Genomic DNA, 230,686 nt, shown 5'->3' on the forward strand with positions numbered 1-230,686 from the left:
CGCCATCGGGCCACCCATGTTGCCTAAACCAATAAATCCTATTGTTAATTTAGCCATTTGTTTACCCCTTGGACTTAAGATGAAGTTAACGAATTGAGTGGGTGAGTTTGCTCATCCCAGCGTGGTGTAAAGAAACTATCTACAACTGCTGCGTCAATATCGCTAAGCGATTTAAACTGCCAGTTAGGTGCACCGTCTTTGTCGATTAATAGCGCACGAACCCCTTCTTGGAACTCGCCTACTTCGCCACAGCGTACCGACATGCCTAGCTCCATTTTGAAGCACTGTGCTAACGTCATCTCTTTTGAATTAGCTAATTGACGTTCAACCAGCGCACAACTAAGCGGACAACCATGCGCTAATGACTTTTGCGCACGAGTAAGCCATTTGTCTTCGGTATCTAAACCTTGGATGTAGTCGATTTTGCCCTGCAATGAGTCAAATTCAGCCAACTTTTGAATAACCTCAAGATTATCCTTTACGTTTCCTTTAGGTACACGGCCTGAAATATTATCGATTGAGATTAAAATTTTAGTCAGCTTTTCGTGATTTAATGAAGCCGTTTTGCCCCACTTTTCAGCTGTGATAGCCGTTAACATAGCATCATATTTATCGGCAGTTGCATAGTGATCAGCAAGATTAACAAACAATGCATCTTCAGCATTGATAGACGCTGCAGTTAATCCTAAAAAGAGACCCACTTGCTCAGGCATTTTATGTAAGAAATAACTGCCACCAACATCAGGGTATAAACCAATGGTAAGCTCAGGCATTGCAATACGAGAGGTTTCTGTTACCACACGATGACTTGCCCCTGCCATTAAACCTAAGCCGCCCCCCATAACAATGCCATTACCCCAAAGTAATATTGGCTTTTCATAGCAATGAATTAGATAGTCTAATTTATACTCAAGTGAGAAAAAGTCTTCGATGTAATTAGCTGGCTCACCCGTGCTCATTGCCTTGTGAAGGCTTACTACATCGCCACCGGCGCAAAAGGCTTTTTCGCCAGCCCCTTTTAAAATAACCATGGCAACAGTGTCATCTTCAGCCCATTTTCTAAGCTGAGGCTCAAGCAGTTGGATCATGTCGTAATTTAAGGCGTTTAACGATTTTGGCGCATTGAGTGTCGCAATTGCAATAAGGCCGCTCTCGGCCTCTGCAGTTTCAAACACCACAGGCGCATCTTGGTGATTTAGTAGTGTTACGTTAGTCATTAGCCATTTACCCAATTAGCTTTACGCTTTTCTAAGAACGCATTCACACCTTCTTTTTGGTCTTGCGTATCGAATAATTGTACAAATAACTCACGCTCTAATGGCAATGCATGAAGCATCGGTTGTGTACGACCTTTTTGAATAAGTTCTTTACATGCAGTCACAGCAACTGGGCTTTGCTCGCCAACTTGGTTAGCAAGTTTCATTGCCGCCGCTAAACTTTCTCCAACGCCAACCACTTCTTCAACAAGGCCTATCTCGCGTGCTTTGTCTGCTTTAAGGCGCTCGCCACATAAGATCATACGTTTTGCCCAGCCTTCACCTACAAGCCATGCAAGATTTTGCGTACCACCAGCACATGGCAGTAAGCCAACTTTTGCTTCTGGTAATGCCATTTGTGCTTGCTCTTCGGCAATACGAATGTCACAAGCAAGTGCAACTTCAAGGCCGCCGCCCATGGCATAACCATTAATTGCTGCGATTGATACGCCACGGAAATTGGTTAGTGCTTCAAATGCATCACCAAACACTTTTGACATAGTGGCAGCTACGCCTTTGTCACCACTGGCAAACACGTTTAAATCGGCACCAGCGCTAAAGAACTTTTCACCTTGACCTGTGATCACTAATGCATACACATTTTTGTTGGCATTTAGCTCAGTCACAGTCTCTTTAAGTGCTGTTAATGTATCTTGTGTCCAGGTATTCGCTGGCGGGTTGTTCATGGTTAAAACCGCTACGTTACCTTCAATATTTAAATCAATCGATGGATTAGACATAGTATGCTCCTTATAGAATGTCGCCAGCTGACTCGGCTAAGATACGACGTGCGATAATCACACGCATGATTTCGTTTGTGCCTTCAAGAATTTGATGCACACGGACGTCTCTGAAATGACGCTCTAATGGGTATTCTTTGATGTAACCGTAACCACCGTGAATTTGCAGTGCATCATCACATACTTTAAAACCAACATCTGTTGCAAAACGTTTTGCCATTGCACAGTACGTGGTTTTTTCGCTGTCCCCGGTATCTAGTTTAAATGCCGCTAAGCGAACCATTTGACGAGCCGCGACAAGTTCTGTGTTCATATCGGCAATTTTGAACTGCAATGCTTGAAAAGCAGCTAATGGCTTGCCAAATTGCTCACGTTCTTTTAAGTATTCGCGTGCGGTGTTAAGGGCTGCTTGCGCTGTACCTAACGAACAAGTAGCAATATTAATACGACCCCCGTCTAAGCCTTGCATTGCAAACTTAAAGCCTTCGCCTTCTTGGCCTAATAAGTTAGCCGCAGGAACTCTTACACCTTCAAAACTAATTAAGCGTGTTGGCTGGGCATTCCAGCCCATTTTTTCTTCAGCTTTACCGTATTCAATACCCGCTGCGTCAGCAGGTACTACGAATGCCGAAATACCGGCTGCGCCTTCGCCACCAGTGCGCGCCATAACAACGAGTAAGTCAGTTTCACCCGCACCCGAAATAAACATCTTAGAGCCTGAAATCACATACTCATCGCCCTCTTTTACTGCTTTGGTTTTTAGCGATGCCGCATCAGAGCCAGAGCCAGGCTCTGTTAAACAGTAAGAAGCAAGTAACTCACCCATTACTAATTGCTCACAGTACTGGGCTTTAACATCATCAGTACCAAAGCTTGCAATCATCCACGTTGCCATATTATGAATGGTCAACATAGCGGTCGTTGCTGTACAACCCATGGCAAGCTGTTCAAAAATAATGCTTGAATCTAGGCGAGATAAACCTAAGCCGCCCGCTTCTTCAGGGGTATATAAACCACAAAAGCCAAGCTCACCGGCTGCTTTTATCGTGTCTTTAGGGAAAATGTGTTCTTGGTCCCACTTAGCTGCATGTGGAGCAAGTTCAGACTCTGCAAACTGACGGGCTGTTTGTGCAAATGCTTGCTGATCTTCGGTTAAATTAAAGTCCATAGTAGACCTCTATTTTGTTGTCATATTCTTGTGTGAATAACGATTGTTGTCGTTTAAATGTGTGTTCTTCGAGCGAGCGTGTGCTCGCTCAGCAGTAAATTAATTACGGCTTATTTAAGGTTGATACTCATGTTCGGGCCTGAGGCGATATCATCCTCGAACCAACGTGAAGTAATCGTTTTCGTTTCTGTGTAAAAACGAATACCTTGCTTACCATAGGTGTGTTGATCACCGTAGAATGAGCCTTTCCAACCTGTGAAAGAGAAAAACGGGAGTGGCACAGGAATTGGCACGTTGATACCAACTTGACCTACTTCGATTTCATGTTGGAATTTACGTGCAGCAGCGCCGCTTGATGTGAATAACGAAGTACCGTTACCGTAAGGCGAGTTATTGATAAGCGCAATAGCCTCTTCTAGAGTATCTACAAACATACAAGCCAATACAGGACCAAAGATCTCTTCTTTGTATAAATCCATCTCGGTTGTTACATCAGTAAATAGCGTTGGACCCACCCAGTTACCTTGCTCGTAACCTTCAACAGTAAAGTCAGAGCCATCAATTAAGCACGTTGCACCTTGTTCTTTACCACTTGCGATAAGTGATAAAATACGGTCTTTAGCTGCTTTAGATGTTTGTGGACCATAAGCCGCGTTTGCATCATCCCATACACCTGGGCGTACGTTTTCAAAGCCTGCTTTAATTTCATCAACCCAGTCTTTTGCTTGACCAACAAATACAGCAACCGAAATACCCATACAGCGCTGACCCGCAGCACCTACAGACGCACCTACTAGGTTGTTTACAACATGCGATTTACTTGCATCAGGCATAATAACCATGTGGTTTTTTGCACCTACACACGCTTGCACGCGTTTAAGGTTTGCTGTGCCTTTTGAGTAGATATACTCACCTACACCACACGAGCCAACAAATGAAATAGCGCGTACTGCTGGATCTTCTAATAAACGGTCAACTTGTGGTTTTGTACCGTGAACAACTTGTAACACCCCTTTTGGCGCGCCCGCTTCAACAAATAGTTCAGCTAAACGCATCGGTGTTAGTGGATCTTGCTCTGAGGGCTTAAGAATAAAGGTGTTACCACACACAATAGCCAGTGGGAACATCCATAATGGGATCATTGCAGGGAAGTTAAATGGCGTAATACCTGCACATACACCCAGTGGCTGCATGTAAGAGTAAGTATCGATTTTACGCGCTACGTTTTCCATTGTTTCGCCCATCATCAGTGATGGTGCATTGGCTGCTTGCTCAACCACTTCAATACCACGCCAAACATCACCTTTGGCATCTTCAAATGTTTTACCCAGCTCATGACAAATAATCGTCGCAAGCTCGTCATGGTTTTCTTTTAACAGTGCTGCGTATTTCATCATAATGCGCGCACGCTCAGAAATTGGCACTTCTTTCCATGTTTTAAACGTTTCTTTTGCAGAGGCAATAGCTGCATCCATTTCTGCATCCGTTGCACACGGCACTTGCGCTAACACTTCTTGGTTTGCAGGGTTGATAACATCAATCAACTGCGTTGAACTTGATTGGGTAAATTCGCCGTTGATAAATAAAGGTACTTGGTGCATGAGGCACTCCTCCCCAGTGGGTATAAAGAGGCCGCAACATGATAGTTTTTAAAATACGTTGCGGCTGTGAGAGATTAAGTTCAAAAACGTAATTAAATTACTTCGACTGCCATAGCAACAGCTTCACCACCACCGATACACAGTGAGGCAACACCTTTGCTAAGACCACGATTCTTTAATGCATGAATTAACGTTACTAAGATACGCGCGCCGCTGGCACCAATTGGGTGACCAAGTGCACAGGCACCGCCGTTAACATTTACTTTGCTTTCATCAAGTTTTAACTCGTTAATTGCGAGCATAGTCACCATTGCAAACGCTTCGTTGATTTCCCATAAATCAACATCATTAACAGACCAACCGGCTTTTTCTAAAAGCGATTGCATCGCGCCAACCGGTGCTAAAGTAAATTCGCTTGGTGCTTGTGAATGTGTGCTGTGAGCAACGATACGGCAAAGTGGTGTTAAGCCTTGTGCTTTAGCATCTGACTCACGCATCAACACAAGCGCTGCTGCACCATCAGAAATTGATGACGAGTTTGCAGCTGTAATCGTACCGTCTTTTTTAAATGCAGGACGTAAACCTGGGATTTTATCAGGGCGAGCATTGCCTGGTTGCTCATCAATCGCAACGGTCACATCACCTTTGCGTGTAGAAATAGTGTGCGCGGCAATCTCGTTTGCAAATGCGCCTGTTTCAATCGCGCTGTTTGCTTTAGTCAGTGAGCTAAGTGCAAAATTATCCATTTGTTCACGACCAATTGAATACTGTTCGGCAGTGTCTTGAGCAAAACAACCCATTGCTTTGTTGTTGTAAGCATCTTCAAGGCCATCACACATCATGTGATCTTTTACTTCGCCATGACCCATACGCATTCCTGAACGTGCATTCGGTAACATATAAGGCGCATTACTCATGCTTTCCATGCCACCAGCAACTGCGGTATTGATAGAGCCTGATTTAATTAAGTCATGGGCAAACATTGCAGCTTTTAAGCCAGAGCCACATACCTTGTTGATTGTTGTTGCGCCAGTACCTTGATTAAGGCCCGCTTTTAACATTGCTTGGCGCGCAGGTGCTTGACCAAGACCAGCTGGTAATACACAGCCCATGATCACTTCATCAATCTTATCGGCTGATAAACCGGCTTGCTCTAAGCTACTTTTAATAGCAGTAGCACCTAGATCAGTTGCGTGTGCACCACTTAGTGCGCCCATAAACCCCCCCATTGGGGTACGTTTTGCGGCAACAATAACAACGGCTTCAGTAGTCATAATTGGCTCCATGTAAGTGGTTATCATCATGTGTTCAAATCATGTGTAACCAAACAGTTAATTTGTTATAGTTTAATTTCGATTTAATTCAGCATACATAATATTTACGTTTACGCCAACGTAAATCTAAAATCAACTTTTTTGCGGTCGTTAAAACTGTAAACTTATCTGTATTTTGTTGTATTAAAAATCGAACATCTGCTTACAAGGCTAGATAAATAAAGCTTTTCAACAAATCCAACCAGTTATCTTTATAAGTCTAAAGTATAACACCCAAATCACCCTTTACCTTTACGTAAACTTCACTTATATTGGTGTTATTCGAATGAGGTAAATAAATCATGAAACAAGACAATCAAACAAACTTCGAAAGCGCAGCAGTTGAACCTGCTAGCAATGAGCAAACGTTTAGTATCAGTGAACTAGCAAAAGAATTTGATATTACAACTCGCTCTATCCGCTTTTATGAAGACCAAGGGCTGATCTCACCTGATCGCAATGGTCAAACCCGTATTTATTCAAAACGCGACAAAGTAAGACTAAAGCTTATTCTACGTGGTAAACGCTTAGGTTTTACCTTGGCTGAAACGGGTCGTTTGTTTGAACTTTACGATGCAGATAAATCAAGCGCTAAACAGCTAGTGACTATGCTTGACCTTATCGCAGAGAAAAAAGCAGACCTAAGCCAACAGATGGACGACATTAAAGTTGTACTGATGGAATTGGTTACAGCAGAACGCCGCTGTCGTGAAACCCTTAATAATTTAGACGAATAACCTGACAACAACCTCGTCAACAGACTCTCACAGGAACACACATTATGAGCACTATTTCACTATACAAAGAAATGAACTTCGGACTTGGCGAAACAGCAGACATGATCCGCGATCATGTAAATAGCTTTGCTAGCCAAGAAATTGCCCCACTTGCAGAACAAACTGATGTCGACAACGCCTTCCCTAATCAACTTTGGCCACAGCTTGGCGAAATGGGTTTATTGGGTATGACAGTGCCGGAAGAATTTGGCGGTGCGGGCCTTGGTTACCTTGAGCATGTAATCGCAATGGAAGAAATTAGCCGTGCAAGTGCATCGATTGGTTTAAGTTTTGGTGCTCATTCAAACTTATGTGTTAACCAAATTAACCGTAATGGGTCTCAGGCACAAAAAGAAAAATACCTGCCTAAGCTAATCAGTGGTGAGCACATTGGTGCCCTTGCGATGAGTGAGCCAAATGCGGGTTCTGATGTTGTATCGATGAAATTAAAAGCTGAGAAGAAAGGCGATGTGTTTGTGCTTAACGGTAACAAGATGTGGATCACTAATGGTCCAGATGCCGATACCTTTGTTATTTATGCAAAAACAGATTTAAATGCTGGTCCTAAAGGGATCACCGCTTTCATCGTTGAACGTAACACGCCAGGATTCTCTACTGCACAAAAGCTCGACAAACTAGGTATGCGTGGCTCTAACACCTGTGAATTAGTGTTCGAGAACTGCGAAGTGCCCGCAGAAAACATTCTAGGTAACTTAAACGAAGGCGTAAAAGTACTTATGAGTGGTCTTGATTATGAGCGTGTTGTACTAGCAGCTGGCCCGCTTGGCATTATGCAAGCATGTATGGACATTGTTGTTCCTTATATTCATGAGCGTAAGCAATTTGATAGCCCAATTGGTCAATTCCAACTTATTCAAGGCAAAATCGCTGACATGTACACGCAAATGAATGCAGCTCGTTCATACGTTTACACGGTAGCGCGTGCCTGTGACCGCGGAGAAACAACGCGTAAAGATGCCGCTGGTGCGATTTTATATGCCGCAGAGCTTGCTACTAAGATGGCCCTTGATGCTATCCAAATCTTAGGGGGTAATGGTTATATTAACGAATACGCGACAGGTCGTTTATTACGTGATGCAAAACTGTATGAAATTGGCGCTGGTACGTCTGAAATCCGCCGCATGCTAATTGGCCGCGAATTATTCACTGAAAGCCGATAGGACCTTGTTATGACGATTTTAAAATCGAGTGTAAACCCACACGATCCGCAATTTTTGCAAAATCACGACAACATGGCAGCACTCGTAAGTGACTTACGTGAAAAGGTAGCTGATATCCGTTTAGGTGGTGGCCCAGCCCTGATTGAGCGTCATCAAGGCCGTGGTAAATTGTTTGTTCGAGACCGTATTGAAACGCTACTTGACGAAGGCTCACCATTTTTAGAGATTTCTCAATTTGCTGCCTTTGGCGTCTATGAACAAGCCATTCCTTGTGCTGGAGTGGTGGCTGGTATTGGTCGTGTTAAAGGCGTTGAATGTATGATCATCGCCAATGATGCCACCGTAAAAGGCGGGACTTACTTTCCGCTTACAGTAAAAAAACACCTACGTGCCCAAGATATCGCAGAGCGTTGTCATTTGCCGTGTATTTATTTAGTTGATTCAGGCGGTGCAAACCTGCCCGAACAAGATGATGTGTTTCCAGATAAATTACACTTTGGCCGTATTTTCTACAACCAAGCACGTATGTCTGGTAAAGGCATTCCACAAATTGCGGTCGTAATGGGTTTATGTACCGCAGGTGGTGCATATGTACCTGCTATGGCTGATGAAAGTATTATAGTAAAAGAACAAGGCACAATTTTCTTAGCAGGCCCACCGCTGGTTAAGGCGGCTACGGGTGAAGAAGTGAGCGCTGAAGAGCTCGGTGGTGCCGATGTTCACTGTAAAACATCAGGAGTTGCCGACCACTACGCTGAAAACGATGCTCATGCACTTTCAATTGCACGCCAATGTATCGAACGAATTAATTATCAGCGCCCTACTGCACCCTTACTTGATGATGTTAAACCGCCGCGTTACGACATTAACGAAATATACGGCATTGTTGGTACCGACCTAAAAAAACCATTTGATGTACGCGAAGTGATTGCCCGTGTTGTTGATGATTCATCATTTGATGAATTTAAACGCTACTTTGGTGAAACCTTAGTAACAGGCTTTGCAAAAATCTTTGGTCACCCTGTGGGTATTGTTGCCAACAACGGCATTTTATTTAGTGAGTCAGCGCAAAAAGGCGCGCACTTTATACAGTTATGTGCACAACGTAAAATCCCTTTGGTGTTTTTACAAAACATTACTGGCTTTATGGTTGGTAAGAAATACGAAGCAGAAGGCATCGCCAAACATGGTGCGAAAATGGTAACCGCTGTGTCATGTGCTGATGTACCAAAATTCACAGTGTTAATCGGTGGCTCGTATGGAGCTGGTAACTACGGTATGTGTGGCCGCGCGTTTGAACCAACCATGATGTGGATGTGGCCAAATGCCCGTATCTCTGTGATGGGTGGAGAACAAGCAGCAGGCGTTCTTGCACAAGTTAAACAAGACGGTTTAGCCCGTAAAGGCGAAAGCATGACTGATGAGCAAGTCAGTCAGTTTAAAAAGCCAATTATCGAGCAATACGAAAAACAAGGTCATCCATATTACGCCAGTGCCCGCCTTTGGGATGATGGCATTATCGATCCTGCTGATACCCGCAATGTATTAGGGCTGGCCTTAAGTGCAGCTAAAAATGCACCTGAGCGCGATTCTCAGTTCGGCGTATTTAGAATGTAATGGAGGCCTTATGTCAGTAACACTCGAAATAACAAAATCAAATGTGGCTGTACTGGTACTAAGTCGCCCTGAAAAACACAATGCATTTAACGAAGAAGTCATTAGTGAGCTGATCCGTTTAATTGAACACGCAAATAGCTGTGATGTGCGCGCACTGGTTTTAAAAACCGAAGGTAAACACTTTTCTGCTGGCGCTGATTTAAATTGGATGAAGTCGATGGCTGGCAATGACTTTGCAGAAAACTTAGCGGATTCAATGCAGCTAGCAAAGCTTATGAAAGTCCTTGCTAGAAGCCCACACCCAACAATTTGTGCCGTACAAGGTGCAGCCTTTGGCGGTGCATTAGGCTTGATTGCGTGTTGTGATATCGCGATTTGCCAAGACGATGCACAATTTTGCTTAAGTGAAGTAAAGCTGGGTCTTATTCCTGCGGTTATCAGCCCTTATGTCATTAAAGCTATTGGTGAACGCGCTGCACGTCGTTATTTTTTAACGGCAGAGATTTTTGACGCGCATACAGCCAAGCAACTGGGTTTAATTCACCAAATCACTGGCGATTTGCAAACAGCGCTCGACAAACATTTACAAAACCTTGTCAACAACGGCCCTATTGCCGTTAAAGCAGCAAAGCAGCTTATAAATGATGTGGCTGGTAATGTAATTGATGATGCACTTATTGAGTTAACCGCAGAGCGCATTGCACGCATTCGTGTATCTGAAGAAGGCCAAGAAGGTCTGACTGCATTTTTTGAAAAACGCGCCCCTAACTGGCAGAAATAGGAACCATTATGACAACAAAATCATTGAAAAAAATTCTCGTTGCCAACCGTGGTGAAATTGCCTGCCGAGTTATGCGTACAGCAAAACAAATGGGCTTAACAACGGTTGCAGTGTATTCAGATGCTGATAAACATGCTCAGCATGTAAAGCTAGCTGATGAGGCGTACCATATTGGTCCTGCACCGAGTAAAGACTCGTACTTAGTGGCAGATAAAATCATCGATGTTGCAAAACAAGCAGGTGTTGATTGTATTCACCCGGGTTATGGCTTTTTATCTGAGAACTCTGACTTTGCTCTCGCGTGTGAGAAAAATGATATCGCCTTTATTGGCCCACCAGCATCAAGCATTGAAGCCATGGGTTCAAAAACCCGCGCTAAAGAAATAATGCACCAAGCGAATGTACCTTTAGTACCTGGGTATTATGGTGATAATCAAGATACTGAGTTCTTACAAGCCGAAGCTGAAAAAATTGGTTATCCCGTTCTTATTAAAGCGGCCTTTGGTGGCGGTGGTAAAGGTATGCGAGTAGTTGAACACGCAAAAGACTTTATCAGTGCTCTTGAAGGCGCAAAACGTGAAGCAAAAGCAGGCTTTGGCAACGATTTAGTACTGTTAGAGCGCTATGTCACTAAACCTCGCCATGTTGAAGTGCAAGTTTTTGCCGATAGCCATGGTAACTGTGTGTACTTAGGCGATCGTGACTGTTCTTTACAACGACGTCACCAAAAAGTAATTGAAGAGGCCCCAGCACCTGGTTTATCTGATGCACTTCGCAAAGAAATGGGTGAAGCAGCGGTACGTTGTGCCCAAGCGATTAACTATCGCGGTGCAGGTACGGTTGAGTTTTTATTATGCGGTGATGAATTCTTCTTCATGGAAATGAACACCCGTTTACAGGTTGAGCACCCAGTAACAGAAATGGTAACCGGTGTTGATTTGGTGAATTGGCAAATCAACATTGCGGCAGGTGAAGCATTACCTCTTAACCAAGCTGATATTCAGCTACAAGGCCACAGTTTTGAAGCGCGTATTTATGCGGAAGATCCTAGCAATGACTTTATTCCGTGTTCGGGTCATATTGATGCCCTATTTACACCGGATGAATCTGAGTTTGTTCGTATCGATACAGGCATTGCAGCAGGTGATGAAATTAGCCCGTTCTACGACCCTATGATCGCTAAGTTAATTGTTCATGACGATAACCGTGAGGCAGCGCTTGGGCGTTTATCAAAAGCACTTGAGCAATTTCACTTAGCGGGTTTTAGCTGTAACGTTAATTTCTTAGATAATCTTGCTAACCACCCTACTTTTCAAGCAGGTGCACCCGATACGCACTTTATTGAAGACCAAGGTGAGCACCTTGTTGCTAAAAGCGAGCAACAGTCTGTTATTGCGACCGTTGTCGCAGCTTATGCGTATGCTCATCAACTAAAAGGTGAAAGCAGCAGCCCATGGCAACAATTAACAGGCTTTATGCTTAACAGTGACGCTAAAACAACCATCCCGTTTGTTGATTTATCTATTCATGCCATTAAGACTTCAGATGGTTTTAGAATAAGCCTTGACGGGGTTGACTATACAACTTCGGGCAACGTTGAAGATGGCCTTGCAAACCTAGTCGTTAATGGCGAAAAAGTTGTTGCTCATATTAATCAAACAGACTCTCACATCACAGTGATGTACAAAGCACAACAAAAGGTGCTTGAGCTGATTGATAAACACTATATTAGTGAGCACGAAAGTGATGCACTACCACTTGCCGCGCCACTCAACGGTACTGTTGTTAAGCATTTAGTTGAGGTAGGTAGTACTGTTTCTAAGGGGGACGCGGTCGTTATCATTGAAGCTATGAAAATGGAATACACCCTTAATGCCCCGCATGATGGTGTATTAACGAGCTATTGCTTTGCTGAAGGCGAACTGGTGAGTCACGGTGATATGCTCGCGATTGTTGAAGAGCCGGAGGCGTAATGGCACAGTTTCCTGATTTTGTTCGCATTGTAGAAGTTGGCGCCAGAGACGGTTTGCAAAATGAAGCCGCCGTTAGCACGCAAGATAAAGTCGATCTTATCAACGCCCTAGCTGAAGCTGGTCTTAAAGATATTGAAGCAGGCGCATTTGTGTCACCTAAATGGGTGCCACAAATGGCTGACTCTAGCGATGTAATTAGTGCGTTAAATTTACAAGACGTTAATTTAAGTGCCCTCACCCCGAATTTACGGGGTGCAGAGGCAGCAAAACTAGTCGGCATACAAGAATTTGCTATCTTTACAGCAGCAAGTGAAGCGTTCTGTCAAAAGAACATCAACTGCTCTATTGATGAAAGTATTGATCGCTTTAAAGATGTCATGGATTTTGCCAAAGCGAATAACATTCGTGTTAGAGGTTACGTTAGCTGCGTTATGGGTTGCCCATATCAAGGTGATGTCGACTACAATGATGTATTAAACGTATCAGAGCGATTACTCGAGCTTGGTTGTTACGAAATTAGCCTAGGTGACACCATTGGTGTGGGTACGGCGAAAAAAGTCGATGAGTTATTAGATTTACTCTTGCAACATATTGATAAATCAAAACTCGCTGTACATTTTCACGACACCTACGGACAAGCGCTCACAAATATTTACACCGCCCTAAACCACGGTATAGCAACGGTTGACAGTGCAGTTGCAGGCCTTGGTGGCTGCCCTTACGCAAAAGGTGCGTCAGGAAATGTTGCCACTGAAGATGTAGTTTACTTACTACAAGGGCTTGGCATAGAGCATGGAATTGATTTAGAAAGACTGGCGAAAGCTGGTTGGGCTATTTGCAGTGCATTAAATAAACAACCTGTCAGCAAGGTATCACTTGCTCTAAAGAACACTCAGAATAATTAAGGAGTAGGCTCATGGCCGGTTTCGATAAAGTAGTTTCAAGTTATGAAGCTGCAATGGAAGGTTTAAAAGATGGCGATACTATTATCGCTGGTGGCTTTGGCTTGTGTGGTATTCCTGAGGGGCTTATCAGTGAAATTAAGCGTAAACAAACTAAAAATCTAACCGTTGTTTCAAACAACTGCGGTGTAGATGATTTTGGTTTAGGGGTTTTACTTCACGATAAGCAAATTAAAAAAATCATCGCTTCTTATGTGGGTGAAAATGCGCTTTTCGAAAAACAACTACTTGATGGTGAAATTGATGTTGTTTTAACACCACAAGGTACACTCGCTGAGAAGATGCGTGCCGGTGGCGCTGGTATTCCTGCGTTTTATACTGCTACAGGTTACGGCACTCCGGTTGCTGAGGGCAAAGAAGTCAAAGAATTTGATGGCCGTCCGTATATCTTAGAAGAATCAATTACTGGTGAGTTTGCCATTGTTAAAGCATGGAAAGCCGACCGCTACGGTAATCTTGTATTTCGCCATACTGCAATGAACTTCAACCCGATGGCCGCGACAGCAGGTAAAATTACTGTTGCTGAAGTAGAAGAGATTGTAGAACCAGGTGAACTTGAGCCTAGCCAAATTCATACCCCAGGTATTTATGTTAATCGCGTGATCAAAGGCGACTTTGAAAAACGCATCGAACGTGTAACAACTCGCGATTAAGGAGCAATAAAATGGCATTATCACGTGAACAAGTTGCAATGCGTGTTGCACAAGAGCTACAAGATGGCTATTACGTAAACCTAGGTATTGGTATCCCTACCCTAGTTGCTAACTATGTCCCAGATGGCATCGAAGTCATGCTGCAGTCTGAAAATGGCTTACTGGGTATGGGTGCGTACCCAACTAAAGACCAAGTTGATGCAGATATGATCAATGCGGGTAAAGAAACCGTGACAGCAGCCACAGGTGCAGCAATATTTAATAGTGCAGATAGTTTTGCCATGATACGGGGTGGTCATGTAGACTTAACAGTATTAGGTGCATTTGAAGTTGACCAGAACGGTAACATCGCATCGTGGATGATCCCAAAGAAGCTAATTAAAGGCATGGGTGGCGCGATGGACCTCGTTGCTGGCGCGAAGAATATTATTGTTACGATGACTCATGCAAGCAAGCATGGTGACTCTAAGTTATTAGAAAGTTGCACTTTACCGCTAACTGGGGTTAACTGTGTAAAGAAAATCGTAACTGATTTAGCCGTACTAGAAGTTAAAGACGGCGCATTTCATCTAATCGAACGCGCTCCGGGCGTGTCGGTAGACGAAATCATTAGCAAAACGGCAGGCAAATTGCTTGTTGAAGGTGATGTTCCAGAGATGGTTTTTTAATCCACTCACATCCCATGTACCGACCTCATTCCCAGTGCCAATGGCGCTGAGTTACCCAAAATCCCTCGCAAGAGGGATTTTTTTTATCTATTGATTTACTGTGAGCTGCACCAATTTGTCACATAAATAGTATAAAATGCCCTAACTTTGTGAAGTGAAAGTCTTTAAAGTATAGGGTGTTACCTGTTTCAGAAAACTGCTAAAATCTTTTAAATGCAATAAAAGTAGATTAAACAATCAATTAAAGAGTCTTTTTTATGCATTTGTGCAAATATTAACTATATTCAACCTTTACTCTCTTACTTTTTACATTTTGGGATAATAATTGCTTAGCAGTTAGTTAACTAACACGCGCTATTGAGACTTACTGAAATTAACTATGCAAACACCTATTCGTGGCTTACGCTCATTTTGTTTTGCTGCACGCACCCTTAGCTTTAAAGATGCGGCAAACCAACTCTACCTTACGCCTTCAGCCGTAAGCCATCAGATCAAACAATTAGAAGAACAATTGGGTATTGAACTGTTTGAACGTCAAACCCGCTCTATCCGCTTAACAGCTGCGGGGAAAAATTTTTATGACTCTGTATCGCCGCTTATTAAAGCGCTAGAAAAAACCATTAACGAGTTTAGTCAGTTACAAGAGAACGTGACTATAAGTATTACGCTACCTGAGTTTTTCGCCAGTGAGCTGTTAATGCCAAAACTGAGCGAATGGACTAGCGATCATCCAAATACAAATTTACAGCTTAATACCTTAAAAACGCGTAAAGAGCTGACTAAGCAAAGCGATTTATCGATTGTATTGTCTTCGTCTAAACCGCACGAAGGGGTTGTACATGAGCTGTTTTCGCTTTCTTATACGCCAGCTTGCAATAAAGAAAACTGGCAAGCATGGCAAGAAAACCCATTTCAGGCATTAAATGAAGTTCCTCTAATACTTCATAAAGCGCGTCCATGGGCTTGGCACCAATGGGCTGAGCATGCTGGTATTGATGACTTTGCACCAAAGCAAATTATTCAGGTTGATAGTATGTTTGGTGTGGCACGTGCCGCGCAACAGGGTATGGGTATTGCCCTAATCCCCTTACCTATCAGTCAGACTTGGTTTGATGAGCAATGGTTATTTAATTTCACTAATATGCCATTAAAAACCAAGGATAAATATTACTTAGTGCAACACGAACCAAGTGAAACCAATGCACAACTAGAACTATTCATAAAATGGATGCTTGATACTTTTAAGCACCTTAAGTAGTCATTATTGCCCTCAGAGAAATCTGAGGGTTATCTAAATTTATAATATCTTAAATAACAATCAACTCAGCTTTAACTCGTTTTATCAAACACTTAACTTGAGTCTTTATCATCGTCTCGCTTTTGTTTTTTACGTTGCTCATGCTTTGCTTTGGTGACATTTTCATATATCGGAGGTGGGATTGGAAATAGCGAAATAAGTGGGAACAATGCCATAAATAAATATGCTCCCTTTGGCGCCTTTTTAGCCCACCGCACCATCAAGGTTAGGGCTCTTAGTAATATATAAAAGCCGATTAAACCTATAGTAATTATCAGTACAAGCGTAAGTAAGTCCATTTTCAATCCATCAGTAAGCCCTTAACTTAAAGTGAGGACAGTTAGACTTTTTAAATCATCGGATTATCGTTCAGCTATTTAAAAACTCTATACTTTTAATTTACGACAATTAACTTACAACCCTTATAAACTAATACACACAGCGCTTAGTCTTAAATTATTATATTAGACTAAAGTCTATAAGTTAATTTTCTTCATCTATTGAGTGTTTTTTTATCGTTTGTTGAATTTTTTCTACTCAACTAAAGTTCAACTGTCGGCACTGGATACCGATATAACAGAGGAAAAGATTATGTTTAGTACACTTATGAAACGCGTTGTAGTTAGCTCTTTATTAACTTGTTCAGCTATGGCAATGGCTGATCAAAGTGACTATAAATTAATGGTAATTGACCAATCGACACAGGCAAGTGCTGAGGTTAACCGTCAATACGAATTAGCATTTAACCAATGTGCGTTAAGTGTTCAAGCAAAGAATTTTACCGAAGCTGAAGCACTCTGTTCAAAAGCAATCAGTTTACTAAATACAAGCAAAGTACCTGCTTATAAACGCCGTGAATTAACGTCATTTGCTTTAAGCAACCGCGGTGTTGCTCGCATCATGTCTGAAAACGACACAGCGGCACTCTCTGACTTCTACGAAGCAGTACAAATTTCAGGTAACGAGTTAGTAGAACACAACTTAATTCGAGCGAAAAAGAACTTAGCGTTATAAGTTCTCTCAGAATTGTGTTGTCTCAAAACCCACCTTTGGCTGGGTTTTATCGTTTATATACCCATCTTTTTACTTACGGCAAAAATACAATAGCGATTTAAAAGTTAAGCTGACGAAGCTTACCTAAATCCTCCGATAATGCCTGTTTGTAACTTAAATCAAAGTTTTTGAGAAACTGATTAAGGAAATTGATGTTTATCTGATTAGGTTTAAAACTTTGCCCCTTTTCTATATTCGCTATGTGTTTTCTTAGCTTTGCGTCGTCTTTACTCCAAAAAGCGATGTTCCCTAAAACAAAGTCATTCCAATACATTTTTGAATTACTTGAATCTTCATTCGGATCCAATACTTTATTTGCATAAAAGATCGCGTGTTGATAATTACCCGCGAGCCCTTCCATTTGCGCTAAATGCCAAGTTAATGAGCTTTCTTTTGAATTATTATGGGTAATAAAACGTTTAATCAGAATAGCGGCTTCAGTATGACAGCCTGATTTTTCTAACAATCTAAACCCAGCATCATCAGTCTGATCAAATTGCTGGTATGTGAGGTTTAAATCGTCTTTTAATCTTTCTTCAAGGGCAGCTTTACAATCAGCAAACGCAACATTCGATATAAATAAAAATCCAATTGATAAAAGCCCTGTTTTCATAATTCTTTCCTTGTGATTCTCAATATTGGCTTGTTTATGATTCTTTGACAAAAATTTTAATTGTTTTGCTAAACACCGCGGTTCTCATATACAAGCACATTCACTCAGGTTCAGAAGCATTTTCAACTTGTAAATATACAGGTAACGTTGAAATTTAAATGTCACCTTGAAATGCTTTGTCCATAATTTTTAAAAAGCTATTTTTAACAAAGTTATTGACCAATGGCTACTGTTAAAAAGTTATCTCGTTTATCAAAACCTATCTCCATATAAAAATCACAATCTACAGATGCAAATAACGTTTCTATAAATAAGCTTAGGCATAAAAATTTATAAGCACTCAGTCAATGCTTCAGTTGTTAAAAAATACTAGAGTCGACATTACATACTCTCACCCCCACAAAACTCCGAGTTCTGAGCAATTACTCTATAGATTAAATTTCTTCATCTATCAGGTTTAATTTAATCGTTTGTTTAGCTTATAGGAATATTTTAAAGTTCACTCGTTGGCAAGAAACACCAACTTATTCAAAGGAAAACTATCATGTTAAAAACACTTGTAACCACTATTGCACTTAGCTCTTTATTAACTTGCTCAGCGATGGCAGTAGCCGCACAAGCTGATTATAAACTGATGGTAATTGAGCAACCTCAAACCAACGATAATGCAACCAGCCAATACGAAACTGCCTTCAACCGCTGTGCATTAAGCGTTAAAGAAAAGAATTTTTCAGAAGCAGAAAGCCTGTGTACACAAGCAATTTCTCTTCTAAGTACAAGTAAAGTACCAGGTTATAAACGCCGCGAGTTAACATCGTTTGCACTTAGTAACCGAGGTGTTGCACGCATCATGTCCGAAAACGATACAGCCGCGCTTTCTGACTTTTATGAAGCAGTGCAAATTTCTAAAAATGAACTTGTAAACCACAATTTAAGCCGTGCAAAACAAAACTTAGCACTGTAGTTGTAAAGGTTCCCCCAACCAAATTGTTGTCGAAAGCCCGGTTCTTGTGTGTTCTGACCGGGCTTTTTTTCGAGCTGATTAAAGGCCAATATCAAACTGCTGCTTTAAAGCTCTAACTTGGTCACTGTGGGTAGATAGATATAAGTTAAATTGCTCAATAACATCAGGGTATTTAACTGTTGATAGATGGAAACTTTGCACATCTACCGCAAGTTTATCGTGAAAGTACACGGGCACTCTATTTTCAAACTCTTCTCGCATTTTATAGTTCAAAACATCTTTAGATATGTAAATACAATTTACTCGCTTTAAAAGTAATAAAGAAATTAATTCAGTCGTATCAGCCGTCTCCACAACGTCGATCTGCTTTTTCATAAAATGTGATTTATAACTTTGTGATGTAAAGCCTCGAACTTTACCTATCCTGCTACAATCAGAAAGCGTGGTATTTTGTTGCAAACTCGCAATGCCTGTCACTGTATTCAAAATTGATTCTGAGTAAATAATCGGGTTAGGTTTCGAAAATGTATCTTTAAAGGATTTTTGCCACTGCGGATTGTCAGGATATTTAAAATCAATATAGTTTTCGGTAACCAGATCCCTATAAAGACGATTTAAAGGGGCGGGATAAAACTTAACGCTATAACCAAATTCTCGGCTGAATTGTTTAAGCAATTTTTCACTAAATCCAGTGAAGTTAGGCTTCTTACTGTCACTGCCATCGTAATAAGGTAGATACTCTATATTCTCTACACCTATCACGATGGCTTTTAATTCCTTACACACTAATCCATTAGAAAATAAGCACAATTTTAAAATTAACGTATAAATTAGTTTGGTTTTCAACACGAAAAAGTATCTTGTTTCTCCAGTCATAGTTTTAGGATAGGCTATAACTATGGTTTCAACTAATTTTTACTAATAACATTTAACTACGCGGAACAAATTCAAGTACTGTAGCATTAATACAATATCTATCTTGCCCTCTTGGACCTTCCCCCGGAAATAAGTGCCCTAAGTGAATTCCTGAACTTTTCGATTTTAGCTCGATACGCTGCATACCATAGCTATTATCTTCATGCATCGTTACACTATTTTTGACTGGGTGAGTAAAAGACAACCACCCTGTTCCCGAATTAAATCTATCTCGGGTATCAAATAATGGTGCACCACTTAATTTGTCAATAAAAATGCCATCTGGGGTATTTTTAAAAATGTCGTATTCCTTACAAAACGGGCTGTCTGTTCTGGAATGAAATGCCACTCTAAAGGCCTCACTGTCACCCAATTTAAATGCGCCCAATGCTTTGTAAAACTCTTCCTTATTCACATACCCTTGACGACCATAAACTTCTTTACCATCTTCGATAAATAAAAGTGTAGGTGTTGCCCAAGTAGGTGTGTTAATAACCAAGCCAGCAAGTTGATCCGCATGGCGAAAAGTCATAGGGATTGTGCCCTTGTATGCATTAGCAACTTCTTTTTTAAATTTTTCGCAATACGGGCAATAGCCTTTAGCATCAATTACTACAATATGTTTGTTAGCGAGTAAGGCAGTGTTATCTATTTTAGGCTTTTCAGATGGGCTAAATACAACCCCTGTAGAATGATCAGGACAGTAGCCATTCGGGTTTTTCTTTATATAGTCTTGATGATACTCCTCTGCTTTAAAAAACCTATCAAGCGGTTTTATTACCGTTTTAATTTCGCCAAATCCCGCTGATGATAATTTTTTTTGATACGCTTCTTTAAGGCGATTTGCACTAACAAGCTGATTGGAGTTGCTGGTTAGAATAGTCGACCGATATTGTGTGCCAATATCATTGCCCTGCCGATTAAGCTGTGTCGGATCATGACTTTCAAAGTAATGTTTTAAAAGATCTTCTGTGCTTAATTTGTTGCTGTTATAAGTAACTTTGACTACCTCAGCGTAATTGTTTTCATCAAAACGACGAGAGCTACGTGTAATGTTTTTATATGTCGCCTTAAAGCCCTGCCCATCAGCATAACCCGATACCGCATCGAGCACACCGTTGAGGGCTTCATAGCGTTTTTCTGCGCCCCAAAAACAACCCGAACCTAATACTATAGTTTCAATATGTTTAGTTGCATTAGGCAGGTCTTCTTTAGCCAAAACGGGACTGATACTAGCAACTGCACTGACGGTGAACCATGCCACCAATAAAGACTTAATTGTCATACTAATTTACCTCGTCATAGCGTGTGTATTTAATAGACCTAAGAGAAATATAAAATATTTCAACTTAAACGCATCCCATGGGCTATTCACCGCTTAAAATTTAACTCTTTAGTGTTAATAGGGTAAAAAAGCTTTTTTTAACATTGGGATATATAAATGAGAATTGCACATAGCTTATCTGCTCTTGCATTGGGTATAACGCTTGCTACGCAAGTGAATGCAGCAGAGTTCACTTTTAAGCAATCTATTCAAGCTACAGATAACACTTTGGTATTGTTTTTAGACACTGAAACACAAATCGCCAAATTTAACCATTTAGCCTCAGAGACACAAACTCATATTAACAAAGTGATTGATTTTTCAGACTTTGAAGCTAAATATGGTAAAACATTAGAGATCATTGCTCCAAATGGTAGCCAGCATCAACGTATTCTTTTAGTTGGCTTAGGTGAGCAAGCAAAGCTAGATGCAGCTAAAATGGCAAAGCTGGGTGGCAATGTACATGCACAGCTACATAAAGCAAAACAAGAAAACGTCAGCCTTGATTTCTCTACAATCACTGATCAAGAAACTAACGCTAAATACGCTGCAGAGTTTGCCCATGGCGCAAATCTACGTGATCACCGCTTTGAAGTTTACAAAAAAGAAAAAGATAGTCACTTAGTGAGCTACACAGTCGATGTTGAAAATATAGACCAAGCGGTCAAAAACCATACTTTACTGCAACACATAGAAGAAGGCGTATTTTTAGCACGCGACTTAACAAGTGAAGTTGCAACTGAAATGACGCCGGCTGATTTTGCAAAAGCTGCAAAAGAACTTAAAAAGTTAGGTGTCAAAATTTCTATTTTAGAGCCTAAGCAAATCAAAAAGCTTGGTATGGGTGCACTAGAAGCAGTTGGTCGTGGGAGCGAACAAGGTTCACGTTTAGTTGTTGCGCATTATCAAGGTAATAAAAATACACCGATCGCTTTAGTGGGTAAAGGTATTACTTTTGATTCTGGTGGTTATAGTCTAAAAACAGGTGCATCAATAGCCCGCATGAAATCAGATATGGCCGGTGCAGCAGCGGTACTTGGAACGGTTAAAGCAATGGCACTTGCAAAAGCTGATACTAATGTCGTTGCAGTAATGGGCATGGCAGCCAATATGGTGTCACAATTTGCCGTTGCACCTGGCGATGTAGTACGCACAGCCGAAGGTCTAAGCGTAGAAATTGTAAACACCGATGCTGAAGGTCGTTTAGTGCTTAGCGATGCAATGTGGTACGCTCGTGATAAATTTAAACCAAGTATTATGGTTGACGTTGCAACATTAACCGGCTCTAAAATTGGTGCTGTAGGTAATGACTATGCCGCCATTTTCTCTGAGGATGACCAACTAGTAGAACAACTAACTATCGCTGGTAAGCAAGTAAACGAAAATGTATGGCGTTTACCACTAGGCTACGAAGATGCACTAAAGTCTGATATCGCAGACTTAAAAAATATTGGTTCACATGGCCCAGGTGCAACAACAGCAGCAAGCTTCCTGAAAAACTTTGCGGGTGAAACTCGCTGGGTTCACATTGATATTGCCGGAAATGCGCTTAACAGCAAAGCAAAAGATGAGCTTGCTGAAGGCGGCACTGGTTACGGTGTGCGTTTGTTATCTAACTGGCTTCTAAACAACCAGTAACAAAAAGATTGCCTACAACAGCAGGTTGTAGGCAATTAACACTCGATTAAAATACAAAAACTGTATTTACATCAACAAATTCGTGCTTTTATGCTATGTTGCTATGACTAATCACTTTTAAATTGGGATGCAATGACTACATACAGCTCGCCATCGATTACTGTACTTACCACTCACTGCATTTATTTTGATGTAAGTCATTCAGAACAGACAATTCTAGAAACACAAAAAAAGGTCTGGGCTTTAGCACAACTCTGCCAACAATCTGGTGATTTTATTGATGTGGTGCCAGCGAACAATAATCTGACTTTATATTTAAACGATCCTTTAAGACTGCAGTATTGGTTATCAGCTTTGAATGAGCACTGGCTAGAAGTCTCATTATTAAAATTTAACTCTACCCACCATAAGTTACCGACACGGTACGGTGGAGTTCATGGCCCTGATATTAAACATGTTGCACACTATCACAACCTAAGCGTCGATGATGTAGTACAATTACATAGTAGTGGCACCTACCATGTATTATTTTTAGGGTTCCAGCCTGGCTTTGCCTATCTAAGTGGTTTAGATAAAAAGTTATACACACCAAGACGTAGCGATCCTCGTACATCTGTTCCTAAAGGTTCAGTTGCTATTGGCGGTGAACAAACTGGTATCTACCCAGAAACTTCACCAGGTGGCTGGCAAATTATAGGTCACACCGACTTTAAATTATTTGATATTAATGCCCCCTCTCCTTGCGCTTTTGCGCCAGGTGATACCATCGAGTTTACAATCAAGGAGGTGCTATCGTGATCACCGTTGTTAAACCGGGTATGCAAATGTCTATACAAGATCAAGGACGCACAGGTTCGAGACATTTAGGTATTGGTCAATCAGGTTGCATTGACCCATATGCACAAATTATTTGTAACCGATTAGTCGGTAACCCTGATAATTGCCCTGTAATTGAAATCACGCTGGGTCTTGCTGAAATTAAATTCGATAATGATTACTACATTGCCCTACACGGCACGGATATGAAAGCCACAGTCAATGGTAACCCTATTCAACCAGGCTGGAGCTATTACATAAAAAAAGGCGATGTATTAAAGCTTAATGCTGCACGACACGGATTTCGAAGCTACCTTGCTATAGGGGGTATTTGGCAATTACCAACGCCTATATTAGGCTCTTACTCTACCGATTTAACCGCTAAGTTTGGTGGTTTACATGGTAACGCTTTAAATCCTGGCGACAGCATAGACATTACACCACAGTACAAAACCAAAATTGGTTTAGGTGCGATGCTTCCACCAAAAAGTACACACATACGTGTTTATGAAGGCCCTCACAATAAATTACTGTCAGAGCAAAGCATCGACAAGTTTATTAATCATTCATGGCATATTTCGCCGAGTAGTAACCGAATGGGAGCGAGGTTAAGTAGTGATGAATGCAAATTAGAACATGCTTTATCATTACCTTCTATGGCAGTCATGCCTGGTAGTATCCAGTTGCCACCGAGTGGCGAGCCTATTGTTCTTTTAAATGATGCTCAAACAACGGGTGGTTATCCATTACTTGGTACAGTGATTGAGGCTGATTTGAGACACTTTGCCCAATTAAAACCGGGGGATTTTTTACACTTTGAATTCGTCAGTCTAAATGAGGCAACCAAAGCACAACAAAAACTAACTTCTCACCTAAATCAATTAAAAATTGCTCTAGAATATAAAAATAAACAGTAAAATAGTGAGCAGCACACCTCGGTGCTGCTCTATTTATAGATACTTGTATACACAAGATCGTCAGTACAAATTATTTAAGCAGTCTATTGCACAAAACTAGTGCAAAGACTAACTGCAAAATAGCTACTCGCTTTTAAATATAGAGCGATTTCCGATTTATCCATTGTCTATGAGCTTATTGCAAAACAGTTATTGATCATTTTGGTGCAACACCCACCTATTGTGGTGCATATTTTATTCTTAAATATTTAGAAAACCTGTGTGACTTAGGTAATTATTTCTGTTAAAACAAAGGTTCGCAGTTTTAAATTTATGTTAACTGCACACATAATAGGAATGAGGAGTCACTATGTGTTCAATTTTTGGTGTATTAGATATTAAATCTGATCCCACACAATTGCGTGGTCAAGCAATTGAGATGTCAAAACTTTTAAGACACCGCGGGCCTGATTGGTCTGGCGTATATTCGTCTGATAAAGCGATTTTAGTTCATGAACGCCTTGCTATTGTCGGTGTATCAAGTGGTGCCCAACCACTGTATAACCCTGAACGTACTAATATACTTGCTGTTAATGGTGAAATTTATAACCACAAAGAATTAGCTGCAAATCTAGAAACCGATTTTACTTTTCAAACGCAATCAGACTGTGAAGTCATATTGGCTTTATACAAGCAGAAAGGTCCTGAATTTTTAGACGACTTAAATGGTATTTTTGCGTTTTGTTTATACGACGAAGAGCAAGATGCCTACTTAATAGGCCGTGACCATATCGGTATTATTCCACTTTATACGGGTCATGATGAGCATGGTAACTTTTATGTAGCCTCAGAATTAAAAGCACTTTCGCCAATTTGTAAACACATTGAAGAGTTCCCTCCTGGGCACTTCTTATGGAGCAAAGATGGTCAATTACGAAAATACTACGCCCGCGATTGGCAAAGCTATGATGCAGTAAAAGACAACGATGCTAAAGTTAGTGATGTAAAACAAGGGTTAGAAGCGGCTGTTAAACGCCAATTAATGTGTGATGTACCTTATGGTGTATTACTATCTGGTGGTTTAGATTCATCGGTTATTTCTGCTATAACGCAACGTTTTGCTGCAAAACGGATTGAAGATAACGACGAATCTGATGCATGGTGGCCAAAGCTTCATTCATTTTCGGTTGGGCTTGAAGGTTCACCTGACTTAGCTGCGGCACAAAAAGTAGCTGATATGATTGGCACGGTTCACCACCCTATTCACTTTACGATACAAGAAGGTATTGATGCACTACGTGAAGTGATTTATCACATCGAAACGTATGACGTAACCACCATCCGCGCCTCAACGCCAATGTATTTAATGGCACGCCAAATCAAAGCCATGGGTATTAAAATGGTATTATCGGGTGAAGGTGCTGACGAATTATTTGGTGGTTATTTATACTTCCATAAAGCACCAAATGCGCAAGAGTTCCATGAAGAGCTTAACCGTAAAGTGTCTAAGCTTCATATGTTTGACTGCTTACGTGCTAATAAATCAATGGCTGCATGGGGTGTTGAAGCACGTGTACCGTTCTTAGACAAAGAGTTTGTTGATGTCGCAATGCGTATCAACCCTGAAGCAAAAATGTGTAAAGACGGCAAAATCGAAAAACACATTATTCGTGAAGCATTCGACGGCTACCTACCAGATGAAGTACTGTGGCGTCAAAAAGAGCAATTTTCTGATGGCGTGGGTTATAACTGGATTGATACTTTAAAAGAGTATGTGAACGAGCAAGTAAGCGACCAAGATCTGGCTAATGCAAAATACAAATACCCAATTAATACGCCTGATTCTAAAGAAGCCTATTTCTATCGTAGTATTTTTGAAGAACACTTCCCAGGTGATGCCGCCGCTAAATGTGTTCCTCATGGAAAGTCTGTTGCATGTTCAACACCTGAAGCTCTAGCTTGGGATGAATCATTCCAAAACAATGCAGATCCTTCTGGTCGTGCTGCTGGCGTTCACAACGACGCGTATAAAAAATAAGCTTTTAATATTATGCTGCAAGTTCCGCTTGCAGCTATTTAATCAATGTAACAATCTAGCATCTCAAAAATTTCACTGTCATCAAATAATTACCTATCTACACCACAACTGTTTAAATTACATTCAAATGAGCTAAAAAACTGTATTTATTCGGATATTTAGGGACAAAAGCATTTACATTTGTGTACGACCTCCTACACTAAAGATTAATCATGGGCACTATTATGATTAGTATTCAAACTATTTTTAAATTTCGAACGTAAAAATACTGATATAGCTAATTTGTGTGCCTACCGGCCGTTTAGCTATCTGCTAAATAAAATTACAACAAGAGGTATTCATGAGCGAACATCATGACAAGTACAGTATCGACAATACAGATTACACTGTCGGTCAGGACAATGTACAAAAATGGGGCTTTGATGTGCATAACCCCGTGTTTGGTATTAGTGCAGGCTTAATTGCGCTATTTTTAGTGGCTACACTCATTTCTGACGCAGAAACCGCTAAATTAACCCTTAACGGCATTAAGAATGACATTATTAATAATTTTGATGGCTTTTTTATGTGGTCAGCAAACTTATTCGTATTGTTTTGCTTGGCGTTAATTGTGTCTCCTTACGGTAATATCCGCCTTGGTGGCAAAGAAGCGCGACCAACCCACTCTCGTATTTCATGGCTGGCAATGCTATTTGCAGCAGGTATGGGTATTGGCTTAATGTTTTGGGGTGTAGCTGAGCCCGTTGCCTATTTTACAGGCTGGTATGAAACACCACTCGGCGTTGAAGCTAACACGCCAGAAGCTGCCAAACTAGCAATGGGTGCAACTATGTTCCATTGGGGTTTACACCCTTGGGCAATTTACGCGGTGGTTTCACTTTCACTCGCATTCTTTTGTTATAACAAAGGCCTGCCGTTATCTATTCGCTCGATTTTTTACCCTATTTTAGGTGACAAAGCGTGGGGCTGGCCTGGTCACCTTATTGACATTCTGGCTGTGCTTGCAACCTTATTTGGTCTAGCGACCTCACTTGGTTTAGGTGCACAACAAGCTGCTGCTGGTATTAATCATGTATTTGGAACCGATGGCGGCATTGGCTTACAAATTGGCGTTATTGTTGGTGTGACTTTACTTGCTGTGATTTCTGTCGTTCGCGGTATCGACGGTGGTGTAAAACTACTTAGTAATGTAAACATGATTATCGCTTTTGTATTACTCGTGTTTGTTGCACTTGTTGGTTTTTCTGCAGCATTTGGCAACCTTTCTAATACAGTAATGGGTTATGTCGAAAACATTATTCCACTGAGTAACCCGCATGGCCGTGAAGATGAAACCTGGATGCACGGTTGGACTGTATTCTACTGGGCTTGGTGGATTTCATGGTCACCGTTTGTAGGTATGTTCATTGCGCGCGTATCTGAAGGACGTACAATTCGTGAGTTCTTAATTGCTGTATTACTCGTGCCTACCGTTGTTACTATCTTCTGGATGTCAATTTATGGCGGTATCGCAATTGAGCAAGTGGTGGATAAAGTGGGTGTACTAGGAGAAAAAGGCTTAACCGATGTACCACTGGCTATGTTCCAAATGTTTGAAGCTTTACCTATGTCACAAGTGCTTTCATTCATTGCAATTGTGCTGGTACTCGTGTTCTTTATCACTTCGTCTGATTCAGGTTCACTCGTTATCGATTCGATTACCGCAGGCGGTAAGGTCGATGCGCCTGTGCCACAGCGCATTTTCTGGGCGACCATTGAAGGTGCAATTGCTGCTGCTCTAGTTTGGATTGGCGGCACGCAAGCTATCGAGGCATTACAAGCTGGCGCTGTATCGACTGGCTTACCTTTCACATTTGTATTGCTGCTTATGTGTGTGAGCTTGCTGCTTGGTTTAAAAACTGAGCCAAGAAACTAATCGATTAAACATTTAAAAAACGCCGCATCTGCGGCGTTTTTTAAATAAACTGTTCTATTAATACGTTTTCAGAATTGCTGCTTAATGTTTGTATACTTCCCCACCACCATCTCAGTCTCGTTAGTTTAAACAATCAATTCGCTTAATGGGGTATCGGGGCGATAATGATATGCGATTTGAGCTTGCAATAACTCTGCTGTCGCGATCGCATCATTGAGTGCATTATGATTTTGATAAACGGGTAGAGAGTAGCGAGATCGTGAATCAGCTAAACGCACAGAACCGAGCTTTGTATTTAATAATCGTCCTAATAGGCCTTGCTTTGCTTTGAGTGCTCTTCTCTCCAACTCAAGCGTGTCTATCACTGCAAATTCGAGACCTTCGCCTAATCGTGCTTTAAGCGCTTGAAATAGAAAGTGCCGTTCAATAGGCGCAAAATGCACAACAATCAGCTTGCCTTGCAAAGCATCAAGCAGCGGTTCCATAATCGATGTAAAGTCAGGAGCTTCGCTTACCTCTGAATGAGTTATGCCATGAATAACAATAGACTCTTCAGCGAGTTTTTGTCTTGGTTGCACGACCCAATGCTGACTATGTTTACAAAAAATACGCCTTACATTAAATGGCACTAACCCGACACTGACAATATCATCTTTATCAAAATTTAGACCGGTCGTCTCAAAGTCTAACGCAACCAATGGTACTTCACTAATCGGTAAGCTGCCATTTGATATAGTCGACTGGTAAAAATGTTTAATTAATGGATGCGTACTTTTTTCAGCTAACTGCTCATAGCGCTTAGGCCAATCAAATTTTGAAGGGTGAACGGCCATTATTTCATTCCTGAATTGGCAGAGTAGCGAAATTTTAAGAAGTTTTGCGCTTTATCTAAAATAGCGAACGCCTCTTTTAAGTTTCGCTGCTCAAAAGGGGATAGCAAATGTGGCTCTAAATCGTTATCAGGTTCTTCATCGAGCATTTCAATTTGCCAAGCTTGATGTCGAATGCGGATCATAGCGATATATTCAAGGGCATCTCGTAAGTCTTGCGCTTTGCCTTCGGGAAGAAGCTTTGCATCGATAATGTCTTCAAGACGCTCAAATGAATTTTGCTTTCGACTACCAATTGCCAGTGCGTGTACACGTATAACATCAGACAAAGGTGCTGTCCCACGGCGTTTCAAATTCATAGAACGCTTGTGCTGACCATTGTGCTCTAAAACGAAATCTTTAAAAAAGCCTAGCGGTGGGGTTCGGTTACGCGCATTCGCTGCCATATTGGCTAAGAATCGTTTATTGCTACGCCCTTCTTTTGCAATAAAACGTTTTAATTCATCAGCCCATTTGGTTTTGCCGTAAACGCCGTCCAAATCAAAAAAGATTGAACTGTGTAATAAAGCTTGAGGCTTAGGCTCTGCTATCCAGCCTGCAAATTGTTCTTGCCATTGTTCTCGTGTTAAACGCCACTTTTTAAATGACGCCATAATTTCACCGTCGCAGTACTTATAACCACACTCAGCCAAGCCATCACAGACAAAATCAGCGAGCTTTTGGAAATAATCATCGTGCATAGACTCATCAAAACTATTATCAAGAATAATGGCATTGTCTTGGTCGGTCACAATTAACTGCTCATCTCGGGCCATAGACCCTAATGCGATAAAACAATACGGAACAGGCGGTGGGCCAAATTGCTCTTCAGCTAAATCAAGCAAGCGCTGTTTAAATGTGCGCCCTATTACGGCCATTGCCGTGCCAATCATGTGTGAATTAGCATCTTCATTCACCATACGCACAAACACATTAGGAAGTTGCCTTGCATAATGTGCTAAATCTTCCACCGATTGCTGCGCTAAGATACCGCGCACTAATAACAAGCTACTTTGCGACTCGTAACGTAAAATATCGGATAATGAAATAACACCTATAGGCTTTTTCTTCACCACTATGGGGAGATGATGAATATTGTCTCTAAGCATGGCGAGAACAGCTTCAAATACATACGCATTGCTATCAAGGAGTAGTAAATCTGTTTGCATTATTTGCTGAGCATGTGACTCATAACTCAGCCCTTTAGCAATTACACTTGAGCGTAAGTCTCTGTCGGTAATGATCCCCACTACTTGACCGTCATCATCATCGGGGTCATCACTAATAGGTTTGTCTGCGTCAGTAACTAGAACAGAGGAAACCGACTCTTGTGTCATTACCTGCGCCACCATTTGAACTGTCGCATCTTTGGCAACCGTGACAACATCACGATGCAATAAAGATTTTACCTTAGCTGTGGTTAAATCGTTACTATCAGCTTGCTCAACGATTGCTTGATGTAAACGCACATTACCGTCGGCTTCAAAAAAATCCGCAAAGGCATCAAACTGGTCACAATACTGATTAAATAACTCTACATTGATACAATAAACAAGTGTGTCTTCAAGTGCTTTTGCTGGAAACCGAACTTTACGATTCATTAGCAAACCCATTTGCCCAAAAATACCGCCAATAGTTAAACGGTTATACAAGTCTCCGTCACGACGATACATTTCAACCGCACCGGTACGAATAACGTATAAATCAGCGATATCTTCGCCATAATTTAATATTTGTGTACCTGCGCGAAAATAAGCAATTTCAACTTGTGATGCGAGTTTATTAATGGCCTCATCAGGGAGATCATCAAAAGGAGCATGATCTTTCAAAAATTGGGCAATATCGATGTGTTCGGCTTGCATATGCGTACCTAGTTAGAAACTTTTTCTTGATTGTGAGCGTAATCGGCTATTTTTTCAAAGAAAAATAGCCGATTTTAATGAATTAAGCTTTTTCAAGCTCATCGGCAAGTAGTTTAGACTCATCCCCTCTTGGTTTAGTAAAGCGCGCTAAACCGAGGTAAATAACAGGGGTTAAATAAAGCGTAAATAACACAGCAAGGGCTAAACCTCCAAATACAACCCAGCCTATTGCATTTCGTGCTTCGGCTCCGGCCCCGGTTGAAAGAATGAGCGGTAAAGCACCCAGTAAAGTTGAAACCAATGTCATGGCAATAGGTCGTAAACGCACCAAAGCGGCTTCTTCAACTGCAACTCTAACAGAGCGGCCTTGATCCCGTAACTGGTCAGCAAACTCCACCAATAATATCGCATTTTTAGCAATCAAACCAATTAACATCACAAGGCCTATTTGTGAGTAAATGTTCAATGAGGTACCCGTTAAATACAGGGCTAATATTGCCGATGTAATACCGAACGGTACGGTTATCATTACCACTATGGCACTATTAACGCTCTCAAACTGGGCTGCCAACACCAGTAACACAATTAAGAATGCTAAAACGTAGGTTACAAGTACTTCATTGGCGGTTTCTTCAAAGGTAAGGGCTTCACCTTTAAACGCGAGACTAATACCACTTGGTAAACTTTGCTGAGAAATTTCACGAATTTTAGTTACCAGCTCAGCGATTGTCACATCCTCAGGTAACTCCATGCTTAGCTCAATAGCTCTTCGCTGTGCATGACGCTCAAGCTCTGCAGCAACCCCTTCTTCCGTAATAGTTGCGACGCTGCTAAGTGGCACCAGCTCCCCATCGCGCGTGCCAACATAGAGATTAGCTAAATCGCCAGGGTTCGTTATTGTTTGGTTTTGAGCTTGCAGCATGATTGGGATTGATTGATCACCAATGTTTAAATCGGCGATATCATCACCATTGATTGCCGCTCGAAGCGTCACTGATATATCACTGAGCGATACCCCTAGCTCTTCAGCGCGGCGCCTATCAATATTAACCCGCAATTGTGGCTGCGATGGCTGATACGAAATACGCACAGGGGCAACAGCTGGCATCGCTTTTTCAATTTCAGCAGAGAAGTCTTGTGCGGCTTTAAATATCTCTAAATAGTCTTGGCCAAGTAGTGCAAGCTCGATTCCCCCACCTTGACCACGTAAGTTCAAGCTATTTGAGCCACCAGGATAACCCGCAGCTCCTGGAATATTACCTAATGGTTCGCGAATTTTATCAATAATCTCTTGCTGACTAAAATGACGTTCATCCCAATGCTTTAACGGTACTGTAATGAATACGATGTTAGGATCCCACTGCCCAACCACAGTGTAAATTGACTCAATTTCTCCGCTTTCAACATACGGTAATAAAATATCTTCCATCTGCACGGCTTGCCTATCCATAAAATTAAGGCCAACACCATCTGGGCCACGGGCAAAAATCCGAATTTTGCCGCGATCCTCTGTTGGTAATAACTCATTATCTAAATTGAAATAAAGTGCACCAGAGCCTACTGCAACCAATAAACACGCAAAAAATGTTAACCATGCATGTTCAAGCACACCATGAATAGAGCGTTTATAAATCGCTGCTAAACCATGTCCCAATTTAGCGAAAGGATGAAAACCACCTTGCTTTAATTTCAGCTTAGAGGTCAATGCTGGTACTAATGAAAGGGCTACAAAGCTGGAAATAATCACTGCACCGGCTAGTACCCCACCAAATTCTCTAAACAGTCGCCCTGCTGTTGAAGGTAAAAAGGCGATAGGCACAAATACTGCTGCAAGTACTGCGGTCGTTGCCACTACTGCAAAAAAAACTTCACGGGTGCCAATAACCGCTGCTGCACGTCTGCCCAACCCTAAACCACGCTGACGCTGTATGTTTTCACTCACCACAATCGCATCATCAACAATTAGGCCTGTTGCTAACACTAACGCCAGTAAAGTTAAAATATTAATCGAAAAACCAAGTGCCCAAATAAGCGCGAGCGATCCAATTAATGCCACAGGTATTGCAAAGGCAGGAACAAGGGTTGCTCGCCATGAGCCAATAAACACCCACAGCGTAATCACCACCAGCAACACTGTCAGTAATAAAGAGTTGATAACCTCATCAACGGAGCTTCTAATAAACTGTGCGTCATCAGAGGTAAGCGTAAATTCCATTTCAGGAAAACGTTCGCGCATTCCTTCAATTAAGCTAAGAACTTCATCAGATATTTCGATAGTATTTGACTGTGCTTGGCGAATAATTTCCATACCAATCACAGGCGTGCCATTGAGTCTTACGAATGAACGTGGATCTGCAGGGCCAAAATACACCGCAGCGACATCACCAATTCGAGTATCATCACGAACAATAATATCGGCTACTTGCTCAGCAGAAATAGATGTTGCATCGGCACGCACAATCACTTGTTGATCGCTCGACTTTAAACTTCCCGCTGGTACGTCAAAAGGCGCTTGGCGAAGCACGTTAGCAATATCAGGCACAGTTAGATTAAAGCTACTCAGTTTAAGTGGGTCTATTCGAACACGTAATACACGTTCGCGGTCGCCGTTTAAGCGTACATCAGCAACCCCTGGAATAGTTAAAAACTGCGGTGCTAAATCGACATCAACGCGCTCTGTTAACGCCTCAAGTGACAAGCTTTCGCTTGATACCGTTAACGATACAACCGCTTCGGCATCGTTATCGGCTTTTATTATAGATACACGTTCAACCTCATCAGGTAGTTCACGCTGAACACGCGCGACTGATTCTCGAGTTTCATTTGCTGCATCGTCTAAATTTATGCCAGGTCGAAACTCAACCACAATGCGAGCGTTATTCTCTTCACTTTGCGCGCGAATCGACTTTACGCCACTTACCCTTGCTACAGCTCCTTCAAGCTTACTGGTTACTTCGGTATCTACAGTTTCGGGTGAGCCACCAGGAAATGAGGCTGAAACAGTAATTCGAGGTCTATCCACGTCAGGTAATTCACGAACTTCAACACCTGCTATCGCTGCAATACCAGCAATGATGATCAACAAATTCAGCACCACAATTAATACTGGCCGACGTATTGCCATTGATGGTAAATCTTCCATCATAGGTTGCTGTTTCATTATTGCTCCTTGGCCAGTTTAATATCATTAATATGAACTAACTCTTGGCCAGGACGTAAACGCTGAACACCTTCAGTTACGAGTAAATCACCTTGTTTTAATCCACCGGACACGAGTAAACGCCCTGCTAATCGCTGTTCAATTTTGACATCAACACGGGTTGCTTTATTATCAGCGCTTTTCCACACATAAGGACCAGCAGCGCCCCACATCATGGCAGCTTCAGGTACTACAGCGAAATCTTCACCAAGTATATTTATATGGACTCGAAAGCTCATCCCCGGCATAAACTGCTTGGCTGAGTTATCAAGTTTTGCTTTCGTTCTTAAAGTGCGCGTTTGTCCATTTATACGCGAATCTAATTGTGCAATTTTTGCCTCGTAAGCTTTCTCGCTAAGCCAAGGAGTCACTTCCACACTGCCTTTGTTACGCAATACATTAACAGCGGCCTCTGGCGCATTAAAGTTAATATAAAGCTCAGTAGTGTCATCAATTGTTGCAATAGCTGTTTGGGTGGTGATCCTATCGCCTACTTCAACATCGGTAAGGCCCATCACGCCACTAAATGGGGCACGCACTTGACGGTCTTCTAATTCAGTTTCAGCCTGAGTTAACTTAACTTTAGCCAGTTCAAATAAGGTTTTAGCATCATCTAGATCACTTTGTGGAACGGCACCTCTGGCATGACTTTCAACCAATCGCTTCATAGTGCGCTCAGTATCTTGTAATGTAATTCGAGCTTCGGTAAGGGCTGCTTTTTGACGGCGAGAATCTAACTCGAGCAACAATTCACCTTTTTCGACATTATCTCCTGGTTTGAAATGTACATGGGTGACTCTATCCCCTACAGCAGGATAAAGTGTTACTGAATGAATTGCCTCAGCGTTACCAACCGCTTTTATTTGCTGTTTTGTTTGTTCTAATGTAACAGGTTGTACGACAACATTTGCTGCATGCGCTACTGTTATAAAGCTAATACAGGCTAAAAATGTCCATGATTGAAATCTGCCAAGCTTCAAAATTTCACCTAAATAAGAATCGTTTTAATTGTTACGAAGTGTAACAGCTTTGTGATCAATAAGAAGATATGTTCGATTAATAGCAGTTCAGTGCGGCTAATGTCATTATAAAGACTGGTTAGGCTTATTAATCAAGGGCTGCAAGCAAAATATTATTAGCTAATTGATATAGCGCTGGTACTGAGTAAAGAGTAATAATGAGAAGTGAGTAGTATGGCAATGGCTACTCACTTTTTAAATAAATCGAGCGACTAGATGTTTACCTTGGTAACTGTTAAAACCTAAACATAAGCGATGCCACGATTGTTTGTGTTGAGATATCGGCTATGTCTGTTTTTTCATAGTCGATTGTAACCGCTACGTTATCACTAAAACCATAGCCAACACCAAAGCCCGTTAACAAGGATACTCCGGTATCACTTTTTTCAACCACGCTATAAGATTCTGCTGATTCTTGTAAGTAGCTAAAATCATTGTCCCAGACGTACGCACCAGCGTGTGCTCTTAGGAAAAAACTCCCCGTAATTGGGTAAGTGGCAATAATTCGTGTATCAAAGGAAAGTGTTTTAAAATCTCCTTCGTACACAGTTTCCTTGGTCGGTTCATTTTTATTATTGACCGTATCACGATAAATATTAAAGTTTGCCTCCCCAGGTAAACCGAGCCCCACTTCAACGGCAAAAAATTGGTTAAACTGATAACCATAAAAACCCCTAAAGCCTTTACCTGACTGCTCATCACTGTAATTTAGTGGTGCGAAGGAATCTTGCTCTATCGAAGGGATAAAATTAATATCGTAATTATTATTTTGTAGCGCCAAACCAAAGTAGCTGAATTCATTATTAGAATTGGCATGCGACAGTAACGGCATTAGGCATAGTGCCGCTGTTGTAAGCTTAAGTTTCATAGATATCCTTCTCTTTTTGTTCCAACATTTTTAAATAACTAGCCAAGCTAATAAGCTATATTCAGCGAATTAAAACTCTGTATAAAATATTTGAAAATTAGTTGGTTGTATAAAATTTTTCAAAAGCGGCGCTAATGTACACCACTAAGGAACAACATTAAAGTTTTCACTATTATTAAACGCAAAAAACCCCAGACAATGCTGGGGTTTCTATCAATTCATAAAGCTAAAAATTACTGTTGGCGCTGTGCTTCTTTTTGCGCTTTTTTCGCTTCTTTACGCTTACGAAGTACTTCTTGCGCTTCGTTACCAATGTGACCTTCGCCACGCGCTTGTGCTAATTCAATTTGCTTTTGGCGCTCAGCAAAACGAGCACGTTGCTCTTCTGTTAGGCTGTCGTGACAGTGATGGCACGAAACACCTTCCATGTATTCAGGCTTTTGCTTTTCTTCTTCAGTGATTGGCATACGACACGCGTGACATTGGTCGTAAGAACCTTTTTGTAAATCGTGATTTACCGCAACACGGTTATCGAAAACAAAACACTCACCTTCCCACATGGTTTCTTCTTTTGGTACTTCTTCTAAGTACTTAAGAATACCGCCTTCTAGGTGGAACACTTCGTCAAAACCTTGCTCTTTCATATACGCAGTTGATTTTTCACAGCGGATACCACCGGTACAGAACATAGCCACTTTTTTGTGCTTTTCAGGGTCTAGGTTTTCTTTCGCCCACGCAGGGAATTCACGGAATGTTTTGGTGTTTGGATCAACCGCATTTTGAAAAGTACCGATCTCGATTTCGTAATCATTTCGCGTATCGATAAGAATCACTTCAGGGTCTGAAATTAACGCATTCCAATCCGCTGGTTTTACGTATGTACCCACAACTTCACGCGGGTCGATACCTTCAACACCCATAGTGACGATTTCTTTTTTCAGCTTTACCTTAGTACGGTAGAACGGGCATTCGTCATCGTATGACTCTTTAGTGACAATGTTGTCTAGGTTTGGTTGTGAATCTAACCATGCAAGTAGGTTATCGATACCTTCACGTTTAGCAGAAACAGTACCGTTAATACCTTCGGCCGCAAGTAACAAAGTACCGCGTACTTCATTGTCTTCCATTACTTTAAGTAGTGGTTGGCGAATCGCTTCAAAATTAGGAAGGGCTACAAATTTGTAAAGTGCGCAAACAACAAAGTGCTCGCTAGTTACATTGTCTTTATGAACAGCAGTCATGGTGTTACCTTTTGCCTTAAATGCCCATGTGGGGCGTTAACCGAATCGCAAATCCGGCGCATTGAGGGCGAGTATTTTACGCGAATTAGCGATAATTGCAAAAACTGATGCGAAATAGCTGTGTTTTTACTGTCTCCAAGTGAGGCAAGTGCGTTATAATGAACAGGATTTACAAATTTTGCTCATCGGAGATTACGCATTGCATTTTACTGAACTTGGGATTGATACACGCCTCGAAAAACAACTTGCGCATCAAGGCATCACCCAGCCCACTGACATTCAAGCTCACGCGGTACCAACAGCTATCGCAGGCCATGATATTTTTGCACAGTCAAAAACAGGATCGGGCAAAACGCTGGCGTTTTTATTACCTGCTGTACAACGTGTAATGAAACAAAAAGCTCTCAGTAAACGCGACCCTCGCGTTTTAATCGTTGCGCCTACCCGCGAATTAGCAACCCAAGTATACAGCCAATTAAGGTTATTAATTGCTGGCACAAACATTAGTGCTGTAAAAGTACTCGGTGGTGAAAACTTTAATGACCAAATTAAAGCACTTCGTAAAGACCCACATTTTGTGGTGGCAACTCCGGGGCGTTTAGCTGACCATTTAAGTCAACGCTCATTACAGCTTTCAGGCTTAGAGCTTTTAATTTTTGATGAAGCTGACCGTATTTTAGATTTAGGCTTTACCGAGCAAGTTAAAATGATCAACGAGCTTGCTGATCACCGTTTACGCCAAACGTTATTGTTTTCAGCAACCCTTGACCATGCACAAGTTGATGCCCTGTCACGTAACTTATTACGTTCACCAAAACAAATTTTATTAAGTGCTTCTAACGAGCAACATAGTGACATTACTCAGCAGCTTTATTTAGCTGATCACTTAGATCATAAAGAAGCCCTACTTGAGCACTTTGTAAAACAAGACAATGTTGGTCAGTGTATTATTTTCACCGCAACACGAGCTGACACCCAACGCTTGAGTCAGTTGTTAAATGATAAAGGCTTTAAAGCACAAGCACTCGCGGGTGACTTAACTCAGGCTAAACGCCTTGAAATCATGGATGCCTTTAGCCGTGAAAACTTCAAAATTTTGATCACTACCGATGTTGCATCACGTGGTCTTGATTTATTAAGCGTGACCCACGTAATTAACTTTGACCTACCAAAACATGCTGAAGAGTATGTGCACCGTATTGGTCGTACTGGTCGCGCAGGCTTTAAAGGCACTGCTATTTCGTTAGTGGGCCCGAAAGATTGGCCAAGCTACAAAGCAATTAAAGCATTTTTAAATGATGAATTAAGCTTTTTCACCGTTGACGGCCTTGTTGGTAAATTTAAAGGTCTACGTGAGAAAAAACCAAACACAGTTTGGAAAAAAGCAGAGAAAAAAGTGGCTGCTAAACCTGCAAAACCAAAACGCAAAGCAGCCCCTAAGAAGCCTAAAGCCCCTATTCAAGCACCAATTGATGTAGATGGTTTTGCTCCAATGCGCCGTAAGAAAAAGCCAGAACAGGAATAATAATGAGTATTTTAGGAACCACACAAACCCTTTTCGTTAACGAAATATCTAACGAAGGTGCTTATTTAGATGGCCGTGATTTAGGCGAAGTATTCTTACCAAGCAAAGAAATTGATTACGAACTAGAAGCTGGCGACAGCGTGCAAGTATTCATTTACTTAGATCACGCAGGTCACCCAACAGGCACCACAAAAAAACCATTGGCTGAGGTAGGCGAATTTGCCCTACTACGTGTTAAAGCGATTAATAGCACCGGTGCGTTTATGGATTGGGGCCTCGAAAAAGACGTACTAGCACCATACAACGAACAAAAGCCAAAAATGAAAGACGGCTTTTCGTATCTTGTACGTTTGTACCTAGATAACGCCAGCCAACGTATTTGTGCATCAAGCAACTTTAATAAGTTTTTATCGAAAGAAGAACCAACTTACGCAACGATGGAAGAAGTTGATTTAATCGTTGCCGGTAAAACAGACCTTGGCTACAAAGTACTTGTAAACGAAGCCCACATTGGTGTGGTTTATTACAACACCGTATTTAAAAAGCTATTTGTTGGTCAGCGCTTAAAAGGCTTTATTCAAAAAGTACGTGAAGATGGCAAAATCGACGTACTACTTGAAAAGCCAGGCATGGGCAAAGTAAACGACTTAGGCGAAAAAATCCTAGACAAATTAAAAGCCGAAGGCGGTGTACTTCACCTAGGTGACAAATCTGACCCAGAAGCAATTAGAAAGACGTTTTCGACCAGTAAAGCAAACTACAAAAAAGCCATAGGTGGTTTGTTTAAGCAAGGTTTGATTGACATTGAAGCGACGTCGATAAGATTGAAGTAAGTTGCGAGATAACAAGATAGTGAATTATTTAAAGAGTAAGGTGAAAGCTTTACTCTTTTTTTATTCTTAGTAGTTTTATAGTTTTAACGTACGGGTGCCGTAAATTTTCTAACGCTATTTTGAGAATTTTTCATTTAGAAGTGAAAGTCGGTATTGTTCCATAAGCAGCCTTTCCGGATTAACTCATTTCTGCCCCAAAATGAGTTAACGTAATAACTCTATAGGTTGGCTTTGAGCTATCAGTTTTCTAATGCTATTGGCTCTATTCCATTAATCTGATATTCCACTAACTTTTATGTCATCACCAATACAAATGACTGTGTGAAGATACAGCTCAGTTCTTATGCTCCCTTATTCAAGAAAATGAGCGACGAGCGCACTTTCTTTTTTCTGAATCTCTTCAGCGTCAATAAACAATTATAGTTGGCAATACATTACGTTATTTGTTAAAAATATATTTACTAATACTTGAGCGTGACATCGGCAGAAAGGTACACGACGCGCGCACTGTAAAATTGTTATAGCGCAGGGAGCGCCTATCCAGAATGGCATTACAAGATAGCAATGCAGAAAGAAGAAATTTAACGGTACTTTCCGTTAGTATTATTATTTATTTTTTGGCGGATGGGGCGTTAATTAATGATATCGTTAGACTTCAGATTATAAATGTTGAATTTCAACAGCCAGAAATATTAGCATATTTTGTTTGGGGACTTTTAATTTGGTTCTGCTTTAGATATTGGCTTCAAAATAAAAGCTCATGGAGAGAGCCACTAATATCTGATTTAACTAGCAGCGATAGTTGTTCACCCATTTATTACAATCACCTTGTTAAAAGGTTTGGTCTAGGGGACGATTACTCCTTGTCTACTTTTGATGACCGACACTGGGTAAAATTGTCAAAAAAGCAAAGTGGTTTCGTATCCTTTCAACATGTATATAAAGAGGACTCAGGAAAACAGAAAATTGACACTTTGCCCGTTGAAACTTTTTCAGATCGTATAATTATCATTCGTTGCATAGTCGATTTATTCTTTAAACAACCTACACTTTCAGGTTATTTTGTTCCTTACTTTTTATTTATGTGGGCTATATGCTTGGGTGTTAAATCTGCGCTATAACAAGTTACTCAAAAGGACGCAAAACGCTTGGCTTGCACTCCTTCGTCGCTAATTTTAGCCAAGCATTTAGCGCCCATAGGCGTTAGGCATCAGTGTTCCCCTATACTGTAGCGTTTTAGAAATAATAAAGAAAAAGAAGAGTAGATGAATCAACATAGTGAAAATATATTCTGTGAGTACACCGTAGACTCTTGGAGCGACTGTATAGAATTATTTAAAATTATTGAAGGGTGGGTCTTTAGAGGACAGGCTGATAGTGACTGGTCTTTACAAACTACCCTTGAAAGAGGGGCTAAAATCAATACTACCGATATTAGACGTATTCCTCAAGTAGAGCAAAATATCATAGATAAGTTTCAACGAAGAGCCGTCCATTATTTGGATAAACTTCCAGAAAAAGAAAATATCTTGGAGTGGTTATCTTTAATTCAACATCATGGTGGCCCTACTAGGTTATTAGATTTTTCATACTCTTATTATGTTTCACTATTTTTTTCAATAGACCAATCATTTAAAGAGTCTTCCGTCTACTGTCTTAATAAAGATTTGGTTAAACAGAAAGGACTAGAAACAGAAGAATTGAGAGGGCTGGATGATGAGAATAAATTCGGAACTAGGGAGTATTGCAATGATGCACTTAAAGAACAAACCTTAAGCCCTTTAGTAATGCTAGTTGAGCCTTTCAATATCCATGAAAGATTATCCAGACAACAAGGATTGTTTGCCGTACCTTTTGAAGGGAGACAATCATTTGAATACAACTTGTCACTAACAGTAAATCGTTTTCAAAAAGAGTTACCAAAAAGCAGGGTAATAGATAGTTATGTTGATGTACTTGATGTACTGCAAGATGAATGTGCATTATTGAAAGTTAGGATTCCTAAGAGTTTACATAATGAAATACGTAAAGAATTAAAGCTAATGAACATTACAAGTGAAACACTTTATCCTGGAATTGATGGATTCTCTAAGTCATTATATGGCGAATTTGACTTAAATATATCTTAATTTGTGTGATTCATAGACATCTTTTCACTTTTCTCAGTTGCAGGTCACGTTGATAATTTGATAGTTAATGCGCTCATTCTCAGTTACATAATCCTCGTGAACCTCTTCCCAAAAAGGAGTCTGTTCAAGTCGTTCACAGACAATATCCATTGGCGTTTTTCCCTTGAATGAACCATGTGCCCGTTGCCAGTTGTAGTAATGCTGCCATTCGGGCACCGCCCATTAACAGGGCGTTACTGAATAAATACTCTAACGCGCTTTTGTCCATCGACGAGTTACAAATATAACTCGCCTTTGCCCCAAAGTGAGTTGCAACCGATTGAGAACTAGCTTAGCCAAATCGTCACTTGACTTACTTTTTCGTAATGTCAGTAACGATTCAGCATGATTGGAATAGCATATACTGCGGAATTCTTAAGCTACTGACATAGTGATGCATCACAGTTTTAGCTAGTTTAAACCATTAGCATATGTGGCTTATGGATATAAAGTGAATACAAATTCTCAATGCGTTAGTATGTTGTAAAATTAATTTAACGGCGCGCGCTATGTCAGAAAATCCGATGAATTCAAGGACTCTTGATGAGCTGTCAATGAAGGCTGATGAGTTTTTGATAGCTAATGATCATGAAAAGATTAAAACGTTCTTAGAATCGTTGTTAGGCGTTGATTATAAATTTGAAAGTCTCATTGATGAAGCTCGTTTTTATTATATATTGGGTAATTGTTCAGCAGCAATTTTTAGCTACCATAAACTAGATTGGTTTTCTGATGAACTAAGTAAATCCGTTATATTTTTCAGAAAAGCTCTATTCGTCATACGACAAATTAACTTTCCAACTGATGAAGAACTTTTTCTCCAAAGCTGCATTGAAACCAATTTAGGTAATTATCTAAGTTCTCAAGGTCGTGCCTTCTGCTGTATTCCATTATGGGATAATGCCTTTAATTGCATACAAAATCCTGTGTCGATAATATCTAAAGCAAACAATGAGCTTTTTCTTGCGAGTAATGTTTACGATCCTAGTCATAGGGACTACCACTACTTTACTGCATACCTACTCATAAATTTAGGCCTTGAAAGTCTTGAACAGCTCCATCCAGAGCAAAGAATTGCTTATTCAGAAAACAGCAACTTTATGAATTTTAAAGCATGGTTTGAAGATACTTTTAAACCAGAAGATTTTGACTATTTTGAATCATTTGAAGAGGAAGTTGAGACAAGAAAGCAGGGGGAATACTTAAAATGGTGTGGAGATAACAAGCTTTTTATCAATGATTTAAATGACGTTTGCGTATCTGAAATTGTCTATCAAGACATTATGACTCTCCCCTCCTTTTCTCAACAAATAAACTTCGCTTTATCGATGCATGAAGAGCTTATGTATCATGGGAACTTTGATGAATTAAAGAACGATTATTGCTATGCGCGTTATTTGTATTTTTCGGCTAGAAACATACCTAGTGACCATACACATTTATTCAACAAAACATATCCTCACGTTGATGATATGTCACACTCCATAACCAATCTAAAAGCTAGTCATTATAAAAGTGCGTTCAGAACGCTTTACTCGCTATTTGATAAAATTGCTTACTTTATCAATCGCTTTTTTGATCTGAATGATATCAAGTATGATCATAAAATCAGCTTTGATAGTATCTTTAGTGAGCTGAAAGGCAGTAAGGGCTGGAAACCACACAGTAAGCTTAAAGATAGTCAGAACTGCTTTATCCATGCCTTATTCTATATCCTGAAAGACATTCGAGATGTGAAAGACTCGACTTCTGTCAGTCGCTGGCTTGATCCTGATGCAAAGGCGTTTTCTGAAATTAGAAATGCTATAGAGCATCGTTCCTTAAAGATTGTTGATGATTTTGGATATACCCTAACTCAATCAGATAAAGCTTTTAAGCAATCACAGCTTGAAAAGCTTTATGGTGATATAGATGACTTTGAAGAACAACTTCAAGAGCTGTATGGTGAAATTGCTTCGGCGAAAAAGGCTCATAATATAATTCTTAAAGCCGAACTAGAAACCAAAAAACAATTACTTGATGAAGGTTTGCGTCAAGCACAGTCAAAAATTTATGAGCAACAAAAACTTTCAGGCCATTCTGTGCTGATAAAAGAGAGTGAATTTAAATCAAGGCTCATGACGTTGATGAAGCTCGCTCGAAATTCGATTATGTACCTTTCACTTGCAATTCATGTAGAAGAGAAAAATAAGCCAGACAATGGTGCAGTGATGATGCCTATCGAAGTACCTTTGAAGTAGGTGATTGTATCCTATAAATATTCTATTTAGGAAAGTATGGCTGAATCATTTCTTGAATCACATCGACTCAGTAGACACATGTGAACCTTTTTTCACAAACACAACTTATCCTAACTGCATGGCTTAAGAATGCCAACTCTAAGCCGCTTTTGTCCATAAACGAGTTTATTCGCCTGTCTAATTCTCGTTTGTAGATGACCTAGATAATTTTTTCGGAAATTGCAACAAACAAAAAGAGCATTGTATATAGCGCGATATAAATCACGCCTACAATGCTCTTTAAAAACTATTTTAAAATAACAAAAGTTATTTTAGTGAGTCGTTAATTTCTTTTAGTGTTGCAACTGGGTCTGCCGATTGAGTGATTGGGCGGCCTACAACTAAATAGTCACTGCCATCTTCTACGGCTTGTTTTGGTGTCATGATGCGCTTTTGGTCACCTGCATCGCTGCCTGCAGGACGAATACCAGGGGTAACCAGTTTAAAGTCTGCGCCTAGTTCTGCTTTTAGCTTTTTCGCTTCTTGTGCTGAGCACACTACCCCATCAAGGCCTGATTCTTTGGCAAGCTTTGCGAGGTAAATTACTTGCTCTTCTGGGGTTTTATCTACACCTAAACGAGTAAGCTCTGCGGCATCCATACTGGTTAGTACAGTTACTGCAATCAGTAATGGCGCATCATCACCAAACTGTTCTAAAGCGTGTTTTGCTTTAGTCATCATTTCAACGCCACCAGAGGCATGCACGTTAACCATCCATACACCCATTTTTGCAGCCGCTGTCACAGCTTTAGCCACTGTGTTTGGAATATCGTGAAATTTTAGGTCTAAGAATACATCAAACCCTAAGTCGATTAGTTCCTTAACAAAGCTAGGACCAAAATACGTGAACATTTCTTTACCTACTTTAAGGCGACACGCATCAGGTGATAATTGCTTTACAAACGCAAGAGCTGTTTGTTGATCATCATAATCAAGGGCAATTAATACTTTTTTTGAATCTTCGACAGACATAACTTTCCTAAAAACTAATGGACTAATATGAATTAAAAACCGTCTATGCCACGGCTTGGAACAATTGTTTCCCAGTGCTTACAAGATGGACATACCCAATAAATGGTATGACTGGTAAAGCCACAGTGCTGGCACTGAAAATCAGGTTTGGTTGCGATATAAGACGTTACTAGCTTATCAATTTGATCGAGTACATCTTTAATATCGTTGTTTTGTTTGGCAAGTAGCTGTAATAAAAAGCTAAAGCCACGGATAGTTGGATGACGTTTTAAACTATCCGTTAAAAATTTGATTGCTTGATCAATATGACCTTGTTCTAGTAAAGCTTGGCAGTGTTTTATTTTTATAAGTACCCCACCCTTATCGAGCAACTCGTTGAGTAGCTCATGAAATTGATGAGTTAAATTAAGCTTTTCGTAACTTATAGCTAGCTGTTCAACAAATACAGGGGCAAAAAAGGTAAATTGGCAAATTAGCTCACGCCAATAGTAGATTGCTTTTACGTAGTCTTCTTTAATAAATGCACTGTGGCCAAGCTCATACAATGGGCGAATAGCTTTGTGGTTTAAGCTAATGGCTTTACGCATAATTTGCGTATCATTATCTTGTAAGGCCGCTTCACAGTAAAAGTTGGCAATGGCTTTTATATGCTGAGGCTTAGTGAACAAATCACTGTGCGCCTCGTACATATTGATGCCTTTTTCCCATTCACGGGTTTGTGAATAAAGATTAATAATTGGCTCTAACGCGTCTTTGTTTCCTGCCTTTACAAGCCAAACTAAGTGTTCTTCTGCACCATCTAATAAGCCTGCCATAATATAATCTTCTGCAAGCTCAAGTCGGCTAGTAGCAGCTTGTTGCTCATCAAGGCTTGGGTGTTTTAATAATAGCTCATGAATTTTAATTGCGCGGTCAAGCTCGCCACGGCGGCGGAACATGGTTGCAAGTGTTGAGTAGTGTTCAACTGAATCAGCAGCAACTTCAAGTAGATTAATAAGGTGTTCTAAGCCTTGATCTTCTTCTCTGTCTAAGAGAAATTTAAGGCCTTTAGAATATTCAGAGGTGATTTGTCTATTAAGCTGATGAGCTTGGTTTTTAGCACTGTTTTTACCCATTATCCAACCGTAACCGGCTGCAACGGGTAAAAGTAAAAACAGAAGCTCAATCATGATTAGGTGTCTTTATTAGCAACAAGCTTTTTATTGTTTTTTTCAGGCGCTAACTTTTTCTTTAAGCGATAATTTTGCCACTTTAACTGCGAAAACAGTGTAAAGCTTATAAAACAACCAATGGCGACACCTAAAACAAAGCAGATACTTATTACAACAGCTAAGGGCAACGTATTACTGGCAATTAAATAGTTGATTTGCACCAATTGTGGATTTTGTGAACCAAGTACAAACGCAATAAATAAACACAGCGCTATTAATACAATTTTTAATACCCTAAACAAGTAACTACTCCTGTATAAAACTAGGCAATACTCTCATTTACGCGATCACGTAATTCTTTACCTGGTTTAAAATGTGGTACGTGCTTACCGTCTAACTCAACTGTTTCGCCAGTCTTTGGATTACGACCTGTGCGTGGAGAACGATAATGCAATGAGAAACTTCCAAAGCCACGGATCTCAATACGATCTGAGCTAGATAATGAACCGGCCATTTGTTCAAGAATTTCTTTAACGGCATTTTCAACATCTTTCACTGGGATATGTGCATGTTGTTCAGCTAGTTGTTCTATCAATTCTGACTTAGTCATAACGTTTCCTTAAAAAGAGATAAAGGAAGGGCAAAACTGCCCTTCCAATTAAAGACTATAGATTAGTCTTTTTGAGCATTTTTGAATGCTGCAGCCATTGCGTTTTCGAACGCAGGCTCTTCTTTCTTAAGCTTCTCTAGTACTTCTTTCTCTTCTGCTTCGAAAAGAGCTTTAACTGATAAGCTTAAAGTGCGGTTCTTACGATCAACACCAACGTATTTCGCTTCGATTTCGTCGCCTTCAGAAACTACAGTTGTAGCATCTTCAACACGCTCTTGAGCGATATCAGCTACACGGATGTAACCTTCAACGCCTTCGATTAGCTCAACAGTTGCGCCTTTAGCATCAACTTCAGTCACTTTACCTTTAACAATAGCACCTTTTTTGTTTGCGTCCAGGTAGTTATTGAAAGGGTCAGCTTCGATTTGCTTAACGCCTAGAGAGATACGCTCACGCTCTGGGTCAACTTGCAATACGATAGCAGTGATTTCGTCGCCTTTCTTGAATTCACGTACAGCTTCTTCGCCTGGCGTGTTCCAAGAAATGTCTGAAAGGTGAACAAGACCGTCAATACCGCCTTCAAGACCGATGAAGATACCGAAGTCAGTGATTGATTTGATCTTACCAGTAACTTGGTCGCCTTTGTTTTGTAGACGAGCAAATTCTTGCCATGGGTTAGCAATACATTGCTTAAGACCAAGAGAAATACGACGACGCTCTTCGTCGATTTCAAGAACCATAACTTCAACAGTGTCACCTAGTGAAACAACTTTTGAAGGGTGGATGTTCTTGTTAGTCCAATCCATTTCAGAAACGTGTACTAGACCTTCTACGCCTTCTTCGATTTCAACGAAACAACCGTAGTCAGTAAGGTTAGTTACACGACCAGAAAGCTTAGAACCTTCTGGGTAACGACCAGCGATAGCTGCCCATGGATCTTCGCCAAGCTGTTTAAGGCCTAGAGATACACGAGTCTTCTCTTTGTCGAATTTAAGAACTTTAACTGCGATTTCGTCGCCAACATTAACGATTTCTGAAGGGTGCTTAACACGCTTCCACGCCATGTCTGTGATGTGTAGTAGACCGTCAACACCACCAAGGTCAACGAACGCACCGTAGTCAGTAAGGTTCTTAACGATACCTTTAACTTCTTGACCTTCAACAAGGTTAGCAAGAAGTTCTTCACGCTCTTGTGAGTTTTCTGATTCGATAACTGCACGGCGAGAAACAACAACGTTGTTACGTTTTTGGTCAAGCTTGATTACTTTGAACTCAAGCTCTTTACCTTCAAGGTGAGTTGTGTCACGTACTGGACGAACATCAACAAGTGAACCAGGTAGGAAAGCACGGATTGAATCAACTTCAACAGTGAAACCGCCTTTAACTTTACCGTTGATAACACCAGTAACAGTTTCTTGCTCTTCACACGCTTTCTCAAGACGGATCCATGCTTCGTGACGCTTCGCTTTCTCACGAGAAAGGATAGTTTCACCGAAACCGTCTTCGATTGCATCTAGTGCAACATCTACTTCGTCGCCAACAGCAACTTCTAGTTCACCAGCAGCATTTTTGAATTGCTCAGCAGGGATTGCACTCTCAGATTTAAGACCAGCATCAACAAGTACGATGTTGTTCTCGATTGAGATAACTGTACCTTTAACGATAGAGCCTTGCTCTGCTTCAAAACCCTTTAGGCTTTCTTCAAATAACTGCGCAAAATTTTCTGACATTATACGTCTCTAAATAATTAAATAACCAATTAGCAACCATGCTGCATGGGGTTGTTAAAATAGCACTGGCCTCCTGCCGGCACCTTAAAAATTTACTTTTTAGCTTTAGGAAGCTTACCTGCAAGCACGGCTTCATCTAACAAAGTTACAACTTTATCAAACACTTGCATTGCATTAAAATCACTTGTGTCGATTTCAATGGCGTCATCTGCAGGTACAAGCGGCGCAACTTCACGATTCATATCGCGATGATCACGCGCCTTTATATCCTCAAGTAGACCACTTAGTGTAACATCTAGACCACGTTCGTTCAACTCTGTAAAACGTCGACGCGCGCGCTCCTCAGCAGAGGCAGTCAAATATATCTTCAGTGGTGCATCAGGGAACACAACCGTTCCCATATCACGACCATCAGCAATTAAACCATTTTCAGTTCTAAATGCTCGCTGGCGGCGTAACAATGCTTCTCTAACTCGCGGCAGTGCTGCTACTTTTGAGGCAGCAGCGCCTACTTCTTCGTTTCTAATTGTGGTTGTGACATCCTCGCCTTCCAAAATAATTTTCGATGTGTGTGCTTGGCTATCAACCAAAAATTGCACATCTAAATTTGCAGCAAGAGGAACAAGACCTTCTTCATTGTCTAATTCAATTTGATGATGGAGTGCCGCAAGTGACAACACACGATAAATCGCACCGCTGTCTAATACATCCCAACCTAATTTCTCGGCTAACAAGCGGCAAACAGTTCCTTTACCTGAACCACTTGGGCCATCTATGGTGATAACGGGCATTGATAACGCCTGCATTTATAACCTCCTGCAATGCACACCAAAATAAAACCGCGATATTATACGTCAGTTCTGATAATAGATCCGCATTTAGAGTGTAACTTTTTATATTTTCTTCTGTTTTATTGACTTGAGACAGACTCTAGTACTTTGAAAAACGTTGGAAAAGTTTTGTATGTACACTTAGGATCGTTAATGGTAATTGGCTTACCGCCAACTGCCACCATCGCAAAGCACATGGCAATACGATGATCGTTATAGGTATCAATCGCTACATCGTTAAATGTTTTAGGTGGTGTAATTTCGATGAAATCTTCCCCTTCAACAACTTTAGCACCTACTTTTCGAAGCTCTGTGGCCATGGCATATAAGCGATCTGTTTCTTTCACGCGCCAGTTATAAATGTTGCGAATGGCCGTTTTACCTTTTGCAAAAAGCGCAACAGTTGCCAGCGTCATTGCGGCATCTGGGATTGCATTGGCATCGATATCTACGGCGTTAAGCTCTCCCTTACGAACCACCAGCTTTTCATCGTACCAATCGATTTTAGCGCCAACTTGTTCCATGACTTTAGCAAAGCCAATGTCGCCTTGAACAGATGCAGCACCTACCCCATTGATCTCAATTTCGCCGCCCGCTATTGCAGCTGCCGCAACGAAGTAAGAAGCACTAGATGCATCCCCTTCAACCATAATACGCTCAAGTGCTTGATACTGTTGACAGCCTTTAACGTAAAACGTTTCGTAATTGTCATGGCTCACAGTAACGCCAAAACGCTTCATCACATCAAGGGTGATATCGATATAAGGTTTTGATACCAAGGTGCCTTTAATAGTGATTTCTGTGTCGCCATTAAATAGCGGGGCCGCCATTAATAATGCAGTTAAAAATTGACTTGAAATGCTGCCATCAATGTCAACTTTACCACCGTTGATTTTGCCGCCTTTAATGGCCAGTGGTGGATAATCTTTGCTTTTTAGGTATTCAACATCACCGCCAAGTGCTTGTAGCGCATCAACCAAATGGCCGATTGGGCGCTCTTCCATACGAGGCTCACCCACCAGTTGGTATTCGCCTTCAACAGCAGCTAAAACAGCTGTAAGTGGACGATAAGCAGTACCGGCATTGCCTAAAAATAGCGGCTCGCTAGGTGTTTTAAATTTACCGGCAACACCTTCGACAGTTGCCACTGTTTTGTCTTCGTTAAGCGATACATTAACGCCTAAAAGTTTTAGTGCACCTAGCATATGACGAATGTCATCACTATCAAGTAGGTTTTCTACAACTGTGGTGCCCTCTGCCAGCGCTGCTAACAGTAAAATACGGTTTGATAAACTTTTTGAGCCAGGCAGTGTCACACTGCCATTTACCTTTGTAATCGGTTCAAGACGAAGCTGTTCCATAATTAGCTGTTCTCCTTGGCAAATTTATCCATAAAATTAACCAAAGCTTGAACACCTTCTAACGGCATCGCGTTATAGATACTTGCACGCATACCACCGACAATACGGTGGCCTTCAAGAGCTAATAAGCCTGCTTCTTTTGACTCAATGATAAACTTGTCATTAAGCGATTCATCGTTTAACCAAAACGGTACGTTCATACGTGAACGGCAATGCTTAGCAACTTTATTATTATAAAAATCAGAGTTATCAATAAAATTGTAAAGTAGCTCTGCTTTTGCGATATTTTGCTCTTCCATGGCTTTAACGCCGCCATTTGCTTCAAGCCATTCAAAGACTTCAGCTGCTAAGTACCACGCAAATGTAGGTGGCGTGTTATACATACTGCCTTGTTTTGCTTCTAATGCGTAATCAAGAATACCTGGCTTTGCAAGGCCCTCGCGCTCAAGTAGCGTTTTGCGGATAATAACAATCGATAAGCCAGACGGACCGATATTCTTTTGTGCACCAGCGTAAATAAGATCAAACTGATTCACATCAATTTCACGCGATAAAATAGTCGAAGACATGTCAGCCACAATGGGGGCTGATGGATGTGAAGGCACATCAAAAATTTCAATACCATCTACGGTTTCATTTGGGCAATAGTGAATGTACGATGCATCCGCAGGTAATTTCCAGCTGCTCGCTGGTTTGATAGAAAACTGGCCATTTTGCTGCTCATCATCACGAACATTGATGCTTTCAACAGCAGTAAATTTTGCGGCTTCTTGTGTCGCACCTTTCGACCATACACCGTTTTCACAATAAACAGCGGTTTTATCATTAAGGTGAAGATTCAATGGCACAGCGCTAAATTGACCACGGCCACCACCATGCATAAATAACACTTCAAATTCATCGCTAATATTCATTAAACGACGCAGGCTAGCTTCACATTTAGCTGTGAGCTCTATGAAATCACTACTGCGATGGCTGATTTCCATCACAGATACACCTAAACCTTGCCAATCTATAAATTCTTTTTGTGCTTTTTGCATTACTGCCGGCGGCAGCATTGCCGGTCCTGCACAAAAATTATATTTAGTCATTACTTTGCCTCATTCCAGTAATTATAGTGCTAATAAAAAAAGCGGCCGAAGCCGCTTTTTAAATCAATGTTATTCTGAAGGTGGGTTATCACCCGTTTCTTCAGGATTTGTATCGACTACTTCAACGGCCTCGCCTTCGATGGCTTCAAGCTCATCAACTTCGATTTCTTCGATACGTTGTAAACCAACTACTTGCTCTTCGTCAATAGTTCGTATCAAAATAACGCCCTGTGTATTACGACCAACTGTAGAAACCTCATTAACCCTAGTACGTACGAGTGTACCGCGATTAGAGATAATCATGATTTCGTCGTTGTCATCAACTTGTACTGCACCAACCACAGCGCCATTACGCTCGCTTACTTTGATTGATACAACACCTTGCGTTGCACGGCTCTTCGATGGGTAATCTTCAAGTGCCGTACGCTTACCGTAACCATTTTCAGTCACAGTGAGGATTGCACCATCTGACTTAGGTACGATTAATGACACCACGCGTTGATCGTCCGCCATCTTAATACCACGAACCCCCGTCGCTGTACGGCCCATTGGACGTACACCTTTAAAGCGGATTTCTGGGTTACCATTTTCGTCTAGAACTGCATTGCCGTTTTCATCAACGACAGCTGATTCTTCCGCTTCTTTAAAGCGAACAACTTTACCCGCATCAGTGAATAGCATGATTTCATTCGTGCCATCAGTGATATCAACACCAATTAGGCTATCGCCTTCATTTAGGTTCACAGCGATGATACCGCTGGCACGTTGACGGCTATACGCAGTCAGTGGTGTTTTCTTAACTGTACCAAACGCAGTCGCCATGAAGATGTATTTATCTTCTTCGTACTCACGTACCGGTAAGATAGCAGTAATACGTTCATCAGCTTCAAGTGGTAATAAGTTAACAATTGGCTTACCGCGCGCCGCACGGCTTGCAAGTGGTAACTGATATACTTTAAGCCAATACAAGCGACCTGCCGTTGAGAAACACAGGATTGTATCGTGTGTATTGGCAACTAATAGACGTTCGATGAAATCTTCATCTTTCATCTTCGTTGCTGACTTACCTTTACCACCACGACGCTGTGCTTCGTAGTCAGATAATGGCTGATACTTAACGTAACCTTCGTGAGAAAGCGTTACAACAACGTCTTCTTCATTAATTAGGTCTTCAAGGCTGATATCGTGAGCCGCTGCACTGATTTCAGTACGACGTTCGTCACCATATTGCTCTTTAATTTCTACTAGCTCGTCGCGGATAACTTCCATTAGGCGATCTGGGCTTGAAAGTATAAATAAAAGCTCAGCAATAAGATCAAGGAGTGTTTGGTACTCGTCTAAGATCTTTTCATGCTCAAGACCCGTTAGCTTGTGTAAACGTAGGTCTAGAATTGCTTGTGCTTGTTGCTCAGATAAATAGTATTGACCGTCACGGATACCTAAATCATCAGCTAACCAATCAGGACGTGCAACGTTATCTTCACCTGCTTTTTCAAGCATTGCTTTAACAGTACCCAGCTCCCATGAGCGTGCTGTTAATGCTGCTTTTGCTTCTGCTGGTGTTGGTGACTTACGAATAAGTTCAATAATCGGATCGATATTCGCAAGAGCAATCGCTAAGCCTTCAAGCGTGTGAGCACGGTCACGGGCTTTACGTAAATCAAATACCGTACGACGTGTAACCACTTCACGGCGGTGTACGATAAACGCTTCAAGCATTTCTTTAAGGTTAAAGCACTTAGGTTGGTTGTTATCTAGTGCAACCATGTTCATACCAAACACAGTTTGTAACTGAGTTTGTGCATAAAGGTTGTTTAAGATTACTTCACCAACATCACCACGTTTGATTTCGATAACGATGCGCATACCGTCTTTATCTGATTCATCACGTAGTGCGCTAATACCTTCAATCTTCTTATCTTTAACAAGCTCAGCGATCTTTTCGATAAGACGCGCTTTGTTAACTTGATAAGGGATTTCGTGGACGATGATCGTCTCACGGCCAGTTTTTTCGTCTACTTCGATTTCAGCGCGAGCACGAATATAAACTTTACCACGGCCCGTTAGGTACGCTTGCTCAATACCTTTTTTACCATTGATAATCGCCGCAGTCGGGAAATCTGGACCTGGGATATATTCAATAAGGTCAGCAATTGTCATATCAGGGTTTTGAATAAGCGCTAAACAACCATTGATAACTTCTGTTAAGTTATGAGGTGGAATGTTTGTCGCCATACCAACCGCGATACCCGAAGAACCGTTTACTAATAAGTTAGGTACTTTAGTAGGTAATACGTCAGGAATTTGCTCAGTACCGTCGTAGTTAGGTACGTAATCAACCGTTTCTTTTTCTAAGTCAGCTAATAATTCATGTGACATTTTCGCCATACGGACTTCCGTATAACGCATTGCTGCCGCAGAGTCACCATCAACAGAACCAAAGTTACCTTGGCCGTCAACTAGCATATAGCGTAATGAGAAAGGCTGCGCCATACGAACGATGGTGTCATATACCGCGCTGTCGCCATGTGGGTGGTACTTACCGATTACATCACCAACAACACGTGCTGATTTCTTGTAAGGTTTATTCCAATCATTATTGAGTTCGTTCATTGCGAATAAAACACGGCGGTGAACAGGCTTTAAGCCGTCACGTACGTCTGGCAATGCACGCCCTACGATTACACTCATCGCGTAATCAAGGTAGGAGTTTTTTAATTCATCTTCAATATTGACTGGCAGAATTTCATTGGCGAGATCAGTCATTTGATTTCACATTCCTTCAGTATTGACTCATAAAGAGGCAAAGCGCCGTCTTCAGAGCTTTAGTTATTATTTCCAGACCATGCTATCACAATTTATTTAGATTTACAGGCGCTAAATCTTTGCGATTTATTAATTTACCCCTATATAATGGCCTCAGATTGACGAGGAAGTTTTTTATGACCGAACATCAAAATGTAGATAATGCAGAAATTGCAAAGTTTGAAGCCATCGCAGAACGTTGGTGGGATCGCGACGGAGAGTTCAAACCTCTTCATGAAATAAATCCTCTTCGCTTGGATTTTGTTGCCTATAAAGTGGGCGGCTTATTTGATAAGGAAACCTTAGATGTTGGCTGTGGCGGCGGCATTTTAAGTGAAAGCATGGCACGTATGGGCGCAAAAGTGACTGGTATCGATATGGGTCAAGAGCCATTAACCGTTGCCAAACTACACAGTTTGGAAACCGGCGTGCCCGTTGATTATATTAAAGTACCCGCAGAAGAGTTTGCTGAAGAGCACCCTGCTCGCTTTGATGTGATCACTTGTATGGAAATGCTGGAGCATGTTCCAGATCCTGCTTCTATTATTCGTGCTGTAGCAGAACTTGCCAAACCGGGCGCCGATGTATTCTTTTCAACATTAAATAAAACCCCGAAAGCATACTTATTTGCCATTGTTGGCGCTGAAAAGCTTTTAAAAATGGTGCCCGAAGGTACTCATGACCACAAGAAGTTTATAAAACCTGCACAGCTTATTGCATGGGCAGAAGAGGCAGGCTTAAAAGTAAGAGCCAGTACAGGCCTTACCTATAATCCGTTCTCTAAGCAGTACAGCTTAAATGATGATGTCAGTGTTAATTACATTCTTCACTTTGAGAAACTGGTCTGATGAGTGGTGTACAAACACCCTCTATCGATTTTGATGCGTTTATCTTTGATTTAGATGGCACACTACTCGATACCGCAGATGACTTAGGTGGCGCATTAAACCGTGTCTTAGCTGATGCCAATGTGGCGCCTGTTGCTGAGCATGTTTATCGCCCCGCAGCTTCTAATGGTGCAAATGCATTATTAGAAGTAGGCTTTGGTGATAAATGGCCCGAACTTGAACAACTCGCCTTGCGCCAGCAGCTTCTTGACTACTACGCTGCAGATATTGCTGTGCACAGTAAATGCTTTAAGGGTATAGAGCAGCTCTTAGTTGCACTTGAACAAAAAGACATTAAATGGGGCATTATGACTAATAAACCAGGTTTTTTAACAGAACCGTTAGTCAAAGCAATCCCTTCTTTAAGTAATGCTATGGCTGTGGTGAGTGGAGATACACTAGACGTGGCGAAACCATCTCCAGATCCACTACTGCATACTGCTGAGATCCTCAATGTTGATCCCAGTCGTTGTTTATATATAGGGGATGCGGAGCGCGACATCCAAGCGGCAAAAGCAGCCAATATGTATAGTGCTACTGCTTTATGGGGCTATATACCTAGTGTTGATGCTGCTCTGGATTGGCAAGCTGATTTCAATTGGCATTCGCCTAGTGATGGATTTAACCATATATAGTGCTATATTTAAATTTAGATACTATATATTGTGATCGGTTTGAGTTTTGAGCATTCTTTGACGATAAAAAAAACAGTCAAAATTTATTTTCAAAAACGGTAAATTTTCTAGATCTTGAGTTGATTTTTACAAATTTCATCATCAATGAATGGTCAAAGGTTAATGCTCACTAACACAATGCGCTTATCCAGTAGTTATCCACAAATAGGGGCATTTCTGTCCCTTGCAAATGATCGCAGACCACACTATCTTGTGATCTGCAATTTAAAGAACACCAGATATTGTGGCTAAATGTTATTCAATTCACACAATCTAGTGTTTAATAATAAAAATTATACTGAAGAATAAGTTTTCACTAAAAATATAATTTCCCAAGGAATACAGGCAAGACTATGAACCAACAGCTATCTGTAAGCAAACGTGACGGCCGTAAAGAGTCACTTGATCTAGATAAGATCCACCGCGTGATCGCTTGGGCCGCCGAAGGTCTAAATAACGTGTCTGTCTCGCAAGTTGAATTAAAATCACATATTCAATTTTACGATGGAATTCGTACCGATGACATCCATGAAACTATCATCAAAGCGGCAGCTGATCAGATCTCTAAAGATACGCCTGACTACCAATATCTTGCTGCTCGATTAGCTGTATTCCATTTACGTAAAAAAGCGTACGGCCAATTTGAGCCACCACGCTTATACGATCACATCACGAAATTAGTTGAAGACAAACGTTATGATCAACACTTACTTGTTGATTATACCGAGCAAGAAATCGATGAGTTAGATTCTTATATTGATCACAACCGCGACTTAAACTTCAGCTATGCTGCTGTAAAACAGCTAGAAGGGAAATATTTGGTTCAAAACCGTGTTACTGGTGAAATTTACGAAAGTGCACAGTTTTTATACATCTTAGTTGCTGCAAGCTTATTCTCTGATTATCCAAAAGAAACGCGTCTTGACTACATCAAGCGCTTTTATGATGCAGTATCTACATTCAAGATTTCATTACCAACACCAATCATGGCCGGTGTGCGTACGCCTACGCGCCAGTTCAGCTCATGTGTACTTATCGAGTGTGGTGATAGCCTAGATTCTATTAATGCGACATCGTCTGCGATCGTTAAGTATGTTTCGCAACGTGCAGGGATTGGTATTAATGCGGGTCGCATTCGTGCGCTTGGCAGCCCTATTCGCAACGGTGAAGCGTACCACACAGGTTGTATCCCGTTTTATAAGCATTTTCAAACAGCAGTTAAAAGCTGTTCACAAGGTGGTGTACGCGGCGGCGCAGCAACCCTATTCTACCCATTATGGCACTTAGAAGTTGAAAACTTATTAGTTCTTAAGAACAACCGTGGTGTTGACGATAACCGTGTTCGTCACCTTGACTACGGTGTACAGTTCAACAAATTAATGTACAGCCGTTTAATTAAAGATGATTACATCACTTTATTTAGCCCATCAGATGTACCTGGTCTATATGACGCCTTCTTCGAAGATCAAGCGAAGTTTGATGAGCTATATGTTAAGTACGAGCAAGACGAGTCAATTCGCAAAAAACGTATTAAAGCGATTGAGTTATTCTCAATGTTTGCACAAGAGCGTGCAAGCACAGGTCGTATCTACTTACAAAATGTTGACCACTGTAATACACACAGCCCGTTCATTTCGACTGTGGCACCAATTCGTCAATCTAACCTATGTTTAGAAATTGCATTACCAACTAAGCCACTTAGCAATGTAATGGATGAAGAAGGTGAAATTGCACTGTGTACTTTGTCTGCGTTTAACTTAGGTGCAATTGAATCACTTGATGAATTAGAAGAGCTTGCTGAACTTGCAGTTCGTGCGCTTGATAACTTACTTGATTTCCAAGACTACCCTGTTCCAGCAGCTAAAAACGCGACTATGGGTCGTCGTACGTTAGGTATTGGTGTAATTAACTTTGCTTACTACTTAGCGAAAAATGGCAAGCGTTACTCAGACGGCAGTGCAAATGCGCTGACTCACAAAACATTTGAAGCAATTCAATATTACCTAATGAAAGCGTCAAATGAGTTAGCGAAAGAACGTGGTGCATGTCCAAAATTTAACGAGACTACGTATTCTCAAGGCATTATGCCAACAGATACTTACAAGCGTGACCTTGATCAGTTCTGTGAAGAGCCACTTCACTTAGACTGGGATTCATTACGTGCCAGCATTAAAGAGCACGGTATGCGTAACTCGACGCTGTCTGCACTAATGCCTTCAGAGACATCATCGCAAATCTCTAATGCAACAAATGGTATTGAACCACCACGTGGTCATATCAGTGTTAAAGCAAGTAAAGATGGTATCTTAAAGCAAGTAGTACCAGAGTATGAAAATCTGAAAGATAACTACGAGCTACTGTGGGATATTCCTTCAAACGATGGTTACTTACAACTTGTTGGTATTATGCAAAAATTCGTTGACCAAACGATCTCTGCAAACACGAACTATGATCCATCTAAGTACGAAGGCGGTAAAGTACCTATGAAGGTGCTATTAAAAGATTTACTAACTGCGTATAAACTCGGTGTTAAAACCCTGTACTATCACAACACCCGTGACGGTGCATCTGACTCTCAAGATGAGTTAACACCTGAGGTTGAAGATGACAGTTGTGCAGGCGGCGCTTGTAAAATCTAATTAAATTAATAACATAACAAAGGCGGGCTCATTAGCCCGCTTTGTCCTGACTGTTTTTTGAGAAATCACTATGTCATATACAACTTTTAGTCGAAACCATAATAACCAATTACAAGAACCGATGTTTTTCGGCCAAACAGTAAACGTGTCACGTTACGATCAACAAAAGTACCCTATTTTCGAAAAGCTAATCGAAAAACAATTATCGTTTTTCTGGCGCCCTGAAGAGGTTGACGTAAGTAAAGATCGCTTAGATTTCCAAGCGCTTCCTGATCATGAAAAACACATTTTTTTGAGTAACCTAAAATATCAAACACTACTTGATAGTGTGCAAGGTCGCTCTCCAAATGTTGCCTTACTGCCGATTGTATCAATCCCTGAGCTTGAAACATGGATCGAAACATGGGCATTCAGCGAGACTATTCACAGCCGTTCTTATACGCATATTATTCGTAACGTAACGCAATCTCCTGAGCTTATCTTCGATGATATTGTAAGCAATGAAAAAATCAGTGAGCGCGCTGATGCGGTAACTAAATATTATGATGATTTAATCAACATGGTATCGCTATATAACTTATATGGTGAAGGTAAACATGTTATTAATGGTAAAGAAATCAAAGTAAGCTTATTTGATCTTAAAAAGCAGCTTTACCTTGCTATGATGTCGGTTAACATCCTAGAAGCCATTCGTTTTTACGTAAGTTTTGCGTGTTCATTTGCTTTCGCTGAGCGTGAATTAATGGAAGGTAATGCGAAAATCATCAAGTTAATTGCGCGTGATGAAGCACTGCACTTGTCTGGCACACAGCACATTCTAAACATTATGCAAGATGGTAAGGACGACCCAGAAATGGCGATCGTTGCTGCACAATGCCGCGAAGAAGCGATCCAAATGTTTGTCGAAGCTGCCGAGCAAGAAAAAGATTGGGCAGAATACTTATTCAAAGATGGTTCTATGATTGGTCTAAATAAAGATATCTTATGCCAATACGTTGAATACATCACTAATGCACGTATGACTGCGGTAGGCTTACCTGCTCAGTTTGAAAGTAAGAGCAATCCTATTCCTTGGATCAACTCTTGGTTGGTATCAGACAATGTACAAGTTGCCCCTCAAGAAGCTGAAATTAGCTCTTATCTAGTTGGTCAAATCGACTCTCAAGTTGATGCATCTGACTTTGGTGACTTCGACCTGTAATGAGCACTAACATCACTGCACAGGTTATCCTTGCAGGAACAGACAGCCAGAATGTAGAGTTTGATTCTGGCTGTTCATCTCTCCTTGAATGCCTAGAACAACAAAAAATAGATGTCCCCTACCAATGCCGAGAAGGTTACTGCGGTGCATGCCGTGCAAAATTAGTTGAAGGGAGCGTCAAGTATAATCAAGAGCCGCTTGCTTTTGTGCGAGAAGGCGAAGTTTTACTATGTTGCAGTAAGCCCAATGGTAAGATAACCATTGAGCTTTAGTGCCAAACTAATTGCTTACTCTGATAAAAACCAAGCTTATCTGCAACACTGATTGCATGCTCATCAATAGTGACATCCCACTGTAGGTTTTTGGTTAGGTGTGACGCTAAATCATCGATAAATTGATGATCAAAGGCAATCAAATGTCCATTGCTGATCAGTTCAAGTGAATGCTGATATTCATTCAGCCAATCACCATCCAATGTTGTCACTACCCATAATTCATCCACCCTTTTCGCCATTTTACTGAGAGTGGGAAAATCGGGTTCATCAACGACTAACCAAGTTATATAGTGCTCATCTAATGCTTTGATAGCAACATCAGGCTCCGAACGATCTGATTTTGCATTAAGCACAGCATCCTCATTATATGCAAATACACAATAACTTAATAATTTAAGAACAAAGTGCTGGTAGCTTTCTGAGCGCTCGCACGCAGTAGTAAATACCTTAGAATGATTACGGTGCTGGCGTAAATTAGCGATACTAAATTGTGCCTTGAATACCCTATTTTTATCAGACATAGCTGTTAACCTTTACACGAGTAAGGTGTCTTGAGTATAGCCGATGTATAGTAAATAGCGACAAAACAAAAGTTATACTATAACGTCATTGTTTTGCCATAAATGAGGTGTTATATTATATCAAGATTATTAATAATAAACTCAGAAGTAGGAACGATGAATAAACTTACAGTACTTTCAAGTGCCGTTGCAGCAGCTTTATTTTCACATTCGAGCTTTGCAGCTGTTATCTCAGGTCAAGTTCTAGACGATAAGCAACAACCCATTGCAAATGCCGAAATTCATGTTCACGGTAAATCACAAACAGTGGTGACGGACAAATCAGGTCAATTTAAAATTGATGTAGATAACAAAGGCCAACTCCACATAAGTAAAGACAACTACATTGATAAACGTATAGAAATTTCTGGTGACAGCCAATCTGTTGTCGTCAATCTAACACCGACGTCAGTTGAAACTGTTGTTGTTTATGCATCAGCCCTACATAAAAATAGTTTAGAAATGATCTCACCGGTTAATGTACTTGCTGGTGATAATTTAAAAAACAAAGCCAAGCCAACTTTAGGTGAAACACTAAAAGGCTTACCTGGTGTGAATGCCAGTTATTTTGGCCCAGTTTCATCAAGTCCAATTATTCGTGGCTTAGATGGTCCACGTGTAAAAATCACCCAAAATGGTCTTGATAGCAGCGATGCCTCACGTATAGGCCCAGATCACGCCACATCTAACGACAGCTTAGCTGCTGAACAAATCGAAGTACTTCGCGGCCCTGCTACCCTACTTTATGGCTCAGGTGCGATTGGTGGTGTAGTAAACGTCGTTGATAATCGCATCCCTACCGATAGCATCGATACGCTAACCGGCGCTGCACAATACACTCACGATACAGTGTCGAATACCAATACCTACGCCGCTAAGTTAGAAACGGGTAATAACGGATTTAATTTCCATTTTGACGGAACTAAGCGTAAAGGCCACGATTATGAAACCCCTACCTTCGAGCTTCCTGAAGAACACGAAGAACATGAAGGTGAAGAGCATGAAACAGCTAACAGCGTAGAAAACACATTTATCGACAGCGAAACGCTGAATTTTGGTACTAGCTATGTAGGTGAACATTTAACGGTAGGCATGTCCTATGGTCGTATTGAAACTGACTATGGTATTCCTGCTCATGAACACCATCATCATGAACATGACGAGCATGAAGAAGGTGAGCATCATGAAGGTGAAGAAGAGCATGAAGAATCAGTATTTGCACGCTTAGAACAAGACCGTTGGCAAGGTTACATGAGCTATGCATTGCACGATAACTGGATCGAAAATATTACGCTTCGTGTCGGTTACACTGATTATCAACATGCCGAAATTGAAGGTGGAGAAATCGGCACTGTTTTTCATAACGAAACAACAGAAGCACGTGCCACTGTTGAGCATAAATTAGGACAGTGGCATGGCATAGCAGGCTATCACTTTTATGAGTCTGATTATGATGCAGACGGTGAAGAAGCCTTTACCCCTGCCAGCACCACAACTTCAAACGCATTATTTTTACTCGAAGAAAGACAATTTGGTGACGTTACGGTTGAGCTAGGTGCACGAATCGAAGATTACAAAATTGACTCAGATATCACCATGAGTGAACACCATCACGATCATGAAGATGACCACGAGGAAGAAGCACACGAAGAAGCTGAAATTATCAGCTACAGCGAAGATTTCACAAACCTTAGCTTATCTGCAGGTGCGATTTGGCAATATCAAGAAGGTCAAAGTGTTGCTCTAAGTGTGTCACGTTCAGAGCGTGCACCACTGAGTGCTGAGCTACTATCAAATGGTGTGCACATTGCTACTAGTACCTATGAATTGGGCCTTGGTTATCACATTGAGGATGGTGAAATTCATTTTGAACCGGAAAATATTGATCAAGAAACTGCCACCAATTTTGATTTAAGCTTCCGCCGTTTTATTGGCGATTTTGGTTACACAGTTAATTTCTTCTATAACGATATTGAAAACTACTACTACCAACAAAATACAGGCTTAGTATTTGATGAAGAGCACGGTTTAGAGTCAGCAGCGGATGCTGATGAAGATGCAATGGCGGTTTATCAATTCGCGAGTAAAGATGCAAAACTTTACGGTGTTGAGTTTGATGTTCATTACCAAGTTACACCGAGTGCATTAGTAAAAGTATTTGGTGATTCAACAACTGCGAAATTAAAGGATGGTGAAGGCTATTTACCACGTGTGCCAGCCAATAAACTTGGCTCTGAATTACAATACACATTTGCAGATTGGCAGTTTAGCTTAACAGGTACACATTATTTTGAGCAGTCAGATATCACAGCCTATGAAACAAAAACTGATGGCTATACTTTGTTTGATGCATCTGCTAACTACCAACTCGATTTAGGCCCTGTAGATACACAGCTTTATATTAATATTGATAACTTAACCGATGAGCTAGGTTTCGTACACAGCTCATTTATTAAAGAGAAAGCACCACTACCAGGTCGTAATTTCAGCTTAGGTATTCGCGGTTATTTCTAATTTGACTTAAGTTTTAATCGTTATAAAAAAACCCTTTTACTTTAAAAGTGAAAGGGTTTTTTATTAAGCTTAGAAACTTAAAAATTTAGTTAAAAGGTTTAGCCTTTTTGTTCAATCTTCGCCCATGAATCACGAAGACCTACAGTTTGATTGAATACTAATGTTTCAGCTTTGCTATCACGACAGAAGTAACCCATACGCTCGAACTGGAAGCCCTGCTCTGCTTGTGCGTTGGCAAGTGACGGTTCAACTTTAGCGTTAGCAAGCACCACGAGTGACTCTGGGTTCAAAGTTGCGTTAAAGTCTTCGGCAGCAGCTGGGTTTGGTACGTTAAATAAACGGTCGTATAAACGTACTTCAGCTGTGATAGATTCACTTGCTGATACCCAGTGAATTACACCTTTAACTTTGCGACCATCACTTGGGTTTTTACCCAGAGTTTCTGGATCGTAAGAACAGAAGATAGTAGTAATTTCACCATTTTCATCTTTTTCAACACGCTCAGCTTTAATTACATAAGCACCACGTAAACGTACTTCTTTATTAAGGACCAAACGCTTGAACTTGTTATTTGCTTCTTCACGGAAGTCTTCACGCTCGATATAAAGTTCACGCGTGAAAGGCACATCACGACGGCCCATCTCTTCTTTATTCGGGTGATTTGCAACAGATAACGTTTCTACTTTATCTGCGTCATAGTTTTCGATAACAATCTTCACCGGATCAAGAACTGCCATTGCACGTGGTGCATGTTCATTTAGGTCTTCACGGATACATGCTTCTAGCATACCCATTTCAACCATGTTCTCTTGTTTAGTGATACCGATACGAGAACAGAACTCACGTACTGATGCAGGTGTATAACCACGACGACGTAAACCAGCAATCGTTGGCATACGCGGGTCGTCCCACCCTTCAACATGACCATTAACCACTAAGTCGTTTAATTTACGCTTAGACATAATGGTGTACTCAAGATTTAATCGTGAAAACTCGATTTGTTGCGGATGACACTCAAGGCTAATGTTATCCAATACCCAATCGTATAAACGACGGTTATCTTGGAACTCAAGCGTACATAATGAGTGTGTAATGCCCTCTAACGCATCAGAAATACAATGCGTAAAGTCGTACATTGGGTAAATGCACCACTTGTCACCTGTTTGGTGGTGATGAGCAAAACGGACACGATATATAATCGGATCACGTAATACCATGAATGAGCTTGCCATATCGATTTTTGCACGAAGTACACACTCGCCTTCTTTGAATTCGCCATTACGCATTTTTTCAAATAGCGCTAGGTTTTCTTCAACTGGTGTGTCACGGTATGGGCTGTTTTTACCTGGCTCTTTTAATGTACCACGGTATTCACGCGCTTGATCTGGCGATAAGAAACACACATACGCAAGGCCTTTTTCGATAAGCTCAACCGCATAGCCGTATAACGCATCGAAATAGTTAGATGAATACTTGATTTCACCATCCCACTTAAAACCTAACCACTGCACATCTTCTTTAATCGAATTTACGTAATTGATGTCTTCTTTTTCTGGATTCGTATCATCGAAACGTAAATTACAAAGACCTTGATAATCTTTGGCAATACCAAAGTTTAAGCAAATCGACTTTGCATGACCAATGTGTAAAAAACCGTTTGGTTCTGGTGGAAAACGCGTGTGCGTAGTCGCATGCTTACCGCTTGCGAGATCTTCATCAATACGCGTTCTAATAAAGTTACTTGGGCGATTCTCAATTTCCGCCATAGGAGCATAATCCTCTGAATATTGCATGGTGACAAAACTAATGCATTATTACAAAAACAAACCTTAACATACAGTAGTTGAATCATGTTTATTGAAGATATTAAGTCGATTGTTGAATACATAGTTCACAGACTCGACAAAATCGGTAAAAAAATTGTTCTAACGCAATAAAATGATCATCCAGTAGCGATATAGTCCCGACAGTTTTACTTTTAATAAGGAAAAAAGATGGCTTCGCTCAATCAACATCGAGTCTATATTCCAAGCTCAGCACGTGCAAACCAATATGTGCTAGTTGAATTTAAACCAAACGATGAGTTTTTCGCGCAGTTTAGCTCAGTTAACTGCAGTTATAAGCGTCTTGCAAGGGAATTATTTGCACTATGCGACGAATATGAACTTCACAATGTTCATCTAATCGCAAATGATAAACTACCCGTGGTTCGTTATCACGATGAAGCATATAGCTTAGAAACCGCCAAACAAATTCTGTTTTTTTATAATCCTCAATACCATGAAGCCCACACTATATTTGCTTCTGATGATGAAAAATGTAAAAAGATTCGCTTCTTATTCTTGGCAACCGGTGAAGAAATTAGGGCTAATGCAGCCCAGTTTCATCATAAAGTACAGCGTGTCATTAGCAGCTTACAAGATAAGCTGTTAAGCAACCAATCTTCGCTAAAAATTCGCGATCACCAACACCTTACTTATGACATGTTTGCAAAAGCAAAAGGCCATAAAGAAAGCTACGGTTATAAATTAAGAAGCCTCTACCCTCGTTATCAGTCTCGTCAATGTCACTTACCAAGTGAGCACAGTGAAATGACCTATGCGGGATTCTCAATTCCAGTGACGCGTGCGATAAAAACGCAATTCCAGCATATGCTTAACGAAGCAAACTACACACAATTTTATCAGTATATTTTTGATGCGTTTAAACGCGCATGTGAAAAACGCCAATTAACACTGGGGGCTTTTATCGCTAATGGTACCCGACCTATAGTGCGCAATAGCCATATCGATAATGCGCAAAGCAACAGTGAACTACAAAAATTGACCTTTGATTGCAGCACGAAAGAACCCCAATTACAGCATTACTGGGATGCCAAGAGCTTAGTTGACGTGCTGCATTTCGTGATTGCAGCCGCAGATAAAGATAAGCATGATATTGGTTATGGTCGATTTATGAACCAAGTTCAAAGCGCAATTAATGAAGTGACCGATGAGCTGGCATTCAACCCAACTCGGCAAGATTTACGTGTGCGTTTTTATCAGCACATTAACTATCAATATTAGATAAGTACAGTATTGAAAATTGAAGGTGACGCCCATGCGTCACCTTTTGGTTACCTGTTTTTACTCAGCTTAGTGAGGTCCAAACGCAATACCTTAGAACGGCGTTCATGGTTATAAAGCGCTTTTTTCTTTGTCGGCAACTCATCAACTGTCACTATTTCAAAGCTTTGCTCTAAAAACCAGTGAATACTCCGTGTAGTCAGTGCAAATAAATGCGAGTAACCCGCACGCTTGGCTTTATTAATAATAAACCTCAGTAGATAACTGCCGCGATCGGCATCTCGGTACTGAGGGTGAACAGCCAAACTCGCAAACTCCCCTACCTGTTCATCAGCAAACGGATACAAAGCTGCACAGGCAATGATAAGTCCATCACGTTCAATAACTGTAAATTGTTCAATTTCAATTTCTAGCTGTTCACGTGAACGACGCACTAAATAGCCTTGCTGCTCAAGCGGTCTAATAAGGTTAATGATACCGGTTATATCAGAGATAGTTGCGCTACGAAGTTGCTCTGAGCTTTGTGGTGCGATTTGTGTACCAATACCATCTAAAGAGAACAATTCTTGTAATAACGCGCCATCTTCTTTGTAACTAACTAGGTGGCAGCGATGTACACCACCTCGGCAAGCATCAATTGCAGCTTGTAAGAAAACAGTCGCACTTAAACACGAATCAGCTTGGTTGCGGTAATTAGCTAAAACACGTTCCGCTTCGTTTGGCATCAACTCAGCGATTGCTTCGCCATTTTCATCTAAAATACCGGCTTCTTGACAGAAACCGAGCATTTTATCGGCACGCAGTTTTAACGCTACTTGAGTAGCAATTTCTTCTGCGGTTAAATTAAAACTTTCACCGGTAACTGATGCCGCAATCGGCCCTAATAATACAATACCGTTATTATTTAACTGATGGCGAATACCCTCTACGTCAATGCGCCTTACTCTTCCTGAGTGATGATAATCAACCCCTTCATCCACACCTAGTGGCTGTGCGATGACAAAGTTACCGCTTACCACATTCAGAAAAGAGCCTGACATAGGTGTACTACTAAGAGACGTTGATAACCGTGCTGTAATATCAAATTGCATTGCACCCGCAACTTTTTTAATTACATCAAAGGTGGCGTTATCCGTTACGCGTATCTCATTGTGGAACTGACTAGTTATGCCAACTTGCTCAAGTGCTGCATTAAACTGTGGTCGTGCGCCAAACACTAAAACAATTTTAATACCTAGGCTGGTAAGTAATGCAACATCGTTGATAATGCTGCGACAACCAGGCTGATCTATTGCCTCTCCACCAAGCATTACGACAAAAGTTTTGCCTCTGTGGGCATTAACATAGGGTGTTGACTGACGAAATCCATCGACCAATTCAGTGGTACGCACGTAATATTTACCTTGTAAAATCGGATGTTTTTAATAAAAACGAATAAACAAGACATCAGTCTAAAGAATTTATATTCACAAATAAAGCATTATTATTCTTTTTTTGTGAATAAATTTTGACATCGATTGGCCGCAATATATCAGATACAAAAAAGGCTCGCATAAGCGAGCCTTTTTAAGAGATTGAAACTGATTACCAGCCTGTTTTCTCTTTAAGTGCATTACCGATATCAGCTAATGAACGTACAGTTTTTACGCCCGCAGCTTCTAATGCAGCAAACTTCTCATCAGCAGTACCTTTACCGCCTGCAATGATTGCACCAGCGTGACCCATACGCTTACCTGGAGGTGCAGTAACACCCGCAATGTAAGAAACAACAGGTTTAGTCACGTTGTGCTTGATGTACTCAGCAGCTTCTTCTTCTGCAGTACCACCGATTTCACCGATCATAACGATTGCTTCAGTTTGCTCGTCTTTTTCGAACATTTCTAAAACGTCGATGAAGTTAGTGCCTGGGATTGGGTCACCACCGATACCAACACATGTTGATTGGCCGAAACCAGCGTCAGTAGTTTGTTTAACCGCTTCGTAAGTAAGTGTACCAGAACGTGATACGATACCTACTTTACCAGGCTTGTGGATATGACCAGGCATGATACCGATCTTCGTTTCACCAGGAGTGATAACACCTGGGCAGTTAGGACCGATCATACGAACACCAGTTTGGTCAAGCTTAACTTTAACGTCAACCATGTCTAGTGTTGGGATACCTTCAGTGATACAAACGATAAGCTCGATGCCTGCATCGATAGCTTCTAAGATAGCATCTTTACAGAAAGGAGCTGGTACGTAAATAACAGATGCAGTTGCACCTGTTGCTTCTACAGCGTCACGTACTGTGTTGAATACTGGAAGACCTAGGTGCGTTTGACCGCCTTTACCAGGGCTTACACCACCAACCATTTGTGTACCATACTCAAGCGCTTGCTCTGAGTGGAAAGTACCTTGGCCACCTGTGAAACCTTGACAGATAACTTTTGTATCTTTATTGATTAATACAGACATTATTTGCCCTCCGCAGCAGCAACAACTTTTTCAGCTGCGTCTGTTAGTGACTCAGCAGCGATGATGTTAAGGTCAGAACTTGCAAGAACTTCACGACCTAGTTCAGCGTTAGTACCTTCTAAACGTACTACTACAGGAACATTTACACCTACTTCTTTAACTGCGCCAATGATACCTTCTGCGATCATGTCACAACGTACGATGCCACCAAAGATGTTAACTAAAACAGCTTTAACGTTGTCGTCAGATAGGATGATCTTGAATGCTTCAGATACACGCTCTTTAGTCGCACCGCCACCAACATCTAGGAAGTTAGCTGGCTTACCACCGTGTAGGTTTACGATGTCCATAGTACCCATTGCTAGGCCTGCACCATTAACCATACAACCAACGTTACCATCTAGTGCAACGTAGTTAAGCTCGAAGCTTGCAGCGTGAGCTTCACGTGCATCTTCTTGTGAAGGATCGTGCATTTCGCGGATTTTAGGTTGACGGTAAAGCGCGTTACCATCTACACCGATTTTACCGTCTAGACAGTGAAGGTTACCTTCGTCTGTGATTACTAGCGGGTTGATTTCTAAAAGAGCGAAATCGAAATCGTTGAACATGTTAGCAAGACCCATGAAGATCTTAACGAACTGTTTCATTTGAGTTGGGTTTAAACCAAGTTTGAAACCTAATTCACGAGCTTGATAAGCTTGAGGACCAACTAGTGGATCGATCTCAGCTTTGTGAATTAATTCTGGCGTTTCTTCTGCAACTTGCTCGATTTCCACACCACCTTCAGTAGATGCCATGAAAACAACTTTACGAGAAGCACGATCTACTACAGCGCCAAGGTATAATTCGTTAGCGATGTCAGTGCAGCTTTCTACAAGGATTTTAGCTACTGGCTGACCATTTTCGTCTGTTTGGTAAGTAACTAAGTTTTTACCTAACCAGTTCGCAGCGAACTCTTTCACTTCGTCGATTGTTTTAACTAGCTTAACACCGCCAGCTTTACCACGGCCACCTGCGTGAACCTGTGTTTTAACAACCCACATATCACCGCCAATTTTCTCAGCAGCTGCTGCAGCTTCTTCAGGTGTATCGCAAGCGTAACCGTGAGAAACTGGTAAACCATATTCGGCAAAAAGTTGTTTTGCCTGATACTCATGCAAATTCATGATGCTTTATCCAATTTTTTATACTAAAAGAGCTGAATATTTATGCAAATAAACAGCTATCCCAAATTGCGCACCTAGTATAAATCCCAAGGCTCGACATGAAAACCCCAGTTAGACCAAAGGCGCAAAAAAAAAGCTGCGAACATGGTTCACAGCTTAGTTTTTATACAACTAGATTAAACATCTAGTAATAATCGAGTTGGATCTTCTAGTAACTCTTTAATTGTCACTAAGAAGCCTACAGATTCTTTACCATCAATTTGGCGGTGATCATAAGATAACGCTAAATACATCATTGGTAAGATTTCAACTTTACCGTTAACAGCCATAGGACGATCTTGGATTTTGTGCATACCTAAGATTGAAGACTGTGGTAAGTTGATGATTGGTGTAGATAGCAATGAACCGAATACACCACCGTTAGTGATAGTGAAGTTACCACCAGTCATATCATCTAAAGATAATTTACCATCACGACCTTTAAGTGCTAACTCGCGAATACCCTTCTCGATTTCAGCAACTGATAGCTTGTCACAGTCTTTAAGAACTGGCGTAACAAGACCACGTGGTGTAGAAACTGCGATGCTGATATCGAAGTAGTTGTGATAAACGATATCATCACCGTCGATAGATGCATTAACTTCAGGGAAACGCTTAAGTGCTTCAGTCACTGCTTTCACGTAGAAAGACATGAAACCTAAACGGATACCGTGGCGCTTTTCGAATACTTCTTGGTACTGCTTACGAAGGTCCATGATTGGCTTCATGTTCACTTCGTTAAATGTAGTTAACATCGCAGTTGAGTTTTTAGCTTCAAGTAGACGATTAGCAATTGTTTTGCGTAAACGTGTCATAGGCACACGTTTTTGTGTACGGTCACCGATAGGCGCAGCTGGTGCAGAAGCTTCAGCTTTTGGTGCAGCAGCAGGTGCTTTTAAGAATTTATCAACATCTTCTTTAGTTACACGGCCATTTTTGCCAGTGCCTTTGATTTTAGATGCATCAAGACCTTTCTCAGCGATTAAACGACGTACTGACGGTGTTAATACGTCAGAGCTGTCATTTGAGTCGCTAGAAGCGGCTGGCGCTTCTTCTTTAGCAGCAGATTTAGCTGGCGCAGCACCGGCTTTAACAGTACCGATTACTTGCTCACCTAGCACGGTTTCACCTTCTGCGTGAATGTGCTCACCCATGATACCGTCATCTTGGGCAACAACTTCAAGAACAACTTTATCAGTTTCGATGTCAACTAAGTTTTGGTCGCGAGTTACCGCTTCGCCTGGTTGTACATGCCATGTAGCAATTGTCGCGTCTGCGACTGATTCTGGAAGTACAGGTACTTTAATGTCCACTTCTTTACCTTCTGATGCTGGTGCTGATTGCGCCGCAGCCGGCGCGTCTTCTTCTGATTTAGCTGGTGCTGATTCTTTAGCAGTGTCATCACTTGCTGGTGCTTCATCAGCATCACCAAGTAAAGCAATTACTTGCTCGCCAAGAACAGTTGCACCTTCTTCTTGTGAAATTTCAGTAATTACACCATCATTTGGTGCAACAACTTCTAAAACAACTTTGTCTGTTTCAATATCTACCAAATTCTGGTCACGGCTTACTTTATCGCCAACACTTACGTGCCAGGTCGCTACGGTAGCATCAGCAACCGACTCAGGAAGTACAGGAACTTTAATTTCTGTGCTCATTGCTTATCCTTTCTTTTCAATAGTAAGCGCATCTGCAACGAGCGCTTGTTGTTCTTTTGTATGCACTGACATGTAACCACATGCAGGCGATGCCGAAGCTTTACGACCAGCGTAAGTCAATTTAGCGCCTTGTGGGATTGCATCAACAAAATGGTGTTGTGAACAATACCACGCACCTTGGTTTTGCGGCTCTTCTTGGCACCACACAAAGTCTTTAACATGCTGGTAACGCTGCATAATTGTATCCATCTCATCATGAGGGAATGGATATAGCTGCTCAACGCGAACAATAGCAATGTTATCTAATTCTTGCTTACGACGCTCTTGTAGTAGCTCGTAATAAACTTTACCACTACAAAATACAACGCGTTCCACTTTATCAGCTGCAATATCATCGATCTCATCGATCATATTGTGGAACACACCTTCAGATAACTCTTCCAGTGTTGATGTTGCCAGCGGGTGACGAAGTAACGACTTAGGTGTCATAACAATCAATGGACGACGAAGTGGACGTACCGATTGACGACGCAGCATTGCATATACTTGCGCAGGTGTTGAAGGTACACACACTTGCATATTGTGATCAGCACACAATTGCAAGAAACGTTCAAGACGTGCTGAACTATGCTCAGGACCTTGCCCTTCATAACCATGAGGAAGTAAACATGTAAGGCCACATAAACGGCCCCATTTTTGCTCACCTGAGCTTAAGAATTGGTCAAATACAACTTGTGCGCCGTTAGCAAAGTCACCAAACTGTGCTTCCCACATAACAAGTGATGTAGGCTCAGCGGTTGCATAACCGTATTCAAATGCAAGAACTGCTTCTTCAGATAATACAGAATCGTATACTTCAAATGCACCTTGATTCTCACTGATGTTTTGCAGTGGTAAGTAGGTAGATGCATCTTGTTGATTATGAACAACAGCATGACGATGGAAGAACGTACCACGACCAGAGTCTTGGCCAGTTAAACGAATGTCAGTGCCCGCATCAACAAGGGTTGCGTAAGCAAGTGTTTCTGCCATACCCCAATCAAGTGGTTTTTCACCGGCTGCCATTTGCTTACGATCGTCGTAGATTTTCTTAACACGTGATTGCGCTTTGTGGCCTTCAGGGTAGCTAGCAACGATATTACCAAGCTCTTTAAGCTTTTCTACTGAGACTTTTGCGTCATACTCTACATTCCAATCGTGACCAACAAATTTAGCCCAATCAGAAGAGTGTGACGTTTCTGGTTGAATTTCTTCAACTACACAGTTACCACCGTCAAGGCCATTACGGTATTCATCAGCAAGTGCTTTTATTTCTTCTTCTGAGAATGAACCTTCAGACACAAGTTGGTCTGCATAGATAAGACGCGGTACTGGGTGCTTTTTGATTTTTTGGTACATAAGAGGCTGAGTCGCATTTGGCTCATCCGCTTCGTTATGGCCATGGCGGCGATAACATACTAAATCAATCACTACATCACGTTTAAATTGATTTCTGAAATCAAGTGCGATTTGTGTAACAAATGCAACTGCTTCAGGATCGTCAGAGTTAACGTGGAAAATTGGTGCCTGAACCATTTTCGCAATATCAGTACAGTATGGCGTAGAACGTACATCCGACTGTTTTGATGTTGTAAAACCAACTTGGTTATTAACAACAATGCGGATACTACCACCACAACTAAATGCATTAGTTTGCGATAAGTTAAATGTTTCTTGTACAACACCTTGACCTGCAATCGCAGAGTCACCGTGAATAGTGATTGGTAATGCTTTAATCCCTGACTTGTCACCTAGGCGGTCTAAACGCGCACGAACCGAGCCCATAACTACTGGGTTTACGATTTCAAGGTGAGATGGGTTAAACGCAAGTGCCATATGCACATTGCCACCCTTAGTTGCAAAGTCAGATGAGTAACCCATGTGATACTTAACATCACCTGAGCTTAATGTGTCTTTGTGTTTTCCAGCAAACTCATCAAATAGATCAGAAGGGTTTTTACCTAATACGTTTACTAGTACGTTCAAACGACCGCGGTGAGCCATACCAATAACGGCTTCTTTTTGCCCGCTTTCGCCTGCACGATGAATTAGCTCTTTAAGCATAGGTACTAATGCATCACCACCTTCAAGTGAGAAACGTTTAGCACCAGGGAATTTTGCGCCTAAATACTTTTCAAGACCATCAGCAGCTGTTAAACCTTTAAGGATACGCAGCTTTTCATCTTTTGAAAAAGTAGGACGTGATTGCACTGATTCCAAACGCTGTTGTAACCAACGTTTTTCTTCAGTTGAAGTGATGTGCATGTACTCAGCACCAACTGACCCACAATAGGTCGTTTTTAGTGCTTGGTATAACTCACCAAGAGGCATGGTTTCGCGACCTACGGCAAACGAACCCACATTGAATTCACGGTCAAAATCAGCTTCTGATAAATCGTGATATTCCAATTCAAGATCACGAACACGTTCGCGTTGCCAAATACCTAATGGATCTAGGTTGGCATTTTGGTGACCACGGAAACGGAAAGCATTAATAAGTTGTAGCACTTTGACCTGTTTAGGATCGCCAGAGCCACCCTCTGCTACCACTACCTCTCTATGCTTGTTTTTAGCAAGCTGTGCAAATTGTGCACGAACTTCTGAATGTTTAACGTCAACATCCACACCATCAACTTTTGGTAATTGTTCGAACACTTCTCGCCATTCTTCTGGCACAGAAGTCGCATCATCTAAGTACGCTTCATAAAGCTCTTCTACGTAAGCAACGTTACCGCCGTTTAAGTGAGAAGATTCTAGCCATGCCTTCATCACACCTTCGTGCATTTATAAGCCCTTTTCTTTAGCGCAGAAATTAATTGTTATAAAAACAAGGTGGTTAATAAATTAACCACCTTACATATTCAATATCCTTAAACCGAGCGGTTTAAAAGCATTGATTTGATTTGTCCAATCGCTTTGGTCGGATTAAGACCTTTTGGACACACGCTAACACAGTTCATGATACTGTGACAACGGAACACGCTGAACGCATCGTCAAGGTCTGCTAAACGCTCTTCAGTTGCTGTATCGCGGCTATCTGCCAAGAAACGATACGCATGAAGAAGGCCAGCAGGACCAATGAACTTGTCTGGATTCCACCAGAACGAAGGACACGATGTTGAACAACATGCACATAAAATACACTCATACAAGCCATCTAACTTATCACGTTCTTCAATTGATTGAAGACGTTCACCCGCCGCAGGCGTGTCATTAATTAGATAAGGTTTTACCTTTTCGTATTGAGTGTAGAACTGACTCATGTCAATAACAAGGTCACGTACCACTGGTAAACCTGGTAAAGGACGAATTACGATTTTACCTTTGCCACCTTTTAGCAGCGTTGATAAAGGTGTAATACACGCTAAACCGTTTTTACCATTCATGTTGATACCGTCTGAACCACACACACCTTCACGGCATGAACGACGGAATGATAATGTTGGATCTTGCTCTTTTAATTGCATAAGCGCATCCAATACCATCATATCTTGGCCTTCTTGCGTTTCTAGCGAGAAGTCTTGCATACGTGGTGCATTATCAACATCTGGATTGTAACGATAAACCGAAAATTGTACTTGTGCCATCGTCTCGCTCCTAGTATGTACGTGCTTTAGGTGGGAAAGCTTCACGCAGTTTCGGCGCGTAGTTAACTTCACGTTTCGTCATTTCATCTGTAACTGGGTTAAAGATTGAGTGACATAACCAGTTTTCATCATCACGATCTGGGTAGTCAAAACGAGAGTGTGCACCACGGCTTTCTGTACGGAAGTTTGCAGCTACTGCAGTTGAGTAAGCTGTTTCCATCAAGTTATCTAGCTCTAAACATTCGATACGTGCAGTATTGAACTCTGTTGACTTGTCGTCAAGACGCGCATACTGAAGACGTTCACGAATTTCTTTAAGCTCTTTAAGACCTGTTGCCATTGCCTCACCTTCACGGAATACCGAGAAGTTAAGTTGCATACACATTTGTAGATCTTTCTTGATTTGTACTGGGTCTTCACCTTGGCCAGCTTTAGAGTTTTCCCAACGGTTAAAGCGTGCAAGTGATGCTTCAAGGTCTGATTCAGACGCATCTTTACCTGCTTCAACACCGTTAAGGTATGTGCCTAAGAAGTTACCAGCTGCGCGGCCGAATACAACTAAGTCAAGTAGCGAGTTACCACCTAGGCGGTTAGCACCGTGTACAGATACACATGCAATCTCACCTACAGCGAATAAACCTTCAACTACTTTCTCTTGGCCGTTTGCATCAATTTGTAATGCTTGACCATTTACGTTAGTTGGAACACCACCCATCATGTAGTGACATGTTGGGATAACTGGAATTGGTTCTTTGGCTGGATCAACGTGTGCGAACGTTTTCGCAAGGTCACATACGCCCGGAAGACGTAAGTTAAGTGTTTCTTCACCTAAGTGGTCAAGCTTAAGCTTGATGTGTGGACCGTAAGGACCATCACAACCACGACCTTCACGGATCTCAGTCATCATTGAACGAGCAACAACGTCACGAGACGCTAAGTCTTTCGCATTTGGCGCGTAACGTTCCATGAAGCGTTCGCCGTCTTTATTTAGAAGGTAACCACCTTCACCACGACAACCTTCAGTTACAAGTACACCAGCGCCGGCGATACCTGTTGGGTGGAACTGCCACATTTCCATATCTTGCATTGCAACACCAGCGCGTGTAGCCATACCAACACCGTCACCAGTGTTGATGTGAGCATTCGTTGTCGATGCGTAGATACGGCCTGCACCACCTGTTGCTAATACAACAGCTTTAGATTTAAAGTAAACAACTTCGCCAGACTCGATGTCGATTGCAGTACAACCAACAACGTGACCGTCACTGTTCTTAACTAAATCTAGTGCATACCACTCAGAAAATACGTTAGTTTTGTTTTTAACGTTTTGTTGGTAAAGACAGTGTAATAACGCGTGACCAGTACGGTCAGCTGCTGCTGCAGTACGTGCAGCCTGTTCACCACCAAAGTTTTTCGACTGACCGCCGAAAGGACGTTGGTAAACACGGCCATTTTCAAAACGAGAAAATGGTAAACCCATGTTTTCTAATTCAGTAATAGCTTCTGGGCCTGTTTTACACATATATTCGATAGCGTCTTGGTCACCGATAAAATCGGAACCTTTAACCGTATCGTACATGTGCCATTCCCAGTTATCTTCATGCGAGTTACCCAAAGCTACCGTAATACCACCCTGTGCAGACACAGTGTGAGAACGTGTAGGGAAAACTTTTGAGATAAGTGCACAGGTTTTGCCTGATTCAGTGATAGCTAGTGCTGCGCGCATACCCGCACCACCTGCACCAATCACTACAGCGTCAAATTCACGAACAGAATAATTCACTTAAACACCCCATAAAACGATTAGACCTATTGCTACGTAAGCAACAGCCATAAGGTTTAATACAAAGCCTAAAACAGCACGTAATTTAGCGCATTTAACATAGTCAGTAAGAACTTGCCAAAGGCCGATACGGGTGTGAACCATAATGCAAACTAGGGTAATTAATGTGAACCCTTTCATTGCTAGGTTTGAAAAAAGGCCTTGCCAGGCTTCGAAAGTGACTTCAGGCGTGCATAAGAAGTAACCAATAATAAAAATAGCGTAAGCGCTAATTATTAAGGCTGTCGCACGAAGCGATACGTAATCTTGTACACCATCACGTTTAAGAGTTGCTTGATTTAAAACCATATCCACACTCCTGCTAGAATTGCAGCTACAACGCCTAAAGCTAATGCAACTTTAGCGCTGAAGTTTCCTGACTCAAGTTCTTCCCAGTGACCCATATCCATAATGATATGACGGATACCACCGATTAAGTGATACGCCAATACAGAAATAGTGCCCCATGCTATGAATTTGGCAATGAATCCGCTGAACAGACCCTTGACGAATTCAAAACCTTCTGCAGAAGAAAGAGACTCAGACCACGCCCAAATGACAAACGTTAAAGCAAAAAATAATGCAACACCGGTGACGCGGTGAAAAATTGATGCTTTAGCCGTTGCCGGCATAGATATAGTTGTTAGATCTAGATTTACAGGTCTTTGCTTTTTCACAGTTACTTGCCCATCTTGCCCACTAGGAGCTCATCTACTTGTTTTTCTAAAACCCATCAAAATGAATTTCGATGGAACTATCTAAGTAAACCGTGTTGATACACAAAAAGTTCACACTTATGCAAAACTCAAATGTAAAAATAAAGTTTACCTACAGACAATACGGTATAAAACCTTGGATAGTATATATAGCCAGAGGTCTTTTTACAATTCTTGTTTAGTAAGAGTCGTTTGCGAATTAGCCAATGGTATAATATTTAATCCTGACAGAATATTTATTATCCATTTGTGCATAATGTTTATAAAAATTGACTTTAACCCCCTCTTTCACGTTAAAATGAAAAGAATGTGCTTAAACAGATTCAGAACATAACAATCAGAGTTGTTATCTTAATAGGAGATAAATAGATGGCGGATAAGAAAGCCACGGTCCATATTGATGGTCTTGATCCAATCGAACTTCCAATTTACCAAGGCACTGCTGGCCAAGACGTAATTGACGTACGTACGTTAGGTTCTCACGGTCACTTTACTTACGATCCAGGTTTCATGTCGACCGGTTCTTGTGAATCTTCAATCACTTACATCGATGGCGGTAAAGGTGTTTTACTACATCGCGGCTACCCAATCGAACAACTTGCTGACGAGTCTAACTACGTTGAGCTATGCTACTTACTATTAAATGGTGAGTTACCAACGAAAGAACAGTACGAAGCATTTGCGCAAGAAATCACGCACAACACAATGCTAGATACTAAGATTGCTAACTTCTTCCAAGGCTTCCGCTTTGATGCTCACCCAATGGCGATGCTATGTGGTGTTGTAGGTGCGCTTTCATCGTTCTACCATGAAGACTTAGACATCACTGATGCAACACAACGTAAAACAAGTGCTATCAAGCTAGTTGCTAAGCTGCCAACAATCGCAGCAATGGCTTACAAATACAATGTAGGTCAGCCATTTGTTTACCCACGTAACGATTTAAGCTTTGCTGAAAACTTCTTACACATGATGTTTTCAGTACCTGCTGAAGAGTACAAAGTTAATCCAGTGCTTGCTAAAGCAATGGATAAAATCTTCATGCTTCACGCTGACCACGAGCAAAACGCGTCGACGTCAACTGTACGTTTAGCGGGTTCTTCAGGTGCTAACCCTTACGCGTGTATCGCTGCCGGTATCGCATCTTTATGGGGCCCTGCGCACGGTGGTGCTAACGAAGCATGTCTTAACATGTTAGAAGAAATTGGCTCTGTTGACCGTATCGACGAATATGTTGCTAAAGCAAAAGATAAGTCAGATCCTTTCCGTCTTATGGGCTTTGGTCACCGCGTATACAAAAACTTCGACCCACGTGCCACAGTAATGCGTCAAACATGTCACGAAGTACTTGCTGAGCTTAACATTCAAGATCCACTTCTTGATATCGCAATGAAGCTTGAGCAAATTGCGCTAGAAGACCCATACTTTGTTGAGAAGAAACTTTACCCTAACGTAGATTTCTACTCAGGTATCATCTTAAAAGCAATCGGTATTCCAACAAGCATGTTCACTGTCATCTTTGCAATGTCACGTACTGTTGGTTGGATCTCTCACTGGGATGAGATGCTTTCTCAACCTGGTCACAAGATCAGCCGCCCTCGCCAGCTTTATACTGGTGAAACAAAGCGCGACTACGTATCAACGGACAAGCGTTAATTTTTGCTTAAATGCTTAAAAAAGGCCGCACAGCGGCCTTTTTTATTGCCCTAGACTTGTCTATTTATACAAAATAATTAAAATCGTCGCATTCTCGCTGTAAAAGGGCTTCCATGTTTGATATTGCAAAAATACGTGCTGATTTTCCTCTGCTTAAACAACAAATTAATGGGCAGCCATTAGTCTACTTAGATTCAGCAGCCACATCACACAAGCCGCAAGCTGTCATTGACGCTCTCACGCACTTTTACAGTGCTGAAAACGCCAACGTACATCGTGGTCGTCATACTCTTAGTGACAACGCAACTCGTAAGTATGAACAAGCCCGTAAAAGCCTTGCCAACTATTTTCAGGTAGAAAGTAATGAGCTAGTCTGGACGAAAGGGGCGACTGAGTCGATTAATTTAATTGCGAACGGCTTAACATCTAAACTTAAAGCGGGTGATAAAGTCGCTATTTCAGCTATTGAACATCATGCGAACATTGTGCCTTGGCAACAACTTGTGAAGCGCATTGGCGCTGAATTAATTGTTTTACCAATTACGAGTGATTTGGTCATTGACGCTCAACAGTGCACAGAGTTTATCGAACAACATAAGCCCAAAGTCGTTGCTATCACACATGCATCAAACACGCTGGGGAATATCACAGACTTAGCTCCTATCATCCAAGCGTGTAAAGATATTAATGCTATTTCAGTCATCGATGGTGCACAGGCTGCAATGCACTTACGCCCCAACTTACGAGAAATTGATTGTGATTTTTATGTGTTTTCCGCACATAAAATGCTTGGCCCAACAGGCTTAGGTGGCTTATACGGCCGCTTTGAATTGTTAAATTCACTTGATGCTTACCAAACAGGTGGCGAAATGATTGAAACAGTGAGCTTAACACAAAGCACTTTTCGAGAGGCACCAGGAAAATTTGAAGCAGGAACCCCAAATATTGCGGGTGTCATAGCCTTTAATGAGGCGATTGAATATTTAACTTCGTTAAATTTTCAGCAGATGCGTCAACATGAGCATACAGTTTTCAGTTATGCGATAAAACAATTATCAGCAATTGATGGTATTACCATTTACTCTCAACATCACAATAACATTGGTAACATCAGCTTTAATTACAAAAACGAGCACCCTTTCGATTTAGCGACTTTGTTAGATGGTTTTGGTGTTGCTGTACGAAGTGGTCATCACTGTACCCAACCGATTATGAGCCAATTATCAATTTCGGGGACTGTTAGAGCCAGCTTCGCTTTATACAATACTAAAGAGGATGTTGATGCACTTATCACCGCCCTTAAAAATAGTATTGAATTATTAGATTAAACTTGGATTAAACATGAATTCACCTTTTCAAGCCGTAACAAAAGACATTGAAAATGCAGCAGGCTGGCAACAAAAGTACCGCCAAATAATGCTATTAGGTAAACAGCTACCCGTTATGCCTGAAGCGCTTAAGGTAGATGATGCATTAGTTAAAGGCTGTGAAAGTAAAGTTTGGTTATATATTGAGTTTGATCACACGGAAAATAGCCTCGTATTGGCTGGAGATTCCGATACTCGGATTGTTAAAGGGTTACTGGCATTAATTTTAGTCTTATACAATGGTCTAACGCCGCAGCAAGCAACTCAAATAAATGCGTATGATGAATTTGAACGACTTGGTCTAATTAGCCATTTAAGTCCTTCTCGTGGTAATGGCATCAAAGCCATGGTCGATAAAATTCAAGCCATGGCTGAGCAAAAGCGCTAAAAAACGTTATTTTAAACTACGCTGTTTCTTATCTAGGTATTTTCTAATCGCTTTGGCTGCAACAAAAAAGCCAAAGCTGCCTGTAACCATGGTTGCTGAGCCAAAACCGTTGTTACAATCCATGTTCATCGAGCCATCTGCGCCTTGTTTTGCTTGGCAAACGTCACCTTCTGAGGTTGGATAGACAAGCTGCTCGGTCGAATAAACGCAATCGACATTAAACTTACGCTTGGGATTGCTACTAAAGTTGTACTGCTTTCGCAAGATATAACGAACTTTTGCAAGAAGTGGATCATGCGTTGTCTTAGCAACATCACCAAAATTGATTTGACTAGGGTCAGTTTGCCCGCCCGCTCCACCGGTTGTGATAACGGGTAATTTTATACGTTTACAATGGGCAATTAGCGCCGCTTTTTCTTTCACTGCATCAATACAATCAATCACATAATCAAAGCCTTGAATATGCTCACGAATATTATCTAGCGTTATAAAGTCATCAATCACATTAATTTTAATATCTGGGTTTATCAGCTCACAACGTGTTTTCATTGCTTCGACTTTTGCTTCACCTACGGTGCCAGTCAAAGCATGAATTTGACGATTAACATTGGTTGCGCATATATCATCTAGGTCTATCAATGTCAGTTGACCAACCCCTGTACGTGCTAACGCCTCAGCAGCCCAACTACCTACGCCACCAATACCGATGACACAAAAATGTGCTTGTTGCAGCCAATCAAATTGTTGATGACCATATAAACGCTTAATACCACCAAAGCGAATGTCTTGTGTTGTTTCTTTCATTTACCAATCCAACGTCCAAGGAGTCTGCCACTCTTTGAATTCGTCTGCGTTAAAAACTTCATTGAGATGTGCGCCTGTTGTATGCGCATATCGATATTCTTTTAGCTGCCCTTTATAACTAAATTGCAATGCATAGGCATGCAAATTAGTTCGCTCGTCCAAGCTTCCAGCGTAAGTTGCATCACCGAGTATAGGGGCACCAATACTTTTCATTGCCACTCTTAATTGATGTGTCTTACCAGAAAATGGTTTTAATAAATATGCACGCAAACCTGGACGAATACTTTTAGAGTAAAAGCGAGTAACCGCTGGGTTTTCTTGGCTTTTTAGTAACTTAAATGCACCTCGACGACTTTTTTGCATATCGCCTTTAATCCAGCCTTGCTTTTTTTTAGGCTTAGTATCGCTAACGGCTATATAAAACTTATTAACCAGATGCGCTGTGAAAAGCGTTGTAAACTCCGCTGCGGTCTGCTTGTTTCTAGCTAAAATAATTAACCCTGAAGTCACTTTATCTAGGCGATGAACAGGAAATAACTTTTCGTTCACTAGTTGCTCTGCAAGCACGACAAAGCCGGCACATTCTTCACTGTGAAAGCTAACACCTGCGGGTTTGTAAAAAACAAAAAAGTCATCTTCACGTGCATGAAGATGAACCCTATTCATTTCAGTCATTGTTACTAGTTGCTCAAAGCGGCTATGACACGCGTAAGATCTTCAGGTGTATCCACACCGGCTTGAGGCTCACACACAGCTCCTGCAATTTTAATTTTATAACCATGATATAAAACACGTAATTGCTCAAGTGACTCAAGTTGTTCTAAACGCGATTCAGGTAGCGCAATATATTGTTGAATAAAGCCTGCGCGATAAGCGTAAATACCAATATGACGCGCATAGTCAGCAAGATTTAGTTTGCTATTATCATCGTTCATCATTGCGTCACGATGGTAAGGAATGGGCGAACGCGAAAAATACAGGGCATTTTGTTCTGTATCACTGACAACTTTGACACAATTGGGATTGAAAATGTCATCTGTATCAGTCATGTTTGCACTTAACGTTGCCATGGGTGCATCTGACTCTGCCAGTAATTTTGCCACTTGAGTTACGTTTTCACTGGCAAGTAATGGCTCATCACCTTGTACATTAACAACAATAGTGTCGCTTGTAAGATTGAGCTTTTCAACTACTTCGGCAAGACGTTCTGTACCCGACTGATGATCTTCTCGTGTCATCAACACATTATCAGTGAAGTCTTTTACAACATCAAACACGGCTTGATGATCGGTAGCAATATACACTGCACTGGCACCCGATGCAGCCGCTTTTTCATAAACATGCTGAATCATAGGTTTACCACATATATCCGCTAAAGGTTTACCGGGTAAACGGCTAGACGCGTAACGTGCAGGGATGACTACTACGAATTCCACTTATCAACCTCTTCTTGGCTTAGTTCACGCGCTTCGTTTTCAAGAAGTACTGGAATATCATCTTTAATCGGATAAGCTAATTTCGCAGCTGTACTAATAAGCTCTTGATTTTCTTTATCAAGGCGCAACTTACCCTTACACACTGGGCAAGCAATAATTTCAAGTAATTTTGTATCAAAGGCCATGGAGGATCCCTTTTTGTTTTAATAATGAATTTAATTTTTCAATAACAGCGGCTGTTGGCCTAGCGTCTACGGGTAAATAATACCAATTTGACTTAGCAAAACTAAAGCATTTTACGGCGTCTTTTTCAGTCATAAACACGGGCTCATTCTCAAATGCTAAAAAGTCAGTTGCTTGATAATTATAATGATCCCGAAAATGATGTGTCGATAATAAATTTATACCTTGTTTTTCAAGGCTCAACTCAAAGCGTACCGGGTTGCCAATGGCGCTGATCGCGTGTCCGTTTGTTGGCGTTTCTGCGACTTGTTCAGACGACGATACTAATCTAAATTGACTTGCATTCAAATCATAACTGTAGGCTGTTTCGCCACCATTCTCGACAACTAAATCAACTGACTTTAAGCGTGCTTTCGTTTCTCGAAGTGGGCCTGCCGGCATTAAAAGTCCATTACCAAATTGACGTTCACTATCTACAATACAGCACTCTATATCACGCGCCATTTTATAATGTTGCATACCGTCATCTGAAATAATGATATCGATGTCGTGGTTTTGTAACTGCTCGATACTTGCTTGGCGATCGGGGCCAACCATCACAACACAGCCTAAACGACGTTTAATAAGAACCGGCTCATCACCCGCTTCACTTGTGGCTGTATCATCAGTGACTAAAAGCGGATAACTTGCTGACTTACCACCATAACCGCGACTGATCACTGCGACCTTCAGTCCCTGTTGTTGCAAATACTGCGCTAACCAAATAACAAACGGCGTTTTACCATTACCACCCACACTAATGTTACCAACAACAATTACTGGCACATGGGCTTTAAACGCTTTGAGTATATTAATTTTATACAGGTATTTTCGCAGCGTTGAAATCAACCAAAAAATAACACTTAGCGGCAAGAGTAAAACAGTTAATAGGCTTGGTTTTTTATACCAGCTTTTTTCAATGACACTCACTACTGCTCACCAAATTGCATTTTACATAAGGCCGAATAAGTACCGCCTTTACTTAAAAGCTCAGAATGCGTGCCTTTTTCGATAACCTGACCATGATCAATTACATAAATACAATCACTGTTTTCTATAGTCGATAAGCGGTGTGCAATCACTATCGATGTTTTCTGTTTCATCAAAGTATCAAGTGCTTGTTGAATTAGTTTTTCGGATTCAGTATCCAGTGCAGATGTAGCCTCATCAAGAATGAGAATAGGCGCATCTTTTAAGATAGCACGGGCGATGGCAATACGTTGACGCTGCCCCCCTGATAACATCACACCGTTTTCACCAACCATGGTGTTCAAACCTTCTGGTAAATCCTTAACGAACTCCCAAACATGTGCTTGTTTAGCAACGGCCATTAGTTCATCATCTGATAAAACACGATCTAAACCATAACAAATATTATTAGCAATTGTGTCATTGAACAGAACAACCTGTTGCGATACTAAAGCAAACTGTTTACGCAAATCAGTTAGCTTATAATCAGATAAGGGCACCCCATCTAATAATATTTTACTCTCTCCTTCGAGCTCATAATAACGGGGTAAGAGGTTCGAAATTGTTGACTTTCCTGAGCCTGAGCGCCCTACTAATGCAATACTTTCCCCTGCTTTAATTTCGAGTGATAAGTTTTTTAAAACAGGTTCATCTTTTGTAGGATAACGAAAAGTTACGTTTTGAACATCAATGTGCCCAGTTACTTGATCGGCTTTATGCGTTCCTGTGTCTTTTTCTACTTCTTCATCAAGTACTAGAAAAATACTTTGCGCCGCAGAGATACCACGTTGCAGGTCACTGTTGACATTAGACAACTGTTTTAATGGACGCAGTAGCATCATCATGGATGAAATTAATAATACGAAATCACCTGAACTAATAGTGTCAATCATCGAAGGCATAGACACGACCCATAAAATCACTGCCATCGCGCTCGCAGCGAGGATCTGAATAACAGAAACACTGAGTGCTTTAGTGGCATCCATTTTAATTCGTTGCTGACGGTTATGGTTATTGATTGCCGAGAATTGTGAAATCTCTTGCTTTTGACCACCAAAACCATGGATCACTTTGTGACCTGAAAGCATTTGTTCTGAGCTTCGTGTAACTTGCCCCATGGCTGATTGAATTTTTTTTGAAATTTTACGAAAACGTTTTGATACGAACGCAACAATCACTGCAACCAAGGGGATAATAACTAAGAATATTAGCGATAATTTCCAGCTGGTATAAAACATGTTGAATAGTAAAAAGACCACAAATGCCCCTTCTCTAACAACAATAAGTAATGCTTTCGTAATTGCTTGTTGAACTTGCTCAGTATCAAAGGTGATTTTTGAGATTAGATCACCGTTTGAATTTTTATCATGAAAAGAAACAGGCAAATGTAAGATATGCTCAAACAATTGCTGACGTAAGCTTCTAACAACTTGTGAGCCTACATAGCTTAAGCAATACGATGACATATAATTAAACATGCCACGACCTAGCACCAATGCAATAACCACAAAGGGGGCATAAGTTAAAACTTGTGTGTTACGGGCATTCAAACCTTCATCAATAAATGGTTTCATTAAATTGATAAACAATGCATCCATTGCTGAGTAACCAATCATGCCGACAATAGCAAAAAATGCAATAAGCTTATAATCACTCACATAACTAATTAAGCGCTTATAAATTTGGGATGTAGTTTGATCCATAACACTCTCTTATTCATAGACTTCGACTATTGTAGCCTTATGGGGGTAAAAACAAAACGTCAATCTTCTTCGAACCAATAACTTTGTGACTTACGCGCAAATTCTAGCTGGTAATCATTTTGATAAAAGGTGATTCGTATATGACCTAGGTTGGCCGTTGTAAATTGAGGTATATGGTGCTGCTGATAACGCTTTACAACCTCAGGATGAGGAAAATTCCACTGCCCTTGATAAGCAGCAGAGTGAATCACAATATCAGGTGCGACTCGCTCTATAAACTCAGAACTTGAAGACGTATTACTACCATGATGTGGACTTACCAACACAGTGCTTTGTATACGCGTGTTACTTTCAACTAATGCTTGCTCTACCAATTTAGAAATATCGCCAGTTAATAATACTTGATGGTTTTTATTCTCCACCATGACTACACAGGACTGATCATTCTTGTTGGTCGACAATGTGGAATGATTGATAGTTCTAACGCTTAGATTTTCAATCTGAAAAAACACCTTTTCACAGGCCTGATCAAGGCCATTTGGATGGAATGTACTAAGCGTTTTACCAAAACCAGCTGCCTGCCAACTATCTAACCCTCCTGCATGATCATTATCTCGGTGGCTAACAACCGTTGCTATAACCTCAATATTATGACGTAAAATATAAGGGCGCAGTACTGAGTTTATATAATCAAACCGTCCAAAGTAGCGCGGCCCTAGATCGTAGATTAGTGCTTTTTGATTTGCACTAACCATAACCATGAGTCCATGACCAACATCAAACACATCTAACTTAAATTCACCTTTTGCTGTTAAATGCCAATCAATCAGTGCTAACGCTAATGGAACGAAAACCAGTCGCTTATAAGGTGAGAAAAGTAGGATTACTAAAATGATATAGCACAATAAGAGTAAATTAAAGCTGGGTAAATAAAAGTTTAGCCATCGCCAATCTGAAGGTATTGACGTTAGATATTGGTAGCCTTGATATAAAAATGCATCAAAGAATTGCCATAACAAGCTCAAATCGAACAACATTGATAAAAAGCTGTACGCGACTAATAATGGCATTAATATGATGCCGAGTAACGGCACAGCAATAAGGTTTATGACCAATCCAATGACGCTAATCCCTGCAAAATAATAAAGCGTGATCGGTAACAACCCTAAGAATAAAGCACATTGAATTATGACTAACTGAACCATTCCCCTTGCTAGCTTGAATTTTGGGTAAGAACGGTAGTTCAGTGTTAAAAAAATAATTATGACCGCAATAAAACTAAAGTAGAGTCCAGGATTTAATAAAGAAAAAGGATCAAAAAATAATAAAATGGTTAACGCATATAGAATGGCTCGCCAACGTAGAGGCTGCTTTGCAAAGCTATAAACTATTAAATAACAGGCCAGCATCAACAGTGCTCGTGTTGCAGAGACAATGAAACCACTGAGGTAGACATAAAAAAATGCAAGCAATAGCCCAATAACTACAAATAGCTTATTAAGGTTATTCTGTTGACTATACTTTACAGAAAAAGTACCGAACAAAAACTTACTGGTATAAAAACCAATCGCGAATATTAGACCAATATGTAAACCTGAAATAGCCAGTAAGTGACTTAAACCAAGTTCTTTTAAATGCACTTTATCAGTGTCTTTGATTTTACTTCTGTCGCCGGTTAATAATGCATAATACAGCCACTGCATCCTCATCTTGTCTGTGATAGAAAATATAAAACCACGGTATGACTCACGCGTAGTGGATTTTTGCTGTGATGAGACTAACACGCTTTGACCTACAGAGCGGCCCTCATATAATACACGCTCAGACAATGCGAAGCGCTCTGCATCAAATACATCAAAGTTCTTTACACTCCTAAATGGCTTTAGCTTTAATTTGCTGGTTAATACATCCCCTACGTTAACTTCATTATCACTAATGATACTTAGCATAGCAAAAGGGGTCGCTTTGAAGTTTTTATCCAGGTTTGATAAATCAATAATCTTGGCTTTTACGTAAAACGGAGATTGGCTTGAGTGAATGGATACGATTTCAATTTTAGCATCAACGGTCTCATTTCTTTTCAAGTCCTTGTAAGGAAGACTATAAAAATAGTGGTCGTTAAGAAGTACAACCAAAATAGCGCAAATAAATCCTAACAAAACTGACGAAAAAGGCTTAAAATAAGCACCAGCTAAAACAATAGCAAAACTGAGTATATAAAACGCCGCAGTGTGCAAAGTATAAACGGTTATAAAACAACCGAATATAAATCCACTGCATAACCAAATAGATGTAAATGGTTGCTTTAAATGGCTAAAAAAACGATCCAACGGTTTTTACCCGATCATAACAAGGTAAGAGATCATAAATATTTAAGAATTTTTGGTCGTTTGTTGCATGATGCAAATTTATGGCATCTTAATCGACGCTCAGCCCGTGGGGCATTTGCAGTCGGTTTGTTTTTTGCCTTCATCCCCGTTCCTTTTCAAATGGTTTTAGCTGCCGCACTTGCTATCCCTTTACGCGTTAATTTACCCATCTCGGTTGCGACGGTTTGGATAACCAACCCGCTGACTATGCCACCTATTTTTTATTGCTCCTATATCGTTGGCACGATTGCACTTGCCCAACCACCACAACATTTTCAGTTTGAACCTAGCTGGCAATGGTTTTTAGACAGCCTGACAACAATTGGACCAGCATTCCTTGTTGGCTCACTCATCTGCGCCACAGCTGCAGCTATTATTGGTTATTTTGGAATCGATATGCTGTGGAAACGCTCTGTGCGTAAAGCTTGGCTACATCGACATAAATAAAGTACCCAAATAAACAACAGATGTATAGACAAAAAACCCAGCAAAAGCTGGGTTTTTAATGGTCATTCATTTTATACCAACATGCTTAAGTATTATCGCATGTTGGTATCGGATTATTATTTTCTGAACACGCGGCGCATTGCAGCAAGTGGCAGTAATAGTAAAGTGTACCAAGGGAAGCTTGATGATTGACGCTCATATTCTTCAATCTCTTGCGCAGGGCATTCTTCAACACTACCGCTGGTAGGTGTTAATTTAACGGCTACAGCAACACTTTCATATTCAATATTACCGTCCACGTCTAGCACAACATTACCAAATGTGTCTGTCTTCTCAACCGTTTTGGTTGCAACACCAAAAATCTCATTGTTGTTGTTAATTGCTTTCGCCTCAGCAACAGTATACTTAAAACGGGTCTCGCCATCAGCTTCGTAACAAGGTAGTAAGCTATTTATGTTAACAATTTTGTCTTCACCAATTGTATACATAAAGCCTTCTCGACGGCGACTTGATGAATTGAAAATATCAGTTTCACCTTCACCAACAATCACACCGTTGTCGTTAATGTCGTTTGCTAAAGAACTAGAGCTTGTGAAAAAGTCTGTCGGAAAAACAACGCTATTACTGTTTTTATCGAAATAGAAGAACTTAGTACGGGTAGTGCCTTCAATACGCTTATTGGCATAGCCAACAATGATATTATCATCATTAATTGCGAGCGCCTTACCGCCAACCCAGTCATCATCTTGATTAATAAATTGTTTTACTTCGCCATTTTCAAAGTAAACAGGCATCGAATAACGTCTATCGTCATAACGTACATCAGATGTACCGGCAATCAGGCCATTTTCGTTTACAGCAAATGCATTACTTCTAAAGGCAAAGTCTTCGTCATCTTCTGGTGTGATTGCTAAACCAAAAACCTCAGTGTTGGTAATATTTAGGCTATTATCAAGTGTCCATTTAACTGCGCGTTTATCAAATAAGCCAGTTGAAATGTTTCTATCTAAACTTTCAATACAGTCCGATACTGGTTCGTCTTCACCGTCACAGTTATCGTCAATGTCTTCTTGGCGATCAACAGGAATGCCTGTTGATACACTGCCAACTACAACGTAACCATCACTGGTTTGCACGATATCAGTCGCAATACTTGTACCACCATACTCATTAAACTCGGGTACTAATGGCACTTTTACACCGTCAGGACTGATTACAATACCACGGCTGATAAACTCACGTAAAAAGTGCGTTTCTTCTTCGTCTTCATCCGTTTGCGTAAAGGCTGTTTTTTCGTAAGGCGCACTGCCCCAACCTACCATTACACCATCATCGGTGACTGCGTTTAATAAATTAGTCGTTGAGCGAGTCAAACCGTCATAATCAAGTGACTGTTCATCAAAAAGAACTTGCTCAGAAGCGCCTTCAGGTGTGTATACCGTAGTAAGCGCACTTGATATCTTTTGATACTCGGAATTAGTTAAACGACCAGATCGAGCATCTGTTACAAAAGAGATCATAAACGCATGTGCATCTGCATTGGTATTTACAGCATCGTTATTTTCAATATCATCGAGTGTAAATGTGATCTCTTTGTCGATAAGTTCATAGCTAGCTTTAGTTGCATCGTATGCATTTCTAATCGCGCTATCTTCAAAATCGATATAAGAGATATCAATAGGCAGTCGATAAACACCATTTGCTAAACCAATAATATGACCGTTTTCACTGACATCGGTAACATAGCTGTGTTTTGCACCATCTAATCGACCTAGCTCAGTCAATTGATATGTTGCGCTCATTGCTGAGGTGCTAAGAGTCGCTAATATACTGGCAGCGAGTAATTTATATTTCATTTTAATCCTTACTACTGATTCTTTAAATCTTCGAGTTCTTCCCAGCGCTCAAATGCGGCTTCAAGCTCAGACTCTAACTGGGCTAATTGGTTCAATGCGTCTGTTGTAATTGCAGCGTCTTGCTTAAAAAAGTCAGGGTCATTAACGACAATTTGCTGAGCATCGAGTGCTTTTTCTAGTTGCTCCACTTTACTGGGTAATTCTTCTAATTCAAGTTTTAATTTGTAAGAGAGTTTATTACTTTTCTTTTGTGCTTTTTCTTGCTGACTACTCGCCTCAGGCTTTTCCTGCTTTATCTGCTGTAGCTGCTTTTCTTGTTCTGCTAAATAAGCAGCGTAGGCCTCGTAATCACTATAGCCGCCTACGATATCTGTAATTTTGCCTTGACCTTCAAATGCCCACACAGAACTACAAGTATTATCGATAAACTCACGGTCATGGCTAACAATTAATACCGTACCCTGATATTGATTAATAATATCTTCAAGTAATTCTAGGGTTTCAATATCTAAATCATTGGTCGGTTCATCAAGGACTAAAATATTAGACGGTTTTAGAAATAACTTCGCTAACAACAAACGATTTTTCTCACCACCTGAAAGGGCTTTAACAGGCGTACGCGCTCTTGCCGGTGGAAATAGAAAGTCTTGAAGGTAACCTAATACATGACGAGAGCGACCGCCCATCATCACCTCTTGTTTTCCTTCTGCAACATTATCTTGCACGGTTGCTTCTTCATCTAGTTTTTGACGGTATTGATCAAAATACGCAAACTCGAGATTTACGCCTTGCTTCACACTTCCGCTATCAGCTGCTAAATCACCAAATAAGATTTTTAATAAAGTGGTTTTTCCAATACCATTTGGACCGACAAGGCCAATACGGTCTCCACGCATAACAAGTGTTGAGAAATCCTTCGCAATCACCTTATCCTTAAACGCATGAGCAATGTTTTTCGCTTCGAATACCAGTTTGCCTGAACGATCGGCCGTTTCTATGTTGAAATCGGTTTTACCTACTTGATCAACACGTTGTTTGCGCTCTTTACGTAGGGCTTTAAGTGCACGAACACGGCCCTCGTTGCGGGTTCTACGTGCTTTAATACCTTGGCGGATCCAAGCCTCTTCTTCCGCTAAGCGTTTATCAAATAATGCGTTTTGCGTTTCTTCAACTTTTAAATCATGCGCTTTTTGTTCAAGATAAGCGGCATAGTCACCAGGGTATGAAACCAGCTTGCCGCGGTCTAAATCAAGAATACGGGTCGCCACGGCACGAATAAATGCACGGTCGTGTGATATAAAAACGATGCCGCCTTTAAACTCTTTTAAAAACTGCTCAAGCCAAATAACACTGCTCATATCCAAGTGGTTAGTTGGCTCATCAAGAAGCAGTAAATCAGGTTCACTGACCAAGGCTCTGGCTAGAGCAACTTTACGTAGCCAACCACCCGATAATGATTCAAGCTTGGCTTCTGGGTCTAGCTCTAAACGTGTTAAAACAAGTTGAATACGGGTATCGAAACGCCAACCATCAACCGTTTCTAGCTGATTTGATAAACGCTCTAATTTATTCAGCAGTTTATCGTTATAATCTGTCTGCATTTGATTGCTAACTTGGTGATATTCAATCAGTAAGTTCGCTATATCAGGCATACCTTGAGCAACATAATCAAAAACCGTCCCTTCGGCTCCTTTAGGTGGATCTTGCTCTAGACGCGAAATACGGATACCACCTAATTGGTTTATTTCACCATCATCCAGTGTTACTTGGCCATCGAGCACTTTCAGTAAGGTTGACTTGCCCGCGCCATTTCTACCAACAATACAAACACGTTCACCCGACTCAATGACTGCATCAGCATCATCAAGCAGTGGGTGTGTACCATAAGCAAGTTGTGCCTTGGCTATTCTGATTAAATCCATCGTGATTACTACTCTTATTCTTTGTTATCAGCAATAAACTGCGCCAATGCGACAGTATCAAAAGGCCAAAATAATTTATTGCCTTGGCTGCTTTCAACAACCGGAATACTTGTTTGATAAAGCTCAATTAACTGCTCATTATCCATAATATCTTTTGCTGCAAACGGTATATTTGCAGCACTTAATAGCTCATCTGCCATTTCACACAAATGACAACCATCGGTGTGATACAAGGTAAAATTAGCCATGGGTAATAAGCCAACTATTATGAATTTGCTTATTACGCTTAAAGTCTGGCGACAGTGTTTTCGCTGAAATATTTTCAGCTTTTAAACCTAAGCCCATCAGCCCGACCTCGTCTAAGTTAAAGCCCCGTTTATTGTTAGAAAAAATCAACGTGCCATTCGGACTTAAAATTTTCTTAACCCATGTGAGTAACTTGATATGATCGCGCTGTACATCAAAGGCATCTTTCATACGTTTTGAATTCGAAAACGTCGGAGGGTCTAAAAAGATGAGATCGTATTGGCCCTGTGCATGCTCTAACCATTTTAAACAGTCGGCTTGTTCAAAACGGTAACGCGTATTGCTAATACCATTGAGGTCAAAGTTTTCTTGCGCCCACTTTAAGTAGGTTTTAGACATATCTACCGTAGTAATCGCTTTTGCACCGCCAAGAGCTGCGTGAACCGATGCACTGCCAGTATACGCAAACAAGTTTAAAAAACGTTTACCGTGTGCATTTTGTTGAATGTAACGTCGTGCCAAACGGTGATCTAGAAACAACCCTGTATCTAGATAATCAAATAGGTTAACTTTGAACTTAGCACCAAACTCTTCAACCACTTGCGTACGGTTTTGTTTTGATACCTTGGTATATTGCTCTTCGCCTTTTTGTTTTTTACGCACTTTAACAGCGATATTTTCAGGTGCAATGTCTAGCTGCTCAGCCGTTAGACTGATTACATCTTGCAGACGTTTTTGTGCTGTATTGTCATCAATCTCTTTTGGAGCAGCATATTCAAAAATAACTGCTGAATCATCGTAAACATCAACAGCTACGTTATATTCTGGAATGTCTGCATCGTAAACACGATAACAACTCACTTCATTTTGCTTTAGCCAGTTTTTTAGATTTTGTTTATTTTTCTTTAAGCGGTTTGCAAATGCTGTTGAGCCTTCATAATTGAGCGCTGGCTTGTCTTCTTTACTTAACTCGACTTGTTTGTCGTCAAGTTGATAGAGATTTAGAACAACATCTAACGGACCATTTTTAAATTTATAACGTTTAAGTTTTACCAACTTTAACAATTTAAATAGGCTTTCGTCAGTACCTAGCAAGGCTAGCTTCCAATGATTAAAGTGCTTTTTGAAACCAACACCTAAACCTCGGTGTAAGTTAACTAGCTCTGCCATTGAGCCTAAACGTTCACCATAAGGTAAGTTAGAAATCACCACGCCTGGTAGTTTAGCCACGGATGTTAGCTTACTCGCATCACTTTGCTTAAACTTAATAGTAGTGCCAAGGTCTGCACGCTCAGCATTTTCTTGCGCCTTTGCGATTACACTGCCATCAATGTCATGACCAATAAGCCATAATTTAGGATCAGTAATTTGAGCCGTTAACTCCGCTTTTAATTCTTTGTATTTTTGTAAGCGGAAACTCGGTAAGCGCTCAAATGCAAACCCCTCACGGAATAGCCCTGGCGCTTCATTGCGTGCCATGCTGGCCGCTTCAATCAAAATAGTGCCTGAACCACAACATGGGTCAAATAATGGTTGTTGTACGTTCTCAAGCCAACCACTTCGTTTTACTAGAGCAGCAGCCAAATGTTCTTTGATTGGTGCTTTACCTTGATCTTGACGATAGCCACGCTCCGATAAACGTGGGCCTGAATAATCAATATAAAGGGCAACACCGTGACGATTTAGCCGTGCGACTACTCTAACGTTTGCATTAAATTTATCGACGTTTGGACGTTGCTCGTAAAGATCTGCAAAATAATCAACGATAGCATCTTTAACAACCAGCCCAGAAAACTGCGTGTTTTTCAGATCATGATTCGTACCTGTAAAATCCACTGCGAATGTTTGCTTTGGACCAAACCATTCTTGCCAAGGTTGTAAGCGCGCAAAATTGTAAAGGCTTTCTTTGTCCTTAACACCTTCTTTTTCTTCTATCAGCATCATGATACGCGTCGCAAAACGACTCGATAAACAGATCTTTTGTGCTAATAAACTATCTGCTTCGAAACGTACAGAGCCCACGGTTTGTTTAGAGACTTCGGCACCGAGTTCGGTAAGTTCATCAACAAGTAAATTTTCAATTCCGATAGAAGTAAGTGCGATAAATTGCAAAGTAAAAACCCTTAAATGCTAATTGCGCAGGATTATAGCATAGCTTAGCGAACAAAAACGCCATCAATTAAAGGGATATTATGCTGTTTTGAAGTGTTTTTGCTGGATATAAACAGGATGGATACGATTGTTAAGAACTTTAATAGCTTCAAACTGTTGCAATGACAAGTTTTCATCTAACTGAAAGTGCTCACTTAAGTTGATACATACAGACGCATCTGCTGAATGATCAACAATAAGAAACTCGCCTTCTTGTGCTTGCGAGCACAATTTTACTACAGCCTCAACACTTGGCTCGCTCCCGATATATTCATGGAAAAACCAACTTTTAGCTAGCACAGGCTTTAAATGAAACTTAACAGCTGTCGCATTGAGTGAAATTTGACAAAGCTCTGCTGGATTCCATAACGAGAAGGTTTCAAGATACTGATAGACTTGCTGATAAAATGCAGCATCTTCAAGGCTGAAATTAGGCTCTTCAAGAACAGCATCAGTAAGCTGACGAAGTTTATAGGGCGTGCAGAGTTGCATATTTTGGTCAAGGTCGACCAAAAGGCGATTATTTTTAGAACAAGCAAGCCACTTCCATTGCTTTGATGCTTGTAACATGACTCCTCCTTAAACTAAAAATTCCTCTCTACTTAGCACACTATTATAACGAAAGTAGACCATTAATAAAATGATTTTTTAGAACATTTTATTAATGATCAATTGCTTAGATAACCGATCCTTATAAGCCGTTAAGGATCGTTTTTACCAATTCTGGGCCTTTATAAATAAAGCCAGTATAAACTTGAACAAGGTCTGCTCCTGCTGCAAACTTTTCTTTTGCAGAGTCAGCATCATCGATACCACCCACACCGATAATAGGTAGCTTGCCTTCGGTCAAGCGCTTAAGCTCACTAACCACGTGGGTTGAGCGCTCTCGTACTGGCTGACCAGAGAGGCCGCCCGCTTCATTTGCGTATTGTTGACCTTGTACCAGAGCGCGCTCAAGTGTTGTGTTTGTCGCAATAACACCATCGATCTTATTATTGATCAAAGACTCACTTACTTGCGCAATTTGAACTTCATCCAGATCTGGAGCGATCTTAACAAGCATTGGCACTTGCTTGTTATGCTTAGCAACTAAATCAAGCTGCTCATTTTTTAAACTTTGCAATAAATCATCAAGTGCTTCACCATATTGTAAGTCACGAAGACCTGGGGTATTCGGTGATGAAATATTTACTGTGATGTACGATGCATGCTCAAATACTTTACGCATACAGTGAATATAATCATCTTTACCCTGCTCGTTTGGTGTGTCTTTATTTTTACCAATATTGATACCTAGAATGCCGTCATATTTCGCCGCTTTAACGTTGTTAACGAGATTATCAACGCCCTTATTGTTAAAACCCATACGATTAATAATCGCATTTGAGTCAGGTAAACGGAAAATACGTGGCTTGTCATTACCTGCTTGCGGGCGTGGTGTAACAGTACCAACTTCGACAAAACCAAAGCCCATTTGCGCAAAGGCATCAATACACTCTGCATTTTTATCTAAGCCCGCGGCTAAACCTACTGGATTTTTAAACTCCAGCCCTAAGAAGTTAACGGGTTTATTAGGGACAGTTTGTGACCACATAGCACTCAATGGCGTATCAGCAAATCGGCGTAAGTTATTAAGTGCAAATTCATGAGCCCACTCCGCATCACGGGTAAACATAAAACGGCGAGCTAAATCATAAAACATGGCTTGTTGTTCCTTAGGTAAAAATAAACAAGGTAGCCGCTTAACACGGACCATTGCAAATTAAGGGCAAAAAAATACCCCAGCGAGCTGGGGTATGTATTTTAACGACTTTTCATTTATTTGGAAGTGTCACAGTTGTGGCTTAACAACATTAGTTCACGAAGTGCTACTGAGAACTTCGCAAAATCGTGACTTTGTGATGTTTTAAACTCAGATAACATTTGTTTCCAACGTTGTAATAGTAGATCTTGGTTGTCCATCCACTCATCGATTTGTGCATCAATATCTTTGCTGTCTGCTGCAAAGCTATTAAGTACTACAGCTGATAATGTACGTTGTTGCCAATCAAGCTCTTCACGGTATGACGCACGGGCAAGTGCTTGCCAATGGTTCGCAACCGGTTGATTAGTAATTTGATCCAAGAACCAATGTAAGCCCATACGCGCACCAAGCTTGAAGTAGGTATTAGATACCATATCAATATCGCGATTTGAGTTATTGGCAATTTCTGCTAAATCCATTACGGAGAATAAGCTAGAAAGTGACACTACACGAGTTGCAAGCGCTTTTGGAACACCGCTTTCAATTAATTTATCAGCAGCTTTAACTAGACGCTCACTCTCTTTGTCAACCATGTAGTTGTTTAAGTTATCACTTAAATCAGCAAATGTTGGTGCAAAGAATTCAATTGCTTGCTCAATTGTTTGTGCTTTATTGCGATGACGTAAGAACCAACGTGTTGCACGACGAACCGTACGGCGAAGCTGATAAAGCATTTCTGTTTGTACAGCTGCTGGAATCTTATTATCTAACGCGACAATTGATGACCACGTTTCTGGCATTTGGAACACTTCTTTCGCAATTGAGTAACAAAGTGCGATTTCAGCTTCGTTTGCCCCTGTCTCTTCGTGCATACGAACCATGAAGTTAAGGCCCATATCATTAACGATATTATTAGCAAGTTTCGTTGCGATAATTTCTTTACGAAGTGGGTGGTTATCCATCGCATCGTTGAACTTCTCACGAAGTGGTACTGGGAACGAGTTAACCAACAGCTGACGGTAATATGAGTTCTCAGTAATTTCATCAACAACAAGCGACTCTTTAAGAACCATCTTCGCATAAGAAACAAGTACCGATAGCTCTGGACGAGTTAAATCTTTACCCGCCGCTGCGCGCTCTGCAAGCTCTTCATCTGTTGGGATAAACTCGATTGCACGGTTTAGTTTACCTTCTTTTTCAAGAGCGTGAATAAAGCGTACTTTCTCTTTAAGCGTTGATGCACCTTTAGATTGTGTAATCGACAAAGTATGTGTTTGACGGTAACAATCTTTCAATACCAATTGCGATACTTCATCTGTCATTGAATAAAGCAGTTCATCACGTTGTTTACGTGTTAAGTCACCTTCAGCCACTAAGCCGTTTAGTAAGATCTTAATATTTACTTCGTTATCTGAACACGCAACACCGCCTACGTTATCGATGAAGTCAGTGTTAACACGACCGCCTTTAGCCGCAAATTCGATACGACCTAATTGAGTTGCACCTAAGTTACCGCCCTCACCTAAGATCTTCGCACCAAGCTCTGCGCCATTGATACGAAGTGCATCATTTGCGCGGTCACCCACGTCTGCATCCGTTTCTTTAGAGTTCTTGATGTAAGTACCGATACCACCGTTCCACAGTAAATCGAACTCCATCATTAGCGCAGCTTTGATTAACTCGTTAGGTGTCATGCTCGCTTTCTTAGTGCCAAGCATTTTCTTCATTTCTGGGCTTAAGCTAATTGATTTAGCCGCACGAGAGAATACGCCACCACCTTGCGAAATTAGGTCTTTATTGTAATCTTCCCATGAAGAACGCGGTAAGTTAAATAAACGCTCACGCTCTGGGTAAGATGTTGCCGCATCTGGATTCGGATCAACGAAGATGTGCATGTGGTTGAATGCCACTTGTAAGCGAATATGCTTAGAAAGCAACATACCATTACCAAATACGTCACCCGCCATGTCACCGATAGCAACAACAGTGAAATCAGTTGTTTGACAGTCAATATCCATCTCACGGAAGTGACGTTTAACAGATTCCCAGGCACCTTTAGCCGTGATACCCATTTTCTTATGGTCATAACCTACTGAACCACCTGATGCGAATGCATCACCTAGCCAGAAGTTATATTCATTTGCGATACCATTTGCGATATCAGAGAAGGTTGCAGTCCCTTTATCGGCAGCAACAACTAAATATGGGTCATCTTCATCGTGACGAACAACATCAACTGGTGGAACAATCTCACCGCGTTCAATGTTATCTGTGATATCTAATAAACCACGGATGAAAATTTTGTAACACTCTTGGCCTTCTTTGAAGAACGCTTCACGCTCAGTCGGTAGTTGTTTACATACGAAACCACCTTTTGAACCCACTGGTACAATCACGGTATTTTTAACTTGTTGTGCTTTAACAAGACCCAGTACCTCAGTACGGAAGTCTTCACGACGGTCAGACCAACGTAAGCCACCACGTGCTACTTTACCACCACGTAAATGCACACCTTCAACGCGCGGCGAGTATACGAAAATCTCGAACGCTGGCAGTGGTAATGGCATTTCTGGGATCATTGAAGGCTGAACTTTAAACGATACATATGATTTAAATTGGCCATCAGCTTCTTTTTGGAAGAAGTTCGTTCTTAAGGTTGCATTAATCATATCAACGTATAAACGGATGATACGGTCATCATCAAGGTTCGCTACGTTTTCAAGCTCTAGGTAAACTTGGCTTACAAGCTTCTCAAGCGCCTTTTCACTACCTGGGTTCTTAACTGAGAACTTTTTAGTGAATAAGTTAACGATTTGCGATGCGATATGTGGATAATTTGCAAATGTGCTTTCAATATAAGTTTGCGAGAAAGTCACACCAATTTGACGCATGTATTTAGCATAAGCACGCAGTATAGACGCTTCACGACCTGTTAAACCACCCATTAATACTAAACGGTTAAAACCATCGTTCTCTAAGCGGTTATTCCACACATTTGTTAGTGCAGCACGGAAACGCGCAGACACTTTATCAAAGTCAGCAATACCTTTGTTGTCAATTAGCATGGTGAAATCCATGATCCAATTAACCTTGCCATCTGTCGTTTTAACTGAGTAAGGTGTTTCACCCACTACACGTAAACCAAAATTTTCAAGCATTGGCATAACGTCAGATAAGTGGATTGGCTCATCTTTGTGGAATAAGCTTAAACGAACAACATTTGTATTCGCTTCTTCTTGTGGACGGTAGAACAACATTTCTAATTTGTTTTCGTCGTTAAGAAGTTCAAGCTTTTCAATATCAACAACCGCAGCGCTTGGCAGAACTTGATCTTTATACGAGCTGGCAAAAGCTTGTGCATATTTACGGTTAAGCTCTTTACCGCGTGCTTCACCTGCACTTTCAAGTAACGCAGATTGTAGTCTATCTTCCCAAGTACGGGCAGCTTCAATTAGGTTGTTTTCGATGTCTTTCACGTTATATTCAATATTATTGTCAGTCACACGCACCGTGTAATGTGTACGGGCTAATGTTGACTCAGAGAAGAAAGTGGTAAATTCGACTTTATCGTCAGAATTAAATGCGTTTGCTAAAATACGTTGTGTTTCACGACGTAGTGCGGTGTTATAACGCTCACGTGGCACATACACCATACATGAGAAGAAACGACCATAGGCGTCCTTACGCACAAAAATACGACACATATCGCGCTCTTGTACTTGTAAAACACCCATAGCTACTTCGAGTAGCTCTGTTTCACGTGCTTGAACAAGTTCATCACGTGGGTAGGTCTCTAAAATATTTAATACCGCTTTGTAGGCATGGGTGCCTTTTGCAAAGTCACACATTTCCATAATGCGATTGATTTTGCTTTTAAGAACAGGCACATCAGTCGCGCTGTTGTTATAAAAGCTAGATGAGAATAAACCAAGGAAACGGTCTTCACCAATCACATTACCTTCATCATCAAAACGTTTTATACCTACATAATCAATGTATGCTGGACGATGAACACGAGAAACAGAGTTTGTTTTAGTCAAAATAAGTAAATTACTGCTGCGTGCTTCTTGGCGAGCAACTTCAGGTAATTCAGATAAAAGGCGACTGTGCTCTTCATCGGTGTTTTTCATTAGGCCAAGGCTTGTGCCTTTTTTACCTTTTAACTGATAGTCACCTTGAACAGGAGAAAGCTCATATTCACGGTAGCCCATTAATGTAAAGTTATCTTTTGCTAACCAGTCTAGAAACTCAACCGTTTCAGCAACTTCGTCTTTGTTATTATTATGGTGACGGTTTGGTAAGTCCTTAGTTACAGCAACTAGCTTTTCGCGAATTGGCTGCCAGTCTTCAACAGCAATAGATACATCAACAAGGACAGACTCAAGCTCTTTTTTGAAAGACTCGATTACTTTAGCATCAGTTTGGCGGTCTATTTCAATGAAGAAAACCGTTTTCGTCGAGGTTGATTCCTGCTCAGCTTTTAAACTAGAAATACCCGTGATTTTATCATTCTTATCACGTTGAATTTTAAGCGGAGAGTGAAGTAGCAGGTGAGAAGCGATATTTTCGCGAGTCATCGCCATACGCACAGAATCAACTAAGAAAGGCATATCTTTAGCGATAATTTCGACAATTGTGTGCGATGACTGCCAGCCATCTTTTGCAACTTCAGGATTGAAGACACGGACAACCGCGTCATCAGAATTATTTTTTTCTAGCGAGTTCCATAGGCTTAGTGCAGCGCCATATAAGTCACTATCGTTGCGATGTGCCAAATCCTCTTTAGACATATTGCTGTACAAGGCTTTGGCGAATTTCTCAACGAGTAACACATTATCAGCGTGAACTTTTTTCTGGATCAGCTTACAGACATTATCTAAGATAACCGAGGCTTGCCCTTCATTTCGTGTCATTGTATGTTCCTTAATCTATACTACTTATTGATTAGTAGAATATTTGTACAGCCATTTATTAGCGTGGAGTCAGGTAAATTCTAACTCTTTTAGAGCTAATAAACAGCCTTTTCGATGAAATCATTTTAAGCTTTTCAGCTATTTGGTCATCTATTCACAAAATATAGATATAAATGGCCATTACTGGCCATATTGGAGCACAATTATTCACATTATTTTTTCTGGTCAGTCCAGAGGAAACTACCTATCGCAGGTAAAAGTAATACGGCACCCAACATATTCACTAAGAACATAAAGGTAAGTAGGATCCCCATATCAACTTGGAACTTCAGATCAGAAAAAATCCATGTACTCACACCAATGGCTAAGGTGATACCTGTGAATAACACCGCACTGCCTCGCTCTACCAACGCATTACGATAAGCAACCTCAAGTGCAACGCCTTGTTTAAGCTGCCCCATCATTGATGAAAGAATATAAATGCCGTAGTCAACACCAATACCTACACCTAAAGCAATAACTGGCAATGTTGACACTGTTAAACCAATTTCAAGCTGCACCATCAACGCCTGTGCTAGGGTCGATACGATATACAAAGGTAGTACCACAGCAACAGTGGCTTTCACACTCCTAAAGCTAATTAAGCATAGCAAGATGACGGCACCGTAAACGTAAAGCATCATGGGAAGTTGTGCCGCTGAAACTGATTCATTAGTTGCTGCCATCACACCCACTGGACCTGAGGCGAGCTTAAACTTCAATTTATCGGTTTCCTCTTTAGCCGCAAACTCTTTTACTTTAGCAACCACATGGTCAATCGTTTCGGCTTTGTGATCTTCTAAGAAGAAAATCACAGGCATAACAGAGCAGTTACCATCAAGTAAGCCTGAGCTTGTTTCAACTCTTGCAGTTGATTGTACTAAGCTTGCTGTATTACGCGGTAAGCTTTGCCACTTTAAATTACCTTCATTAAAACCTGCGTTCACTGACTGCGCGACAGAACTTAAACTCACTGCCGATTGCACACCAGGCACATTTTCCATTTGCCATTGGAAACGGCTGATACGTTCCATCACATCATGTTCTGTACACGCAGCAGGATATGCTTCAACAATGACTTTTAAAATATCGGATGAAATGGTGTATTTATCTGAAATCAAGAAAGTATCTTGGTTGTATCGCGCATCTTGATGAAGCGATGGCGCACCAGCGTGTAAATCACCAATACGCATTTTATCTGCTTGCCAGTAACCAAAAGCAAAAAGTATCACTGTAAGTACGATAATTAACCGTGCCGTTTTAGGGTCTGTTGCTTTAACCAGTATCTCACGTAAATTATCTAAAATATTTGGCTTATCTGAGTGTGTACCAGATTGGATACGCACTGAACCCTCAAACTTCATGTATGATGCCCAGACAGGAAGCAAAATTAAGTTCGTGAAAATAATTACCGCCACACCTAAGCTCGCTGTGATCGCAAGTTCACGAATAATACCGATATCAATAGTGAGTAACGTTAAGAAACCAACTGTATCTGATAACAGTGCAATACCACCAGGAATTAATAGAGCCCTAAAACTTGCTTGGCAACAAACTCGCGTGCTGCTGCCACCGCATACTTTCTTGCCAATATCGTTAATCATTTGCACACCATGGCTCACACCAATTGCAAACACTAAAAACGGCACCAGAATAGACATAGGATCTAAACCAAAACCAAGCGATGACAATAAGCCAAGCTGCCAAATCACCGCAATAATAGAGCAAGCAATCGGTAAAATAGTGAGTTTTAGGCTATGGCAGAATAGCCAAACCATTACGAACGTAAAGACTATTGCAATAGCGAAGAATAACAGTACGCCTTTGGCACCCTCTGCGACATCTCCCGCCATTTTCGCAAAACCAATAATATGAATACTGACTTTATCCGTGCTCAGTGGTTCACGTACTTGCGTTTCTAACTTTTTAGCAAACGCTAAGGTGTCGAGCTTTTCTTGTGTTTGTGGATCAGTTTCCAACAATTGAGCTGTTACCATCGCGCATGAATAGTCGCTGGCAATCATACGACCAACGACTTTGGCTTTTTCAATATTCTCTTTTACAACGGCAAGTCCACGTTTATCCGCAGTAAAATTAGCCGGAATAATTGGCCCCCCGGCAAAACCATCTTCAACGACTTCAACAAAACGGGCACTGGGGGCAAAAATTGAATTGACTAATGGGCGGTTTACGCCAGGAATAAAATAAAGTTGATCATGAACAGCTTTTAACTGAGTAAAAAATTCCTCATTAAAAATATCACCATCCGCATCACAAACAGAAATTAAAATACTGTTTGCCCCACCAAATTGTTTTTCATGCTTGGTGTAGACTTTCATGTAGTCATGATTAAGAGGAATATTTTTATTAAATGACGCATCTAATTGAATCTGCGTTGCTTTAAAAAGTAAAAAACATGTGATTAATGCAAAAGAGATAATCGCAAATAAACGATGACGGAATACCGCCTTTTCTAAAAAATCTAAAAAACCACGCATTACGGATTCAACTCCTTCACTTTAATACCATCTTCTGAAGCCATAATGAGCTTATTTTGAAATACAACACCATCAAGTAAAGACTTGCCATCATCCATTTGTTCTTCAGTTAGTTCATCATTTTTAACATGAAAAATGACACCGCTATTGGCAAACAGCAGCCATTCGTTATTGTAGTTAATTGCGCTGTTTACTGTTGCGAAATTGTCTGTGTGGATTTGTTGCCACTGCTCAGAGCCTGTTTGACGCGTAAAAATATTCCCTCTCAAACCTGCAACTAAGTCTTCTCCTTGAGATTGATCTGCAGTTGACGCAAACGTAAAGAAAGACCCCATATATATTTCTTCTAGGCGTTGCCAGGTGCCACCGTTATCAAAACTTTCAGCCATTAACCCCATTTCACCAACCAATATTAAACGGTTATTGGTTTTCACAATACGGTTAAAATGTGGAAGAATCGAAGCTGTCTCATACTCGTAGCCTTCTGGGTCACTCTTTTTTAGTTCATTGAGATATGCACGGTCTTCTTCAAAAAGTAAGCTATCTAAAAATCGTTTTTGCCATTTCTGGCCACCATCATGAGTCTCAAAAAACATGCCGTATGCACCCACCGCATAGCCATGCTTTTCAGAGGTAAAAAGTATATCTAAGCAAGGTTTATCCATATCCGGAAGTGCTTGCTGGAGTTGCCATGTTTTGCCCGCATCCGTGGTGTTAATAATAGTGGCATCATGACCACATGCCCATCCTAGGTTGTTATTATAGAAGTCGACAGCGGTGAGTAAAACTTGCGTTGGAACACTGGCTTGCTGCCATGATTGTGCATCGGTACTGGTGATTACCACACCGTGCTTTCCAACAGCCACTAATTGATCATCAATTAGTTCAATATCTGTGAGGAGTGTTTTGTCTGCATTAACAGCACTAATAGCATGTTCTAGTTGGGGCATGTCCTGAGAAAAACATGAAGCACTATAAGCAAGACAAGCATAAAGCAAATACTTCATAAAGGTAAATCGCCTTCGAAAAGATAAATGAGTAAGCCATAAGTCACGTGATAAACCAATTGTGCCTAGTTGACTAATATGAATTGCAAAAGGCACCTGACAAAACAGGTGCCTATTTGGATTAACGGCCTTCGCGGCGAAGTGCGCTTGACGTAAATTCGTTATCGTTAAATGATTGTGAGAAGTCATACATCTTCTCTTGGTTATCTAAACCAATTGCCAAATAACGACGTGAATTAAGATCATGGTAAACTTCTAAGGTACTCCAGTGAGTTGGTACTTCATAGTAGTTTAGGCCATGGGCCATTGCCACACGATACATTTGGTCACGATTATCATATATATCTGCTACGTGAACTTGCCAGCTGTCTTCATCAATATAGAACACACGTTTTTTATAAATGTGACGTGTACCCTCTTTTAAGTTAGCTTCGACAACCCAAACACGGTGCTTCTCATAGCGAACATATTCAGGGTTAATATGACCTGCTTGCAAGATATCATCGTATTCAAGCTTATCGCTGTGCAGTTTGTAGCTGTTATATGGAATATAAAGCTCCTGCTTACCTTTTAACGTCCAGTTATAACGGTTTGGTGAACCATTAAACATATCAAAATCATCGGTAGTACGTAAACTATCTGCTGCAGTACCTGGTGCATCATATGCCACGTTTGGCGCACGACGAACACGACGCTGACCAGAGTTATAAGTCCACGCTTGACGAGGTGTTAAAATTTGGTCCATGGTTTCATGAACAAGTAATGCAGTACCAGCAAGACGCGCAGGTTCTGTTACTTTTTGCTTAAACTTGAATAGGATGTTTGATTCTTGAAGTTTTTCAGGTGTCGCTTTTGGATCTGAATACTCAACTAATAGTTGCTCATCAAAGCCAACATAATTATATGAACCTGATGCTGTTGGTGCAGCTTGTCCACCAAAACGTTCAATTGATAAACCTCTAAAACGTAATAGATGATTCCAGATAGCCTCTAAGCCGTCCTTAGGAATAGGAAACGGAACACCAACCGCCGTGTTTTTAATACCATTACCACCTTCAACCAACTCAGCTGTCGTTGCATATTTTTTAGTTGCATCATAAACAAACTGAGGATAAGAAGCGCTACGGCGAGTTTGATAAATATTCATTTTGAACGTATCAGGGTATGTTTTGAATAGTTCAATTTGACCAGGGCTTAGGTATTCTTTGTATTTATCTACATTTGACTTATCAATGGTAAATAAAACTTTATCTTCAGCGTATGGGTCTGGGTGGTGCATTCCCGCTTTATAACTAGCAGGAGGAGTTGTAATTCCGCCAGTCCAAGCTGGAATAGAACCATCTTTATTTGCCGCTTTCTCTGCACCGATTGGTGTTAAATCATTACCTAAACGTGCTGCTTCATCAGCGGTAATTTTTGCAAGTACACTTGAGCTTGCGAAAACACTGCAAAAAGCTGCAGCAATGAGGGTAGGTTTTCTAATAATCATAATTTACCCTTAAATTGAATATTTGATATTGAAAGAAACATAATCGCGGTCAGAGAATGTATTCGTCGCGCCACCACCCCAGAATGAGTTGTAGCTAAAGTCGAACGACCACGCATTTTGATAGTTGAAGTTCATAGTTACACCGAGTGATTTACGGTCTTCAACAAATAAGAACATTGGGTCTGGTGTAATACCATTCACGTCATGTGAAAATACAAAACGAGGGGAAAAGTTCACACCGTTAAAGATATTGAAATAATCACCCTTTGCGATTAAACGGTAGCCCCATGCTGATGCAGTTGGGAAAGGGTTTGTCTCTGGGCCATTAGAAAGACCTAAGTGCAATGTAGAATAATCGTCAGCCAATGGACCTTGGATAACGCCACTACGCCCTGTACCTGCCACGTTTAAACGAAGCTCATCATATTCCGGCATATTATTAATTCGTACACCACCAATTTCACCGACCACAGCCCAGCTATCAGCACCTAAAGATGGACCAAATAAATGAGTCGCCGTGAATTGCAATTGCGCAGTATTACGTAAAATAAAGCCTTGTGCTAATTCGCCAGGGCCTACAACGCTTGTCGCATCACCTGGGCTCATTTGTGAGATACCAGCAAAATCAGGGCGGATACCTGCAACAGCTAATTGCTCAGGCATACCGGCATAAAGTAATTCTACGTCATCAATTTGCAAAGGCTCATCTTGACGGAAGGCAAACTCACCCGCAAATGCGGTTTCGCCTAACGAAGTATTAAAGCTTAAACCGTAAAGCTTAATATCTTCAGGGTATTCTAATTGACCCTTAGTAAATGCTTGTAAGCCTGTTACATTATCTTCAGTAATTTCAGTGCTAAGTAACATGCCAATATCAGACGCGATTGCTGCGCTTGTAAAATTAGAAACTTGACCTGATATTACCGGACGACGGCTATGATAGTTGATGTGATATAACGCAACTTCAGTATCATTTAGCTCAGGTAAAAACATACCTAAACGTAAACCATATTGACCACCATCATCAGGCTCACTCTTACCTGCGTTGCCCTTACCTTTTAACGCCACTTTAGTTGGGTAAGCTAAGTACAGCTGTGCCATCATCGCTTGGCCTTGCGCTGATGTAGGATCGATTCCTTGCGAGCGCACAATGTCATCCAAACTATTTAAGCTTTCTGTTAAGAATGCTAAATCAATGTCAGGGTTTGAGGTGAAACCAAGTTGGATATTTTGTTGGTAACCATTCTCTGATGCAAAATCATTGGTTGAGAAGTAAGTACCCGCAGCAGGAAGACGTGTCTCGTGCCACTGGTACTGATAAAACCCTTCTAAAGTAAGATTATCGGTAATACCGAGTGATGCCCAAAGCATACCCACAGGGATGAACGCTTCTTTAAGCTCAGCACCTGGTGCTTTAAGGCGGTCAATATCAACCGGGTTGACATTAATACCATGAGAGATCAGTGTACTTTCACCCCAGTTTACGACTTGTTGACCTAAACGGATAGATAGCGGGTTACGCCCTTCATTTAAATCGAAGTTAGCCCAAACGTAGGCATCTAAAAGTCGTAGGTCAGCACACACTTGTTCTTTAGTATCGTCATCATCACATGGATCAACTTTTTGCCCAGAAGTTGGATTGTTGTAGGCGAAGTCGCCATCCATCAAAGCAAAATCATAGAAATACATGAAGCGTGTGAAGAAGCCATAGTTATCTTTGCTAATTGATAACTCATGGTTGCCTTTTAATAGCTTTGAAAACGAATCGCCACTATCGAAGTTTAAGTTACCAGCATCACCATTATTTGAATATGCACCTGGCTGGTTCCAAACATCTGCAGACGAGTAGATAGGATTTAAAGCTGAGTGATAACCGGTCCAATCAAATGACGGGTTATTACTTTTACCTATATGTTGAAAGTCGCGATCTTCAACACGAATGCTCTGTCCATAAGAAAAACTAGAGTCAAAACGGACGTCAAAATCCCCTAACTCAAAAGTTGCCGCGTGCAAAGCAGTGCTTGAAAGCCCAAGGGTTGCTGCCGCAAGCCCCAAAGCTATTTTGTTTTTAACAAAAAGCGAGCGTTTTATCATTGTGTTCATCCCCCTGTAACGGGTTGTTTTGTGATCAAATTGTTGTTTTTAGTATCTTTCTAACGATAGAAGCGAAATAGTAAAAATACAATATAGAACGCGTTCAATCGGTTAATATTTATTTAATTATGTGACGTTTACGTATTGGTAAGACGTCATACCAGATAATTTATACACGTAAATTAACAATAGAACAAACCGAATTAACAAAAATATAATAAATTTAGTTAATTGGGGACAGCAAAGTACGGTTAATTTTAGAACAAAACACCGTACTTTAAAGAAGAGTTATAAATTAGATTTCATGCTTTCAGCTGACTTTCTCAAGTTTAAGGAATCTGTTTTGCTCAGTGAGTATCAGCCTAAAGCGCCCTCTTATTCCTATCGAAGAAATAAAAGGACGCAAATGTTCAGCATCAAAACGAACTGTTTTACCACCATCTTCCGTCACTTGGACTGATTTATATTTACCATGATAATAATCTAAACATTTAGAGTAACTCAGGTAGAGCGAAAAATAGTATTCGTTCATTAACTAGCAAGTGCCTTCTCTACTTTTTCATATAAGTCGTCACTTAAACCATCCAATGACGCTAGCCGAGTAAGTTGTGCCTTCATCGCCGTTGAACGATTGTCGTCATAGCGACGCCATGACATGAAAGGAGTCAACATTCTTGACGCATTCTGCGGATTAATTTCATTAAGCTTAACCAATAGATCACCCAATAACTGATAGCCCTTGCCATCTGCACGATGAAATTGCGTAATATTAAAATGACTAAAACTACCCACTAATGCTCGAACACGGTTAGGGTTGCCAAAATCAAAACTTGGGTGCTCATATAAGCCTTTAATTTTATCGATACAGGCATCAGTATCATTCATCGCCTGTAAGGCAAACCACTTATCCATTACCAGTACATCATGACGCCACTTGGCATCAAATTCACTCAATAAACGCTCGCCAAGAGAATGATTTGCTTTCACCACAGCACCGAGTGACGCAAGCACATTTGTCATATTCGCGCTATTTGCAGCTTCAATGATTAGCTCATTGATAGCTGGATCAGGTGTTTTAGCTAAGTAATGCAAACAAACTTGTTTCAATGCTCGCACCGCAACAGCGTCTGCAGAGGTTGACCCATCATCTTCAAGTGATTGATAACAAATCTTAAAAGACTCTGAAAGACTCGATGCAATTTGTTTTTCAAAGGCATTTAATACATTAATAATGTTATCAACCGGAATAACTTTGTATTCAGCAGCCAAGGTATCGTAGCTTGGTAATTTAAGTAATTCAGCGATCAAGGCTAAATCACCTTCACGCTTACTAATAAGCGTATCGAATGTATTAATAACCGACGGCGATAACTCGTTATTACCCGACGAGATCGCTGTTTTAATTTCATTGGTCAAAAGACGTTGTTGCGCATCCCAGCGAGAGAAGTCACTACGAGCAAACCGCATTATATGCAGTAAATCCTCAGCCGTATTTGATTGATTGACAATACAAGGGGCCGAGAAGTCTTCCAATAGAACAGCTACAGGTTGTTCAGCTACTCCTTCAAAAACAAATTGTTGCTTCTGTTTAGTGACATTCAATACTGAATCGTGGGCTTGATCATTAACTACCAGCGGTAATGACTCCCCCGCAGGATTCAATAATTCAATAGCAAATGGAATATGCAACAGCTCATTCTCAGGTTGATTGTCTGGTGCGAATTGCTCAATGGTTAGAGTAAACGTTTGTTTTTCGCTATGGTACTGTTGCTCAACATTCAGTTTTGGAGTGCCAGCTTGGCTATACCAACGTTTAAATTGGCTTAAATCAATGTCTGACGCATCACTCATCGCAGCGACAAAGTCATCACAGGTCACAGCTTGTCCGTCATGACGCTCGAAATAAAGTGACATGCCTTGCTGGAACTTTTCTTCACCCAATAGGGTGTGCATCATGCGAATAACTTCAGCGCCTTTGTCATAAACGGTGACAGTGTAGAAATTATTCATTTCAATCACTTTTTCAGGACGAATTGGGTGCGCCATAGGCCCTGCATCTTCGCTGAACTGGTGAGTACGCATAACCTTAACCGCGTCAATTCGGTTAAGTGCTCGTGAGCCTAAATCACTACTAAATTCTTGGTCACGAAAGACCGTTAAGCCTTCTTTTAATGATAGCTGGAACCAATCTCGACACGTTACACGATTACCGGTCCAGTTATGAAAATACTCATGGCCAACGATAGACTCAATGGTATGGTAATCTTTATCTGTTGCCGTCTCTTGGTTGGCTAGTACGCATTTGCTATTAAAGATATTTAAACCTTTATTTTCCATCGCACCCATATTAAAAAAGTCGACAGCAACAATCATGTAAATATCTAGGTCATACTCAAGATTAAAACGCTCTTCATCCCACTGCATTGACTTTTTAAGTGAAGACATTGCATGCGGGGTTTTAGCTAAATTTCCTTTATCAACAAATAATGCCAGCTCTACGTTACGACCAGACTTAGTTGTGTAGTGGTCACGTAATACATCAAAGTCCCCTGCTACTAACGCGAACAAGTAACTTGGTTTTTTGAATGGGTCTTGCCATTTTACAAAATGACGGCCGTCATCCAATGTGCCAGCGTCAATCTGATTGCCATTTGATAATAAATGAGTGTATTTCTGGTCAGCGATAATTGTGACATCGAAGCTTGCTAAAATATCAGGGCGATCCATGTAATACGTGATTTTTCTGAATCCTTGTGCTTCACATTGCGTGCAATACGCACCGCCGGATAAATACAAGCCTTCAAGTGATGTATTTGTTTGTGGATCAATATGATTTTCTATTTCAAGTGTAAAGTTGTCAGGTAAATGATGGATAATCAGCTTTTCATCTTCAAGTGTATAATCATCGTATTTTTCGTTATTTACAGATAATGAAATAAGCACCAAATCCACACCATCTAATATTAGATCGGCCTCGGTATTATCCGTACGACTCATCGTCATTGTCGATTGCACTGTGGTTTTTAATGGTGCTAATTCGAAGCGTAAATCGATATGGTGAATTGAAAATTGTGGGGCTTGGTAATCTTTTAGATATTGAGCTTGAGGTTTATTCGTTACAGACATAAAAGGCTCCAAATGGCCCTACTAATGTAGGGCCTTACGTTATTATTCAACAGTGCTAGGTTTCGCATGTTTTGGGGTAATGCGTAAAATCTTAATTCCCAAATAAGCATAAATGACCGCTAGTAACGGATTAATTAAATTAAAGAAAGCATACAGAGCATAATCAAATGGATTGATTAATAAAACACTTTGCATATACGCACCACAAGTATTCCAAGGGATCAATGGACTAGTTATCGTTCCGCCATCTTCTAATGTGCGTGATAAGTTAACCGGCTTTAAGCCACGTTTTTCATACTCTTCTTTAAACATACGGCCAGGCACAACAATGGCAATGTATTGATCAGCCGCTACCGCATTTGTACCAATACACGTAGCAATCGTTGCGGTAATAAGCGAACCAGTACTCTTCGCAATTTTTAAAATGCTCTTTACGAACATATCTAGTAAGCCCGTTTTTTCCATAATGGCACCAAACATAAGCGCAGTCATAATTAACCACGTAGTCGTTAACATGCCAGCCATACCACCACCACTGAGCAATGAATCCATTTTTTCATCACCAGTATCGATACTAAAGCCATCGAAAAAAGTGGTCCATACTAATTTAAAGTAGCCAATAATTTGCCCTTGTGATGCATCAATTTGGCTGCTAATTAAATCTGACTGAAATAGCATGGCCCAAACAGCACCAAGCACAGCACCGATTGATATAGCAGGGAAAGCTGGCATTTTTCGAATAGCTAAAAATAATAGCACCACCAAGGGCACTAACATTTCAAAACCTATGTTGAAGTTTTGTTCCAGCAAGTTGACTATTTCTTCAATACGCCCCGCCTCAGCTGAGCCACCGGCATTGAAGCCCATAAAGATAAAAATAATTAAAGCGATAATAAAGCTTGGCACCGTTGTCCAAAGCATATGGTGAATATGGTCGAATAAATCGGCACCGGCTACTGCAGGTGCTAAGTTTGTGGTTTCTGAAAGCGGGCTTAACTTATCACCAAAATAGGCACCTGAGATAACCGCACCCGCCGTGACAACTTGTTCAAGACCAAGACCAGTTGCAACACCTAATAACGCCACACCAATGGTCGCAGCAGTGGTCCATGAACTACCAATACTCATCGCGACAATGCCACAAATTAAACAACTGGCAGCATAAAACCAACTTGGATTAATGATCTGAAGACCATAATAAATAAGGGTGGGTACAGTACCAGATAATAACCAAGTACCAATTAAGGCACCAACCATAAGCAAGATAATGATTGCACCAAGGGACAAAGTGATCCCTTCGATCATGGCTTGTTCAAGTTTTTTCCATGTATAGCCATTTTTTAAACCAATTAACGCCGCTGTAAAAGTAGCAAACAATAACGCAATTTGGTTAGGACCTGATGACGAATTATCACCAAACAAATAAACAGCAGCACCTAAAAGGCACACAAGCACAGTAATTGGGATCAAAGCATCTAAAAAACTAGCCTGCTTGATCGGCTTTTCTTCAATAGAATTCAAAAGATAGTCTCCTACACGTCTTATGTGGCGTGTTTAATTATTATTGTAAGCTTGACGCAAAACTTCAGTGGCTTTTTTGACAGCCAGATTGGCCAATTATAACAAGCTGACCTGTTTTAGGTAGCAAAAAAGGCGCCTAAGCGCCTTTTTATTAATCATAAGTAAGTATTTATTTTTTCGCGATACGGCCGTACTTGATGTAATCTTGCGTGATTAATGCCGCTTCTTCCAAAAATGGGTCAAGATCATCTAAGATGTCAGGTAAATCGTCTAAGTTTTCTACCGGCTTTTCACCTAGACGAACTAAACGTTCATTAGCACGCTCAAGTGCTCGCTCTTCACCTTCATCTTTCTCTTTAATACGCGCGGCTTCAACAAGTGAAATTGTTTTACGATCTTTCTCTTGTTGGTAACGCTTAATGTCATCAAATACGTAACCAAACTCTGGCTCGCTTGCAATACGTGTATCATGTAACTTATTCACATACGCAATTGCAGGCTCTAGGTTATCAACAGAGTTGTATTTAGCACGAATGATACTATCCCACGGTAACGCGTTGTCTTGCTGGCTTTCGCCCCAATCAGCTGGGTCGATTGCCGATGGGAATGATACATCGGGTATCACACCTTTATGCTGAGTACTACCACCATTAATACGATAGAATTTAGCAATTGTGTACTGTACGCTACCTAATGGGTGATCATATAAGTCATAAGCACGACCAAGTGGTTTGTGCTGTTGTACTGTACCTTTACCAAAGGTTTGCTCACCAATGACAATTGCACGACCGTAGTCTTGCATTGCAGCTGCGAATATTTCAGATGCTGAAGCGCTGTAACGGTCAACTAAAACGGTTAATGGACCATCATAGAAAGTGACACCATCGCGGTCTTTTTGCTCTTCAATTCGATTATTTAAAGTGTGGATTTGTACCACAGGTCCTTGATCAATAAATAAACCTGACAACTGAGTTGCTTCGTATAAAGAACCACCACCGTTTTGACGCAAATCGATGATAATACCATCAACCTTAGCTTCTTTTAACTTAGCTATTTCAACTTTTACGTCTTGCGATAAGTTATTGTAGAAACCTGGTATTTCAATCACACCAATTTTACTGGTTAAGTCTGAATATTTAGCTTCAAATACTTCTGATTTAGCTGCGCGGTCTTCAAGGCGAATTTTATCACGCGTAATCTCAACAACTTTAGGTGTACCGTGGGCGTCTGCACCTTTTAAATATTGCAAACGAACTTTAGTCCCTTTAGGGCCTTTGATTAAGTCAACCACGTCATCAAGACGCCAACCAATCACATCAACAAACTCTTCGCCATCTTGAGCTACACCAATAATTCGGTCATCGGCTTTGATTTGTTCTGATTTATCCGCAGGGCCTCCTGGCACTAAACTACGAATAACCGTGTAATCTTCATCATAGCTAAGAACGGCACCTATACCTTCCAGTTCAAGGTCCATATCCATCTTAAACTGTTCAGCACGACGTGGAGATAAGTAAGAAGTATGTGCTTCGATGCTACGTGCAAATGAATTCATCACGATTTGGAAAGCATCTTCACTATTTGTTTGCACTAAGCGTTTTTGCGCATTGTGGTAACGCTTGGTAAGAACGTCTTTAATTCCTTGCCAATCTTTACCCGTCATTTTTAAACGTAACGCATCATATTTAACGCGTTGACGCCAAAGTTCATCAAGTTCAGCTTGGCTTGTAGCCCAATTAGCATCTTCACGGTCAAACACGTACTCATCTTCTTTATCAAACTTCATTTCCTTTTCTAGAAGCGATAAAGAATAGTCGTAACGTTCAAAACGACGTTTGAGGCTCAGGTTAAAAATATCAAATGCAAAACCAAGTTTGCCTGTCGACAATGCATTATCAAACTGATCTTTGTATTGCTCAAAAGAAGCAATATCTGAGGCTAAAAAGACACTCTTATTATAGTCAAGAGACTCAATATAACGTTCGAAAACTTTTTCAGATAAGCTATCGTTAAAACGTATTGGTTTATAGTGTGCACGAGTAAATAAGTTTGTCACCCGTTTGCTTGCTGTACTATGCTGACTTTCTTGCTTGAGTACTGGCAAATCATCTTCAGTTAAATTATCTGCAGCGGCCAATAATGAGCCTGAAAACAGGGCAGCGACTAACGGAATGAGCGTAAACTTTTTACTCATACACAACTCCTTTCTTTTTACAGCTATTAAATGATATACAGGCTGTCTGCTTTGGTCTTAACTTGCATCCCTGTTACTAACTCAACATGAACTTCATCTTTGTTCACTTCTGTTATAACAGCATTTACAAGGGCTTGGCCAAGTTTAACTTTCACTTTGCTATTAACCTTGACCTCAGAGGCAGGTAAAGGTTCAACTTTTCCTGAACGTTTAGCAGGTGCAGCTTTTGCAGGCTTATTACCTACTCTAGCGCCTTTATCAGCAGATTTGGCATTTTGAGCAGCGTTCTTTTTGTAAGATTTTGTGTCTGAATCTTTACGAGGGCGTTGCTGCTTTTTACGCTTAGCCATTTTGGCGCGGCTTTCTTCAAGTGCTTTTTGGGCGTGCTCAATGTGTTCTTGTTCCACTTTTTCATCTTGATTACCATCAAGATCGATACGAAACTCAGACTTAGTCACTGCCTCTAAATAGCGCCAATTTGAGGTATACTTTCTAAGTGCTTGACGAACCTGAGTTTTACTTACTTTCTCAGAACCTTCAATGCGCTCAGCGATATCTTTAAAGATACCGACTTTAAGCGGCTGAATGCCGTCTTTTTGTTTAAAACATTGCGGAAATTCTTGGTATAAGAAATCCAGTACTTCATTAATATCTTTTAGCTTGTTTGTGGTTTCCATGTTAGAACCTTTTATTACATCTTTTCATCAAGTGATGAATCGACATAGTGTGTTACCCAGTCGGTCAACTCTTCGAATTCGGCCTCTAAAAGTGCAAGCTCCCCTCGAAGGTGTTCCCAAATACCATTTATAATTTCATCAATCGATTCGCAGTCGAGGTCGTCAGGGAGACGATCCCAAGCAATATGAATCAACTCATTGAGCCTTTCGGCTACAACTTCTTCTTCTCCTTCCCAATCACCAACATCTTGAATGGAAAAAAGGTAATCTTGCACGTTTAGCAGATCTTTCATTACAGGTTTGCCTCAAAGCATTTTACAAGTGCTTCTAGGCCTGTGCGGTCTTCTATATCGAAACGCCCAACACTTGGACTATCAATATCAAGTACAGCAAAAACTTTACCATCTTTGAAAATGGGCACCACAATTTCAGAGTTAGATGCAGCATCACAAGCTATATGACCGGCAAATGCATGAACATCTTCCACTAATTGTGTTTCTTGTGTCTTAGCAGCCGTACCACATACCCCTTTGCCTACAGGAATACGAATACAGGCTGGATTGCCTTGAAACGGACCAAGTACTAACTCATCTGGCGAATCCATTAAATAGAAACCCGCCCAGTTTATATCCTCTAACGAGGTAAATAAAAGCGCACTAATATTTGCCATATTCGCTATAACATTTGACTCACCATTAATTAGCGATTCAGTTTGTTTAACTAACGACTGGTAAAATTTTTGCTTCGACATACCAAACTACTTCTTATTAAACATACAGTAGCTAAAGGTACTCTTTGTGGGCAATAAATGAAACCTTTTAAAGGCAAAAAAAAACATTTTGCCCTCAATTTCAGTCAGCTTGATTAAATATTCTGCTATTGATGGGGAGTTTGAACTGCTAAGCCCTGTCTTAATCCAAATAAGAATAAACCTGCAGCTAATGCAGACATAAGAGCATTCACAATAAATGCCGTGCCAGCGGTGGCACTAAGCAAGTAACTAAAAATAGCACCTCCCAATAAACCCAGAGTTAAAACACCTGAATAGTTCACTTTCGCGTACTTATACATAAGTAAGTAACCGGGTACGACAAAGGCCGCCATTGTTAAGCCAACAATGTGGGCATTGGAGATGGCGCTCACTAAAAGGTTCAGGAAAATACTCAAGCCATTTCCTTCTAAGGTAAACGCATAATACAGGCCTAAGATACAACCAATGATCACAGGCGATAATAAAGATAGTCCTACACTCTTTGCTATACGATGTTTCATTAAATTTCCTACTTTAACAAAGATAATACGAGAAGTAATAAGCATGGACTAACTAGAGAAAATCCGAAATATCGACAATAGTCGTACTAAAGATGAGAAAGGATTAGACACAAAAAAGCCGCTGAAATATTCAGCGGCTTTAATGATGGTGGAGAGATAGGGATTTGAACCCTAGAGGGGCTACAAACCCCTGCCGGTTTTCAAGACCGGTGCATTCGACCACTCTGCCATCTCTCCGAATGCGAAATAGCTACTCGCTAATGCAAGTAACTTAGTAATAATGGTGGAGAGATAGGGATTTGAACCCTAGAGGGGCTACAAACCCCTGCCGGTTTTCAAGACCGGTGCATTCGACCACTCTGCCATCTCTCCGACGGCGTGCATAATAGATAAGCCAATGCGCTTTGTGAAGCTTTTTTTCAAAAGAAATGCTTAAGTGATTAAAAAACAATTAATTTGCTCAGCATTAGTACAGCAACGTTTAGATTATGCACAACATTGAACTTTTCAATTATTTATCGTGTCTATTGAACTACAAAGGTTTGCCCAAATATATAACTCTTGGTAGTCTTAGTTTTAGTTTAATAATTGGAACTAACGAACTAAATAGTTCATTTAAAGGAGCTCTACAATGGCGTTTAATCACTCGTACAATACCGCTAAACCGGTTATGTCGACCATTGAAACTAACAAAGTACTTAAAAATACTTATTTCTTACTGGCCATGACATTAGCATTCAGTGCAGTGACAGCCGGTATTTCAATGGCGATGAATTTACCTTACTTCATGGGTCTGGTATTCAGCCTTATTGCATTTGGTGTACTTTTTGTAGTCAACAAAAAAGCTGACTCAGCCTCTGGTGTCGCTTGGGTATTCGTATTTACAGGGCTTATGGGCGCAGGCCTTGGTCCTATTTTAAATTACTATGCTGCAATGCCAAACGGCCCATTACTTATTATGCAGGCTCTTGGTTCAACCGCGTTGATTTTCTTTGGTCTATCAGCCTATGCACTGACGACTAAAAAAGACTTCTCATTCATGGGTGGCTTTTTAACAGTTGGTCTAATCGTTGTTATCATTGCCAGTTTAGTGAACCTATTCATCGGTAGCTCTGTTACCTTTATGGTTATCAATGCTGCTGTGGTATTAATTATGTCTGGCTTAATCCTCTTTGACACAAGCCGCATTATTAACGGTGGCGAGACTAACTACATTCGCGCAACTGTTGCCCTTTACTTAAATGTATATAACTTATTTACATCACTTCTACACCTACTTGGCGCAAGTGATGACTAAATAGATATTTATCTGATAAAATAGCCCCTTTCTAGGGGCTTTTTTATTGGATGCGTTTTGGCACAATTTGTACTATCTCTTCATACCGCACCGACTGATCATGATACAACACAGCGCTTAATTAAGTTTGCTGAAGCTTGTATTGCAGGCGGCCACACCATTTCAGCTATTTTCTTATATCAAGCAGGGATTTTCCATGCGAGCAATCATTTAGAGCTTGCCAGCGATGAACTACCTGTAAAGCAACTTTGGCAAGAGTTATCGGCAAAAGAAATTCCTCTATTGTTATGCGTTACAGCAGCCGAAAAACGCGGTTTAGACACACAAGACACGGGTGTTTTTACCGTTGCGGGGCTTGCTGAGTTTGCAATGCTAGCCAGTGAAGCAGATAAATGGGTGCAATTTAAATGAAAAATGTTTTAGTTATAAGTCAACATGCTCCATTTGACGACCAACACATTCGGGAATCGCTCGACATGGCACTTATCTTCGCCGCTATTGATCAGAATATCAGTTGGCTATTGAGTGCGGATGCTGTGCTGGCACTTAAAAAAAACCAACAACCTGAACTGTTAGGTATTAAAAATTATTTTAAAATGATAAAAACGCTTGAATTATATGATGTTGAAAACATATATGTGTGCGAGAAGTCGCTTATGGATTTTAATTTAACTAAGGAAAATCTCATTATTGACGTTAAAGTTGCTAACTTTGAACAGCAGCGTGCTCTAATAGCTCAACAGCATCAAGTGGTGACTCTATGAGTACCTTACATATTTTTTCAAAACCTTTATCGCATTACTGCATTAATACACTTGAGAATTTGATTGATAGCAACCACGCTGTACTTTTGGTTGGTGATGCTTGTTATAACATCAACCAATTTAAACAATTTTCTGCTACCCTGCACTTATTGGAAGAAGATGCCATTGCACGCGCCATCTCACTAAACGAAAGTGATATTCACATTAGCTATGCTGAATTTGTAGGACTCACATTATCAGCTCAAAACACGATTACTTGGTAAATCATGCTTGAATTTAATAACAAACAAATAGAAACGGATAAACAAGGTTATTTGCTTGATACAAATGATTGGAGCGAAGAACTTGCGCCTATTATTGCCGAGCAAGAAAACATTACTTTAAGTGAACAGCACTGGGAAGTGGTGCATTTTGTGCGTGATTTTTATCTGGAATACAACACCAGCCCCGCTATTCGTATGCTGGTAAAAGCAATGGCTCAAAAGCTAGGTGAAGAAAAAGGTAACAGTATGTATTTATACAAACTGTTTCCAAAAGGCCCTGCAAAGCAAGCAACTAAAATTGCAGGTTTACCTAAACCGGCTAGGTGCATTTAATGGTAAATAAACCAAAAAATAAACCGCGTCGCAGCAGTGGCCGAACATACTCGAGACCTACACAAAAACGAGAAGTAAAAAAAGCAATTAGCCCAGAGCAACGCAAAGTGGTGCTGTTTAACAAACCATTTGATGTACTTTGCCAATTTACTGATGACCAAAACCGCAAAACACTTGCCGACTTTATTAATATTAAAGACGTGTATGCAGCAGGACGCCTAGACAGAGACAGCGAAGGACTCTTACTTCTTACTAACTGCGGTAAGTTACAACACACACTTACTGAACCCAATAAAAAAACAGCTAAAACATATTGGGTGCAAGTAGAAGGTGATGTGAGTGATGAGGCACTCTTTGCCCTTAACAAAGGCGTAGAACTGAAAGATGGCATGACCAAGCCCGCCAAGGTCAAACGTATTGACGAGCCGTCAATTTGGCCGCGTACACCACCCGTTCGCGAGCGCAAAAATATTCCAACCAGTTGGTTAGAAATCTCTATCACTGAAGGACGTAATCGCCAAGTTCGCCGGATGACTGCGCATGTTGGCTTCCCCACTTTGCGATTAATTCGTTACAGCATAGGTAAATATACCCTTGATAATTTAGATACGGGCCAGTTTAAAGTAGTGAACAACCCTGATGCATAAACCAAATGTCACTGTTGCGGCTATCGTGACTTACCAAGACAAATTTTTACTTGTTAAAGAACGTGATAAATACACCGGCCAAATTTGTTATAACCAACCTGCTGGTCATTTAGAGGCTAATGAAACCCTAGCTGAAGCTGCTCGTCGTGAACTTATTGAAGAAACGGGCATTAAGGTTAATGCCAGCCACCTTGTTGGCATTTATAATTTACATGCCGCTAATGGCGTTCACTATATGCGTTTTAGCTTTGCTTTTATTTGCCCAGAGCTATTTGTACCCTCCCCCCAAGATGATGACATCATCAGCGCAGATTGGTTTAGCATTGAACAAATTAAAAGCCTACCGCTTAGAAGCCCGCTTGTTTTAAAATGCATAGAAGATCATTTAGCTGGCAACGCCTACCCACTGAGTTTGATTTACCAATAACGGCTGTGATTTTGGCTGGTTTGGGCGTCTAAAAGCATGCTATAATGCCGGCCTTTCCATAGCAGTTAAAAAATGACAGCGAATATTATGAGCGAAAATAGTCACATTAAAGTCATCGTGGGTATGTCCGGCGGTGTGGATTCTTCTGTATCAGCATATTTATTAAAGCAACAAGGCTATCAAGTTGAAGGCCTGTTCATGAAAAACTGGGAAGAAGACGATAATGATGAATATTGCGCTGCGGCTGAAGACCTTAAAGACGCACAAGCTGTGTGCGACAAGCTTGATATTGAGCTTCACACTGTAAATTTTGCAGCCGAATACTGGGATAATGTATTTGAGTACTTTTTAGCAGAGTATAAAGCAGGCCGTACGCCAAACCCAGACATCATGTGTAATAAAGAAATCAAATTCAAAGCTTTCTTAGAATTTGCAGCAGAGGCTTTGGGTGCTGATTACATTGCCACAGGTCACTATGTACGCCGCGAAAAACGTGACGATAAATATGTCATGTGTCGTGGTCTTGATGACAACAAAGATCAAAGTTATTTCTTATACACGTTAAGCCATGAACATATTGCGCAAACACTGTTCCCTGTTGGCGATATTGCCAAACCTGAAGTTCGCCGCATAGCTGAAGAACAAGATTTAATTACGCACGATAAAAAAGACAGTACCGGTATTTGTTTTATCGGTGAGCGTAAGTTTAAAGACTTCTTACAAAAATTCTTACCAGCACAGCCAGGTAAAATTGAAGATACCGATGGCAATGAAGTGGGTGATCACGAAGGCTTGATGTACCACACCCTTGGTCAACGTAAAGGTCTATTAATTGGCGGCATGAAAGAAGGTTCGGGTGAACCTTGGTACGTGGTTGATAAAGACGTTGATCGTAACGTATTAGTGGTTGGTCAAGGTAAAGACCACCCTCGCCTATACAGCAATGGCTTAAATGCAAATCAACTTCACTGGGTCGACCGCGAAGGCCCTAAAGGCACCACACGCTGTACTGTTAAAACCCGTTATCGCCAAGAAGACATCAACTGTACTTTACTCGTTGGTGAAGATGGTATGGCACGCGTATTATTTGATGAGCCACAAAAAGCAGTTACACCAGGTCAATCAGCCGTATTTTACGCTGACGAGGTCTGTTTAGGTGGTGGTATCATTGATTCGGTGATCAAATAATGACAGAACACCAAGTCATGGCTTTAGCCGCCATGTGCCAAGTTGCCAAACAAGTACAAAAAGTTGCGCAATATGGCCAAGGCAGTGATCACGAATTAGAAAAATTACTAAACTGTATTGTTGAGACATCACCTAATAGCCCTGAAGATGTATATCAGGGTAAACATAATTTACGTGACGGTTACCGTGTTTTAATCGCCCAGCTTTCAGCTGGCTCTGACAAAGACGTTGAAATCGTAAAATATGTGGGTGGCTTAATGCAGTTAGAGCGCGCATTAAGTTCAAAACAAAACAGTTTAAATGAATTAGGTCGTCGCATTGATGATGTTAAGCGTCGCCTCGACCATTTTGCTATCACAGATGATACTGTGGTCGCAGCGCTTGCCGATATTTACTCATCGGTGCTAAGCCCCCTTGGGCATCGTATTCAAGTGTACGGCAAGCCAGAGTTATTAAAGCAGCAACTCACGCAAAACAAAATCCGCGCTTTACTTTTAGCCGGAATTCGTAGTGCCGTGTTATGGCGACAAATGGGCGGTAAACGCCGTCACTTTTTCTTTTCGAAGAGAAAAATTCTCGCTATTGCTAAACAGTATATTTAATTATCGTTCTAACTAAACAATTTAGGAGTCATTATGGAGCTTTCAGCGTTAACCGCTATCTCTCCGGTAGATGGTCGCTACGGCAGCAAGACCACGGAACTACGCAGCATTTTCAGCGAATTTGGTTTAATCAAATACCGTGTAACTGTTGAAGTTCGTTGGTTACAAGCTTTATCTGCAGCTAGCGCAATCAAAGAAGTACCGGCATTTAGCGACGAGGCTAATGCTTTACTTAATGCCATTGTTGATAACTTTAGTGAAGCTGATGCAGCACGCGTTAAAGAGATCGAGCGCACAACGAACCATGACGTAAAAGCGGTTGAATACCTACTTAAAGAAAAAGTAGCAGACAACGCAGAGCTTAACGCAGTAAACGAATTCATTCACTTTGCATGTACTTCAGAAGACATCAATAACCTGTCTCACGGTTTAATGCTGACAGAAGCGCGTGACAAAGTATTACTTCCATACTGTGACCAACTTCTAAATGCACTAAAAGAAAAAGCGGTTGAATACAAGTCAGTTGCAATGATGACTCGCACACATGGTCAGCCAGCTACTCCTTCTACAATGGGTAAAGAGTTTGCAAACGTCTACATGCGCTTAAAGCGTCAACGTGACCAAATTGCTAATGTAGAAATGTTAGGTAAAATCAACGGTGCTGTAGGTAACTACAACGCTCACCTTAGCGCGTACCCAGATTACGATTGGCACAGCCACGCTGAGCAATTCGTAACAAGGCTAGGTTTAACATTTAACCCGTTCACAACACAAATCGAGCCACACGATTACATTGCAGAGTTATTCGATGCAGTTGCACGTTTTAATACTGTATTACTTGATTTTGACCGTGACGTTTGGGGCTATATTGCACTTAACCACTTCAAACAAAAAACAATCGCAGGTGAGATTGGTTCATCAACCATGCCTCACAAAGTAAACCCGATTGATTTTGAAAACTCTGAAGGTAACTTAGGTATTGCTAACGCTATCTTTACTCATCTTGCGCAAAAACTACCGGTATCTCGCTGGCAGCGTGACTTAACTGACTCAACAGTGTTACGTAACCTAGGTGTGGGTATGGGCTACACACTCATCGCTTACCAAGCGACATTAAAAGGTGTTAGCAAGCTTGAAGTAAACGAAGCGCGTTTACTAGAAGAGCTAGATCAAAACTGGGAATTACTCGCAGAGCCTATCCAAACGGTAATGCGTAAATATGGTATCGAAAAGCCATATGAAAAACTTAAAGACCTTACTCGTGGTAAACGCGTAAACCAAGAAATCATGGCTGATTTCATCGATGGTCTTGAGTTACCTGAAGAAGCAAAAGTAGAAATGAAAAAATTAACACCGGCTAATTACATTGGTCGTGCTGTTGAGTTCATCGACAACTTAGCTTAAATTCAAATTAAGAGTTAAAAAAGCGAAAGGCCTTCCTTTCGCTTTTTTTATATTAATTCGCTTAGGTCATGTTATGTATCAATTAACCATCAATTCATTAACCCAAGAGCAATTTTTAGCTGAGTATTGGCAAAAAAAACCATTACTTATTAAGCAAGGCTTCAAAGATTTTGCTGATCCTATAGAGCCCGAAGAATTGGCCGGTCTAGCCATGGAAGAAAGCATTGAATCACGTATTGTGACCAATCACTCAGATGATTGGCAAGCATATCATGGCCCATTCGAAGACTTTAGCTTGCTAACTGAAAAGCACTCAACATTACTCGTGCAAGCAGTTGACCATTGGCATAACGATGCTGCGCAGCTACTGGAACCATTTCGCTTTATTCCAAATTGGCGTATCGATGACTTGATGATCAGCTACTCAACCCCAGGTGGTGGTGTAGGCCCGCATTTAGATCAATACGATGTGTTTATTATACAGGGTGAAGGTAAACGCCACTGGCGAGTTGGTATGCCTGATGCGAATTTAAAACAATTTGCGCAAAATAAAAGTCTGTTGCAAGTTGAGCAATTTCCTGCGGTTATCGATTGCGTGTTAGAGCCGGGAGATATTCTGTATATCCCGCCGGGTTGCCCACATGAAGGCTATGCAGTTGAGAATGCACTTAATTACTCTGTTGGTTTTAGAGCACCTAATCAGCGTGATTTATTATCACAATTTGCTGATCACTTGATTGACACTGAACTTGGCAATCAACGATACAGTGATGCAGAGCTTAAATTACGCTCATCAAAAGGTGAACTTGACCAAACTGAAGCTGAAAAAGTAAAGCAATTAATGATTGCTGCGATTAATGATGACGCAGTATTTAAGACCTGGCTTGGCAACAGTATGAGCCAGCCAAAGCATGAAATGGATTTAGCACCATTAGAGGAGCCTTATACATTAGATGATGTACTTACGCTTCTAAGTGATGACGACGTTATTTTTGAGCGTTTAGGCGGCACTCGGGCAATTTACCAAATAATTGATGAACAAGTTCTATTAAGCATCAATGGTGTTAACTATATGCATGATATAGAAGAACTTGAACTTATCAAAAAGCTTACCGATCACACATGCCTGACAGCTACTGACATAAATAGTTCAAAAAATAATCACATTTTCTTGAAAACCTTTACTACACTTTTAAATGAGGGTATTTGGTTTTGTTAGGAGCGTGTGTTTATGGGCTATCATATCGATGAAGTTGAATGGAGTATCGACAAGGAACTCTTACAACAAATCAGGGAACGTGTGTTTGTATATGAATTACACATTCCGAAACACATAGAGTTTGATCATCTTGATCAAACAGCACACCACGTATTGGTTACAAAAGATGGTAAATGCCCTGTTGCTACAGGGCGTTTATGTAACGATGGTCTCATAGGCCGTATTGCTGTCTTGCCTGAGCATCGTAATCGTTCTGTCTATAAATCACTATTAACTTATTTAGTTAAAATGGCTGAAAAACAAGGGTGCGACTGTGTCAGTATCAATTGCATTTTGAACGAAGTAGACAGGTTTAAACAAAATGGTTTTGCTGCAGATGGCTTAGTGTTCATGGAAGCTGGTATTCCAAGACAGCGAATGCTTTGCCCTATCAAACAATTTGATACGCGGCCATTCACCTTGGTGCATTAACGATACAAAATAAAAAGCTGAATAATTATATTCAGCTTTTTACAGTAAACTCAGTTTATGCTGGCTCATTTTGCCACATATCATCTTTTTCAAATAATTCATACAAACCGTGTGCACGATTTATCAACAGGTTTGCAAAATCAACTTTTGTTTTATCAACTGCGCCTGATTGCATAAGTTGGTCTGCTTTAAGCTGCCATTGCATCGAAAAAAAGCGTAAAGCTTCACGTGCATCTTTCGCTGCGCTCGCTTCGGCGTGATCCGTTGGTAAACGACCCGTCACCACCCAGTAGCTTTTACCATTTTGAGCTTTGAATTTCCAAACAGCAACTAGTGGCGCAATAAAGCGGCTTTCTTTTTCAATGACTGTTTGCGGGATCACACCTTTTTCAGCTAAATGCTTTTGCGCGTTCTGGAAACATTCTCGTTGCCACATAATACTTTGCTTGTGTGCTTGTGCTTGCTCTTCTTCTGTCAGTGGCTTAGCTTGTTTTTGTTCCATATTGGTTACTCTTTTACTGCATTTAGGACACTTTAAGGCTTAATATACTGGGGTGCAAGTGTTTGCGAGCATTTAAGCTTGATTCACACTTTTAGTTACCTAACACCTTTGCAGGGTCAATTCTCGTTGCCTGCCATGCTGGATAAAGTGTTGCTAGTATAGCCAAAATAAAAGTAACAAAAACTGTAACAACAATATCTTGCCAAACTAACTTACTCGGTAGAAACTCAACAAAATAAACACCTTGTAACGGGTTATCATCTGCTAGGTTGCTTAACCAAGTAAACAGCTCACTTATATTAAGGGCCACCATAACACCAATAACAGTACCTAACAGCACTCCAATTAAGGCTTGAGTAAAGCCTTGCATAACAAAAGTGGCCAAAATTGTACTATCTTGTGCCCCCATGGTTTTCAAGATAGCAATGTTTGCCTGTTTCTCGCGCACTTCCATCACCAAAGATGAAACAATATTAAAGCTGGCAACAGCAATAATTAAAAACACCACGATATAAACAATCGTGCGAACCATTTGAATATCCTGATACAAACTGCCTTGTGTTCTAAACCAACTAGACACATACACATAGTCGGGGATAACTTGCCCGACCCGCATCGCCGTTTGATGTGCTGCAAAAACATCATCCACTTTTAACCTAAGCCCCGTTACTTGGTTTTTAGTAAAACCCAGCACAGCTTGTGCTTTATCTAATCTTATATAAGCAGCTGTTTCATCAATAGGCCCGCCCATGTTAACAATACCCACAAGCTTTAAACTCACCCGCTTTGGTGATAGTAACTTACTCGTTTGTTGATTTATTTGTGGGATCAATAACGTAACGGGGTCGCCAATTTCTAAACCAAGCTTATTGACGATTTGTTGACCTAAGATGACATCTTCTTGCTGTAGTTGGCTTACTAAACGGCCATGAGTAAACTGATTAAGCGCAGAAACTTGGTTCTCTAAATCGGCTTCAACGCCGCGTACCTCAACCGCTTTCAGTTCATTTTTAAACTGTGCCATACCACTTACACTAATAAAAGGCGCTGCGCCAGCAACGCCATTTTGCTCATGCAGTAATTTGACTTTATTTTGCCAATCATTGATCGGTTTATTAGGAGCGACATATTCAACTTGTGGCACTACAGACAACAATCTATGCACCAATTGCTGCTCAAAGCCATTAATAACCGATAGCGCAACAATAAGCACAGCAACCCCTAATAGAATACCTATAGTCGAAGCCTTTGCTATAAAACTTACAAAACCATTTTGGCCATCCTTTCGACCACTGTGTGCGCGAAAACGTTTTGAAATAAAGGCACTAAGCAACATAATGAGACTCTTTAATTGCAAGCTTACCATCATCTAAATAAGCAATTTTTCCGAGTTTATCTGCAAGCTCTAAATCATGAGTTACCACGACAAAGCTTGTTTTGAGACTGCTATTTAACTCTTTAATTAAGTCGTAAATCTTAATTGCATTTTGTTTGTCTAAGTTACCCGTTGGTTCATCAGCAAGTACCAAAGCAGGCTCAGTAACTAAGGCTCTTGCAATGGCAACACGTTGACGCTCACCGCCTGATAACGCTGAAGGTTTATGTTCACTGCGGTGAGAAAGGCCTACTTTATCAAGCATAATTAATGCTTTTTTGTTCGCTTCAACTGCACTTAAGCCTTTTATAAGCAATGGCATAGCAACATTTTCAATCGCAGTGAATTCCATTAGCAAATGATGGAATTGGTAAATAAAGCCAAGATTTTCGTTGCGAAAGTTAGCTTGTTGTTTACGGTTTAGCTTTCCAACTTGCTTTCCTTTGATTTCGACTGTGCCGTTTGTTGCATTATCGAGGGTTCCTAAAATGTGCAATAAAGTACTTTTACCAGAGCCAGAGCTGCCAACAATGGCCAACATTTCACCCTGTTTAAGCGCCAGCTCAACCCCTTTTAATACCTCGACTTGGTTATCGCCATCTTGATAAACTTTGTTCAGCTGCTGACAATTGATGACTAAATCACTCATAACGTAATACCTCTGCTGGATTCACTTTTGCAGCTTTTCGGGCAGGATACAAAGTGGCTAAAAAGCTCATCGCAATACTCCCTGCGGCAATTAGGCTCAAACTCATAACATCAAATTTAACGGGTAAGCTTACACCGGCTAATAAATTGATGCCTAACATATTCAATAACTCATTGATATTGCTACTTAACAACACCCCAAGTAAAGCACCGATACTGGTACCGATAAAACCGTTATACAAGCCTTGTATCATAAATACATGTTGTACTTGCTTGGGCGTTAAACCGAGTGTTTGTAAAATTGCGACTTCACTTTGCTTTTCGCTCACCATCATGGTCAACGCTGAGACAATATTAAATACGGCAACTAAAACAATCAGTCCCAATAGCATTGACATGATTCTTTTTTCCATTGCAACAGCGGCAAAAAGGGTTCCTTGTGTGTCTCGCCAATCTGAATACTTAAACCCAGCTAACATCTGACCGTGTGATTGTAAAACATCCTCAACAGCAAAAGGCTCATACAAGGATACACTTAAATTAGGTGCTGCTGATGATGCTATTTTTAAAACTCGTTGTAATGAGTAACCACTGGTGAAGGCTAAAGAGGTATCTATTTCAGATTGCGTTTCGTATAAAGCTGCGACCGTAAATAAGCGTTGACTTGGCACCCTGCCCAAGGGGGTATACGCGCTTGCATTTGGCATAATAACTCGTACTTTATCACCAATGGAGATACCCAGCTTGCGACTTAAATAACGACTTATAGCAATATGGTACTGTTTATCCATAACCAATGACCAATCACCCACGACAATTTTATCTTTAATCTGATAAAGTGAGTTTCCATCATCATAAAGCCCTTGTAACAACACACCATGTAAGTCTTTATTTGTTTGTAAAATGGCTTCACCATGACGGTATAGGTTGACTTGTTTTACATCTTGAGAGTTTGTTAGCTGAGTTTTAAGGGTCGCCATTGCCTCTTTTGAATGCGAATCCCCTTCGACTTCAATATGAGGAATTAGCCCTAGCATATTGGTTTTTAGATTATTCTCGAAACCATTCATTACCGAGCTAACGGTAAAAAGAGCCATCAGGCCAATAGCGATGCCTGCAATAGAAAAAAATGAAATAAATGAGATAAAGGCATTACCCTTTGAAGAGCGACTATATCTCAGCCCTATAAAAAGGCTAACAGGTTGAAACATAATAATTTATGGGTAATCCAAGGGCTAAATATGCGCTCATGTTAGCATATATTTAGCCATGATGGGATGCGAGAAATTGTAAAAAATAATTATAAATCCGATACTTGAACACTCTCAACAAGATGATCAAGCAATGCTTTTACATTCGTTGCAATAAACTGTCTTGGTGGATACACCCCCCATACACCTTCAGGTGCAGGCGCAACATTCGATAACACAGCAACGAGGTTCCCCGTATTTAAGTGCTCATTTACATAATAGTCTGGCAGTTGCACAATACCTAACCCTTTAATTGCAGCATCGACCAATGCCCAACCACTGTTACATTGTAAGCGCCCTGCTACTTTTATGTGTTTATCTTGGTTTTGTTCTTTTACCCGCCAATAGCTGTTATTACCAATTAAACAATGATGATGATGTAACTCACTCACACTGTGTGGTTGCCCATAGTTGTTTATATATTCAGGGCTACAGCAAATAACTAGCCTGCGCTGATTAATGCGCCTTGCTTTTAGTGATGAATCTTTTAAATGACCAAGCCGAATAGCGAGATCATACCCCTCTTCGAGTAGATTCACTTGCTCATTACTTAAATGGCTGATCACTTCAATATCAGGGTGCTTTTGCATAAACGAATGCACCGCAGGCATAATATAGCTTTCTCCATACATTACAGGAGCAGTGAGCTTTATAGTGCCTTTAGGTGTCAATTGCTGCTCAGCAAGCAGTGCCGTTGCATCATCCATTGCATGCTGAAGCTGTTTTGTTTGGTGAGCAAATATTTCACCTTCTTTGGTTAACACAACTTTGCGGGTCGTTCTCGTCAACAGCTGTGTATTTAAACGCTCCTCTAATTGACTTACATACCGACTCACGTGTGCTACCGACATACCGAGCATTTTACTTGCCCTAGTAAAACTACCCGTTTCTGCTACCGCTAAAAACTCATCGATTCCATGCCAACGATTCATTATTACCATATTGTAAAAGTGTTTTAATAAAACTGAGATTATCATTCATTGTGAAATAAATAAAATAGACTAGGTTTATTACTTACTTCCAACAACTATAAGGGAACGTTATGACTGATTTTATTAAATCAAAAGCGGCTATCGCTTGGGGTCCAAATCAACCACTATCAATCGAAGAAGTGGATGTAATGATGCCAAAAAAAGGCGAAGTGCTTGTAAAGATTGTTGCTACTGGTGTTTGCCACACAGATGCATTTACTTTATCTGGTGAAGACCCTGAAGGTATTTTCCCAGCAATCCTTGGCCATGAAGGTGGCGGTATTGTTGAAGCTGTGGGTGAAGGTGTGACACATGTAGAAGTAGGCGATCACGTAATTCCTCTTTACACTGCCGAGTGTGGTGAATGTAAGATGTGTAAATCAGGTAAAACCAACCTATGCTCTGCAGTGCGTGAAACACAAGGTAAAGGTTTAATGCCAGACGGCACCACTCGTTTCTATAAAGATGGTCAACCGATTTATCATTATATGGGTTGCTCTACCTTCTCTGAGTACACAGTATTACCTGAGATTTCACTTGCTAAAGTAAGCAAAGAAGCGCCACTTGAAGAGATTTGTTTACTTGGCTGTGGTGTTACCACAGGCATGGGTGCTGTCACGAAAACAGCTAAAGTACAAAAAGGCGACACTGTGGCTATTTTTGGCCTAGGTGGTATTGGTTTATCAGCGATTATTGGTGCGAAAATGGCTGGCGCAAGCCGTATTATTGGTATCGATATCAATACTAGCAAATTTGATTTGGCAACAAAACTGGGGGCAACAGACCTAGTAAACCCGAAAGATTTCGACAAACCAATTCAAGAAGTCATTGTTGAAATGACTGACGGTGGTGTTGATTTCTCATTTGAGTGTATTGGTAACGTTGATGTTATGCGTTCTGCACTTGAATGTTGTCACAAAGGCTGGGGCGAATCAGTCATCATTGGTGTAGCTGGTGCTGGCCAAGAAATCTCAACGCGTCCATTCCAACTTGTAACAGGCCGTGTATGGCGTGGTAGCGCATTTGGGGGCGTTAAAGGCCGTTCTGAGTTACCTGAAATTGTTGAGCGTTATATGAATGGTGAGTTTGCGTTAAACGACTTCATCACTCACACCATGAAACTTGAAGATATCAATGAAGCCTTTGACTTAATGCACGAGGGTAAGAGCATCCGCTCAGTCATTCATTATTAATCTATAAACCTGACGCTTGGTTAACCTCAAGCGTCTTCGTTTCAAGGATGTGGTTATGCTAGAAAACATAAGCTCAACAAAAGTCAGCGGTGGCTGGCATAAACAATACACACACCAAGCAAGCAGTACCCATTGTGCTATGCGTTTTGCAATATTTTTACCGCCTGGTGCCAGTGAAACTAACAAAGTACCCGTCATGTATTGGTTATCAGGTTTAACCTGTACTGATGAAAACTTTATGCAAAAAGCAGGTGCCTTCAAAAAAGCGGCTGAGCTAGGTATTGCAATCGTTGCACCAGATACGAGCCCTCGTGGTGATAATGTGCCTGATGATGAAAACTACGACTTTGGCCAAGGCGCAGGTTTTTATGTGAACGCTACAGAGGCCCCTTATAACGTGCATTACAATATGTACGATTATGTTGTTTCTGAGTTACCAGCACTTATTGAGGCGCACTTCCCCGTCAGTGATAAAAAAGCCATTGCAGGTCACTCAATGGGTGGTCACGGCGCATTGATGATTGCCCTTAGAAACCCTGAGCAATATGTGAGTGCCAGTGCCTTTAGCCCTATTGTAAACCCTATTAACTGCCTATGGGGTGAAAAGGCGTTTACTAACTATTTAGGTAGTAACAAAAGCAGTTGGCTTAAATACGATACCTGTGAACTAATGAAGCAGGCAGAAGCTGATAATTACCTGCCAATACGCGTTGATCAAGGCGAAGCTGATAACTTTTTAACAGAGCAGCTTAAAACAGAAAACTTATTTGCAGTAGTAAATGAAAAAGATTACCCCGCTGAGATAAATATGCACGCAGGCTATGATCACAGTTACTTTTTTATTAGTAGCTTTATCGATGAGCACTTAGTGTTCCATAAGCAATATCTTTAATTGCTCTTTGGTGAGTGTGGGGATTCAATTTCCCCACACTCATAATGATGCTTTAAGTATATTGCTCTGCTTATATTTTACTGTAAAAAATGTTCGTATTATGCACACAAGTCACGAACAAACTCTTTTAAAAACCCTGCTAATTGCAAAATAAATACAGCTAAAAATGGCAAAGCCCCTAAAATCGCTATACTTCGATTTAAAGGCTCATCTTGTTGTAAAAGCAATGCAAAACTGCACATAAATAACGCCAAACACCATGCATATAGTGTGCTCTCATTTTTAAACTGATTTTGAACAAGCTGCCTAATCACTAAAATAGCGGAGTCCGCCGAGGTCGCAACAAACACCAAAAGCAATAACAAGCTACTCCATATCAAAACGCCTCCTTGCCAGCCTAACTGATTAAAAAATACAAACAGCCCTTGAGTGTAGTCATACTTAATCGCTGATAAAATGCCGGCTTGGTTTAGTTTGTCCCACTCAATTGCAGCACCAGAGAATACAGAAAACCATATAATCGTGACACATGTAGGAATACCGACAACCGCCAAAATAAATTGCCATACCTTTCTACCTTGACTAATGTTGGCAAGAAATACGCCTACAAATGGCCCCCAAGCTAACCACCAAAAATAATAGTTATATGTCCAGTGCGTTGCCCAAGTGGATGTGTTTAATTGACTATCAAACTGCCATGTTCCTGTAGCTAGTAATTGTAAATAATAACCAGTTCCATCTAGTGCAATCTTCACAATAGGTGCGACAGGCACGATAAATAACAGCCAAATCAATAATGAAAATGCTAAAAGGACATTAAAGATACTTAACGATTGCACCCCTCTTCTGAGGCCTAGCCTCGCTGATAAAGTATAAATAACAAATAATACACTTACGATTACTGTGCCTATCAATAAAGGTGATGTAATACCCAGTTCAACCTCAACGCCCTTACTAATAAGTAACGTTGAGTTTGCTATTGTTCCAACAACGCCGAAGAACACAGCAAAAACAGCAATTAGTTTAATCGCAAAGGCCATTGCTCGTTTTTTATGCAGGCTAAGTTTATTTCCGAACGCACTCATAACAGGTGCACATATATCTCCAGAGTTACCACTGTATTGCGTCAACCCACCTAGCACTAAGCCAAAAACGGCATACAAGGCCCAAGCATGAGCTCCCCAATTAACAAGGGTTAATGCAAGGCTACTTGCTAACCTGTCAGGGTATAGACTTTGCTTTAAAGGAGGGTTCATAAAATGCATTGCAGGCTCTGCAACTCCCCAAAAGATCAGCCCTGACCCCATTCCGGCTGCGAATAACATGGCAAACCAGCCAAAGTTGGAATATTCAATTTTTGCATGCTCACCGCCTATTTTTCGGCCCCCCAAGGGGCTAAATGAAAGAATGATAACGGCAAATAATAAGAAGTTCACGAACAGGAAAAAGCCACTTCCTAGAACGCAGAGGACGTGTTGAACCATAGGCTGTATATGTAACGTCATCAGCTCAGGCTGTGCCGCAGCAATGAGTGCGATAAAAATACAAATAGTCAGTGCTGTTTTTTCTAGCATGGTGATTGAATGTTTCAAATTATAGCCTACATATTAAACACTTTTAAAAAGTGCATGACGGTGTGCAAATAAACTCAGTCTGAAAATTTGACACGTTACTGGGTAAAATTCGCAAAATTATAGCAATTAAGATCCGCTAAAACTCGGCTAGATGTCCTAATTACCTTATTTTTCTATAAATATTGACTAGGTATTAAACTTGCTATGTAAACAGAGTGTATATTTAAGGAATTGATAAATGGACTTTAATTTAGACTGGCAAGAAGTCATTGATAATTTAATTCACCTAGGTATTGCCTATTTACTTGCCTTACCTATGGCCTTTGATCGAGAAAAGACCAGTAACGGAGCTGGCTTAAGAACTTTTCCACTGGTTGCAGTGGCATCCTGTGGCTATGCATTAGTTGGCATGTCAGTTTTAACAAGCTCAGAGGCTGAATCAAAAGTACTTGAAGGAATTATCACCGGTATAGGCTTTATTGGTGGTGGCGCAATTCTAAAGAATAAAAATTCAACCTATGGTACGGCTACTGCAGCCAGTATTTGGAACATGGGTTTAATTGGCATTGCCGTTGCGTTTAGCCGCTATGAAATAGCTTTTTTAATGGCGTTGATCAATTTTGTAACCTTACGATATGTTAAACGCTTTAAATAAGAAAAAAGGCGCTATAGAAGCGCCTTGCTGTCAAGAATGTGCTTAAACATGTCTTGATCTTAAAACATATCCTGATACGGGTTCGATTTTGATAACGCAATTGATTTATCAAAACCTGGGATTGTCATTGAGTCAGCACTCATTACAATCTCGTTTTCATCAATCAAACCATCACCAAAACGGTAAATTAGCTCATAATGACCTAAATCAGCTTGTTGTTGATAGTCAGCTTGTGCTTGTGCAACCTGAGTATGACGGTCTTGATATTGTGCCATGGCCGCATCACCATGACGCTTTGCTAACATTTTTAATGTAACCGCAGGTGAAAGCACTGTCGCTGTCGCATTATTACCACCAAACCCTTTTGAGTTAATAAAGGCGACATCCATTGCACCACACTGGTAATGCTCAGTGCGGATATCTAAATGATCGCTATACACATCATCAGCGACTTTATCAATTGTCGTGATACCTGGCATAATATTGTGACTAAACACGCCCAATGCCATAGCCAACTGGTCACCACTAGCAGGAGCAATCGTATGGCCAACATAGGCTTTAGGCGCAGCAACCTTCCAGTTATCTATTGCGAAAGTCTCTGCGACCTTATGATAGATAAGTGATTCTGTAACTCGGTTTTGTGGCGTACTTGAGCCATGCGCCAAAATAAAGCTACGTTTTTGCACCGCTTCTTGGCCAACAATACTACTAGCCAGCGCGACTGATTTAGCCATCGTAATATAATTACCAGGACCTGGTGCGGTGATTGATTTTTTAATACCATCTGCATTAACAAATACATCAGCAACGGAACCTTGAATGTCTGCACCGAGTTCTAAAGCAAGGGCATCATCCATCAAAATAACAACCTGTGCTCCCTCACCAATTGTGAAGCCACAGTTCTCGCCAAATGGACGGCTTGTACGGCGGTGATCAACCACCTCTGTGTTATCTAAACGCTTGAGTCCTTCTTCATTAGCAAGCGCACTCATATTGCCAAAACCTTCAACAATTTCAGGTGTAATTGCACACTCAACCGATGCCACAATCGCGACACGAGTACGACCCGCTTGAATATCATTTACCGCAGCACGTAGGTTATATAAAAATGTCGCACACGCACCTGATGTGGTAAATGTTGTACCGACATTACCCGTCACATACGCGTTAATGAAGTCAGTCGACATAGTATTTAAGCCAAGTGCTAATTGCTTAGTACTTACACGGTCGCCCTGCTGACGTGAGCGGATTAAACCACCTAACCCTTCGTCATCTACTTGTCCAACAACAGAGGCTGAATAAGTGCCAATTTGATCAGGTTCAACGCTATTCATAACATGCCGCCAATCAAGCCCTGTTGAGCGAATTGCATCTGTTGCGGCAAAAATAGTTGCTTGAAGGCCTCTAGGTTGATAACGACTGTTGTACATATTTGCAGGTTCAAAACCTGTTGGTAACTGACCAGCTGCTTTAATAGGATTATCACGAGTGCTGTCATGTTTAACTGCAATATCAGCACTAATAGTTACTTTTACTTTTTTATCGCTAAGGTCTTCAACTAACCAACTTTCAGGTACTGGCGTTGGTAAATCACGACGACGCGTTTCAAATACAATCTGTTGCTCATCTGATGCGGTTAGCGTCATTTTTTGTTGCCAAGGTGTGGCGTCAACGTCAAAATGATTTTTTTCAATTTTACGAATAAGCGTACCAGCTAAAACCTGCTCACCGAATCGAGCTTCAATATCAGCTTCATTAACAGTGTTTCCATCTACATCTTTTAAAACACCGTCAGTCAGCGTGACTAAATTCATGAGTGTCGCTAAACCTAAAAATGTTTCTTGGCGGGCTTTAGCGTCCAAGCTGTCTAACACGATACGACGATAACCTTGATGAAAAGAAGTGCGGCCAGCGGCATTAATACCACCCATACCAACAATAACGGGTAATGCTGTCATAATTAACCTTGAGAAAACGTGTTACGAGAATTAAGTCAAGTTTAAATGGATTAACCCGCACAGTTTATGCTTAAATAGCCAAATAACCTGCATAATGAGCCAAAATCAACTGGTCGGAGCAATTTGAGTGACGAGTCTTCAACAAGCAAAAGCGATAGAAATTAGTATATTGGTTTATCCTCACTTGCTAATAACCAGTTTAACTCTGCCTATCGAAATGCTCAGAGCGGGCGAAGCTTTTGCTAAAAGCCATTCGCAATCAGAAGAATTCAGGCCGTTAAACATTAACTTGGTAGCAAGTAACTTAAATGCCATCCCCAATCGTACAGGCCTTGCTATTGTGCCTGACTGCGAAGCTGTCACAGCCCCCACCAGTGACTTGATTATTGTGCCTGGTATTTGGCGTAACCCGCGTCCAGTAGTGAGCAAACAACAGAAATTAATACAATGGCTTAGTGATTCTTGGCAGCAAGGAAGCCATATTGTTGGTGTGGGGACCGGCAACTGCTTAGTTGCTGAGGCTGGGTTATTGGACGGTCATCCTGCGACGACTCATTGGCATTATGCAGAGCAATTTAAGCGGGATTACCCAAATGTGCAGCTTAAACCTGACTTTTTCATCACACAATCTGAGCGCATGTATACAGTTGCTAGTTTAAATGCCCTTGCAGACGTGATAGTTCATATTATCAGCCAATATTATGGCCGAGAAGCGGCACAACATGTTGAGCGCAACTTTTCCCATGAAATTCGTAAGCCCTATGAAGATCAACGTTATCTAGAAGGCGCAGTTGATAAACACCCTGATGAACTTATCGCGCAGATCCAGTTTTGGCTAAAAAACAATTTAACCTCTGAGCTAACTCTGCATGAAGTTGCGGCACAATTTAGCTTAAGTTATCGCACCTTCACTCGGCGATTTCGCCAAGCCACCAGCCAAACGCCCGTTGAGTATTGGCAGCAGCTACGCGTACAAGCAGCTAAAGAATTACTTGCTTCATCAAACTTATCGATTCAAGAAGTGGCACTGGAAGTTGGCTATAATGACCAAGGTCATTTAACCCGAGTTTTTAAAAAAGTGTTATCACAAACGCCCAGTGAGTACCGTACTGTGGTGAGACGAAAACTCTTTGGCTAAAGTGCCTGTGTTAATTAATTGAAAAATTAACACCAATACTGCCTTTTTAAGTTGCTGATTTAGAAATTATTACTAAGCTTTTAAATAGTTGTATCTCACTATTTTGAGCCAATAAATGTATCAACCTGATTATGATGAGTTAGTGCAGAGTTGGAATAAAACGCTTGAAGTTTTAGCCCTGTTTGCCAATGTTCCTGTTGCGTTAGTAATGAAAGTCGAAAACAACATTATTAGCGTATTTTCGAAAAATGACTATCAAGATAATCCCTATAAGATTGGTGACAGCGAAGAATTAGAAGATTCAGGCCTTTATTGCGAACATGTTATAAAGACCCAAACACTGCTTAATATTCCAAATGCACTGATTGATGATGACTGGAAGGAAAATCCTGACATAAAACTTAATATGATTTCGTATTTAGGCTTGCCAATTAGTGCTGGAGATACGACTCCATTTGGCACTATTTGTATTCTCGATAGCAAACCACACGAATATAACGAGTCTGTGATCAAGCTTCTTGAAACAATAAAGCAAAGTTTTGAAACACAGCTCAAGTTGCTGTATCAGCAAAAACAAGCGTTTGCACAACAGCAATTTGCAGAACTTGCTACCTTAATTAGAGGGATTGCTCATGAAGTTAATACCCCACTTGGTAATTGCATCACTGCAGTAGACGTAACAGAGCTGGCTGTAAAAGAGACACAAACCAAACTGCTGCATAAAAGATTAAGTGAACTCGCATTACAAAACACATTAAGCACAATAATAAACACCAGTGAATTGTTAAATCGAAACTTATCAACGTGTGCGTACAAAATCCGCATTTTGCAGGACTTGCTTTACCCTAATCCACAATCAAACAAAGCGATTATGTCCTTAGCTGAACTTGCTGAATCACTCACTGAGCATTTAGAAGAAAAAATAAAGCATCAGAATATTAAACTTACAGTGAAATATCAGGATCCACATAGCGAATGTGAAGTAGCGACTGATTTACTTAAACAAATACTGTTTATATTGCTGCAAAACTCCATTGAACATGCATTTAGCACAATCGATAACCCAGCAATTGAGATTGATATTTTTGATTTTGATGAAGTATTAAAAATTCACTATATAGATAACGGCATCGGCATTAACAGCAGCGAAAAACACTCCATTTTTACCCCGTTTTATAAAGGCAAAAATAATCAATCGGGTATGGGACTTGGTCTGAGTATCGCGAAAAAAATAGTGAGCCAACAATTGCAAGGTGATATTTGTGTACAAGAAAGTGATGTAGGTGCACATTTTGTAATTAGCTTGCCAAAATAACTTAATTAGATGCAATCTCTTTGCTAAATAAAGTTTTACTAATGTGCGGGTTACCCTTCTGTTCATAACCCGCAATGATATAGCCGTTTTTTATCAGCATACTCAGCATTGCAGGAAAACGGTTCATTAATTTCACATTAATAGCATCATAATCATGTTCTTTACCTCACGCTTCTTGCGCTTTCAATAATGCCTGTGCAATCCCCTTCCCTAGCAATTTTGGCACCACTGCACCAAGCCAGCTATAGAAATTTTATTCTCTAATCTGTAACCAAGCTTATAGGCCTCAGGCTTATTATTTGTAGGCACCTAACTAAGGTGTTCACAATTAACTAACTGTGCTTGTAATTTATCGAAGCTATTCCGGCTATCAAACTCAGGAATTTGGTAATCAACCAGCAATAAACCTTGTAAACTTTATTGCGTAACAAGGTGCCATTAATTTTATTTCCCATTTAGTGTTGTTTTATGGCTAACTTTTGATCATTTTTCTTTACGATAATACAACTTTGAATAGCGTTTTACCTGTGCGTGCACTCCACGCCCTAAGCTTTTAAACTTGGCTTCAAGCACATCAACACCATATAAAATAACAACGACTAACACTGAGAGCTTTATCGCGGCGAGTAAGTTATCAGTGGCAATCACAACGCCAATAGATGCCAGTACCCAAATGGTCGCCGCAGACGTAACACCAACCACTGCGCCATCTTTCGCTAACATAACACCGGCACCTAGAAAGCCAATGCCGGTAATTATTTGCCCAACCACACGGGAATGATCAATCACATCACCATGTAACATAAAAGCCGTTGCTAAAAACAAATAAGTCCCTAATACAATTAATGCGGAGGTTCGAATACCCACCGGCTTACCGCGTAATTGACGCTCCATACCAATAATTGCGCCGCAAAATGCGGCACTACCAATTGCTGACCAAGAATAAGGGGCAATATCAAATAAACTACTCAGTGTCACTGTATTTCCAAATCAAATTAACAATTCAAATTATAAATAAAAGGCCATCGCAGTGCTGAGTCTTGATGAACCAAAGCTGGCCATTTTAGTAAAATCAGCTTTCGCTATCGGTACATGCTGACAATCAATTGCCAATTGCTTTTCATTTTCACAAAACGGGTCGTGCACATATAAACAATGCTCATCAATATGGGTTACACACACCCAATGCGGTGACTTTTTACCATCAAATCGATAGGTGCTGATCAATAACACCACCGCTTTACCCTCAGCAAGCCAATCTTCAATAGATGCCAAGGTTAACTCTTGATACCGCACCGGCAGTTTTGCAGCTATTGCTTCAGCCACGAACTGATTGTGTACTGTATGCAAAATTGCTTTCTTCTTTTCGCTTCTTACGCCATCGATAAACAACGAATCTCGAGTATTTAAAACAACATCAGCTTTAAAACCACGTTTCATTGCCGCTAGTGCCAGACCTAATGGATGGCAGCCACCATGCCCTGATGTCATAAAAATAGTGGTCGCTTCCCGCCAAATATCCAGCTCTTTTAGTTGGCTCATAGGTGTGTCGTTTAATGACGACATCGCCATTAATAATGCCGCGGGGCCACAGGTAAACTCGGTTGTTTGCTGGTACCAAGGTGTGTGCTTATCGGCATTAAATTCGGTATTACGACGAATATTTTTTTGCATTCGATGTGCATCACTATGGTCGTCATAATAGTCACTGTAATGACCAAACACCTGGTAACCTTGCTTCTCATACAAGCGAATTGCCGATTGGTTATTCACCGCAACTTCTAATCGCATGTATAAACGGCCGCGTTTCGCCGTTTCATTTTCAAGCGCAAGCAGTAGCTTTGAAGCAATACCTTTGCCTTGCAGAGATTGCAAAACTGCCAGTGAATATAGCCGAGCAAGGCGTGTACCTTTGTGACACCACACTAAACCATAACCCACTAGTTGATTATCTACCTCAGCCACCATCAGTAAGCCGTGCGCTGCGCTGATCCAACGCTTTAAACTACGGCTACTTAACCTATCTTGGCTAAAGCTTTGCTCTTCAATGGCAACAAGGGCCGCCAAATCCGTGGCCTGTGCAAAACGGATTTGACAAACAGATGCATTCATTAACCACGGCCTCGCGCTTCAAGGCGTTGTTTGAACTCATCCATAATGATCATATAAAGCTCATCACCTAAATAGGCATCTTCGACTTTATGATCAATACTAGGGTTGTCATTCACTTCTAACACGTATGCCTTGCCTTGGTGTTCTTTAACATCAACACCATACAAACCTTTACCCACCGTCTTACAGGCTTTTAACGCGGCATCAAGTACCACTTTTGGTAGTTCAAATGTTGGCAAGGTTTCAAAGCCACCTGAGAAGAAACGTTTTGCATCATGGTTGTAAATTTGCCAGTGATTACGCGCCATTAAATAACGACACGCGTAAATTGCACGGCCATTCAACACCCCTACTCGCCAATCGTATTCGGTGTACATGTACTCTTGTGCAAGCACAAGCGCACTGAACTCAAACAGCTCAGTTAACTTAGCAACTAATTCATCTCGGTTAGCGACTTTAAATACGCCTTTCGAAAAAGACCCTTCTGGCATTTTTAATACCAGTGGGTAGCTGAAGTTTGCTTCTAAACTTTCAATTGTCTCTTCACTTGTATCAGCCACAACGTGAGTTTTTAAACTCGGCACTTTTTGATAATTAAAGGCATCGTGCAAATACACTTTATTACAACAGCGCAGTATTGATTCTGCATCATCAATTACCACTAAGCCTAAACTTTGTGCTTTACTTGCTAAGCGATAGGTTGGATGGTCGATAGCCGTTGTTTGGCGAATAAATAACGCATCAAACTGTGCGATGCTGGTAATTTCATCAAATGTCAGTGCTTGGGCATAAATACCATGTTTAGCAGCTGCTTTAATAAATTTAGCAATAGCATCTTTATCACTTGGCGGCACTTTTTCTTGGTGATCAACCAAAATAGCCATATCCCAACGATAACGACGTTTTTTATCGTTTATACGCCACACGGATTCTGTAAAGCTACTGAGTTGTTCCACAAACTCTGTAAAGGCGGTGTCGTTTAATGAGGCAATCGTACCTTGCTTTACAACCCCTTGCTCATCGCACACTAAAATAGGCGCAGGGTATTGCGAGAATAGCGCTTTGGTTGCTTTGCTTTGCTGCTCTTGATCTGTGTGACCAAAAAATACTGTGCCACCAGCAAGCTCTTTATGACGCGTGCTGTGCTCATCGCTACGCAGCGCATTAATTGTTTTTACACTCGGTAATACCTGATGCTTTCTTGCTTCAGCAAGTAAAGAGCAATAATAACCTTTACTTAAATACTGCCCTGTATCACACAAGTTTAAAATGCGTGTTTTTGGCTCATTATGTTTTGGGTAATCACGTAAGTAAGTGTCAAAGGTAATGACATTTTCGAAATTTTGAGCAATACGTTGCTCATTGTTATCAACCACAATCAAGGTTTTAAACACGACTTTTCCTAAATTAAGCCATAGATAAAATGAAAAACACCCAACCAATTAAGTGAACGCATGAGGCTAAACTTCACTTAACTAGATGGGTGCTTATAAGCATTATGCTTGAAGTGATTTATAGAGGTTTTTTTGCTTTGTTACCAACGAGATATTTTTTACCTTAAGATGAAATTTATTGATTAATAAATTTTCTACATCAAACTATTTCTGTAATGCTGTAACACTGTGTATTTCCTGCAATAGTCAGTGTTACTTCATCATCAATTTGCTTGCCAATCAGTTGTTTACCTAACGGTGCTTCTCGGGTTACAACAAAAATAGGTTGCTCTTTTATGGTCACAACTAAGCCACCTGCACTTGGGCCCATAAAAAACCACTTTGAATTATTTTGCTCATCGATAAGACACACTAATGCACCTTCACGAACCTTATTAAATTCGCTTTCTTTAAACACCGTATTGAATGCTTGAATGTCACGGTAGCACTCATTGACTCGCTCAGCTTGCCCTTGGGCTAAGTACGCTGCTTCTAAACCCAACGTATCGTATTGGGTTTCAGCAACACTCTCTGCGTGAGTTGCCGCATCATGGGCCGCTTTTGCCGCTTCTTTGGCATTTTGCAGTTGTGCCTCGAGCGCAAAGCGTAAATGTTCAATTACATGTGTTTTATTCATATCAAAGCAGTTAAAACAGAAAAGCCGCTATTCTATGGAAAAATAGCGGCTGATGAAAGTAAGTTATAAAACTGGCTTACGGCATATCCATATAAGCTTTAGTTTTATCATCCAGTGTTTGGGTGTAATTTTCTGAACTTAACCCCAATAACTGCGGCAAGGTGGCGGCGATACAAATCGATGAGAAGGTTCCCACCACAATGCCAGCAAATAACGCGATGGCAAAGCCCGTTAATGCAGCCCCTGCAAGTAGCCAAATACAGGCAATGGTGGCAAGTGTTGTGCCCGAGGTGATCAATGTACGCGTTAAGGTAGAACCAATTGCATCGTTAATCACAACATGGGTGTTAATGCGTTGATTGTCTGGCTGAATACGTAAAAGCTCTCTGACTCTGTCGCCAACAATAATTGAGTCATTTAATGAATAACCAATAATCGCCAATAAACTTGCCAGCACGGTTAAATTAAATTCAAGCCCTAATAAAGAAAACAAGCCAAGCACTAAAATTAAATCATGTAATAGTGCAACCACTGAACCTACTGCGAGTCGCCATTCAAAGCGCACAGCTAAATAAACCATAATGGCAATCAGCGCCGAAAATAATGCTAAACAACCTTGTTCAAAAAGCTCATCACCCACTTGTGAGCCTAAAAATGAGCTCGAAAGTACTGTATATTCTACGCCTTGCTCATTCAGCTCTGCTTGCCAAGTACTGGCTTTGCTCACCTCTGGCGCTTCTCTTAAAACAAAGTGATATTCGCCCGCTTTACTGATGGTTAATTTGCTTGCAACCTCAGGGCTTAACTTTGCTTTTAAATCAGAGATTGCCGTGACTGACGTTGTGTTAATTTCAGTGATGTAGCCACCTGTAAAATCAAGGCCAAAGTTTAGCCCTTTGACAGATAAAACAGCTAAGCTTGCAATGACTAACACACAACTTAGCAATAACCCTAAAACGCGCGCTTTACTCGCCGCAGTTAATGTTGACCAACTCATGCTTTAGCCCCCGTTAGATTGGTTAGTTTAATGTAGAGTGTTTGGCTAAGCGCTTTTGAAATATAAACGCCAGTAAAGACACTGGTTAATAGCCCAAGCGCTAACGTGATTGCAAAGCCTTTCACCGGCCCATAACCAATGGCGTATAAAATAATTGCCGTGATCATCGTAGTCACATTAGCATCAAAAATGGTCGTAAATGCTTGGTTATAACCTTGTTCAATTGCTTGATAAGTAGGCCGTCCTTTACGCTTCTCTTCTTTTATTCGCTCAAAGATAATCACATTTGTATCAACGGCCATACCTATTGTCAGTACTAACCCTGCAATACCCGGTAAGGTCAGCACAACACCCGGTAATAGCGACATTAAACCAACTAAAGCCGTTAAATTAAGCAGTAAAGCAATATTGGCAATCAGTCCTAAGCGACGATACCAAAGCGCCATAAAGGCAAGGGTAATACCGATACCCAGCATTAACGCAGCTAAGCCATGTTCAATATTTTCACTGCCTAAGCTTGGGCCTATGGTTTGTTCTTGAACGATTGTCACTGGCGCTGTGAGCGACCCTGCGCGCAGTAAAAGCGCTAAATCGTAGGCTGCTTGTGGGCTTTTCATATTAGTAATGCTAAAACGTGAGCTTAAGTGCTGTGCAATGTTTGCAACATTGATAACTTCGCTTTTTTTCACAACTTCGCCATTTGCATCCCGTGAGTATTCAGAATACACCGTGGCCATTGGCTTACCTATGTTGTGCTTCGAAAAAGCAGACATCGCATCACCACCTTGCGAATCTAAACTAAGCTGAACTAAAGGCTTGCCCCATTCATCTTTACCAACACTGGCGTTATTAATGTGATCACCTGAAAAAATCGCAACAGGGTTTAAATTAACAACGCCACCGCCTTGCACATTAAACGCTTTACCACTTACTTCGACAACTTGATAAAAATCGAGGGTCGCAGTTGCACCAATAATGCGTTTAGCTTCTGATGGGTCTTGCACACCAGGTAACTCGATGCGAATGCGCTGTTTACCTTGTCTTTGCGTTACCGCTTCTGTAATACCAAGCTCTTCAATACGACCGCGCAGGGTTGTTAAGCTTTGCGCCATGACTTGTTTATTGAATTCGCTTTGGCTTTGCTCATTAAAATGCAGTAATACCGTGGTTAGGTTATTAGTCGTTGATTTAGTTTGCATCAAGCCTTTGAATTGACCTTGTAACGTTGAAATGAGTCCTGCAAGTTGCTCTTCACCGCTTGGTAATATTTGTAGCTCAACCCCTTCTTTTACAACACTTGCCCGAATACCACGGATTTTATCTTTACGAAGCGTCAATTTAGTTTGTTGATACACACTGTTTAAGTGCTCTTGCATTGCTTTATCTAGGTCAACATCAAGCACAAATAGCACCCCACCATTTAAGTCGAGCCCCAACTTAATCGGTGAAAGGCCAAGCTGCTGAAGCCACTGCGGGCTTGTTGCATGCTCAACAATTTTAGACTCTAACTGCGGGTATTGTGTTTTGATAAAGCTCAGTGCATTAGCACTTTGAGTCGACTCAGTTAATAAAATAGCCAGTTGATCTTGGCTATCTTTGGCTTCAGTGACTTCAAAACCATGTTGATTGAGTGAAGATGTCACACTTTGCAGCGTCACAGTTTGATCTGGCAAGCTAATGTGCAACCAAGACTTATTAGGGTAAAGGTTAGGTAGTGCGCTAACCGCTAATAAAATACACGCCGCTATCATAGCGACATAACTCATTTTTAGACGACGCCATAGCGCCGGCTTTGATTTATGTGACATACATGACTTCCTTCCGGCATTGTCGGCCGGTAAAAATTAATTCCAAATATAAAAAAGTAACGAAGGAAGTCGTTTAGCTATGGTAGGTCGTATTCGCTTTGTACAAGAGATTAGCGTCTTTCCAGCCACTAATGCGGGATTTACGTTGAGTGGCTAACGCAAACCATGGGATCTGACGCACAGCACCTGGCGGCGCTAAAAAGTGCTCTTTACCCCAATCTTCAGCAAAGAATTCAATTAATAGCTCGTAATCAGGATCAACCTGACTATGATAAAGAAACAATGATGAATTACTGGCAGTTAAACGCGGCACGAGGGTATCAAACCCCGATGGTTCAACCGGCTTAGGATGTTCGACTGCATGAGTTTGGGAAATAACTGGGAGTTTAGTCAACTCAACTTGGAACAATTTAGTCGCAGCAAAGTGTGACTGAGTGTCAGGCATAGCCATGCTCTGTGCACTAAAGAACAAAGTAAATAGCAAGATAATGACTGAGAAAAACCGTAACAAGAACTGACCAATAAATTAAGCGGATAACATGACTATAATGAGGGTAAAAAAATAAAACACAAGGTATTACTTAAATAAAAGTAACTAAAATAAAGCGAGCCTAATTAGACCCGCTGATTAATTTAACTTTGTTAAACAAGTTAAACTTCTAATGATGACATGTCGATAACAAAGCGTGAGGCCATATCACCTTGCTTTAATTTATCGAAAGCGTCATTAATCTCTTCCATTTTGATCATTTCAACTTCAGGCAAAATATTATGTAACGCACAGAAATCGAGAATCTCTTGGGTTTGCGCAATACCGCCAATCAATGAGCCAGCAACACGGCGACGCCCCATTAATAACGGCACTGAGTTAGACTCAGCAAGCTCACCTACTTGACCAACTAATACTTGAGTTCCATCAATATCTAAAAGCGGAATGTACGGCGTAAAGTCGTGTTTTACCGGAATAGTGTTAATGATCACATCAAATTGATTAGCATGCGCTTGCATGGCTGCTTCATCGCTCGATACCAATAAATCTTTTGCGCCATAAGATAAAACCTGCTGTTTTTTCTTATCACTACGGCTAATTGCCGTAACATGTGCGCCCATTGCAGCTGCGATTTTAATCGCCATATGACCTAAACCACCTAAACCAATCACACCAACACGGCTACCAGGCCCCACATTCCATGTACGTAATGGCGAATATGTTGTGATACCCGCACATAGAATTGGCGCACATTTAGCAAGGTCTAAACCTTCTGGTACGCTTAATACAAACTCTTCACGCACCACAATGTGTTTTGAATAACCACCTTGAGTGAGTTCACCACTGATACGGTCTTGGCCTGAATAGGTCCCTACCATGCCTTCGCGACAAAACTGTTCTTCACCGTGATGACATTGGTCACAGCTTAAACAGCTATCAACCATACACCCTACTGCAACATTATCGCCCACTTTGTATTTAGTAACGCCGCTGCCGACTTCAAGAACGCGGCCGACAATTTCATGGCCAGGCACCACTGGGTATTGAGTCCAGCCCCAATCGTTTTCTGCTGTGTGTAAGTCTGAATGGCACACACCGCAATAAAGAATTTCAATGGATACATCTTCATCACGAAGTGCACGGCGTTCAAAATGATACGGCTCTAATGGTTTTTCAGAATCATGTGCTGCATAACCGACAGTTTTCATGCTTACTCCTTAATTTTCTTCGTGTTTAACTCATGCATTAACTAATTTGCTAATGCATTGGTGTATAATGCATTCAGTATAGAGGTAAATCTGCAAACTACACTTGCCTAAAACACGAAAGCTTTTGCCTATTTTTATCAAATTGATTTTAAGAGACCCCCATGCGTGGAATGAGCCGCAAAGAACAGGTGACGAAGTCGCCTGATGCAATGAACCTATCACAAAGCATCAAAACACTCTGGCCCTATTTAATGACCTTTAAAGGCCGCGTTATTTTAGCCGTACTGGCGCTTATTGCAGCAAAAGGCGCCACATTGCTGATGCCTTGGGCATTAAAGGAAATAATTGACGCGGTTGATGCGAGTATCAACCCGCTATTAAGCGTTCCTATTGCCTTGCTCATCGCGTATGGTTTACTGCGCTTTGCCAGTGTGTTTTTTGGTGAAGTTCGCGATGCATTATTTGGCCGTGTCACAGAGCATGCGATGCGCCATATTGGCTTAAAAGTATTTAAACACTTACATAGTTTAGAACTTGCCTTTCACCTTGATAGGCAAACAGGTGGAATTAGTCGCGATATAGAGCGTGGTACAAGTGGTCTTAGTTTTTTAATGCGCTTTTTGATGTTTAACATCGTGCCAACTCTATTTGAAATAATCACAGTAGCTATTATTTTTGCGACCTTGTTTTCACCTTGGTTTGCACTCGTCACCGTTATCGCGGTCGCTATTTACATTGCTTTTACTGTAATTGTAACTCAGTGGCGTAACCGATTTATTCGTGAAGCAAATGCTGCCGATAACAACTCTAACACCCGTGCTATCGACAGCTTACTAAATTACGAAACCGTTAAATACTTTAATAATGAACACTATGAAGCGAGCACTTACGACGGCTTTTTAGCTAAGTGGGAACAAGCGAGGCTAAAAAATCGTTTATCATTACTGGCGCTTAATTCTGGGCAAGCACTTATTATCGCCGCGGCTATTACAGCACTAATGTGGCTAGGTGCCAGTTCCGTGGTCAATAAAGAGCTGACCATAGGTGAGCTTGTGATGATCAATGCTTACATGATCCAGCTATTTTTGCCGCTTAACTTTTTAGGCTTTGTTTATCGTGAGATACGCCGTGCACTGACTGATCTTGAAAATATGCTGGGGCTGTTAAATCGAAAAGCCGCCATTAGTGATGACAAAGATGCAAAACCATTAAATACAACAAAAGCAGCCATTCGATTTGAAAATGTGTCGTTTAGTTACGACAAACAAAGGCCAGTTATAAATAACTTAAGCTTTGAGGTTACTTCAGGCAGCAAAGTGGCGATTGTGGGTGCCAGTGGTGCAGGTAAAAGCACCCTTAGCCGCCTGCTCTACCGATTTTATGATGTCGATGCGGGTAAAATTTATATCGATGAGCAAGCAATCAACACTGTGACACTTGAAAGTTTGCGCCAAGCAGTTGCCATCGTACCGCAAGATACCGTGCTATTTAATACCAGCATTCGCGAAAACATAGCCTACGGAAACCCAAAAGCAAGCGAAGATGAAATTGATAAAGCCATAAGCCTTGCCCACTTAGATGGATTTATTGCAAGCCTAGATAAAGGCGATAAAACCCTTGTTGGTGAGCGTGGTTTAAAAGTATCGGGTGGTGAAAAACAGCGCATTGCAATTGCCAGAGCCATTTTAAAAGGTTCACCGATTTTATTATTTGATGAGGCAACGTCGGCACTAGATTCGCATTCAGAGCAAGCTATTTTAAGTGCGATGCGTGAAGTCGCACAAAAGCACACCAGCATAGTCATTGCCCATCGTTTATCAACAATAACCGACGCAGACAAAATTATTGTTATGAAACAAGGCCGGGTTGTTGAACAAGGTCAGCATCAGCAACTACTTGCAGCAAATGGTGAATACGCACGAATGTGGCAGTTACAGCAAAGCGATGAATAAACACTGTTAACTACTAGGTTAAATGATTAGAATAACCGCTTTATTTTTATCTATACCAAAAAGGCAACACGCAGATGGGCAGAGCTTATCAAAACAAAAAAGACTCAATGGCAAAAACTGCGGGTGCAAAAACCAAAGTTTATTCAAAGTACGGAAAAGAAATTTATATCTGCGCTAAGAATGGTGGTGTTGATCCCGATGGCAACTTAGCGCTTCGTCGCTTAATTGAGCGTGCTAAAAAAGACCAAGTACCTACGCACGTAATCGAGCGTGCAATCGATAAAGCCAAAGGCGGTGGCGGCGAAGATTACGTAGCAACACGCTACGAAGGTTACGGCCCGGGCAACTGTATGATTATTGTTGACTGCTTAACCGACAACAACAAACGTACCTTCGCTGACGTACGTGTTTGTTTTACTAAAGCAAATGCAAAAATTGGTGCGCAAAACTCAGTATCACACTTATTTGATCACCTCGCTATCTTTGTATTTGATGGTGATGATGACGAAGCTGTTTTAGAAGCCCTAATGATGGCTGATGTTGATGTAACAGATGTAGAAGTTGAAGACGGTAAAGTCACTGTATTCGCGCCACACACTGAATACAACAACACCCGTACAGCACTTGAAGAAATGGGCATTACTGATTTCCACGAAGATCTAATTGCTTTTGTGCCGCAAGTAGAAGCACCAATTGAAGGTGAAGACGTTGAAGTCATGGAACGCTTTTTAGCCATGCTAGAAGATTGTGACGACGTACAAAACGTTTATCACAACGCACAGTTTTAATGTCATATTTTTTAACGGCTAATAGTTTAGCCGTTAAAAAACCTAGCGATTACTTTTGTTTTTTAAAAGGAAATAGCTGCTGCTTAAGCATGCCTTCAGGCATGTAGTCACCAACCACCCCGTACTTGTCGGGCCATTCAGCTTGGCCTTTTACAGCGCTACCTAACAAATAATCTAAAAACGAAAAATGCGCGGCATAGTTTCTGTCGATGGCTGCTTTATCTGAAGAATGGTGCCAATGATGAAATTGTGGTGTAACAATCACATACCTTAACCAGCCAAATTTCACTCTTACATTAGCATGGTTAAACACAGCCTGAAAACCGACAATAATCACATAAAGGCTAATCACTTCAGATGGAAAACCTAACACAAAAATCGGTGTGAGCACTAAACTTCGGGTGACTAAAATTTCTAAAATATGCTGTCGAGAGCCTGCCAACCAATCCATTTCTTTTGCACTGTGATGTACAGCATGAAAACGCCAAAGCAGTGGTACTTCATGATAAGCACGATGCACAAAATACTGCATTAAATCGGCTACTAAAATAATCAAAAACAGTTGTAAAAGAAACGGCATTTGTACAATAAAGCCTTGCACAGTCTCTGATACCGCCCAACCAAATGCATGATGCACAAACTGGTTAGTAGCAAGCAGTACAAAACCGATAATTAAATGATTTACAAAGAAATGGTTCAAATCACCTTGCCACTCAGCGCGGAGGATCTTTTGCTCCTTACGATGCGGTAAAAGCTTTTCTATTAAGATAAAAATGAGTGTAGAGCCAAGTAAATCAAGAATAAACCAATCAAGCCCTAAATACGGCGTGTTATCTCTGAAGTCGCCCACTTCAACATTCGGCCCGCCAAACGCAATTGCCACAACTATAAAAAACCAAGCCGTTGCACCGAGCCGTTTATTAGTATTACGAACAAAATTCAAAAGCCCTAAACTGCCCGAAATAATTAATGCCACAAACATTAGCTGACGTAAAAACTCAACACTGTAATTTTGTCTGAGCTCTGGCGTCGTTAAGTACTCGGGGAAATGAAACGCTAATACCCCTAAACAGGATAAAATAGCCAAAAAGCACGCAATATAGCCACTAATATTGCCTTCACCGATCTGGAATTGTTCAGCGCGGAACACTCGTTGCGAAAGACGAGACATAACACAAAAATCCATTTAAAAATTTATCGCAGCATAGCACAGAAGCTTTTAGGAAAAAAATATCAGCTAACCCTGCGTAATTATATGTACACAACTCATTGATATTAATGTCATAAAGCCTAAAAAATTGGTTTTTAGTGATACAATGCTTAATCAATTAACCTAATTTAAAATCTAACTGCACTTGAAGATTTTTTTGCATTACTGCAACACCGTTTTCAACTTTAGGCGCATATTTCCAATTAGATAGGGCCTTAATCGCGGCTTTATCAAAGATGTGCTCAGGCACAGATTTTAAAACGTGAATATTAACTGGTTCACCATTTTCATTAATATCGAAACTCATTTGAACATAGCCTTCAATTCTATTGCGAACAGCATGAATTGGATAAGTTGGGTTTGCTGTTTCTTGCAGAACTGCATGAGGCCTTTCTGGCTGTGGTGTTGAAGAACACCCCATAAATAAAACGAATGATATTGACGTTAAAATTGAATATTTCATTAAAATCCTTTTATATAGCTGACGCCTGCGCTAATCAATAACCTTGATTTAACTTAAAAGTGCCATAGCAGAATGACTTTTAAACAACTTTTTATGGTGAATCTTCACCTGACCTTTTTTCTTTTTTAAAGCTGTTTGGTGAAAGGCCTTCTTTGCTTATTTTATCTAACTCAGCTCTTTTATTTGAGTCATCACCGTTCTCATGTAGATCCAATCTTCTTTCTTCAGCCTTCGCTAGGTTTTTTAGCGAAGGCTGAAACATTGACATTATTTCTATGCCCACAATATACCTTCATGCATTAATTGCAGTTGTAATTATTACTATAGATATAAGGGCAATGGGATAAATTCCAAGTTACTCAAACGTTAACCATTGCTATAACGCATTACCAATCTGCTTGAGTTGTTTGTTATGTGCACTTGTTTATTTCAGCGAGCTCGAGATCAATATTAGCAACAATATAACCATACTCTTTTTTAGATATATATTTGGATTGGAAATGTTGCTTTGCGAGTTCATGAGTCCAAGCCTCACCACAAGGCGCAGCAGGAATCGTAGTATCAATTTTTAAAAGGTGACTTTCCTTAATCCTGCCACCTTTTTTGACAATACTTTTAGCGCAAAGGCTTAAAGCATATTCAACGGCAAATTTATCGACACTTGGCATACCAATAAATTCAACGTCACAACCAAGCCTTTCATTACCCTCTGTATCAACATAATAAAGCTGACCAGACGTTGTACACGCTGAACAAATAACGATTAAACTGAACAAAAAGATATGCCTAATGTTCAACGGAACTCCCTGTAGACAAAACATTTTAATATTTATGCGACATAGCTTGTGTTGCATTATCGCTTATTGGACTGAGCCGCTACCTGCTCGGTTTGTCAGAGTTGATGCTGTGCTTGGGGTTTACTTATAAAAAGCTTTTTTCGACTCATCCCAAACCATATGTTATATGGCATTACTCAACGAACTCAATTGTTGCATTTGCCAATTTAAGGTCACTAAGCAAGCCAATTACGTTATTAGCATTACATAAGTCGAACTCAACAACTCCATTTTTTAAAAGCTCATCAGTAATTAACTTTGAGGCTTTTAAATCAAGTGAGGTGTTTAAGTTAAAGGCTCTGTCCATAGAAATTTTTTTAAGGTTTTCGAAGCCTGTAATTCTTATTTTTAACATATACACTTTCTCAATAACATACCAACGCCATAAAAAGAGAAGTATTAATGTTAGCTAAAATCGATTAGCAACGAACATCTATCCAACATTTAGACGCCCTTATCTTTTATCATCTTGATAGGTAAACATTAGCCGTGATGTCGGCGAATGTGTTTAATTAAGCCTAATTGATCAAACTCAAGTGAAACAATATTGGTTTTATTGTACTCGATAATTTTGTCTAAATGAGCAGGCTTAACTTTACCTGATTCAGTCATTTTTACAAAAACGATATTAGCGCCAACCATTACCTCATTTATTTCTATTGAACTAAAGATAACTTCATCATTTAACTTACTAATCATATCCTCTCGGAGTTTTGATTTATCTGTATAAACAAATTTGAATTTGACGTGTTCATCAATAAAATCATCGGCTAGCAACGAGATAAAGTAGTCTATTTCTTTAATTGTCGTGTTGGGCTGTTGACGCGCATTTTTTGCTGCTACAAATGTTTTAGCTTTCTCAATTAATTGCTCTGAGGTGAATTTATCTTTTGCACTACCAGAAAATGACAGAAGAAAACAAATTAACACCAATATAGATTTTTTCACGAAACTCTCCTTGTATGTTTAGACAAAATAGCTCTCAGATGGTGTTAGCCTCAGCTTTTTTATACATTAGCTTAGTACGAAGCCAGGCACAAAATTATCACAATACGACTTTAAAAAATTAAATTACACATAACTAGAAGGAATCACAATTTTTTAGACTACACAAGAACTGAGAGTATATAAGTAGGAGGTATCGCCGCGGTAATGAGTAAAGCTACTCACAAGATATTCTTCATTGTATTTCCTTTGCCATTGAAATTAGCCATAAAATTCCACTTCAGTTTGTACGCCGAATGGTAAAATAAATTCTCTAAATTCTGGGTCGCCTTTTTGTGCCTTTGGATATTTAAGCTGGTACATATTCTTTTTAAACATATTTAAGAATTGCTTGTTTTGTAATTTGTTATCCAACACGCTGACTTTCACAACATCACCCGCTTGATTAACCATCATCATGAATAAGATTTTATTATCTGACCGTCTAAATTCGTCTTTTGCTTGTAATATCACATCTTTGGGAATAGTAAAGTTTGGTAAGTTACTTTGTTCTGTTGATGAGCAGGCCACTAAAAATAAGCATACGAGTATTAAAAATTTATTCATTATCTGTCCCTAAAAAATTTAAGAGACAAGATACTGTGAATAAATGCTTTTATCCAGTAAAAACCAAAAAAGCCACGATGAACGTGGCTTTGTTGGATAAAGCTTAAACTTTTACTGATCTATATAAGAACCTAATCTTATAAGAACTGACCTAGCGCTTTAACTTGGTCTAACATGCGGTTTGAGAAACCCCACTCGTTATCGTACCAAGCCATCACTTTAACTAGCTTACCATCTACTTTAGTTTGTGTAGAATCGAAGATTGAAGACGCTGGGTTATGGTTAAAGTCGATAGAAACAAGCGGTAGTTCGTTGTATTCAAGAATACCTTGCATTGCACCTTCTGATGCTGCTTTAACGACTTCGTTGATTTCTGCTGCGGTTGTTTCACGCTTAGCAACGAACGTTAAGTCTACTAAAGAAACGTTGATTGTTGGTACACGTACTGCCATGCCGTCAAGTTTACCCGCAAGTTCAGGAAGCACTAGGCCAACTGCTTTAGCAGCACCTGTTTTGGTTGGGATCATTGACTGAGTTGCGCTACGTGCACGGTATAAGTCTGGGTGATAAACGTCAGATAAGTTTTGATCGTTTGTATAAGCATGAATTGTCGTCATGCTACCTTGCTCAATACCCACTGTGTCGTTGATTGCTTTTGCAATCGGCGCTAAACAGTTTGTTGTACACGATGCGTTTGAAATGATGTTGCTGTCAGCGTTTAATACGTCGCTGTTAACACCATGAACAACGGTTGCATCCATGTCAGTACCAGGTGCAGAAACGATTACTTTTTTAGCACCCGCTTCAATGTGTTTAGCCGCTGCTTCACGAGAAGTGAATAAACCTGTACATTCTAAAACGATATCTACGTTTAGTGCTTTCCAAGGTAGGTTTGCAGGATCACGCTCTTGCGTAAGCGTAATTTCATCATTACCAATTAGCATGGTGTTTTCAGCAAGTGTTACTTTTTGAGAAAATTGACCGTGTACTGAGTCAAATTGAGTTAAATGCGCGTTAACATTTGCTGGTGCTAAATCGTTGATTGCAACGATTTTGATTTCGTTGTTTTGAGCTGACTCGTAAAGAGCACGTAATACGTTACGACCGATACGTCCATAGCCATTAATTGCAACATTAATCATTCTAATATCTCCCGTTAATTATTTTACTTCACTTGCTTGGCGAGCAAGCGCTTCAATGGCTTGCCAGTCTTTGTTTTCAATAAGTTGTTTATCTAGCATCCAAGTACCACCTACGCAGATAACGTTTTTAAGTGCGAGGTAGTTAGGCGCTGTTTCAAGGCTAATGCCACCTGTTGGGCAAAAAGTAACCTGTGGTAAAGGGCCACCAATTGATTTCAGCATTGCCGTGCCACCCGCTGCTTCTGCAGGGAAGAACTTTAAGAACTTAAAGCCATGGCTTGCTAATTTCATTACTTCACTTGGTGTTGCTGCACCTGGTAAAAATGGAATATCAGACTCTTTAGCCAGTGCTAATAATTCGTCGTTTACACCTGGGCTAACCATGAAGTCAGCACCGGCTTCAACAGATGCATTAAATGTCGCTTTATCAACCACGGTACCTGTGCCAACGTATGCTTCTGGTACGGCTTCTTTCATTAGCTTTACAGCTTCTGCCGCAATCGGCGTGCGTAAAGTAATTTCTAATGCTTTTAAGCCACCGTTATAAAGCGCACGTGCAAGGGGTGCTGCATCTTCAAGTTTTTCGATAACAACAACCGGTACCACAGGTGCCGATGATAAAATTTTCTCAATGCTCATTGTATGTTCCTCATAGCCCAGTAACGGCGTATTATTATTCTAAACCAAAGGCACTTGCGCCAAGGTCTGCACTACTTACTATATTTCTGAAACCTGCAAATAACTCTCGGCCTGTACCGTATGTTTGGCTTGGCTGGCTAAGTTGTAATTCACGTTTTGCTAATTCTTCATCGCTTACATGTACTTTTAATACACCCGCTGGTGCATCAAGGGTCACTAAATCACCTTCGTGAATTTTTGCGATTACCCCACCTTCAACCGCTTCTGGTGCTAAGTGGATAGCAGCAGGCACTTTACCTGATGCGCCCGACATACGACCGTCTGTGACAATCGCCACTTTGTAGCCTTGGTCTTGCAGTGTTGCCATTACTGGCGTCAACTTATGAAGCTCAGGCATACCTTTCGCTTTTGGACCTTGCTCTTTAATTACAGCAATAAAGTCTGTGTTTAATTCACCGCGGCTATACGCTTCTTGTAACTCACCTTGTGAGCTAAATACTTTAGCCGGTGCAGATACAATTTGATGTGACTCAGCCACTGCAGAAACTTTAATAACGGCTTTACCAAGGTTACCTGTTAGAAGCTGTAAACCACCCTGCTTGCTGAACGGGTTATCAATTGGGCGTAATACATCTTCGTCGTGAGACTTTTCAGGGCACGCCACCCATTTGACTTTGCTCGGGCCTGTGCTGTTTGTCATGATCACTGATGAATCTTTATCTAGCATTGGCTCTGTGGTGTATGCTTCTAGGCCATCACCCACAATGGTTTTCACATCGTTATGTAAATAACCTTTGCTAAGTAGTTGCTTCATTAAGAAGCCCATACCGCCGGCAGCTTGGAAGTGGTTCACATCTGCTGAGCCATTCGGGTAGATACGCGTAAGAAGTGGCACAACTTCTGATAAGTCAGCCATGTCTTTCCAAGTAAGGATTACACCCGCTGCTTTCGCGATTGCGACTAAGTGGATTGCGTGATTCGTTGAGCCGCCTGTTGATAACAAGCCAACTAAGCCATTAATAATTGTTTTCTCACTCACTACATCAGCAAGGCAATTAGCATCTTTTGTATCAATTAACTGCTTTAACATGGTTTCGACAGCATGACCTGTTAAACCATCACGTAGTTCTGTGTATGGGTTAATGAAAGAGCTACCTGGTAAATGTAGACCCATGATTTCCATTAACATTTGATTCGAGTTTGCCGTGCCGTAGAAAGTACAAGTACCAGCACTGTGGTAAGACGCGCTTTCAGCTTCTAATAACTCTTCACGACTTACTAAGCCTTGTGCAAATTTTTGACGAACACGGGCTTTTTCTTTATTTGGAATACCCGATTGCATTGGACCTGCAGGTAAGAAATACGTTGGTAAATGACCAAATGATAAGGCACCAATTAACAGTCCAGGGACAATCTTGTCGCATACGCCTAAACAGAAAACACCGTCGAACACGTCATGCGATAAAGAAACCGCTGTAGACATTGCAATCACATCACGTGAGAACAATGAAAGCTCCATACCGTCACGGCCTTGAGTAACACCGTCACACATAGCTGGCACGCCACCAGCAACTTGTGCTGTTGCATCGTACTTGGTAGCAATAGTTTTTATTAAATCAGGATATTCTTTGTAAGGCACATGCGCAGAAAGCATGTCGTTATAAGCATTAATAATCGCTAAATTTGGTTGCTCATCTGCTTTTAAACGAGCTTTGTCATCGCTGCTACAAGCAGCCATAACGTGTGCAATATTACCGCAACCTAAGCCGGCACGTACTCTTGTTTGTTTTTTTGCGTGCGCGATACGATCTAAATAAGCTTGGCGGGTCTCTTTACTACGTTCAATAACGCGTTCGGTGACTTCTTGGATACGAGGATGCAACATATAAATTCGACTCATCTCTATAGTTAGAGGATAAAGGCTCAGTGACAATTACAGACTCCACGAAAATAATTGCACTGAGCATCTTTGATTTACCCGTTCAAAGGTACGCTGACAGGCTGTCTCTCACAACCAACCTGACACCGGTGTCACTGTATTAACTCATGACTGTGACACCGGTGTCAACCTTATCTGTTAAATTTAGTTTAATTTTTTTAAATGACCAAATAATGAACAACACTATTTTAGCTAACTATGAGTAAAATTCATGCTCAAGTTATGTTTAAAGTTCCACTTTAACTTTGAATACCAAGAATATAACTCTTTAAGTTCAGGTGGTTATATAAAAAATCGAGGAAGGAATTTACATAAAAAAAGCCCGAGAAAGCGTCACTCAATCTCGGGCTACTGTGAAAAAAACAAATTGAATTTTATTTAATTGCAGCTGTTGACTCGCGAGTAATTAGTTTTGCTTCAAGCGTTACCTGATAAGGTGTTTCTTGTGGATCACTAATATGACTGATTAGTTGTGTAACCGCTTGGTGGGTCATTTCTTCAACTGGCTGCGCAATAGTTGTTAGTCCAGGCCAAATATGACGTGCAATGGGTGCGTTATCAAAACCGGCAATTGAGATATCATCAGGCACTTTTAGTTGCATTTGTGTTGCTAGTTTAAGTACTGCAGCCGCCATATAGTCGTTTGATGCAAAGACTGCCGTTGGGCGCGGCTCTAAATCAAGAATTGTACGAGCACTATCAACACCTGAGTGATAACTAAAGTTACCCTCTTCTACTAAACGTTCATTAAATTCAATACCATTAGAAGCAAGCGCACGGCGATAACCTTTAAAGCGCTGCTCTGTCGCACTGTGATCTGGGTGACCTTTAATGAAAGCGATTTCTTTGTGACCTAATTTAATTAAATGCTCTGTTATTTCAAACGCACCTTGCTCATCATTACTGCGAACAGAAATAGAATCATCTTCAAGAACTGCAGATGCAACGCGCGCATATGGGATTTTTTTCGATTTTAAGAAAGTGACAAGCTCTGGAAAATCAGAAAATGGCGGCGTTAATACAATGCCATCTAAGCGCGATGTTTGAAGAAGTTGTTCAATATTGTTAATTAGGTCTTGCCCACGAAGTTCACATGGGTGGATCAATAAATTGTAATTATGGTCATGGCATGCTGCCAGCGCACCAGTTTGTACGCGAGTGATATAGCTTTTACTTGGGTTATCATACAAACAACCAATAATAAAACTGCGGTTTTGCGCTAAGCCACGGGCGATTGGGTTTGGTGTGTAATCTAGCTCTTTAAATACTTTTAGTACTTTTTCTCGGGTAGCATCACTCACGTTAGGCTCATTGTTGAGCACGCGAGACACTGTTTTTTTAGATACACCGGCGTAGCTTGCGACGCTATTAATGGTTACTTTTTTCATACCATAATCATCCAGTCCGCTCCAATTAAGCTCGACTACTAACGTGTAAACACGCAGCAGCACCTACCAGCGGAATATTATCTTGTGTTACCAAGGTTACAGGTATCTGTGAAGTATATTGCGACATAATGCCTTTGTCTGCAAAGCGTTCAACAAATCGGCTAGATAGTAAACGTTGTTGCATACGAGGTAAAATACCACCGCCAATAAATACACCACCTAGAGCACCAAATGTTAGGGATAAATCACCAGCTACACTACCAATCCAATCACAAAATTGATTAAGGGTTGCATCGCAGATATCACATTGTCCTGTCGTTGCAAGCTCACTGATTTGTGCTGCATCAAGGTTTTTTGCTGCAACGCCTTTAACGGCTGCCATCGCTTTATATAAATGCGCTATACCTGGGCCAGAAAAAACAGTTTCTACTGACACATGATTTAATTGCTTTTTAAGCTCGGTGATTAACTGGCGATCTAACTCTGTAACCGCTGCAAGGGTAATATGCCCCGCTTCGCAGCTAAGCACTGCACTGCCTTGCGAAGTACGCACCAAGCATGCAGCACCAAAGCCTGTGCCAGGCCCCATCACGGCAATATTGGCATTGTTGTCTGCTTGCCCTGCTTTAACAGCTACGTTTTGTGAATCATCTAAATAAGGCGCTGCATAGGCAAATGCAGCAAAATCATTAATAACTTCTAGCTGAGTGAATGCAAATTTAGCTTTTAGATTTTCAACGCTAAAATGCCAACCTAAATTAGTTAAATGAACTTGGCCTGCTTTAATTGGGCCTGCAACAGCTAAACACGCTCTGTTTGGCTTTGCATATGATATTTGACTGAAATAGTGCTCAATGGCACTTTCTAGGGAACCAAAATCTGCACTTGGAAATTTAAGGTTATGCTCAATGACAAATTGATTTGTATGTTCGTTAAAATCAGTGATTAAAGCAAAGCGCGCATTTGTGCCGCCAATATCGGCAACAAGGATAGGATCAAAATCGGTGTTAGACTGTGTGTTCATTATGTTTTCTCTATGTGTCTAAGCTGTTTGCCGCTTATTTTTATAGTTTTCAATGGCAAAGCCACTGTTCAAGATAACCTTTGAGTTATTAACTCAAAGCAACTATCTTTAGTATTAAAAAAGTGCTGCCCAAATAAATGGGCAGCCAAATACGTTTTGACAACAAAATGATAAAACATCGACATTATGACACCGGTGTCAGCATTGAATCAATAAAAATTTTAAATATTTGCCTTTGCATACGTATTTTACGACGAAGTACTTGCTTATTGAGCCCGTTTAGAGTTGTGATGCTACATCAAAAATGACTCTGTAACTTTACCATTTATAGATAAAACGACTTATCATAAATAGCTTGAAAAAAATATTAAATAGCCGAAAATGGCCGTTACAAATCATCACTATTGCTTTGGAATTAATACCCTATGAAAGGTAAAGCGACATCTTTTGACATCGCACATTATGCAGGTGTTTCTCAGTCAACTGTGTCACGAGCACTTCGAAATAGCCCTTTGGTTAATGAAGAAACGCGCCGACGTGTTCATGAAGTCGCCAAACAACTTAATTACAAAGTAGATAAAAACGCTAGTAACCTCAGAACACAGCAAAGTAGTACCCTCGCGCTTTTGTTATTTGAAGACCCGACATCAGACGAATCACAAATAAACCCATTCTTTTTAGCAATGCTTGGTAGTATTACCCGGGCCTGTGCAAAAGAAGGCTATGATTTGCTTGTGTCTTTTCAATCAAGTAGCTCAGATTGGCAAGCTGACTACGAAGATAGCCACCGTGCAGATGGTCTGATCTTATTAGGCTATGGTGACTACTTAGATTACCAGCCTAAGTTCAGAACCCTTATTGAACAAAATACTAAGTTCGTATGCTGGGGTGCCAGTGTTGATAACCGCCCAGACTTAACTGTGAGCTGTGATAATTATGGTGGCGGTAAACTTGCCGCAGAGCATCTGCTTGCAACAGGCAGAACCGATTGTGCGTTTATCGGTGATGCCTCTGATCACAGCCCTGAATTTTTTGCTCGCTACCAAGGTTTCAAAGATGCTTTTATGGATAAAGGTATCAAGCTAAACGAACGAAAAATGGCGAATGCTATTTCTACAGAAGAATCTGGCTATCATGCTACCCGTTCACTTATAGCAAATAACATTCGCTTTAACTCACTATTTGCCGCCAGTGACCTGATTGCCATTGGTGCTATTCGCGCTTTAAAAGAAGCAAAAATTAAAGTGCCTGATGATGTTCACGTGGTTGGCTTTGATAACATTTCAATCGCTAATTTCGTCAATCCTCCGTTGACCACAATTCAGCAAGATACGACCTTAGCAGGGCAAATGTTAGTTGATAACTTGCTTAAACTAATTCGCGGAGAACAAGTGGAGAGCACCCTACTCCCACCAAGATTAATCATTCGTGGCTCGAGTGTATAAGTTAGTATGTAGCGATAGCTCCTCTGCATTTACACCCTAAATTGCAGCTTTTAAAAGCAATAAACTAATAAAATGGCTTTTTTTTCGATTTACCCAAGACTATTACTTCGAAAAAGCAGATAATTGCACCTATTATGATGAAAACGCAGTGCAAGGCCGTTTACGGCTTTTGCCTGCAACGCGCACAAAGGTGGAATTTTTTAATGGAAATTAAAGTTAATTTTCTCGACAACCTCAGACTTGAAGCCAAGTTTGATGACTTCTCTGTCATTGCAGACCAACCTATTCGCTACAAAGGTGATGGCTCAGCGCCAAGCCCATTTGATTATTTCTTAGCGTCTTCTGCGTTGTGTGCGGCTTACTTTATTAAAGTGTATTGTAATTCACGTGATATCCCGACTGATGGTATTCGCGTTGCACAAAATAACATTGTTGACCCTGAAGACCGCTATAACCAAATTTTTCAAATTCAGGTTGAATTACCAGAAAGCTTATCGGAGAAAGATCGTACGGGTATTTTACGCTCAGTAGAACGCTGTACAGTAAAACGCGTCATTCAAACAGGCCCTGAGTTTAAGATCGATACCGTTGAAAGCATTGAAGCTGACGCGCAAGCGATGCTGATGGCAAAACCAGATGATGAAAACAATACCTTTATTTTAGGTAAAGATTTACCACTTGAAAAAACCATCGCTAATATGACGGCTATCCTTGAAGAGTTAGGGATGAAAATCGAGATCTCTTCTTGGCGAAATATTGTACCAAATGTATGGTCATTACATATTCGTGATGCAGCGTCACCAATGTGTTTTACCAATGGTAAAGGTGCAACGAAAGAAAGCGCGCTATGTTCCGCTTTAGGCGAGTTTATTGAGCGCTTAAACTGTAACTTCTTCTATAACGACCAGTTCTTAGGCGAAGACATTGCTAATAGCGAGTTTGTTCATTACCCAAATGAAAAATGGTTTGCACTGACTGATGATGACTCACTACCTGAGGGTATTTTAGATGACTATACCCGTGAAATTTACAATCCAGAGGGTGAGCTTTGTGGCTCGCACCTAATCGATACCAACTCTGGTAATAAAGAGCGTGGTATTTGTTCGATTCCTTATGTACGCCAGTCAGACGGTGAAACGGTTTATTTCCCTTCAAACCTTATCGAAAACTTATTCTTAAGTAATGGGATGAGTGCAGGTAACAACTTTGCCGAGGCAAAAGTACAATGTTTATCTGAAATTTTTGAACGTGCCGTTAAGCGCCAAATTATCGAGCAAGAAATTGTTTTACCAGATGTACCTGAAGCGGTATTAAACAAGTACCCAAGCATTGTAGCGGGTATTAGAGGGCTTGAAGAGCAAGGCTTCCCTATTGTTGTAAAAGATGCCTCGCTAGGTGGTCAGTTCCCTGTGATGTGCGTAACACTCATGAACCCTAAAACAGGCGGTGTATTTGCCTCTTTTGGTGCGCACCCAAGTTTTGAAGTTGCCTTAGAGCGCAGCTTAACTGAACTGTTGCAAGGCAGAAGCTTTGAAGGTTTAAACGATGTACCTAAGCCAACGTTCAATAGCATGGCGGTCTCTGAGCCTGAAAACTTTGTAGAACACTTTATTGATTCAACAGGTGTTATCTCATGGCGCTTTTTCAGCGCTAAACACGATTATGATTTTGTTGAGTGGGATTTCTCTGGCAGCAATGAAGAAGAAACAGCTAGCTTATTCGGTATCTTAGAAAGCTTAGGCAAAGAAGCTTACATTGCTGAGTTCTCAGATCTTGGTACAGCGTGTCGCATTTTAGTGCCTGATTACTCAGAAGTGTACCCTGTAGAAGACTTAATCTGGGACAATACCAATAAAGCGCTTAACTTCCGCGAAGATATCTTAAATCTGCATCGCTTATCAGAAGATCAACTTGCTGATCTCGTTGAGCGTCTAGAACAAAGTGAGCTTGATAACTACATTGATATCATCACCTTAATCGGTATTGAATTTGATGAAAACACAGTGTGGGGCCAATTAACAATCCTTGAGCTAAAACTACTTATATACCTAGCACTTGGTGATTTAGAAGCAGCGATGGAGCTAGTTGAAGCCTTCTTACAATACAACGACAACACCATTGTTGAACGTGGTTTATTCTATCAAGCAACGCACGCCACGTTAGAAGTAGCACTAAGCGATGATCTAGAGATTGAAGATTACATTCACAGCTTCACTCGTATGTTTGGTCAAGACACCATGGATGCTGTGGTCGGTTCTATTAACGGCGATGTAGTGTTTTATGGCTTAACAGAAACCAGCATGAAGCTTGAAGGCTTAGATAGACATCAGCGTTTAATTGATAGTTATAAAAAGCTACACGCTGCCCGCGCTAAAAAAGCGGGGCTGTAAGTAAATATCAAAGCCGCACGTTTTCGTAACCTGCGGCTTTTCTGCTTTACTTAAAAACGTTACTTAACGAAAATGCACACCTGTAATGTCATACTCAGCAATAAAGCGGCCACCATACGTGTCTACAAACATGAACTCCATTTCTATTTTTTCTCGTCGGCCTTTATGTTCAAGCAATTCAATAATAAAGTATTTATTCGAATTAAGATCAAAAGAACGGCCCTCTGTTTCTCGTGTAATGTTAAACTTTGTAGGATTACCGATTCTATCAAAGTACTCAAACAGCACGTTTAAACCACGCGCATAAATTCCCGAGTCTCGCTGTGAAGAATTAGGTCTTTGTTGAGCCAACAACCAGGTTTTGTCCTTTTGATTTACAGCTTTAATAAACTCAGTCATTAATTGTTGATGTTCAACCAAAGGCGGCATTTTTACTTCTTTGAGTGCTTGTGTGAGTTTATCTCCCGCTATACCTGTTCTTGCTATGTAATTATCAAAACCTGCCTCTATCGACATATAATTGAGATAGTCAGCAAGGCCACCTTTGTAAACCTGTTCAAATGTGCCATATTCTTGCGACAGAATACGTTCAAGGCGATTATAAAAAGAAAAAGCATGCGCTGAGTCTAATTTTTTCAGTTTCGACGTATCTATCAATTGACCAAAAAGTAGTGCATTTAAGTCAATTACATTCGTTTTTTCATCAAACGTAACGATTTCCTTAGCCCACTCTCTATCGGCTGTGGCAAGTTGCAAATAGTAACGTTGAAAAGGCGCACCATGCTCATCAGCGATTGTTATTTTATTTGTCGAAAAGTCATAAATTTTGGCGTTTTTTGTAGGGCCAGTTCTAACACTTACCTTAAAGCCGTTTGACAGTTCAGTAAATTTATCAGACTTCTCAATCACAACTTCCTGTGAAGTAAAAGCAGTCGTCGTAAAGAGCACTAAAAAGCTGGCAATGAATATACTAACAATTTTCATATAAATCCCTTTGAAGTTAAAATTAGACCTACCTATTACAGGTCCAAACAGTTTCCTTAAATGTATCTTAAAATTGTAAGTAATTGAAGCCCAGTGTAAATGTTAGGGTTTAAGATTTATAACGGTTAAGGTTTATAACGATAATGCCCTGTTATTTTATAACTAAATAACATATCTTCGAGTACAGGCCCTGCCCCTATGTTGTGCACAATCAGTGGCCTTTTTTTATCTCTTGACAGTTCATCAGTCACTATTCCAATATGAGGTAAGTTGCCAGGCAGCATCCAAGTGACAATATCTCCCCCCCTATAATTGCTCGCGTCTTCACTTATATTCAAACTATGCCCATGTCGTTTAAAGAAATGCTGTAAGTTAGGAACACGCCGGTGATCAATATTTGAATCAGGCTTTGTTAAACCCCATATTCTGTTTGATGGATATAAAGTAAAGTTATCACGCATATCCTCATGAACGAGTACTTGTAAATCGGTTCCGAGTGCCCTATAACTGCGAATTATGACATCAGTACACACACCAATAGTGGCAGGTACATCACCATTTGGATAAGCAATTCTTTTATAGCTTCCGTCATAAATAACGGAGTGATTTGTTCGCTCCTTAGCGGCTTGAACAAGTTGACTATAAAAGTCATCTGCTTTGACGTTAAATACAAGTAATGTAGATAATAACAATGCTGTTCTAATCATTTATTTAATCCCTTAAAAGTTCGAGCATAGTTAATTTGGGAGTTCTTTAGCTAAATCAATACTAGACAGAGTAGTAATAATCAAGTTACCAAGAATATATAATGCCCCCCTTAGAGGTTAACAATGTTAAAAAACAAAAGCCACGGCGAGTGCCGTGGCTTTTGTGTTACTGCGTTAGTAAAACTTACTTCAATGCGTCTTCGACAACTGGGTAATGATCCCATACTTGTTTGTCGCTCACTGAGCGAAGTAACTTGATGTATTCAGCATGAGTCCAAGCAAGCGGTGTGGCTGAGTTTGTACCCTCACCTAGCTGATAGCCTGCTTTATTGTTACCTACCCCATCCCAAACTTGTTCAGGTAACATCATCCCTTCATTAGCAAATGCTTCCATGCCTTTTACATAGGTGTCTTTAATTGCTTGTTGTTTCATTGCATCAAGGCTATTAGTTGCGTTTGCCGCAGCGATTTCATAGTGACCACGCTCACCTGTGAAAAACGGCCATACACGACCACGTTGACCAGGGGTGTTGTTACCACCTTCGGCATAGTTGTTACCTGTCACTTCATCTTCACCGTAACCATCGTTACCATAGCGGCGGTAGCCTGGGAATGAACCTGACCCATCAGCAAAATTAAAGGTGTAACGTACTTGCAGGTTATCAACTAAGGTTTCGTCATCATACTCTGGTAATGTTTTTACAATACTTGGCGCAAGTGCATCACGAACACCATAACGTACAAGCTCTAAGAAACCACCATCAAGGATTTGCTTTTTATCAAAGCCTTCACGACCATTATTAGCGTTAAGTGTAGTTGATGAGTTTGGATCTTTGTCTTGACCAATACGAATGAAATATTCGCCATCGCTGTTTTCAGACTTAAGGTTACCTTGAGTCGTAAACATCGTGCTTTCAATTTCACTGTTGTAGGTTTTAGCCGTTGCTAGGTAACGCTCTGCATTTTTGGTGTCGCCTGCTTTTTTAGCAATATCAGCAGCTGTCACTAAGCCTGCAACAACCGCAGCAGTTGTTGAAGGTGAGAAGCCATTTTGTTCTTCCCAACGCTCTTGTTGTGTTGCGGGTGGTGTAACTTGCGTGTCGTTCCAAAGAATTTTCGCAAGGCCACCATCAACCAAGAAATCAGCAGCTGGCTTTAACATTTTGCCATACCAATCTGTCAGCTCTTGATCGTTAAGTACGCCTGCTTGATGTAGTTTCCATGCAAGCATAATTGGCATTGCTGTTTGGTCAAGCTGTACACCTACCCACTCAAGCTCACCATCAACGTGCGTCTTTTGTAAGAACCACCCAGTGTCACCACCATTACCTGGTGTATTATCTGTTACTTGTACTTTTTCTAGATATTCAAACGCTGTCTTGGCGGTACGTGTATCACCCATGGCCATAAATGCCATTGCTACTTGATAGAAATCACGAACCCAAACCGCTTTATAACCGGTAGAACCTGTTTTAGCTGATACTGTTTCACCCCAAGGGTTAGAAAGTGACGCAATTAAAGCACCGGCATGGGTTTTATCTTCTTGCGCTTTTAACACCATGGCACTGGTGTAGAGCAACTTACCATTATCAGCGGTGCTATTAGATAATGTGCTCAAAGGCTCAAGGCTTGCTAAGTAGTCTTGCCAACCAATTGCAGCACCCTCACCATTATAGGCAGCAAGCACTTTTTGGTAGCCTTGGTTTAAACTTGCTTGACCTTCTTTTAAACTTGCAGCTTCAGAGTTACCAAAACTTAAAGCTAAATCAAAAGTGGTGTTCTTTGATACTTCGCCAAGCTCTGCAAGTAAGCTTACATTGCCCGACTTATCACCCGTATTTTGGTAAGTCGTTGAGAGTGATTGCGATGCTTTTAACTCTTTTAAGCCATCACTTACACCCGTAAAGCCAACGCTTGCTTGCTTAAATGGTTGAGCTGCTTGTAAAGATAAAAAGTTATCATCCTGCCAAGCAACCAGACCCTTGTCGGTCACTTTTGCAAAGTCATCTAAGCCATTGTTATCAATATAAGGGTTTACATTAACGTAGGCTTTCACACCATCAAGATCTGTATTAAATACGCTACGAACAAACAATGTTTGACCGTTAGGATCAGTGAAGATATGTTTTTCTAGGGTGAAACGGCCTTGTTTATCTTTACTGACTACTTTATAAGCAAGCGATAATGGGCGACCTGCGTCGTCTTTGTATAAATAATCAATGCTTACATCCAGATCATCACTTTCTGTTACGGTAAAGTCTTTACCGACTACAACAAACTGCATATCTTTGATTTGTGCTTGGTGAATTAAACCAAACATGGTTTCTGTGATCATGCCTTTCGCGATTGAAAACCAAACTTTTGATACTTTGCCTGTAGCGGCAGAGTCGCTGTAATGGCCGTCTTGGTATTGCTCATACGATGTACCAATACCTGTTTTACCTGAGTAAGCCCAAAAAGGCTCAACACCTGGCGCACCAGGCGCAGAAACCTGCTTTACTGCTGTATTAACTGATTGCTCTGAACTACAAGCTGTTAAACCTAACGCTAACAAACTTGCTGTAATGAGATTAATTTTTTTCATTGTGTGTCCTTAGTATTGTTGCTTAACGCGCAGTACAGCAATTGCTGCTAGTACGAATGACACTGCACCTAGCACTAACGCATAAATCGGTTGATTATCAAAAAAGTGGCGTAAAATTAGGCCTAATACGCTTGCCGCCAAAAGCTGCGGGATAACAATAAAGAAGTTAAAGATACCCATGTACACACCCATTTTCTTACTCGGTACTGAGGTACTTAACATTGCGTACGGTAAAGAGAGAATTGATGCCCAAGCGAAACCGACACCAATCATCGGCCAGATAAGTAAACTCGGATCTTTGATAATAATAAAGCTGACCAGCCCTAATGCACCTAACACAAGATTGATAGCATGGGCCATTTTAAGCCCCACTTTTTTTACGATGATCGGGATACACATTGCAGCAATGGCAGCAAAACCATTGTAAGCGGCAAATAATACGCCAACCCAGTCCGCACCGTTATTGTAAGCAAGTGAGCTTGTATCACTGCTGCCGTAGTGGAAACTGGTTACCGCTGAGGTGGTATAAATCCACATTGCAAACAATGAGAACCAGCTAAAAAATTGCACCCAAGCCAATTGCTTCATTGCCTCAGGCATTGTGAATACATCATTCACAACTTGATAAAAGCCACCACTGGTTGCGTTTTTAGCTTTTAAAGCACCAGCAATAAATTGAATAACACCAAAGCTAATCAAACCACCAGCAAGCAAATAAAGCTCTTTTTCAAGCGATAGGCCTGTAACAATACCCAGAACGACAAGGCCAAGAACCGTAAAAATTGCAGCGCCTTTGTTAAAGTTTACATCACTTTGAACATCGTTTGAGTCATCGCTCTGCTCTTGTTCATGAAAGCTTTCAAGCTCTTGGGGTGAATATTCTTTGGTGGTAAATACGGTCCAAAAAACGGCGACGAGTAACACAACGGCACCAAAGTAAAACGAAAATTTCACAGAGTCAGGAATTTGCCCTGCAGGTGCTGTATTGGCAATATCGAACCAGTTAGTCATCATCCAAGGTAGTGCAGAGGCTACAACCGCGCCAACACCAATGAAGAAGCTTTGCATCGCATACCCTGTTGCACGTTGTTTTTTTGGCAGGTTATCGCTCACAAGGGCACGGAAAGGCTCCATAGTCACGTTAATTGACGCATCCATGATCCATAACATACCCGCTGCAATCCAGAGGCTTGGTGAGTTAGGCATAATGAATAACGATAACGTCGTTAAAATAGCCCCATAGAAAAAGAATGGACGGCGGCGACCTAACTTATTCCATGTTTTATCGCTCCAATAACCGATGATCGGCTGCACAATAAGACCTGTCAGCGGCGCAGCAACCCAGAGGATTGGAATGTCGTCAACATTCGCACCTAGGGTTTGAAAAATACGGCTCACATTACCATTTTGTAATGCAAAGCCAAATTGGATGCCAAGGAACCCAAAGCACATATTCCATATTTGCCAAAAGCTTAGCGTTGGTTTGTTATTATTCATTGTCAGCCTTTAAGGTAAATACTGCACTGCTCAAGCCATTCAGTTGTAATTGAATTGGCGCATTCGTTGTTGCCTCAGAAATCACAATGTCGGCATGATTCTCTAGGTTATCAGTTAATGTTAAATCACTATGGTTAAGCTTAGGTAACAACGCTTGGTTAAGAGTAAGCTCAACATTTTGTGGGTTTTCTGAAAAGTTACTTACCACAAGCACCAGCTGTTGACCTAGCTTGCGCGTAAAGGCAATGACTTGTTCTGAGCCGGTCAATTCAACCGCTTGCATGTCACCGCCGACAATGGCAGGAAGTGAGTTTAATGACATTAACTTCGTGTAGTAAGCGCGAAGGTTAGCTTGCTCTTTTGAAAGTGCACCGCCATCGAATTTACCATTATTCATCCACGCTTGATGCGCAGGTACACCCATATAATCGAAAATGCTGGTACGCGTTGGGTCGCCAAAACCACCGTCCTCAGAGCCATCTTCACCGACAGCTTGACCAAAATAGAGTAAGGTCGGCGAGCGCGACATTAAGGTAGACACCACCATCGCTGGCTTGCCTTTTTCACTGCTACCCGCGAAATCTGGGCTAGCAATGCGTTGCTCATCATGGTTTTCTAAAAAGTGCAGCATGTGCTCTTCAATATCAGCCACTTGGCTTTGAATATCGAAAATAGTATCCGCTGGTTGCTTACCTTGCATCACAGCTTTAACCGTGTCGTAAAAACCGACTTTGTCGTACAGATAATCCATCTTACCTTGCTCGATATAAGGACGGTAAAGCGTTGGGTTATAAACCTCGGCTAGAATAAAGGCATCGCTTTTTTGCATCTTGATTGATGAGTTTAAAAAGCTCCAGAACTCAACAGGCACCATTTCAGCCATATCATAACGAAAACCATCGACACCTTTATCTAACCAATATAGTGCGATATCGCGAAACTTATACCAGCTATTTGGCAGGTCTTTATCTTGCCAAAATGCGTAGTGCGCACGGTAATCTTTATCAGCGTAATCAGCAGGTAGCATCGGGAAATCATAACTACCATCTGGTTTCACACCGTAATTGATTTTAACTGTTTCGTACCAATCATTGATGTCAGGTTTAGCGGCACGTGCCCCATTGCCCGTCCATTTTGCTGGTGTTTCAGCAAACTGATTATCAGCAAGTGGATGCGGATTACCACCTAAGACTTGATAGCTATCACTGCTGGGAACTTGAAATGACTGCCCTGTTACGTAATAAAAATTATTATCGCGCGCATATGTTTTTGTCGTGTCATCATCAGCGCCAAAATCTTTAATGCCTGCTGGTTTGGCAACCGATTCGTAGTTACGCGCTACGTGGTTTGGCACAATATCAATAACAACTTTCATACCGTGCTCATGAGTGCGATTGATTAGCTCTACAAACTCTTCTAAGCGACGCTCAGGATTAATTGCTAAATCAGGATTAACATCGTAATAATCTTTCACCGCATACGGTGAGCCTGCACGCCCTTTTACAACATCAGGGTCATCTTGCGACAAACCGTATTCTGTATAGTCAGTTACTAAAGCATGACGCGGCACACCTGTATACCAAACATGCGTTGTACCTAGCTCTTTAATGCCTTGTAATGCTGCATCATTAAAATCAGCGAATTTGCCTACCCCATTTTCTTCTAATGTGCCCCAGGGTTTATTTGTGGTGTTTGTATTACCAAATAATCGAGTGAATACTTGATATACCACAGGCTTAGAGATAGCGGCTTGGCTAGATTCAGATTGCGTTTTTTGTGTGTTCTGCTCTGCTGGTGCATCGTTACCACAGGCAGTTAAACCTAGTACCGATGCCACGACTAACGCGGTTATTTTATATGTTGTCATCATTACTTCATTTTTCTGTAAATATCAGTTCATACTAATGTTAAGGGCTGCATACGGACAGTAAATGCATACGTATTCAGCCTATTAGTTGCAATTATTCAAGCTCGATTAAGCGTGCTTGCATCGCTTTTAAGCGGATTGGCGTAGCAAGATCAACGCGCTTTTCGCTGATTAAATCGCGCCCTTTGTTAGTGCCTTTTAGCACTTCTTGCATGTAGCTTAAGTCCCAATCAATGGCTTGTTGGTTTTTGTTTAAAATTACCAATACAGATTGGCCATTGTGTTCTCTCACATAGCTGTAAACGCCTTGCTTTGGTGAAAAATGCATTAAACGGCCTTCGCTTAGTGCTGGCTTTTCTTGGCGCAGCTGAAGCAGTTTTTTAATGGAACTTAACATCTCTTGCTGATCAGCTGAAAGCCCTTTGCCTGTGAAAGCATTTGCTTTTTGACCTTTAAAGCCACCTGGGAAGTCAATACGAATATCACCGTGATCATTACTTGGCGTGTTATCAAGCAACAGCTCAGTGCCGTAATAAATTTGTGGAATACCGCGAGTTGTTAACAGTAGCGTCATGGCCAATTTCGTTTTTGCTAAGTCTTGCCCAAGCTCAGTGTAAACACGACTCATGTCATGGTTATCTGCAAACACTAAAATGTTATCGGTATCTGCATATAAAAAGTCATTCGCTAGCGATTGATACACTTTTATCCAACCTGTATTCCAACTTTCCTCTTCATTAAGTGCTTGGATCAGTGCTTCTTGTAATGAAAAATCCATCACACTTGGTAAATCAGAGGTATAGCCATCTTGATTGACTTTGCCGCGCTGCCAATAAGAAGCAATTGCTGGGTTGGTTGTCCACTCTTCGCCAACAATATTAAAGTTCGGATACTCACTCATAATCGCGTGAGTCCAATCAGCTAAAAAAGCTTTATCTGAGTATGAATAGGTATCAACACGAATGCCGCTTAAATTGGCATATTCAATCCACCATATGGCATTTTGAATCAAATAAGTAGAGAGTAGCGGCTGGCGCTGATTTAAATCAGGCATAGACTCAACAAACCAACCATCGTTAAATTGACGTTTGTCGTATTGGCTAGCATGAGGGTCTTGAATTGTTTGTCTGGCGTGACTGGTGGCATTTTTACCGTTTTCAAACTTGCCATCAAAGTTAACCCAATCAGCAGTAGGCATGTCAGTCATCCACTGATGCGATGAACCAAAGTGATTAAGTACCATGTCCATCACTAAACCAATACCATGCTCTTTCGCTTCTGCTGATAAGGTTTTATAAAGCGCATTACTGCCCATACGCGGATCAACCTTATAAAAGTCAGTAATGGCATAACCATGATAAGAATAACTTGGCATGTCATTTTCAAGCACAGGCGTTAGCCAAAGTTGTGTCACACCAAGGTCCTCAAGATAATCTAGGCTATTAATAACACCTTGAATATCACCGCCATGTCGGCCACCTTTAAAACTTGGGTTTGCAGGCTCTTGCATACCAGAAACGGTGTCATTGCTTGGGTCACCGTTTACAAAGCGATCAGGATTGATTAAATAAAGCGTGTCTTTATTTGTAAAACCTTGGCGATTAGCACTTTGCTTATCACGGGCATTTAACGGATAAGTAAATCTTGTGCCATCTTCAGCTTTAAAGGTGAGTGTTCCCGCCTTTGCATTATCGCTGATGGTTAAATCTAAAAACGCGTAGTTGGGGTTATTTGTTGTTGTCACCCCTTTAAACTCAACGCCTTTATAAGGCATCATTTGCCATGCTTTGCTGGCAATATTTTTATCGTAAAGCATGACTTGCAGCGAGTTGTTTTTCATCCCTACCCACCAATTTTCTGGTGATGCGGTAATTGCAAAACTTGCAGTCGAGTTGAAAAGCGTGAATGCGGTGGTTAACGCTAAAAATGTCTGTGTTTTTTTCATAATTAATTTTGTACTTTTTCTAAAAATTGACGGTGGCTCGGCAGTTGCTCAACGGCACTATTAATCAAGGTTTTTAAACTACTAAATAGCTCATTTAATTGCTCATCGGATAATGCATCAGCCAATGGGTGATGATCCTCTGCAATGAGTCCTTGCCCTATCATCACTTGCTGCCATGCCACTTCGGCAAATAATTCATCGTCTTCTCTTACGAGCTTGCCGCTGGTTTTAAATAGCTCAATTTTCTTTTTAAGACTGCTTGGAATATCCATATTTTTACAAAAACGCCAAAATGCAGTGTCATCACGCTCAGTTAGTTTGTAATGAAGAATGATAAAGTCACGAATTCGCTCAAATTCTGTTTTACTTTGTTGATTAAATTCATCCACAAGGCATTGCTTAATACCTTGATGAGGAAAAAATTTAATTAAACGAATCGCTGCACTTTGAATTAAATGAATACTGGTCGATTCTAATGGCTCTAAAAAACCGCTCGATAAGCCAATCGATACCACATTTTTATGCCACTGTTTTAAGCGCCGCCCTGTTTTAAATTTAATAAATCGCGGCTCTGTGAGTTGTTTTGCAGGTAAGTTGTCCAACAGCTGTTGTTTTGCCGCTTCGTCTGATAAGAAACGAGAAGAATATACAAGGCCGTTGCCTACACGATGCTGTAATGGAATTTGCCATTGCCAGCCTGAGTCTTTTGCAATCGAGCGTGTATAAGGAATTGCATCCGTTGCTGATTCACTTTGTACTGCAACAGCACTATCGCAAGGCAACCAGTGCGACCAATCTTCAAAACCAGTATTTAGTGTCTGTTCTATCAATAAAGCGCGAAGGCCTGTGCAATCAATAAATAAATCGCCATCTATTTGCTCGCCATTTTTAAGTAGCAAAGAGCGAATATGCCCGCTTTGGTGAGATTGATTAACCGATTCAATTTTGCCTTCAATACGTTTAACGCCCCGTGATTGAGCTAATTCTTTTAAGAATTCGCCATATCGAGTGGCATCAAAATGGTAAGCATAATGTAAGCCCGCTAACTGGGTGTTAGGAATGTGTTTAAGGTGGGCAAATTTATGAGCTTTGGCAGCTTGATAGTTAAGTGAAAAATCCCAAAAATCAGGTACATTATTGGCGTGATGTGCTTTTAACCAAAAATGATAAAACTCACAAAACGGAAAATCTTTACCTATCTCACCAAAGGCGTGCATGTAGCTGTGACCTTGGCTGCGCCAATTCTCAAACTCGATACCGAGCTTAATCGTTGCGCCAGTGGCCTCTATAAATTCTTTTTCAGAAATGCCAAGTGCAGCATTAAGATGTAAAATAGGCGGAATACTTGCTTCACCTACCCCAACGGTGCCAATTTCAGCTGACTCAACAAGTGTAATTTCGAGCACTTTACCCAGTACTTTATTGAGTAATGCGGCAGTGATCCATCCTGCAGTACCACCACCGGCAATTACAACCTTAGTTATCTTTTTTGAACCCATAGTACACCTAACACCAATTTCAATTTATTGAGTGTAGCTCACTGATACAAAAAAGCCCTTGTAAAACAAATCACAAGGGCAATTTCTATCACTACATTAGCTTATTACAGCTTGTAGCTGAAGCCTAACAGGAATGTACGACCGTAGTCTTGGTAATCACGCACTTGTAGTGAGTTATCACCTTGTAGTGATGTAAACGGCTCTTCAGTGATGTTCTGAACTTGGAATGTTACAGATAAACCGTCAAGGCTCTCTACGCCGCCTTCACTAAAGTCGTAACCAATTTGCGCATCCCAAATTGTTTCGCCTTTAATATCAACTTGTGTAGTCGCAAAACCTAAACCGTATACATCACCTTTAAAATCGCTGCGCTTACGCATGCTAGTACGAGCTTGGAAACCGTTACGCTCAAAGTACACTGTTAAGCTATCGATTTGGTCAGATAAACCAGGTAGCTCATACTCATTACCGTTTTGGTCTGTAATATCTTGCTCAACACCTGTGTGACTTGCGATTAAACCAAAGCCATCAAGTGAATCACTAAACATGGTGAACGGCAGTGTTAATGAAAGCTCATAACCCCAAAGGTCACCAGAGCCACCATTTACTTTACCAGAACCAGTACCTGTTGAAGTTGCTGGAATCTCACCTGTTGATGGGTCAGCAACACCGCTCATATCAATTTCGTAAGTACCATCAAAGATCCACTGCGTAATATCTTTATAGAAAAATGCAGCGGCAAAATAACCTTCTTCATGGAAGTAGTTTTCGTAGCTTAAGTCAAAGCCAGTTGCTTCTTTAGGCTCCAGCTCAGGGTTACCACCTGATACACTCCAGTAATTACCGTTTTCATCTGGTTGTTGATTATAAGATGCATTAACTGATGAGTTCATTTCGTCTAAGCGGGCACGAGAAATTGTTTTCGCTGCGCCGAAACGTACGGTTTGCTCTTCATCGATTGCAAATGATAAGTTTAAGCTTGGTAAGAAATGGCTGTAATCGTGACTTACATCTGTTGGAGATACAACGACTAGACCGTCAACTGTGTTAGCAGCGAAGCCTTGTGAAGACTGTTCAGTTTTAACATAGCGAACACCAATGTTACCTGTTACTGGGATTGAACCTAGCTCTGCATTAATGTCTGCTTGAGCAAAGAACGCTGTCACTTCTTCTTGTACTGTCCACGATTGTGTCTTGTGCTTTGAATCAGTTAAGCTTTCTTGAAGTAAGCTGTAGTAGCCATCATTCACTAAAGCATTGGTATCATAAGCAACCATATTGCCCATACCAATGAAATCAAGGCTCGCCGTACCTAAGCGGTATTGCTCTGGGATTGATAACATACTAGGGTTTGAAAGTGAGAAGTCTTTTAACGTCATGAAGTAACCTTCAGACAGTTTACTCTTCTCACGGTCACGATATGACACACCGAATGACACGCGGCTGATATAAGCGTTATCAAGGACTTTGCTTGCAGCAAGCTTCAATGTGCTTAGTTCATCATTGATTTCTGGCGCATTGATAAAGCCATCTTGTGCGGTATTCTCGTATTCAGTACCAGTTAAACCATATTTATCATTCAGAGCAGCACTTGCACCCCAGGATAATGGACCACCTAGTTGAATTAAATCATAATCACTGTAATCAAGGTTATGGCTGAATTGTGCCCCTGTGTTACCACCGTCAAATACATAACCAATATCATCTGCAATGCCATTTGCATCGCCACGACCTGTACCTGAGTAGCTTTCGATACTCCAGATTTGACGTTCAACTTCAGAGCGACTAGCGTCAAACTCAACTGACCAGTCATCACTGATATCGTACTTAGTGTTAAAACCAAATTGAGTTAGCTCTGCATTACGCTCTTCATAGTCATTACGCACTACAACACGTTGACCTTGTGTAACAGCACTGGTTATAAAACCTGAGTCTGCATCAACAACGGCTGAACTAGGGTCGATTGAACCTTGACCCCATGCAAATGGAACTTCGATACCACGTAGGATTTTTTCATCTGAAAAATCCACATACAAAGCATCGAATGTCATATTTAAACGGTCATTCGGTGCTGCTTCTAACACGAACATGGCTGTATCACGTTCAAGTGTCGATGAGCGTACAAACGGCTTAGCGCCACCTAAGATAGAATAGGTATTACCATCTTCGCCGGTAAATTCTGGGTAGCCCCATGAGTTCCAACGCTTCTCTTGATTTGGAGAGCTCATCGTATTGTAGGCAAATGCAACGCCGATGGTGTCATCAGCAAACTGATCGATATAAGAAATTGTGCCACGAAACCCTTTATCGTCGCCGTCTGGGTTTAATTTATCAAAGCCTGTTTGCTCATATTGACCATTGAACATGATAACTTGCTCACCTTTGCTTAAAGGTTTTACAGTTTGCATGTCAATTACGCCAGCAATACCTTCGGCTTCAATACCTGCACTCGGTGTTTTATATACAGTTACACCGCTCATGATTTCTGATGGGTAAAGGTCAAATTCAACGCCACGGTTGTCACCAATTGACACCTGTTCACGACCATTGAAAGTTGTGGCACTTTCGTTTTCGCTAAAACCACGAACACTAACCCGACTTGCACGTCCATCTAGACGCTGGGCTGTTAAACCAGGAAGACGCGCGATCGATTCAGCGATTGATGAATCAGGTAATTTACCGATATCTTCTGCTGAGATTGACTCAACGACTTCAGGTGTGAAGCGTTTCGTATTAATAGACTCTACAACACTGCCACGAAAACCTTTTACTTCGATAACCTCAACGTTATCATTTTTTGCTTTTTGGTCTTCTTCAGCAGCATACGCTACAAAACTATTTAAACCTGCGGCTGTAAGAGCCAGAGTTAATATACTTGGTTTGAACATAGACATAATGTTTTCCCATTACCCAAATTGTAATGCCAACGTGATGCAGTTATCTGTTTCAGAAAAGCTGTTATTCGCTGACTGATTTTGTTGTCGAGATGAATATTAACGCTCAGCTTATTTTCTTAACAAATTTATGCATACGTATTCAGCCTAGTTCATGCAATTTAAATTTAACAAATATTTTACAGGTGAAATAGTTAAGTTACTGATTATTATTTATTTATTTTCAAAGCCAAGTAAGGAAATGTGAATGAAACAAAATTGTCTTACTTTAAGCACCCAAACTGGGACCTGACTGTAAAAGCTAATACTTACTAGTGATCAAAGAGGATAGAAAAATTATTACTTCTAATTCAACACAGCGAATGTTAATTGGTCATACCAAAAAACTTGTTGCACCACTTTGTGACAAGCCAGCTATTTTATGCACCACAGTGGATTTTTAGTTGTGTTTTTTAGGACAGTAAAAAATTGGTAAAGAATTTCACATTAAAAATTAATTCAACACACACGACTAGCGTTAATAAATTATGCTGAGTTAAAACGTTAATTTAACGTGCATACGTATGCAGAGTTTTTACAGCCTACCCCCCTTCACGTATGCTTTTGACATTCTGGTAATCCTTGTGAGGTTACCTCTCAGTTTACAGACACTGAATGTCACGATGGAGAAAAACATGACTCAAAAGCAGTGGTATAAAGGTGCGGTTATTTACCAAGTTTATCCGCGTAGCTTCCAAGACACTAATGGCGATGGCATTGGCGATATCAAAGGCATCATTGATCGTATCGATTACATTAAGAGCCTTGGCGTGGATGCAATTTGGGTCTCACCTTTTTTTAAATCACCAATGAAAGATTTTGGTTACGACATCAGTGACTACCGTGACATAGACCCTATCTTTGGTAACCTCGATGACTTTGATGAGTTAATTGCACAAGCACACCAACGTGATATTAAAATTATTATTGATCAAGTATTAAGCCATACATCAGATCAACATCAATGGTTTCTTGATAGCCGTGAAGATAAGACTAACGACAAATCTGATTGGTATGTTTGGGCGGATGCAAAGCCTGATGGTACACAACCAAATAACTGGTTATCAATCTTTGGTGGTCCTGCATGGCAGTGGGAGCCTCGCCGTGGCCAATATTACTTGCATAACTTTTTTGCTGAGCAACCAGATCTAAACTTCCATAATCCTGAAGTACGCAAAGCGGTATTAGACAATGTTGAGTTTTGGCTGAAAAAAGGCGTTGATGGCTTCCGTTTAGATGCCATAAACTTCTGTTATCACGACGCTCAATTACGTGATAACCCTGCAAAGCCACCTGAAAAACGTCAAGGCCGTGGTTTTAGCGAAGACAACCCGTATGCGTTTCAGTATCACTATTACAACAATACGCAACCCGAAAACCTGAGCTTTATGCAAGACATTCGTGCCCTTTTGAATAAATACCCAGGTACTGTTGCATTAGGTGAGATTTCATCTGAAGACTCATTAGCAACCATGGCTGAATACACATCAGGCGGTGACAAGCTGCATATGGGCTATAGTTTTGAGCTACTAACTAATGACTACAGCGCAGAATATATTCGCACAACCGTCAACACGTTAGAGCAACGCATGACAGAAGGCTGGCCTTGTTGGGCATTTAGCAACCATGACGTAGAGCGTGTCGCTAGTCGCTGGAGTCAAGGTGAAAAAATTGAGCCACAGCAATGTAAAATGTTAACTGCCCTACTTGCTTCGTTACGTGGTAGCGTATGTATGTATCAAGGTGAAGAGCTAGGTTTGGGTGAAGCCGAAGTCGCGTTTGAAGACTTACAAGACCCATATGGCATTACATTCTGGCCAAACTTTAAAGGTCGCGATGGCTGTCGTACGCCTATGCCATGGGATGCAAGTGATGCAGAACAAGCAGGCTTTTCTACAACAAAACCATGGTTGCCAGTGGGCGATGCCCATAAGGTCGCAGCGGTAAGTACACAAGACCAAGATAAAGATTCGATTTTAAACGCTTACCGTGAATTTATGGCATGGCGTAAAGATAAAAACGTACTATTAGAAGGTGATATTGAATTTATTAATACAGAAGAACCTGTACTTGCTTTCTATCGTACTTTGGACGGCGTTAAAATGCTTTGTGCATTCAACTTAGGTGCACAAAGTAGCGAGCTTGTTATCGCAGATACTATATCTTCACAGCATACTGAGCTCTCTCATCACACAGCTGAATTAAACAATAATAAAGTCACTCTGCCCGGGTTCGGTTGCTTTTATGCAACCCTGAATTAAACATCAGTTGTTAAAGCCAAGCCCTGCAATTGCAGGGCTTTTTCATGATTGTAGCGCTATCAATGATTCATCGTCTTACTGTTAATATAATCCGTTAAAGCAAATAACACCCCAGAGACCACAAATGTGACGTGAATTAATACTTTCCAAAGTAGTTCATCAGTGGAGTGATTATTCGAGCTGATAAACACCTTTAAGAGCTCAACAGCGGATATGGCCACGATAGCACTGATCAATTTCATTTTCAGGCCAGAGAAACCAACTTTTCCCATCCACACAGGGCGGTCTTCATGGTTTTCGATATTCAACTTTGAAACAAAGTTTTCATAACCACTGAAGATGATAATAAGTAGCAACCCTGCTAATAAAGCAGTGTCTACTAAGGTTAAAATACCAACTAGCAACTCTTGATTTGAGGCAGTAAACGTATTTAAGGCCATGCTGTACAAATATTCAAAGAACTTCAGTAGTAACAAAACAACAGCGACTAATAAGCCAATAAAGAACGGCGCTAATAACCAACGCGACCGAAAAATAAAACTCTCAACAACTTGCTCTACCTTGGTCGGTACTTTCTTTACTTTTGAATTTGTCACTTGCTCAGACATAACTAGATTCACTTTCCTTTTAAAATTAGGAAGATAATACGTGGAATTAGGGGCGTATAGCTAGTATTGCAGCCAAAAATATTGGTTGTTTCTTGTTTATCTTTACGATAAAAAAATTTCGTTATCTTTTTTAGAAATTTAGTTTATAACTTCATTCAAGCAAAGTGGGTTACACATTGCGCACCATTACTGTGTGATAAGCCAGTAATAATTAATTTTGTTGATTAGGAATAATTAAATGAAAAAAGCATTGCTAGCACTGATTTTGGCGCCGGTATTGACTATGTCTGCATCAAATGCAATCGCTAACGAAGCACCTGAAGCATCAGCTGAAATGATCAAAGAATACACTGAAATGTGTTTAAACTGGGCTAAAGATGATGACATCAGCAATGACGAGCTTAAACCTTACGTTTTAAAATGCGTGAATGATGAGCTTGAAGCTGAAGGCTACAAAAAAGTAAACGACGTACAAATCTAGCGTTTATAATTCAGATTAAAAAAACCGGAGCTGACACAAAGAGGTGCACTCCGGTTTTTTATTTTACTAATATTAATTCACTTAATTAAGCGAATTAATATAAAAAGACACGTTACTTTTTAGCTTTGCTGGCCGCTTTTTTCTTCGCGGGAGCTTTCTTTTTGCTCTCTTCTACCCATTTGCCATTTTGGTAGTGTGCTGTCCAGCCTGTGGCTTTACCGTCGACTTCACTCATAACATACTGCTCTTTGTTTTTACGACTGTAACGTACTACAGCAAGGTTACCATCAGGGTCTTGCGTCGGTGCTTCAGCAAGGTAATAAAACTTCTCTGAAATACGATCTTTAAAGCGCTTAAGCTCTTCAACTTTTGGCGCACGTGTTTCCCGTGATTTCGGAAAAGTATTTGCAGCTAAGAAAATACCGGATGCGCCGTCCCTTAGGACAAAATAAGCTTCTGACTTTTCACACTCAAGCTCAGGTAAATGAACCGGATCTTCTTTTGGTGGTGCGGCTTCGCCATTTTTAAGTAACTTACGTGTATTCTTACACTCTTCATTACTACAGCCGAAGTATTTACCAAAACGACCTGACTTTAACTGCATGTCTGCACCACATTTATCACATTCGATAATGGGGCCGTCGTAACCTTTAATTTTGAAAGTGCCTTGCTCAACAATATAACCCTTACATGCAGGGTTGTTACCACACACATGCAACTTGCGAGTTTCATCAATTAAGTATGAATCCATCGCCGTTTCACAAATAGGGCAACGCTTCATTTGCATTAATGTTTCTGTTTCAACATCTTCTACATCAGCAGCGATCGCTTCATCACCTGGCACCAAATTCATGGTTGTTGTACAACGTTCTTTCGGTGGTAGGTTGTAACCTGTACAGCCTAAAAACACACCCGTTGATGCGGTACGAATACCCATCTTACGGCCACATGTTGGGCAATCAATATCTGTTTCAACCATCTGGTTTTGGCGCATTCCGCCTTGCTCTTCATCTCCAGAGGCTATTTCTAACTGCTTAGAAAAGTCTGCGTAGAATTTATCAAGCACCTGTGTCCAAACACGTTCGCCTTCAGCAATATCATCTAATCGACCCTCCATTTTAGCGGTGAAGTCGAAATTCATGAGATCTTCAAAGTTCTCTACTAAGCGGTCAGTAACAATCTCTCCCATTTTCTCGGCAAAGAAACGACGGTTTTCAACACGTACGTAACCACGGTCTTGAATCGTTGAGATAATTGATGCGTATGTTGATGGGCGACCAATACCACGCTTTTCAAGTTCTTTAACTAAACTTGCTTCGCTAAAGCGAGCTGGTGGTTTAGTGAAATGCTGTTTAGGATCAAGCTCAACAAGAGTAAGAACTTCACCCTCTTTCACCGCAGGTAAGGATTGATCTTCTTCATTTTTCTTGCGCACAGCAGGCTGAACTTTTGTCCAACCGTCAAAGCGAAGTACACGACCTTTCGCTTTCAATTGATAATCACCAGCAGCCACTGTCAGAGTTGTTAAATCGTACTCTGCAGGCACCATTTGACATGCCACAAATTGACGCCAGATTAACTCGTACAGCTTTTTAGCGTCTGCTTCAACACCATCTAAATGTCCAGACAGCACCGTTACACTTGAAGGACGAATTGCTTCGTGCGCTTCTTGTGCATTGCCCTTTGAGCTATAGCTGATAGGTGCCTTTGGTAAGTATTTATCACCGAATTGCTCTGAAACGTAATCACGACACATTTCAACCGCATCTTTTGACAAGTTAGTTGAATCGGTACGCATATAGGTAATATGACCCGCTTCATACAGACGCTGTGCCAACATCATGGTCTTCTTAACACCATAACCTAAGCGTGTACTGGCAGCCTGTTGCATGGTTGAAGTAATAAACGGTGCGCTCGGTTTACTCTTACTTGGCTTTTCTTCGACGCTAATGACTTTGTAGTCAGCTTTTTCAAGTTCACTAACAGCAGACATCGCCTGCTCTTCATTAACGGGCTTAAATGCTTTATCAGCGTGTTTTGTAACTTCTAATCGTAATGCTGATTCGGTATTTTTGACATCAGCATGAATATCCCAGAACTCTTCAGGTACGAAGGCTTTGATTTCGCGTTCACGTTCAACCAGTAATCGAACTGCAACAGATTGCACGCGACCAGCTGATAACCCTCGGGCTACTTTCGCCCAAAGTAGTGGCGAAACCATAAAACCAACAACACGGTCTAAGAAACGGCGAGCTTGTTGTGCATACACCATGTCAGTGTTAAGTTCACCCGGTGTTTCGAAAGCTTGTTGAATTGCATTCTTGGTAATTTCGTTAAAAACAACACGCTTGTATTTTTCTGGCTCACCACCAATAATTTGCTCGAGGTGCCACGCAATGGCTTCCCCCTCTCTATCCAAATCGGTTGCGAGATAAATTTGATCAGCGTTCTCTGCCAGTTTTTTTAATTCTTGAACGACCTTTTCTTTGCCTGGTAGCACTTCGTAGTGTGGTTCCCAACCCTTTTCAGGGTCGATTCCCATGCGGGCAACCAAGTTCTTATAATCGCGTTGCTTTTTATAGGCAGCTTTGTCTTCTGGTGACATTTTGCGAACTTCAGCAGGTGTTTTTGTTGCTGCCGTTTTTGCTTTGCCTGAACCTGAAGTCGGTAGATCACGTACATGCCCAACACTGGACTTAACGATAAAATCATTACCTAAGTATTTATTAATTGTTTTAGCCTTTGCTGGAGACTCTACAATTACAAGTGATTTTCCCATAGCTGCCTATTTCTGACCAAGAATTTTAAAGTTTTTTGCTCCTATAAATGTATATCCATCACATTATCTAAATAAGTATGATTTATTAACATTAGAGCACGAATATTTATAGGTATATCTACAAACACCAATTGTTACAAGCTTTTAATCGAAACTTTTCGATATTGACTGAATAATTAAACAATTTTTGTTGCTATTTTAGACAAATTAGCATTTTGCGGTATTTTTATGGGGAATATATAGAACAGCAACAAAAATGCCAACCTTATGGCTGGCATTTTTTAAAAATTATCTTAAAACGAAAGATTATCTGTCATCAAAAATTGCAATTGATTTACTGACAGTTTTGCTTCCACCAAGCTGGTTTTCAAACTCAAACGTTATCGTTAGAACGCCATCTTGATCTTGGTTACCATCCGTTTCTCGCGCAATTCTGACATCCGAATACATAGTTGTATCGCGATTAGTGCTAGGAATCGACTCTTGATGCTGAATAATAGAAAAGTCACCATTATTAGCAGAAATCGAAACGCGTGTGCCTGCAGGTAACGGATTGCCAAATTCATCACTATAATAGATACGAATATTAATACCAGCTAAGCCAATATCGAGCGTTTCAGGATCAGTTTCATTAGGGTCGTTCGCATCAAAGTCTGGATTCGGACGCGCAGCAACAGATAAATCAAGCTCTGCAACATCACACCACTGTGGTGCATCAGAGACTTCAAACTGACCAGCCAAAGAATCTGAACAGTCAGCAGGGACTAAAACTTCAAAAGGCGGTGACACAACATCATCCGATTTTAAAACTGCAAAACGTACGTACGGTTCATCACCTGACATGACAAGTTCGATTTGTCGGCGAACCTCTATTAACTCGCGCGTACACTGCCCTGCGTTAAATGCAGCTTCGCTACATAGCAAACCATTGTACTTACCGTCCGCATTGTCGTAAACACCATTGTTGTTAAGATCGCGCCATGTTTCGTTATGCCCACCGCGCGAGTTTTTCTCTGAACATGGGTCTGAATCAGCGTCATAGTCTTCACGATTAGCATCGCTACAATTGGCCTTATCGAAGCTGTTGTTTTCGTTATGGTCGTTGAAAGCTTCTGGTAAATCATATAAAGCGTAATATTCACCAATATCAAACAAACCATTACGACGAGTTACATCAGCTGTCGTTTCTTCGTCCTCAAAGTTTTCTTGCCCTTTTGCGACAGCAAGAATACTTGTTCGGCCTCCGCGCACAACCCCTTCAGGATCATTTTTAGCTCGCAATAAAGTACCGATACATGGCGCTGCATTACCAAAGTAAGGGTCGCAGTTAATTTCGTTTGTTTTCGGGTTAAAACCCTCTCTCGTTGCAGAGTTGCCGTCGATTTCACCAATGCGATTGCCCCATTTATAATCATAAAAAGGTCTTTCACCTTGCGAGCGCCATGTAATTTCACACAAAGCATTATTGGTGCGACAAACAGCTTCACGATTTTGCGGACCGATAACACCTGACTCTGTGAGTACCGTTGCCTCAACCCCGTCACTATTAAACTGATTAAATTGATCACCAAAATACACGGTTAACGGAATTGTTATACCATTATAGTTAAGTGCGTTAGGATTAAATACAGTCGGGCTTAGGTCAAAACTATTTTGATCAGTCACCCCTGAGTACAATGCGAGTTGTGATGAAACAGCATTAATTTGCTCAGCCAGTGGAACTAAATGAAGCGTTCCATCAGGGCAGATTTCGTTACTAGGCTCTGTGCTACAAAGTTCTACTTCATCAGTCCAACATGATAAATCATCGCCTTCTGGTAAAGCGGCAACATCCTCTTTCGATACAAAACATGCTTTAACAACAAGCGGCCCTGGCACAATACCCGATGTTACCGTGGTTTGTACTACACCATTATTATCTGTGTTAGCACTGCGCTGTGTAAGCTTCGCTAAGCCAACTGAGTCAGTTAATTTAAAATCAATACGCTGCTGCGGTGATACAATGCCATCGGCATCAAGTAAGCGAAAACGCACCACAGATTGAGTTGGTAAACCGCCTTCACCCGGAGGAAGTGCAATGACGGGTTCAGATACATCAATAAATTGAATCGATTGCACAGCAGATACTTCAACAGGAATCGTCGTTGAGGCCGTAAAGTTTTTACCGCCTGTTTCAACAGTAATATTTACCACATCATCAATTGAACAACCATTTGCTCTATAAGTAGAACTAGCAATACCCCCAGATGATTTTACTGAAGCATCTATCGTTGAGTCGTTGCTCGCAACGCACGTAGAACTAAACTCTACATCTGTTGGTGTGGTGTATAAGTTTCCTTCTTCATCACGAAGAGTTACTTCTATAACAGTACTCCCCCCTGCTTTTAACGGTATTACGTTACCATTGCCATCAAAGTTTAAGCCGTTATCTACATCCAAAGTAAGATCTGCAATACCAACAGCAAAGTTAATATTCGCTGATTCATCCAAAGACGACACTGAAATAGTTCCAGCTCCGCCAGTATTACCCGGTTGTAATTTAAGCAGTGCAATACCAAAGTTATCTGTTAATGCTCTGCCAGATGAAGGAAGAACTGAACCTAGATCAGTCGTTACATCAACAAGTGCGTTCGCAACGCCATCACCACTTTGCTCGTCCGTGACTGCAACGAATAAATCACCTAGCTCAGCAGAAGAAATAGAATTAGAGACAGTACAACCAGATGCTTGTGAAGTTGGGTCTAACCTAACGTTGTTTCTATTTTCATCCCATGAAGGGTTACAGCCGGTTAGCAATGAAACCGAGACTGAATACTGAGCCAATTCAGTTGATGCATCATCACCATTTGATATAAAACCAGCAACTTGCGTGATTGTTTCACCATTGTCATCCATATAGCTGGCAAGCACTTGTCCAGCCCCTTTTGAATCACCACTGCTCAATGTAACAGACGCTTCACCACTACTGTTTGTTAGAGCCGTACCAAGAACAGGCGTTATTCTGCCTGTAAAATTCGTTGTAAATGAAATTAGTTGACCATTTAGAGGTGTACCTGAGTCAAGTAAGGTTGCCGTTACAGTCCCTTTGTTTTCTTTACTAACAGGGTTGTCGGCTGTGAATTCCAAACCGTTAACATCACGGATTGATAAGCTCAAGGTTACGTTTTCTACAACCCCTGGCTCTACCGTTTCTGAACCATCTAAAGACCCGCCGTCTTTTTCTAGTGAACCACCACCGCCACAAGCGGCTAATAATGAGCTAAAAACTATAATACTCAGCCATCGCATTAAAGGCATCGACCTCTCCCTAGTTAGCTATTTCTATACTTAATTTGTTGTTTACCTAATATTAACCTAAAACCTGAACGAATATCATAATTTTTTTATTCAATTCAGGACGAATTAATTTCAATATTTAGCGATTTTTTCTGTATAAAAATTTACATGCTGGTAGGCTATGGCAAAATTTATAAAAATATAGATTAGGTGTATGTCAAAAGTCCGTTCATTGAGTCTCACATCTCGCATCATGATTGGTATGGTGCTAGGTGTAGTAGTAGGTTTTATTTTTCAGGCAATTTTAGCGGGTGAAGACGATTTCCTTATCCCATTAGGGTTATTCTCTTTGCCTATTAAAGCATTTTTTGTCGATGGTATTTTTCACGTTGGTGGGCAAATATTCATTGCTAGTTTAAAGATGCTCGTTGTGCCTTTAGTATTTGTCTCACTTGTATGTGGTACATGTAGCTTAAGTGACCCTAAAAAGCTTGGCCGCTTAGGTGGAAAATCAATCTTGCTGTATTTATTTACCACTGCTATCGCTATTACTGTCGCAATTACACTAGCATTGATATTTAACCCAGGTGAAGGTATTAACCTACCATCGGATGCTAATTACAGTGCAAAAGAAGCGCCAACACTGGCTCAAGTGATCATTGGCATGTTTCCGACTAACCCTATTGATGCGATGGCCAGTGGCAACATGCTCCAAGTTATTGTATTTGCATTATTATTTGGTATTGCAATGGCTCTTAGTGGGAAAGCAGGAAAACGTGTCGCGAGCGTATTTGAAGACTTAAATACCGTTATCTTGAAACTAGTGACTTTATTAATGAATATTGCACCGTATGGTGTTTTCTTCTTAATGGCGAAACTATTTACCACTATTGATTTGAAACTAATTAAAAGCCTCGCTCTTTACTTTAGTATTGTTGTGTTAGCCCTATTTATCCATGGCTTAGTCAACTACAGTATCCTTCTCAAAGTATTAACGGGCCTTAGCCCTGTAACTTTCTTGAAGAAAATGAAAAATGCATGTTTATTTGCTTTCAGTACCTCAAGTTCAAGTGCGACAATGCCTATCACTTTAGAGACAGCGAATAAAAAACTAGGCGCACATAACTCAGTTGCATCTTTCACAATCCCATTAGGTGCAACCATCAACATGGATGGTACGGCTATCATGCAAGGTGTTGCGACTGTGTTCATCTCTCAAGTTTTCGCTGTCGACTTATCTATTTCTGATTACTTAATGGTTATTCTAACGGCAACACTTGCGTCAGTGGGCACTGCAGGTGTACCAGGCGTTGGTTTGATTATGTTAGCCATGGTATTAAACCAAGTTGGACTTCCTGTTGAAGGGATTGCAATCATTATTGGTGTGGACCGTTTACTTGATATGACACGCACCGCGGTTAACGTGACAGGTGACTGTATGGTGACATGTGTTGTTGCAAAGTCTGAAGGGCAATTAGACGAAGATGTATTTAATGACCCTGATGCGGCTAAAGACTTAGAAGATTATCATAAGTCTATAAACTAGATTCACCATTGAAAAACCCGCATATTAATGCGGGTTTTTTATCGTTTTTCGTTAAGGGTTCATTCCTTTAAAACGCGATACTAAATTAACTCCAGCCTTACTGATACTTGTACTCAAACCGATCGCCAGCTTATCACTTAAGTTCTTTTTGATTGTGTATTTCACTTTGTAAATCTGACGCTCACTCGCCTGACTTAAGAGGATATCATCACTGGTATCTATTCTATCAACAAGCCCTTTATCAAAGGCTTGAGTAGCAAACCAATGTTCGCCTGTTGCAACTGTATCTATGTCAAGTGAAGGTCGTTGCTCGCTAACAAAAGTTTTGAATAAGCCATGAGTTTGCTCTATCTCCTCTTTAAACTTTTCGCGCCCTTTGTCTGTGTTTTCGCCAAATAATGTTAGTGTGCGCTTATATTCACCCGCAGTAATTTGTTCGAACTCAACATCATTCTTTTTCAGTATTTTATTAAAGTTAGGAATTTGAGCTATCACTCCAATAGAGCCAACAATAGCAAAAGGAGCTGCAACAATTTCATTCGCCACACATGCCATCATATAACCACCACTGGCGGCAACTTTATCTATGGCTATCGTTAGGTGAATTCCTGCATTACGAAGGCGTTGTAATTGCGACGCAGCCAAGCCATAACCATGAACAACCCCACCACCGCTTTCTAAGCGAACGAGTACTTTATCTTTTTCTTTGTCAGCAATAGTAAGAATTGCTGTAATTTCTTCACGTAAGCTGTCTACCTCATGGGCATCAACACTGCCATTGAAGTCGATGACATACAGCCGAGCTTTTTTCTCATCACTTGAGGTTTTTTTGCTCTTCGCTTTTTGCTGTTTTAAATGCGCTTTGAGCTCCTTTTTTGAAAGAGTGTTCTCAATAAAGCTCTGTTTTAGATCTTCAAGCTGCTCACTCAAGTCATCTATTTGTATTTCGCCCTTTTTCGATTTTGGCTTTGCTGCTGCGCCAACTGCAATTGCGACAATGATTGCTATGGCAATAACAAAGGTGATGGTTTTGGCGAAAAACAGCCCATATTCGTATAAAAATTCCAAACAAATTCTCCACTTAATGTTAGTTCGCCACAATTTAACATGCTTTTTCATAAAAAAAAGCCACATGATGTGGCTTTTTACTTAATTGGTTAATTTAGTTTTTAGTCAGTGACTACATCGGTATTAGTGACTTGCAAGTACTGACCACGGCTCGCTAAGAAAGTGGCTATTTGCAATTGCATTTCAGACGTTGCAGCTGCACTTTCCTGTGCAGTAGCGCCTGAATCAGGCGTAGCCACAGGCGTTAATACCGAACTGTGATGACCCTTAGTAAATTTCACAACATAGCTCATAGGCTCCGCTGTTGGCCCCTGAGATTGAGCCACTGTTGCTAAGCCCATCAAGTTAGCAAGTGGTAAACTGCCTGCGATAGGGTTAGAAGCTACCATAGGTGGAATAACTTGGTCAGGCTTATTGTTAGCGCCATCACCAACAACGACACTCATATATGTTGGCGTGCCAAGTGCCGCAACTGATGCTGCGTAATTAGAAGGATCACCACTATCAAGGGCTGTCTGTGCCGCAAAAGCAAACTGTGTTACTACCCCTTGAATATTTGCTAGTTTTGCTGTTTCCCCTGCCATTGTTAACGAGCCAATGTACTCTTTGTAACCACAACTGACATAAGCGGTTTGATCTGCTGCTAGCGTGCCACAGTTAGACACAGCTTCATTTTGTAAGTACGAGCTAAATTCTGCAGACTCACTAATGCCAGCAGCAAGTAACACCGAACCTTGCACGAATGGGCCAAACGTTGCCGAATCAATTAAGAAACTTGCAATACCACCACCGCCACTGGCAAGTGCAACACTCTTCACATTGAAAAGTGGGTCAACCTGAGGATCAAGAGGATTATTCGTCACTGCAACAAAAGCAGGCGCAACAACTGAACCTAGTGAATGTCCTACGAATGACACATCTTGAGTGTTTAAATCAGTCGCACCAGAAAAGTTTAAACCTAAGCGTAAACCCAATAAATCAGCAACTGATTGACGTAAGCTGTCACGTGCTACAAGTAAAGACTGCAAATTCATGTAACTGAGTACGGAACCCGTTGATGCGTTGAAGTCGTCAACACCATCTCCATTTACATCAACACCACGCTCACCATGCATTGGGTGGTCGATAGCAGCCGTTGCAAAACCTTGGATAGAAAGCTGAGCAGTGATTGCTAACATATCTTCTTTCTTAGACGTAATACCGTGCTGAAGAATCACTACCGGCCAGCCACCTTCAGGCATTACCAAAGCATCTAGACCAATTTGGCTTCGAACAAAGTTAATGACGGGTAAAATAGGCTTAGTAATTTGCACCGGTACATTCGCAATGCTTTGCGTTTTAGGGATTGTATTGTATTTAGTTAAGTGCTTAGTTTGGTCAAGGCCTAGGTCACGTAACTTACCGCCACTGAGCGCCATACATAATGCATCATTTTCACTAATTGGATCTGTCGGGAACGATGCACCTGCTGAAGAGGCGTAGCCAAGTACCGCTACACCGCTGTCACACATACCTTGCCAGTATGTCGCAGCTAAATCACTTACCTCAGTGCCTGTTGGTGTTCCAAGGTACATAGGTAGCATTACACTGCCTTTTTGATACTGAACCCCAGCAAAAGCAGGTGATAAACCTGTTACCCCTTGTGATGCAAATACTTGTTCAACAGTAATCACTGGTTGCTCAGGAATTTGTACCGTTGGTCTTGGTAAAGCCGCTTGCGTTAAACTTGCTGCTAGTAATTGTTTGACTGTACCAAGTACTTGACCTGCCGACTGCATGGTCATAGCCGCACTAAAAATGATTTCATCTTTAGAAATTGCACCACCTGATGTTACAGCGTTTTCATAACTATTGATGACCGCTTGTAACGATTTTTGTGCGTCTGTAATAAGGGTTGTTTCTTCACTAACCAACGCATAAGTAGATGATGGCTCAATTGAGCGACCTTCTGAGTCCATTAGCGAGGTTGTTAAAACATTGATGTAGCTACTACCTGCTTTAAACGGCTTCAATGGTATAACAGCCACAGCATCACCAGAGCCTTGGGTAATAAAATCGACACCAAATGTGAGCTCTGACACTAATTTACAGGCAATACCTGCAGGTACTTGTGAGCATGCTTCATCCGTTTGGCTGGCTCCCATAACGACTTCAAAAATGCGCACTGCGCCAGGTGAGGCAGCAGATGTAGCATCTAAGCTAACACCCGCAGGAAAAGTAAGATCGATTTTAAACGGAGTTTGTGTAGACCAACCATCTAGTGCACCTAATGCTAACTGTGGATCGGCATAGGCAGCACGCTCTACGCTCACATTATTCTCATCAAGTTCACCAGGAATATTAAGCGTGCCATCAAGTGTGCCACTCATGAGTAAATCGTTGGGTACAGAGATAACACCATTAGCAGGGTCAAACTTAACTGTCGCGGTTGGCACAATGGGGGGATTGTCATTTTTTACATCTTCTAATGTTTCTCCTCCACCGCAACCTGTAATGGCTGTTGCAACGGCCAGTGAAAGTAGCATTTTTTTCATAATATCGCTCCGCGAAAATCTTATTGTTATTGTGTGTTCATATTTAAAAGTAGCTAAAAAGATACCTTTAGTTAAGTTAATTTAATGTAATTAGGTTATTAATAAGACATTAGACCAGTTAAAGTTAACGTAAAGTTTTAATTTTCGCCACCTTAATTTGCAATAAATTCGATAACTTGGCTTTTTGCTATGGTAAAATATGGAAAAATTTAACCGATGGTACTTTTATGCACAATTACAAAGCCGCAGAAAACGCGCTAAAAGACAAAGTTATTTTAATTACTGGTGCTGGTGATGGCATTGGTCGCGTAGCAGCCTTAACCTATGCAAAACATGGTGCTACGATCATTTTGCTTGGTAAAACAACCAGCAAACTAGAAGCTGTTTACGATGAAATCGTTAATGCAGGCGGCCCTCAGCCAGCGATTGTTCCAATGGATCTTAAAGGTGCTACAAAACAAAACTATCGTGACCTTGCTGCAACAATCGAACAGCAATTCGGCAAACTTGATGGCTTAGTAAACAATGCAGGTATTCTAGGTTCGCTTGGTCCGCTTGAGCACTTCTGCGTGTCAACATTTGAAAACATCATGAAGGTTAATGTTACCGCACAGGCACTTATCACTAAGTACATGTTCCCTATTTTAAGAAAATCACCTAGCGCATCGGTTATTTTTACCTCTTCAGGTGTAGGTCGCCAAGGTCGCGAATTTTGGGGTGCATATGCTATTTCAAAGTTTGCAGTAGAAGGCATGATGCAAACATGGGCTTGTGAAGTAGAAAAAACAAATATCCGCATTAACTGCATTAACCCTGGCGCGACGCGTACGTCTATGCGTGCATCAGCCTATCCAGGAGAAGATAAAGATAAGTTAGCAACCCCTGAGGATCTTATGCCTACTTACCTTTATCTAATGAGTGATGACTCAAAAGATATCAATGGTCAATCTTTAGATGCGCAACAAAAATAACTTTTGTGCTGTTGACGAATGATTAACCAATAAAAAACCTTACTCTCGAGTAAGGTTTTTTATTTTCTAGTATCTAACGACGCTTAGGCTGCTTAACGCGTTGATTATGCTTTTTAACAGCTTTACGAATTTGGTTTATCTTGGCCCGTTTTTCTTTACGCTTTTCAGGTATAACTGATAATTTTGTTTGCGTTTCACGACCCAATTGAACAGTTTTACGCAAATAGTTAACTGTATCCAAATCAAGCTCTGCCCACCCACCTTGAGGCAAGCGTTTATCTAGCTCTAACTTACCGTAACGAATACGAATAAGACGAGATACTTCCACATCTTGTGATTGCCATAAACGACGAACTTCGCGGTTGCGTCCCTCGGTTAAGGTAACATTAAACCAACGATTTATTCCTTCACCACCTAATGGTTTAATATTTAAAAATTTCGCAGGTCCATCATCCAGTTCAACCCCTTTGGTTAAGTTACGTAAGGTCTCATTCGTTACTTCACCAAATACCCGTGCAGAATATTCGCGCTCTACTTCATAGCTGGGATGCATAAGGCGATTAGCAAGCTCACCATCATTGGTAAACAACATTAATCCAGCGGTATTAATATCCAGTCGACCCACAGCAATCCAACGCTCACCATCTACTTTAGGGAGACGATCGAACACAGTACGGCGACCTTCAGGATCTTTGCGAGTACATAACTCGCCTTCTGGCTTGTTATACATAAGCACACGACAAATCCGGTCAGCTTTATCTTCAACTTTTACTACATGTCCATCAACACGAATTACATCAGTTGCTTCAACACGATCGCCCAAACGAGCCACTTTGCCATTGACACTTACTCGATTTGCATCAATGTATTTTTCCATCTCACGACGTGAGCCCACACCAGCACGGGCCAATACTTTTTGTAACTTTTCAGTTTCTACATTACTCATTCAGATAGTTCTCTCACAGAAGGATCGCTCAAAAGCTGGTTAATTTTACTTTCCTGTAATTCAGGTAAGGGTGGTAATTCATCTAAACCAGCTAATGAAAAATAGTCTAAGAAAGCGGATGTTGTAGCATACAAAGCCGGACGTCCTGGTACCTCTTTGTGGCCTACAACCCTTATCCACTCTCTTTCTAATAAGGTTTTAATAATCCCTGAGCCGACAGTAACCCCTCGTACTTGTTCGATTTCACCACGCGTAATGGGTTGCCTGTAGGCAATCAAAGATAATGTTTCTAATAGTGCTCTTGAGTATTTAGGTGCGCGCTCTTGCCAAAGATTTGCAAGCCATGGTGCTAAACTTGCGCAGGCCTGAAATCGATAACCGCTGCCAACTTCAACCAATTTTATGCCGCGTGTTTGATAATGGGTTTGAATGTTTTCAATTGCATTATTAATGCGTGCCATAGAAACGCTTAAATCAGCCAATACTGTCTCTTTTAAATGACGTTTAGATAAAGGTTTACCTGCTACAAAAATCGCGGCTTCTATGATTTCGACTAACTGTTCATCATTAATACGTTTTGCGGCCATGGGTTACTATAGGTCATTTAAATCACTAACGCTCTATTATGACAGAAGTCTTGCTAGGTTGGAAAAATTATTACAAAAAAAGCCAGTGTAATTCACTGGCTCCAAACAATGTTTATATTTGAGCTAAATTACGAGCTTTTTTTAACCATGTCTAATGCGTCATCTTCAGCAACATCACTACCATGTTCAGTGATGTAGCTAATAAACTCATTACGGCTTACGCGCTTGTCCTTATTAGTATCCATATACCCAAAATGGTTGGCAATATCGTCATCATCAGCCTCTTCAACCGAGATATAACCATTTTTATCGTTATCTAAGGATTTAAAATCATTTTCGATAGGATCAAATTGAGCTATTTCAGCTTTAAACGCCGACTCAGAGACTTCGCTATCTTCCGCAACTTTACCCGTATTAAGCTGCATGTAAGCATTAAACTCACTTCGGCTGATTTGTTCATCCATATTAGTATCGATATTTGAAAAATGTGCCCAAATTGCATCATCATCTGCTTCTGTTTTAGAGATGTAACCATCGTTATCATTATCTAAACTGCCAAAATCGCTGTCTATTTTTGCTAAAGAGTTGCTTGCAGAGCATGCTGAAAGACTAAGAGCCGCTAAAATTGTTGATGCTAGAGTTAACTTGTTCATAAGACATTTCCTTGTAGTCGATTAGATTCGCTTGGACTAATACAAGTTGAATGCCAAAACACCTTACAGCCTAAAATCAAGCACTTAGAAAGCAGTTAAGTTGTGGTTAAGACTATGATTTAGCAAGCTTTTCATACTTACTGTAATTTTTTCATAAAAAAAGCGCTCCAAAGAGCGCTTTTTACAAATAAGTTTAGCATACCGATTAAATAGCCGCGTTTTGGTAACGCTTAACGAACTCTGTTACTGCTTCACCGTTACATTTTAAGGTATTTAAGTTACCAATTTTTTCACGTACAGGTGTCAAACCTTGCTTAAGTGCTGTGATGCAAAGTTGCGTTTCTTTTTGCTCATTTTTAGCAAAAACTTCAACTGATACTTTCGAAGTCGCTTTTTGTAACTCTGCTTTTTTAGCAATGTCACGAATGTCGACACCATTACACTCAATACTTTTAGAAAAACGCGACATCGCAATACCATGCTTTGTCGCTTCTTTACGTGCAGCGGTAAACCCTTCGTTTGCACTCAGACTACATAACTTAGATTCAATACGATTATCAGCTGAGAAATACTGTGGATTGCTTGCCAATGAGCCAAATGAGATACATGCAAGAGAAAGCATCACTAATTGTTTTTTCATGGTTTACCTTTTAAGTGTACATAATTTGAACGGTTAATCTGCGCGCATTATATAAACAAAAAAGAACAAATCAATTAAATATATTATTTAATATTTTAATTAATATCGAGTTAACAATGCGTTTAACTAAACCCTCAATTGATCAACATTTAAACAGTGCATTTTTCTTTCTTTGCTCATGAATAGCGCCACATTTGATGGTAGAATTACGTTACTTCCTTTAAAGAAAAATAAACTAAGGTGCATGATGAAGGTTATCTCGTTCAACATAAATGGACTTCGCGCTCGCTTACATCAACTACAAGCGGTGATAGATAAACATCAACCAGATATCATTGGCTTACAAGAAATCAAAGTTCATGATGAAGCTTTCCCACTCGAAGACGTGCAAAAAATGGGTTATCACGTTTATTTTCACGGTCAAAAAGCCCATTACGGCGTGGCAATGTTATGTAAACAAGAACCTAAATCGGTAATGAAAGGCTTTGCAACTGATACAGACGAGTCGCAACGTCGTATGATCAGCGTGACTGTAACCCAACAGAATGGCCGTGACTTAACTGTTATGAATGGTTACTTTCCACAGGGCGATAATATTGCTCACGAAATTAAATTCCCTTACAAACGTCAGTTCTATAAAGATTTAATGACCCACTTAGAAGTCAATCACACGCCTGAGGAAGATGTTATTGTGATGGGCGACATTAATATTTCACCTACTGATCTCGACATTGGTATTGGTGAACCAAACCGCAAACGCTGGTTAAAGACTGGTAAGTGCTCTTTTCAACCAGAAGAGCGTGAATGGTTAAGTACATTATTAAACTGGGGCTTTAAAGATACCTTCCGTGAACTTTACCCTGAAAAAGTTGAACAATACTCGTGGTTTGATTACCGCTCAAAAGGTTTTGATGACAACCGAGGCCTACGTATCGATGTAATTTTAGCAACTCCAGCCCTTGCTGAGCGTTGTGTTGAGTCTGGTATCGATTACGAATTACGTGGTATCGAAAAACCTTCTGATCATGCGCCAATATGGTCAACATTTAACGCATGATAGACACTATGCAATGGCAGCTCCCTTTATGGAGCTGTGTGGCTTTAATACTTTGGCTAAGTTTTGATAAACAAAGCGCATCGCAATTATTGGCAACGCCAATAAGACAAGTTGGTGTGCTCGCCTGTGCTTTGGTACTTGCAGTACTGTGGCGCATTAAAGCGGGGATATTGCCAGGCCTTGAATTGCATATTTTAGGGGTTACTGCTGTGACCCTGATTTTAGGTTGGCGATTAGCCATTTTTGCAAGTGCCCTTGCAAGTTTACTGTTGGTACTAGTTGCTCAGTTGCCTATGGCTTTATTGCCCGTGCATTTACTGTTTACTGCTTTTTTACCAATTACGTTGAGCTATTTGTGTTTTGTGCTTTGTTATACCTACTTACCAAGACATTTTTTTATTTATATCTTTTTATGCGCGTTTTTAACCGCTGCTGTTATCGCCTGTATTAAAATACTCACCAGTGGTGTGCTTTATTACTTGCTTGGTGATTACAGTTTTATTGAGATTTCAGAAAACTACCTCATTCTATGTGCGATAATTTGGTTTCCTGAAGCAATGCTCAATGGCATGGCTATTACCTTAATGATCACCTATCGCCCTCATTGGGTTAAAACCTTTTATGATAAGGACTATTTAGACTCATGAGTCTTCACTATCACTGCCCGCTTTGCAAACTTGAGCTTACACTCAAGGATAAAACTTACCGCTGTAACAATAACCACAGCTTTGATATCGCCAAAGAGGGTTATGTCAATTTACTGCCCGTACAAAATAAAAAGTCTAAACAACCGGGTGATAATCTTGAAATGGTGCAAGCGCGACGCGCATTTTTAAATGCGGGGCACTATGGTTTTTTACAGCAAGCTTTAGCAGAGCTAGTGGCATCTCTCGAACCAAGTTCAGTGATTGATTTAGGGTGTGGTGAAGGCTTCTATACCCAAGCCATTGCAGCGCAATCGAATGCCGATGTATATGGTGTTGATATTTCGAAGCCCGCCGTAAAATACGCCGCTAAGCGTTATGAAAATGCGCATTTTAGTGTCGCGTCAATTAGCCAAGCCCCTTTTGCGGATGCGCAGGCTGATGTGCTTGTTAGTGTGTTTGCCCCTTTATTTGCACAAGAACTTGCCCGCCTTGCCAAGTCGCAAGCTAGTTTAATTGTTGCAAGTCCTGGCCCTTGGCACCTTAAAGAGTTAAAAGCGTTTATTTATGCCGATGTAAAACCGCACACAGAGATAGAGCCACCAGCAGGCTTTAGCAAAGAATCGACAAAATTATTAGAGCAACAGGTGTTACTATCAGTAGAAGAGATTAAACATTTAATTATGATGACACCGTTTGCCTGGAAATTTCGCCCAGAGCATTGGCAGCAAATAGAACAACAAGGCCCACAAAAAGTAACGTTATCGTTTTATGTGAGCCAGTTTATTAGCGATTAGAAGTGTTCTTTAGTGAAAGCTTTATCCATTTTTTCGAACATATCTTTTAATAATTGAGCTAAATCTGAATAACGTGGTTTTTCAGTCGTTAATTGAGACTGATAACCATGCGCCTTCATTTTACTGTGCAGCTCGGTGTACCAACTTAGCATCGCTGGCTCTAATCGGGTTTCTGCACGGCGGCCTAACCACAATAAACCTTGAAACGGTAGCGACAAAAAGAATAGCGCAATAGTAATTGCCTGCGGGAAATAATCACTACCTAAATAGTTAACTTGCATAAAAACAGTCAGCATAGCCAAAATTGGCATCACTGTAATTGCCAGATCTGTGGCTTTGATCACTCTAAATTCAGCAAACATGGGAGCGAGCTCTTGTCGCATTGGCCATTTTTTAGCGTATTGACGACCTGTTTGCACTTGTGACATGACACTTTTTTGCATCATCACTCCTAGGGTTTTCATCTTGTTTCACAACCGAGTGTAACACACTCCCGGATACAATCCCTGCAAAACCTGTCCTCGTTTTTATACCAAATTAATGTTAATCGGACTAACGTTTAAAGTCTAAATGAGATAAAATGTTATCGGCTTAAGTCAACCAGACTTTAGTATAATTACAGCCTAGCTTTGTTAAGTGTAGCAACAAAATACTTATTTACTATACTGGCAAAGAATTCTAATTATCAAGCCTTAATACACACTGACTGATATCGTACTTTTAGGACCTAGCTATGCCAACGCCCCTTTGCTCACCACAACATGTTTTAGTACTGAACTGTGGTAGTTCAAGTTTAAAATTTGCCATTTTAGATGCCACCACTTCTGACGAAGTTATTTCAGGTTTAGCTGAACGCCTTGGTTCTGACACGCCTTCAATCAAATATAAATATAAAGGTGAAAAACAACATGTTGAATTGGCAAAGGGTCAAGCCCATGATGCTGCAATAAATAAACTTGTTAACTTAGTCAAAAGCTTGGGCCTTGAAGATAACTTAGTTGCCGTGGGGCATCGGGTTGTGCATGGCGGTGAACATTTTACTGAGTCAGTATTAATTGATGATAACGTATTAACAGAGATTGAAAAAACAGCGACCCTCGCGCCACTTCATAATCCAGCTAATTTATTAGGTATTCGTACTGCAATGCAAGCCTTTTCATCGCTGCCGCAAATTGCCGTATTTGATACGGCGTTTCATCAAACCATGCCAAATATTGCTTACTTATACGCCCTACCTTACGCGCTTTATAAAGAGCATGGCGTAAGGCGCTATGGTTTTCATGGTACAAGCCATTATTATGTTGCCGGCGAAGCAGCAAAATTACTTGGCAAAGAACGCGAGCAAACCAATGTGATCAGTGCGCATTTAGGTAATGGTTGTTCAGTGTGTGCGATTAAAGATGGTAAAAGCGTTGATACCAGTATGGGCCTTACGCCGCTTGAAGGTTTAGTGATGGGTACCCGAAGCGGTAGCATCGACCCTGGCTTATTCACCTTCTTAACTCAGCAACTTAATTATTCAGTGCAAGAAATTGATGACTTACTTAATAAGCAAAGTGGCTTGTTAGGCATTAGTGAATTATCAAATGACTGTCGCACTATCGAAGAAGCCGCTGTTGAAGGCCATCCACAGGCAAATCTTGCCCTCGATATTTTCTGCTACCGCTTAGCAAAACAAATTGCTGCATTCTTGGTGCCTCTACAACGCCTTGATGCGCTTATTTTTACTGGTGGCATCGGTGAAAACTCAGATATCATTCGTGACAAAGTAATCACTCATTTAGGCTTTTTAGGTCTTGAGTGTGATGAAACTGCGAACTTAGCTGCACGCTTTGGTAAAGAAGGCTTAATCTCAAAAGGACAAGCGCATGCTAAAGCGTTTGTGATCCCTACTAACGAAGAATGGGTAATTGCCAATGATGCGGCCCGTATTGCGAAGGAGGCTTAAGTAATGGCACGTAGAATTATGTTGATCCCTATTTCAACTGGGGTTGGTTTAACATCTGTTTCTGTTGGTTTAGTGCGTGCGCTTGAGCAAAAAGCACTTAAAGTAAACTTTTTCAAACCTATTGCGCAGCCGCGCTCTGGCGATACAGGCCCCGAGAAATCAACGCAAATTGTCACCCATGGCTCGCCAATTAATCCACCTACACCATTCGATCTTGGCTATGCTGAACAAATGATTGGTGACGGTAAAGGCGACGACTTACTAGAAGAAATCGTAGAGCGCTTTGAAAACACCATCAAAGAAGACGAAATTGCCATTATTGAAGGTATGGTGCCAACACGTCGCCAGCCTTATGCGGGACGTGTAAACCGTGAGATCGCGCAAACACTCGGTGCTGATATTGTTTTTGTTCTAACACCAAGTAACGATAGCAATGACCAAATTGAAGACCGTTTAGAAATTGCTGCAGGTAATTATGGCGGTGTTAATCACCCTCGTGTGTTAGGTTGTATTTTCAATAAAGTGAATGCACCTCTCGATGACGAAGGTCGAGCCCGTGCTGACCTTGTTGAAGCCCATGAGCCTGAACAACTTGAAAACGAATTAAACCGTTTAGCATCACTGCCTATTTTCAGAAAGCACCCATTTAAGTTATTAGGGTCAATTCCATGGGATTTCGATCTCGTTGCACCGCGTGTCCGTGATTTGTGTGAATACTTAAAGGCAGAAGTTATTAACGAAGGCGACATGGCTCACCGTCGTTTGCGCCGCGTGACTTTCTGCGCCCGTACAGTATCCAATATTTTAAGTCACTTTACCCCAGGAGCCTTGCTAGTAACTCCAGGGGATCGTTCTGATGTTCTAGTTGCCGCTTGTTTATCAGCCATGAATGGTACAAAAATTGGGGCTATTTTATTAACCGGTGGCTTTAAGCCTGAAGATCGCATCATGAAATTATGCGAACAAGCTATGGATACGGGCCTGCCTATTCTTGCAACAAAAGAAGATACGTGGCGCACATCATTATTACTTCATAATTTCAATATGGAAGTACCCTGTGATGATGATCAACGTATCGATAAAGTAAAAGATCACAACGCCAGTCACATTGATTCAGACTGGTTAGATAGCCTTGCACAAAGTGTTGGCCGTACTCGTAAAATGTCACCACCCGCGTTCCGTTATTTACTAACCGATAAAGCCCGTCAAGCGAATAAAACTGTAGTATTACCCGAAGGAAATGAGCCGCGCACGATTAAAGCTGCGGCAATTTGTGGTCAACGTGGTATTGCAAAAACAATTCTACTTGGTGACAAAGAAGAAATTTTACGTATTGCTGAACAACAAGGTGTTGAGCTTAACGATAATGTAACCATTGTTGAACCTAGTGATGTCATCAACGATTACGTCGCGCCTATGGTCGAAATCCGTAAAAACAAAGGCTTAACTGAAGTGGTTGCCCAAGAACAACTGCTTGATAACGTTGTACTCGGCACCATGATGCTTGAACAAGGTAAAGTAGATGGCTTGGTATCAGGTGCTGTTAACACTACAGCAAATACGATTCGCCCACCGCTACAGTTAATTAAAACGGCACCGGGCTCGTCGTTAGTATCGTCAGTCTTCTTTATGCTGTTACCTGACCAAGTGCTGGTTTATGGTGACTGTGCTATCAATCCAGACCCAACAGCAGAGCAACTGGCCGATATTGCAATTCAATCAGCTGATTCAGCCGCCGCATTTGGTATAGAGCCTCGCGTTGCGATGATCAGCTACAGCACGGGCACTTCGGGCTCAGGTGCGGATGTGGAAAAAGTGCGTGAAGCCACGAAACTTGCCCAGCAAAAACGCCCTGACTTAGTGATTGACGGCCCACTTCAATACGACGCCGCTATCATGGAAAACGTAGCAATCAAAAAAGCACCTGACAGCCCAGTTGCAGGTAAAGCAACAGTGTTTGTATTCCCTGATTTAAATACCGGTAATACAACTTATAAAGCCGTTCAACGTAGTGCCGATTTAATTAGTATTGGCCCAATGCTGCAAGGTATGCGTAAGCCGGTAAATGACTTGAGCCGTGGTGCATTAGTAGACGATATCGTTTACACCATTGCCCTTACTGCGATTCAAGCTAAGCAAGTTGAAAGCATAGAAAACTAACCCATCAAAAATTAGGCTAATTTATAAAACCGTTATAAATTAGCCTATTACCTTCTTTATACTGACCTATTCCCATATTTATCCACAGATTCTGTGGACAAGATTAATGGAAATCTAAATGGCGTAATCCCGTGCTTCCTAATTACATTTAATCTCTTGTTGATAGCTCGTATTTTTAAGTGATTTGGGTATACTATTAATTATCGGCTTCATAGATAGGATCACAGATGTCAAAGCAAACGCTGCAACTTCATAGTACAGAGCTCACAATTCATAGCCTTGATGTCGATGCCACTATCCCTCCTGCATTGCTTAAAGAAAGCATATTTTTTATTGCAAAGACCGCTGATGAATTATCTATTGTCTGCCCTAGCAGCTTTACAATTGATAGCCTAGATGCTGAAACCGACTGGCAAGCACTGGAAGTCATTGGCCCGCTGGGCTTTTCTCTAACAGGTATAATGGCTAATATTTCTGGCGTACTTGCTAAAGCATCTATCTCTATTTTCGCTCTTTCAACTTATGATACAGATTATGTTTTAGTTAAAAAGCACAGCATTGAAAAAGCAATTTCGGCACTGAAAAAAGATGGTTATCATGTGTTAGGAAATACTAAATAGTCTTATGAATAAAGAAGTAACCTATCAGAGTCAACGCGCCTTGCGTAAAAACCAAGTGATGGCTATAAAAAGCCCATTCACGGGCCGAGTTAAACCTATAAGCGAACACCCTGAGGCTTTTTTTAGATTTTCGACTCTAGGGCCAAGTATCAGCGTTGAATTAACCAGCCATAATATAGTCGCTCCCTTTGATGGCACTCTACTGCAAGTAAAAAATGCCGGAAAAGAATATATATTACAGGCAAAAAATGGGCTGAAAATATTAATCAATTTACATTTTTCATCGTTGAGCGAACATATCAACCACACAAGGATTGCCAAGCTTAATGACAGCAAGATAAGCCAAGGCGAACGACTTGCTTATTTCGATTTACGTGAGCTTTCATCACCTATGATCGCAACCTTATGCGTACTTAACAGCCAGCAACTTGGCCCTTTATATTACTCTCTATCTCAGGTTAGTGCTGGGGTAGATACATTACTCACTGTGACAAAAAAGTAGATTTTATGACTATCATGTACGGTATCAGCAATTGCGATACAATTAAAAAAGCGAAAAAATTTTTATCTGATAACAATCAAGAGTTCACTTTCCATGACTACCGTAAAGACGGTATCACTGCTGAGCTTATTAATGAATTTGCACAGCATATTGATTGGCAAGATTTAGTAAATAAACGTGGTACAACATACCGTCAATTATCTGATGAACAAAAACAAAATTTAGATAAAGAATCTGCATTAGCATTGCTTGTGGAACAACCTGCGATGATCAAGCGACCTGTACTGGTTCATAACGGCCAATACCATTTAGGTTTTAAAGCAGCTCAATACGATGAGATTTTTGCCTGATGACTCACCCTGTTATTAAACTTGCTCAAGCACTTATTCAGCGTGAATCAGTGACGCCTGAAGATGCCGGTTGCCAAGCGTTAATGAATGAGCGCCTTGAAAAGCTGGGCTTTAATATTGAGTCGCTGTTTTTCACTGACACATTAAATACATGGGCACGTAAAGGTAAAGAATCACCACACTTTTGTTTTGCAGGTCACACAGATGTTGTCCCCACAGGCCCTGCAAAAAATTGGCAGCACCCGCCTTTTTCAGCACTGGTAAAAGACGGCATACTACATGGTCGTGGTGCCGCCGACATGAAAGGCTCTTTAGCCGCTATGGTTATTGCTACTGAACGCTTTGTGGCTAAGCACCCAGACCATAAAGGCTCAATTTCGTTTTTAATTACCTCTGATGAAGAAGGCCCATTTATCAACGGCACGACGCGTGTGATCGACACCCTAGAAGCACGTGGAGAAAAAATTGATATGTGCCTTGTTGGCGAGCCATCGTCACGAGATGAGCTGGGTGATGTGGTTAAAAATGGTCGTCGTGGTTCTTTAACTGGCTTTTTAACCGTTAAAGGTGTGCAAGGCCATGTTGCTTACCCGCACCTAGCGCAAAACCCAATTCACCTAGCCGCCCCTGCTTTAACTGAGTTGAGTCAAACCGAGTGGGATCAGGGGAATGAGTTTTTCCCTGCAACAAGCTTTCAGGTTTCAAATATTAATGGCGGCACAGGTGCTGGTAATGTGATCCCTGGTGAGCTTGAAATTCAATTTAACTTCCGCTTTAGCACTGAAGTTACCCATCAGCAACTTCAGCAACGAGTAGTTGATATTGTTGAAAAGCATGACCTTAATTACGAACTCAATTGGATAGTAAATGGACTACCGTTTTTAACCGATCATGGTCCACTGGTTGATGCAACAGTAAGCGCTATTAAGCAGGTAACTGGGCGCGACACAGCGCTTGAAACCACAGGTGGAACATCTGACGGCCGCTTTATCGCCCAAACAGGTGCCAAAGTCATTGAGCTTGGCCCGCGTAACGAAACGATTCATAAAGTAGATGAGTGTGTCAGTACAGATGATTTAATTCAACTTGCAGATATCTACGAAGCGATTTTAGAGCAACTACTAACATGAACCAGGCTGAATTAGCACTTTGCGCAACTGGGTTAAGTAGTTCGCATTTAGTCGAGCTACAAAAACATCGTTTGCATGTTGATATTGTTGATGATTTTTTGGCGCTACAACAGGCAGCTAAAAAAGCAGGTATTGAACTTGCGATTGCCTCAAGCTTTCGCGATTTTCAGCGTCAAAGCGCTATTTGGAATGCGAAATTTCAAGCTTTGCGTCCTGTTTATACTCTTGATCAAAAAATTTTGGACTTACAGAGTCTTAGTGATACACAAAAGTGCCATGCAATCATGCTTTATTCAGCTCTACCAGGAGCAAGCAGACACCATTTTGGCACCGATCTCGATATTTACGACGCAAATGCGATTAATGATGACTACCAGCTTCAGCTTACACCTGATGAATACGCGTGTGATGGCCCATTTGCTGAGCTTAACGACTGGCTTGAGCAGAATCTCGAGCGCTATGGTTTTTATCGCCCTTATCAAGAATATAAAGGAGGTGTTGCACCAGAACCTTGGCATATTAGTCATATTACACAATCCCAAGTGATGATGCAGTACTTATCCTTAAACACATTAAAAGACAGAATTACAAACAGCGAAATTGCAGGTAAACATGCGGTGCTAGAAAACCTCAGCAGCCTGTATGAGCGCTTCGTAACAAATATTAACCAACCTAAACGTGCTTTTTAGTAAGTAAAAACACTAATACAGCGCCTAAAATAAGGGCGCTTGCTACCATTAATTGCAATGTAATTTGTTCGTTTAAAAAAAACATTCCTGCAACAATGGCAAGTACAGGCACTGTCAATTGCACAACAGCAGCTTGACTACTTTTTAGCTTTGGTAGGGCCAAATACCAAATACTATAACCCACACCAGATGCAAGCGCCCCAGACGCAACTGCAAGCGCGATACCGCTGAAAGAGATAGAAGGCCATTGAAAAAAAGCGGCAAAAATAAGCGCGGGTACAAAAATAAGGCTTCTTAAAAAGTTAAACGTTGTGGCTTGTAAAGGAGCGCGACATTGTTTACCGCGAATACTATATACTCCCCATGCCGCACCACTTAATGTCATAAGGATGGCAGGTAATAAAGAAGGGACAGCTGCTGAAGGTAACATTAAGTAAATGAATCCAGCGAATGCAACAATTAAAGCAACCCACTGCAATAACGATAAGCGCTCTTTATTGAAAATACTGTAGCCTATCATCGTCAACTGTACTGCCGAGAACAAAATTAGTGCCCCCGTTCCAGTATCAAGTTCTACGTAAGCGACTGAAAAACAAACGGCATAGATGAACAAACTTACAGCACTTATATTATTTCCTTTATCGACAGGCTCGTCGCTTGCCACTCTTTTTACTTGCCAGCTAAAAAGTAAGAGTAGCATGATGGCACCACTAAATAGCCTAATTGCTGTAAAGCTCCAAGGGTCAATGTCCCCGCTGTGCAATGCCATTCGACATAATAGTGAGTTTGCAGCAAAGGCACTGAGCGCTAAAAATGTATATAAGATAGTGGCAAACAAAATTCAGTTATCCTTATTCTATTTATTCGTATAAGAGACCCGTTTTATCGTCAATAACTTACGATTTTTTACATAATTTATCATAGAAGGTTAAGGCGCATATGCTAATCTAATCAAAGTGTTTAAAAGGAGTGCTCAGTGCGTCGATGTTTGTTTATAGGAGCGGTTAGCTTTTTATCAGGTTGCAGCACCATAGGTATTACTGATCTATTCCAAGATTATGCAACGCAGCTTAAGCCTGTACGACAAGCTGTCAGGCAAAATAATATTAGCAATGCTAAGCAATTATTACCTAGTACGAGTTCATCGCACAGCAATTACTTACTGAATCAGTTAGAAAGTGCGCGACTGGATTTTTTAGCCCAGCAAAACGACGCATCGAATGAAACATTCGAGACAATTTACAAACGTGTAGAAGATAAGCGCCAAGCTGCTAAATTACAACTTAGCGCAGGGTTAGAACAAAGCAACTCGCTTTTAACAAATGATACTGTTATAAGCTATCAGCCCGCAGCCTATGAGATGACTATGCTGCATAGCTATAAAGCACTCAGCTATGTGTTTAATTCGCAATTGGAATCGGCACTTGTAGAAGTAAGACGAGCAAATAAAGTACAAGAGGACGCACTAAAAGAAAACCAAGCCATTGTTGATGAACAAGCAAAAAAAGCAGCGCAAGGTTATCCAAGTATGGATGCATTAATTGGTAATGTAAAAAATGGTTTTCAAAATGCCTTTACTTTCTACTTATCAGCAGTGCTTTATGAGGCAAATAAACAATTTGATGATGCTTATATTGATTACAAAAAGGCATTAGAAATAAATCCAGATAATCAATATCTTCAACAAGATGTTTTGCGACTCGCTAAAAAGCAAGGGTTTGCCCAAGAGTATGAGCGTTTCAGCCAACAATATGGTGAGCTAAGTGTTACGGATAAGAATCACGGACAGGTCATTATTATTGCAGAGCAAGGCCTCATTGCCCAAAAACATGCTTTCAATTTAAGGCTGCCTATTTACACCTCCCGAGGTGATGCCCGATTTTATAGTTTAGCACTGCCTATTTATGCAGATACGCCCTTCTCGGTAACTGAAAACACAGTGCAACTAGAAGACAAAAGCTTGGAGCTGAAACCGATAGTTCGTCTTGAAGCGTTAGCAGCCAAAACACTTGAAGATCAAAGCGCTGGTCGTATATCACGCCAGGTATTGCGACTTATTGCGAAAGAAAAAATGCGCGCTGAACTTGCAAGAAGTGGCGGAGATGTGGGCAATATTTTAGCAAATATTTACAACCTTGCCTCCGAGCAAGCGGATACGCGCAGTTGGTCAACTCTTCCAAGCCAACTAAGTATCGCTCGAACACGTTTAGCTTCAGGTTCACATACTTTGAAAATCAAAGGACATAACGACCTTGATTTTACTGTTAGTAAGCAAGGGTTAACCTTTATCTTTCTAACGTCTATTAATAACTATTTTGACTCTCATATAGTCCAACTCTAGGAGCAATAATGAAACACATACTGCCACTTTTAATGATTTTGCTTGTTACGGCATGCTCCTCACGCCCAACCACATCTGGTATCGGTGTTGAGCAAACAGGTCAACAGTATAACCAGCAATTAATTATCGATAACCCTGAATTAGCTAAGAAACTTGCCATAACAGACGTTAAAACCAGACAAACCAACGGCCTAACTGATGTTGTGGTAACACTGGCTAGTCAGTACAAAAAGTCACAGTATCTGCAATACCAATTCACTTGGTACGACGCTGATGGGTTTATGATTAGAGGCAACCACTCCCCTTGGCAAGCTATCAAGCTATTTGGTTTTGCAAAAACTCAATTACCGGGCTTAGCCCCGACAGCAAATGCTGTTACCTTCTCGCTTGCTGTGCGTGAAGTGTCAACAGAAGCACAAGAATTTGAAGATTAAGGATACTACCATGAAATTAATTTCTGTTAAGTCGGCTGCGGCCATCGCAATAACAAGCACTCTGATGCTTTCTGGTTGTGCTAATAAAGCGGTCGTTAGCTATGGTGACGCTCAGGCGGTTGAAACAGTTGATGTCAATTTTGGTTCAACAGACTTACAAAAAGTAGCGAGCCAAATGACTGATTCATTGCTTGCCTCGCCTGTGGTTGGTACGCTTACAGCGAATAGCCGCCCTATCGTGTTTGTAGAACGTATTAAAAACAAAACCAGTGAACATATTGATACAGAATCCATTACCGATTCCATCTCTACACAATTACTTCGCAGTGGTAAGTTCCGTTTTGTTGATATGACCCGCGTTGAAGCTGTTCGTGAGCAACTCAACTTTCAGAACGTTGACCCGCTAGTCAACCCAAATACAGCAATCGCGTTTGGGCAGCAAGTGGGCGCACAATACATGCTATATGGCAACCTATCGAGCATCGTAAAATCAAATGCTGATAAGTCTGATGTCTATTACAAATTTACAATGCGCTTAATGGACTTAAAAAGCGGCCTAGTTGAATGGGCAGATGAAACTGAAATTCGTAAAACACGTGAGAAATCAACTTTTGGCTGGTAGTCAGGAGGACATATGAAATACCTGATTAGTTTATTGACTGCGTGTGTATTACTAAGCGCGCCAAGTTACGCCGACTATCAACGCAACAAAGCTGTTCCTGTGCAGCAAGTGTTGTTTGGTTCTGTAGAGTCAGTGAGAATGATAACAGAACAAGAACTGGTCAAAGACAAAACTAACGGCTGGGAAACCTTTGGCGGTGCGCTTATTGGCGGTGTCATTGGTAATCAATTTGGCGGCGGCAGTGGCCGTACAGTAGCGACTATTTTGGGCTCAATGATTGGAGGCTCTGTTGCTCACAACCGTCAACAAACAAGTCGTGTTGTGCAATATCAGCTAGTTGAGTTAATGATCAAAGTCGAAAATGGCGAACAGTACATGGTTGTACAAGACAAAGACAACCAAATGCTCTTTAATCAAGGAGATAAGGTCCGCTTAGTCTACCTAACTGACAATACTGTACGTGTTGATAAAGCTTATTGATCTGTAATGAAATTAAAAAGCGAGCCGAAGCTCGCTTTTTTAACTTTGCCTGTAGTCAGCAAAAAAACGCTGCATTTTACTCATCGCTTCGGTTAAATCATCTTTGTTTGGTAAAAATACCAATCTGAAATGATCAGGATCTGGCCAATTAAAGGCGCGCCCATGCACAAGCAAGATTTTCTCAGCTTTGAGTAAATCTAAAATCATACGTTCATCGTTTTTGATATTAAAGTGCGCCGTATCCACTTTCGCAAATGCATAGAGTGCCCCTTTGGGTTTTTTACAGCTAATGCCATCAATAGCATTTAAACCACGCCATGCTATATCACGTTGCACATACAATCGCCCACCTGGGTTAATCAGATTATCAATCGACTGCACACCCCCTAACGCCTGTTGAATGGCATATTGTGCAGGCACGTTTGCACATAAGCGCATAGATGCCAACATATCAAGACCACGACTTAAATCTTCCATCATACTGGTGCGGCCACTTAATACCATCCAGCCCATACGAAGACCCGCAGCACGGTATGTTTTAGCCAAACCATTAAAAGTAATAATGGGTACATCATCACACAGTGCTCCAATGGAGCTATGGGTAACCCCATCGTATAAAATTTTCTCGTAAATTTCGTCGCTTAATAATAATAGCTTATGCTCACGGGCGATATTGATAAGCTCCATCAAAAGATCATCACTGTACACCGCCCCAGTAGGGTTATTCGGGTTAATAAGCACCAATGCCTTTGTTTTTGACGTAATCTTACTTTTTATATCCGCAATATCAGGAAACCAATCTTGCTCTTCATCACAAAGATAATGCACAGGGTTGCCCCCTGCTAACTTAACTGATGCCGTCCATAGCGGATAATCCGGTGCCGGAATAAGCACTTCGTCGTCATTATCAAGTAATGCTTGTGTGGTCATTTGAATTAATTCGCTGACCCCATTGCCGATATAGATATTATCGACATCAAGATTAAACAAACCGCGTTGCTGGTAGTGTTGATAAACAGCCACACGGGCTGAGTAGAGGCCTTTAGAGTCACAGTAGCCTTGGGCCGAATACAAGTTACGGATGATATCTTTATGCATATCTTCAGGCATATCAAAGCCAAAGGCAGCAGGGTTGCCAATGTTAAGTTTTAATACTTTTTGCCCTTCTTCTTCCATTTTTCGAGCTTGTGCAAGCACAGGCCCACGGATGTCATAACAGACACCGTTTAGTTTGTGACTCTTTTTTATTTGTGACATGGTTACCTCTACTAATTAATCTTTAGACTAACCTAGTAAAGGGCAACCACGCTAGTGGATTTTTGAGGTTATAACTGAAATAAATTCAAGTTTTTAGCGAGCAGCAAGCCATGCTTGCAATTTTTCTTGCGAGCCTTCAACTTGCGCTTGTAAGTTTTGTGAATTTGCTTTTGCTTTGCTCACTTGCCCTTCATTGAGATCCTGCTCTATTTCACGGGCAAGTTCTGATAAACTCATAGCGCCAAATTGAGCAGCATTAGATTTTAAGCTATGTGCATGACGTGCCGCTGATTCATTATCAACATCAATACAAGTGAGTGCCTCATTGCTCAGTCGTTGAAACTCACTGCAGCAAAAGGTCAAGGTGTCGGCAAATTGATCACCTAAAAGCGATTCCATACCTTCAAGTGCACTTTCGTCTATTGTGATCGTCGTCATCTTTTTCCCTTAATTAAAAACATAATCCCCTCTAGTCGCAACTTTAGTTGCTTACATCAAAAAAGCAAACTACTTCTTACTGATGTATACTAGGCAAAAATTAGTAATTTACCTAAGTTTATATGGCTAGAGAACTCTGCCCACATTGTGGCTTTTCGATAAGAACATGTCTATGCGATGCGATAAACATAATTAATAATAAACTAAAAATCATTATATTACGTCATCCAAGTGAAGAAAAAGTCGCTAAAAACACAGCAAGACTTTTACAACTAGGGCTGAAGAACTGTGAAATTATTCAAGGTGAGTCTGAGAATGATTTCTCTGTGCTAGCCAGTCTCCCTAAAACAACAACAGCCGTTTTATACCCAAGTGATGACTCTTTAAAGCTTGATGATTCAGGTCAAGCTATGCACGACTTTAAAAGCTCATTGACCCATTTAATCGTGATTGACGGGACATGGAAAAAAGCATTTAAAATATTAAAACTCACCCCAACCCTAGAGTCATTTAAGGCCGTCAGCTTCAACCACTTACCTGCTAACAAGTACACAATACGTAAAGCACCTCGTGCTGATAGCTTATCGACTTTAGAGGCCGTGGCACATAGCTTGGCCTTAATTGAAAACTGTGATGTATCTCCTCTATATCAATTACTTAACGCACTTATAGATAAACAAACTCAACATATGCCAGAACATGTAAAGGCACGTTACTTGTAATGCGAGTGTCTAAACGATTGAGTGCAGGGTTTAACCGTCAAGGCCCTAATTATCGATTTGATGATCAAGTCGACTTTGATGAAATTCGTGATACGTTTGGTTTTAGAACCATGATTGTGGGTAACTGGGTTAACAAACAAGAGCGATTGTTGGCAGCTAATCTCATCTATGACGCACTTGCAGACCTTGCGCAAATTCTGCAATTACCGCCTGAAGCGATTGGGCTGCGCAAAAAACTAAATTTTGCATTTGGTCATGGTGGCCAAAAAGGCGTACAAGCTCACTATAATGCGCATAGTCAAACTCTCGCTCTTGCTAAAAATGCAGGCGGTGGAGCACTTGCCCATGAGTGGTTTCATGCATTTGACCACCATATTTGTCAGCACATGTTTCCACAACGGCAAAGCATGCAGTTTTGCTCTGCTCTATGGTTGCAACAAACCCCCAACTTATCTCATCAGTTAAATCGCTACTTAGATCAATTTTTCCAGCATATTTTTTTAGATATTGATGGAAAAAATCCAAATGACTATGTAAACCAATCCATTAAATTTGATAAAGCGATGCAGCAACTGTATATGAGCATGCCTGAAGAGCTAGCAGCACGTTGTTTTGAAAAATGTATTTCAACACACACAACAATTACTAATACCTTCTTAGTCAGTGGCTTAAATGATAGTGGTTTAATATACCCAAGTGATACCCATGCATTACAATGTACTGAGATGATGCACTTGTACTTTAATCAACTAGGTGCGCTTTTACATCGAGGCTGATATCAATTGATTTGAAATTTTGGATCCAACTCACATAGTCATCTGCAGACATTGGCTTTGCAAAATAGTATCCCTGACCAACTTGGCAGCCATAGCTTTTTAAAATAGCCAAACTCTGCTCATCCTCAATCCCTTCGGCAACCACCTCCGCACCTAGTGTCGTTGCAATATCGCAGGTTGCTTTACAGATACTTTTATCGTTGTTAGAAAACTGCAAATTAAGTACAAACTGCTTATCTATTTTTACTTCATCAAAGCCCAGTTGGCTTAAATAAGCCAAAGAAGAATAACCAGTGCCAAAATCATCAATAGCCAATTTAACACCGATGAGTCTGTAGTCATTGAGTAATACTTTAATTTTTTTACTCTCTTCCAACGTAGCTGATTCAGTCAGCTCGAGCATCACACTGCTTGGCTCAACACCTTGCTCATTCAACTTAGTGATAAATAGCACTGGTAAATCTTTATTGAGTAAGTCTTTAGCTGATATATTAATAGAGATAACATGATTTGGGATGTGCTTAGTAAATATTGCTTGCCACTCAATTCCCCGCGTTACCACCCACTCTGTTAACTGATTAATAACGCCTGATGATTCAGCAATAGGAATAAACACTTCTGGACTAATCGCTCCTAAGGCGGGATGCTGCCAACGCAGCAAGGCTTCACAACCGACAACATTCCCTGTTTTTAAGCAAACTTGTGGTTGAAAATACAGTGCTAGTTGGTCTTCTTCAATTGCACTCTTTAGTGAGGCTGCAATAAGTAAACGCTGCTCAGACAAGCGCGCATTTTCTAAGTCAAACATTCGCCAGCGCTCACCTTGAACCTGCTTTTCACTCATAGCTTGAATAGCACATTGCAAAATTTGTTTCGCGGTATTGCCATGCATTGGGTAGTACGCTACACCAATATCAACCGAATCCACTAACTTGATATTATTATGCGAAATCCCCTCTTCAAACACCCCATGTATAACACAAGCAAACTGTTCAATATGACTAAGCTCAAGCTCCCCTAAAATGACACACGCGAAAATGCTGTCGTCAATTCGTGCAATCCACACCCCTTGCTCCGAACGCGTTTCTAACTTTAGGGCATTAATTGACTGAAGCTGTTGAGTGAGGGCATTAAGCGTCGTATTTATACACTGATTAGCATGGTCATAACCAAATGTTGCCCGTGCATTGGTTAACACATGCGGCCTAAACAGCATAATTGCAAAATGCTGCTTCTGTGAGACTTTTTTTACCATTTCATCGAGTAACAATTGCTTGTTAGGTAATTGAGTATCAGCATCATGGGTGAGGCTATAGTTAAATGACGCTATGCGATGCCTGTCTTTGAGCAATAAAACCGTACAAATTGCCAATGAACCTATCAATAGCACAATATCTTGTATTACATGCTTTCCAAAACCAAAACCATTCCAAATAAGCAAACTCGCAAACTGACATGAGAGAATTATCAGCATACATTGACGCAGCAAGCTTGGATGATTTTTCTGCTTGTTTAATATAACTGCCGTCGTAACCGACAACACAATAAAGCAGCTACAGCTGACGATATAAACCCAGCTTAAATTAAATGCAGGTAAGAATGATGTCATCAAGGCAATAGCAAAAAACATGACTATTGCCACTAACCATGTTTGATTTAAACCGCTTCGGCTATTTTTAATATTTAAAAACTCGTATAAAAAGTAACTTACAAAACCAAGGGAAAATTCATAAAAAGGCCATTTGGTCGACCAGCCAAGACCCGAAACTAAATAACCACTTAAGCCGTTATCAATTAAAAAGCTCATACCTACCAAAGCAAAGTACGTACTTAAAAATAAATACTTTACTCTTTTAGAAACAGCATAGTAGACAAGGCAAACAAATATACAAATAAGTAATACACCAATAATTGCACCGTAACTCAGTATTGTTTTATGTAAATTAATTTCAAACCGTTCGGAATTTACGACCCCTAATTGCAAGTTGATATCCCTGTCGTGCTGAAAATTAACCAATGCCCAACGGTTTTCAGACCTATGCTCAATAAGCCAGTGAGGCCTTACATTTGATAAACTTGGTAAGGGTATTAACCGCGCATCATTTTTCGCTGTTGAGGCACTGTCTAAAATATAAAACTTCTTCCACATTAAATTAGGTTCAGCTAGATAGGCGACATAAGTTTGCGCATGTGGCAGTTGATGTAAATCGATAACCATCCAATATGATTGGTTGGCTTTAATACGAAGAGTATCGGTATTGTTCGCGGGTAATTTTCTTTGTGTAATCAGTTTTTCATCAAGTTTATCTGCCAAAACACTCAGTGGCTCATTTGACTGAAACAACCAAATAGGCAGTTGAGAGGAAAAACTTGAGGAGGATAAAACACACAGCAAGATAGCACATATCGCACAAGCGAGTTGTTTATAAAACCTTACTACGCGCATGTTATATGAATGCATCTTAGCTCCGTGCCACCAAACATAGATAAAAGTATGGGATCTAAGCGCTTAAATTGCCAATTTTATAGGAACTAATTATATAAATAAGGAGGGATTTGCGGCGGTCAAATAAACCACCGCATTAGACTTTACTTGCTATCGTCACTAATACGACTTGCTACAGCGGAGTTTTGATCTTTATATTTTGCATCTTTACGTGTGTTATATGGGTTCTCAGAAGGACTCGTCATTGTTTCAAAACTCATTGCCCCTATCTTCATCATTGGACGCAGTGCAAGTGGCAATTTTCCAGAGTTATAAAACTCCAGTACAATGTTGCCAGACCAACCAGGGTCAATACGGTGTGCTGTTACGTGCACCATCAAGCCAAGTCGCGCCAGAGATGAACGCCCATCAAGCCAACCCACTATATCAGCTGGTAGAGTCACTTTTTCGTAAGTAATTGCGAGTGCTAGTTCACCTGGGTGTAGGAAAAAAGCCTCATCTTCATTTAACACGATTTCATCACTCATTATTGATTCCATCGCTTTATTTAGCTGATCTTTTGGTCCACTCAAATCGACATAGGCGGCGGTGTGATCCTGAAAAACACGAAACTTATTACCCAAGCGTAAATCGACTGTGACTCCTGAAATCATTGCCTTACTTGGCGAGGGCTCAATAACAATACGGCCATCATTAATGTATTGTTGAATATGGGTATCTGATAATCTCATTTATTAATCATCCGTTATAACAATCTCAACAGCGCTTTGCGCTTGTTGGTAATATAAACTGCTCGCAAGTACGCGTGCTGCTGTCTTGTATGTTTCACTAATACTTTCTGCGTTATTTTGCGCAATTAAGTGACCTTGTTCAGAACTTTCACGAATCTCTGTTGCTAGTGGAATTGTCGCAAGTACAGGCACACCATGACGATGAGCTAAAGTAACTGCACCATCTTTCCCAAACACATGGTTTGGCTCTCCACAGTGACCACACAAAAAGTAACTCATGTTTTCGATAAGACCCAATACAGGCACATTTACTTTATTAAACATTGCGATACCTTTTTGTGCATCTGCTAATGCTAAATCTTGAGGTGTTGTGATGATCACAGTGCCGCTGGCTGGCACTTTTTGGCTCATAGTCAATTGAATATCGCCAGTGCCTGGGGGCATATCGACAATCAAATAATCTAGCTTCCCCCAATCGGTTTCATTTAACAGCTGATTAAGCGCCCCCGAAGCCATGGGGCCACGCCACACAGTCGCATCATCACTCGGAACTAAAAAACCTATTGATTGCGCTTTGAGGTTATGTGCTTCAAAAGGCAGTAGATGTTTATTGTCTGCTGTTTTTGGCTCAGCGCCCTGCAAGCCAAGCAACAGTGGAATAGATGGGCCATATATATCAGCATCCAATATCCCCACTTTAGCGCCTTCTTGTTGAAGTGCCGCTGCTAAATTGACTGCCGTAGTCGATTTACCAACTCCACCTTTACCGGAAGCTACGAGTATAATATGTTTAATCTGCTTAAACTTACTAGCTTCTGACAGTTTCACCTGGGCTTCAATCGTTACTTTACAAGCCAACTTTTGGTTGATGAATGCTTCAATATCATGAATTTCACCCAGCCCTGCAAAAGGCAGAACAAGCTTAACATGCCAACTTTTGCCATCAGTTTGCTGAATATCTTTCACCCAGCTTTGTTCTATGCCTATCGCAAAAGCACTACTTCGATAAGCAGCCAATGCCTCAAGCATCGATGCTTTTTCAGTCGATTTTCCAGAGAATATTTTTGACAGTCCAAACATAGCAATAAAATAGCGTTTCTTTGATGAAAAGTGCCACGGAATTATGTAACATTCAAAGCATTAAAACCAGACAATTAATAAATATCACCTGCTTGTTAAGCATAGACTGACAAGTAGGTGGTTAAAATATGATAATCGCGTATTTTAAAGGCGGTTATCCTCAATTCGGAATGATTATGGCACAGCGAAAGATCCTCATAACTAGCGCATTACCTTATGCCAATGGCCCGACTCACTTAGGTCATTTATTAGAATATATACAAACTGATATTTGGGCACGTTTTCAGAAGCAACAAGGTCATGAGACCTACTATGTTTGTGCAGACGATGCTCACGGCACTCCAATTATGCTTAATGCGCAGAAGCAAGGGATCACGCCTGAAGAGATGGTTAAAAATGTCAGCATTGAACGTCAACGCGACTTTGCTGATTTTAATATCGAATTTGATAATTATCACAGTACCCACAGTGACGAGAATAAAGCGCTTAGTGAACTTATCTATAACCGCTTAAATGACGCTGGTCACATCAAAAAGCACACTATTTCGCAACTTTTTGACCAAGAGAAAGGTATTTTCTTACCTGACCGATTTGTAACAGGCACATGCCCTACGTGTAAATCTGAAGACCAAAATGGCGACAGCTGTGATGCATGTGGCGCAACCTATAGTCCGACAGAGCTTATTAATCCGCGTTCAGTGATGTCGGGCGCAGAGCCTGTATTAAAAGACTCTGAACACTACTTCTTTGACCTACCGGCATTTGAAGGCATGTTAAAAGAATGGTTGCATTCAGGTTCTATCCAACAAGAAATGGCCAATAAATTGGATGAATGGTTTGCTGATGGCCTTCAACAATGGGACATTAGCCGTGATGCGCCTTACTTCGGTTTTGAAATTCCGGGTGCGCCTGGCAAGTACTTTTATGTTTGGTTAGATGCACCAATCGGTTACATGGCGAGTTTCAAAAATCTATGTGATAAAAAAGGCATCGATTTTGATGCATTTTGGGCTGAAGATTCCGATGCTGAGCTTTACCACTTTATTGGCAAAGACATCATTTATTTCCATAGCTTATTCTGGCCTGCAATGCTTGATGGCGCAAAATTTAGAAAACCTACAAACGTTTTCGCCCATGGTTTTGTGACTGTAAATGGCGCCAAGATGTCAAAATCTAAAGGCACTTTTGTTAAAGCTCGCACTTACCTTGATAACCTAGATCCAGAGTACTTACGTTACTACTATGCTGCAAAGCTTAACGGTGGCATTACTGATCTTGATTTAAACCTTGAAGACTTCGCACTGCGTGTAAACTCAGATTTAGTAGGTAAAGTTGTTAATATCGCGAGCCGTTGTGCCAGCTTTATCACTAAAAAGTTTGACGGAAAATTAAGCGACACAGTTATGGACGAAGCATTACTAGGTGAATTCCAAAATGCCGCAGACAGTATCGCTAATCACTACGAAAATCGTGAATACAGCCGTGCTATTCGTGAGATTATGGCGCTTGCAGATAAAGCCAACCAGTTTATTGATGCTAAAGCTCCATGGGTGTTAATTAAAGACGAAACTAAACAACAAGAAGCGCATGATGTGTGCTCACTTGGTTTAAATATGTTCCGTGTACTTATCACTTACTTAAAACCTGTTCTGCCAGGCATGGCAGCTAATGTTGAAACCTTCTTAAATGACGATTTAGCATGGCAAGGCGCTAAAACGGCACTTAAAGGTCACGCAATCAATAAATTCAAACCGTTAATGCAACGTGTAGAAATGGATAAAGTAAACAAAATGATTGAAGAATCTAAAGAAAGCCTTGTGGCTGAAAAAGATAAAATCGACCCAAACAGCCCATTGGCAAAAGAGCCAATTAGCCCAGAGATTGAGTTTGATGACTTTGCGAAAGTTGATTTACGCGTAGCGAAAATTGCCAAAGCAGAACACGTTGAAGGCGCAGATAAGTTATTAAAACTGACGTTAGATTTAGGTGGCGAAACTCGCCAAGTATTCGCAGGTATTAAATCTGCGTATGCACCAGAAGACATTGAAGGAAAGCTAACGGTAATGGTAGCAAACCTTAAGCCTCGTAAGATGCGTTTTGGTATGTCTGAGGGCATGGTATTGGCAGCAGGCCCTGGCGGTAAAGAAATTTATATTCTTAACCCTGACGAAGGCTCAGAGCCTGGCATGCGCGTAATGTAATCTTATCGCTCTTAAAAGAACCGTTGTGTTTTTAGACACAACGGTTTTATTTTGTCTGAAAATTTTGGCTGAAATTAAGGAGCTGAGTACAAATCCTTTAAAACACGTTCTTTGCGTGGAAAATAATTATTATCATAATCAAGTGACACGATGACTTTATTCGCTTTACCAAGTAGCTCATCTCGAGGCACAAAACCTATTACTCTGGAATCTGCACTGTTGTCACGATTATCGCCCATTACTAAATACATATCCTTAGGAATAGTCACTTTAGAAAAGTGCTGTACCAAAGAAGGCGTTTTTGAAACCTGAATAACATGTGCCGCGCTAGGCAAGTTCTCTATTAAAGTTTGCTCAATATCATTCTCTTTTAACTTTGTGTAGCTGATTGCTTGGTCATTAATGATCAGCTCATTATTAATCATACTGACGGTATCACCCGGTAAACCAATTACTCGCTTAATTAGACGATTATTAGCTGCTTTAGAGTCAAAAACAATGATATCTCCCACTTCAGGTTCAGCTGTTCTCATTAAGGAAGTATGAGTAAAAGGAAGCCGCAAATCATAAGCCATTTTATTTGTTAGAATCCGATCACCTTCAACAATTGTTGGGTTCATTGAAGCAGTAGGTACTTCATACCAATCAGCCACAGCACTTCTGAATACGCTCATTAAACAAATAAAGATAATGAGCGAGCGGTTATTTTTCCAAAGTTTATATAATCTTCTCATCTTCCCTCCTAGAACCCGTTAATTTAAATTTGATTCGTCAATTAAGACGTCGCTGGCCAACTGCAAGTTCAGTATAAAATGTAACAAAACAATAAGTATTAAAGTCAAAAATTAATTTCACCATTTTGTAGTAGTGATTTTATGTTCCGAATAACAGATACTAAAGAAAATAATAATCACAAAATACCCGTAAATGGATGTTACAAAAGAAAAAACAGCACCTCAGTTAGCAAACAAGTCACCCTTTTTCTTAGACCTCTTGCCTGGCAAGCTAATTGATTTACAGTTTAGTAACCCTATTTCTATTCGATTTAAGTTAACACTTGTTGGCTATGAAACCGGAAAGTACTTAATTTTGAAGTGCCCTGCACAAGTTGGTAAAAATGATTTCAAAGATGTGCTAGTTGAAGGCAATGGTGCTATTGTGCGCTACATCGTTGAAGATCAACGCGGTGAGTGTGTTGCTTTCACAACCAATATCATTGCATTAACCGTTCGCCCTGAACGTTTGATGTATTTAGCTTACCCAAAAAATATTGAAAGTCGCCAACTACGTGAAGCAAGCAGGTTACAAACTCATATCCCTGCAAAAATTAGCGTAACCGAAAACCCATCAGATGATGATAAAACATTGTTGCATGGGCTGATTATTGATATTTCGCCGACAGGTTGTCGCTTTGCTATCCATGTCAAAACCGGCTTTTTAGCTCTAAAACGTCGCCAAGTCTTTGTACATATCCTTTCGCCGCAAGATAGCTCTACGCAAGTTATTAGGGCATACATTAGAAACAATCAAATGAAAGGCGATCGATTAAATGTTGGTATTGAGTTTGCCGAAGATGAGCAATATAAATTGCACAAGCTACTGGAAGCTTATGCAATTGATATAGATTAAACTAATTTATTGATTTTTAAACTGTTGCTTAGCCTGCTCAACTTGCTCAGCATTAATACCGAGTGACTCAGCCGCCTCTTTAATTAGATTCGGCTGTGTCATTACTAAAGCCATTAACTGCTGCAGTTTTTCTGGCGGGATACCTAGTTGTTGTATTTGCGCCATCGCCAACATTGGATTTTCTAAGAAAGCACTGAATAAGGCATGCACTTGTTCGTCACTAACATTATGTTCTTTTAGAGTTTCTATAATCGGGTTCATACTAACCTTTACTTAGACTTTGAATGTAAAGAAATTATATGGGCGTTTTGGTGTTATTCAACTAATAACACTACTTTGCCTGCGTTTTCGTTGTTATCCAAAATTCGATGCGCTTCACTTGCCTGTGCCCAATTGAGCGTTTTATAAATATTATAATCAAAGCCACCAGCAGCTAATGTGTCATAAAAACGTGAAATAAACTGGTCGCGCAAAGTACGCTTAAATTCATTGCTGCGATTCCTTAGCGTAGAAGCATGAAAAGAAATTCGTTTACTAAGCAATCGAGCGAAATCAACCTCTGCAAAGCGGTTATCCAAAAATGCCAGCATAACTATTTGGCAATCCATGGCTGCAACATGGGCGTTTTTGTTTAAGTAGCTACCAGAGACTGGATCAACAATGGTATTCGCTGTGAGCTCATTGTTTTTCATATACTCGACAAAATCGGTTGTTTTATAATTGATAGCATGATCAGCCCCCATTGCTTTTGCATGATGACACTTTTCTTCACTTCCTGCTGTCACCACGACATTCGCACCGATGCTTTTCGCCATTTGAATTGCTGCACCGCCTACCCCACTGGCTCCTGCATGAATAAGTGCAGTGTGTCCTTCTTTAAGACCACCAAATTGAAACAAGGCAGAATAAGCCGTCAAATAGACCTCACTTATCGCAGCCCCTTGTGCCATGGTCATTGACTCAGCTAAGGGCATTATTTGAGCCGCATCTACCGCTACATATTCGCTATAAGCCCCCCCTGCACACAAAGTAAAAATCCGCTGATTTAGCCAATCTTTAGTCACTTTGCTACCTTGTTCAACAACCACTCCTGCACATTCAAGTCCTAATATAGGGCTATCTCCTGCAGGGGCAGGATACTTTCCCTGTCGCTGCATGCAGTCAGCACGATTAACCCCAATAGCGGCGACCTTAACTAACACCTCGTGTGGTTTTATCTCTGGAGGGTTGATGTGTGCAAAGTGTAAGTTTGAATCTTCGTGCTTAATGTAGCGCATAGCAGCCCCTATTTTGTAATGCGTCGCCATGTTTCGGCTTCAATCAATTTGCCATTTTCGTACAAAGTATGGTGCCAAACATCGTCTTCAACTTTGTAATCAAATGCCATCGTTTTTCCTAATAATGAAGGTACATTACCATAGGAAAATGTTTCGATAAATTGTTGCTCTTTAAGAATATATTCACCACCACCAGCATAGTGAAACTGGCCATTTTTTTGTGTTATGTAACTAAAATGAGAGTCAGTGATTAATTTTACCGAGCTCAATTCGGGGGCTTTCGCTGTCACATAACCATCTTCAACAGCATACTTTCCTTCAATAAACTGCCAGCTGCCAAGTAATGGATTGGCATTCACATTGATACTAAGTAGCAAACTTGCAATAAGCGTTATTTTTTTCATTATCTCTGTCCTTGTTTTATGAACTGCTTAGCTTACGTTAGTTCTTTGTTCCAATTAAGGATTTAAGGTTGAGATTTTCTCATCTGTGAAAAACGCCAAGACTGTTTATAAGGATATACATCAAATAGTTGACCATTATTTATTGCCCTTTGAATATCTTGCCACATGGTTGCGGTAAAAATATCATGGTGGTGATGATTAAAGAACGCAAATGCGGCTTCATTAGCACTAAAGAATACATTGAATTGACTAGGAAAAATGTCGTTATCAGCAATATCAAAATAACTATCACTATTGAGCTCGTCTAACGCATCATCTGTTTGCGGTAATTCTCTAAAGTTGCAATCAGTCAATGGGCAAATTTCGTCATAATCATAAAACACCACTCTCCCCCATCGCGTCACACCAAAGTTCTTCATTAACATATCTCCTGGGAAGATATTCGCACCGGCAAGCTCCTTAATTGCTTTTCCGTAATCGTTCATCACCTGTTCGAGCTTTCGTTCATCGCATTGCTTAATATACAAATTTAGTGGTGTCATTTTGCGCTCTACGTAAACATGACGAAGGATGATTGCATTGCCAGATATGACTAAACTATCACCGATTTGCTGCTGCATCGTTTGTAATAACTCATCACTAAAACGGCTCAAGTCAAAAGCAAGATAACGAAATTCATGTGTATCAACCAAGCGGCCCACACGATCTGCTTGTTTTACATAATCGTATTTCGCCATGACTTGCTTTTTAGTGGCTGTTTTTGGTGCGTTGAACCTATCTTTTATTACTTTGTAAACATAATCTGAGCAAGGTGTTGTGAACACTAACATCACCATCCCCGGTGTACCAGGGGCAATTACATATTTATCATCACTAGGACTGCTGCGAGTCGTATCTACTTTGTAACGATAGAACTCTGTTTTTGCATGTTTAATAAATCCTATCGCATTGAACAGTTCAAAACGTTGCTTGTGAGGCATTAACACACTTAAGTAATCAATGTAACGAGCTGGCTGGTCCGTATCCACCATAAAATAAGTGCGTGCAAAACCGAAAAGTAAGCTCAGTTGGTCAGCTCCCATCATCACAGCATCAATCTCGAGGCCTCGCTCTGTATTTAATAATGCAATGGCAAATGGCATGTTATCGCCATTTTTTGCAATGCATCGACCTATTATGTAGCACGCTTTATTTCTAAAAAATAAGGAGTTGGCATACTCAATGTAACCATCGTTAAGTGTAAGTAATTGATATACTTGTGGGCATTGATGTTTGGCACCTGCAATCAGTGTGCGCTGCAAAAGCACTACATCATCGTCAAAGTTTGCATAACCGACCCGAAATACATGGCGCTTAATTAATGACGAGACTGCCTCATCGAAACCATCTTTGAGTGAGATGCGACTCACTAAAGAATCAAATGGTCTAGGCCCTAATCGATAACGTGCCTTTAAAACAAATAAATGAACATTACGGATCTTTCGAGAGTCCCAAATAGCGCCAAATGTCGAATTAAAAAATGTGTGAGCAATAGGCTGATTTTCATGGTTTTGTACCATCTCACCATAAATCTGTTTCGCTAAAAGCCAAAGTGCAGGGTCATCCACTTCACTATATGCAATGATTTTTACAGCGTTGCTAACTTTACTCACTTGCCCTTCGTAGACTTGTAAGCGTAACTTCATCATCTGTTGAACTTGCTGCCATTGGCACTGCTCAAAACGACTTTGTGCACCTAAAGTAATATTTAAAAACTCCGCAAACATAGCTTCAAAGCCTGCGAAGACTGCACGTGCAAGCTTAGTGGCTATAACCTGTGTTAATTGCTCTGATTGCGTTTTTTGTTGTATAACTTCATTTGGCATTATTAATGTCGCTTATACTGATTATTTTAATGGTGCTGTTTACACACCATAGCAAGCACGCTTAAATTTAGATAATTAATAGCAAGAATAAATAAGATTGATCAGATGAATATTAGGCATGTTGACCTCAACCTTTTAGTGTATCTAAATGTGCTCATCGACGAGCAAAGTGTGTCTAAGGCTGCAAATAAACTTGCCCTAACACAACCGGCGATGAGTAACGCACTGAAGCGACTGCGTGATTTATTTGATGACCCACTATTAGTAAGAGCCGCGGGCGCAATGACTCCTACAGCGAAAGCCTTAAGTCTTAAGCCTGAAATAGAATCGCTGTTAAAAATGGCAGAAGAAATTACTCAGCCAAGTGAACTATTCGACCCTAGCACGGCTAGTGTTACTTTTCGGATCATGGCAAACGACTACCTTGAATCAACACTTATTGCGCCATTTATCACACAGCAGCTAGAAAAAAATCCTGGTCTTAATTTTGATATTTTGAGCCCCAGTGACGTAACCCTACAAGACATGGAAAAAGGTACGATCGATTTGGCGATTAACCGCTTCAACGGCCTTCCTCGCTCTTTTCATCAGGCCAGTGTTTGGCGTGATAATTATTGCTGCTTAAGCCATCCCGACAACCCTTATCTACAAGCACAATCACTTGAGAGCTACCTAAAACAAGAGCATATATGGGTAAACCGTGCAGGCTGGGGTGCAGAAACGGCGCTAACAAATAAATCTGGCAGTCAAAAGTTAGGTTGGGTTGATGAAGCGTTATGGCAATTAGAACAAACTCGCAATATTCGTGTGTTTACCCGCCATTACATGGTTGCAAGTTTACTGTGCCAATCAAAAAACCTCATCGCAACCCTGCCTCGCCGACAAGCCATGTTATTAGTAAAGCATACTGATTTAGTCATAAGCCCTGTGCCATTTCAAATCGTACCGATTGAAGTGAAAATGCTGTGGAGTCCGTTATTGCATCATTCAAACCCACATCAATGGCTGCGCAGAGAACTTATTGCTTTTGCAAGCACAGTGGCAGATCGGTAAAACCACCACAATATTGATAAAATCAATATCAGTTATTGAAAACAACAATTTCATAAATAATGATTGAGGCGCTAGAGTGAAGTTAAGCACATAAACAAAGAGAAGATAATTATGGAAACTTCAGCGCAATTCACTCAACAGGACGGCCTTTACATTAATGGTCAATTACACGCATTCATCGAGCAGCAGCTTTGTAAAAAAAGTGACCTCGCTTGTGAAGATATTTATCAAACACTTGCCACTATGGTTGATGAGTTTGGTTGTCAATGCCGTAAAACTAAACATCAAGAAGATGATGTTTTACAAGCAGACACATTATTAACAGCGTATAGCACAGTGCGTACACATCCACATTGCCATGTTGATGCACAAACAACGACGGCGGTTCTTGACGAATATTGCTGCCAAGTGCCTGCTATTTTAGTTGTTGCTTTAATGGATACACTAACAGGCATAACAAGCAATGAGCCAGGTGCTGAGCGTATTTATCAACGTGCAGCTGAACTCACAGGAAAGCCTTGTGTCTACGCAGTTAAAAGCGCCAATGCAGCTTAATATGTCTATTTACTTGAATTCCTTATTCGAGCGATGATGCTTTTTGCAAAGTCACTGCAACTAAGCATCGTCGCACCGGCCGAATGAGTCGCCAAATCAAAAGTCATTTCATTCGCAGCCAAAGTTGATTCTAATGCCAGCTCTATTTTATCTGCCGCTTCATGCCATTTCATAAACCGTAGCATCATCACTGCACTTAAAATGCTACTTGTTGGGTTTGCAGTATTCTCGCCAGCAATACGATTAAATGTGCCATGAGTAGGTTCAAAAAATGCCACGTCATTGTTTAAATTTGCCGCAGGCATAATGCCAACTCCACCTACTTGCGCTGTTAACATATCTGCTAAGTAATCGCCGTTTTGATTCGTTGTAACAACCACATCAAATTGCTCTGGGGTCAGTAGGGCTTGTTGCAACATATTATCAGCAATCACTTCTTTAATAGTTAAATCACTTAAGCCGTCGCGTTTGATAACTAACCAACGACCATTTTCGTGAGGAAGCGCATTAAATTCTTGCTCTGCAAGGGCAAACGCCCATCGTTTAAAGGCACCATCGGTAAATTTAAGCACATTACCTTTGTGCACCACCGTCAGTGAGTCGCTTTTTTGTTGAAGTGCATAATTAACAGCATAACGCATCAAACGCTCAGCCCCGTCTTTTGAACTATTCTTAATACCAATGCCACACTGTGTGTCAAACCTCAGTCGGGTTACTCCCATTTCTTGACACAAAAAATCAAGCATGCGTTCGTTATCAACGCTTCCTGCCTGCCATTCAATTCCCGAATACACATCTTCAGAACTATCACGGATGACTGTTATGTTGGTTTTCTCAGGCTCTTTTAAGGGCGAAGGAAGGCGTGAATAGCTGCGAATTGGCCGCATATTAACGAACAAATCCATTTCATGGCGAAGGGCCACATTCAAAGAGCGAAAACCTCCTCCAAGGGGTGTTGTTAAAGGGCCTTTAATCGCTATTTTGTATTGTCTAACGGCGTGCAAGGTTTCTTGGGGAAACCAATCACCATCATACAGTACAGCCGCTTTTTCACCATTAAATACTTCCATCCAATGAATTTTCTTTTCATCGTGATAAGCATGGTACACCGCAGAATCGACAACACTGCGCATCACAGGGGTAATATCCTGCCCGACTCCATCACCTTCTATGTAAGCAACGATAGGATGTGAAGGGATATGCCATACGCCAGATGAGTCAATCGTGATTTGCTCTCCCTGCTCGGGGATGGAAATGTGTTGATACGACATATTCGCTTCTTATTGATTATTATTTAAAGCTATTAATAGCAACGATTTACCTCACTGTCTGCGCCTGTGCGCGAATAGTCACTATTCAAGGCATTAATAATTCACTTTAGTGATTTCATCTTGCATGGCGCAAAACAAAGAGGTAAAGAGCTGCGCATCTAAAGTCACCGTGTCATTTTTAAGTGCCGTATCCACCGCAACGGCTTTCACATATAGTTGCTCACATTCAAACATATTAGCAGCGCCTTTTAGCATGTGAACATTTTTACTCAAGCCATCAATATCCATAACTTTGTACTGCTCACGCATTTCTCGATACTGATCCTCAAGCCCTTTTATATAATCATCTTTTAAAACTTGAAACTCTTTATCTGGTAATTTGATATCGCTTAATTCGTCGCAGTCCAAATAGCTGGAAATTTGATGGCTAAAAGCATTTCGATCTATCGGCTTTGCGATTAAATCGACAAATCCTTGCTTCATGTAACGCTCAATTTCATGTTTCATAGTATTTGCAGTCAGCGCAATAATAGGTGCTGTCACCCCTGTTGCTTGCATCATTTTTAATGCTTCTTGACCGTCCATTATCGGCATTTGTATATCCAATAAAATCAAATCGAAGGTATTTTCTAACGTTTGTTGGACAGCATCTTTACCATTTTCTACCGTGGTTACTGTCAAGCCCATCCGTTCTAGAATTCGTGCAATTAAACGCCTGTTATCTGGATGATCTTCAGCGAGAAGTACATGACCTTTTAAATTTTCTGGTTCATCTAATTTACAAAATGGCGATGTTTCTACCAGCCTGACTTCACTAATGTTATTTAGCCAACGTGTTTTTTCTGTTTTGTAGACTGCCATCGACAATATAAATTCACTGCCTGAGCCTACATGACTCTTAACACTAATGTCGCCATCGAGTTTTGCTGCTAAACTTTTCGAAATATTTAAACCCAGCCCTGTCCCACCATACTGACGTGAGATAGACGAGTCAGCTTGGTAAAACGCACTAAACAGCGATGCTTGCTCAGCATCTGTCATACCAATACCTGTGTCTTTAACACTGATTGTAAGAATATCGTTATCACAACTTACCGACAGTGTAATGCGCCCCACTTGCGTAAATTTGAGCGCATTAGTTGTTAGGTTCAACAAGATCTGTCTTAATCGACTTGGATCAGTGACAATGTAATCAGGTAAAGGAAATTGATAATCAACACTAAATTTAAGGCCTTTATCACGAATTTGTTTACCTATTAGGGATTCAATATTGGCAATTGTGGCAAATAAGTCCGTTTCTATCAGTTCAATCTCAAGCTTGTT

General features: G+C 40.8%; 198 protein-coding genes and 2 tRNA genes (2 of these 200 cut by a window edge). 77 read left to right on the forward strand and 123 right to left on the reverse strand.

The genetic code is table 11. The features are described 5' to 3' along the window. The 6 genes from mmsB to L3V41_RS13245 all read right to left on the reverse strand — a co-directional run. Window positions 1–57, reverse strand: partial view of a 3-hydroxyisobutyrate dehydrogenase gene (gene mmsB, locus L3V41_RS13220; RefSeq protein ID WP_237127904.1) — the start only. It extends 834 nt beyond the left edge of the window; the window shows 57 of its 891 coding nt (coding positions 1–57); it begins with the start codon at window positions 55–57; its stop codon lies beyond the left edge, outside the window. A gap of 17 nt (window positions 58–74) precedes the next feature. Further along, window positions 75–1,217: an enoyl-CoA hydratase/isomerase family protein gene (locus L3V41_RS13225; protein ID WP_237127905.1), complete on the reverse strand. Its 1,143-nt coding sequence runs from the start codon at window positions 1,215–1,217 to the stop codon at window positions 75–77. Then, window positions 1,217–1,996: an enoyl-CoA hydratase gene (locus tag L3V41_RS13230; RefSeq protein ID WP_062569060.1), complete on the reverse strand. Its 780-nt coding sequence runs from the start codon at window positions 1,994–1,996 to the stop codon at window positions 1,217–1,219. The genes L3V41_RS13225 and L3V41_RS13230 overlap by 1 nt, the downstream gene beginning before the upstream one ends. A gap of 10 nt (window positions 1,997–2,006) precedes the next feature. Then, a complete protein-coding gene (locus L3V41_RS13235; RefSeq protein WP_237115217.1) occupies window positions 2,007–3,164 on the reverse strand; it encodes an acyl-CoA dehydrogenase family protein in 1,158 nt (385 codons plus the stop codon). Window positions 3,165–3,274: 110 nt separating this feature from the next. Then, a complete protein-coding gene (locus L3V41_RS13240; protein ID WP_237127906.1) occupies window positions 3,275–4,765 on the reverse strand; it encodes a CoA-acylating methylmalonate-semialdehyde dehydrogenase in 1,491 nt (496 codons plus the stop codon). A gap of 92 nt (window positions 4,766–4,857) precedes the next feature. Beyond that, window positions 4,858–6,039, reverse strand: coding sequence for an acetyl-CoA C-acyltransferase (locus tag L3V41_RS13245; protein ID WP_237127907.1), 1,182 nt, complete (start codon window positions 6,037–6,039; stop codon window positions 4,858–4,860). Window positions 6,040–6,380: 341 nt separating this feature from the next. Here L3V41_RS13245 and L3V41_RS13250 point away from each other — a divergent pair, with 341 nt between their 5' ends. The 9 genes from L3V41_RS13250 (at window position 6,381) to L3V41_RS13290 (ending at window position 15,947) form a co-directional block, all read left to right on the forward strand. Next, complete coding sequence (locus L3V41_RS13250) at window positions 6,381–6,815, forward strand: MerR family DNA-binding transcriptional regulator (RefSeq protein ID WP_054553803.1); 435 nt, start codon at window positions 6,381–6,383, stop codon at window positions 6,813–6,815. A gap of 44 nt (window positions 6,816–6,859) precedes the next feature. Beyond that, entirely contained in the window at window positions 6,860–8,035 is a 1,176-nt protein-coding gene (locus L3V41_RS13255; protein WP_237127908.1) for an isovaleryl-CoA dehydrogenase, read from the forward strand. A 9-nt stretch (window positions 8,036–8,044) separates the two neighbouring features. Beyond that, window positions 8,045–9,652 carry a carboxyl transferase domain-containing protein gene (locus L3V41_RS13260; RefSeq protein WP_062569056.1) on the forward strand — a complete coding sequence of 536 codons (1,608 nt, stop codon included), beginning with the start codon at window positions 8,045–8,047 and terminating at the stop codon, window positions 9,650–9,652. A gap of 10 nt (window positions 9,653–9,662) precedes the next feature. Then, window positions 9,663–10,433, forward strand: coding sequence for an enoyl-CoA hydratase/isomerase family protein (locus tag L3V41_RS13265; RefSeq protein WP_237127909.1), 771 nt, complete (start codon window positions 9,663–9,665; stop codon window positions 10,431–10,433). A gap of 8 nt (window positions 10,434–10,441) precedes the next feature. Beyond that, window positions 10,442–12,406, forward strand: coding sequence for an acetyl/propionyl/methylcrotonyl-CoA carboxylase subunit alpha (locus L3V41_RS13270; RefSeq protein WP_237127910.1), 1,965 nt, complete (start codon window positions 10,442–10,444; stop codon window positions 12,404–12,406). Continuing rightward, window positions 12,406–13,311 carry a hydroxymethylglutaryl-CoA lyase gene (locus L3V41_RS13275; RefSeq protein WP_237127911.1) on the forward strand — a complete coding sequence of 302 codons (906 nt, stop codon included), beginning with the start codon at window positions 12,406–12,408 and terminating at the stop codon, window positions 13,309–13,311. The genes L3V41_RS13270 and L3V41_RS13275 overlap by 1 nt, the downstream gene beginning before the upstream one ends. An 11-nt stretch (window positions 13,312–13,322) precedes the next feature. Continuing rightward, a complete protein-coding gene (locus L3V41_RS13280; protein WP_054553797.1) occupies window positions 13,323–14,021 on the forward strand; it encodes a CoA transferase subunit A in 699 nt (232 codons plus the stop codon). 11 nt (window positions 14,022–14,032) lie between these two features. Beyond that, on the forward strand, window positions 14,033–14,689 hold the full coding sequence (locus tag L3V41_RS13285; RefSeq protein ID WP_054553796.1) for a 3-oxoacid CoA-transferase subunit B: 657 nt from the start codon (window positions 14,033–14,035) through the stop codon (window positions 14,687–14,689). 379 nt (window positions 14,690–15,068) lie between these two features. Then, window positions 15,069–15,947, forward strand: coding sequence for a LysR family transcriptional regulator (locus L3V41_RS13290; RefSeq protein WP_062569052.1), 879 nt, complete (start codon window positions 15,069–15,071; stop codon window positions 15,945–15,947). 92 nt (window positions 15,948–16,039) lie between these two features. Here the strand turns inward: L3V41_RS13290 and L3V41_RS13295 are convergent, their stop codons facing one another. Continuing rightward, complete coding sequence (locus L3V41_RS13295; RefSeq protein WP_237127912.1) at window positions 16,040–16,285, reverse strand: hypothetical protein; 246 nt, start codon at window positions 16,283–16,285, stop codon at window positions 16,040–16,042. Window positions 16,286–16,577: 292 nt separating this feature from the next. On the opposite strand from L3V41_RS13295, the gene L3V41_RS13300 reads away from it, so the two are divergent. Beyond that, window positions 16,578–17,000, forward strand: a complete 423-nt coding sequence (locus tag L3V41_RS13300) for a hypothetical protein (RefSeq protein WP_237127913.1) — start codon at window positions 16,578–16,580, stop codon at window positions 16,998–17,000. Window positions 17,001–17,097: 97 nt separating this feature from the next. Here the strand turns inward: L3V41_RS13300 and L3V41_RS13305 are convergent, their stop codons facing one another. Further along, window positions 17,098–17,652, reverse strand: a complete 555-nt coding sequence (locus L3V41_RS13305; RefSeq protein ID WP_237127914.1) for a hypothetical protein — start codon at window positions 17,650–17,652, stop codon at window positions 17,098–17,100. A 544-nt stretch (window positions 17,653–18,196) separates the two neighbouring features. On the opposite strand from L3V41_RS13305, the gene L3V41_RS13310 reads away from it, so the two are divergent. After that, window positions 18,197–18,616 (forward strand): hypothetical protein, encoded by a 420-nt coding sequence (locus tag L3V41_RS13310; protein ID WP_062569048.1) that lies wholly within the window; start codon window positions 18,197–18,199, stop codon window positions 18,614–18,616. Between the two features lie 78 nt (window positions 18,617–18,694). Here L3V41_RS13310 and L3V41_RS13315 read toward each other — a convergent pair whose 3' ends face one another. Then, window positions 18,695–19,465: an amino acid ABC transporter substrate-binding protein gene (locus tag L3V41_RS13315; RefSeq protein ID WP_237127915.1), complete on the reverse strand. Its 771-nt coding sequence runs from the start codon at window positions 19,463–19,465 to the stop codon at window positions 18,695–18,697. A 79-nt stretch (window positions 19,466–19,544) separates the two neighbouring features. Next, window positions 19,545–20,816, reverse strand: a complete 1,272-nt coding sequence (gene msrA, locus L3V41_RS13320; RefSeq protein WP_062569046.1) for a peptide-methionine (S)-S-oxide reductase MsrA — start codon at window positions 20,814–20,816, stop codon at window positions 19,545–19,547. Window positions 20,817–20,972: 156 nt separating this feature from the next. On the opposite strand from msrA, the gene L3V41_RS13325 reads away from it, so the two are divergent. From L3V41_RS13325 to L3V41_RS13345, 5 genes are all read left to right on the forward strand, one after another. Continuing rightward, a complete protein-coding gene (locus L3V41_RS13325) occupies window positions 20,973–22,493 on the forward strand; it encodes a leucyl aminopeptidase (RefSeq protein WP_130149832.1) in 1,521 nt (506 codons plus the stop codon). Window positions 22,494–22,625: 132 nt separating this feature from the next. Beyond that, entirely contained in the window at window positions 22,626–23,291 is a 666-nt protein-coding gene (gene pxpB / locus L3V41_RS13330) for a 5-oxoprolinase subunit PxpB (RefSeq protein ID WP_062569044.1), read from the forward strand. After that, complete coding sequence (locus tag L3V41_RS13335; RefSeq protein WP_237127916.1) at window positions 23,288–24,226, forward strand: biotin-dependent carboxyltransferase family protein; 939 nt, start codon at window positions 23,288–23,290, stop codon at window positions 24,224–24,226. The genes pxpB and L3V41_RS13335 overlap by 4 nt, the downstream gene beginning before the upstream one ends. Before the next feature lie 349 nt (window positions 24,227–24,575). Then, entirely contained in the window at window positions 24,576–26,243 is a 1,668-nt protein-coding gene (gene asnB, locus L3V41_RS13340; RefSeq protein WP_193988784.1) for an asparagine synthase B, read from the forward strand. 340 nt (window positions 26,244–26,583) lie between these two features. Beyond that, on the forward strand, window positions 26,584–28,158 hold the full coding sequence (locus L3V41_RS13345) for a BCCT family transporter (RefSeq protein WP_062569041.1): 1,575 nt from the start codon (window positions 26,584–26,586) through the stop codon (window positions 28,156–28,158). A 125-nt stretch (window positions 28,159–28,283) separates the two neighbouring features. Here the strand turns inward: L3V41_RS13345 and L3V41_RS13350 are convergent, their stop codons facing one another. The 6 genes from L3V41_RS13350 to L3V41_RS13375 all read right to left on the reverse strand — a co-directional run bounded on the left by L3V41_RS13350 (window position 28,284) and on the right by L3V41_RS13375 (window position 37,216). Next, on the reverse strand, window positions 28,284–28,991 hold the full coding sequence (locus L3V41_RS13350) for a 3'-5' exonuclease (protein ID WP_193988783.1): 708 nt from the start codon (window positions 28,989–28,991) through the stop codon (window positions 28,284–28,286). Continuing rightward, complete coding sequence (locus tag L3V41_RS13355) at window positions 28,991–30,889, reverse strand: DUF294 nucleotidyltransferase-like domain-containing protein (RefSeq protein WP_193988782.1); 1,899 nt, start codon at window positions 30,887–30,889, stop codon at window positions 28,991–28,993. Before L3V41_RS13355 ends, L3V41_RS13350 begins: the two co-directional genes overlap by 1 nt. Before the next feature lie 82 nt (window positions 30,890–30,971). Further along, window positions 30,972–34,049 (reverse strand): efflux RND transporter permease subunit, encoded by a 3,078-nt coding sequence (locus tag L3V41_RS13360; protein WP_237127917.1) that lies wholly within the window; start codon window positions 34,047–34,049, stop codon window positions 30,972–30,974. Continuing rightward, window positions 34,049–35,026, reverse strand: coding sequence for an efflux RND transporter periplasmic adaptor subunit (locus tag L3V41_RS13365; RefSeq protein ID WP_237127983.1), 978 nt, complete (start codon window positions 35,024–35,026; stop codon window positions 34,049–34,051). Before L3V41_RS13365 ends, L3V41_RS13360 begins: the two co-directional genes overlap by 1 nt. A gap of 316 nt (window positions 35,027–35,342) precedes the next feature. Then, window positions 35,343–35,975: an outer membrane beta-barrel protein gene (locus L3V41_RS13370; protein ID WP_062569037.1), complete on the reverse strand. Its 633-nt coding sequence runs from the start codon at window positions 35,973–35,975 to the stop codon at window positions 35,343–35,345. 233 nt (window positions 35,976–36,208) lie between these two features. After that, entirely contained in the window at window positions 36,209–37,216 is a 1,008-nt protein-coding gene (locus tag L3V41_RS13375) for a rhodanese-related sulfurtransferase (RefSeq protein WP_062569036.1), read from the reverse strand. Window positions 37,217–37,415: 199 nt separating this feature from the next. Here L3V41_RS13375 and L3V41_RS13380 point away from each other — a divergent pair, with 199 nt between their 5' ends. From L3V41_RS13380 to L3V41_RS13400, 5 genes are all read left to right on the forward strand, one after another. Then, window positions 37,416–38,741: a DEAD/DEAH box helicase gene (locus L3V41_RS13380; protein WP_178927476.1), complete on the forward strand. Its 1,326-nt coding sequence runs from the start codon at window positions 37,416–37,418 to the stop codon at window positions 38,739–38,741. A 2-nt stretch (window positions 38,742–38,743) separates the two neighbouring features. Further along, entirely contained in the window at window positions 38,744–39,574 is an 831-nt protein-coding gene (locus L3V41_RS13385; protein WP_237127918.1) for a S1-like domain-containing RNA-binding protein, read from the forward strand. A gap of 545 nt (window positions 39,575–40,119) precedes the next feature. Further along, window positions 40,120–40,695 carry a hypothetical protein gene (locus L3V41_RS13390; protein ID WP_237127919.1) on the forward strand — a complete coding sequence of 192 codons (576 nt, stop codon included), beginning with the start codon at window positions 40,120–40,122 and terminating at the stop codon, window positions 40,693–40,695. A 144-nt stretch (window positions 40,696–40,839) separates the two neighbouring features. Then, entirely contained in the window at window positions 40,840–41,703 is an 864-nt protein-coding gene (locus tag L3V41_RS13395) for an FRG domain-containing protein (RefSeq protein ID WP_237127920.1), read from the forward strand. Between the two features lie 548 nt (window positions 41,704–42,251). Further along, window positions 42,252–43,982, forward strand: a complete 1,731-nt coding sequence (locus L3V41_RS13400; protein WP_237127921.1) for an LA2681 family HEPN domain-containing protein — start codon at window positions 42,252–42,254, stop codon at window positions 43,980–43,982. A 306-nt stretch (window positions 43,983–44,288) separates the two neighbouring features. On the opposite strand, the gene pyrF is transcribed toward L3V41_RS13400, so the two are convergent. From pyrF to gyrA, 9 genes are all read right to left on the reverse strand, one after another. Then, entirely contained in the window at window positions 44,289–44,993 is a 705-nt protein-coding gene (gene pyrF / locus L3V41_RS13405; protein WP_193988776.1) for an orotidine-5'-phosphate decarboxylase, read from the reverse strand. A gap of 32 nt (window positions 44,994–45,025) precedes the next feature. Next, window positions 45,026–46,162: a lipopolysaccharide assembly protein LapB gene (gene lapB, locus L3V41_RS13410; protein ID WP_062569029.1), complete on the reverse strand. Its 1,137-nt coding sequence runs from the start codon at window positions 46,160–46,162 to the stop codon at window positions 45,026–45,028. Window positions 46,163–46,164: 2 nt separating this feature from the next. Further along, a complete protein-coding gene (locus L3V41_RS13415; RefSeq protein ID WP_062569028.1) occupies window positions 46,165–46,446 on the reverse strand; it encodes a LapA family protein in 282 nt (93 codons plus the stop codon). 20 nt (window positions 46,447–46,466) lie between these two features. Next, a complete protein-coding gene (ihfB, locus tag L3V41_RS13420; RefSeq protein WP_062569027.1) occupies window positions 46,467–46,754 on the reverse strand; it encodes an integration host factor subunit beta in 288 nt (95 codons plus the stop codon). A 62-nt stretch (window positions 46,755–46,816) separates the two neighbouring features. Next, window positions 46,817–48,484 carry a 30S ribosomal protein S1 gene (rpsA, locus tag L3V41_RS13425; RefSeq protein ID WP_062569026.1) on the reverse strand — a complete coding sequence of 556 codons (1,668 nt, stop codon included), beginning with the start codon at window positions 48,482–48,484 and terminating at the stop codon, window positions 46,817–46,819. 92 nt (window positions 48,485–48,576) lie between these two features. Continuing rightward, on the reverse strand, window positions 48,577–49,290 hold the full coding sequence (gene cmk / locus L3V41_RS13430) for a (d)CMP kinase (protein WP_062569025.1): 714 nt from the start codon (window positions 49,288–49,290) through the stop codon (window positions 48,577–48,579). Window positions 49,291–49,394: 104 nt separating this feature from the next. Beyond that, entirely contained in the window at window positions 49,395–50,675 is a 1,281-nt protein-coding gene (gene aroA / locus L3V41_RS13435; protein ID WP_237127922.1) for a 3-phosphoshikimate 1-carboxyvinyltransferase, read from the reverse strand. 2 nt (window positions 50,676–50,677) lie between these two features. Continuing rightward, window positions 50,678–51,766 carry a 3-phosphoserine/phosphohydroxythreonine transaminase gene (gene serC / locus L3V41_RS13440; RefSeq protein WP_237127923.1) on the reverse strand — a complete coding sequence of 363 codons (1,089 nt, stop codon included), beginning with the start codon at window positions 51,764–51,766 and terminating at the stop codon, window positions 50,678–50,680. A 69-nt stretch (window positions 51,767–51,835) separates the two neighbouring features. After that, a complete protein-coding gene (gene gyrA, locus L3V41_RS13445; protein ID WP_062569022.1) occupies window positions 51,836–54,532 on the reverse strand; it encodes a DNA topoisomerase (ATP-hydrolyzing) subunit A in 2,697 nt (898 codons plus the stop codon). Window positions 54,533–54,708: 176 nt separating this feature from the next. On the opposite strand from gyrA, the gene ubiG reads away from it, so the two are divergent. From ubiG to yfaE, 5 genes are all read left to right on the forward strand, one after another. After that, window positions 54,709–55,419, forward strand: coding sequence for a bifunctional 2-polyprenyl-6-hydroxyphenol methylase/3-demethylubiquinol 3-O-methyltransferase UbiG (gene ubiG / locus L3V41_RS13450; RefSeq protein WP_237127924.1), 711 nt, complete (start codon window positions 54,709–54,711; stop codon window positions 55,417–55,419). Continuing rightward, a complete protein-coding gene (locus L3V41_RS13455) occupies window positions 55,419–56,093 on the forward strand; it encodes an HAD-IA family hydrolase (RefSeq protein ID WP_237127925.1) in 675 nt (224 codons plus the stop codon). Before ubiG ends, L3V41_RS13455 begins: the two co-directional genes overlap by 1 nt. Window positions 56,094–56,485: 392 nt before the next feature. Next, on the forward strand, window positions 56,486–58,771 hold the full coding sequence (gene nrdA, locus L3V41_RS13460) for a class 1a ribonucleoside-diphosphate reductase subunit alpha (RefSeq protein WP_062569019.1): 2,286 nt from the start codon (window positions 56,486–56,488) through the stop codon (window positions 58,769–58,771). A 70-nt stretch (window positions 58,772–58,841) separates the two neighbouring features. After that, on the forward strand, window positions 58,842–59,972 hold the full coding sequence (gene nrdB / locus L3V41_RS13465) for a class Ia ribonucleoside-diphosphate reductase subunit beta (RefSeq protein WP_062569018.1): 1,131 nt from the start codon (window positions 58,842–58,844) through the stop codon (window positions 59,970–59,972). Continuing rightward, complete coding sequence (gene yfaE / locus L3V41_RS13470; RefSeq protein ID WP_062569017.1) at window positions 59,972–60,244, forward strand: class I ribonucleotide reductase maintenance protein YfaE; 273 nt, start codon at window positions 59,972–59,974, stop codon at window positions 60,242–60,244. Before nrdB ends, yfaE begins: the two co-directional genes overlap by 1 nt. Here yfaE and L3V41_RS13475 read toward each other — a convergent pair. Continuing rightward, a complete protein-coding gene (locus L3V41_RS13475; protein WP_237127926.1) occupies window positions 60,241–60,768 on the reverse strand; it encodes a YaeQ family protein in 528 nt (175 codons plus the stop codon). The two genes, yfaE and L3V41_RS13475, sit on opposite strands and share 4 nt — an antisense overlap. A 156-nt stretch (window positions 60,769–60,924) precedes the next feature. On the opposite strand from L3V41_RS13475, the gene L3V41_RS13480 reads away from it, so the two are divergent. Then, window positions 60,925–63,321, forward strand: a complete 2,397-nt coding sequence (locus tag L3V41_RS13480) for a TonB-dependent receptor (protein ID WP_237127927.1) — start codon at window positions 60,925–60,927, stop codon at window positions 63,319–63,321. Between the two features lie 98 nt (window positions 63,322–63,419). On the opposite strand, the gene glnS is transcribed toward L3V41_RS13480, so the two are convergent. After that, on the reverse strand, window positions 63,420–65,087 hold the full coding sequence (glnS, locus tag L3V41_RS13485; protein ID WP_237127928.1) for a glutamine--tRNA ligase: 1,668 nt from the start codon (window positions 65,085–65,087) through the stop codon (window positions 63,420–63,422). Window positions 65,088–65,315: 228 nt separating this feature from the next. Here glnS and L3V41_RS13490 point away from each other — a divergent pair, with 228 nt between their 5' ends. Beyond that, on the forward strand, window positions 65,316–66,386 hold the full coding sequence (locus L3V41_RS13490; RefSeq protein WP_062569013.1) for a DUF3083 family protein: 1,071 nt from the start codon (window positions 65,316–65,318) through the stop codon (window positions 66,384–66,386). Between the two features lie 50 nt (window positions 66,387–66,436). Here the strand turns inward: L3V41_RS13490 and argA are convergent, their stop codons facing one another. The 9 genes from argA to sdhC form a co-directional block, all read right to left on the reverse strand. Next, window positions 66,437–67,777, reverse strand: coding sequence for an amino-acid N-acetyltransferase (gene argA, locus L3V41_RS13495; RefSeq protein ID WP_237127929.1), 1,341 nt, complete (start codon window positions 67,775–67,777; stop codon window positions 66,437–66,439). A gap of 193 nt (window positions 67,778–67,970) precedes the next feature. Continuing rightward, window positions 67,971–68,843: a succinate--CoA ligase subunit alpha gene (sucD, locus tag L3V41_RS13500; RefSeq protein ID WP_062569011.1), complete on the reverse strand. Its 873-nt coding sequence runs from the start codon at window positions 68,841–68,843 to the stop codon at window positions 67,971–67,973. Next, window positions 68,843–70,009, reverse strand: coding sequence for an ADP-forming succinate--CoA ligase subunit beta (gene sucC / locus L3V41_RS13505; RefSeq protein ID WP_062569010.1), 1,167 nt, complete (start codon window positions 70,007–70,009; stop codon window positions 68,843–68,845). The genes sucD and sucC overlap by 1 nt, the downstream gene beginning before the upstream one ends. Before the next feature lie 176 nt (window positions 70,010–70,185). Continuing rightward, window positions 70,186–71,706 (reverse strand): 2-oxoglutarate dehydrogenase complex dihydrolipoyllysine-residue succinyltransferase, encoded by a 1,521-nt coding sequence (gene odhB / locus L3V41_RS13510; protein ID WP_193988767.1) that lies wholly within the window; start codon window positions 71,704–71,706, stop codon window positions 70,186–70,188. Window positions 71,707–71,709: 3 nt separating this feature from the next. After that, window positions 71,710–74,529: a 2-oxoglutarate dehydrogenase E1 component gene (locus L3V41_RS13515; RefSeq protein ID WP_062569008.1), complete on the reverse strand. Its 2,820-nt coding sequence runs from the start codon at window positions 74,527–74,529 to the stop codon at window positions 71,710–71,712. 86 nt (window positions 74,530–74,615) lie between these two features. After that, the gene (locus L3V41_RS13520; protein ID WP_062569007.1) at window positions 74,616–75,332 is read right to left on the reverse strand and encodes a succinate dehydrogenase iron-sulfur subunit; all 717 of its coding nucleotides are present in this window, start codon (window positions 75,330–75,332) and stop codon (window positions 74,616–74,618) included. 10 nt (window positions 75,333–75,342) lie between these two features. Next, complete coding sequence (gene sdhA / locus L3V41_RS13525) at window positions 75,343–77,115, reverse strand: succinate dehydrogenase flavoprotein subunit (protein ID WP_062569006.1); 1,773 nt, start codon at window positions 77,113–77,115, stop codon at window positions 75,343–75,345. Next, window positions 77,116–77,463, reverse strand: coding sequence for a succinate dehydrogenase, hydrophobic membrane anchor protein (gene sdhD, locus L3V41_RS13530; RefSeq protein ID WP_062569005.1), 348 nt, complete (start codon window positions 77,461–77,463; stop codon window positions 77,116–77,118). After that, window positions 77,454–77,831: a succinate dehydrogenase, cytochrome b556 subunit gene (gene sdhC, locus L3V41_RS13535; RefSeq protein ID WP_082401567.1), complete on the reverse strand. Its 378-nt coding sequence runs from the start codon at window positions 77,829–77,831 to the stop codon at window positions 77,454–77,456. The genes sdhD and sdhC overlap by 10 nt, the downstream gene beginning before the upstream one ends. 408 nt (window positions 77,832–78,239) lie before the next feature. On the opposite strand from sdhC, the gene L3V41_RS13540 reads away from it, so the two are divergent. The 3 genes from L3V41_RS13540 to L3V41_RS13550 all read left to right on the forward strand — a co-directional run bounded on the left by L3V41_RS13540 (window position 78,240) and on the right by L3V41_RS13550 (window position 81,281). After that, entirely contained in the window at window positions 78,240–79,526 is a 1,287-nt protein-coding gene (locus L3V41_RS13540) for a citrate synthase (RefSeq protein ID WP_062569004.1), read from the forward strand. 113 nt (window positions 79,527–79,639) lie between these two features. Then, on the forward strand, window positions 79,640–80,854 hold the full coding sequence (locus L3V41_RS13545) for a SufS family cysteine desulfurase (protein WP_237127930.1): 1,215 nt from the start codon (window positions 79,640–79,642) through the stop codon (window positions 80,852–80,854). Window positions 80,855–80,867: 13 nt separating this feature from the next. After that, window positions 80,868–81,281, forward strand: a complete 414-nt coding sequence (locus L3V41_RS13550) for a SufE family protein (protein WP_237127931.1) — start codon at window positions 80,868–80,870, stop codon at window positions 81,279–81,281. A gap of 6 nt (window positions 81,282–81,287) precedes the next feature. Here L3V41_RS13550 and tcdA read toward each other — a convergent pair whose 3' ends face one another. Genes tcdA through L3V41_RS13585 form a run of 7 tightly spaced genes read right to left on the reverse strand, consistent with a single transcriptional unit; the run spans window position 81,288 to window position 88,499 of the window. Beyond that, window positions 81,288–82,085, reverse strand: coding sequence for a tRNA cyclic N6-threonylcarbamoyladenosine(37) synthase TcdA (gene tcdA, locus L3V41_RS13555; RefSeq protein ID WP_237115194.1), 798 nt, complete (start codon window positions 82,083–82,085; stop codon window positions 81,288–81,290). After that, window positions 82,086–82,760, reverse strand: coding sequence for a TIGR01621 family pseudouridine synthase (locus tag L3V41_RS13560; RefSeq protein WP_062569000.1), 675 nt, complete (start codon window positions 82,758–82,760; stop codon window positions 82,086–82,088). Window positions 82,761–82,765: 5 nt separating this feature from the next. Beyond that, window positions 82,766–83,521 (reverse strand): 3-deoxy-manno-octulosonate cytidylyltransferase, encoded by a 756-nt coding sequence (kdsB, locus tag L3V41_RS13565; protein ID WP_193988765.1) that lies wholly within the window; start codon window positions 83,519–83,521, stop codon window positions 82,766–82,768. After that, window positions 83,509–83,706 (reverse strand): Trm112 family protein, encoded by a 198-nt coding sequence (locus L3V41_RS13570; RefSeq protein WP_036968654.1) that lies wholly within the window; start codon window positions 83,704–83,706, stop codon window positions 83,509–83,511. The genes kdsB and L3V41_RS13570 overlap by 13 nt, the downstream gene beginning before the upstream one ends. Then, window positions 83,696–84,673: a tetraacyldisaccharide 4'-kinase gene (gene lpxK / locus L3V41_RS13575; RefSeq protein ID WP_237127932.1), complete on the reverse strand. Its 978-nt coding sequence runs from the start codon at window positions 84,671–84,673 to the stop codon at window positions 83,696–83,698. The genes L3V41_RS13570 and lpxK overlap by 11 nt, the downstream gene beginning before the upstream one ends. Next, window positions 84,673–86,415 (reverse strand): lipid A export permease/ATP-binding protein MsbA, encoded by a 1,743-nt coding sequence (msbA, locus tag L3V41_RS13580; RefSeq protein WP_237127933.1) that lies wholly within the window; start codon window positions 86,413–86,415, stop codon window positions 84,673–84,675. The genes lpxK and msbA overlap by 1 nt, the downstream gene beginning before the upstream one ends. Before the next feature lie 59 nt (window positions 86,416–86,474). Next, window positions 86,475–88,499, reverse strand: coding sequence for a DNA internalization-related competence protein ComEC/Rec2 (locus L3V41_RS13585; protein WP_237127934.1), 2,025 nt, complete (start codon window positions 88,497–88,499; stop codon window positions 86,475–86,477). A 225-nt stretch (window positions 88,500–88,724) separates the two neighbouring features. On the opposite strand from L3V41_RS13585, the gene L3V41_RS13590 reads away from it, so the two are divergent. Then, window positions 88,725–89,231 carry a DUF2062 domain-containing protein gene (locus L3V41_RS13590; protein WP_062568995.1) on the forward strand — a complete coding sequence of 169 codons (507 nt, stop codon included), beginning with the start codon at window positions 88,725–88,727 and terminating at the stop codon, window positions 89,229–89,231. Between the two features lie 116 nt (window positions 89,232–89,347). On the opposite strand, the gene L3V41_RS13595 is transcribed toward L3V41_RS13590, so the two are convergent. The 21 genes from L3V41_RS13595 to L3V41_RS13695 form a co-directional block, all read right to left on the reverse strand. Next, window positions 89,348–91,087, reverse strand: a complete 1,740-nt coding sequence (locus L3V41_RS13595) for a DUF3466 family protein (protein WP_062568994.1) — start codon at window positions 91,085–91,087, stop codon at window positions 89,348–89,350. 11 nt (window positions 91,088–91,098) lie between these two features. Continuing rightward, a complete protein-coding gene (locus L3V41_RS13600; RefSeq protein WP_237127935.1) occupies window positions 91,099–93,009 on the reverse strand; it encodes an ABC transporter ATP-binding protein in 1,911 nt (636 codons plus the stop codon). Between the two features lie 14 nt (window positions 93,010–93,023). Next, the gene (locus L3V41_RS13605; RefSeq protein WP_062568992.1) at window positions 93,024–93,257 is read right to left on the reverse strand and encodes a glutaredoxin family protein; all 234 of its coding nucleotides are present in this window, start codon (window positions 93,255–93,257) and stop codon (window positions 93,024–93,026) included. Then, window positions 93,250–95,367 (reverse strand): bifunctional 23S rRNA (guanine(2069)-N(7))-methyltransferase RlmK/23S rRNA (guanine(2445)-N(2))-methyltransferase RlmL, encoded by a 2,118-nt coding sequence (rlmKL, locus tag L3V41_RS13610; RefSeq protein ID WP_237115187.1) that lies wholly within the window; start codon window positions 95,365–95,367, stop codon window positions 93,250–93,252. The genes L3V41_RS13605 and rlmKL overlap by 8 nt, the downstream gene beginning before the upstream one ends. Before the next feature lie 78 nt (window positions 95,368–95,445). After that, the gene (locus L3V41_RS13615; protein WP_062568990.1) at window positions 95,446–95,976 is read right to left on the reverse strand and encodes a cell division protein ZapC domain-containing protein; all 531 of its coding nucleotides are present in this window, start codon (window positions 95,974–95,976) and stop codon (window positions 95,446–95,448) included. 121 nt (window positions 95,977–96,097) lie between these two features. Beyond that, a complete protein-coding gene (gene pyrD, locus L3V41_RS13620; protein ID WP_062568989.1) occupies window positions 96,098–97,108 on the reverse strand; it encodes a quinone-dependent dihydroorotate dehydrogenase in 1,011 nt (336 codons plus the stop codon). 116 nt (window positions 97,109–97,224) lie between these two features. Beyond that, window positions 97,225–102,063 (reverse strand): NAD-glutamate dehydrogenase, encoded by a 4,839-nt coding sequence (locus tag L3V41_RS13625; protein WP_193988759.1) that lies wholly within the window; start codon window positions 102,061–102,063, stop codon window positions 97,225–97,227. 212 nt (window positions 102,064–102,275) lie between these two features. Then, on the reverse strand, window positions 102,276–104,600 hold the full coding sequence (locus tag L3V41_RS13630) for an MMPL family transporter (protein WP_062568987.1): 2,325 nt from the start codon (window positions 104,598–104,600) through the stop codon (window positions 102,276–102,278). Further along, window positions 104,600–105,607, reverse strand: coding sequence for a YCF48-related protein (locus L3V41_RS13635; RefSeq protein WP_062568986.1), 1,008 nt, complete (start codon window positions 105,605–105,607; stop codon window positions 104,600–104,602). The genes L3V41_RS13630 and L3V41_RS13635 overlap by 1 nt, the downstream gene beginning before the upstream one ends. Before the next feature lie 121 nt (window positions 105,608–105,728). After that, window positions 105,729–107,093: a DUF1329 domain-containing protein gene (locus tag L3V41_RS13640; RefSeq protein WP_193988957.1), complete on the reverse strand. Its 1,365-nt coding sequence runs from the start codon at window positions 107,091–107,093 to the stop codon at window positions 105,729–105,731. Between the two features lie 12 nt (window positions 107,094–107,105). After that, on the reverse strand, window positions 107,106–109,190 hold the full coding sequence (locus tag L3V41_RS13645; protein ID WP_237127936.1) for a DUF1302 domain-containing protein: 2,085 nt from the start codon (window positions 109,188–109,190) through the stop codon (window positions 107,106–107,108). Window positions 109,191–109,500: 310 nt separating this feature from the next. Next, the gene (locus L3V41_RS13650; protein ID WP_062568984.1) at window positions 109,501–109,722 is read right to left on the reverse strand and encodes a DUF2835 domain-containing protein; all 222 of its coding nucleotides are present in this window, start codon (window positions 109,720–109,722) and stop codon (window positions 109,501–109,503) included. Continuing rightward, on the reverse strand, window positions 109,722–112,316 hold the full coding sequence (gene pepN, locus L3V41_RS13655; protein ID WP_237127937.1) for an aminopeptidase N: 2,595 nt from the start codon (window positions 112,314–112,316) through the stop codon (window positions 109,722–109,724). The genes L3V41_RS13650 and pepN overlap by 1 nt, the downstream gene beginning before the upstream one ends. A 42-nt stretch (window positions 112,317–112,358) precedes the next feature. Continuing rightward, window positions 112,359–113,837, reverse strand: a complete 1,479-nt coding sequence (gene nhaC, locus L3V41_RS13660; RefSeq protein ID WP_062568982.1) for a Na+/H+ antiporter NhaC — start codon at window positions 113,835–113,837, stop codon at window positions 112,359–112,361. 169 nt (window positions 113,838–114,006) lie between these two features. Then, on the reverse strand, window positions 114,007–116,031 hold the full coding sequence (prc, locus tag L3V41_RS13665; RefSeq protein ID WP_062568981.1) for a carboxy terminal-processing peptidase: 2,025 nt from the start codon (window positions 116,029–116,031) through the stop codon (window positions 114,007–114,009). A gap of 26 nt (window positions 116,032–116,057) precedes the next feature. Further along, window positions 116,058–116,708 carry an RNA chaperone ProQ gene (proQ, locus tag L3V41_RS13670; protein ID WP_062568980.1) on the reverse strand — a complete coding sequence of 217 codons (651 nt, stop codon included), beginning with the start codon at window positions 116,706–116,708 and terminating at the stop codon, window positions 116,058–116,060. Between the two features lie 14 nt (window positions 116,709–116,722). Continuing rightward, window positions 116,723–117,001 (reverse strand): hypothetical protein, encoded by a 279-nt coding sequence (locus L3V41_RS13675; RefSeq protein ID WP_062568979.1) that lies wholly within the window; start codon window positions 116,999–117,001, stop codon window positions 116,723–116,725. Further along, window positions 117,001–117,459 (reverse strand): GAF domain-containing protein, encoded by a 459-nt coding sequence (locus tag L3V41_RS13680; protein WP_062568978.1) that lies wholly within the window; start codon window positions 117,457–117,459, stop codon window positions 117,001–117,003. The genes L3V41_RS13675 and L3V41_RS13680 overlap by 1 nt, the downstream gene beginning before the upstream one ends. Before the next feature lie 125 nt (window positions 117,460–117,584). Continuing rightward, window positions 117,585–117,980: a hypothetical protein gene (locus L3V41_RS13685; protein WP_062568977.1), complete on the reverse strand. Its 396-nt coding sequence runs from the start codon at window positions 117,978–117,980 to the stop codon at window positions 117,585–117,587. A 146-nt stretch (window positions 117,981–118,126) separates the two neighbouring features. Continuing rightward, window positions 118,127–118,217: transfer RNA gene (locus L3V41_RS13690), tRNA-Ser, on the reverse strand. Between the two features lie 44 nt (window positions 118,218–118,261). Continuing rightward, window positions 118,262–118,352: transfer RNA gene (locus L3V41_RS13695), tRNA-Ser, on the reverse strand. A 259-nt stretch (window positions 118,353–118,611) separates the two neighbouring features. On the opposite strand from L3V41_RS13695, the gene L3V41_RS13700 reads away from it, so the two are divergent. From L3V41_RS13700 to L3V41_RS13755, 12 genes are all read left to right on the forward strand, one after another. Then, on the forward strand, window positions 118,612–119,277 hold the full coding sequence (locus tag L3V41_RS13700; protein WP_062568976.1) for a Bax inhibitor-1/YccA family protein: 666 nt from the start codon (window positions 118,612–118,614) through the stop codon (window positions 119,275–119,277). A 57-nt stretch (window positions 119,278–119,334) separates the two neighbouring features. Further along, entirely contained in the window at window positions 119,335–119,688 is a 354-nt protein-coding gene (gene tusD, locus L3V41_RS13705) for a sulfurtransferase complex subunit TusD (RefSeq protein WP_062568975.1), read from the forward strand. Further along, window positions 119,685–120,041, forward strand: a complete 357-nt coding sequence (gene tusC / locus L3V41_RS13710; RefSeq protein WP_062568974.1) for a sulfurtransferase complex subunit TusC — start codon at window positions 119,685–119,687, stop codon at window positions 120,039–120,041. Before tusD ends, tusC begins: the two co-directional genes overlap by 4 nt. After that, the gene (locus tag L3V41_RS13715; protein WP_062568973.1) at window positions 120,038–120,304 is read left to right on the forward strand and encodes a DsrH/TusB family sulfur metabolism protein; all 267 of its coding nucleotides are present in this window, start codon (window positions 120,038–120,040) and stop codon (window positions 120,302–120,304) included. The genes tusC and L3V41_RS13715 overlap by 4 nt, the downstream gene beginning before the upstream one ends. Window positions 120,305–120,307: 3 nt before the next feature. Continuing rightward, window positions 120,308–120,637, forward strand: coding sequence for a sulfurtransferase TusE (tusE, locus tag L3V41_RS13720; protein WP_062568972.1), 330 nt, complete (start codon window positions 120,308–120,310; stop codon window positions 120,635–120,637). Beyond that, on the forward strand, window positions 120,637–121,284 hold the full coding sequence (locus tag L3V41_RS13725; protein ID WP_062568971.1) for an rRNA large subunit pseudouridine synthase E: 648 nt from the start codon (window positions 120,637–120,639) through the stop codon (window positions 121,282–121,284). Before tusE ends, L3V41_RS13725 begins: the two co-directional genes overlap by 1 nt. Continuing rightward, complete coding sequence (locus L3V41_RS13730; RefSeq protein WP_062568970.1) at window positions 121,277–121,711, forward strand: NUDIX hydrolase; 435 nt, start codon at window positions 121,277–121,279, stop codon at window positions 121,709–121,711. The genes L3V41_RS13725 and L3V41_RS13730 overlap by 8 nt, the downstream gene beginning before the upstream one ends. Window positions 121,712–121,798: 87 nt before the next feature. Then, the gene (mnmA, locus tag L3V41_RS13735) at window positions 121,799–122,899 is read left to right on the forward strand and encodes a tRNA 2-thiouridine(34) synthase MnmA (RefSeq protein ID WP_062569399.1); all 1,101 of its coding nucleotides are present in this window, start codon (window positions 121,799–121,801) and stop codon (window positions 122,897–122,899) included. Next, window positions 122,899–123,501 (forward strand): high frequency lysogenization protein HflD, encoded by a 603-nt coding sequence (gene hflD / locus L3V41_RS13740; protein WP_062568969.1) that lies wholly within the window; start codon window positions 122,899–122,901, stop codon window positions 123,499–123,501. The genes mnmA and hflD overlap by 1 nt, the downstream gene beginning before the upstream one ends. A gap of 33 nt (window positions 123,502–123,534) precedes the next feature. Further along, window positions 123,535–124,905, forward strand: coding sequence for an adenylosuccinate lyase (gene purB, locus L3V41_RS13745; RefSeq protein ID WP_237127938.1), 1,371 nt, complete (start codon window positions 123,535–123,537; stop codon window positions 124,903–124,905). Window positions 124,906–124,978: 73 nt separating this feature from the next. Next, complete coding sequence (locus L3V41_RS13750; protein WP_237115179.1) at window positions 124,979–126,124, forward strand: cupin domain-containing protein; 1,146 nt, start codon at window positions 124,979–124,981, stop codon at window positions 126,122–126,124. A gap of 12 nt (window positions 126,125–126,136) precedes the next feature. After that, window positions 126,137–126,595 carry a GNAT family N-acetyltransferase gene (locus L3V41_RS13755; RefSeq protein WP_062568966.1) on the forward strand — a complete coding sequence of 153 codons (459 nt, stop codon included), beginning with the start codon at window positions 126,137–126,139 and terminating at the stop codon, window positions 126,593–126,595. A gap of 55 nt (window positions 126,596–126,650) precedes the next feature. On the opposite strand, the gene L3V41_RS13760 is transcribed toward L3V41_RS13755, so the two are convergent. The 5 genes from L3V41_RS13760 to L3V41_RS13780 form a co-directional block, all read right to left on the reverse strand. Continuing rightward, window positions 126,651–127,097, reverse strand: coding sequence for a DUF4826 family protein (locus tag L3V41_RS13760; RefSeq protein WP_062568965.1), 447 nt, complete (start codon window positions 127,095–127,097; stop codon window positions 126,651–126,653). A gap of 91 nt (window positions 127,098–127,188) precedes the next feature. After that, window positions 127,189–128,433, reverse strand: coding sequence for a lipoprotein-releasing ABC transporter permease subunit (locus tag L3V41_RS13765; protein WP_193988956.1), 1,245 nt, complete (start codon window positions 128,431–128,433; stop codon window positions 127,189–127,191). Then, window positions 128,423–129,121 (reverse strand): lipoprotein-releasing ABC transporter ATP-binding protein LolD, encoded by a 699-nt coding sequence (gene lolD / locus L3V41_RS13770; protein WP_062568963.1) that lies wholly within the window; start codon window positions 129,119–129,121, stop codon window positions 128,423–128,425. Before lolD ends, L3V41_RS13765 begins: the two co-directional genes overlap by 11 nt. Next, window positions 129,114–130,331 carry a lipoprotein-releasing ABC transporter permease subunit gene (locus tag L3V41_RS13775; RefSeq protein WP_062568962.1) on the reverse strand — a complete coding sequence of 406 codons (1,218 nt, stop codon included), beginning with the start codon at window positions 130,329–130,331 and terminating at the stop codon, window positions 129,114–129,116. The genes lolD and L3V41_RS13775 overlap by 8 nt, the downstream gene beginning before the upstream one ends. An 89-nt stretch (window positions 130,332–130,420) precedes the next feature. Further along, window positions 130,421–131,302, reverse strand: a complete 882-nt coding sequence (locus L3V41_RS13780; protein WP_083515300.1) for a LysR family transcriptional regulator — start codon at window positions 131,300–131,302, stop codon at window positions 130,421–130,423. Between the two features lie 110 nt (window positions 131,303–131,412). Between L3V41_RS13780 and L3V41_RS13785 the strand changes: the two genes are divergently transcribed. Together L3V41_RS13785 and fghA are read left to right on the forward strand one after the other, a co-directional pair. After that, the gene (locus L3V41_RS13785; RefSeq protein WP_062568960.1) at window positions 131,413–132,534 is read left to right on the forward strand and encodes an S-(hydroxymethyl)glutathione dehydrogenase/class III alcohol dehydrogenase; all 1,122 of its coding nucleotides are present in this window, start codon (window positions 131,413–131,415) and stop codon (window positions 132,532–132,534) included. Between the two features lie 55 nt (window positions 132,535–132,589). Beyond that, complete coding sequence (gene fghA, locus L3V41_RS13790) at window positions 132,590–133,426, forward strand: S-formylglutathione hydrolase (protein WP_237115173.1); 837 nt, start codon at window positions 132,590–132,592, stop codon at window positions 133,424–133,426. Between the two features lie 98 nt (window positions 133,427–133,524). On the opposite strand, the gene L3V41_RS13795 is transcribed toward fghA, so the two are convergent. Beyond that, window positions 133,525–135,018, reverse strand: a complete 1,494-nt coding sequence (locus tag L3V41_RS13795) for a BCCT family transporter (RefSeq protein WP_237127939.1) — start codon at window positions 135,016–135,018, stop codon at window positions 133,525–133,527. 220 nt (window positions 135,019–135,238) lie between these two features. On the opposite strand from L3V41_RS13795, the gene L3V41_RS13800 reads away from it, so the two are divergent. Beyond that, a complete protein-coding gene (locus L3V41_RS13800) occupies window positions 135,239–135,655 on the forward strand; it encodes an MgtC/SapB family protein (protein ID WP_062568955.1) in 417 nt (138 codons plus the stop codon). A gap of 59 nt (window positions 135,656–135,714) precedes the next feature. Here L3V41_RS13800 and L3V41_RS13805 read toward each other — a convergent pair whose 3' ends face one another. Continuing rightward, window positions 135,715–137,613, reverse strand: a complete 1,899-nt coding sequence (locus tag L3V41_RS13805) for a beta-ketoacyl synthase (protein WP_237127940.1) — start codon at window positions 137,611–137,613, stop codon at window positions 135,715–135,717. A gap of 127 nt (window positions 137,614–137,740) precedes the next feature. Here L3V41_RS13805 and L3V41_RS13810 point away from each other — a divergent pair, with 127 nt between their 5' ends. Then, on the forward strand, window positions 137,741–138,751 hold the full coding sequence (locus tag L3V41_RS13810; RefSeq protein WP_237127941.1) for a helix-turn-helix domain-containing protein: 1,011 nt from the start codon (window positions 137,741–137,743) through the stop codon (window positions 138,749–138,751). Window positions 138,752–138,866: 115 nt separating this feature from the next. Beyond that, entirely contained in the window at window positions 138,867–140,066 is a 1,200-nt protein-coding gene (locus L3V41_RS13815) for an ATP-binding protein (protein WP_237127942.1), read from the forward strand. A 1-nt stretch (window position 140,067) separates the two neighbouring features. Here L3V41_RS13815 and L3V41_RS19950 read toward each other — a convergent pair whose 3' ends face one another. From L3V41_RS19950 to L3V41_RS13855, 9 genes are all read right to left on the reverse strand, one after another. Beyond that, entirely contained in the window at window positions 140,068–140,193 is a 126-nt protein-coding gene (locus L3V41_RS19950) for a hypothetical protein (RefSeq protein WP_267135624.1), read from the reverse strand. A gap of 356 nt (window positions 140,194–140,549) precedes the next feature. Next, a complete protein-coding gene (locus L3V41_RS13820; protein WP_062568951.1) occupies window positions 140,550–141,044 on the reverse strand; it encodes an MgtC/SapB family protein in 495 nt (164 codons plus the stop codon). A gap of 30 nt (window positions 141,045–141,074) precedes the next feature. After that, window positions 141,075–142,178, reverse strand: a complete 1,104-nt coding sequence (locus tag L3V41_RS13825) for a GNAT family N-acetyltransferase/peptidase C39 family protein (protein ID WP_062568950.1) — start codon at window positions 142,176–142,178, stop codon at window positions 141,075–141,077. After that, window positions 142,178–143,572: a RimK family protein gene (locus tag L3V41_RS13830; protein ID WP_062568949.1), complete on the reverse strand. Its 1,395-nt coding sequence runs from the start codon at window positions 143,570–143,572 to the stop codon at window positions 142,178–142,180. The genes L3V41_RS13825 and L3V41_RS13830 overlap by 1 nt, the downstream gene beginning before the upstream one ends. A 199-nt stretch (window positions 143,573–143,771) precedes the next feature. Next, a complete protein-coding gene (locus tag L3V41_RS13835; protein WP_237127943.1) occupies window positions 143,772–144,248 on the reverse strand; it encodes a GreA/GreB family elongation factor in 477 nt (158 codons plus the stop codon). A 76-nt stretch (window positions 144,249–144,324) separates the two neighbouring features. Continuing rightward, entirely contained in the window at window positions 144,325–145,245 is a 921-nt protein-coding gene (gene secF, locus L3V41_RS13840; RefSeq protein WP_237115166.1) for a protein translocase subunit SecF, read from the reverse strand. Then, window positions 145,242–147,053, reverse strand: a complete 1,812-nt coding sequence (gene secD / locus L3V41_RS13845) for a protein translocase subunit SecD (protein ID WP_237127944.1) — start codon at window positions 147,051–147,053, stop codon at window positions 145,242–145,244. Before secD ends, secF begins: the two co-directional genes overlap by 4 nt. 73 nt (window positions 147,054–147,126) lie before the next feature. Beyond that, complete coding sequence (locus L3V41_RS13850) at window positions 147,127–147,504, reverse strand: hypothetical protein (RefSeq protein ID WP_237127945.1); 378 nt, start codon at window positions 147,502–147,504, stop codon at window positions 147,127–147,129. 200 nt (window positions 147,505–147,704) lie between these two features. Continuing rightward, window positions 147,705–148,751 carry an NAD(P)-dependent alcohol dehydrogenase gene (locus L3V41_RS13855; RefSeq protein ID WP_193988737.1) on the reverse strand — a complete coding sequence of 349 codons (1,047 nt, stop codon included), beginning with the start codon at window positions 148,749–148,751 and terminating at the stop codon, window positions 147,705–147,707. A gap of 170 nt (window positions 148,752–148,921) precedes the next feature. On the opposite strand from L3V41_RS13855, the gene L3V41_RS13860 reads away from it, so the two are divergent. Beyond that, window positions 148,922–150,703, forward strand: a complete 1,782-nt coding sequence (locus L3V41_RS13860; RefSeq protein ID WP_237127984.1) for an ABC transporter ATP-binding protein/permease — start codon at window positions 148,922–148,924, stop codon at window positions 150,701–150,703. 74 nt (window positions 150,704–150,777) lie between these two features. Next, on the forward strand, window positions 150,778–151,491 hold the full coding sequence (locus L3V41_RS13865; protein WP_054561631.1) for a YebC/PmpR family DNA-binding transcriptional regulator: 714 nt from the start codon (window positions 150,778–150,780) through the stop codon (window positions 151,489–151,491). A gap of 49 nt (window positions 151,492–151,540) precedes the next feature. Here the strand turns inward: L3V41_RS13865 and L3V41_RS13870 are convergent, their stop codons facing one another. From L3V41_RS13870 to glk, 12 genes are all read right to left on the reverse strand, one after another. Further along, the gene (locus L3V41_RS13870; protein WP_237127946.1) at window positions 151,541–152,662 is read right to left on the reverse strand and encodes a sterol desaturase family protein; all 1,122 of its coding nucleotides are present in this window, start codon (window positions 152,660–152,662) and stop codon (window positions 151,541–151,543) included. Between the two features lie 157 nt (window positions 152,663–152,819). Further along, entirely contained in the window at window positions 152,820–153,164 is a 345-nt protein-coding gene (locus L3V41_RS13875) for an energy transducer TonB (RefSeq protein ID WP_193988734.1), read from the reverse strand. A gap of 91 nt (window positions 153,165–153,255) precedes the next feature. Then, window positions 153,256–153,447 (reverse strand): hypothetical protein, encoded by a 192-nt coding sequence (locus tag L3V41_RS13880; RefSeq protein ID WP_157066189.1) that lies wholly within the window; start codon window positions 153,445–153,447, stop codon window positions 153,256–153,258. A 127-nt stretch (window positions 153,448–153,574) separates the two neighbouring features. Next, complete coding sequence (locus L3V41_RS13885; RefSeq protein WP_237127985.1) at window positions 153,575–153,961, reverse strand: hypothetical protein; 387 nt, start codon at window positions 153,959–153,961, stop codon at window positions 153,575–153,577. 172 nt (window positions 153,962–154,133) lie between these two features. Next, complete coding sequence (locus tag L3V41_RS13890; RefSeq protein ID WP_062568939.1) at window positions 154,134–154,355, reverse strand: hypothetical protein; 222 nt, start codon at window positions 154,353–154,355, stop codon at window positions 154,134–154,136. A gap of 128 nt (window positions 154,356–154,483) precedes the next feature. After that, window positions 154,484–154,948, reverse strand: coding sequence for a nuclear transport factor 2 family protein (locus L3V41_RS13895; protein ID WP_193988730.1), 465 nt, complete (start codon window positions 154,946–154,948; stop codon window positions 154,484–154,486). A 258-nt stretch (window positions 154,949–155,206) separates the two neighbouring features. Next, entirely contained in the window at window positions 155,207–155,551 is a 345-nt protein-coding gene (locus tag L3V41_RS13900; RefSeq protein WP_237127947.1) for a hypothetical protein, read from the reverse strand. 137 nt (window positions 155,552–155,688) lie between these two features. Next, entirely contained in the window at window positions 155,689–156,693 is a 1,005-nt protein-coding gene (gap, locus tag L3V41_RS13905; RefSeq protein WP_193988728.1) for a type I glyceraldehyde-3-phosphate dehydrogenase, read from the reverse strand. 18 nt (window positions 156,694–156,711) lie between these two features. Continuing rightward, window positions 156,712–157,332: a bifunctional 4-hydroxy-2-oxoglutarate aldolase/2-dehydro-3-deoxy-phosphogluconate aldolase gene (locus tag L3V41_RS13910; RefSeq protein ID WP_237127948.1), complete on the reverse strand. Its 621-nt coding sequence runs from the start codon at window positions 157,330–157,332 to the stop codon at window positions 156,712–156,714. A 34-nt stretch (window positions 157,333–157,366) separates the two neighbouring features. Then, window positions 157,367–159,217, reverse strand: coding sequence for a phosphogluconate dehydratase (gene edd / locus L3V41_RS13915; RefSeq protein WP_237127949.1), 1,851 nt, complete (start codon window positions 159,215–159,217; stop codon window positions 157,367–157,369). 428 nt (window positions 159,218–159,645) lie between these two features. Next, window positions 159,646–160,659 (reverse strand): LacI family DNA-binding transcriptional regulator, encoded by a 1,014-nt coding sequence (locus L3V41_RS13920; protein WP_193988727.1) that lies wholly within the window; start codon window positions 160,657–160,659, stop codon window positions 159,646–159,648. A gap of 25 nt (window positions 160,660–160,684) precedes the next feature. Continuing rightward, window positions 160,685–161,683: a glucokinase gene (gene glk / locus L3V41_RS13925; RefSeq protein WP_193988726.1), complete on the reverse strand. Its 999-nt coding sequence runs from the start codon at window positions 161,681–161,683 to the stop codon at window positions 160,685–160,687. A 425-nt stretch (window positions 161,684–162,108) separates the two neighbouring features. On the opposite strand from glk, the gene L3V41_RS13930 reads away from it, so the two are divergent. Continuing rightward, window positions 162,109–163,128, forward strand: coding sequence for a LacI family DNA-binding transcriptional regulator (locus tag L3V41_RS13930; RefSeq protein WP_062568930.1), 1,020 nt, complete (start codon window positions 162,109–162,111; stop codon window positions 163,126–163,128). 203 nt (window positions 163,129–163,331) lie between these two features. After that, window positions 163,332–165,518, forward strand: a complete 2,187-nt coding sequence (locus tag L3V41_RS13935) for an OsmC domain/YcaO domain-containing protein (protein WP_237127950.1) — start codon at window positions 163,332–163,334, stop codon at window positions 165,516–165,518. 63 nt (window positions 165,519–165,581) lie between these two features. Here the strand turns inward: L3V41_RS13935 and L3V41_RS13940 are convergent, their stop codons facing one another. The 8 genes from L3V41_RS13940 to L3V41_RS13975 all read right to left on the reverse strand — a co-directional run bounded on the left by L3V41_RS13940 (window position 165,582) and on the right by L3V41_RS13975 (window position 179,495). Beyond that, entirely contained in the window at window positions 165,582–166,502 is a 921-nt protein-coding gene (locus L3V41_RS13940) for a hypothetical protein (RefSeq protein ID WP_237127951.1), read from the reverse strand. Window positions 166,503–166,627: 125 nt separating this feature from the next. Further along, a complete protein-coding gene (locus L3V41_RS13945; RefSeq protein ID WP_193988722.1) occupies window positions 166,628–167,209 on the reverse strand; it encodes a DUF1287 domain-containing protein in 582 nt (193 codons plus the stop codon). Between the two features lie 184 nt (window positions 167,210–167,393). Next, complete coding sequence (locus L3V41_RS13950) at window positions 167,394–169,793, reverse strand: glucan 1,4-alpha-glucosidase (RefSeq protein WP_237115156.1); 2,400 nt, start codon at window positions 169,791–169,793, stop codon at window positions 167,394–167,396. Window positions 169,794–169,802: 9 nt separating this feature from the next. Next, window positions 169,803–171,290 (reverse strand): MFS transporter, encoded by a 1,488-nt coding sequence (locus L3V41_RS13955; RefSeq protein WP_237115155.1) that lies wholly within the window; start codon window positions 171,288–171,290, stop codon window positions 169,803–169,805. Next, complete coding sequence (locus L3V41_RS13960) at window positions 171,283–173,160, reverse strand: alpha-amylase family glycosyl hydrolase (RefSeq protein ID WP_237127952.1); 1,878 nt, start codon at window positions 173,158–173,160, stop codon at window positions 171,283–171,285. Before L3V41_RS13960 ends, L3V41_RS13955 begins: the two co-directional genes overlap by 8 nt. A gap of 91 nt (window positions 173,161–173,251) precedes the next feature. After that, a complete protein-coding gene (locus L3V41_RS13965) occupies window positions 173,252–175,102 on the reverse strand; it encodes a glycoside hydrolase family 13 protein (protein WP_237127953.1) in 1,851 nt (616 codons plus the stop codon). A 2-nt stretch (window positions 175,103–175,104) separates the two neighbouring features. Further along, a complete protein-coding gene (locus L3V41_RS13970; protein WP_237127954.1) occupies window positions 175,105–176,601 on the reverse strand; it encodes a tryptophan halogenase family protein in 1,497 nt (498 codons plus the stop codon). Window positions 176,602–176,705: 104 nt separating this feature from the next. After that, window positions 176,706–179,495 carry a TonB-dependent receptor gene (locus L3V41_RS13975; protein WP_237127955.1) on the reverse strand — a complete coding sequence of 930 codons (2,790 nt, stop codon included), beginning with the start codon at window positions 179,493–179,495 and terminating at the stop codon, window positions 176,706–176,708. Window positions 179,496–180,169: 674 nt separating this feature from the next. Here L3V41_RS13975 and L3V41_RS13980 point away from each other — a divergent pair. After that, complete coding sequence (locus L3V41_RS13980; RefSeq protein ID WP_237127956.1) at window positions 180,170–181,795, forward strand: alpha-glucosidase family protein; 1,626 nt, start codon at window positions 180,170–180,172, stop codon at window positions 181,793–181,795. A 59-nt stretch (window positions 181,796–181,854) separates the two neighbouring features. On the opposite strand, the gene L3V41_RS13985 is transcribed toward L3V41_RS13980, so the two are convergent. After that, entirely contained in the window at window positions 181,855–182,403 is a 549-nt protein-coding gene (locus tag L3V41_RS13985; RefSeq protein WP_237127957.1) for a TIGR00645 family protein, read from the reverse strand. A 238-nt stretch (window positions 182,404–182,641) separates the two neighbouring features. Here L3V41_RS13985 and L3V41_RS13990 point away from each other — a divergent pair, with 238 nt between their 5' ends. Then, a complete protein-coding gene (locus L3V41_RS13990; RefSeq protein WP_062568918.1) occupies window positions 182,642–182,884 on the forward strand; it encodes a hypothetical protein in 243 nt (80 codons plus the stop codon). Between the two features lie 112 nt (window positions 182,885–182,996). Here L3V41_RS13990 and topA read toward each other — a convergent pair whose 3' ends face one another. Together topA and L3V41_RS14000 are read right to left on the reverse strand one after the other, a co-directional pair. Further along, the gene (gene topA / locus L3V41_RS13995; protein WP_062568917.1) at window positions 182,997–185,663 is read right to left on the reverse strand and encodes a type I DNA topoisomerase; all 2,667 of its coding nucleotides are present in this window, start codon (window positions 185,661–185,663) and stop codon (window positions 182,997–182,999) included. 306 nt (window positions 185,664–185,969) lie between these two features. Next, window positions 185,970–188,960 carry a hypothetical protein gene (locus L3V41_RS14000; protein WP_062568916.1) on the reverse strand — a complete coding sequence of 997 codons (2,991 nt, stop codon included), beginning with the start codon at window positions 188,958–188,960 and terminating at the stop codon, window positions 185,970–185,972. 193 nt (window positions 188,961–189,153) lie between these two features. Between L3V41_RS14000 and L3V41_RS14005 the strand changes: the two genes are divergently transcribed. Continuing rightward, the gene (locus tag L3V41_RS14005) at window positions 189,154–190,485 is read left to right on the forward strand and encodes a dicarboxylate/amino acid:cation symporter (protein ID WP_062568915.1); all 1,332 of its coding nucleotides are present in this window, start codon (window positions 189,154–189,156) and stop codon (window positions 190,483–190,485) included. Window positions 190,486–190,536: 51 nt separating this feature from the next. On the opposite strand, the gene sohB is transcribed toward L3V41_RS14005, so the two are convergent. Both sohB and L3V41_RS14015 read right to left on the reverse strand, forming a co-directional pair. Continuing rightward, on the reverse strand, window positions 190,537–191,553 hold the full coding sequence (gene sohB / locus L3V41_RS14010) for a protease SohB (RefSeq protein ID WP_062569396.1): 1,017 nt from the start codon (window positions 191,551–191,553) through the stop codon (window positions 190,537–190,539). 101 nt (window positions 191,554–191,654) lie between these two features. Continuing rightward, window positions 191,655–194,087 (reverse strand): VolA/Pla-1 family phospholipase, encoded by a 2,433-nt coding sequence (locus L3V41_RS14015; protein ID WP_237127958.1) that lies wholly within the window; start codon window positions 194,085–194,087, stop codon window positions 191,655–191,657. A 227-nt stretch (window positions 194,088–194,314) separates the two neighbouring features. Here L3V41_RS14015 and L3V41_RS14020 point away from each other — a divergent pair, with 227 nt between their 5' ends. Beyond that, a complete protein-coding gene (locus L3V41_RS14020; protein ID WP_062568913.1) occupies window positions 194,315–195,058 on the forward strand; it encodes a YciK family oxidoreductase in 744 nt (247 codons plus the stop codon). A gap of 73 nt (window positions 195,059–195,131) precedes the next feature. On the opposite strand, the gene rluB is transcribed toward L3V41_RS14020, so the two are convergent. The 4 genes from rluB to L3V41_RS14040 form a co-directional block, all read right to left on the reverse strand. After that, a complete protein-coding gene (gene rluB, locus L3V41_RS14025) occupies window positions 195,132–196,004 on the reverse strand; it encodes a 23S rRNA pseudouridine(2605) synthase RluB (RefSeq protein WP_062568912.1) in 873 nt (290 codons plus the stop codon). Next, window positions 196,001–196,591 (reverse strand): SMC-Scp complex subunit ScpB, encoded by a 591-nt coding sequence (scpB, locus tag L3V41_RS14030; RefSeq protein ID WP_237115147.1) that lies wholly within the window; start codon window positions 196,589–196,591, stop codon window positions 196,001–196,003. Before scpB ends, rluB begins: the two co-directional genes overlap by 4 nt. A 128-nt stretch (window positions 196,592–196,719) precedes the next feature. Beyond that, the gene (locus tag L3V41_RS14035) at window positions 196,720–197,244 is read right to left on the reverse strand and encodes an EF-hand domain-containing protein (RefSeq protein ID WP_062568910.1); all 525 of its coding nucleotides are present in this window, start codon (window positions 197,242–197,244) and stop codon (window positions 196,720–196,722) included. A 205-nt stretch (window positions 197,245–197,449) separates the two neighbouring features. Then, window positions 197,450–197,884 carry a hypothetical protein gene (locus L3V41_RS14040; protein WP_062568909.1) on the reverse strand — a complete coding sequence of 145 codons (435 nt, stop codon included), beginning with the start codon at window positions 197,882–197,884 and terminating at the stop codon, window positions 197,450–197,452. A 247-nt stretch (window positions 197,885–198,131) separates the two neighbouring features. Here L3V41_RS14040 and xthA point away from each other — a divergent pair, with 247 nt between their 5' ends. The 3 genes from xthA to L3V41_RS14055 are packed head-to-tail and all read left to right on the forward strand — an operon-like array spanning window position 198,132 to window position 200,382. Further along, window positions 198,132–198,941: an exodeoxyribonuclease III gene (gene xthA, locus L3V41_RS14045; RefSeq protein WP_237115249.1), complete on the forward strand. Its 810-nt coding sequence runs from the start codon at window positions 198,132–198,134 to the stop codon at window positions 198,939–198,941. Continuing rightward, window positions 198,938–199,588, forward strand: coding sequence for an energy-coupling factor ABC transporter permease (locus L3V41_RS14050; protein WP_193988710.1), 651 nt, complete (start codon window positions 198,938–198,940; stop codon window positions 199,586–199,588). The genes xthA and L3V41_RS14050 overlap by 4 nt, the downstream gene beginning before the upstream one ends. Next, complete coding sequence (locus tag L3V41_RS14055; protein WP_237127959.1) at window positions 199,585–200,382, forward strand: putative RNA methyltransferase; 798 nt, start codon at window positions 199,585–199,587, stop codon at window positions 200,380–200,382. The genes L3V41_RS14050 and L3V41_RS14055 overlap by 4 nt, the downstream gene beginning before the upstream one ends. On the opposite strand, the gene yfbV is transcribed toward L3V41_RS14055, so the two are convergent. Next, on the reverse strand, window positions 200,379–200,825 hold the full coding sequence (gene yfbV, locus L3V41_RS14060; protein ID WP_062568905.1) for a terminus macrodomain insulation protein YfbV: 447 nt from the start codon (window positions 200,823–200,825) through the stop codon (window positions 200,379–200,381). The genes L3V41_RS14055 and yfbV overlap by 4 nt on opposite strands. Before the next feature lie 290 nt (window positions 200,826–201,115). Here yfbV and L3V41_RS14065 point away from each other — a divergent pair, with 290 nt between their 5' ends. From L3V41_RS14065 to L3V41_RS14095, 7 genes are all read left to right on the forward strand, one after another. Next, on the forward strand, window positions 201,116–202,330 hold the full coding sequence (locus tag L3V41_RS14065) for an acetate kinase (protein WP_062568904.1): 1,215 nt from the start codon (window positions 201,116–201,118) through the stop codon (window positions 202,328–202,330). Between the two features lie 3 nt (window positions 202,331–202,333). Then, entirely contained in the window at window positions 202,334–204,490 is a 2,157-nt protein-coding gene (gene pta, locus L3V41_RS14070) for a phosphate acetyltransferase (RefSeq protein ID WP_062568903.1), read from the forward strand. Between the two features lie 227 nt (window positions 204,491–204,717). Next, window positions 204,718–205,110 (forward strand): ACT domain-containing protein, encoded by a 393-nt coding sequence (locus tag L3V41_RS14075; RefSeq protein ID WP_062568902.1) that lies wholly within the window; start codon window positions 204,718–204,720, stop codon window positions 205,108–205,110. A 4-nt stretch (window positions 205,111–205,114) separates the two neighbouring features. Next, entirely contained in the window at window positions 205,115–205,612 is a 498-nt protein-coding gene (locus L3V41_RS14080; RefSeq protein WP_237127960.1) for a PTS glucose transporter subunit IIA, read from the forward strand. Window positions 205,613–205,617: 5 nt separating this feature from the next. Next, window positions 205,618–205,962, forward strand: a complete 345-nt coding sequence (locus L3V41_RS14085; RefSeq protein ID WP_062568900.1) for an ArsC family reductase — start codon at window positions 205,618–205,620, stop codon at window positions 205,960–205,962. Then, the gene (dapE, locus tag L3V41_RS14090) at window positions 205,962–207,092 is read left to right on the forward strand and encodes a succinyl-diaminopimelate desuccinylase (protein ID WP_237127961.1); all 1,131 of its coding nucleotides are present in this window, start codon (window positions 205,962–205,964) and stop codon (window positions 207,090–207,092) included. The genes L3V41_RS14085 and dapE overlap by 1 nt, the downstream gene beginning before the upstream one ends. Continuing rightward, window positions 207,089–207,781 carry a M15 family metallopeptidase gene (locus tag L3V41_RS14095; RefSeq protein ID WP_237115144.1) on the forward strand — a complete coding sequence of 231 codons (693 nt, stop codon included), beginning with the start codon at window positions 207,089–207,091 and terminating at the stop codon, window positions 207,779–207,781. Before dapE ends, L3V41_RS14095 begins: the two co-directional genes overlap by 4 nt. On the opposite strand, the gene L3V41_RS14100 is transcribed toward L3V41_RS14095, so the two are convergent. Further along, window positions 207,765–208,619 carry a DMT family transporter gene (locus L3V41_RS14100; protein WP_237127962.1) on the reverse strand — a complete coding sequence of 285 codons (855 nt, stop codon included), beginning with the start codon at window positions 208,617–208,619 and terminating at the stop codon, window positions 207,765–207,767. The genes L3V41_RS14095 and L3V41_RS14100 overlap by 17 nt on opposite strands. Window positions 208,620–208,757: 138 nt before the next feature. Between L3V41_RS14100 and L3V41_RS14105 the strand changes: the two genes are divergently transcribed. From L3V41_RS14105 to L3V41_RS14120, 4 genes are read left to right on the forward strand one after another with little or no spacing between them, the layout of a single operon-like run. Then, window positions 208,758–210,122: an adenine DNA methylase gene (locus tag L3V41_RS14105; RefSeq protein ID WP_237127963.1), complete on the forward strand. Its 1,365-nt coding sequence runs from the start codon at window positions 208,758–208,760 to the stop codon at window positions 210,120–210,122. Between the two features lie 8 nt (window positions 210,123–210,130). After that, window positions 210,131–210,556: a YcfL family protein gene (locus L3V41_RS14110; RefSeq protein WP_062568895.1), complete on the forward strand. Its 426-nt coding sequence runs from the start codon at window positions 210,131–210,133 to the stop codon at window positions 210,554–210,556. A gap of 10 nt (window positions 210,557–210,566) precedes the next feature. Next, entirely contained in the window at window positions 210,567–211,178 is a 612-nt protein-coding gene (lpoB, locus tag L3V41_RS14115) for a penicillin-binding protein activator LpoB (RefSeq protein WP_237127964.1), read from the forward strand. A gap of 12 nt (window positions 211,179–211,190) precedes the next feature. Next, entirely contained in the window at window positions 211,191–211,658 is a 468-nt protein-coding gene (locus L3V41_RS14120) for a glycine zipper 2TM domain-containing protein (protein ID WP_062568893.1), read from the forward strand. A gap of 39 nt (window positions 211,659–211,697) precedes the next feature. Here L3V41_RS14120 and L3V41_RS14125 read toward each other — a convergent pair whose 3' ends face one another. Together L3V41_RS14125 and L3V41_RS14130 are read right to left on the reverse strand one after the other, a co-directional pair. Further along, on the reverse strand, window positions 211,698–212,915 hold the full coding sequence (locus L3V41_RS14125; RefSeq protein ID WP_062568892.1) for a pyridoxal phosphate-dependent aminotransferase: 1,218 nt from the start codon (window positions 212,913–212,915) through the stop codon (window positions 211,698–211,700). A gap of 93 nt (window positions 212,916–213,008) precedes the next feature. Continuing rightward, window positions 213,009–213,353 (reverse strand): Hpt domain-containing protein, encoded by a 345-nt coding sequence (locus L3V41_RS14130; RefSeq protein ID WP_062568891.1) that lies wholly within the window; start codon window positions 213,351–213,353, stop codon window positions 213,009–213,011. Between the two features lie 122 nt (window positions 213,354–213,475). On the opposite strand from L3V41_RS14130, the gene L3V41_RS14135 reads away from it, so the two are divergent. Beyond that, entirely contained in the window at window positions 213,476–214,075 is a 600-nt protein-coding gene (locus L3V41_RS14135; RefSeq protein WP_062568890.1) for a tRNA-uridine aminocarboxypropyltransferase, read from the forward strand. Window positions 214,076–214,080: 5 nt separating this feature from the next. Then, window positions 214,081–214,851: a CLCA_X family protein gene (locus L3V41_RS14140; RefSeq protein WP_237127965.1), complete on the forward strand. Its 771-nt coding sequence runs from the start codon at window positions 214,081–214,083 to the stop codon at window positions 214,849–214,851. Here the strand turns inward: L3V41_RS14140 and L3V41_RS14145 are convergent. The 3 genes from L3V41_RS14145 to apbC all read right to left on the reverse strand — a co-directional run bounded on the left by L3V41_RS14145 (window position 214,817) and on the right by apbC (window position 219,108). After that, window positions 214,817–217,312 (reverse strand): EAL domain-containing protein, encoded by a 2,496-nt coding sequence (locus L3V41_RS14145; RefSeq protein WP_237127966.1) that lies wholly within the window; start codon window positions 217,310–217,312, stop codon window positions 214,817–214,819. The genes L3V41_RS14140 and L3V41_RS14145 overlap by 35 nt on opposite strands. A 128-nt stretch (window positions 217,313–217,440) precedes the next feature. Continuing rightward, the gene (gene dcd, locus L3V41_RS14150; protein ID WP_062568887.1) at window positions 217,441–218,028 is read right to left on the reverse strand and encodes a dCTP deaminase; all 588 of its coding nucleotides are present in this window, start codon (window positions 218,026–218,028) and stop codon (window positions 217,441–217,443) included. A gap of 3 nt (window positions 218,029–218,031) precedes the next feature. Next, complete coding sequence (gene apbC, locus L3V41_RS14155; RefSeq protein ID WP_237127967.1) at window positions 218,032–219,108, reverse strand: iron-sulfur cluster carrier protein ApbC; 1,077 nt, start codon at window positions 219,106–219,108, stop codon at window positions 218,032–218,034. A 176-nt stretch (window positions 219,109–219,284) separates the two neighbouring features. Between apbC and metG the strand changes: the two genes are divergently transcribed. Next, window positions 219,285–221,309: a methionine--tRNA ligase gene (gene metG, locus L3V41_RS14160; protein WP_062569395.1), complete on the forward strand. Its 2,025-nt coding sequence runs from the start codon at window positions 219,285–219,287 to the stop codon at window positions 221,307–221,309. Window positions 221,310–221,383: 74 nt separating this feature from the next. Here the strand turns inward: metG and lepB are convergent, their stop codons facing one another. Beyond that, window positions 221,384–222,043, reverse strand: coding sequence for a signal peptidase I (gene lepB / locus L3V41_RS14165; protein ID WP_083515298.1), 660 nt, complete (start codon window positions 222,041–222,043; stop codon window positions 221,384–221,386). 193 nt (window positions 222,044–222,236) lie between these two features. Between lepB and L3V41_RS14170 the strand changes: the two genes are divergently transcribed. Continuing rightward, on the forward strand, window positions 222,237–222,938 hold the full coding sequence (locus L3V41_RS14170) for a PilZ domain-containing protein (protein ID WP_062568885.1): 702 nt from the start codon (window positions 222,237–222,239) through the stop codon (window positions 222,936–222,938). 6 nt (window positions 222,939–222,944) lie between these two features. On the opposite strand, the gene L3V41_RS14175 is transcribed toward L3V41_RS14170, so the two are convergent. From L3V41_RS14175 to aceK, 4 genes are all read right to left on the reverse strand, one after another. Further along, window positions 222,945–223,199 (reverse strand): DUF2999 family protein, encoded by a 255-nt coding sequence (locus L3V41_RS14175; RefSeq protein ID WP_237127968.1) that lies wholly within the window; start codon window positions 223,197–223,199, stop codon window positions 222,945–222,947. Window positions 223,200–223,252: 53 nt separating this feature from the next. Beyond that, the gene (locus L3V41_RS14180) at window positions 223,253–224,215 is read right to left on the reverse strand and encodes a zinc-binding dehydrogenase (RefSeq protein ID WP_062568883.1); all 963 of its coding nucleotides are present in this window, start codon (window positions 224,213–224,215) and stop codon (window positions 223,253–223,255) included. Between the two features lie 8 nt (window positions 224,216–224,223). Next, entirely contained in the window at window positions 224,224–224,619 is a 396-nt protein-coding gene (locus tag L3V41_RS14185) for a hypothetical protein (RefSeq protein ID WP_062568882.1), read from the reverse strand. Between the two features lie 62 nt (window positions 224,620–224,681). Further along, a complete protein-coding gene (gene aceK / locus L3V41_RS14190) occupies window positions 224,682–226,484 on the reverse strand; it encodes a bifunctional isocitrate dehydrogenase kinase/phosphatase (RefSeq protein WP_193988696.1) in 1,803 nt (600 codons plus the stop codon). 105 nt (window positions 226,485–226,589) lie between these two features. On the opposite strand from aceK, the gene L3V41_RS14195 reads away from it, so the two are divergent. Together L3V41_RS14195 and L3V41_RS14200 are read left to right on the forward strand one after the other, a co-directional pair. Continuing rightward, window positions 226,590–227,537, forward strand: a complete 948-nt coding sequence (locus L3V41_RS14195) for a LysR family transcriptional regulator (RefSeq protein WP_193988695.1) — start codon at window positions 226,590–226,592, stop codon at window positions 227,535–227,537. A 111-nt stretch (window positions 227,538–227,648) separates the two neighbouring features. Next, window positions 227,649–228,092 carry a hypothetical protein gene (locus tag L3V41_RS14200; protein ID WP_193988694.1) on the forward strand — a complete coding sequence of 148 codons (444 nt, stop codon included), beginning with the start codon at window positions 227,649–227,651 and terminating at the stop codon, window positions 228,090–228,092. A 5-nt stretch (window positions 228,093–228,097) separates the two neighbouring features. On the opposite strand, the gene icd is transcribed toward L3V41_RS14200, so the two are convergent. Both icd and L3V41_RS14210 read right to left on the reverse strand, forming a co-directional pair. Further along, the gene (gene icd, locus L3V41_RS14205; RefSeq protein WP_193988693.1) at window positions 228,098–229,363 is read right to left on the reverse strand and encodes an NADP-dependent isocitrate dehydrogenase; all 1,266 of its coding nucleotides are present in this window, start codon (window positions 229,361–229,363) and stop codon (window positions 228,098–228,100) included. A gap of 93 nt (window positions 229,364–229,456) precedes the next feature. Then, a protein-coding gene (locus tag L3V41_RS14210; RefSeq protein ID WP_193988949.1) for a 7TM diverse intracellular signaling domain-containing protein crosses the window boundary here: on the reverse strand, window positions 229,457–230,686 show its final stretch. 1,407 nt of this gene lie beyond the right edge of the window; the window shows 1,230 of its 2,637 coding nt (coding positions 1,408–2,637); its start codon lies off the right edge, out of view; the stop codon is at window positions 229,457–229,459.

The sequence above is a fragment of the Pseudoalteromonas sp. L21 genome, assembly GCF_021728035.1.
Taxonomy (GTDB): domain Bacteria; phylum Pseudomonadota; class Gammaproteobacteria; order Enterobacterales; family Alteromonadaceae; genus Pseudoalteromonas; species Pseudoalteromonas arabiensis.

What these genes read in the sequence shown, in the direction of transcription:
- L3V41_RS13225 (WP_237127905.1), bottom strand. Translation starts at nt 1,217, where the DNA reads ATGACTAACGTAACACTACTAAATCACCAAGATGCGCCTGTGGTGTTT.
- L3V41_RS13230 (WP_062569060.1), bottom strand. Translation starts at nt 1,996, where the DNA reads ATGTCTAATCCATCGATTGATTTAAATATTGAAGGTAACGTAGCGGTT.
- L3V41_RS13235 (WP_237115217.1), bottom strand. Translation starts at nt 3,164, where the DNA reads ATGGACTTTAATTTAACCGAAGATCAGCAAGCATTTGCACAAACAGCC.
- L3V41_RS13240 (WP_237127906.1), bottom strand. Translation starts at nt 4,765, where the DNA reads ATGCACCAAGTACCTTTATTTATCAACGGCGAATTTACCCAATCAAGT.
- L3V41_RS13245 (WP_237127907.1), bottom strand. Translation starts at nt 6,039, where the DNA reads ATGACTACTGAAGCCGTTGTTATTGTTGCCGCAAAACGTACCCCAATG.
- L3V41_RS13250 (WP_054553803.1), top strand. Translation starts at nt 6,381, where the DNA reads ATGAAACAAGACAATCAAACAAACTTCGAAAGCGCAGCAGTTGAACCT.
- L3V41_RS13255 (WP_237127908.1), top strand. Translation starts at nt 6,860, where the DNA reads ATGAGCACTATTTCACTATACAAAGAAATGAACTTCGGACTTGGCGAA.
- L3V41_RS13260 (WP_062569056.1), top strand. Translation starts at nt 8,045, where the DNA reads ATGACGATTTTAAAATCGAGTGTAAACCCACACGATCCGCAATTTTTG.
- L3V41_RS13265 (WP_237127909.1), top strand. Translation starts at nt 9,663, where the DNA reads ATGTCAGTAACACTCGAAATAACAAAATCAAATGTGGCTGTACTGGTA.
- L3V41_RS13270 (WP_237127910.1), top strand. Translation starts at nt 10,442, where the DNA reads ATGACAACAAAATCATTGAAAAAAATTCTCGTTGCCAACCGTGGTGAA.
- L3V41_RS13275 (WP_237127911.1), top strand. Translation starts at nt 12,406, where the DNA reads ATGGCACAGTTTCCTGATTTTGTTCGCATTGTAGAAGTTGGCGCCAGA.
- L3V41_RS13280 (WP_054553797.1), top strand. Translation starts at nt 13,323, where the DNA reads ATGGCCGGTTTCGATAAAGTAGTTTCAAGTTATGAAGCTGCAATGGAA.
- L3V41_RS13285 (WP_054553796.1), top strand. Translation starts at nt 14,033, where the DNA reads ATGGCATTATCACGTGAACAAGTTGCAATGCGTGTTGCACAAGAGCTA.
- L3V41_RS13290 (WP_062569052.1), top strand. Translation starts at nt 15,069, where the DNA reads ATGCAAACACCTATTCGTGGCTTACGCTCATTTTGTTTTGCTGCACGC.
- L3V41_RS13295 (WP_237127912.1), bottom strand. Translation starts at nt 16,285, where the DNA reads ATGGACTTACTTACGCTTGTACTGATAATTACTATAGGTTTAATCGGC.
- L3V41_RS13300 (WP_237127913.1), top strand. Translation starts at nt 16,578, where the DNA reads ATGTTTAGTACACTTATGAAACGCGTTGTAGTTAGCTCTTTATTAACT.
- L3V41_RS13305 (WP_237127914.1), bottom strand. Translation starts at nt 17,652, where the DNA reads ATGAAAACAGGGCTTTTATCAATTGGATTTTTATTTATATCGAATGTT.
- L3V41_RS13310 (WP_062569048.1), top strand. Translation starts at nt 18,197, where the DNA reads ATGTTAAAAACACTTGTAACCACTATTGCACTTAGCTCTTTATTAACT.
- msrA (WP_062569046.1), bottom strand. Translation starts at nt 20,816, where the DNA reads ATGACAATTAAGTCTTTATTGGTGGCATGGTTCACCGTCAGTGCAGTT.
- L3V41_RS13325 (WP_130149832.1), top strand. Translation starts at nt 20,973, where the DNA reads ATGAGAATTGCACATAGCTTATCTGCTCTTGCATTGGGTATAACGCTT.
- pxpB (WP_062569044.1), top strand. Translation starts at nt 22,626, where the DNA reads ATGACTACATACAGCTCGCCATCGATTACTGTACTTACCACTCACTGC.
- asnB (WP_193988784.1), top strand. Translation starts at nt 24,576, where the DNA reads ATGTGTTCAATTTTTGGTGTATTAGATATTAAATCTGATCCCACACAA.
- L3V41_RS13345 (WP_062569041.1), top strand. Translation starts at nt 26,584, where the DNA reads ATGAGCGAACATCATGACAAGTACAGTATCGACAATACAGATTACACT.
- L3V41_RS13350 (WP_193988783.1), bottom strand. Translation starts at nt 28,991, where the DNA reads ATGGCCGTTCACCCTTCAAAATTTGATTGGCCTAAGCGCTATGAGCAG.
- L3V41_RS13355 (WP_193988782.1), bottom strand. Translation starts at nt 30,889, where the DNA reads ATGCAAGCCGAACACATCGATATTGCCCAATTTTTGAAAGATCATGCT.
- L3V41_RS13360 (WP_237127917.1), bottom strand. Translation starts at nt 34,049, where the DNA reads ATGAAACAGCAACCTATGATGGAAGATTTACCATCAATGGCAATACGT.
- L3V41_RS13370 (WP_062569037.1), bottom strand. Translation starts at nt 35,975, where the DNA reads ATGAAACTTAAGCTTACAACAGCGGCACTATGCCTAATGCCGTTACTG.
- L3V41_RS13375 (WP_062569036.1), bottom strand. Translation starts at nt 37,216, where the DNA reads ATGACTGCTGTTCATAAAGACAATGTAACTAGCGAGCACTTTGTTGTT.
- L3V41_RS13385 (WP_237127918.1), top strand. Translation starts at nt 38,744, where the DNA reads ATGAGTATTTTAGGAACCACACAAACCCTTTTCGTTAACGAAATATCT.
- L3V41_RS13390 (WP_237127919.1), top strand. Translation starts at nt 40,120, where the DNA reads ATGGCATTACAAGATAGCAATGCAGAAAGAAGAAATTTAACGGTACTT.
- L3V41_RS13395 (WP_237127920.1), top strand. Translation starts at nt 40,840, where the DNA reads ATGAATCAACATAGTGAAAATATATTCTGTGAGTACACCGTAGACTCT.
- L3V41_RS13400 (WP_237127921.1), top strand. Translation starts at nt 42,252, where the DNA reads ATGTCAGAAAATCCGATGAATTCAAGGACTCTTGATGAGCTGTCAATG.
- pyrF (WP_193988776.1), bottom strand. Translation starts at nt 44,993, where the DNA reads ATGTCTGTCGAAGATTCAAAAAAAGTATTAATTGCCCTTGATTATGAT.
- lapB (WP_062569029.1), bottom strand. Translation starts at nt 46,162, where the DNA reads ATGATTGAGCTTCTGTTTTTACTTTTACCCGTTGCAGCCGGTTACGGT.
- ihfB (WP_062569027.1), bottom strand. Translation starts at nt 46,754, where the DNA reads ATGACTAAGTCAGAATTGATAGAACAACTAGCTGAACAACATGCACAT.
- rpsA (WP_062569026.1), bottom strand. Translation starts at nt 48,484, where the DNA reads ATGTCAGAAAATTTTGCGCAGTTATTTGAAGAAAGCCTAAAGGGTTTT.
- cmk (WP_062569025.1), bottom strand. Translation starts at nt 49,290, where the DNA reads ATGCAGGCGTTATCAATGCCCGTTATCACCATAGATGGCCCAAGTGGT.
- aroA (WP_237127922.1), bottom strand. Translation starts at nt 50,675, where the DNA reads ATGGAACAGCTTCGTCTTGAACCGATTACAAAGGTAAATGGCAGTGTG.
- serC (WP_237127923.1), bottom strand. Translation starts at nt 51,766, where the DNA reads ATGACTAAATATAATTTTTGTGCAGGACCGGCAATGCTGCCGCCGGCA.
- gyrA (WP_062569022.1), bottom strand. Translation starts at nt 54,532, where the DNA reads ATGACTGATCTCGCCAATGAAATTCTGCCAGTCAATATTGAAGATGAA.
- ubiG (WP_237127924.1), top strand. Translation starts at nt 54,709, where the DNA reads ATGACCGAACATCAAAATGTAGATAATGCAGAAATTGCAAAGTTTGAA.
- L3V41_RS13455 (WP_237127925.1), top strand. Translation starts at nt 55,419, where the DNA reads ATGAGTGGTGTACAAACACCCTCTATCGATTTTGATGCGTTTATCTTT.
- nrdA (WP_062569019.1), top strand. Translation starts at nt 56,486, where the DNA reads ATGAACCAACAGCTATCTGTAAGCAAACGTGACGGCCGTAAAGAGTCA.
- nrdB (WP_062569018.1), top strand. Translation starts at nt 58,842, where the DNA reads ATGTCATATACAACTTTTAGTCGAAACCATAATAACCAATTACAAGAA.
- yfaE (WP_062569017.1), top strand. Translation starts at nt 59,972, where the DNA reads ATGAGCACTAACATCACTGCACAGGTTATCCTTGCAGGAACAGACAGC.
- L3V41_RS13475 (WP_237127926.1), bottom strand. Translation starts at nt 60,768, where the DNA reads ATGTCTGATAAAAATAGGGTATTCAAGGCACAATTTAGTATCGCTAAT.
- L3V41_RS13480 (WP_237127927.1), top strand. Translation starts at nt 60,925, where the DNA reads ATGAATAAACTTACAGTACTTTCAAGTGCCGTTGCAGCAGCTTTATTT.
- glnS (WP_237127928.1), bottom strand. Translation starts at nt 65,087, where the DNA reads ATGGCGGAAATTGAGAATCGCCCAAGTAACTTTATTAGAACGCGTATT.
- L3V41_RS13490 (WP_062569013.1), top strand. Translation starts at nt 65,316, where the DNA reads ATGGCTTCGCTCAATCAACATCGAGTCTATATTCCAAGCTCAGCACGT.
- sucD (WP_062569011.1), bottom strand. Translation starts at nt 68,843, where the DNA reads ATGTCTGTATTAATCAATAAAGATACAAAAGTTATCTGTCAAGGTTTC.
- sucC (WP_062569010.1), bottom strand. Translation starts at nt 70,009, where the DNA reads ATGAATTTGCATGAGTATCAGGCAAAACAACTTTTTGCCGAATATGGT.
- odhB (WP_193988767.1), bottom strand. Translation starts at nt 71,706, where the DNA reads ATGAGCACAGAAATTAAAGTTCCTGTACTTCCTGAGTCGGTTGCTGAT.
- L3V41_RS13515 (WP_062569008.1), bottom strand. Translation starts at nt 74,529, where the DNA reads ATGCACGAAGGTGTGATGAAGGCATGGCTAGAATCTTCTCACTTAAAC.
- L3V41_RS13520 (WP_062569007.1), bottom strand. Translation starts at nt 75,332, where the DNA reads ATGGCACAAGTACAATTTTCGGTTTATCGTTACAATCCAGATGTTGAT.
- sdhD (WP_062569005.1), bottom strand. Translation starts at nt 77,463, where the DNA reads ATGGTTTTAAATCAAGCAACTCTTAAACGTGATGGTGTACAAGATTAC.
- L3V41_RS13540 (WP_062569004.1), top strand. Translation starts at nt 78,240, where the DNA reads ATGGCGGATAAGAAAGCCACGGTCCATATTGATGGTCTTGATCCAATC.
- L3V41_RS13545 (WP_237127930.1), top strand. Translation starts at nt 79,640, where the DNA reads ATGTTTGATATTGCAAAAATACGTGCTGATTTTCCTCTGCTTAAACAA.
- L3V41_RS13550 (WP_237127931.1), top strand. Translation starts at nt 80,868, where the DNA reads ATGAATTCACCTTTTCAAGCCGTAACAAAAGACATTGAAAATGCAGCA.
- tcdA (WP_237115194.1), bottom strand. Translation starts at nt 82,085, where the DNA reads ATGAAAGAAACAACACAAGACATTCGCTTTGGTGGTATTAAGCGTTTA.
- L3V41_RS13560 (WP_062569000.1), bottom strand. Translation starts at nt 82,760, where the DNA reads ATGACTGAAATGAATAGGGTTCATCTTCATGCACGTGAAGATGACTTT.
- L3V41_RS13570 (WP_036968654.1), bottom strand. Translation starts at nt 83,706, where the DNA reads ATGGCCTTTGATACAAAATTACTTGAAATTATTGCTTGCCCAGTGTGT.
- msbA (WP_237127933.1), bottom strand. Translation starts at nt 86,415, where the DNA reads ATGGATCAAACTACATCCCAAATTTATAAGCGCTTAATTAGTTATGTG.
- L3V41_RS13590 (WP_062568995.1), top strand. Translation starts at nt 88,725, where the DNA reads ATGGCTAAAAAAACGATCCAACGGTTTTTACCCGATCATAACAAGGTA.
- L3V41_RS13595 (WP_062568994.1), bottom strand. Translation starts at nt 91,087, where the DNA reads ATGAAATATAAATTACTCGCTGCCAGTATATTAGCGACTCTTAGCACC.
- L3V41_RS13600 (WP_237127935.1), bottom strand. Translation starts at nt 93,009, where the DNA reads ATGGATTTAATCAGAATAGCCAAGGCACAACTTGCTTATGGTACACAC.
- L3V41_RS13605 (WP_062568992.1), bottom strand. Translation starts at nt 93,257, where the DNA reads ATGGCTAATTTTACCTTGTATCACACCGATGGTTGTCATTTGTGTGAA.
- L3V41_RS13615 (WP_062568990.1), bottom strand. Translation starts at nt 95,976, where the DNA reads ATGTTACAAGCATCAAAGCAATGGAAGTGGCTTGCTTGTTCTAAAAAT.
- pyrD (WP_062568989.1), bottom strand. Translation starts at nt 97,108, where the DNA reads ATGTTTTATGATTTAGCTCGCCGTTTTATGTTTACCCGTGATGCGGAG.
- L3V41_RS13625 (WP_193988759.1), bottom strand. Translation starts at nt 102,063, where the DNA reads ATGACACGAAATGAAGGGCAAGCCTCGGTTATCTTAGATAATGTCTGT.
- L3V41_RS13630 (WP_062568987.1), bottom strand. Translation starts at nt 104,600, where the DNA reads ATGCGTGGTTTTTTAGATTTTTTAGAAAAGGCGGTATTCCGTCATCGT.
- L3V41_RS13635 (WP_062568986.1), bottom strand. Translation starts at nt 105,607, where the DNA reads ATGAAGTATTTGCTTTATGCTTGTCTTGCTTATAGTGCTTCATGTTTT.
- L3V41_RS13645 (WP_237127936.1), bottom strand. Translation starts at nt 109,190, where the DNA reads ATGATAAAACGCTCGCTTTTTGTTAAAAACAAAATAGCTTTGGGGCTT.
- L3V41_RS13650 (WP_062568984.1), bottom strand. Translation starts at nt 109,722, where the DNA reads ATGAACGAATACTATTTTTCGCTCTACCTGAGTTACTCTAAATGTTTA.
- pepN (WP_237127937.1), bottom strand. Translation starts at nt 112,316, where the DNA reads ATGTCTGTAACGAATAAACCTCAAGCTCAATATCTAAAAGATTACCAA.
- prc (WP_062568981.1), bottom strand. Translation starts at nt 116,031, where the DNA reads ATGAGTAAAAAGTTTACGCTCATTCCGTTAGTCGCTGCCCTGTTTTCA.
- proQ (WP_062568980.1), bottom strand. Translation starts at nt 116,708, where the DNA reads ATGGAAACCACAAACAAGCTAAAAGATATTAATGAAGTACTGGATTTC.
- L3V41_RS13675 (WP_062568979.1), bottom strand. Translation starts at nt 117,001, where the DNA reads ATGAAAGATCTGCTAAACGTGCAAGATTACCTTTTTTCCATTCAAGAT.
- L3V41_RS13680 (WP_062568978.1), bottom strand. Translation starts at nt 117,459, where the DNA reads ATGTCGAAGCAAAAATTTTACCAGTCGTTAGTTAAACAAACTGAATCG.
- L3V41_RS13685 (WP_062568977.1), bottom strand. Translation starts at nt 117,980, where the DNA reads ATGAAACATCGTATAGCAAAGAGTGTAGGACTATCTTTATTATCGCCT.
- L3V41_RS13700 (WP_062568976.1), top strand. Translation starts at nt 118,612, where the DNA reads ATGGCGTTTAATCACTCGTACAATACCGCTAAACCGGTTATGTCGACC.
- tusC (WP_062568974.1), top strand. Translation starts at nt 119,685, where the DNA reads ATGAAAAATGTTTTAGTTATAAGTCAACATGCTCCATTTGACGACCAA.
- L3V41_RS13715 (WP_062568973.1), top strand. Translation starts at nt 120,038, where the DNA reads ATGAGTACCTTACATATTTTTTCAAAACCTTTATCGCATTACTGCATT.
- tusE (WP_062568972.1), top strand. Translation starts at nt 120,308, where the DNA reads ATGCTTGAATTTAATAACAAACAAATAGAAACGGATAAACAAGGTTAT.
- L3V41_RS13725 (WP_062568971.1), top strand. Translation starts at nt 120,637, where the DNA reads ATGGTAAATAAACCAAAAAATAAACCGCGTCGCAGCAGTGGCCGAACA.
- L3V41_RS13730 (WP_062568970.1), top strand. Translation starts at nt 121,277, where the DNA reads ATGCATAAACCAAATGTCACTGTTGCGGCTATCGTGACTTACCAAGAC.
- mnmA (WP_062569399.1), top strand. Translation starts at nt 121,799, where the DNA reads ATGAGCGAAAATAGTCACATTAAAGTCATCGTGGGTATGTCCGGCGGT.
- hflD (WP_062568969.1), top strand. Translation starts at nt 122,899, where the DNA reads ATGACAGAACACCAAGTCATGGCTTTAGCCGCCATGTGCCAAGTTGCC.
- purB (WP_237127938.1), top strand. Translation starts at nt 123,535, where the DNA reads ATGGAGCTTTCAGCGTTAACCGCTATCTCTCCGGTAGATGGTCGCTAC.
- L3V41_RS13750 (WP_237115179.1), top strand. Translation starts at nt 124,979, where the DNA reads ATGTATCAATTAACCATCAATTCATTAACCCAAGAGCAATTTTTAGCT.
- L3V41_RS13755 (WP_062568966.1), top strand. Translation starts at nt 126,137, where the DNA reads ATGGGCTATCATATCGATGAAGTTGAATGGAGTATCGACAAGGAACTC.
- L3V41_RS13760 (WP_062568965.1), bottom strand. Translation starts at nt 127,097, where the DNA reads ATGGAACAAAAACAAGCTAAGCCACTGACAGAAGAAGAGCAAGCACAA.
- L3V41_RS13765 (WP_193988956.1), bottom strand. Translation starts at nt 128,433, where the DNA reads ATGTTGCTTAGTGCCTTTATTTCAAAACGTTTTCGCGCACACAGTGGT.
- lolD (WP_062568963.1), bottom strand. Translation starts at nt 129,121, where the DNA reads ATGAGTGATTTAGTCATCAATTGTCAGCAGCTGAACAAAGTTTATCAA.
- L3V41_RS13775 (WP_062568962.1), bottom strand. Translation starts at nt 130,331, where the DNA reads ATGTTTCAACCTGTTAGCCTTTTTATAGGGCTGAGATATAGTCGCTCT.
- L3V41_RS13780 (WP_083515300.1), bottom strand. Translation starts at nt 131,302, where the DNA reads ATGAATCGTTGGCATGGAATCGATGAGTTTTTAGCGGTAGCAGAAACG.
- L3V41_RS13785 (WP_062568960.1), top strand. Translation starts at nt 131,413, where the DNA reads ATGACTGATTTTATTAAATCAAAAGCGGCTATCGCTTGGGGTCCAAAT.
- fghA (WP_237115173.1), top strand. Translation starts at nt 132,590, where the DNA reads ATGCTAGAAAACATAAGCTCAACAAAAGTCAGCGGTGGCTGGCATAAA.
- L3V41_RS13800 (WP_062568955.1), top strand. Translation starts at nt 135,239, where the DNA reads ATGGACTTTAATTTAGACTGGCAAGAAGTCATTGATAATTTAATTCAC.
- L3V41_RS13805 (WP_237127940.1), bottom strand. Translation starts at nt 137,613, where the DNA reads ATGACAGCATTACCCGTTATTGTTGGTATGGGTGGTATTAATGCCGCT.
- L3V41_RS13815 (WP_237127942.1), top strand. Translation starts at nt 138,867, where the DNA reads ATGTATCAACCTGATTATGATGAGTTAGTGCAGAGTTGGAATAAAACG.
- L3V41_RS19950 (WP_267135624.1), bottom strand. Translation starts at nt 140,193, where the DNA reads ATGAACCGTTTTCCTGCAATGCTGAGTATGCTGATAAAAAACGGCTAT.
- L3V41_RS13825 (WP_062568950.1), bottom strand. Translation starts at nt 142,178, where the DNA reads ATGAATGCATCTGTTTGTCAAATCCGTTTTGCACAGGCCACGGATTTG.
- L3V41_RS13835 (WP_237127943.1), bottom strand. Translation starts at nt 144,248, where the DNA reads ATGAATAAAACACATGTAATTGAACATTTACGCTTTGCGCTCGAGGCA.
- secF (WP_237115166.1), bottom strand. Translation starts at nt 145,245, where the DNA reads ATGAGTTGGTCAACATTAACTGCGGCGAGTAAAGCGCGCGTTTTAGGG.
- secD (WP_237127944.1), bottom strand. Translation starts at nt 147,053, where the DNA reads ATGTCACATAAATCAAAGCCGGCGCTATGGCGTCGTCTAAAAATGAGT.
- L3V41_RS13850 (WP_237127945.1), bottom strand. Translation starts at nt 147,504, where the DNA reads ATGGCTATGCCTGACACTCAGTCACACTTTGCTGCGACTAAATTGTTC.
- L3V41_RS13855 (WP_193988737.1), bottom strand. Translation starts at nt 148,751, where the DNA reads ATGAAAACTGTCGGTTATGCAGCACATGATTCTGAAAAACCATTAGAG.
- L3V41_RS13860 (WP_237127984.1), top strand. Translation starts at nt 148,922, where the DNA reads ATGAGCCGCAAAGAACAGGTGACGAAGTCGCCTGATGCAATGAACCTA.
- L3V41_RS13865 (WP_054561631.1), top strand. Translation starts at nt 150,778, where the DNA reads ATGGGCAGAGCTTATCAAAACAAAAAAGACTCAATGGCAAAAACTGCG.
- L3V41_RS13870 (WP_237127946.1), bottom strand. Translation starts at nt 152,662, where the DNA reads ATGTCTCGTCTTTCGCAACGAGTGTTCCGCGCTGAACAATTCCAGATC.
- L3V41_RS13875 (WP_193988734.1), bottom strand. Translation starts at nt 153,164, where the DNA reads ATGAAATATTCAATTTTAACGTCAATATCATTCGTTTTATTTATGGGG.
- L3V41_RS13890 (WP_062568939.1), bottom strand. Translation starts at nt 154,355, where the DNA reads ATGTTAAAAATAAGAATTACAGGCTTCGAAAACCTTAAAAAAATTTCT.
- L3V41_RS13900 (WP_237127947.1), bottom strand. Translation starts at nt 155,551, where the DNA reads ATGAATAAATTTTTAATACTCGTATGCTTATTTTTAGTGGCCTGCTCA.
- gap (WP_193988728.1), bottom strand. Translation starts at nt 156,693, where the DNA reads ATGATTAATGTTGCAATTAATGGCTATGGACGTATCGGTCGTAACGTA.
- L3V41_RS13910 (WP_237127948.1), bottom strand. Translation starts at nt 157,332, where the DNA reads ATGAGCATTGAGAAAATTTTATCATCGGCACCTGTGGTACCGGTTGTT.
- edd (WP_237127949.1), bottom strand. Translation starts at nt 159,217, where the DNA reads ATGTTGCATCCTCGTATCCAAGAAGTCACCGAACGCGTTATTGAACGT.
- L3V41_RS13920 (WP_193988727.1), bottom strand. Translation starts at nt 160,659, where the DNA reads ATGAAAAAAGTAACCATTAATAGCGTCGCAAGCTACGCCGGTGTATCT.
- glk (WP_193988726.1), bottom strand. Translation starts at nt 161,683, where the DNA reads ATGAACACACAGTCTAACACCGATTTTGATCCTATCCTTGTTGCCGAT.
- L3V41_RS13930 (WP_062568930.1), top strand. Translation starts at nt 162,109, where the DNA reads ATGAAAGGTAAAGCGACATCTTTTGACATCGCACATTATGCAGGTGTT.
- L3V41_RS13935 (WP_237127950.1), top strand. Translation starts at nt 163,332, where the DNA reads ATGGAAATTAAAGTTAATTTTCTCGACAACCTCAGACTTGAAGCCAAG.
- L3V41_RS13940 (WP_237127951.1), bottom strand. Translation starts at nt 166,502, where the DNA reads ATGAAAATTGTTAGTATATTCATTGCCAGCTTTTTAGTGCTCTTTACG.
- L3V41_RS13945 (WP_193988722.1), bottom strand. Translation starts at nt 167,209, where the DNA reads ATGATTAGAACAGCATTGTTATTATCTACATTACTTGTATTTAACGTC.
- L3V41_RS13950 (WP_237115156.1), bottom strand. Translation starts at nt 169,793, where the DNA reads ATGAAAAAAATTAATCTCATTACAGCAAGTTTGTTAGCGTTAGGTTTA.
- L3V41_RS13955 (WP_237115155.1), bottom strand. Translation starts at nt 171,290, where the DNA reads ATGAATAATAACAAACCAACGCTAAGCTTTTGGCAAATATGGAATATG.
- L3V41_RS13960 (WP_237127952.1), bottom strand. Translation starts at nt 173,160, where the DNA reads ATGATGACAACATATAAAATAACCGCGTTAGTCGTGGCATCGGTACTA.
- L3V41_RS13965 (WP_237127953.1), bottom strand. Translation starts at nt 175,102, where the DNA reads ATGAAAAAAACACAGACATTTTTAGCGTTAACCACCGCATTCACGCTT.
- L3V41_RS13970 (WP_237127954.1), bottom strand. Translation starts at nt 176,601, where the DNA reads ATGGGTTCAAAAAAGATAACTAAGGTTGTAATTGCCGGTGGTGGTACT.
- L3V41_RS13975 (WP_237127955.1), bottom strand. Translation starts at nt 179,495, where the DNA reads ATGTCTATGTTCAAACCAAGTATATTAACTCTGGCTCTTACAGCCGCA.
- L3V41_RS13980 (WP_237127956.1), top strand. Translation starts at nt 180,170, where the DNA reads ATGACTCAAAAGCAGTGGTATAAAGGTGCGGTTATTTACCAAGTTTAT.
- L3V41_RS13985 (WP_237127957.1), bottom strand. Translation starts at nt 182,403, where the DNA reads ATGTCTGAGCAAGTGACAAATTCAAAAGTAAAGAAAGTACCGACCAAG.
- L3V41_RS13990 (WP_062568918.1), top strand. Translation starts at nt 182,642, where the DNA reads ATGAAAAAAGCATTGCTAGCACTGATTTTGGCGCCGGTATTGACTATG.
- topA (WP_062568917.1), bottom strand. Translation starts at nt 185,663, where the DNA reads ATGGGAAAATCACTTGTAATTGTAGAGTCTCCAGCAAAGGCTAAAACA.
- L3V41_RS14000 (WP_062568916.1), bottom strand. Translation starts at nt 188,960, where the DNA reads ATGCCTTTAATGCGATGGCTGAGTATTATAGTTTTTAGCTCATTATTA.
- L3V41_RS14005 (WP_062568915.1), top strand. Translation starts at nt 189,154, where the DNA reads ATGTCAAAAGTCCGTTCATTGAGTCTCACATCTCGCATCATGATTGGT.
- L3V41_RS14015 (WP_237127958.1), bottom strand. Translation starts at nt 194,087, where the DNA reads ATGAAAAAAATGCTACTTTCACTGGCCGTTGCAACAGCCATTACAGGT.
- L3V41_RS14020 (WP_062568913.1), top strand. Translation starts at nt 194,315, where the DNA reads ATGCACAATTACAAAGCCGCAGAAAACGCGCTAAAAGACAAAGTTATT.
- rluB (WP_062568912.1), bottom strand. Translation starts at nt 196,004, where the DNA reads ATGAGTAATGTAGAAACTGAAAAGTTACAAAAAGTATTGGCCCGTGCT.
- scpB (WP_237115147.1), bottom strand. Translation starts at nt 196,591, where the DNA reads ATGGCCGCAAAACGTATTAATGATGAACAGTTAGTCGAAATCATAGAA.
- L3V41_RS14035 (WP_062568910.1), bottom strand. Translation starts at nt 197,244, where the DNA reads ATGAACAAGTTAACTCTAGCATCAACAATTTTAGCGGCTCTTAGTCTT.
- L3V41_RS14040 (WP_062568909.1), bottom strand. Translation starts at nt 197,884, where the DNA reads ATGAAAAAACAATTAGTGATGCTTTCTCTTGCATGTATCTCATTTGGC.
- xthA (WP_237115249.1), top strand. Translation starts at nt 198,132, where the DNA reads ATGAAGGTTATCTCGTTCAACATAAATGGACTTCGCGCTCGCTTACAT.
- L3V41_RS14050 (WP_193988710.1), top strand. Translation starts at nt 198,938, where the DNA reads ATGATAGACACTATGCAATGGCAGCTCCCTTTATGGAGCTGTGTGGCT.
- L3V41_RS14055 (WP_237127959.1), top strand. Translation starts at nt 199,585, where the DNA reads ATGAGTCTTCACTATCACTGCCCGCTTTGCAAACTTGAGCTTACACTC.
- yfbV (WP_062568905.1), bottom strand. Translation starts at nt 200,825, where the DNA reads ATGCAAAAAAGTGTCATGTCACAAGTGCAAACAGGTCGTCAATACGCT.
- L3V41_RS14065 (WP_062568904.1), top strand. Translation starts at nt 201,116, where the DNA reads ATGCCAACGCCCCTTTGCTCACCACAACATGTTTTAGTACTGAACTGT.
- pta (WP_062568903.1), top strand. Translation starts at nt 202,334, where the DNA reads ATGGCACGTAGAATTATGTTGATCCCTATTTCAACTGGGGTTGGTTTA.
- L3V41_RS14075 (WP_062568902.1), top strand. Translation starts at nt 204,718, where the DNA reads ATGTCAAAGCAAACGCTGCAACTTCATAGTACAGAGCTCACAATTCAT.
- L3V41_RS14080 (WP_237127960.1), top strand. Translation starts at nt 205,115, where the DNA reads ATGAATAAAGAAGTAACCTATCAGAGTCAACGCGCCTTGCGTAAAAAC.
- L3V41_RS14085 (WP_062568900.1), top strand. Translation starts at nt 205,618, where the DNA reads ATGACTATCATGTACGGTATCAGCAATTGCGATACAATTAAAAAAGCG.
- dapE (WP_237127961.1), top strand. Translation starts at nt 205,962, where the DNA reads ATGACTCACCCTGTTATTAAACTTGCTCAAGCACTTATTCAGCGTGAA.
- L3V41_RS14095 (WP_237115144.1), top strand. Translation starts at nt 207,089, where the DNA reads ATGAACCAGGCTGAATTAGCACTTTGCGCAACTGGGTTAAGTAGTTCG.
- L3V41_RS14110 (WP_062568895.1), top strand. Translation starts at nt 210,131, where the DNA reads ATGAAACACATACTGCCACTTTTAATGATTTTGCTTGTTACGGCATGC.
- lpoB (WP_237127964.1), top strand. Translation starts at nt 210,567, where the DNA reads ATGAAATTAATTTCTGTTAAGTCGGCTGCGGCCATCGCAATAACAAGC.
- L3V41_RS14120 (WP_062568893.1), top strand. Translation starts at nt 211,191, where the DNA reads ATGAAATACCTGATTAGTTTATTGACTGCGTGTGTATTACTAAGCGCG.
- L3V41_RS14125 (WP_062568892.1), bottom strand. Translation starts at nt 212,915, where the DNA reads ATGTCACAAATAAAAAAGAGTCACAAACTAAACGGTGTCTGTTATGAC.
- L3V41_RS14130 (WP_062568891.1), bottom strand. Translation starts at nt 213,353, where the DNA reads ATGACGACGATCACAATAGACGAAAGTGCACTTGAAGGTATGGAATCG.
- L3V41_RS14135 (WP_062568890.1), top strand. Translation starts at nt 213,476, where the DNA reads ATGGCTAGAGAACTCTGCCCACATTGTGGCTTTTCGATAAGAACATGT.
- L3V41_RS14145 (WP_237127966.1), bottom strand. Translation starts at nt 217,312, where the DNA reads ATGCATTCATATAACATGCGCGTAGTAAGGTTTTATAAACAACTCGCT.
- dcd (WP_062568887.1), bottom strand. Translation starts at nt 218,028, where the DNA reads ATGAGATTATCAGATACCCATATTCAACAATACATTAATGATGGCCGT.
- apbC (WP_237127967.1), bottom strand. Translation starts at nt 219,108, where the DNA reads ATGTTTGGACTGTCAAAAATATTCTCTGGAAAATCGACTGAAAAAGCA.
- metG (WP_062569395.1), top strand. Translation starts at nt 219,285, where the DNA reads ATGGCACAGCGAAAGATCCTCATAACTAGCGCATTACCTTATGCCAAT.
- lepB (WP_083515298.1), bottom strand. Translation starts at nt 222,043, where the DNA reads ATGAGAAGATTATATAAACTTTGGAAAAATAACCGCTCGCTCATTATC.
- L3V41_RS14170 (WP_062568885.1), top strand. Translation starts at nt 222,237, where the DNA reads ATGGATGTTACAAAAGAAAAAACAGCACCTCAGTTAGCAAACAAGTCA.
- L3V41_RS14175 (WP_237127968.1), bottom strand. Translation starts at nt 223,199, where the DNA reads ATGAACCCGATTATAGAAACTCTAAAAGAACATAATGTTAGTGACGAA.
- L3V41_RS14180 (WP_062568883.1), bottom strand. Translation starts at nt 224,215, where the DNA reads ATGCGCTACATTAAGCACGAAGATTCAAACTTACACTTTGCACACATC.
- L3V41_RS14185 (WP_062568882.1), bottom strand. Translation starts at nt 224,619, where the DNA reads ATGAAAAAAATAACGCTTATTGCAAGTTTGCTACTTAGTATCAATGTG.
- aceK (WP_193988696.1), bottom strand. Translation starts at nt 226,484, where the DNA reads ATGCCAAATGAAGTTATACAACAAAAAACGCAATCAGAGCAATTAACA.
- L3V41_RS14195 (WP_193988695.1), top strand. Translation starts at nt 226,590, where the DNA reads ATGAATATTAGGCATGTTGACCTCAACCTTTTAGTGTATCTAAATGTG.
- L3V41_RS14200 (WP_193988694.1), top strand. Translation starts at nt 227,649, where the DNA reads ATGGAAACTTCAGCGCAATTCACTCAACAGGACGGCCTTTACATTAAT.
- icd (WP_193988693.1), bottom strand. Translation starts at nt 229,363, where the DNA reads ATGTCGTATCAACACATTTCCATCCCCGAGCAGGGAGAGCAAATCACG.